This is a genomic window from Stenotrophomonas sp. GW821-FHT02D01, from assembly GCF_059421765.1.
The window spans coordinates 469596-694511 of the sequence record NZ_JBWKVP010000001.1; the positions used below are offsets into that span (position 1 = coordinate 469596).

The window sequence follows — 224916 nt, forward strand, 5'->3', positions numbered from 1 at the left end:
GGCATCGGTGATCCCGCGCAACCAGATCGGCACGATCACCACGCTGGCACGTGAATCCAACGAGGTGCTCGGCGCCTTCATCCGCGGGCAGTTCCTGGTGATGCTGGCGCTGGGCGTGATCTATGCCGGTGGCCTGTCGCTGGTCGGGCTCAAGCTGGGCCTGCTGATCGGCCTGATCGCCGGCCTGATCAGCTTCATTCCCTACCTGGGCGCGACCACCGGCATCCTGATGGCGATCGTGGCCGCGCTGGTACAGGCGCAGGGGTTCGACCTGAAGCTGCTGATCCTGGTGGGCGTGGTGTTCACCGTTGGCCAGCTGCTGGAGAGCTACGTGCTGACCCCGCGCATCGTTGGCGACAAGATCGGCCTGCATCCGGTGGCGGTGATCTTCGCGGTGATGGCCGGTGGCCAGCTGTTCGGCTTTCTGGGCATGCTGCTGGCGCTGCCGGTGGCGGCAGTCAGCAATGTGCTGTTGCGCTATGCGCACCAGCGTTACCGCCAGAGTGAGCTGTACGCCGGCGAGAAGCCCGCGATCGTGCTTGATGGTGTGATCGACCAGCCCCATATCATCGTGCCTGGCAATGACAAGGGTCCGGAACTGAAGTGATTGGTGTGCCGCAACTTCCGCTGGCCCTGCATTACCCGCGGGACCAGCGGCTGGAAAGCTTCATCGGCGCGCCGGACGGCGCGCTGGCGCAGCTGCATGCCATCGCTGTAGGGGCCAGCCACGACTGGGTGTACCTGGAAGGCGCGGCCGGCACCGGCAAGACTCACCAGGCGCTGGCGATGTGTTCCAGCGCCGAGCAGGCCGGGCGCCTGCCGACCTATGTACCGCTGGCCAGCGTGGTCGGCCGGGTGCGGGTGGCGCTGGAAGGGCTGGAGCAGCGCGAGCTGGTGGCGCTGGATGGCCTGGATGCGGTGGCAGGCAATCGTGAGGACGAAATCGCGCTGTTCGATTTCCACAACCGCGCGCGCGCTGCCGACGTGACGGTGCTGTACACGGCACAGAAGTCGCCGGGCGAACTGGGCCTGGTGCTGCCGGACCTGCGCTCGCGCCTGGGCCAATGCGTGCGCGTGCTGCTGCAGCCGCTGGACGAGGAAGGCCGCGCGGCGGTGTTGCGCGAGCGCGCGCTGCGCAGGGGGCTGGCGATCGACGAGGCCGCCATCGAGTGGCTGCTGTCGCACACCGGGCGCGAGCTGGGTGGGCTGATCACGTTGCTGGACTGGCTGGATCGCGAATCGCTGGCGGCGAAGCGGCGGATCACCGTGCCGTTCCTGCGCCAGGTGCTGGAAGAAGGCCGTCCCCGCTACTGAGGGGTGTTGTTCGGCAGGGCTGCGCCCTGCACCCGCCGAAGCCAGGGCAACGTCAACTTCAACGTCAACAGCAAAAGCTCGCTATCCGTGGGATGGCGGGGTGGCTCAGGTTGCGGGGGACGGCGCAAGTACGTCCCTGTAGCCTCGGTCGCGCCATCCATGGCGCTCACGCCCCCGCAACCTGAGCCACCCCGCCTTCGACAGGTTCCCGCGATCTGCCGTGTCGGCGTTCTGCACTGCTGTTGGTGGGTGTCGACCTTGGTCGACACGTGTCTTGCTTGTAGTGGGTGACGACCGTTGGTCGTCACAAGAGCGAAGCGACCCGCTTCTGCTTTTCTTTTTTCTTTTTCGTGGCTGGACGCGCACGGAATTTGTCAGAGGTCGTTGGCGCCATGATGGCGACAAGTAGATCCACGCCATGCGTGGATGAGACTTTCCGGGGAAGGACTGCCTTGGATCCGACGTTCTCTGCTTGTGGTAGGTGACGACGGTTGGTCGTCACCAGAGCAAGCGCAGCGAAGCGACCCGCTTCCGCTTTTTTCTTTCTTCCGTGGCTGGACGCCCACGCAGACTGTCAGAGGTCGGGCGGGTGGGCCATGCAGGGGCGTTGGCGCCATGGATGGCGCCATCGAGCTTACATGGATGTACTTGCAGCGTCCCCTGCATGGCCCACCCGTCCGGCCAAGCACGCGATCCGCTCTGCGCGACCAACCACGAGGGGCTCAGCCGTTCGCGGCCAACTCCGCATCCAGCGCATGCAGGCGATCAACGGTCCCGACATCGGTCCAGCGCCCGCGATGGTGCTGCCCCGTCATCAACCCCTGTGCCATGAAATGCTTCTGCAACGGCACCACCGAAAACTTCGGTGGCACACGCTCGCTGCCCGGTGCCTCACCGATCACCGCACGCCAATCGGCCACGATCGACGGACGATAGACGCCGATGCCCGCATAGGTCAGGCACGGGCCTTCGCGGTCATGGTGCAGTACACCGTGCGCGTCCAGCCGGTAGTCGCCATTGGGGTGCTGCGCCGGGTTGTCGACCAGTACCAGATGCGCTTGGCCGGCCGGTTCACGCGGCAGCGTGGCGAAATCGAAATCGGTCCAGATATCGCCGTTCACTACCAGGAACGGATCGTCCCCCAGCGCCGGCAATGCATTGAGGATGCCGCCACCGGTTTCCAGCGGGGTATCGCCTTCGTGCATGAAATGCAGGCGCAGGCCCCATTGGCTGCCATCGCCCAATGCGGCCGGGAACTGCTCGGCGAGCCACGCGGTGTTGATCACCACGTCGTGGATGCCGAGCGCAGCCAACCGCCGCAGATGCCAAACGATCAGCGGTTTGCCGGCCACTGCCAACAGCGGCTTGGGCGTGTGCAGGGTGAGGGGACGCATGCGCTCGCCCAGGCCGGCGGCGAAAATCAGTGCCTTCATCGATGCGGCCTTCAGCGCAGCACGCGCATTGGCGCGGCCAACTCGGCCAGTGCCGGTTTGATGCGCGTTTCCAGCAACTGCTGCAGGGGCGCCAGTTCGCGGTAGCGCGGCAGCACTTCATCGAGGTAGGCGATGAAGCGCGGCGCATCGTCCAGGTAGTGGCCCTTGTTGTCGCGGTAGCGCAGGCGGCAGAACAGGCCGAGGATCTTCACGTGGCGCTGGATGCCCATCCAGTCGGCATCGCGCAGGAAGGTGGCACGGTCGGGTACCGGCAAGCCGGCGTCGCGCGCGCGCTGGTGATACTGCGCCAGCCATTCGTCCACGCGCTGCAGCGGCCAGCTCAGGAAGGCATCCTTGAACAGACTTACCGCGTCGTAGGCGATCGGGCCACGCACCAGGTCCTGGAAATCCAGCACCGCCGGGCCGCCATCCACCGGCATCAGGTTGCGCGGCATGTAGTCGCGGTGGGTCATCAGCTGGGCCTGGCCCAGCGCGTTGTCCATCAGCCGACGGTGCACCAGCTGCAGGCCTTCGATCTCGCCGCAGTCCAGTTCAAGGCCAAGATGGCGTTGCAGGAACCACTCGTCGAACAGGCCGGCATCACGCTGCAGCAGCGCTTCGCCGAACTGACCGAAATCGGCCGGCACCGGGATGGCCTGCAGACGCAGCAGCTGATCGATGGAGCGACTGAACCACTCGTCGGCATTGCGTTCGTCGAGGATCTTCGCCAGCGTCGGGCCGCCCAGGTCTTCCAGCAGCAGGAAGCCGGCGTCGAGGTCCTGGGCAAGCAACGCGGGTACGCGCAGGCCGTGATCGTGCAGCAGGCCGCGCATGCGCAGCCACGGCGTGGGGTCCTCCAGCCCCGGCGGGGCGTCCATCACGATGTGGCTGCCGCGCTGGCTGGTGGTGCGCCAGTAGCTGCGCATGCCGGCGTCGACCGAGGCGCGTTCGACCACGGTGTTGCCGTCGTCGAGCTGGGTACGGGCCCACTGCAGGCGCTGTGCGCTGCGCTGGGGATCAGAGGCGGGTTCGGTCATGCAGGCATATCCGGGCGCGCCGGGCGCGCCAACGTCGGGGCAGAATGAAAAAGGAGGTGGCGGCTCAGCGGCGGCCGCTGAACAGGCGCAGGATCGCCAGCACGACGACCGCACCCAGCACCGCGCCGAGGAAGCCGGCCGGTTCACCGGGCGCGTACCAGCCCATGTACTGGCCGAACCAGCCGGCCAGCAGCGCGCCGATGATGCCCAGCACGATGGTCAGCAGGCAGCCCATGCGGTTGTTGCCGGGCATGAAGAAGCGTCCCAGCAGGCCCACGAAGAAGCCGACCAGGATGATGTAGAGCCAGCTGGTGCTGCCAAACAGACCGTTCATGCAATCAGTGCTCTCGAAGGATGGACGCAGCCTAGCAAGGCCGGGCTGCGTCCGTCACGGTGTGTCTGGATCAGCAGCAGCCGTGGTCGCCGTGGCGGGTGCCGCTGTCGGCAGCCACCGGCGAACCGCTGGTCTCGCCACGCAGGCTTGCCGCGTAGTGCTCGCTGATCACCTTGGACACGCACGAGGTGACCTTCTTGCCCATCGGAATGTGCAGGAACTCGTTCGGACCGTGGGCATTGGAGTGCGGGCCGAGCACGCCGGTGATCATGAACTGGGCGCCCGGGAACTTCTCGCCCAGCATGCCCATGAACGGGATCGAGCCGCCTTCGCCCATGTACATCGCCGGCTTGCCGAAGAAGGTCTGGCTGGCATCGTCGATGGCCTTGGTCAGCCACGGTGCCATCGCCGGCGCGTTCCAGCCGGTGGAGGCCTTTTCCAGGTCCAGGGTGACCTGCGCGCCGTTCGGCGGATCGCGCAGCAGCGCTTCCTTCAGCAGCTCGCCGCAGGTCTTGCCGTCGGCAGTCGGCGGCAGGCGCAGCGACAGCTTCACTGCGGTATGCGGGCGCAGCACATTGCCGGCTGATTCCAGCGGCGGCATGCCGCCGATGCCGGTCACCGACAGCGCCGGGCGCCAGGTGCGGTTGAGCACCAGCTCGGTCAGGTCGTCGTTCATCGGCTTGAGACCATCGACCAGCGGGAATTTCTCGAAGATGGCGGTGTCGACCACGTCGGCGGCACGCTTGGCCTGTTCCAGGCGCTCGGCCGGAATCTCCACGTTCATGCCCTCGATCAGGATGCGGCCGGTGTCCTGGTCCTCGATGCGCGACAGCAGCTGGCGCAGCAGGCGGAAGCTGGACGGCACCACGCCGGAGGCATCACCGGAGTGCACGCCTTCGTTGAGCACCTTCACCGAGAAGTTGCCGCCGGTCAGGCCGCGCAGCGAGGTGGTGCACCACAGCTGGTCGTAGTTGGCACAGCCCGAATCCAGGCAGACCACCAGCGACGGCTTGCCGATGCGGTCGGCCAGGTGGTCGACATAGGCCGGCAGGTCGTAGCTGCCCGACTCTTCACAGGCTTCGATCAGCACCACGCAGCGGGCGTGCGGCAAGCCCTGGGCCTGCAGCGCCAGCACGGCGGCCAGCGAGCCGAAGATGGCGTAACCGTCATCGGCACCGCCACGGCCGTACAGCTTGTCGCCGCGCAGGACCGGGGTCCACGGGCCCAGGTCGTCGTCCCAGCCGGTCATCTCCGGCTGCTTGTCCAGGTGCCCGTAGAGCAGGATGGTGTCGTCGCCGGTTTCGGCGCCGGTAGCCGGAATTTCCAGCAGAATCAGCGGGGTACGGCCTTCCAGGCGGACCACTTCGACGTTCAGGCCGGGCAGGTCCTGGGCCTTGGCCCAGCTTTCCATCAGGGTGACCGCCTGCTCCATGTAGCCGTTCTGCACCCAGTTGGCGTCGAACATCGGCGACTTGTTGGGAATGCGGATGTAGTCGACCAACTGCGGGACGATTTCGCTGTCCCACTTGTCATTGACGAATTGGCCGAGCTTGGCGCTGTCCATCTGAAACTCCGGTTGCATGGCTGATCTGCCCATTCTACGCCTCGGCCAAGGGTAGGGTTTTCCCTACATCACGTCGGGTATTTGGCTGGCTTTTAGAAATCCGTGAACCCGATACGCTGTGTGCATGTGGTGACGGACACTGTTTCGACCGACGGGATTGCCGGTCGGGACGGTCAGAACCACAAGGAGATACACGTCGTGCCTTGGTTTGTCGTGTTGAGGGCGCTGGTGCTGGGAATGTGGATCGCGGGAGCGCAAGCTGCCGAGCCGATCGACATCAACCGGGCCGATGCCCAGGCGCTGCAGCAGGGATTGACGATGGTCGGGGCCACCAAGGCTGCGGCGATCGTCGAGCACCGGCGCAGACACGGCCCGTTTCACCGCGTCGAGGACCTGACGCAGGTGAAGGGGATAGGGACATCGATCGTCGAACGGAATCGACGGCGGATCACCGTTGGCAACACGATGTTGCCCGCGGATCCGGTACCCGGATCGGTACCGGTGCGAACCGTACCCAGGCGCTGACAACAGGAATCGTCGGAATCTGCAGGATGCAGGTTCATTGGCTGCGGACAGGATGGCTGCAGCCGCCGACCGTCGCAGGGATGCGGCACCAATCACCAGGATGGTGGCATCACAGACCTGTGGAAGGGGCTGAGATACAAACAGGACAGACGCGGCCGCGTGCAGGATGCAACGCCGCCCCCGCTTCGCAGGATGCGAGGGGGTGGCAGCAGGCCGACAGGGACGTGACGATTGCCCGGTACGACACATGGCTGTGTCGCCGGGCAATTTCTTTTGGCGCGGCTGCGACGCGCCCATGGTGTACGGTGGGGCCTTCGCATGGAATGGAACCTGCTGGATGCACCTGCACCGTTTGACCTTGATGCTCGCCGTGGCCTTGGCACTGCCCTGCGCTGTACAGGCGGCCGCACCCTCCAAGCCCGTTGCGGCCACGACCTCCGAAGTACGCGGGCCGACCGACCTCAAGCCGGGCGAGTACCTGTGGCATCCGGAAGTCTCGCCGGCCGGTCCGATCGTGCTGGTGGTGAGCCTGGATGAGCAACGGGCTTACGTGTACCGCAATGGCATTGCCATCGGCCTGACCACGATCAGCTCGGGCAAGACCGGCCATGAAACGCCGACCGGTGTATTCACCATCCTGCAGAAGGACAAGGACCACCGCTCCAACCTCTACAACAGCGCACCCATGCCGTACATGCAGCGGCTGACCTGGGACGGCATCGCGCTTCACGGCGGCAGCCTGCCCGGGCACCCGGCCTCGCATGGCTGCGTGCGCCTGCCGCAGGCCTTCGCCCAGAAGCTGTTCAGCGAAACCAAGCGTGGCGATACGGTGGTCGTGGCCGATGCCAAGAGCGCGCCGATGACGCTGGCCTATCCGGCGGTACTGGCGCCGGTGAATGCACGCGGCCAAGCCCTGCCGGAAGGCGAGGGCGGAGCTCCCGACAAGGCCTGGTGGGATGATGCGGCGGCACCCAGTGGGCAGGTCGGCATCCTGGTCAGCCTGCACGACCAGCGCCTGTACGTGCTGCGCGATGGCGTGATGATCGGTGAGTCGCCGCTGAAGGCTGAAGCGCTGCCGGCATTCCAGGGCACCACGCTGTTCGTGATGGGCCAGGGCTACAGCGATACGCCCAGCCCGCTTGATGCGCAGCAGCGCCTGCACCAGTGGACGGCGTATCCGCTGCTGGGCCAGGACCGCGCCCAGGCCACGCCGGACCTGCTGGCCACGCCGTCGTTGCCGATGGCCCTGCCGGCTGATTTCGCCCGCCAGCTGTACCAGGTGCTGGTGCCGGGCACGACCCTGCTGGTGACGTCGCTGCCGGCGGTGCGCCCAAGCGCGGCTGAATCGGGAATGCAGCCGGTCTTGGAATCGGAGCCGCCAGCGTCCACCCTCAAGGGATCCTGAGACCTCCCTACGTGCCCATGTCTGCTTCCCGCCTGTGCCGGCTGGCCGCCCTTGGCCTGCTGGCAGCCACTGCCAGTGCCCCGGCCGGGGCACAGACGCCCATTGCCGCCATCAGCGCCGACGACCTCGCCGCGCAGCTGGCACGCACCGCCCCCAAGGCCGACCGTCGGGTTCTGCAGTTGGCTGCCCACGCCATGCGCTGCGCACTGCAGCGGCCGGAGCTGGGAGTCAGCAGTGAACGCCTGAGCGTGATCGATTACTCGCGGCCGTCCACCGAGCCGCGGATGTGGGTCTTCGATCTCGCCCGCCAGCGGCTGTTGTTCGAGGAGTGGGTGGCGCACGGCCGCAACAGCGGCGAGAACCGCACCGAACATTTCTCCAACCGCGATGGCAGCTTCATGTCCAGCATCGGTGCGTTCACCGCGCAGGAAACCTACATGGGCGGCAACGGCTATTCGCTGCGGCTGGCAGGGTTGGAGCCGGGGTTCAACGATCGTGCACGCGAGCGCGCCATCGTCATCCACGGTGCGCCGTATGTGAATCCGTCCACTGCGCAGTTGCAGGGGCGGTTGGGGCGCAGTCTGGGCTGCCCGGCGGTGCGGTTGTCGGTGGCCAAGCCGCTGATCGACGCGTTGCGAGGCGGCACGATGGTGTTTGCGTACTACCCCGACAAGGACTGGCTCAAGCACTCACAGCTGCTGGGCGGCGATTGCGGTACGGCTGCGGGTCTTGCAACGCGTTGATGCGTTGCGGCGCGCGGCATGATGCAATGCGCGCATGAACATCGACTCCCTGCTGCAGACCCCGAGCCAGGTGATTTCCAGCCTGGACTACCGCCGCGAACGCTGGCGCAACGGCCTCGGCTGGACCCGCGAGATCCTGCGGTTGCCAGCGCAGGGCGATGATTGGGCGTTGCGCCTGTCGGTGGCCGAGATCGAGCAGGACGCCGCGTTTTCCGCATTCCCGGGCGTCGAGCGCGAACTGGTGCTGCTGCAGGGCAATGGCGTGCGCCTGCGTTTCGAGGACGGCCGCGTAGCCGATGTGCTGCCACCGCATGGGCGCGTGCGTTTTGCCGGTGAGGCTGCGCTGCACGGCGAGCTGGTGGACGGCACCACCCACGATTTCAACCTGATGTGGAAGCGCGGACTGCTGCAGGCCGAGCTGCTGCATCGTCCACTGGTCGGGCCGATGTTCTTCTTCTGCGAGCCGGGCGTGGCCTGGGCCCTGCACCTGTTGGGCGGGCAGGCCATGTTCGGCGCGGACAGTGGATTGCCCGCGATGCAGGCCGGCGATACCGCGTGGTTGGCCGCCGGTGAGCGTCAGCGGCATGCATTGCAGGGCGGTGGCGAGTTGCTGGCGATACGGGTGAGCGCGGCGGGCGGCTGAGCCAGCGTCGGCGCCCGGAGGCAATCATCCACGCATGGCGTGGATCTACTGCAGCATGGTTGTCACCTTGGATCCGCGTAGATCCACGCCATGCGTGGATGCGGCAGCCGATGCCGCAGAAGGGTGCGAACAAGGGATCGCCGCCAGCCGTTCAGTAGATCCACGCCATGCGTGGATGTGGCAGCCGATATCGCAGCAGGGTGCCAACCGAGGTTCACACCCACAAGAGGCGGTTTGCCCCAAACGTTCGCTCAATACACGTCGCGCCGGTAACGACCGGCCAGCAGCAGCGCTTCCTTGCCGTCGGCACCGAGCACCTGCTCGATCACCGCATCCACTGCCGGGGCCATGCCCTGCAGGCTGCCGCAGACCAGGATCGTCGCGCCGTCATCGACCCACTGCCGCAGCGTGGATGCTTCGGCCAGCAGGCGATCCTGCACGTAGCGATGTGCGCCGCCATCACGGCTGAACACCGTATCCAGGCGGGTCAGCGTGCCGATGCCGAGCATCGCCTGCAGTTCATCGCAGAAGTGGAAATCATGCGCGGCCGAGCGTTCGCCGAACAACAGCCAGGTGCGGGCACCGCCAATGCGTGCGCGTTCGTGCAGGTGCGCGCGCAGGCCGGCGATACCGGTGCCGTTGCCGATCAGCAGCAATGGAACGTCGGCGGCGACGCCATGGAAATTCTCGTTGCGGCGCAGTCGCACCTGCAGCGGTTCGCCGATGACGGCGTGGTCGCACAACCAGCCACTGCCGATGCCCGGCGTGCCATCGGCACGCAGCTGCCGGCGCAGCAGCAGTTCCACCGCGCCGTCGTCCATCACCGAGGCGATGGAGTATTCGCGATGTGGCAGGGGCTGCAGTGCCGCCAACAGCCCAGGCAGATCGCCTGCTGCAACCAATGACGGCAGGTGCGAGCGCGCAACGCGGGCGAGCAGCGTAGTGCCGTCGTCCAACACGGTGTCCGCATCGAAGCCCTGCGTCTGCAGCCAGTCGCGCGTGCTCTGTTCGGCATGCTGCGGACCGACCTCGGCGATGTCACCGGCCTGCCACTGTGCGCCGCTGCCGGTCGGGGGCTGCAGGCGCAGCCAATAGACCGCACCACCGGCGCTGCCGGGATTGAGGTGGGTGCGCTGCAGCAGCGTCCACGGCTGGTACTCGGCCGGTGTCCAATCGGGAAGTTCGCTCGCGTCGCCGCCGAGCTGGCCAAGCAGTTGCTGCCAGTGGCGCAGGGCAGCTGGATCGGCGTTGTCGACTTCAATGGCATCGAACAGCGGATGTGCTCCGTGCTGGCGCAGCCAGTCGTGCAGGTGGTGGCCGAACGCGCAGAAATGCCCGTAGCTGCGATCACCGAGTGCGAGCACGCCGTACTGCACGTGGTGCAGCGGCGGCGGCGTGCCCATCACCTTGCGCAGGAAGGGCAGGGCATGGTCGGGTGCATCGCCTTCGCCGGTGGTGCTGACGATGAACAGTGCACGCGCGCTGCCCGCCAGCAGGGTGGCATCGACTTCGTGCAGACCGCGCAGGCGCACCGACATGCCGGCCGAGCGCAGAGCCTGCGCACTGCGCTCGGCCAGTTCGCGGGCGAAGCCGGTCTGGCTGGACCAGACCAGCAGCATCGGTGGGTTGCCGCCTTCGGGCGTATCGTCGCGCGGACGGCTGCGCCACCACAGCACGCCACACGCCAGCAGATACAGCGCAGTGGCGGCCAGCGCGATGCCCCACTGCCGGGCCGGCGGTGCACCCTGCCACCACGCTTCGCCCAGGTGCAGACGCAGCAGTGCCCCGCCGATCACGGCCAGCAGGGCCAGTACCATGACGTTGCCAACGGTCGCGCGCGGGAAACGCATGCTCATGCAGCCTGCTCATCCAGCAGCTGCTGGAAGGCGCTGCTGAGGGTCTCGCGTGGACCGGTTGCGGTGCGTTCCAGATAGCGCGCGGCCAACCCCTCGCGCTCTGCCAGCGCGATGCCTGCATCGCGGCCGAGTACGGTCAGTGCGGTGGCCCAGGCGTCAGCGTGCATCGCGTCGCTGGCGACCACGGTGACGGCGGCTGCGACCTGCCGTACCGGCGTGCCGCTGCGCGGGTCGAGGCTGTGGCTGTAGGCCACGTCATCGTCGTGATAGTGGTGCCAGCGATCGCCGGAGGTGGCCACCGCCTTTCCGTCCAGCGCCAGGACACGCGGTGGCGTATCGGTGTGGGCATCTTCCTCCGGCGCCGACTCCACCAGCACGCGCCACGGCTGGCCGTCGGGCTTGCGGCCGTAACCGGCCAGTTCCCCACCGACTTCAATCAGTGCGGCATCGACACCCTGGCCGCGCAGCCAAGCGGCGACGTGGTCGACGCCGAAGCCCTTGGCAATCGCCGAAAGATCCAGCTCCAGGCCACCGGGCTGCAGCAGCGCATCCTCCTGCCAGTGCAGGCGCTGCCAGCCGCAGCGCGCACGCGTTGCCTGCAACGTGGCGGCATCGGGTGCGCGCCGTGCGCCGGCATGGGCGCCGAAGCCCCACAGCGCCACCAGCGGGCCGACGGTGGGGTCGAACGCACCGCCGCTGGCTGCAGCGATGGCCTGCGCGCAGGCCAACACATGGCGTGTTTCGATGGGAAGCACGAGGTACTGACCTGCGTCGGCACGGTTGTAGCGGCTCAGGTCGGAACCCGCTTCCCAGGTGCTCATCTGCGCGACCACTTCATCCAGACGTGCCTGGATGCCAGCATGCAGTGGATGCAGGTCGCGCTGGCGCGGTGCGACCAGTGACACGCTCCAGGTGGTGCCCATGGTGGTGCCGCCCAGCCGGGCGATGTCGAGTGCGGTAGAGGTCATGGGCATGCGTGGCAGGCTGCGATACCAGGGCGCGCCGGGTATCGCAGCGCTGTCTTTACTGCGGCAGCACTTCCAGCGTGGCGACGTAGCTGAGGCGGCGCTTGGCGGCCTGCTTGACCGAGGTCTTCTTGTCCTCGGTGCCGGTTTCCAGCCAGTACATGCCGGCTTCCGGCCAGGTCACCTTGATCTCGCCCTTGGCGTCGCTGGTCAGCTTCTGCTCGTCCTGCGCGTTGCGGTAGCGGGTGCCGCCGCGCACGATCTCGAACTCCAGGCCTGCGGTCGGCTTGCCGTCGACCAGTACGCGGAAGGTGGCTTCCTCGCCGGCGAACAGGTCGTTCGGGTGACCGACGGCCACCAGTTCGATGCCGCGGTTGGTCGGCTTCAGCGCGGTGTCGTTCGGCGCTCCGTTGGTGACGAAGGTCTCCACGCGGCCGACCGACTGGCTCACTTCCAGCTTCTTCGCATCCTTGGGCAGTTCGCCGAAGGTGGCGGCGGTACCGCGCCAGCGCTTGCGCTCGCCGTTCAGTTCATAGGTGGCCGACAGGCCGTCGTTGACCGAGGCGATGCGGTAGGTGCCCTGCTGCTTCAGCTCGACGTCGAACACGCTGCGGTACTTGCCGGTGGCCGCGTTCTGCGCCTGCACGGTGCTGCCGTCCGGGGCGGTGATCACCACCGATTCCAGGCGCAGCGGCACGTGGTTGAAATAGAACAGGTCGTTGGAGACCGCACCGTCGACGGTGATCCACGGCGCGTTGCCGGCGATCACGGTCTGCGAGGGCAGCAGCCAGGCCTTGTGGGCCAGGGCAGAGAAGGGAAGGGCAGCGGCCAGAGCGGCGGCGAGGACGAGCGTGCGCTTCATGCGGAAGACTCCAGGATGATTGATGGGGTCAGAGCCCTTCCTGCGGAAGTGATCCGACCCCTGGGGTGCTGCGATGGGGTCGGATCCCTTTCCAGCGGAAAGGGCTCTGACCCCGGCTCAGGCAATTACGGTTTGACGGCGAGGGTGACCTGGCCCAGTTCGGTGGCGCCCTGCGCGCGGCCGTTCTGTGCGGCGGTGGCCGGCCAGGTGAAGGGAATCTTCAGCAGTTCACGGCCGCCGACTTCGCGCACCGCTTCCACCACCAGGGTGTAGTTGCCCGGGGCCAGCTGCTTCAGTGCGGGCTGCTTGTCGTTGAACGACAGCGCGTGCTTGCCGGCCGGGCGGGTCGGGCCGGTCACGCCGTCCACCGGCACCTGCAGGGTGCGGCCGCTCTTGCGCCACCACTGGCGCAGGTCGGGCAGCCACTTGGTGCCATGGCCTTCGCTGTTGCTGGTCTGCTGGTACCAGACCGACAGGTTGGCGGCGACCTTCTGGTCGGCGCCTTCCAGCCACACTGCCACATACGGGCGGTGGTACTCGGCCACGTTGAGCTTGGGCACTTCGACGATGATGTCGAGGGTGGTGGCGTAAGCCGGCGAGGTGGCCAGCAGGCCGCTGAGGGCGATGGTCAGGGTGACGCGCATGGGGCGGCTCCGGAAGAACGGATGGAAGTCACGGTGGAAGTCAGTGGATCAGCAGCAGGGCGATCAGCAGCGGGATCATCAGGCCCAGGCCGACCAGTGGCCAGGTCATGCGTCGCTGCCGCGCATGCAGGTGCAGCAGGAACAGGCCGGTGATGCAGAACACCAGGCAGGCCACGGCGAACACGTCCAGGAACCAGCCCCATGCGGGGCCGGCATTGCGGCCCTTGTGCAGGTCGTTGAGATAGGACACCGCGCCGCGCGAGGTGGATTCGTACTCCACCGCGCCGGTTTCGCGGTCGATGCTCAGCCAGGCGTCGCCGCCGGGGCGTGGCAGTGACAGATAGATTTCCTCGGCCGACCATTCGGCGGGTCGACCGCCGATGGAGATGCCCAGCTGATCGTCGAGCCATTGCCGGGCCGGGCGTGGCAGTGGTGCATTGCCGTCCTCGCGGGAGCCCAGACCGCCGAGCAGTTCCGCCGGCAGTTCCAGGTGCTGGTTCTGCACCTGTGGCTTGGCCTCGATCTTCGCGGCATGGTTCAGCGTCAGGCCGGTCACCGCGAACAGCAGCATGCCGATCAGGCAGACCGCAGAGCTGATCCAGTGCCACTGGTGCAGGGTACGCAGCCAGAAGCCGCGGCTCTGCTGCTGCTGCACGGTGGAAGATGCGGGACGGCTCACGGCACGGTTCGGGACGGATGAATACTGGCCATTACATCATTGATGAGAATTGCTCGCAATTAGATGTCGTTGTGTATCTCTGAAGGGGTAGTGCCGGCCGCTGGCCGGCAATCCCATGACACCTGAAAACATCGCGCGGTTGCCGGCCAGCGGCCGGCACTACCACTACCACTACCACTACCACTACCGCTGACCGGTAGATCCACGCCATGCGTGGATGGAGCGGTGCCGACCAAGGTCGGCACCCACCAGAGCGACGATCAGAACTTCGCGTTGAGCGAGATCCAGTAGCTGCGTCGCTGGTCCTTGGTGGCGTAGTCGTCCACGCAGTTGTATTCGCTGGGGCTGGTCAGCAGGCACGACTGCGAGACGAAGTTCTTGTCGAACAGGTTGTTGACCCGCGCGTTGACCGTCAGCCACTGCGTGGCCTTCCAGCTGCCACCGAGGTGGAAGAGGGTGTAGTCCTCGTAGTAACGGGTGTGACTGGCACCGGCGGCATCGAGAATCGTGTCGCGGTAGCGGTCATAGCGGCCTTCGCCGATCAACGACAGGCTGATGGCATCGTTGAGCTGCCAGTTCAGGCTGGCGTTGGCCATGTGCTTGGCCGGCATGGTGCCGGTGATCGGCAGGCCCTTGCCGGAACCGGCGGTCTGCTCGCTCTTGGTCCAGGTGTAGTTGCCGCGCAGCTGCAGGGTGTCCAGCAGGTCGACGTGGCCGGCCAGTTCTGCGCCACGTGTCTCGGCCTTGTCGATGTTCACGCTCTGGGTGAAGGTGCTGTAGCCCAGCGACGCCCAGCCCGGCCCGATGTCCACGCAGTAGCCACTGCCGACCGGCGCGACTTCACAGTTGGGGAATGTGCCGCCGCTGGCGATCTTGTCTTCGAACTTGTTGATGAAACCGGTGACGTTGAAGCCCCAGCGCTGGCCTTCGTAATAGGCGGCCAGCTCGTAGTTGGTGCTGGTTTCCGGCTTCAGGTTCGGCGAGCCCACCAGCGGCAGCACGCCCTGGCCACCAAAGCCGGTGATGCCCGGGAACAACTGGTCCGGACGCGGGGTCTTGTAACCGGTGCTGACGCCACCCTTGAAGGTCCAGGCATCGGTGGCATTCCAGACCAGGTAGCCGCGCGGGCTGAGGTGGCTGCCGAAGATGTTGTGGTCGTCGTAGCGCAGGCCGAAGGTGGCAGTCAGTGTGTCGGTCAGCGACCAGTTGTCCTCGGCGAACAGTGCCCACATGCGGTGCTTCTGTTTGGTGTTGCTGCGGTAGCCGGCGCCGTCCATGCCGAACACGCCGTCGATCATGTCGGTGTCGTTGTACTGGCCGCCCACGGTCAGCTTGTGCGCACCGAAGTCGAGGTCGAGCATCGTGTCCAGCACGTAGCCTTCCAGTTCCATGGTGCGCAGCGGCCGCGGCAGGAACGCCTGCAGGCGTGCCTGTTCGCTGGCGTTGAGTGCGGCCAGGCCGTTGTTGCGGCCGGCGGCACAGTTGTTGGCGGCACCGGTGCGGCGGCAGACGTCGTTCCACAGGGTCTGCAGGCCGGCACGCTCGTCCAGCGTCAGCGGCAGCGAGCGGCCCAGGTTGTTGCTCTTGCTGTGGGTCAGCGAGGTCTGCCAGGTGCCGAAGCTGTAGCGACCTTGATGGGTCAGCGAGAGCTGGTCGCGCTCATAGCGCTGGTAGGCGGTGTAGCCCACGCGCGGCTGCACCACGCGGCGGGTGACGGTGCCGCTGCCATTCGGGTTGGGAATCACCGCATTGCCGACGCGCCACAGGCTGGCCAGGCTGTCGAGCGTGCCGGTCTGGCCTTCGCTGTTGTCGTACTTCTGCCGCGAGACGTCGTAGTCCAGCCACAGTTCGTGGTCGTCGTTGACGTGGAAGTTCAGGCGCACGCCGGTGTTCCAGTTGGTGTTGGCCACCGACTTGCCGCCGCCACCGAAACCGATGCTGCGCTCCCACAGGGTGCCATCGGGCAGGGTCAGCGCATCCCATTCGGGATTGGACGCCTTGGCGTCGTAGTAGCTGCCGCGCACGGCCAGGCCGAGGCGATCCTTGATCAGCGGGCCGCTCAGGTAAAGGTCGGTGCTGCGCGCATCGCCGAACTGGTCGTCCTGCTGCACGGTGAAGCCCTGGGTGACCGCTCCGTGCCAGCTGTCCTGGTTGCGGCGGGTGATGATGTTGATGACGCCGCCCATTGCATCCGAGCCGTACAGCGTGGACATCGGGCCACGCACCACTTCGATGCGCTCGATCGCATCCAGCGGCGGCAGGTAGGCGAACTGGCCACCACCGAAGTTGTTCGGGTACAGCTGGCCGGCGTTGCTCTGGCGGCGACCATCGATCAGCACCAGGGTGTACTCGGACGGCAGGCCGCGCATGGAGATGGTGGCGCGGCCGTTCTTGTCGGTGGCTTCCAGGCCGACGTCGATGCCCTCGACGTCGCGCAGGGCGTCGACCAGGCTGGTATAGGGGCGCTTGCTCAGCTCTTCGCGGCTGACCACGCTGATGCTGGCCGGTGCATCGACCACCTTCTGCTCGAAACCGGAGGCGGTCACCACCACCTTGTCCAGCGTCTGCGGCGCGCCGCTGGCGGCACCATTGGCGTAGGCGGGCGCCGCGACCGCAGCCAGCACAGCGCTGGTCAACAGGTGGCGGGACAGGGACGAACGGACACGATGGCGCTGGGCCATGGCAGATACCTCGAAAGATGTAAGCAGCGCGATGCCGGGTGCGGAGCGCACACGGCAGGGCAGGGATGGCCCGATCAGGGGCGGCAGGGGCGAAGCAGGCAGCGGCGAGCCGGTGCAACCGCGCAGGCGGTCATGGCGTGCCGTGGATCAGGCGAGCGGCGGCGCCTGGCCGCGCTGCTGGCGGCGCCCGGGCGCATCGGCCCAGGGCATGTCCGGTACGGCCAGCGGCCAGTGCGGACGCGCGCCGGATGGAATCGACGCGGAGGGAACGAGATCAAGTTCGGTGCGCAGCCAGTGGCTGGCCAGCAGCAGCGGCGGGATCGGCTTGTCCGTGGACTTGGCCGGTGCCGAGGCGCAGCGCCGCAGTTTGGCCGGCGCTTCTTCCTGCAAAGGGCCTTCGCCGCCGCGCTCTTCCAGCGGCTGCTGCAGCGCCTGCGCCTGCGGCGCGGCAGCGTGGGCGACCGGCAGCAGCGGCAGGGTGCCCAGCAACAGGGTCAGCATCGCCACCCACGCCAGCAGGCTGGCCAGCGCAGGCCGACGGCCGCGCATGGCGGTGCCGAGCTGTACAAGCCGAAGCGGGCGAGGGCGGAGCGGGCGACGCAAGCGGAGATCCCTGGCTGGCCGGAACATCCGGCGTCAACGGGGCGTGATTGTAATGAGACCCGTTAGCCGTTGCAAATGAGAATGATTGCCAAACTGCCGCAGGGGTGGCCTGATCGGTTCAGACCTCGCTCCAGCGCCGCAGCAGGTTGTGGTACACCCCGGTCAGCTGCAGCACCGCGTCGGCATCGCCATCGGTCTGCCGCAGGCGCTCGATGGAGGTATCCATCTCCCACAGCAGACGACGCTGCACATCGTCGCGGATCATGCTCTGCACCCAGAAGAACGATGCCACGCGCGCACCGCGGGTGACCGGATTGACCTTGTGCAGGCTGCTGGAGGGATACACGATCAGATCGCCGGCCGGCAATTTCACTTCGTGCTCGCCGTAGGTATCACTGATGATCAGCTCGCCGCCGTCGTACTCGTCCGGGTCGGACAGGAACAGCGTGCAGGAGATGTCCGAGCGCAGCTGCTCGCCGTTGGCCAGGTTCATCACCGCGCCATCGACGTGGAAGCCGTAGGTGCCGCCGCCGCTGTAGCGGTTGAAGCGCGGTGGCAGGTACTTCAAGGGCAGCGCGGCGCTGAAGAACAGCGGATGCCGTGCCAGGGCCACCAGAATGGTTTCGCCCAGTTCGCGGCGCAGCGGCGAAGCTTCAGGCAGCTGCTGGTTGTGCTTGGCCTGCGCGCCGAGGTGGCCGACGGTCTCGCGGCCGTCGGTCCAGTCGGCTGCGTCGAGCCTGCGGCGGATGTCAGCCACCTGTCCGGCGCTGAGGATGTCGGGGATGTGCAGCAGCATGCGGAAGTCCTCAGCAAGCAGACGGTGCGATCAGCGCGCGCACCTGCGGGTGGGGTGAGGCGGCCAGCTCGGGCACGATATGTGCCATGAACGCGGGACTGCCGTGCTGCAGCGCCAACTGCAGCCAGTGCACGGCCTGTTCGATCTCACCGGCCTGCAGAAGGATGGAGGCGTAGTTGGCCTGGCCGCGGAAATCGCCGGCCTCGGCCGCGCGCCGATACCAGCCCAGTGCAGCCTGCGGATCGCGACCGGTGTCCAATCCATCTTCCAGATGCCGGGCCAGCAGGTTCATCGATTTGGCGTGGCCCAGATGGGCCGCGCGGGTGTACAGCGCCAGTGCCTGTGCACGGTCCTGTGGTACGCCGCGGCCGGTGGCCAGCAGGTTGGCCAGGTTGTACAGGCCCCAGTCCAGACCGGTGTCGGCGGCGCGCCGGTACCAGACCGCTGCAAGCGAAGGATTGGCGGTGGTGCCCTGGCCCAGCTCATGGCAGCGGCCAAGCATGTTCATCGCCATCGGTGCGCCGTTGTTGGCTGCGGTCTCGTACCAGAGCAGGGCCGCAGCAGCGTCCTGGGGCGTGCCTTTGCCTTCCATGTGCATCTGCGCCAGCAGCAGCTGTGCCTCGATTTGCCCGGCCTGCGCCGCATCGCGCACGCGCATGAAGGCAGCCTGCGGGTCGTGCAGCAGCAGGTCGGTCAGGGCGTCGGAATCAAAGGGGATGTTGGAAGCCATGCGCGGAGTATCGCCGGAAACAAAAACGGCGGCAGGAGATCCTGCCGCCGCGTGGGTGCTGCGGGTTACATCAGAACTTCACGTTCAGTGCCAGGGTGGCCGAACGACCCGGGGCGATGCTCGCGTAGTGCGACGCGTAGGCCTTGGTGAAGTAGGTTTTGTCGGTCAGGTTCTGCACGTTCAACTGCAGGCTGATGTTGTCCTGGATCGCGTAGCTGGCCATCGCATCGAAGCGGGTGTAGCTGGGGATCCACTTGGTGTTGGCCACATCACCATACTGCTTGTCGGAGTAGTTGGCGCCGGCGCCGACGGTCAGGCCGAACGGGAAGCGGTAGGTGGTCCACAGGGTGGCGCTGTGCTTGGCGGTGTTCGGGAACACGTTGCCGTTGTACGGCGAGGGCACGTAGATGTTGGACGGGCAGGTACGGCCGGACACGGCGCAGACGAAGCCATTGTCCTTCAGTTCCGAATCCAGGTAGGTGTAGCCGCCGTACAGGCTCCAGGCGTCGGTCAGCTGGCCGGTGAAGCCCAGTTCCACGCCGTTGATTTCCTTCTTGCCGGCGTTCTGGCTGGTGCCGTTGTCGACGGTCACGCGCGCGTTGTCCATCACGGTGTGGAAGATCGCCGCGGTCAGGTTCAGGCGGTTGTCGAACAGGTCCCACTTGGTACCCAGTTCGAGGTTCTTGGTGTCCTGCGGCTTGAGGTCGGCCACGGCCGCGCTGAGACCATCGGAACCATCGCCACCGTCCATGCCCGGCGGGGTGGAGGAGGTGCCGTAGGACAGGTAGATGCTGCCGTTGGCAGCCGGCTTGAAGACAATGCCGGCCTGGTAGTTCAGGAAGTCATTGTCATTGCGCACGCGGGTCGGCGCGGCGTTGGCCACCGGGGTGGTCAGGGTGGTGGAGAAGTCGTCGTAACGCAGGCCGACGTTGATCATCCACTGCGCGTTCAGTTCGATGGTGTCGAACAGGTAAGCGGACTTGGTCTTGGTGCGCTGCTCGACGTCCAGCGCCTTGTCGCTGCGGTACACCGCATGGGTGGCCGCCCACGGATCGTTCGGGTTCGGGTTGTCGAAGCTGGTGCAGTTGTAGCCGGTGGCCGCGCCGGTGGTGGGGCACTTGCTGCTGTTGGTCAGCGGATTGTTGGTGCCCGGGGTCACCAGATAGCTGCCACGGGTCATCTTCTCGTCGCTGTACTCCGCGCCGGCGCTGTAGCTGTGCTTCAGTGCACCGGTCTGGAAGCTGCCGGTCAGGCTCAGCTGGTCGGCGAAGCTCTTGACGTCGACGGCGCGGCTGTTGGTACGGCGCCACAAGGTGCCGTAGTTGTTCGGGTTGCCCTGGCTGTCGTCCGGCTGGGTCCACAGGTAATCGTTGCTGGTGTTGCCCAGGCGCGCGATGTTGCGCAGCTTGTGGCTGCCGAAGTCGTAGCTGCCGTCCAGCGTGCTGATGTCGGCGCGGGTGCGCTGGAAATCGCGGTCCACCAGGCCGTAGTAATTGTTGCGGTCGGGCACCATCGGGCGGCCGTCCACCCACTTCGACACCGGCGCGCCGTTCGGATTGCCATACGGGAAGCCGCCAGCGTCGGGCAGGTCGTCGCTCTGCATGTGGTAGTGGCTGGCGATCAGCTGCGCCGGGCCGTTCAGGCCGAACGCGATCGACGGCGCGATGCCCCAGCGGCTGACGTTGGCCGCGTCACGACCGGCAATGTCCGACTCGTGCTTCATCAGGTTCAGGCGTGCGGCGATGCCATCGCCCAGCACGTAGTTGGCATCCACGGTGCCGCGTGCGTAGCTGTCGGTACCGATGCCCATGCTGGCAGTGGTCTCGTTCTTCAGCTTCGGGGTCTTGCTGACCAGGTTGAGGCTGCCACCACCGGAGTCGCGACCGCCGTAGGCCGAGCTCGGGCCCTTGACCACTTCCACCTGCTCCAGGTCGAACACTTCGCGGGTCTGCGAACCGACGTCGCGCAGGCCATCGACGAACATGTTGCTCTGCGAGTCGAAGCCGCGGATGAAGGGGCGGTCACCGGTCGGGTTGCCGCCTTCGCCGGCGCCGAAGGTGATGCCCGGCACCATGCGCAGCGCATCCTGCAGGTTGGTCGCGCCGGTTTCGGCGATCAGCTTCTCCGAGACGATCGAGACCGACTTCGGGGTGTCCAGCAGCGCGGCGGTGAACTTCGGCGAGGACGGGTTGAACCAGCTGCCGCGCACCTGGACCTTGTCCAGCTCGGTGGCCTTGCTGGCGCCGGCGTCGTCGGCGGCCTGCGCGGCCAGCGGCGCGAAGCCGGCGGCGAGGGTGGCGGTGGCCAGTACGGAAACGCGAGGTGCGTACTTGCGGGTCTTGATGTGGGTCATGGGTAGGTCGACGGTTGCTTGGATGGGGAATGAGCGAGGGCGGGCCAGCGCGACTCAATGGCGGGATGGCGGCGAGGTTCGGGGAGTGCCAGGCCGTGCCTGGCGGCAGTTCAGATGAGGCGAGGCGCACGGCAATGGCCGCAGGGCGCCTCAGATGGCGTGCGGTGCCGGAGGTGCGTGGCCGGGATTCAGACGCAGCGAGGGATCGTGCCGCTGCCAGCGCAGGGCATCGGAGTGCCACGGCGGGATGTGGGCCACCAGCGCAGCGCGCGGCGGCGCAGCGCCGGTACAGGGCGTGCCGCTCTCACCGTCCAGCGGAGGTTCCGGGGCCGGCGCAGCGTGATGGGGACATTCGTCGCTGGAAGGAGCCGGCAGCGGAGCGGCCTGGTCCATGTTGTCCAGATGCGCCTGCCAGCCGGCGTTGGCGGCGTGGCCGCCACGCCCTTCGTGCAACGCCGACCAGCCCAGCAGCAGCGTCAGCAGCGCGGCCACAAGCAGCGGCCACCCCTGACGGGCGAGCTGGCACAGCGTGGCAGTGGGCGCGGACGAAGCCATGGCGCAGGCGGAGGCGTTACGAAGATGTTACGTAGGATAACATCAACGATAATGATTCGCATGTACGGGCATGGGAGGCCACCCGGAACGGACCCGAAAGGCCCTGGCAGGGCCCTCAGGCTGTTCCAGTAGATCCACCCCGTGGGTGGGTGCCCTGGACTTCAATCGCGGTCGTCGCGGGTCCAGATGGCGTCGTGTTCGCGCTTCACCGGAAACTTCGGCACCGCGGTATAGGCCGGCGCACACAGGGCGCGGCCATCACGCACGTCGAAGCGCGCGCCATGCAGCACGCACTCAACGCTGGCCTCGGCGGTGTTGAACTCGCCCGAGGACAGCTCGAACTCCTCATGCGTGCACTGGTCTTCCAACGCGTAGAGCTCGCCGTCGAGGTTGAACACCACGATCGGTGTGCCGGTCACTTCGTCGAAGACGCTCTTCAATTCGCCCGGCAGCAGTTCGGCGCCGGCGCAGACAAAGGTCCAGGCCTCGCTCACGCGGTGGCTCCGGCCAGCGGCTTTTCCAGGATCTCGAAGCGCAGGTCGTCGCGCTTGGGGATGCCGAAACGTTCGTCGCCATACGGGAACGGCTTCTTGATGCCGGTGCGCTGGTAACCGCGGCGCTCATAGAAGGCGATCAGTTCGTCGCGGATGTCGATCACGGTCATCTGCATCACCGGCACGTTCCATTCGCGTGCGGCGTGGGCTTCGGCCGCGTCCATCAACTGCTTGCCGACACCGCCGCCCTGCTGGGCCGGGTCGACCGAGAACATGCCGAAGTAGCCCTTGCCGTCGACGTCGGCGACATGGGCGCAGGCTACGAGCTGGCCGTCGCGTTCGGCCAGCAGGATGGTCGAGCGCGGGCGGTCCAGGTCGCCCTGGATGCCTTCGGCATCGACGCGGGCGCCGTCCAGCAGGTCGGCTTCGGTGGTCCAGCCGACGCGGCTGGCGTCGCCGCGGTAGGCCGAGGTGACCAGGGTGATCAGGGCGGGGATGTCGGCCGACGTGGCGGCGCGGAAGGTCAGAGTGCTCATGGGGGCATTCTAGGTGGGGCGGGGGCGGGCGCAAAATGGGTCGAGGCGATGGGCCAGGGTCAGATCCCTTTCGCGCCGCGAAAGGGCTCTGACCCCATCCCTGAATCCCACCCCTGCGAAAACGACGGCACTATGGGAACAAGGATCCAGGGAGGATCCAGAGGGCCGTGACCATGCGATTCGACGCTGTTGTCTCCGTTCGCTTCCTGCAGAGCGCCGAAGGTGGGAGGCGCACTGACATCGTGGGACAGGTATACGCCTGCCCGTTGTTCGTGGCGGGCCGAGTATTTGACTGCCGCGTGCTGTTGCAGGAAGGACGGGCCGTCCTTGGGGAGAGCTACGAACTTCCCGTTGCGTTCCTGTTCCCGGAGGACGCGCTCGCCGTGGCCAACGTGGGAGAGGACGTCTCGCTGTGGGAGGGAAGGACGATTGCGCGCGGCCGGATTCTGCGTGTCGCCGGGAGGCGATTGCAGGAGTGAGCCGGTGATGGGGCCACATGCCTTCTGCAATCTTCCGCGCGCGAGGCAGCGTGGGGAAACGAGCGAGGCTACGGCTGAATCGCGAACGCCGTAGAGGTTGAGGTTGCGCATGGACTATGCTCCCGCGGTGCACAGATCCGCACGGAAGCGATGAGGCGTTACCCGCATGATGCGTACCAGGGATGGCAAAGCGACCACCTACCCGATGCTGCGCCTGAGCGTGCTTGCGCTAGCCGTTCTTGCGGTGTCGGCGTGCTCAGGGTTGACCGACACTGTCGTGGTCGTCAGGAACGTGGGCTCCCAGCGCATCGACGCGGTGCAGATCGACGCTGGCGGTCGAGTGGCTGAGCTCGGGGCGATCGATGCAAATGCACAGGTTTCGATGACGCCGGTGGTCCAGCAGGACTCGTCCGTATCCGTGCGCTATCGGGAAGCAGGCCTCGACGTCGCGTGCCTGGGTGATGTGTACCTGACGCAGAATCTGCGGGCACGCATCGAGGTGCAGGTGGGCGATGGCACGTGCAAGGTCGTGGATGCCACCCGCTAGCTGGGTGGACGGGGTCAGAGCCCTTTTCGCGGTGCGAATGGGATCTGACCCCGGATTGCCGCTCTGCCGGTGTGCGGGCTCACCCCAGCAACTTCCGCACCTTCGTCAACGCAGTCATGAACCGCTCGATCTCTTCATGCGTGTTGTAGAACGCCAGCGACGCACGGCAGGTTGCCGCCACGCCGTAGTACTGCAGCAGCGGATGCGCGCAGTGCTGGCCCGAGCGCACGGCCACACCTTCCAGATCCAGCAGGGTAGCCAGATCGTGCGCATGCGCGCCGTCGATAAGGAATGACACCACCGCAGCCTTCTCCGGTGCCTCGCCGATGATGCGCAGGCCGTCAACCCGGCGCAGCTCTTCGGTGAAGTGCGCCAGCAGCTCGGCTTCGCGCGCTTCCACGTGGTCCAGGCCGACGTTCTGCAGATAGTCCGCCGCCACGCCGAGGCCGATGAAACCGGCGATGTTGGGGGTGCCGGCTTCGAACTTGTGCGGGGCGTCGTTGAACACGGTGCCGTCGAAGCTGACTTCCTTGATCATCTCGCCGCCGCCCAGGAACGGCGGCATCGCGTCCAGGTGCTCGCGACGCGCCCACAGCGCACCGGTGCCGGTCGGGCCGCACATCTTGTGGCCGGTGATGGCGTAGAAGTCGCAGCCGATCGCAGTGACGTCGACCTTGCGGTGGGGGGCGGCCTGCGAGCCGTCGACCACGGTGACGATGCCGCGCTTGCGGGCTTCACGGCAGATCTCGCGCACCGGGTTGATGGTGCCGAGCACGTTGGAGACATGGGCCACGGCCAGCAGCTTGACCTCGGGGGTCATCGCCGCGCGCAGCGCGTCCAGGTCCAGCGCGCCGTCGGGGGTGATCTCGGCCACGCGGATGGTCGCGCCGGTGCGCTGGGCGACCAGCTGCCACGGCACGATGTTGGCGTGGTGTTCCATGCGCGACACCAGGATCACGTCGCCGGCCTTCAGCCGGGGCAGGGCCCAGGAGTAGGCAACCAGATTGATCGCGAAGGTGGTGCCGCTGCACAGCACCAGGTCGTTGCTGCGCACGTTGAGGAAACGGGCCAGCTTGTTGCGTGCGCCTTCGTAGGCGTCGGTGGCCTCGGTACCCAGCGCATGCACGGCACGGCTGACGTTGGCGTTGTAGCGACGGTAGAACTCGTCCACCGCGCCGATCACCTGCACCGGCTTCTGGCCGGTGTTGGCGTTGTCGAAATAGACCAGCGGCTTGCCGTGCACTTCGCGCATCAGCAGCGGGAAGTCCAGGCGCACGCGCGCCCAGTCGGGGGCGTCGGCGGGTGCTTCGATCGGTCGCGGGGTGGACAGGTTCATGCCACGCCCGCCTCGGCCAGCGCCTTGTCCAGCCGGCGTGCCAGCTGTTCGCGCAGCGCTTCGGGCAGCACCCTCAGCGGCTCGTGGCAGAACGCGGCGCTCAGCAGCGCCTGCGCCTGGGCCTGCGGCAGGCCGCGCGAGCGCAGGTAGAACAGCGCGTTGGCGTCGAGCTGGCCGACGGTGGCACCGTGTGCGGCCTTCACTTCGTCGGCGTCGATCACCAGCGTCGGCTGGGTATCGATCTCGGCGTCGGCCGACAGCAGCAGGTTCTTGTTGGACAGGTTGGCGTCGGTGCCATCGGCACCGGCACGGATCTGGATGCCGCCATGGAACACCACGCGGCTGCGGTTGGCCGCCACGCCACGCCACTGCAGCTCGGCGCTGGTGTCGCGGGCGATGTGGTCGATGCCCAGGCGGGTATCGACGTGGCGGCGACCGTTGCCGAGCAGCACGCCATTGGCGGTCAGCTGGGCGTTGTCGCCTTCCAGGCGCACGTTCAGCTCATGGCGGCTGAGCGCGGCACCCAGCTCCAGGTCCACGCGGTGGTACTGCGCGTCCTTGGCCAGCACCGCGTCGGTACGCAGGAAGCTGGTCTGGCGCGCGCTGCCGGCCTGCACGCGGGCGTGCTTGAGCACCGCATCGCGGGCGACGTGGGCGTGCAGCACCGTGTTGTCCAGATGCGCCGAATCACCGACGCTGAAGCGGTGCTCGACCACGCCCAGGCTGGCGCCGGCACGCAGTTCGATCAGGTGGCGGTGGTGCCAGGCCAGGTCGGTGTCGCCGGCCACGCTGGCGAATACCAGCTGCAGCGGCACCTCGACCTGCACGCCGTCGTCCACGCGCAGCACCACGCCTTCATCGGCGAGGGCGGCGTTGAGGCGGGCGAACACATCGTCGCTGCGATCGTAGCGGCGGCCGAGGAAGCGCACGGCGTCCTCGCCAGCGGCCAGTGCGGAGGACAACGTCTCCAGCTGCACGCCGGCCGGCAGGCCCTGCACGTCGCTCAGCGCGTCGTTGAGGCGGCCATTGACGAACACCAGGCGCGGTGCCGGGATGTCCTCCAGCGCGGCGGCATCCAGCAGCGCCGGGGCCAGCGGAGCAGCCGCGAAGCTGCGACGCTCCAGCTGGCGCAGCGAGGTGTACTTCCAGGTTTCGCTGCGTGCGCCGGGCAGGCCGTCGCGCAGCACGCTGTCGAGCACTTCGCGGCGCGCATCGCTGCCGCAGAAGGCCTGGGCCATGGAATCGAGCAGGGCGCTCATCAGACCGCCGCCTCGGGCACGACCCGGTCCTTCAGGAAGTCATAGCCGTGCGCTTCCAGTTCCAGCGCCAGTTCCGGGCCGCCGCTCTTGACGATGCGGCCATCGGCCAGCACGTGCACGACGTCCGGCTTGATGTAGTCCAGCAGGCGCTGGTAGTGGGTGATGACCAGGAACGAGCGGTCGGCGCTGCGCAGCGCGTTGACGCCGTCGGCCACGCTCTTCAGTGCATCGATGTCCAGGCCCGAATCGGTTTCGTCCAGGATCGCCAGCTTCGGCTCGAGCACGGCCAGCTGGAAGATCTCGTTGCGCTTCTTCTCGCCACCGGAGAAGCCTTCGTTGACGCCACGGTGCAGCAGTTCGTCCTTCAGGTGCAGCACGGCCAGCTTCTGCCGCACCAGCTTGAGGAACTGCATGGAATCCAGTTCTTCCTCGCCGCGCGCCTTGCGCTGTGCATTCAGCGCGGCGCGCAGGAAGTAGGTGTTGTTCACGCCGGGGATTTCCACCGGGTACTGGAATGCCAGGAACAGGCCGGCAGCGGCGCGCGCTTCCGGGTCCTGGTCGAGCAGGTCGACGCCTTCGAACTGCACGCTGCCTTCGCTGACCTCATAGCCGTCGCGGCCAGCCAGGACATTGCCCAGGGTGGACTTGCCGGCGCCGTTGGGGCCCATGATGGCGTGCACCTGGCCGGGCTTCACTTCCAGGGACAGGCCCTTGAGGATTTCCTTGTCGCCGATGCGGGCGTGGAGGTTTTCGATCTTCAGCATGATGGGGGTTTCCGTGGTGCGGGCCGGGGCCCGCCGGTAAAGAGAATGCGTTGTGCGAGGGCAGGGCGGGCGATCAGCCCACCGAACCTTCCAGCGAGACTTCCAGCAGCTTCTTGGCTTCCACCGCGAATTCCATCGGCAGTTCGCGGAACACCTGCTTGCAGAAGCCGTCGACGATCATCGACACCGCGTCTTCCTGGCTGATGCCACGGGCGCGGCAGTAGAACAGCTGGTCGTCGGAGATCTTCGAGGTGGTGGCCTCGTGCTCGACGGTGGCGCCCGGGTTCTTCACCTCGATGTAGGGGAAGGTGTGGGCGCCACACTGCTTGCCGATCAGCAGCGAATCGCACTGGGTGTAGTTGCGCGCGCCGTCGGCATTGCGGTCGATCTTCACCAGGCCGCGGTAGGTGTTCTGGCCGCGGCCGGCGCTGATGCCCTTGCTGATGATCTTGCTCTTGGTGCGCTTGCCGACGTGGATCATCTTGGTGCCGGTGTCGGCCTGCTGGCGATGGTGGGTCAGTGCCACCGAGTGGAACTCACCGACCGAGTCGTCGCCCAGCAGCACGCAGGACGGGTACTTCCAGGTGATCGCCGAGCCGGTCTCGACCTGGGTCCAGGTGACCTTGCTGCGCGCGCCACGGCATTCGGCACGCTTGGTGACGAAGTTGTAGATGCCGCCGACGCCGTTCTCATCGCCCGGGTACCAGTTCTGCACGGTGGAGTACTTGATCTCGGCATCGTCCAGCGTCACCAGCTCGACCACCGCCGCATGCAGCTGGTTCTCATCGCGCATCGGCGCGGTGCAGCCTTCCAGGTAGGACACGTACGCCTTCTCTTCGCAGATGATCAGCGTGCGCTCGAACTGGCCGGTGTGGCCGGCGTTGATGCGGAAGTAGGTGCTCAGTTCCATCGGGCAACGCACGCCCTTGGGAATGAACACGAAGCTGCCATCGGAGAACACCGCCGAATTGAGCGCGGCGAAGTAGTTGTCGCCGACCGGCACCACGGTGCCCAGGTACTGTTTGACCAGTTCCGGGTGCTCCTTGATGGCTTCGGACATCGAGCAGAACACGATGCCCTTTTCGGCCAGCTCCTTGCGGAAGGTGGTACCGACGGACACCGAATCGAACACCGCGTCCACCGCTACGCCGGCCAGCTTGGCGCGCTCGTGCAGCGGCACGCCCAGCTTGTCGTAGGTGTCCAGCAGTTCCTTGGGCACGTCATCCAGCGAGGCGTACTTCGGGCCCTTCGGCGCGGAATAGTAACTGAGCGCCTGCAGGTCGATCGGGGCGATCTGCAGCTTGGCCCAGTTCGGCATCGGCATGGTCAGGAAGTGGCGGTAGGCGTCCAGACGCCACTGCGTCATCCATTCCGGCTCTTCCTTCTTGGCCGACAGGGCGCGGATGGTGTCCTCGTCCAGGCCGGCGGGAAGGGAGTCCGACTCGATGTCCGTGATGAAGCCGGCCGAATACTTGCGGCCGAGCTGCTCATGGATCTCGCGGTTGGGGGTGTCGTCGCTGGCGACGGTTTCGATGGTTTCGGTGGCCATGGGGGGGCTGCCTACGGATCAGGAGACGACGTCGACAGCGATGGTGCGGCGCTGTTCTTCGTCGACAAGGGGAAGAGGGGGCAGGATCTGCGCCAGGCTGACATCGCGCAGGGCCTCGGAGACCACGTCATTGATCAGCCGCCAGCTGCTGCGCGCGCCGCACTTGGGCGCCATGCCGCACTGGTGGTGGTCGTGGCTGCACTCGGTCAGGGCCAACGGCCCTTCCATGGCTTCGACCACTTCAAACAGCGAGATCTCGATCGATGGGCGGGTCAGCCGGTAGCCGCCGCGGACGCCGCGCAGGCCTTCGACCAGGCCGGCCTGGGCCAGTGGCTTGAGCACCTTGCTGACGGTGGGCGGCTCCAGACCGGTGAATTCGGCCAGCTCGGTGGCACTGAGCACCTCGCCCGGACGGGCGGCGAGTACGGTCAGTACGACGGTGGCGTAATCGGTGAGCTTGGTGACGCGCAACATGGGATGCGAGTGGTTCTTAAAGCGGACTGAAATTGTACGCTTTTATTCGCCGGCATCCAACCCGGCCATTCAGCGGGCGCTTGGGCCCGGCCGGAGGGCAGTCGCCAAGGACCGCCATCGGGGCGACATGCTGGGGCATGGGGGTGATTTTCGCAATCACCCGGAATGGGCGAGAATCAACGTTCCTTTCGCTGCAAACGTCTCTTGCCGATGCCCAAGAAGATCCAAGCCCGCAAGTCCGCCATCCACGGCAACGGTGTGTTTTCCGTGGCCCCGATCAAGCAGGGCGAGCGCGTGATCCAGTACAAGGGCCTGCTGCGCAGCCACGGCGATGTCGATGCCGATGACAGTGGCGATGTGGAAAGTGGCCATACCTTCCTGTTCACCCTCAACGATGACTGGGTGATCGATGCCAACTACAAGGGCAACGACGCGCGCTGGATCAACCACAGCTGCGACCCGAACTGCGAGGCGGTGATCGAGGAAGACGAAGACGGTGACAGCCGCGGCGACAAGGTCTTCATCGAGGCGCTGCGCGATATCAAGGCCGGTGAAGAGTTGACGTACAACTACGGCATCACCCTGGCCGAGCGCCACACGGCCAAGCTGAAGAAAATCTGGGAGTGCCGCTGTGGCTCGCCCAAGTGCACCGGCACGATGCTGCAGCCCAAGCGCTGAATGTGTTGGGTAGTGCCGGCTGCTGGCCGGCGCTACCCGGGCGTTTCTCCACCTGCCGTGCACGTGAGGGTCACCGCCGTTCAAGGGCCACTCGGCCACCCTGTGCGCTCCCCCTTATCTGGAGCACGACATGGCACAGCGTCTACGCGGCAAACAGATCGCCATCCTCGCCACGCACGGTTTCGAGCAGTCCGAACTGATCGAGCCCAAGCACCTGCTGGAAGCGGAGGGCGCGCGTGTGAGCGTGGTGTCGCCGGCCAAGGAGGCGAGCATCAAGGGCTGGAAGGACAAGGACTGGGGTGATTCGGTCGCCGTGGATCAACCACTGGATGGCGCCGACGCCGGCCGTTTCGATGCGCTGGTGCTGCCCGGTGGCGTGATCAATCCGGATACCCTGCGCACCAACGAAGCAGTACTGGATTTCATCCGCAGCATGGCCGGTGCCGGCAAGCCGGTGGCGGCGATCTGCCACGGCCCCTGGCTGCTGATCAACAGCGGGCTGGCGGAGGGACACGAGGTCACCTCGTGGCCGTCACTGCAGCAGGACCTGGCCAATGCCGGCGCGCGCTGGCGCGACGCGGAAGTGGTGGTGGACGGCAACCTGATCACCAGCCGCAAGCCCGATGACATTCCGGCCTTCAGCGAGGCGGTGGTGAAAGCGCTGGCGGCGTGATGCTGCGCTGGTAGTGCCGGCCCCTGGCCGGCACGTGCGTGAAAGGATTGCCGGCCAGCGGCCGGCACTACCTTATTTGCCGAGGATGCCGGCCGGCACCAGGTCGCCCAGGTTCTGGTTGAAGGTCACCACCAGCTTGCCGTTCTTCACCTGCGCCGACTGCACCTGCAGGGCACCAAGCAGGCCGGCCACGGCCGGGTCCAGCTTGTAGATCGGTTCCCGCTGGGCGTAGTCGCTCAGCCACGCATTGAGCAGGCCGCGGGTGCGGGAGTCGAGGCGGCCACCCTGGTTGGCCGGAGTGAAGTCATCCACGGTCGGCTGCTGCAGGTGGAAGCCTTGGGTCTGCGCGTCATAGCGCAGGCCACTGCTGAGCTTCACCGTGCCCAGCTGGGCCGGGTTGCCGCCGGCGGTGGCCAATGCCACGTCCATGCCCAGGTTCAATCGCTCGCCTGCCGGCAGGCTCAGCTGCGGGTGGCTCATGGTCAGCGCGATCAGGCCGCCCAGCGCGTCCTGGGTACGCGGGAAGCTGCCGTCCAGGTACTGCTGCACGTCGCTGGCGCCAACCGCCAGTTCGCGACCGGAGATCGAAGGGGCGGCCTGCGCACCGATCGCGGCAGCAATCAGCACGGTCGAGGCGGCAAGGCGGGTCATCAGGGAACGCAGGCGCATGGCGGTGACCGGAAGAGGGATCCAAGAGGCCTACAGAGTAGCTTTGCCCGCTGAATCGCGGGTACACACGGGTGCAACGGTTCAGTCCAGCGTTGGCTGCAGGCTGGCCGACTGGATCTGCCAGGCGCGGCCGTCAGCACTGGGCTGTACCCGGTACCAGCCGTGGTAGCGGAAGGTGCCGTCGGCGGTCACCGCGCGGATCTTCACTGGCACCTCCAGCAGGCGTGGCGGCTGCCCATCGTCGCGTGGCAACGCCACGTCACTGTCCAGGCGCAGGTTGCGCACGTGGGGCAGCAGGCGCAGCACGGCATCGTCGGCATGGCGCGGGTCGGCCGGGGCATAGGCCCAGGCAGCATCGCTGCGCACCTTGTTCTGGTTGAGCAGGTCGAGCATGTAGCGGTTGAGCATTCCCGCGGGCGATTCGCTGCCGATGGCAACAGCGCCATACAGCGGGTCGATGGTGATGGCGTCGACGGTCGCAGATTCCGGGGCCCTGTTCGTCGTAGGCGCGGAAGGGGCGGGTGCGGCGGGGGGGGAGTCCGGCATGCTGGACTCAGCTGGAGGGGGCGGGTTGGAGCACGCCACCGCAAGCAACGGGATCAACAAGGCAAGAAAACCACGCATGTCTGCCTCCTCCCCGAGGCGACCTGGAAGGCGGCAGTGTAGCGGCCGGGGGCCGCTCAGCGTGAAGTGGTCAGCGCGAAGAGGGAAGCTGCTCCAGCGCATCCAGCGCCGGCAGGACCTGTACCGCGATCGCTGCCAGTGCATGGCCGTCGGTGTCTGCATGGCGCTGCACGATGTCACGCAGCAGTTGGGTGGCCACCACCAGGGTGGCGCGTTCGTCGCCGCTCAGGCCTGCCGTGCGTGGGGCCGATTCCAGCAGGCGCATCAGGTCGCGGCTGGCTCGGTGTTCCAGTTCGATGGTGCAGCGCCCGGTGCACTGGTGCCCGTCCTTTTCGATCGGGGTCACCGAGATCCGGTAGCGGGTCGAGGGGCTGGCCATGGGGGTGCTCGCGCTGGGGGGAGGAATGTGTCCACCATAGGCAAGGCATTGGCCGGCGGCGATGGCCGGGGCTGCACGCAGTGTTCCACCCGGTTCGTTCCCGCACTGGAAAAACAGCGGCGAGGCCATGGGCGGCGGGCCTGTGCGGGAGATTGCCTGGGCGCGGGAAACGCTGTGTTGCGGAGGGCGCAGTGGACGGCATCCACGCATGGCGTGGATCTACTGCAGAGCGTGCGCGGATGCGGGGCAAAAAAAAACGGGACGGCCAAGGCCGTCCCGTCAGGTATCCGCTGCAGGGCGCGCGCTTAGAGCGCAGCGTCCTTGAGCTTCTTCAGCGGGCGAACCTTGAGCTTGGTGGTGGCCGGCTTGGCGGCGAACCACTGCTCTTCCTTGGTGAACGGGTTGATGCCCTTGCGCTTCGGCTTGGCTGCCACATTGACGGTGGTGATCTTCAGCAGGCCCGGCAGGGTGAACGAGCCTGCGCCCTTCTTGTGCACCGAAGCGGCGACAGCGCCTTCCAGCGAGGCCAGCACAGCGCGGACGTCCTTGGCGACAACGCCGGAGACTTCAGCGATGTGTGCAACCAGGCCCGACTTGGTCAGCACTTCCTTGATCGGCTTCGGAGCGGCCGGCTTGGCGGCAGCAGCCTTCGTCGCGACTTTCTTCACTGCCTTCTTCGGGGCAGCCTTCTTAGCGGTCTTTGCCATGGTTTCCTGTTCCGTGAACGGTTGGTTGTTTGGTCGGCGCCGAACCCCGTCGGCAAGCGCAATGTAGGGCAACTCTTGGGCGCCGCCAATAGCCTGGAGCGCTGAAAGTGCATGTTTTTTCATATCCAGGCCGATTCAGTACATGACCGGTAGTGGCGGAAACGGGTGTCCTGGTGCACTGCACCGCAGTATTCGTGTTTTCGGTCGGGTTGGCGAAATGACTGAAAACAAGGGAGAAATCGCCGGATTGGTGGCGAAGAAGTGTCCACTCGCTGGCTCGGGACAGGCGCGGCGCATGCGGCGGGGCGACGCAGGGCTAACGCGGTGCGTGCCAGGGTATTGGTTCATCGCAGCCACAAGGGAGCAGGACATGGGAATCTCGCGACACGCTACCGCGCATTGGGAAGGCGACCTGAAGTCGGGCAAGGGCCAGTTGAGCACGCCACAGAGTGGCCTGCTGGACAAAACCCGCTACGGCTTCAACAGCCGTTTCGGTGATGAAAAGGGCACCAATCCCGAAGAGCTGATCGCCGCCGCGCACGCCGGATGTTTCACCATGGCGCTGTCGGCCAAGCTCGGCGAAGCCGGTTTCACCCCAACCTCATTGGATACCGAAGCCAAAGTCGATCTGTCGATGGAAGGCGGCCCGCAGCTGTCGCAGATCCGACTGAAAGTGAAGGCGGTAGTACCGGGAATCGATGCGACGCAGTTCCGCGCGATCGCTGATGACGCCAAGCAGAACTGCCCGGTTTCCAAGGCACTGAGTGCAGTGCCGATCAGCCTCGAAGCCGAGCTGGGCTGAGAAGGTAGTGCCGGCCGCTGGCCGGCAACCACGTGAAACCGGGTATAAGGTGGCAGCCGGCCAGCGGCCGGCTCTACCGCCTTGCGTTCACCAGTCGATGGTGCCGGAAATTACGGTCTGCACCTGGCCACCGGACCAGACCTCGCCGTCTTCATCCACCAGCAGCGTCAGCCGCGCATCGTGGCCGACTTCGCGGCCTTGGCTGACTTCGAAGGGCTGGCGGCCGCGCGGAAGGGCATCGCGCAGGTCCAGCCAGGCCGCCAGCACGGCATTGGCCGCACCTGAAGCTGCATCCTCGAAGCGGCGTCCATTGCCGACGAACGCGCGCACGGCCAGATCGTAGCCTTCGCTGCCTTCGGCAAATGCGTAGGCGAACACGCCCATGCTGTCGGTCGATTCGGCCAGTGTGGCGATCGCATCCCAGTCCGGACGCAGGGTGCGCAATGCGGTCTCATCCGCAACCTGCACGACCCACCAGCTGCGGCCGCCCTGCATACGGGCCGGCGGCAGCGAACCCAGCGGCCAGGTGCGCAATGCGGGTTGCAGGCGCGGATCCTCGGCAGCGGCGATCTCGGCCAGCTGTGCACGCGGTGTACGGATGGCGATGCGTTGCTGTGCGCCTTCGCCCGTCACGCGCAGTGGCAGGGCGCCTGCGATGCCGTCCTGTACCAGAACCCCGTCGACAGGCAAGGCGAGGCCTGCCTGCAGCACCGCATGGGCGGTGCCGACGCTTGGATGTCCGGCGAACGGCACTTCCTTCAGCGGGCTGAACATGCGCAGCCGATAGCTGGCGCCGGCCGTCTGTGCCGGGAACACGAAGGTGGTTTCGGGCAGGCGGGTCCAGCGGGCGATGGCCTGCATCGCTGCATCGTCCAGGCCTTCGGCATCGAGCACGACGGCCAGCGGATTGCCGGCGCCCGGGCGCGGGGAAAACACATCCAGCTGCAGGAAACGGCGGGTGGTCATCGGGCAGGAACTCCAGGAAACAGGCGGCATAGGGTAGCGCGGGGCCATGCCCCGCGAGCGCGCAGCGCGGCAGGCCGCCGGGCGTGGCCCGGTACTACCAGCGGATGTTGCCGTCGATCACCGGCTGCACCTGACCACCGATCCACACCGTGCCCTGCGCGTCGACGGTGACCTGGACACGGCCGTCGCGGCCGATCTCGCGGCCCTGGCTGGCCACATAGGTCCCGTTCTCGCCGGGCAGGGCATTGCGCTGCCGCAGCCAGGCGCCGATCAGCGCGTTGGCGCTGCCGGTCACCGGGTCTTCCGGCACGTTGGGCGCATCGGCGGGGCAGAACGCGCGCACCACCAGGTCGTGCCCGGTATCGGGTTCGAGCGCGAACACGGCGATGCCGAGCGCGTCGGTGGCAATGCTCCAGTCGCGCAGGGCCGCCATGTCCGGTGCGAGCGTGCGTACGGCCTCGGCGTCGCGCAGCGGCAGCAGCCACCAGCGCGGTCCGTTGTCCCACAGCTCGGCGCGCTGGCCCTCGGCGGCAGCAGCGCGCAGGGCATCAGGAATGCCGTCTGGCACTGCCGGCAGCGGCCGCGCCGCTGGACTGGCCAGCTGGATGGTGGGCGCGTTGGCCGGCCCGGTAACCCGCACCGGCAGCAGGCCGGCCGCGCACTGTTGCACCAGGGCCCCGTCGCGTGGCTGCACCAGGCCGCAGGTGACCGCAGCCCAGGCGGCACCCACGCTGGGGTGCCCGGCGAAGGGCAGCTCGCTGGCAGGGGTGAAGATGCGCACGTGGTAGTCGGCGCCGGCAACGGTGGGGCGAAGGAAGAACACGGTCTCGGACAGGTTCAGCCAGGCGGCCAGGGCCTGCATGCGGTCGGTAGACAGTCCATCCGCGTCGAACACGACACCGAGCGGGTTGCCTGTACCGGGGTGGTGGGCGAAGACATCGAGCTGCAGGTAGCGGTAGGCGGTCATTGACGGGTGTATTGGGCTTAGAATCGAAGGTTCCGCCCCCGAGGGCGGCTTCCCCACATTACACATAGCCTATCCATGTCAGCTTCCCCCCTTGTCGATCGTTGGATCGTACTGAAGTTCGGCGGCACCTCGGTGTCGCGTCGCCACCGCTGGGACACGATCGGGAAGCTGGCGAAAAAACGGGCCGAAGAGACCGGTTCGCGCGTTCTGGTGGTGGTTTCGGCGCTGTCCGGGGTCACCAATGAACTGACCGCGATTGCCGATGGCGCGCCGGATAGCCGCGATCGCGTGGCGGCGCTGGTCGAACGCCACCAGGCCTTCCTGGACGAGCTGGGGCTGGGCGCGGAGGTGCTGGCCGAGCGGCTGGCCGCGCTGCAGGGCCTGCTGGACGACCCGCGTGCGCCCAGCCGTCCTCTGGACTGGCAGGCCGAAGTGCTCGGCCAGGGTGAACTGCTGTCTTCCAGCCTGGGCGCGGCCTATCTGCGTGCCAGCGGCCTGGATTTCGGCTGGATGGATGCGCGCCAGTGGCTGGACGCGCTGCCGCCGCAGCCGAACCAGAGCGACTGGTCGCAGCGCCTGTCGGTGAACTGCCAGTGGCGTGCCGATGCCGAGTGGGCGCAGCGCTTCCGCGCCCAGCCCACGCGCCTGCTGATCACCCAGGGTTTCATCTCGCGCCATGCCGACGGTGGCACTGCCATCCTCGGCCGCGGCGGCTCGGATACCTCGGCGGCGTACTTCGGTGCGCTGCTCGGCGCCAGCCGCGTGGAGATCTGGACCGATGTGCCAGGCATGTTCAGCGCCAATCCCAAGGACGTGCCGGACGCGCGCCTGTTGACCCGCCTGGACTATTACGAAGCGCAGGAAATCGCCACCACCGGTGCCAAGGTGCTGCACCCTCGCTCGATCAAGCCGTGCCGCGATGCGGGCGTGCCGATGGCGATCCTCGATACCGAGCGTCCGGAACTGCCGGGCACCAGCATCGACGGCAATGCCGCGCCGGTGCCGGGCGTGAAGGCGATCAGCCGCCGCAACGGCATCGTGCTGGTGTCGATGGAAGGCATCGGCATGTGGCAGCAGGTCGGCTTCCTCGCCGATGTATTCGGCCTGTTCAAGAAGCACGGCCTGTCGGTGGACCTGATCGGTTCGGCCGAGACCAACGTCACCGTATCGCTGGACCCGTCCGAGAACCTGGTCAACACCGATGTGCTGGCCGCGCTGTCGGCCGACCTGTCGCACATCTGCAAGGTCAAGGTGATCGTGCCGTGCGCGGCGATCACCCTGGTCGGCCTGGGCATGCGCTCGCTGCTGCACAAGCTGTCGGACGTGTGGGCGACCTTCGGTCGTGAGCGCGTGCACATGATCTCGCAGTCGTCCAACGACCTGAACCTGACCTTCGTCATCGACGAAGCCGATGCCGATGGCCTGCTGCCGATCCTGCACGCCGAACTGATCGACAGCGGCGCGATGCCGGTGGAAGAGACCGAAGTGTTCGGCCCGCGCTGGCGCGAAATCGCCGGCACCGTGCGTCCGCGTGGTACGCCGTGGTGGCGCGGCCAGCGTGCGCACCTGCTGCAGCTGGCCGATGCCGGCACCCCGCGCTACGTCTACCACATGCCGACGGTGCGGGCGCGTGCCCGCGCGCTGGCGGCGATCAAGCCGATCGACCAGCGTTACTACGCGATCAAGGCCAACAGCCATCCGGCCATCCTGCAGTTGCTGGAAGCCGAAGGTTTCGGCCTGGAGTGCGTGTCGCACGGTGAACTGAAGCATGTGTTCCAGGCCATTCCGGAACTGTCGCCCAAGCGCGTGCTGTTCACCCCCAGCTTCTGCCCGCGCAGCGAGTACGAAGCGGCGTTCGCGCTGGGCGTGACCGTCACTGTCGACAACGTCGAAGCCCTGCAACGCTGGCCGGACCTGTTCCGCAACCGCGAGCTGTGGCTGCGCGTGGACCTGGGCCGTGGCGAAGGCCATCACGCCAAGGTCCGCACCGGTGGCAAGGAATCCAAGTTCGGCCTGCCAATCGCGCGCGTGGACGAGTTCGTGCGCGCGGCCACCGAGCTTGGCACCCGCGTGGTTGGTCTGCATGCGCACCTTGGCAGTGGCGTGGAAACCGCCCAGCACTGGCGCCTGATGTGTGATGAGCTGGCTGGCTTCGCGCGTCGTATCGGCAGTGTGCATACCATCGACATCGGTGGTGGCCTGCCGATTCCGTACAGCGACGAAGACGAGCCGTTCGACCTGGATGCCTGGGCCGAGGGCCTGGCCGAGGTCAAGGCGCTGCATCCGGCGTTCCGCCTGGCGATCGAGCCGGGCCGCTTCCTGGTGGCCGAATCGGGCGTGCTGCTGACCCACGCCACCCAGGTGGTGGAGAAGGATGGCGTGCGCCGCGTCGGCCTGGATGCCGGCATGAACACGCTGATGCGCCCGGCCCTGTACGACGCCTGGCACGACATCGAGAACCTCAGCCGCCAGGGCGGTTACGCCGAAGCGGCGTTCGATGTGGTCGGCCCGATCTGCGAATCCAGCGATGTGTTCGGCAAGCGCCGCAAGCTGCCGGTGTCGACCGCGCCGGATGATGTGATGCTGATCGCCGACGCCGGTGCCTACGGCTATGTGATGTCCAACACCTACAACCAGCGGGCGATGCCGCGCGAAGACGTGATCGAATGATCGCCGCCTTCCGCGCCCTGCACCCGCCCACCGACACGTCCCGCGCCTGCGCGCGGGCACGTGCCTGACCGTGCTCGAACTGGATTCACCATGACTGCTTTCGATAAACACCAGGTTTCCCGCTTCCGTTTCGTCCGCTGCGAATTCGCCGCGGACACCGGCGTGGCCAAGCTGGTCTACGCCTTCGATGACGGCCCGGAAATGGTGGAAACCGTTACCGTGCCCGGCGCTCCGTTCGTGCTGGAACCGGCCCGTGCCGATGCCGTGCAGCGCGCGCTGCGGCTGCTGCACCTGATTGCCGGTGTGAGCTACTACAAGGCTGGGGTGCCCGATACGGTCAGCATCGACAGCTACAGCATCGATGCCGATACCGCAGCGCTGGTGGAGACCATCTACCTCAACGGCCTGGGCGAATTCGCCTACCGCAACGGCCTGAACCTGCGTGGGCGCTTCCGCCTGCCGGTGCAGGGCGAAACGGTGCAGGCACCGGTGCTGGGCCTGCAATCGCACGCGCTGGTCGCCATCGGCGGCGGCAAGGATTCGCTGGTCAGCATCGAAGCGCTGCGCCGCGCCGGCGTGGACGAGACGGTGACCTGGATCGGGGGTTCGCAGTTGATCCGTGCCTGTGCCGAGCGCACCGGGCTGCCGACGTTGAACCTTGGCCGCGCGCTGGCGCCGGAGCTGTTCGAACTCAACCGCCAGGGCGCATGGAACGGGCACATCCCGGTCACTGCGGTGAACTCGGCGATCATGGTGCTGGCTGCGCTGCTGCAGGGCGTTGACCAGGTGGTGTTCTCCAACGAACGGTCGGCCAGCTACGGCAGCCAGATTCCGGGCACCGGCGAGGTCAACCACCAGTGGTCGAAGGGCTGGGCGTTCGAACAGGCCTTCGGCATGTACGTGCAGAAACAGGTGGCCGCTGATCTGCAGTACTACTCGTTGCTGCGGCCGATGTCGGAGCTTGCGGTGGCCCGCCAGTTCGCCAAGAGCGATTTCTACGACGCGCATTTCTCCAGCTGCAACCGCAACTTCCACATCCTTGGCGAGCGCCCGGTGAACCGTTGGTGCGGCGTCTGCCCGAAGTGCCACTTCGTGTTCCTGGCGCTGGGCCCGTTCATGCCGAAGACCCGCCTGGTGCGCATATTCGGCCGCAACCTGCTGGACGACATCGAGCAGGCTGCTGGCTTCGACGCGCTGCTGGAATTCCAGGACCACAAGCCGTTCGAATGCGTGGGCGAAGGCCGCGAATCGCGTGCGGCGATGGCCACCCTGGCGCAGCGCCCGGAGTGGAAGGAAGACGTGCTGGTGAAGCGCTTCTGCAATGAAATCCAGCCGCAGCTGGATGCGGCCGAGCTGGAGCTGGCACCGCTGATGCAGCTGCAGGGCGAACATCGTATTCCGGCGACGCTGTGGGAACGGGTGCGTGAAGATTTCGCAGCTTGAAGGCAAGCGCGTAGCGCTGTGGGGCTGGGGACGTGAGGGGCGTGCTGCGTATGCGGTGCTGCGCGCGCGCCTGCCATCGCTTGGCCTGAGCCTGTTCTGCCCGGCCACCGAGGTCGCGGCCGCGCGTGCGGAAACGCAGGGCGTGCTGGACGTGCGTGGTGAACCGTCGGCTGATGCACTGGCTTCATTCGAGGTAGTGATCAAGTCGCCGGGCATCAGCCCGTACCTGCCGATCGCGCTGGCGGCGGCGGAGCGGGGCACCCGCTTCATCGGCGGCACGGCGTTGTGGTTTGCCGAACATGCCGATGCCGATGGCACCGTGCGCGACACGATCTGCGTGACCGGCACCAAGGGCAAAAGCACCACCACCGCGCTGGTCGCGCACCTGCTGCGCGCAGCGGGACATCGCACCGGCCTGGTCGGCAACATCGGCCTGCCACTGCTGGAAGTGCTGGACCCGCAACCGGCGCCTGCGTACTGGGCGGTGGAGCTGTCCAGCTACCAGACCGGCGAGGTCGCGCGCAGCGGTGCGCACCCGCAGGTGGCGGTGGTGCTGAACCTGTTCCCGGAACACCTGGACTGGCACGGCAGCGAACAGCGCTACATCGAAGACAAGCTGCAGCTGGTGACCGGGGCCGCGCCGCGCGTTGCCGTGCTCAATGCCGCAGACCCGCATCTGGCGGCGCTGTCGCTGCCCGGCAGCGAGGTGGTCTGGTTCAACCAGCCGCAGGGCTGGCACATGCGCGGTGACATCGTGCATCGCGGCGAGCAGCCGGTATTCGATACCCGCAACACGCCGCTGCCGGGCCGCCACAACCGCGGCAACCTGTGCGCGGTGCTGGCGGCGCTGGAGGCGCTGGGCCTGGATGCCGTGGCGCTGGCGCCGGCGGTGCAGGATTTCCGGCCGCTGCCGAACCGCCTGCAACGCATTGGCCAGGCCGATGGCCTGACCTACGTCAACGATTCGATCAGCACCACGCCGCATGCCAGCCTGGCGGCACTGGAGTGCTTTGCCGGCCAGCGCATCGCGTTGCTGGTCGGCGGGCATGATCGTGGGCTGGACTGGACCGACTTCGTGCAGCACATGGCGCATGACATGCCGCCGGTGGAGATCGTGACCATGGGCAGCAACGGCCCGCGCATCCACGCGATGCTGCAGCCGTTGGCCGACGCCGGCCGTTTCGGCCTGCATGCCGCTGCCGACCTGCCCGACGCGATGTCGCTGGCGCGTCGCGCACTGGGCGAACAGGGCGGGGTGGTGCTGCTGTCGCCGGGCGCGCCGAGCTATGGCGCCTACCGTGATTACGTCGCGCGCGGGCGGCATTTCGCCGAGCTGGCCGGGTTCGACCCGGACACCATCAGCGCGATTCCGGGCATCGGGATCGCCTGATCGGCGGGATCGGGGTCGGATCCCTTTCCGCAGGAAAGGGCTCTGCCCCTGCTGAATCCTGTGCACCCATCCACGCTTGGCGTGGATCTACTCGTCGAGGAAGCTGTAGTCGCGGTCGATCAGCTGCTGCAGGTAGGCATCGAAGCTGGGGGCGATGACCGCGTAGCTGTCCGGATCGTGCAGGTAGCGCACCACCTGTCCAACACTGCCGCCGGGTGCAGGTTCGAAATCCAGATACAACATCGAGGTGCCGCCGTTGTTCATGCAGTGCGAGAAGCACAGTCGGCGGCTCATCGGCAGGTTTGCATCGATGCCGGCGCCGAGGATGTCCGGCTCTTCATCCAGCCATTCTTCGTAGATGGAACGGATGCTGTCGTCCCACTGCTGCTGGTCTTCGAAGATCTGCGCGACCGAGCGCAGGTAATACGGATAGTCGCCGACGTCGGAGCCGAGCATCAGTACGCAGACCTCGCCGCCGGGATACTCGCGGAAGTGGGTGCCATCCACCTGCGACAGCAGCGCGACAAGACTGTCCGGCACCTGCGGCCACTGCGCGCGCAGCCGCCGCAGGTCTTCGGTGCTGGCGCCCAGGACATGCGCCCATTGCAGAGCATCCTCGGCAGGCAGGCGCGGAATCAGGCCAGAGAGGAAACGATCAACAAGTATCATCGGAAGACGCCAATGGCAGGGCAGGCACAGTCGGCTTCGTGCGTCGAAGCCGACCGTGCAGAGCAGATTCTCAGCGTACCACCTCGAAATCGATGATGTCGTAGAGCGATGAGCCGTACTTACCATGCGATTCCAGCGCAACCGCGATGCCGAGATCCTCGATGAAGGCACGTACACTGCGATCGCCATCCACCTTGCACTCCAGCCTGATTGCATCGCCAGAAAGCGAAGCAGATACCTCGCGTGCCGGGAATCGCTCTCCGATCACGCAGGACAGCTCGGTGCTGAGTGGCTTTGAAGTGCCACGTTCCGGATAGAACACCATCGTCGTTTCAGCGCGGAAGCGGTTGCCGGGTGTCCACGTGGCGGGAAGATCCTGCTTCAGCGAGCGGGTCTGCAGCGTCATCCCGGCATCGCGCATTGACGCCAGCTGGAAGAGATTGGCCTTTGACAGCCGCTGCATGGTGAACGAAGTGTAGTCCTCGGTAATCTTCAACAACCCGTTGTCGGCCACCATCGTGATGGTTGTCGGCGTGGTCGAGGCGGGCTTTCCCTTGATCCGGTAACGGTAGGTCAGTGATGTAAAACGAGGTGCCAGCAACGGGTTGTCCACGCCATCAACAACGGCCTTGGAAACGGGGACATCCTCCAGCCGGCGACCGGCCGCCTGCGGTTGCGGGCGATCAGCCGCCGGTACGTCAGGGCGCAGCAGGGCCATGACATCTGCATCCACCGCGCCCTGCAGCGAACATCCCACCCGGGTCCTGCCGTCGCTGGATTCCATCATCAGTACGCGTTCCAGAAGCATGCGCCCGGCGGCGATACCACCGCGATTGGATGTGGGCAGCCACTGATCACCCGCGCGGACTTCGCTGCGGACCCGCATTCCGCGATCACCCTGCAGGCGGTCAGCGTGTTCGATCAATGGCGACAGCTGCTTGACCACTGCGTCCAGTGGCGCGTCGAAGGTGAATCCCCAGGCCACATAGCGCCCCAGCACGCCCAGGTCGGAGGCGTTGTCGAAGTAAGCGGTAACCGGCAGGCCGGCAATACGTGGTCCGCCGCGGAGCTGGACTTCGTTTGTGGCATCGGAACGGTCCTTGCTCTCGATCCAGCTGATCGTGCCCGTGCCGCCCAGCGATGCGTGCGCGGCCCATGCATCTGCGTGCTGGTGCAGGCTGGAGAAGAAACTGGCATCGCAGCGGCTGAACGCGGTGAAAGTTTCGTCCAGGGGGCTGGCGGTCAGCTGGGCGGCGGGGAGCAGAAGGGAGAGCGAGACAAATACGGTGGAACCCAGGGTGTTCACGAAGAAGGACATCCTTGTTGGAGAAGGGGGGGGCATGGTTGGACACTACCTATCGGCCTTTTTGCCTGGAACTGAAGTGCGGGCTGCACTGCCTGCTCCAGCTTCACACCGGGCTCGTACACTCCGGATTCCCTCTTGGTGGAGCAGGCGCATGAATCGTTGGCGATACGGTGTGGCGGTGATCCTGGGGCTGGCGGCGATGCCGGCGTGGGCGGCGATGAAGACCCAGCCGGTGGAATGGAAACACCAGGGCACGACCTTCAGTGGCGTGCTGGTCTACGACGACGGCGACCAGGACAAGCGCCCGGGCCTGGTGATGGTGCCGAACTGGAAGGGCGTGAACGAGTCGGCGATTGAAAAGGCCAAGCAACTGGCTGGCGATGACTACGTGGTGCTGGTGGCCGACGTGTACGGCAAGGGCGTGCGGCCGAAGACCGATGCCGAGGCCGGACCGGTGGCGACCAAGCTGCGCAATGACCGGCCGCTGCTGCGGGCGCGGGCGCTGGAGGCGGTCAACGTACTGAAGGCGCAGGCGGGCAAGGCACCGCTGGACGCCAGCCGGATCGGCGCGGTGGGCTTCTGCTTTGGCGGCACCACGGTGCTGGAACTGGCCCGCGCCGGCGCGCCCCTGTCGGGCGTGGTCAGCCTGCATGGCGGGCTCGGTTCCCCCTTGCCGGCGCAGGCCGGCGGCAGCCACCCGTCGGTGCTGGTGCTCAATGGCGCCGACGACAAGAGCGTGACCGCCGAGGATATCGGCAGCTTCCAGAAGGAAATGGATGCGGCCAAGGTGGACTGGGAGTTCACCAACTACAGCGGTGCGGTGCACTGCTTTGCCGAGCGCGATGCCAACAGCCCGCCGGGCTGCCAGTACAACGAACGCGCCGCCAAGCGCGCGTGGAAGGCACTGGATGAGTTCTTCGAGGAGCGGTTCGAGAAACGTTGAAAAGGTGTGCCGACCAACGGTCGGCACCCACCCGTCCTTGCAGGTGCCGACCGTTGGTCGGCACTCATCTGCCCTGGTTGGTGCCGACCGTTGGTCGGCAACCTCATGATGCTGCGGATGTCATCGGGAATGCCGGCCAGCGGCCGGCACTACCGGGTGCGGTCAATGCGAACGCTGTACCGCGTAGCGGGCCAGGCCGCGCAGGGCGGCGACGGCATCGTTGTCGGCCAGGCCGTCAAGCGCCCGTTCGGCGGCCTCTGCATATTCCTCGGCACGACGGCGGCTGTATTCCAGGCCTCCGGTGGCGTGGATCGCCGCCAGCACTTCCGGCATCGCCGAGGCGTCACCGTTCTGCACGATCGCGCGCAGGCGCTGGCGGGTGGCCTCATCGGAATGGGCCATGGCATGGATCAGCGGCAGCGTCGCCTTGCCTTCGGCCAGGTCGTCACCCAGGTTCTTGCCCAGCTCGTCGGCGTTGGCTGAATAATCCAGCACGTCATCGGCGATCTGGAAGGCGTAGCCCAAGTGCATGCCGTAGTCGTACAGGGCCTGCTGGGTGGCTTCATCGACACCACTGGCCAGTGCACCCAGGCGCGTGCCGGCGGCGAACAGCACCGCGGTCTTGCGCTCGATCACGCGCAGGTAGGCGGCTTCGTCGGTGTCCGGGTTGTGCACGTGCAGCAGCTGCAGCACTTCGCCTTCGGCAATGCGGTTGGTGGTGTCGGCCAGGATCTGCATCACCGACATCCGGTCCAGCTCGACCATCAGCTGGAAGCTGCGCGAGTACAGGAAGTCGCCCACCAGCACGCTGGGCGCGTTGCCCCACAGTGCATTGGCGGTGCTGCGGCCGCGGCGCAGGCTGGATTCGTCCACCACGTCGTCGTGCAGCAGGGTGGAGGTGTGGATGAACTCGATGATCGCTGCCAGCTGGTGGTGCTCGGGGCCGGCGCCGCCGACCGCATGGCCGGCCAGCATCACCAGCATCGGCCGCAGGCGTTTGCCGCCAGCGGAGATGATGTGGTCGGCGATCTGGTTGATCAGCACCACATCCGAGGACAGCCGGCGGCGGATCAGGGCATCGACGGCAGCCATGTCGGCTGCGGCAAGCGACTGGATCTGGGACAGGCCCAGGGCGGGACGGGTGTCTTCAGTGATGGTCATGCGATCAGGCTTTCAGGCTCATCCCTGATTATAGGCGTTGCCTGTGAATTGGGGAGGAAACCGGGGGCCAGGCCACCGCCGCGCGCCACCGGGCGTGGCGTCTGGCGTGAATACGTATGCAGGCAGCGCCATCGTCGTGGGCCGCCGCTAAGCTTGCGGGAGTTGGTTTTCGGCCCGCTTCCAGCGGGTCCCGCATGCCCGGAGGGGGGCTGTCGATGTCGCACTATCCATGGTGGCGCGGAGCCGTCATCTACCAGATCTACCCGCGCAGTTTCCTCGACGCCAACGGCGACGGGGTAGGCGACCTGCTCGGCATCATCCAGCGCCTGGACCATATCGCCGCGCTGGGCGTGGATGCGATCTGGATCTCGCCGTTCTTCCGATCGCCGATGGCCGATTTCGGCTATGACATCGCCGACTACCGCGATGTCGATCCGCTGTTCGGCAGCCTGGACGACTTTGACCGGCTGCTGGCCAAGGCCCACGGCCTGGGCCTGAAGGTGATGATCGACCAGGTGCTCAGCCACACCTCGATCGAGCACGCCTGGTTCCGCGAGAGCCGCCAGGACCGCAGCAACCCGAAGGCGGACTGGTATGTGTGGGTGGATCCGCGCGAGGACGGCACGCCCCCCAACAACTGGCTGTCGCTGTTCGGCGGCGGTGCCTGGCAGTGGGAGCCGCGCCGCGAGCAGTACTACCTGCACAATTTCCTGGTGGACCAGCCGGACCTGAATTTCCACCACCCGGAGGTGCAGCAGGCGACCCTGGACAACGTGCGCTTCTGGCTGGACCGGGGTGTGGATGGCTTCCGCCTGGATGCGATCAACTTCTGCTTCCATGACGCGCAGCTGCGCGACAACCCGCCCAAGCCGGCCGACAAGCGCGTCGGCCGCGGCTTCAGCGCGGACAACCCGTACGCCTACCAGTACCACTATTACAACAACACCCAGCCGGAGAACCTGCCGTTCCTGGAGCAGCTGCGCGCCCTGCTGGACGAATACCCGGGGGCGGTGAGCCTGGGCGAGATCTCCTCGGAGGATTCGCTGGCGACCACCGCCGAATACACCCAGGATGGCCGCCTGCACATGGGCTACAGCTTCGAGCTGCTGGTCAACGATTACAGCGCGGCCTACATCCGCGACACCGTTTCGCGCCTGGAAGCGGCGATGACTCAGGGCTGGCCGTGCTGGGCAGTGTCCAACCACGACGTGGAGCGGGCGGTCAGCCGCTGGGGTGGCCATCCGGCCGACCCTCGCCTGGCGCGGATGCTGGTGGCGCTGCTGTGTTCACTGCGTGGTTCGGTCTGCCTGTACCAGGGCGAGGAGCTGGGCCTGGCAGAGGCCGAAGTGCCGTTCGAGGCGCTGCAGGACCCGTATGGGATCACCTTCTGGCCCAACTTCAAGGGGCGCGACGGCTGCCGCACGCCGCTGCCGTGGATCGACGCGCCGCTGGCCGGCTTCACCACCGGCAAGCCGTGGCTGCCGATCCCGGCCGAGCACCAGGCGGCGGCCGTGGCGGTGCAGGCGCAGGATCCGCATTCGGTGCTGTCGGCCTTCCGCAGCTTCCTAGCCTGGCGCCGTACCCAGCCGGCCCTGCTGCACGGTGACATCCGGTTCCTGGACAGTGCCGAGCCAGTGCTGCTGTTCGAGCGTATGCTTGCAGATGAAACTCTCCTGCTGGCCTTCAACCTGTCGGCCGAAGCGGTGAGCCATCCGCTGCCGGCGGGCAACTGGCAGCAGGTGGCTGTGCCGGGCCCGGATGCGGGGACGGTGCAGGGCAATGAACTGCAGCTGCCGCCGCGTGCGGTGTATTGCGCGCGACGCAGCTGACCGATTTCTCCGGTGGCGGTACTTGCGGGGACGGGGCCGAAGCGCCCCGTCCCTTTTTTGTGGGCGCGGTTCCGGTGCAGGACATCCACGCATGGCGTGGATCTACCGGGGGTATGCAGGATGGATCCCCGTCATGCATGGATGCGATGCGGCGGGGTAGATCCACGCCATGCGTGGATGGGGCCGTACCGATCACGCTTCACTGGCCAACGCGTTGCGCACAAAAGAAAACCCGCTGCCTGCGCAGCGGGTTTCCGGTCCTGCTCCCCTTGGGTGCCGGCCAGCGGCCGACACTACCGAGTCCGGGTCGCCGGGCATGGCCCGGCGCTACCTCAGAACTTGTAGTTCACGCCCAGCATGTAGGTGCGGCCCCACTCGATGTACTCCAGCGGGCGATCCTTGGTGCCGGCGTAGGTGCGGTACGGCTCGTTGGTCAGGTTGCTTCCCTGCAGCAGCAGGGTCAGCCCACGCAGGCTGCTGCTGTCGCTGAAGGTATAGCTGACCTGCGCATCGGTCACGTTCTCGCCCACGACATAACGCAGGGTGCGGTTGCCGTTGAAGTTGCCGATCTCGCCGATGAAGTCCGAACGGCGGCGCTGGCTCACGCGTGCTTCAAAGCCACTACGCTCGTAGTAGGCAGTGAAGTTGTACACGCGCTTGGACAGGCCGGGCAGGCTGATCGGGTCGGTGCCCACGCTGGACGCGCTTTCCGGATCCAGGATCTGGATGTCGCTCTTGTTGAAGGTCGCGCTGGCCTGCACGCCGAAGCCACGCAGGCTGTCGGTCAGCATTTCCAGCGGGAACGACGCGGTCAGCTCCAGGCCCTTCAGGCTGCCGCCCTTGCCGTTCACCGGGGTCGAGAAGGTGCCGGTCGGCAGCACCGGCACCACCATGCCCGGCGGCGGCACATAGTTGCCCAGCAGGCCGGTGAAGTCGTAGTTGTCCACCGACTGGGTGTAGACGTAGCTCTTCAGGTCCTTGTAGAAGATCGCGGCGGCCACGTAGGCCTTCTCGCCGAAGTACTTCTCGTAGGACAGGTCCAGTGCGGTGGCGCGCCACGGGTCCAGCAACGGGTTGCCGCCACTGCCGCCGGGGCGACCGGTACCGGTATCCACGCCGAACTCCAGGCCCGCGCGCATCTGGTCCACGCGCGGGCGCGCGACCTGCTTGGCTGCGGCAAAACGCAGGGTCTGCTCATGCGGGAACATGAAGGCCAAGTTCAAGCTGGGCAGCCAGTCGTTGTACTTGCGGCCGTCCGAGTAGGGCTGGATGTTGTTGCCGGCCGCCTGCGAGCTGTCCCAGTAGCGCGAGTCCGAGCTCTGGTCGGTGTGCTGCATCTGCACGCCGATATTGCCGCGTACGCCCACCACGCCGATGTCGCTGTTGATGTTCAGGCGCGCCCAGGCGGTGGTGATCTTTTCCCGCACCGTCCACGACTTGGGAATCAGGTAGTCCAGGTTGTCGACCGGATTGAAGGTCATGTAGCGACCGACCGCGCCAGGCACGTTCCAGGCCGGGATGGTGCCCAGGCCGGCGAAGCCGAGGTTGACCGGGCGGTACTGCAGATCCGATGCGATGTTGGCATCGCCCTGCGCGCCCAGCAGGATGTTGCCTTCGGACTGGGTCTTCACCTTGCGGCGGTCGGCATAGTTCACGCCGATATCCAGATCCGGTGCCCACGACGCCATTGCTTCGGGCAGGGCGATGGTCGCGGCCAGCTTGCCACCCTTCAGGCGGTCTTCCACCTTCGGCACCTTGCCGTAACCAGAACCGTAGATGGTGTTGGTCAGGAACAGCGCGTCCGGGTTGGAGTAGTTCAGGCCCGGGCTGATCTGCGAGAAGCCATCCTGGCGGAACTGCACACCGACCGTATCCAGCTGCGGCATCGGGGTCAGCTGCAGGTTGTTTTCCAGGTTCAGTTCGTCGCGGGTGGCCTTGGAATAGTTCAGGTCGGCAACCAGCTTGACGCTGCCGAAGGTGAACTCGTTGTTCCAGCCGAACGCATCGATCTTGTCCTTGCGCTTGTTGTACATGCCGCGCACCAGGGGGTACACGCCACTGGCGGTGCCACCGGTGAAGGTGCCATTGGCGTTGACCTGCGGGTTGCTGACCAGCAGGCCCGGGGTGTAGTTGCCGTTGTAGTTGCTGAGGTTGAGCTCGAACTGGTTGGCGGTGTCGATCTGCTCTGCTTCGGTGTGGAACGCGTCGAAGGTGCTGGTCCAGCTGTTGTTCGGCCGGAACTGGATCGTGGCCATCACACCGTCGCGCTTGTTGTTGCCGGTGCGGCGCAGCGCCTTGATGCCGTCGGTGAAGTAGGTGCCAGCGGCAACACCGGGGCGGTTGCCGTTGGTGGTGTGCTCGGTGGTCCACGGCTCGTACAGGCCCACCTGGTTTTCCTGGATCGGCATGTCGCTGTGCGCGTAGCCGATGGCGATGCCGAGGGTCTTGTCCAAGAACTGGTCGATGTAGCTGGCGCTGAAGCGGTTGCCGTACGGGTCGGTGTCCGCAGCGCGGCCCAGCGAGCTCTTCTGGTAGCGGCCGCTGACGGCGATGACGCGGTCGGGGAAGCTGAGCGGACGTGCGGTCTGCATGTCGATGGTGCCCGACAGACCCTGGCCGACCAGCGCTGCATCGGGGGTCTTGTACACGGTCACGCCGTTGACCAGCTCGGACGGATACTGGTCGAACTCGACGCCGCGGTTGTCGCCGGTGCTGACCACTTCACGGCCGTTGAGCAGGGTGGTGGCGAAATCCGGCGACAGGCCGCGCACGCTGATCACCTGCGCACGACCGGCCACACGCTGCGCGGCAAGGCCGGGCAGGCGCGAGATCGATTCGGCGATGCTGACGTCGGGCAGCTTGCCGATGTCTTCTGCGGAGATGGCTTCGACCACCGAGGTGGCGTCCTGCTTGGTGGCGATGGCGCTTTCGATGCCGCGACGGATGCCGGTGACCTGCACGGTATCCAGGTTGGTGGCGGCAGTGCCGGTCGGCGGGGTGGTGGTCTGCGTGGACTGTGCTGCTGCCAGCGACGGCGTCAGTACGACGGCCAACGCGATGCTCAGCGCACTGCGCTTGTGGTTCAACATTTTCCCCTCCCAGGCAATGTTGTAGTGCGATTCGTGGTCGTCCCGGTGGTGTCGAGGACGTGCGACGCGGTGGCCGCTGTCGTCGCCGCTATGGTAGGCAGCGCGTTCTTCGTGGGAATCACCCTGCATACGTATTCAATGGCGTTTGCAGGGTTGTAATCGCTTCCAGATCATCATTCCGGTAGTGCCGGCCACTGGCCGGCAACCATCCACGTCGCAACGATGCCGGCCAGCGGGCGGCACTACCTGCGCATTCACAGCGGGGTGAAGCGGATGGCCTGTCCGCCGCCCGGCGCCAGCACCAGCGTGAGTGAATCGGTGCTGCTGACCTCGCGTGTTTCGCGCTTGAAGGCGAAGGGACTGCTGCGGAAATCCGCGCCATCGCCATCGCGGTAGACCTCGGCGCGGTAGCGCACGCCCGGCTCCAGAAAACCCAACGACACCGGCAGCACGCGGCCGTTCTCGTCGGTGATGCTGCCCAGGAACCAGTCACGGCTGTTGCGGTCGCGGCGCACGATCGTCACGTAGTCGCCGACCTCGCCATCGAGCACGCGGCTCTGCTCCCAGTCCACCGCCACGTCCTCGATGAAGCGGAACGCTTCGCGGTGCTGCAGGTAGTGCTCGGGCAGGTCGGCAGCCATCTGGATCGGGCTGTACAGCACCACATACAGGGCCAGCTGTCGTGCCAGTGTGCTGGGAATGGCCTGGCCATGGCGGCCCTTCAGGCTGAGGATGCCGGGCGTGTAATCCATCGGCCCGGCCAGCATGCGGGTGAACACCAGGTTGACCTCATGCTCGGGCGGGTTCGGTGGCTGGCCCCAGGCGTTGTATTCCATGCCACGTGCGCCTTCGCGGGAAATCCAGTTCGGGTAGGTGCGGCGCAGGCCGGTGTCCTTGATCGGCTCGTGCGGGTTCACCGACAGGTGGCGGCGGGCGGCTTCCTGCACCACCTTCAGGTGATGGCGGGCCATGAATTGCCCGTCGTGCCACTCGCGCCACAGCGGGCCGCCGGCCGGATTGTGGCGATCAACCTGGCCGTCGTCGCAGACGTAGCCGGTCTTGAACTGGTCCACGCCCAGCCGCGCATACAGATCCAGCGCAGCACCCAGCTGGTCTTCGTAGTGTTCGATCGCGCAGCCGGTTTCATGATGGCCGATCAGGTGCACCCCCTTCTTCAGCCCGTACGCCGACAATGATTCGATGTCGAAATCCGGCGTGGCGCGGGTGAAGTCGAAGTCGTAGCCATTGCCGACCCAGTTGCCGTCCCAGCCAGGATTCCAGCCTTCCACCAGCACACCACGGAAGCCGTGCGCGGCGGCGAAATCGATCACCTTCCGTGTCTTTGCGGTGGTGGCCGCATGCTTTGGTCCGGTGGCCCAGCTCTCTTCATCCAGGTGCATCGACCACCACACGCCCAGATACTTGGCCGGTTTCACCCAGCTCACATCGCCCAGCGCATTGGGCTCGTTGAGGTTGAGGATCAGGTCGGACTCGACCAGGCCGCCGGCACGGTCGGCGATCTGCAGGGTGCGCCATGGCGTGGCGAAGGGCAGGGCGCGGCGCACCTTCCAGCCTTCGGCCGAAGGCGAAAGCTGGGCGCGCAGGCGCTGGCCCTCGGTGCGGCGCAGCAACATGCCCGCGTAGTCGACCAGTGCCGCCTCATGGATGGCCACGTGCAGGCCATCGTGGCTGCGCAGGGTCATCGGCGTGTGCACCAGCGGCACTTCGCGCAGCGGCGTGCGCTGGTACAGGTATTCGTAATGGATCGGCTCGCCCGCGGGTATCCACCATGCGGTGGATTCCGGCGCGATGGCGAACTCGGTCAGCTCGTCATCGATGATCGCTTCGCGCAGGTTCGGTTGATCGGGGAACACATAGCGGAAGCCCAGGCCGTCGTCGTAGACGCGGAACACCAGGTCCAGCCGGCGCTTGCTGCCGGTGCTTTCGGCCAGGTGCACGGTCAGTTCGTTGAAGTGGTTGCGGGTGAGCCGGCGCTCGCCCCAGGGCTGCTCCCAGCTGTCATCGACACTGCGCCGTTCCTGTGCCAGCAGGCTGAAGTCGCGGTCGAGGCGACCATCGCGCAGTTCAAAACCCAGCTTCGAATCGGCCACCACGGTCTGGCCGAGGCGCTCGACGCGGTAGCGCGCGGTACCGCCGTCCAGCACCAGGCTGACCTTCAGCACCTTGTCCGGTGATTCGACGCTGGCGATCTGCGGCGCCGCCGCCTGTGCCAGCGCGGCCCATCCCAGCAGGGCCAGGCCGAAAGCGTGCGCGAACACTGCGCGTACCGTTGTGGGTGACGTCGGCATTTCCCCTCCCAAGGCGCCGTTGACAGACCCGGACCATAAGCCAGCCCAGCAGGCCTGCCGGTACTGCACGCCATGAATACGTATGCAGCTGGACGCAGTCGACAGCCCCGCGTCTACCATGGGGCCAGGGCACCTTGAGGGAGGTGCCGCGCCCGCACGCCGGCAACGGCAGTGCGGACCCACAACGGTGCAGAGAGGGAGGGAGGTCGACGGGCGCAAGCCGGTCTGCCGCTTCGATGCTGAAGATCATTTGCCTGACCGCTGCCCTGGGGGCAGCGCTGGGGACGACCGCGCACGCGGCCGACCTGACATTCGACGGCCGCCAGGCGCGCGCTGAATCCGCTGCCAAGGGCAGCTTCGTGCTGCATGCGCCGAAGGGTGAGGTGCGCATTGCCGCCGCGCCCATGCGCAGCCAGACCGGCAGCGCGATGTTCGACGCGCTGTTCGCGCTGGCCCAGCAGGAAATGGACCAGGACCGGGTGGATGCCATCCGCGATCCGGCCTTCGACGAAGGCCGTCCGGTACCGTGCGAGTGCTTCCAGACCGGCGCGCGCTGGCCGTATGTGTGGACGCGTGACGTCAGCTTTGCAGCCGATCTGGCGCTGGCGAAGCTGGACCCGAAGCGCACCCGTCAGTCGCTGCAGTTCAAGTTGTCGGCTGCGCGCGACGGGCACACGCCCGGCCTGTTCGTGGCCCAGGACACCGGCTCCGGTGGCAGCTGGCCGATCAGCAGCGACCGCGTGGTGTGGTTCCTCGCCGCACGCCACCTGCTGGATGATCCTGCGTTTGCCGAGCAGGTATGGCAGGCCCTGCAGGGCACATTGGCGCAGGACCGGGCGATGGTCTTCGACGCGCAGATGGGCCTGTATCGCGGCGAGACCTCGTTCCTCGACTGGCGTGAGCAGACCTTTCCGGACTGGACGCGCGAGGACGTGCGCTTCATCGGCGATTCCTACGCGCTGTCCACCAACGTGCTGCATTACCAGGCGCTGCGCCTGGCGCAGCAGATGGCCGCGCAGCTGGGCGACGAGCGCAGCGAGCAGTACAGGGCCTGGGCCGACGCACTGGCGGTGCAGATCGACGCGCGCTTCTGGCGCGAAGACATGGGCCAGTACATGAGCTACATCGGCGAAGCGGCGCACCCGGTGCCCTACGCCAAGATCGATCTGCTCGGCCTGTCGCTGGGCATCCTCGCCGACGTGCTGCCTGCTGAACGTGCGCGTCGGGCGCTGGCGGGCTATCCGATGGGCGCTGCCGGCAGCCCGGTGGTGTGGCCGCAGGAAGCGCAGCAACCGATCTACCACAATCGTGCGATCTGGCCGTTCGTCAGCGCGTACTCGCTGCGCGCGGCGCGCAAGGTGGACGATGCGCCGCGCATTGCTGCCGAGATCCGCTCGCTGATGCAAGGGGCGGCGCTGGCCGGTTCCAACATGGAGAACTACGAGCTGGTCAGCCAGGCCGTGCACGTGGACGAAGGCGCGTTGAGCGGGCCGGTGGTCAACTCCGAGCGCCAGCTGTGGTCGGTGGCCGGCTATCTGTCGATGGTCACCGAAGGCGTGTTCGGCGTGCAGGACGACGGTCGCGTGCAGCCCAAGCTGCCGGCCGAGCTGGTGCCGGAGCTGTTCGGAAAGCAGAAGCGGATCAGTCTGGAGGCGGGCGGCAAGCGCTATGTGCTGGAGCGCCCGAAGCAGGTGGGCGCTGGCTTGTTGATCGCGGGAAAAACGCGTACGCGCGGCACCACGACCACCGTGCAGCTGGTCGCTGCGCCGGCAGCCGTGAGCCGTGATGTGCCGCGTGCCGATGCCAATGCACGAGCACCGGCCACGCCGCTGGCACCGCAGGCAAAGCGCAGTGGCAAGGGCTGGTCGGTCGCGGTGGCCGCCGGCCAGGTCCTCTGGCAGGACGGTGTCGCGGCCACGGCCAGCAAGGGCCAGGTGCGCGTCGGCGATGATGGCCTGCAGCACTGCCTGAGCCTGACCCGGCGCGAAGGTGCGCTGGAATCCCTGCATAGCCCGATGGTCTGCGTCGGCCCGCAGCAGGTGCTGCGGGGCAGCCGGCAATGGCAGTTCAATGCAACCAGGGCGGGCCACGTGCGCCTGCGCCTGCAGTACATCAACCCGAATGGCCCGATCAACACCGGCGTGACCGCGGCGGTGAAGCAGCTGGCCGTGCAGTGCAAGGGCCAGCCTCCGCAGCGGCACACGGTAACGCTGCCGCACAGCGTGGCGGCGCAGGACTCGACCGCGGCAACCTTCGCTGTACCCAAAGGCCGCTGCACGGTGACGCTGGAAGAGGGCTTCAACATGAGCGCGCTGCAGCACTTCGCGCACTACACCGGCGGCAAGGGCGGGCGTGATGGCGTGCTGAACCAGGCCCAGGTGCAGGCGCTGAAGATTGCGCCGGTGGCGGCAGCAGAGGACGCACGATGAGCCGTCCTGCAAAACCACAGTTGTCGTTCTGGCAGATCTGGAACATGTGCTTTGGCTTCCTTGGCATCCAGTTCGGCTTTGCCCTGCAGAACGCCAACGCCAGCCGCATCTTCGAAACGCTGGGTGCGGACATGGAAGCGGTGCCCGGACTGTGGATCGCCGCACCGCTGACCGGCCTGCTGGTACAACCGGTGATCGGCTATCTGTCCGACCGCACGTGGACACGCTGGGGGCGCCGCCGCCCGTTCTTCATGATCGGCGCGGTGCTGACCACGCTGGCCCTGCTGGTGATGCCGAACTCGCCGACGCTGTGGATCGCGGCCGGCACGCTATGGGTGCTGGACGCCTCGATCAACGTGTCGATGGAGCCGTTCCGCGCCTTCGTTGGCGACCAGCTGGCACCGCGGCAGCGCCCGGCCGGTTATGCGATGCAGAGCTTCTTCATCGGCGTCGGCGCGATCGTTGCCAGCTTCCTCCCCTTCATCCTGGCCCACTTCGGTGTTGCCAACACGGCAGCGGCGGGCGAGGTGCCCGATACCGTGCGCTATGCGTTCTACTTCGGCGCGGTGGTGCTGCTGGCGGCGATCACCTGGACGGTGGTCAGCACCCGTGAGTATTCGCCCGACGAGCTGGCCAGCTTCGATGACGCCGAACCGCCGTCGCACCATGCCGGCACTGCGGTGACCGGCCCTGCGCCGTGGTCGCAGGTTGCGCTGTGGCTTGGTCTCGGCGTGCTGCTGGCGGCACTGATCGCGTGGCGCCAGGGCGACAAGATGCTGTACGTGCTAGCCGGCCTGTGCGTGGGCTACGGCGCACTGCTGGCGGCGGCGCGGGTACTACCGGGCACGCACATGCTGGCCGCCATCGTCGGCGACCTGCGCGCGATGCCGATCACCATGCGCCGGCTGGCCTGGGTGCAGTTCTTTTCCTGGTTCGCCCTGTTCGCGATGTGGATCTTCACCACGCGCGCAGTGGCCGGCATGCATTTCGGCTCCACCGACGTCGAATCGGCGGCCTACAACGAAGGTGCCAACTGGGTGGGCGTACTGTTCGGTGCCTACAACGGTTTCGCCGCATTGGCCGCGCTGCTGATCCCGCCGATGGTGCGGGCGATCGGCCTGCGCTGGAGCCACCTGGTCAACCTGTGGCTGGGTGGGGCAGGGCTGATCTCGATGATGTTCATCGACGATCCGCAGTGGCTGCTGCTGTCGATGGTCGGCGTCGGCTTTGCCTGGGCCTCGATCCTGTCGCTGCCCTATGCGCTGCTGTCGGACAGCGTCCCGGCAGCGAAGATGGGCGTGTACATGGGCATCTTCAATTTCTTCATCGTGATCCCGCAGCTGGTCGCGGCCAGCGCGCTCGGTTTCGCCCTGCGCGCATGGCTGGGGGGCCAGCCGATGCATGTCCTGGTGCTGGGGGGCTGCAGTCTGTTGATTGCCGGTCTGTGCGTGTTGCGGGTTCCGTCCCGTCCGGAGGTGGTGTGATGCGTGGTGCCTTGTCTGCTGCTGTATCCCTTGTGCTGTTCGCTGGCCACGCTGCGGCTGCGCCCCGTCCGTCCTATGTCGGCACCACCGAACCGTTCGCCAGCGACGCGGTGTACTTCGTGGTCACCGACCGCTTCGTCAACGGCGATCCGTCCAACGACCATCGCGACCAGGGCGGCAAGCACCGTACCTTCGATATTCCGGTGCCATGCCCGGACAAGGTGGACGGCAACATCGGCTATCTCGGTGGCGATTTCCGTGGCGTGCTCGACAATGCCGACTACATCCGCAACCTCGGTTTCGGCGCGGTGTGGATCACGCCCATCGTCGACAACCCGGATGAAGCCTTCACCGGCAGCAAGCCGATCAGCTGTACCAGCACCCTGACCGACCGTGGCAAGACCGGCTACCACGGCTACTGGGGCATCAACTTCTACACGCTGGACGAGCACCTGCCGAGCAGGGACCTGGACTTCGCCGGGTTGACCAAGGGCCTGCACGGCGCCGGCCTGAAGGTGGTGCTGGACATCGTCGGCAACCATGGTTCGCCGGCCTGGACCATGCCCAAGCGGCAGCCGCAGTTCGGCCAGATCTTCGACAAGGACGGCAGGCTGATTGCCGACCACCAGAACCTGCCGCCACAGAAGCTGGACCCGAAGCACAATCCGCTGCACGCGTTCTACAACAACATCGGCCCGGTCGACAGCAAGGACGGCTCGATCTTCGATGGCAACCTGGCCGAGCTGGGCGACTTCAACCAGGACAACCCGGCAGTGATGGACTACCTGGTGGGGGCGTACCTGCAGTGGACCGCGCAGGGCGTGGATGCGCTGCGCATCGATACCATCGGCTGGCTGCCGCATCCGTGGTGGCACGAGTTCGTCAACCGCATCCGCGCGCAGCATCCGGGCATGTTCATGTTCGGCGAAGCGTTCGACTACAACGCCGCCAGCATCGCCGAACACACCTGGCCGGCCAACGCCAATGTCAGCGTGCTCGACTTCCCGCTGCGCGGCGCGCTGGAGCAGGCCTTCGGCAGCGCCGGCAAGGGCTTTGAAACGCTGGCTGAGCCACTGCACCTGACCGGTGGCCCATACGCCAACCCGTATGAGCTGATGAGTTTCTACGACAACCACGACATGCCGCGCCTGCAGGCCAGCGACAGCGGCTTCATCGACGCGCACAACTGGTTGTTCACCGCGCGCGGCATTCCGGTGGTCTATTACGGATCGGAAACCGGCTTCATGCGCGGCCGTGCGGAGCACGCCGGCAACCGTGCCTACTTCGGCCAGCCGCGGGTGGATGCAGCCCCGCAGAGCCCGATCTTCGCCCCGCTGCAGCGCATCGCCAAGCTGCGCGAGAGTACGCCGGCGTTGCAGCGCGGCCTGCAGGTGAACGAACGTCTGCAGGGCGATGAAGCGGTGTTCTTCCGCGTGCTGCAGCACGGCGACGTGGCGCAGACCGCGCTGGTGCTGCTGAACAAGGCCGATGCCGCGAAGACCTTCAGCGTGGACCGCTACCTGCAGTCCGGCCTCTGGCGCGACGCGCTGGACGGCGGCCAGGTGACGGTGAAGGGCAGCCTGAAGGCGGAGGTGCCGGCGCACGGGGTGAAGGTGTTTGTGCTGGATGCGGACGTGCAGCAGCCGGCCCTGCAGGCCGAACTGGACAAGGCCATGGCAGACCAGCTGGCGCGCGACCAGCGACTGAAGCGCTGACCGTCCACGGGGCCTCGCAAACGGTGATGCTGGCCGCTGGCCGGCAACCTCCGTGTCGTTGGAGCCAATGCAGTTGCCGGCCAGCGGCCGGCACTACCCGGTGAGGCGGCATCCGGCACAATAGGCATCCCCTGATGCCGCGCCTGTACTGCCATGACCAACCTTGCCCCGCAGACCCCGATCGAAACCCTGCTCAAGGCCGCGATGGATGGAACGGTGCCGATCCGCGCGTTCATGGAGGCCTTCGTCGCTTCCCAGGTGGTGCTGCTGACCGGCAGCCTGGTCACGCCCGATGGGAGTGGCTTCGATCCGCTGCTGTTCGACAAGCAGGGCACCCTGCACGTGGCCGTGTTCACCGATCCGGCGCGGGTGGGCATCTACAGCCAGCAGGCCGAGCATCAGGTCCGCTGGCTGATGCTGGATGTGCTGCGTCGCGTGCCGGGCGGTTACGGCGTGGTGATCAACCCGGGTACTACGCTGGGCTTCGAGATCTCGCCCAGCGGCGTCGGCGAGATCCTGAAGGACTTCGCGCAGGGCTGAGGTGCAGATCGCCGCGGAGCCGATCCCATGCACGGCTTGGTTGATTGCAACAATTTGCAGTGACTGCAGACGTGAAGCATGCTTGCCTGAAGGACGATCAGGACAGCGAGGTTACCCATGGAGTTCAGGATGCTGGCGCCGGCGGCGCCGGAGTGCGAACAGCTGGCGCAGTGGTATCACGCGCAGTGGGGAAAGGATGCAGGCTTCACTCTGGAAGATGAGCGTCTGCGGCTGCGCAAGCCCAAGGACGCGCAGGGATTCCCGCATCTGCTGGCGGCAATCGACGATGGGCAGGTGGTCGGCGCCGTGCAGCTCAAGCGCGGTGAGATGCCCGGTTTCCCCGAGTATGAGCACTGGCTGGGAAGTGTGTATGTGGCCGACAGCCAACGCGGGCGAGGGTTGGCCAGCACGCTTGTCGAACGCGCAGTGAAGCAGGCCCGGTCGATGGGCATATCGCAGCTCTACCTGCAGACCGAGTCGCTGGACGGTGGTCTGTATGCGCGGTTGGGGTGGAAGCCCGTTGTCGAGTCCGACACCCGTGGCTTCCCGGTGCTGGTGATGGCCCGCGGGTTGAGCGCATGAGCACCGCCTCGGCCCGGCATTCCCGTCTTGCCCTGGTCTTCCTGATCGGCGCCATCGTCGCAGCCCTCATCGCCGCGCCATTGCTGAGCGCGGTCGGCATCGTGCAGTGGCCGGTGTTCGTCATCGCCTGGCTGATCAATCTTGGCGCGGCCTGGCATCTGGGCGTTTGGGCAGGGCTGCAGGGCCGTTCGGAGTTTGCCTTCATGTTGCTGGCTGCACTCGGCACCGTAGCGTCGATCGTGATCTACGTGCTGCTGGCGGTGCTGGGGCCGAAGGCCGGTTCGCAGAACCCCGCAGCGTAGCCCAGGGCGTCAACCGGGCAGTACGGCATCCACGCCGTGCATGGATGCATTCCAGTAGATCCACGCCATGCGTGGATGCATCCCGTAGATCCACGCCATGCGTGGATGCCGCAGGAGGTCGGTGCCGGCCCGAAGGCCGGCACCGCCACTCACATCACATCGTCACCTTGCGCCGGTTGTCTTCGCTCACCCGGTCGATCAGCTTGTTGTACGGATCGAAACCGGCCTCGTCCGGCTCGGCATCCACCGTCACCGTGATCGTCGGTGCTGCCGTGGTGATGTGAAGGCGCTGCAGGTACAGCACCTTCTGGTCGCGCTCCTTGCCCGAGGGACCATTGGCGAACACGCCGATCTCGACCCAGTCGTCCAGCGTGGCCGGCGTTTCCTTGCCCTGGCCATCGGCATGGACCTTGGCGGCGTGCAGCTTCAGGGTGACGTCGTAGCGCCCATCCTCACGCTTGCGCGCGCTGGCGGTCTCCAGCCGGTTGTCGTACAGCGTGATCTTCTCGAACAGATCGGTCAGCAGCTGCTGGCGGTCGGCCGGGGTCTCCGCACGCAGGTAGTCCAGCAGCTCCCGCGAGGTGGTGTACGGCGGCTGCTGGTAGCCCTTGTCCTGCAGGAAGCGCTGCAGGGCGCGGTTCAGCGCCTGTTCGCCGATTTCCTCACGCAGGCGGTAGAACACCAGCGAACCCTTGCGATAGTGGACGTACTGCTGGTTCTCCACCCGTTCCAGCGGCAGTTCCTCGATGCGCTCGCCGCCCCGGCCGGCCAGGTAGCGGTCCAGTTCGGTCTTCAGGAACTGGCGCATGTGCGCGCGGCCGTACTCCTTTTCCATCACCATCAGCGCCGAGTACTGCGACAGCGATTCGGACAATACCGTGGCGCCCTGCACGTTGGCACCGATCACCTGGTGGGCCCACCACTGGTGTGCGATCTCGTGCGCGGTGACGTAGAACACGTAGTCCACCTTGTCCGGGTCACGCAGGTCGGCGATGAAGCCGATCGACTCGGAGTAGGGGATGGTGTTGGCGAAGGACTGGGCAAAGCTCTGGTAGCCCGGGAACTCGATGATGCGCACCTGGCGGTGCTGGTAGGGCGTGAAGTTCGCCTCGTAGTAGGCCAGCGACTTCTGCACCGCCTCGATCATGCGGTCCACGTTGTAGGCATGGGCCGGGTCGAAGTACACCTCGATCGGAATGTCCTTGTACATGCCCTTCTTCACCTGCCAGCGCGCCGACAGATAGGCGTAGAAGTTGAGCATGGGCCGGTCCATCGCATAGCTGAAGCAGCGGCGGCCGTTCACCGTGGTCTCGTGCTGCAGGTAGCCCGGGGCCAGCGCGACCTGGTCCGGTGCGGTGCAGATGGTGGTACGGAAGTCCAGCCAGTCGGCGTCGTCGGAGATGTAGGTGTTGGCACGTGCCGCTTCATCCTCCAGCTTCGGCATGCGGGTCGGCTCACCCAGCCCGCGCTTGCGCCGTTCGTTGCGGTCCTCCAGTTCGCCGCGCGGGTCGTAGCCGAATGACGGCAGCAGGGTGCTGTTGAAGAACGTGCCGTTGTCCACGATGTTGCTGGGTGCCTGGCCGGCGGTGATGCCCTTGGGTCGTTGTTCGACGCGGAAATGCACCTGCCGCTGCTCGCCGGGCTGCAACGGCCTGGCCAGGCGGTAGATGCGGTAACCCAGGTCGACATCATGGAAGGCCAGGGTCTGCCCGCCCAGGTCGACCTTGACCAGATTGCGGTCATCGCCCATCGCGATGTGGATGTCACTGATCGGGGCAGCGTGGGTGTTGCGCACCGTCCAGTCGGCATCGATGACCATCGACTGGGTTTCCGGATGCAGGTCCACGCGGTTGTCGACGGCGATGATGCGCGGTTGCGGCAGGTTCCTGTACTTCGACAGCTCGCGCTCGTAGCGCACCTGCAGGTCGCGCTGCTGGTCGGGAGACAGGAATTCATTGCGGATGTTGGTGCTCCAGTACAACCATCCGCCGAGCGCGACAAAGCCGAGCAGGGATACGGCAAAGCCCGCGCCGGTCGGACCGCGCAGGCGACGTGCCGCCAGCTTCAGCCGGTCGCGCGCACTGGCGCCGACGCCGCGCACCCAGAACGCGGATGCAAGGAACAGCAGCGCGGCCAGCAGCAGGCCCCAATAGGTCTGGAAGACCAGCTGCCCAGGCAGGAAGTGGCCGTAGCCGTTCATGTCCGAGTACGGGGCGTTGGGCCAGTTGCCGAAGTTGTACAGGTTCTGGGTGAAGTCCAGCAGGCCCAGCGCGACCTGCGCGATCATCACCACGATCAACAGCGCGTAGCCGAAGAACTTGTTGTTGGTCAGGACCTGCAGGACCAGCGCCATGCCGCCCATCAGCACATAGAACACCGAACCGAGGGCCAGCACCTTCAGGTACAGCAGCGGCTCCAGGTGGGTATAGCCCTGCACCAGCTGCATGGCCATCGACACCACCGCACCGATGGCCTGGAAGCAGGCGACGATCACCACCAAGGTGGTCAGCCTGGCCAGCAGCGGTACCCAGTTGGGTACGGGCATGGCGTCGTTGACTTCGTTCAAGCGGACCGCGCGCTCCTTCCAGACCAGTTCGCCGGAATAGAACAGCACGATGATCACCAGCAGCCAGCTGTAGGCGCCCTGCAGGGCCGACAGCATTTCGGTGGTGACCGGCCAGATCGGCGTGCCATAGACCGCGCTCTGGTGAAGGGCGGCGGGGATGAAGTTGGCCAGGCCCAGCACCAGCAGCACGATGAACGGCACCCCGCGCAGGACACCGACGGTGTCAAAGCGCACCTGGCGCACGAACTGGTGCCAGCCGGTTGCCGCGCTGAAGCGGGGGCGCACGCGCGGTGCGGTGATCGCCGCCGGCCGCGGCGCATCGGCGCTGGCCACGGCCTGGCGACGGCCCCAACGCCTGCGCCCACTGCCGGTACGCTCGGTGCGGAACAGAGCGAAGGTGGCGGCGAACAGTACGGCGGCCACGCCCAGCCACAGGGCACGGTTGGCCAACAGGTAGCCCGCCACCTCGGGCAGACGGGTGTTGCTCTGCTCGGCGGCCCAGTAGCGGACCGTGCGGCCCAGGGCGCGCATGCCCAGTGGCTCGGTCAACGTGGCGATCCAGACGTTGTCGATATCGCTCAGCAGCGACGCACTCACGCCATACAGCACGAAGTAGCCGACCAGGCCGATGTAGACCCACAGGATCGAGCGCGTCAGCGCCGCCAGCAGCGACAACAGGGCGGTGGTGAACAACACGTTGGGCAGCACGATCCAGGTGAAGGTCCAGGCGTAGCTGGTCAGCGAAACCGGGCCGACGCGGGCCTTGTCCACCCAGGGCATGAACGGCCCCAGGAAGATGCCCAGCGCGATGATCAGGTAGACCACCAGGCTGGCACAGATGGCTGCCAGGATGCGTCCGGCCAGGTAATCGCGGCGCTTGATCGGGCTTGCGAAGATCAGCTCCGAGGTGCCCAGCTCGAAGTCGCGCAGCAACGCATTGCTGACGAACATGGTGGACACCAGCATGCCCATCATGGTGAAGATGCCCATGAAACGCGCGATGACGATCGGCGCATTGCTGTGCACGTTGTTGACGCCGCCGCCGATCTGTACGGCTTCGGAGGAGGCGGCGGCGAAGGCCAGCGCGGCGAACAGGAACGCCAGCAGCCATAGCAGCGGCGAACGCAGCTGCTCGCGCAGCTCGAAGCGGAAGAAGGTGAGGATCATGGTGTGCTCCGCTCAGGCTGCACGGGCACGCGCCTGCAGGCGCAGGCGCTGGAAGTACACATCCTCGAGATCGGGGGCGACCGCAGTGAAGCCATCACCGGGGTCGCTGGCGCTGTGCACGTGGATCACCGGGCGGCCGCCGACCAGGCGCGAGGACAGCACCGTGTAGCGCGCCTCGTGATCGGCCAGTTCGGAAGGCTCCACCTGCTTGCGCCAGACCTGCTGCTGCAATGCCTCGATCGCATCGGTGGGGCGACCGGTCAGCAGCACCTGGCCCTTGTTCATGATCGCCATGGTCGGGCACAGGTCGGTCACGTCCTCGACGATGTGGGTGGACAGGATCACCGCCACGTTCTCGCCGATGGCCGCAAGCAGGTTGAGGAAGCGGTTGCGCTCTTCCGGATCAAGGCCGGCGGTGGGTTCGTCGACGATCACCAGGCGCGGGTCGCCCAACAGCGCCTGGGCGATGCCGAAGCGCTGGCGCATGCCGCCGGAGTAGGTGCCCAGCTTGCGCTTGCGTGCATCCCACAGGTTCACCTGCTGCAGCAGGCCATCGACCACCTCGCGGCGCTGACCGCGCTGGGTCAAGCCCTTCAGTACGGCAAAGTGTTCCAGCAGATCCAGTGCGCTGACCTTCGGGTACACCCCGAAATCCTGCGGCAGGTAGCCCAGCCGCCGGCGCACGGCATCCTTGTCGCGCAGCACGTCGATCGGCGCTTCACCCGGAATGCTCAGGGTGGCACTGCCGCTGTCGGCCTCCTGCAGGGTGGCCAGCGTGCGCATCAGCGAGGATTTCCCCGCGCCGTTGGGCCCGAGCAGGCCGAACATGCCGCGGGGAATATCCAGGGTGACCCCGTTCAACGCGTGTACGCCGTTGGCGTACGTCTTGGACAGCGAATCGATCTTCAGCATGCGACGTACACCTTTCCGTGTGTTGATCTGCTGTTTATCGCGCTGAACGGGGGCGGCGTCATGCCCCTTTGGTCATGGTGCCGTTGGCGGGCGGCCCAGCTGCCAGCACAGCAGCGCACCGTCCTCGGTATCCATGCGCTGGCCGGCCACGCAGAAACCGTTCCGGCGCAGCACAGCCTGCGAGGGCAGGTTGGCCACGGCGGTTTCCGCCTTCAGCATGCGTACGCGCGGGTCGGTCCACGCCCATTGCACGAACGCGGCCAGTGCGGCGCCGGCAAGCCCGCGTCCCTGGTAGGCCGGGGCGACGCCATAGCCGAGGGTGAGTACGCCGGCGCGCGGCGCGCAGGTCAGGGACAGCAGGCCCACCGTGTGGCCGGCCTCGACGATCCGCCATGCGGCTGGGGCAAAGCGGGGCTCGATGGAGGCGGTGAGGTCGGCCAGCATGGCGATCACATCGGGCGGGGCGACCGCTTCGTCAGCGGGATCGGTGCAGGACAGCAGAGCGCGCACGTCGTGCGCGGATGCGGGAATGAGCATGGGAACCTCGACAGGGAACTGCCCGGAAGGGCATTGCCGGTACGAGGGCAGGAGCGTGGGCCTCAGCCCAGGTGCAACACGCCGTCCGCCGCCGTCACCGGTGCGGTGTGGGAAATGCTGGCGGAGGACAAAGGCCTTCTCCCGGAAGGGTGGATTGGTGCGTCGTGGCGCCAATCTAGCGCATCGCACGCGCGTCGGCACTGGCGTGCGGGCCCAAGGCCGGAACCGGCGCCAACGCCGTGAAGGCATTCTGAATGCGGATCTGGACTTGCGCTGGATCACACAATGCGTCGACAGGGGCGCCGATAGGCTTTCCCCCTCAAACGTCGACGTCGATGCAGGCACGCATGCGGATCACAACCGGAATTGAAGGACTGGACAGCATCATTGGCGGCGGGCTGCCGCAGGCGCGGCTGTACCTGCTTGAGGGGCCGCCGGGCTCCGGCAAGACCACGCTGTCCCTGCAGTTCCTGCTGGAAGGCCTGCGGCGCGGCGAGCGCTGCCTCTACATCACCCTGTCCGAGACCGCCGAGGAGCTGCGCGAAGTCGCGTTGGCGCACGGCTGGTCGCTGGACGGTCTGCACCTGTTCGAGCTGGGTTCGGCCGAAGGGGCCATGGGCAATGGCCGCCTGCAGTCGGTGCTGCATTCGTGGGAAATGGAGCTGGACGAGACGGTCAACCTGATCATGTCCAAGGTGGACAGCATCGGACCGACCCGGGTGGTGTTCGATTCGTTGTCGGAACTGCGCCTGCTGGCGCAGGATTCGCTGCGTTATCGTCGGCAGATCCTCGCACTCAAGCAGTTCTTCGCGCCCAAGAGTGCGACGGTTTTCCTGGTGGACGACCTGACGTCAACCGGCGATGAGCGCGACGGCCAGCTGCACAGCCTGTGCCACGGCGTGGTCTCGCTGGAACGCCTGACCCTGGACTTCGGCCCTGCGCGGCGCCGGATGCAGGTGCAGAAGCTGCGGGGCGTCGATTTCGTTGCCGGCTACCACGACATGGTGATCCGTCGCGGTGGCGTGCAGATCTTCCCCCGCCTGATCGCCTCGGAACATCACGGACGGTTCGTCGGAACGCCCATCAGCAGCGGCGTGGCCGAGATCGACCGGCTGCTGGGCGGCGGTCCGCTGCGCGGTACCTCCACCCTGTTGACCGGCCCGGCCGGCAGCGGCAAGACCAACGTGGCGCTGCAGTATGTGTGGGCGGCCTGCGAGCGCGGCGAGCGCAGCTGCATCTTCGAGTTCGACGAGCGCGTGGGCACGCTGCTGGCACGCGCTTCGGCGCTGGATATCGATCTGGACAAGCATCTGCGCTCCGGCCTGCTGGAGATCCTGCAGATCGACCCGGCCGAAGTGTCGCCCGGGGAGTTCTCATGGAACCTGCGCAAGGCCGTGGAGGAGCGCAACTGCCGTGTGCTGGTGATCGACAGCCTGAACGGCTACGTGACCGCCATGCCGCAGGAAAAACAGCTGATGCTGCAGCTGCACGAGATGCTGTCCTACCTCAACCAGAAGGGTGTGGCGACCTTCATGATCAACCCGCAGCATGGGCTGGTCGGCACCATGTCCACCGGCAGCCTCAATGTGTCCTACATCGCTGATGCGGTGGTGCTGTTCCGATTCTTCGAAGCCAAGGGACGCATCCGCAAGGCGATCTCGGTGATCAAGAACCGCGGCGGTGCGCATGAAGACACCATCCGCGAACTGAAGATCGACGGGCGCGGCATCACGGTCAGTGCCGCATTGGCCGATTTCCAGGGCATCCTCACCGGCACGCCGGAGTTCGTCGGCGACAGCGCAGCGCTGCTGGGCCAGTCCGATGTCCGATAGCGATGAGGGCGGCACCGTTGTCCGTATCGTCGCTCCCTTCGGCCGTGATGCCGACAGCATCGCGGCGGTGCTGGCCGGCGCAGGGTTGAGGACGGGCATCGCGCCAAGCCTGGAAGTGCTGGCTGAGCAACTCGATGACTGCACCGGGCTGGTGGTGGTGACCCAGGAAGCGGTGGCACGCGGCAGCGAGGTACTGCTGCAGGCGCTGCAGCAGCAGCCGGCCTGGTCGGACATTCCGTTCATCCTGCTGCGCTCGGCACGTTCCTACCGGCGTTCCACCCGTGAACCGTTGTTGCCCGGCTCGATCAACGTAGTGGAGATGGACCGGCCATTGGGCAGCATGTCGTTGCTCAGCGCTGTGCAGGGCGCGCTGCGCGCGCGCGGCAAGCAGTTCGTGGTGCGCGACCAGGTCACCGCCTTGGCCGATGGCCGTGCGGCGCTGGCGCGCAGCGAGTCCGAGCTGCGCTTGATCGCCGATGCAATGCCGGTGCTGATCGCATTCGTGGACCGCTCGCTGTGCTTCCGCTTCGCCAACAAGGCCTATGAAAACTGGTTCGAACTGGCTACCGGCGAAGTGATCGGCACGCATGTGCGCGAGGTCATCGGCGAGACCGTATGGCAGCAGCGTCGCCCGGCGATGGAAGCAGCGTTGGCCGGTCGCGAGGCCATGTTCGAGATCGTCTGGCCACATCGCGTGTATGGGCGCCGGGACTGCGAAGTGCGTTACTCGCCGCGCCGCAATGGCGAGGGGCGCATCGACGGCTTCCACGTATTCGTCACCGATATCACCGCGGCCAAGCTGGCCCTTGCCAGCAGCCAACAGCACGCGCACGCGCTGGAGGCGATGGTGGCCGAGCGCACCCGTGAACTGGAAGCGCAGATGGCGGCGCGCGAGGCCAGCGACGCTGCGTTGCGACAGTCGCAGAAGATGGAGGCGATCGGCCAGTTGACCGGCGGCATCGCCCACGATTTCAACAACATGCTGACCGGCATCCTGTCCGCGTTGGACATCGTCCGGCTGCGCCTGGACATGGGCCGGGTCGACGACCTCGAACGTTTCCTGGACACCGCCACCGCCTCGGCCCAGCGTGCGGCGGCACTGACCCAGCGCCTGCTGGCGTTCTCCCGGCGGCAGTCGCTGGATGCGCGTCCGGTGGAGCTCAACACGCTGCTGGTTTCGGTGCAGCACCTGCTGCACAGCACCCTGGGCGAGGCGGTGCGCATCCGCGCCGAACCCTCGCCGCTGCCCTTGCACGCCACGCTGGATGCCAACCAATTCGAGAGCGCGCTGCTGAACCTGGCCATCAACGCGCGTGATGCGATGCCGGACGGCGGCGATCTGACTCTGCGTGCCTCGTCGGTAAGCGTAAGGGAAGGCCAGTACACGGCCGTGCCTGCCGGTGACTACGCATTGGTGGAGGTGGCCGACACCGGTGCCGGCATGGCGCCGGAAGTGGTCGAGCGCGCCTTCGAGCCCTTCTTCACCACCAAGCCCATCGGCAAGGGAACGGGGCTGGGCATGTCGATGGTGTACGGCTTCATGCAGCAGTCCGGTGGCCACATCGCCATCCAGTCCAATGTCGGCGAAGGGACGACGGTGCTGCTGTTCATTCCGTTGTCGGAGGCCGTTGTGGAGGACGCGCCTGCACCCTCGCAGCCGATCCGCCGCGGCGCCGGCCAGTCCATCCTGGTGGTGGAGGATGACGAGCAGGTACGGATGCTGGTGACGGTGGTGCTGGAAGACCTGGGCTACCACGCCCAGGTGGTGGGTGATGCCGATGCGGCGATTCCCATCCTCACTTCGGCGCAGAGCATCGATCTGCTGGTCACCGATGTCGGGCTGCCGGGGCTCAACGGGCGCCAGCTGGCGGAGATCGCGCGGCAATCGCGACCGGCGCTGCCGATCCTGTTCATGACCGGCTATGCGGAAAAGGCACAGGAGCGCGCGGCCTTCCTGGACGAAGGCATGGCGATGATCGCCAAGCCCTTCCTGCTGGATGAATTCAGCATGGCGGTACGCACGGCCATGCCGGGCGGCGCGTAGCGATGCAGGTCCTGTAGAGCCGGGCCATGCCCGGCTGTCGTCGGCCTTGCGTCCCACGCATGCATGCCGGGCATGGCCTGGCTCCACCGAAGGGCTACGTGCGCAGCGACGACTCGCGCACCACCAGCTTCACCGGAATGCTCTGGCCTTCCACCGGCTGCCGGCCGATCAGCGCCAGCAGCTTCTCCACCAGCAGCTGGCCGGCCTGCTTGGTGTCCTGCTGCACGGTGGTCAGCGGCGGCGACACCGAGGCTGCCAGCGGGATGTCATCGAAGCCGGTCACCGCCACGTCCTGCGGCACCCGCAGGCTCTGTTCGCGCAGCGCGCGCACCGCGCCGATGGCGATCAGGTCGCTGGCCGCGCAGACCGCATCGATGGAACGGTCCTGGGCCAGCAGTGACAGGCACGCCTCATGCCCGGACGCCTCGGTGGTGATCGCATCGTGCTGCAGCGCCGGGTCGGCGGTCAGGCCATGCGCACGCAGCGCTTCGACGTGGCCGCGATAGCGCTCCTGGAATTCGGGGTAATGGCTGGAGGCATGGCCGAGGAAGGCGATGCGGCGGCAGCCCTGTTCCAGCAGGTGGGCGGTGATGTCATGCCCGCCCTGGAAGTTGTCGCTGCCGATCGACACCCCCGGCTGGCCGGGCAGGGCCGCGCCCCAGCGCACGAAGTGGGTGCCTTGTTCCACCAGCCGCTGCAGGCGGTCGCGCGACTGGTGGTAGTCGCCATAGCCCAGCAGGATGATGCCATCGGCCTTGTTGCTGTCTTCGTAATCGGCCTGCCAGTCGGTGGACAGCTGCTGGAAGGACACCAGCAGGTCCTGCCCGTGCAGCGCGCAGGCGCGGGTGATCGACCCCAGCATCGAGTGGAAGAACGGGTTGATCAGCGAGTCGTCGTTGGTCGGGTCCTCGAAGAACAGCAGGGCCAGCGTGCCGGCATTGCGCAGGCGCAGGCTGGAGGCGTTCTTGTCGACCTTGTAGTTCAGCTCGCGGGCGATGCGCAGGATGCGCTCGCGGGTCTCGGCATTGACCATCGGGCTGCCGCGCAGGGCCCGCGACACCGTGGGCTGGGAGACCCCGGCCAGGTGGGCGATGTCCAGGGAGGTGGCTTTGCCTTTGATGGTCATGGGGGCCGGCAGGGAAATGATCGGGGAATGATGCCATGGGGCGCCGATGGGCTGGCGCCGCGCGCCGGGGCAGGGCGCGCGCAGTGCCCTGCCCGGGGGGCGGCAGGCCGGATTCCGGCCATGGCCGGGGGCTTTCCCGACCCAGGTGTCGGCCGAGGGGATGGTAAGATGACCCGTTCTCGTATTCCCCCAAATTTCCCGGGGGCGACCCCAGCGCTCTGCACCCCCGCCCGGGGACGTGCTATCACTGGCGGCCTGCCCTTGGACAACGGACGAAGGTACCTATGGCGCGCGGCATCAACAAAGTCATCTTTGTTCACCTCGTCTGATTCTTCGAATGAGCGCTTCCTCGCTATAGCTTTTCGAAAATTGCCGGGCGGCGCTTCAGAATCTTGTTCAGAAAAAGTGCCAAGTCAGCTGTCCTAGCTGAATAGACGAGGCGAGTGTTCGCCGAAGTCTTCTTAACGATTTTTGTGAGAAGCTAGCCTCATTCGCTCCGGCGGTGAGGTTCTGAATGGCGCACCTCCGATGTACGCATTCAGCAATAATCGAAGGAAGTCCAGCCAAAGGCTTTCCTATCATCATTACTCAGGCGCTTAAGGTTGATCGGCGTTCCTTGGAGTACTTCTTTCATTTGCTCAGAACCCGAACGGTTGGATCAGTTCGGACGTGTGCGGTGCATTTGCTGGACCTGACTTCGCAGTTGGAGGCCGATCAGCGAGACCTGAGCTCGATAGACGAGTCTTGGCTCGCTGCTTACAAGGGCGCGATCCTGAGTAGGTTCAATTCCATTGGAATCCAGAACACAGAGAACTATGCGTGCCAAGTCCTGAGATCAGTGATTTCCTACTGCCACTGGACTGAAACTCGTGGATATTCTCACCTGCTATGCGGGACCGGTGATCTGTATGCAATTCAAATTGTGACTAGGGATGACGACTCTATTTCCCATCCCCTATTCAAGGATAAATCAACAGACAAGCGCTCGGCCAAGGCGCCGAGGTCCGAATGGATCGAGAAGATAAAATTCCACGCAAGATCTAAGGATTCGGCGTCTCTCAAGTCAGATCTAATGATTGATTGGTGTAGTAACTCAGGTATACGCGCGCACGAGATCTGTAGCTTAACGATGGCGAAGCTGCCAACTAGAGCATCTGCAGAAGAGGCAGTAGTGGGTGGATACAGCTTGCGGATTGATTTAGATAAGGCGAAGGGAGGATCCAAGGCGCCACTCACTGTGTCGGCCGTTCTCCTTGTCAGGACATGGAATTACATTGAACACCAGCGCCGCGTCGTTATAGGTGAATTCAAGAAGAGGGCTCGGGTGAAAAGAGAGCCCTATGTGGAGCCGCCTGAAGTATTCATCTCGGAAACTACGGGGCGAGGAATGTCCGCCAAGGCGTTCTCAAACACGATACGGCGTGCATACTTGAGAGCGGTGTCCTCAGGCGATCTGCAGGAGGAGCAGCGAGTTTGGTTACATGGATTGCGACATAACTTCGCAACCAGGTTAATTAGACGACTCGATGAGGCAGGTGTCCGCGAATCGGAGCGCATAGCGCAGGTCGGTACGAGACACAAGCACGAAAAAAGCTTGGAGATCTACACGTATGAGCGGTTCAGCGGAAGCTTCAAGTAGCCGCAGCCGACTGAAGAGGGATGCGCTCCTTGTTCCTGTTGCGGACGGTGCGGTCAAGCATGTTCCGGTGAAGGATTGGGTCTTGCTCTGCGGCCCAGGTAGGCGAATCAACGCCGAAGTTCTAAAAGGTATTGAGTCAGGAGGCGCGATTCTCTATCAAGCCAATCTTTACTTGCGCGACCAGTCCTCGCCTTCGTCAGTCGCAAACACGCTGCTTCGTTACTTTCGATGCGCCGAATCCGCGAATGGAAAGCTTGATGCTGAGTCTCTTGCGATATACAGATCACAACTCAATGGCGATGCCCGTTCGCAGGCCAACACCAAGAGTCAAGTGTACGGAGTAGCGCGAGGTTTTGTCCTAAGGCTTATGAGCCTGGGTGTTGTTCCGGAGCAGAGCCTGCCGCTCAACTTTAAACCGACGATTAAGAAGCCCTATCCAACGCTTTCCCAGTTGGCGGGAGACGGCGTGGGCAGCGTGGTGCCAGGAAATGAAGAGCGACTTGAGAGGATCAAGTCCGATCAACGCTTGACTAATTCGACGGCCATCACTTTGCTGTTTGATATTGCGGCGATTGAGGCTGTGCATAGTTTGTCGATGGATCAGCTTGAATCTCGAATTGAGGACTGCGAGCTTGCGAATCAATTGATCGATGAATTGTGTAAGTTGGGGCCAAGAGAGGTGGGAGCGTGTATCAGCTTCAACGGCAGTTATGGCCCAGGTAGGTCGTTGGATGAAGCGCTTCTCATTCTTTATGCCAAGTTTGGATTCGACCTTCCAGCAGTTGATCAGTGGCCGCCTGGTGTCTACCTGTTTTTGAAGGCTCGAGGCTTTGCCTCTACGGACGTAAGAAAGATCTTCTCTGATGATCGCGAGATGCTCCGCTCCCTCGCCGAATCGGCAGGCCCGGCTGCGTTGAATGCAGCTAAGAACGTCAATCGCTGGACTCACGCGCAGCTTGATCAACGTACGGTTCCTCGTGCGCTAGGTCTCCTCTATACGTCGTATGGCCGCCTTCTCCCCATATCGTCCTTGTGGCCTGAAGGCGTTGTCGACTATCTCAAGTTCCGTGGATGGCCTCCTTCAAGGGTTGTTTCCGCTTTCTTCCCGAGTAGCAAACTGCATGCGCATCTGATGATGATGCTTCTCTCGCACAAAGAACTTGCCCCTAACGTCTCATCGGTCCTTCTTCACTCGTCCATTGAAACGGTGTTGGAGGGAGCTTTAGATGGGTCTTGGGACGTCCATTTGGGGAAGAAGAGAGGCGGGGCGGTGACTGAAGTGATTGACGGTAGTGATCGAGCAATGATCCTCGTGCGGCGCTATCAACAGATTCATCGCCGCGCATTGCTTGAAACGCCAGGTGGACAGGGTTGGCTAAAGAAGGAGCATTGTCCGCTCATGCTGAGGATTGGTGGGAAGAAGAGGTTGTCTGGCATTGGCAAGTATCAGATTGCCGATGCGAGCGACATGGCTGCTCGGGCAATGGGGGCATACGCCGAATCAGTGCCTTTTCTTGACTCAATCAAGAATCAGCCTTGCGCGAGGAGCTTTCGATCGACCATAACATCCATGCTGCATCTGCAGGGGGCGTCTATCGGTAAGATCAAGAGTAAGCTCCATCACCAGCAGTACTCAACGACGGCTGGTTACGTTCGTGGCGTGAACGTGGCGGAAAAACTTCGTAGCCGGCAGCTTGATTTTCAGCAGAGATTGCTGAGTGAAGTCAAGGACGTGGCTGTTGGGATGAAGCTTGCTCGGGAAGAGCCAGGAAAGACGGAGGCCACAGAAGTCGCCCATGTGGTGCTTACCGATGACGCGGCCGTGTCTCTGTGGCTGGCTTGGGTCCGCGAGATTGAAGCAAGTGAGGCTCGTCTTATGTTTGAGAGTCCCGCTCGTTGGTTCGGCTACTGGCAGGCGCGTCTTGCTGAGTACCATGTGCTCCTCTCTAAGGTGCCGAGCTCTCAGAGGAAGAGGGCGCAAGCAACCGCCGATTGCATCATTCTGCCAAGGATTGAGTAGATGGACAGTCGGAATCACGCGCAAGTGCAAGTTTTCGATCAACAGAGATCAGTTTTCTCGTTGTTGAACGAGATGCTGTCCGGTGATTTTACGGACAGCACCTGGCATTTCTTGGGCCGGGTACCAGGAGTGGCACCCTCATACTACACGGTTCGCTGGGATGTCAGTGGCGAGCTTCGTGAGGCCGTAATGTATGCGGCTTGGCCGACGTGGATGGCTTATGGGCAGCAGCTCGTCAAGGAAGTTTGCGACTCGCCGTCTTCTCGCATACGTAGCACCGGCACCGTGGTGGTGCTGGCTCGGAGCGTTAGGGCATTCTGCATGTTCTGCTGTTTCGATCAGGCGTTGATCTCAATTCGTCAATTTGGTTGTAGTCATACGACCGCATACATCGACTATGTTAGGCAACTTCAACTATCTAAATCGGCTGCGGAGGCTAGGCTCGCTGCTCTTGGCTACGCATGGAGAGAGCGTAGCTCAATCGGGCAAGGACCTGAGGTAAGACCCTTCGGCTATCGGGAGCGTGCAGCGATTGCTCGCCGTATCGGGGTTCAAGACGGCCACACTCCAACCATTCCTCCTCAGGAACTGTTCGGTATCCTTAATGAGGCATTTGCGTTGATTGACGCCGCGCCAAGCCTCCTGGCTGATCTACAGCTATATATAAGCTACACCGGAAGTGACTCATCTCGCAGTGCTTGGTTTGAGCGCAAGTGTGGTCGGCCATCCAGCGCTCTATTCCGAGAGGTTCGAGCCACATATGGTGCATGCATTGCTGTCCTTCTTTCATTCACTTCAGCAAGGAAGCATGAGGGCGCGGCGATCGAAGAGGAAGATGTCGCTAGAACTATCAACGAAAGTGTAGATCTGGCCAGTAGAGAGTACAAAGGTGCCAGATGCGCTGATGGGCGAGGAACATCGCGCCCGCTGATTGACGCGGTCAAGAAGGCGCTAGATGTAATCCGCGGTCTCACCAAGGAGACGCGGCTTCGTTCGCGTGAGAGGACATTGCTGCTTCGGGTTCCATTCCAGCATAGTTGCTCAAAGAAAGGTGGAGCCCGATGGGTACTCGATTCACGGGGTATCTACAATCTTCTTGACGCTTTTTCCGCCCACATAGGCATTGCTAATAAGTTGCGACCACACGTATTCCGTCGGGCGTATGCGCTCCTTTGGACGTGGCGTTTCGAGATGGAAGACCTCTTCTTTTTATCCAGAGTCATGCTCCACAATGATCCAGGATTCACGAAGGCATACATTGACGACGAGGATTCATGGTCTTTTATGCCCGAAGCAGTAAGAGAGCTTACGGTCCACGTTCTTGAAGAATCGTTGCTCGGTATGCGTGAACTGGGCGGTGGTGTCTCATCGACCCTGAGGCGCTACCTGAGGATCCTTCAGTCGCAAGTGGTTACCGTAGATCCCCATTCGGTGGACGTGATCGTTCGAAGAATCGTCGATGATCATGGACTTAGGGTTGTTGCGAACTCAGACGGCTACTGTTTCATGTCGGCTGGTAGGGCCAAGCGTGCCAAGTGTTCGCTTGATGGCGTGATGCCCAATTATGGAAATCGGACCCCTGAGATGTGTGCGGGCTGTCCAAATTTTGGTGTCGATCTAAAGCGGGAATCGGTTTGGATGGCCCGTCTGGAGCGTCATGAGGTGGTTCTTCGAACGACGGGCTATCCCGAGCTGCGCGCTGCGTCAAGAAGAGCCATAGTGATGTGTAAACGAGTGCTGCGTTGGATCAGAAAGGAGCTTGGGCATGCGTAAGCCTTCAGAGCAATTCCGAGCAGCAGTTCTCTCCTCGCTTGAGCGCCTTGTCGCCACAGGCAAAAAGTTCACCCGGGCTGAAGTTGTTAGCGGTGCGCTACTACCCAATGGAGAGCAGGTGGGGCGTTCCACCCTTTATCGGAAGGACAAGGTTGGAAATTTTGTGCACGCAGACCTGCTGCGAGTTCTGGACGACGCGATTGCACCGGTTCCTGCGGTAAAGGCTAAGGCTAAGGCGAAGAGCAGCGAGGAGTCTGAGCGCGATGCGCTTCGAAGCGAGAACATTGCTCTGATTGATCAGATGGTTACTCTCGAGAAGGAGCTACTCGTCCTGGCCTCCCAGATAAGAACTGGGCGAGGAAGGGAGAAGCTTCTAGAGATGGAGAAGTATGTGCTTGCCAGGTTACTAGCTGAGCAGGAGTCGTCCCCGGCTTATTGTCGAACTATCATCTTGGAGTTTGAAAGGCGATTTGCAGGAAAGCCCGAGATGACTGATGCACAGGTTCTCCTTGATCGGTGGAGAGAATCGGTTGGGTAGCTAGTCATCGCGCGACGGGCGAAAGGATGTTCTCCAGCAGATGCTGGACTGGCGCTTCACGCTAATCCATCGACGCCGGTAGGGATTCCGTCAATGGCATTGTACGAAAGGCCGTGATCAATGCGCGATTTGACGCCCAAGCGTTTAGGAGTGCAGGTCTGTTGAGGTACGATGGCGTTATCAGACGAGCTGAGAATGTACACCGGTCACACTAGTCGCCTAATGAGCGGCAGTCGCTGCATCGCCGCTACATAAAGTTGATCTCATCGCGGAAGGTCAGGATAGATTGTTGCAGCGCAGATGCGATCAGTTCCCCAGCAACATCGATGTCAACATCGGCGACACGTCCGCCTCAGCGGCCTGATTGTCTCGCGTGGGGCGGCGGCTATTTCCTTTTCAGAAATGTCGTTGACCGACTATGAGTCGCGGATGGCAGAGTTGCTGGCAATGACTATAGATGATGACCGCCGCCTTCTTGGCCACATAGAGGTGACGTACATATGCGTTGCGCCGGTGCCATCTGTGGCGGCTCACGGCCGATCCGCAGGTCACTTCACGCCCTTCCAAGCACGGCTTGACGCAGGAGCCCCTCTTGATCGAAGAGTGCCTCGGTTCCAGGTTGCAAGGGCAGCCCTAAAATCGCCCGAGCATGCTCGCCAACCAGCGAGACAGACCTCGATAGAGACAGGTAGAGAGCCGCGACCTAAGCGGCGGTCAGTCGCAGAACTTTAGCTTCGATGGCGCAACCAAGTGGACCAGTAGCAATGGCCGCGCGCGGATTCGTCGGTCATAGACTGCACCGAATCTTCAGCAGCCTCACTGGTGATAGAGCATGTCCAACTCAACTGATCGTCCGGAACGTACACGCACTCCGAACTCAGATGGCTCCGAGCGTCCTAGCCATCATCAATCATCGAATGGACGCCTCCAAACAGCGATCAAGTGGCTGGCACGAAAGATTCGCCTGGTCAGAGAGTGGTTAAACATCAATCCGATTGCCGTGCTACTCCTCTTTCCGCTGATCGCGACCCCTGCTCGATTCTCCAATTCACAGCGGAAAGGGGTACTTGCCTCTCTGATTGCCGCTGGCGTCTTTCTCTGGACGGCTGGAGGCCTATGGGCATCGGCAATGCAAGAGCTAGCCGCGATGTCCATTAGAAAGCTAGAAGCGACTCACGCCTTTCAGATGAGCGAAGGTGCAAAGCAACAGTTCGACTTGGTGCTTGGCATGATTCTGGGCAAACCAATGATCTTCGCTGTCGCAACATCTATATTCTTGGCTGGTTGCTTCCGTGCGACTTGGTATAAGTGCTTCATTGCGCTCTACTATCGGTCTCGTGGCCACCAGCCCGTAGTCGGTGTCCACTATTTTTTGGTTCAGTCCGCGTCCCGCGGACTTTACATGGGGATATTGGTTTATGCATTTAGCTTCGCCCTCAACAACTGGGCATGGATTGAAGCCCCGGCCAATTGGATAGCCAATTCGAGCTGCCTATTGATCCCAGTGATCATCACCGGGCTGATTCAGAAGAGGTACTTCCAGCACAAGGCAAAGGTCGATAGAGAGCTGTACGGGTCATGGGGGGCTGAGCTACTTTCGACCACCATGTCATTGGTCGCCACAGTTCTCCTTGGTTGCGGATTGATATGGTCACTTGGAGTCACCAACAGCGGTGGCGGTTAGACAATCCGCAATCAGCCTGACGGCCAACCGCAAAGCCGACATCCCCTGGATTCTTTTGGAAGTGCCCTGCACTGTTCAGCGGCTGATGCGTAAGTGACGCTGCTGAATCAAGGAATCCCATCGGACTCACTTTGTAGAAAATTTGCTTCCCCGGGTGCCCACGGCAGTTGAAGCCTAGCTCAGACTTCTTGGAGCGCGCGGAGCAATAGCAAAGCTATGACGCTACGTGCTGAACACGTTCGTACCGCGGATGTCCGCTTGGGGCCGTGGAAAGCCACCCGACCCAACGCGGATATCAGTTCCCAGGAACTTTCTTTCTTAACACTAGTCGATAGTTGCGATCCCTATGCGCACACACGAGGCAATGTCTCTCAGATGCTAGCTTTGGCGCCGCTATCACGGGTGGCGCTCACCTGAAACTCACGGAGGACCGGAGTTCGAAGATAGTGAGATGCTCAGTCACCCTGCCTCACAGTGCCGCTGTTTCAGAGTGCACGTCCTGGGGCTTCATGACCGAGCTCTAGCCCGAGCTCAGTCCGCTGCCCATCGCATTAGCCTCGGTCAGCGCCGGTTATTCTGGCATCGCCGAGTGTGCTCCTTATCGTCTTGCCGGACAATATTTCGAAGGCGGTGGCCCTATGAGATGATAGCGGCACACGGGTACTATCGCCCTCGACGCTTGATGACCTTTGCATGACTCGAACCAAGAAAGTCCCCGGCCGAAATGACCCGTGCTCCTGCAACTCCGGCCAGAAATACAAGTACTGCTGCATAGGCATGCGCCCGCAGGAGCGCCGTGTCCAGCTCAAGAATGCTTGCGACGACTGTGGCGAGCAGCACGAGATAGATCTCACGACAGATGTCTTCAATCATTTCGCGTCGACAAATCTGCCGCTTCATAACTTCTGCAAGGACCAAGACCTGTTCTACTTCGGGCATGCAACCGTGCTTGAGCACCTGGAACTCATGGAGGCGCTGAACGCCGGCACGCTGACCCGAGAGCGAGTCATCGAAGTCTTTCGAAAAAACTGCACGGAAGAGCAGGTGTTGTCGCTCATCAAAGAGGCCACCCGCTGGAGCCCGTATTTTGCGCGTCGTCACGGTCTCCTAAAGGAGGCCGTGGAGGTTCACTTCCTTGGGAAGTACGGTGCCTCCATCCCGGCGCTCTTTGCGCAGATCGAAGGACTCTTGCGTGACATCGGGGGGTTGGCTCCAGCGGAACAGGTGAAGCCAACCATCCCGAGGGAGATTTGGAACGCTCGCTTGATGTTTACTGTGGATGACGACGTACGGTACTTCAACGCATTCATCACCCGACTTTTCTCAGGCAATCAGACGCAGGACGAGTTTGGTCGGAACTCGGTCCTGCATGGGCTCAATACCGAATATCAGAGCGAGGACGCATCCCTCATTCTTGTTCTGTGCGTGTTGAAGATCGGGCAATTCCTCTGGCTGCAAGGGCACACACACGCTCTGATACGCGGTGCAGAGGATTGAATCCTTGCAGCGCACCACCGCCGATTCGAAATCGCCAGCTAAATTTCGGATTTCGCAGGTGAAATTCAGGCGACAGATTTCGGCACATGCACAAATGAGGATCAGATGGTGGACCCAGCTGAATGGAAATTGATTGTTAGCACAGTGACCGATCGCATGAATGACCACGTCCGCGCGTTTGGGACGCCGCTGGTCTCAGACGACGGTCAGATCGCCTATCTGCAGGGTAGCGGTAACTATCTTGAACGCGACAGAAAGATCGTTTTACTTACCTGCGAACACGTTGTTCGGGGCGAAGCGGTTTGTTTCCGGTTCAACGGGGAGGGCGCGGGACTAGAGCCGTCTTCGGATTGGGTGGCCGATCCCCATCCGATTGATGCCGCGTTTCAGATCGTACCGGCCGCGTCATGGGGGCGTCACGACAATGAGGCTCGCGCAATCGCGCCCTGTCGCATCGCACGCAGGCATGATCTGCATTGCCAAGAAGAATTGATGTTCTTCAGAGGTTACGCCGGTGAGAACGCCCGCTACGCCTTTGCCGTTCACCAGGTCAACGCGTCTGGCTACTGCACCCAAGAGGTCCAAGAGTCAGGCGACGACGAGTTTTTCGAACTGTTTTGGGAGCCGCTCCATACTCAGTTCACGTTCGGGACGTCGCCCGAGCTGAGATCTGAGACGCGATACGACAATGCTGAGGGCTTTAGCGGCTCGCTTGTCTGGAACACGCGGTACCTGGAAGTCACGGGGCGCGGTGGAGTCTGGACGCCGGAGGACGCGGTCGTGACGGGACTACTCCGTCGGTGGGACCAGAAGACGAAAACGCTGCTCGCTTGGCGCGTCGAACACCTGCAGGCGTGGCTTGCAAGCAAGGGCGTGTAGGCCGGACATCGCACGCACCTAAAGTACATCAGCGGGATCTTGGTCAGTGCCGTCGCCAGAACACACGCCCTTTGGTTCGCGCAGGTTGTGGAGAGCGCCCGAGTGGACGTGCACCGTCGATTGGGCGGCATGAGGAGAAATGGCCTGTGTCGCGGCCGACCGCGGCGCAGAGCGCTGGCGTGAGCGTGTGCAGGACTAGGTGCCGGTGCCGCGCTCGGCCCCGAACGTCGCAACTACGTGAACGTCCTGGAGCTGGAGTATCTCAATGAACTTGGACGCATCGCCGCCGACTTGTTTTCAATCGCAACGGGGGAGGGGGGGCATCTGTAGCCCAGGCGGCCCCGTGCCACGCGCGTGCCAGTGGTCGTCGTTCGCGATCTAGATGTCAATGTCAAGCGCAGATTCGAGGCCTCACAGCTCCACGTAGGCTGGTTACCCGCATTTCCGAAGTGGCTTGTTATGTCCGCTGTGGTCCGGAAGCAGACATCAGCACTGCGTAGGCGTTAGTCCGGTGCTATTCTCCGCTTTCGACCCAAAGCGGTCATCTGGAAAGTTCGCTGCTCCCATGAGTCATCAGTATTCTCGGAGAACATTTGACGAGGCCAAGGAGCTCGCGAGGTTGGCTTTCCGAACTGCGGCTGCCGATCACTTGACGCCTGCTGAGCTCGATGAGCTGGGGATGCATGGTCTACTCACGGGCGGCACGCCAGGTGCAGACTGGGAGCAGATCATCGGGAGCGTTCCCACGGAGCGTTTGTTCTATGAACTGCAAATCTACAAGCCAGCCGACGCCAGGCCACACATCGAGAAATCGTACGTTCGCATGTTGGTCCCACGAGACAGGTCGTCAGAGTCGGTCCGGTTCATGTGGCGCCCGCCCGTTGGACGCGGCTAACAAATGAATGTCCGCTATTGGCCGGAAGCGGACATTGCCCGTTTCGTGATCTACCGGTCTGTTGTGCAGCTAGAGATCACCAGATCCAACCATTCATTGGTGATGTGTGGCTGGAAGCCGCCGTCAGGAATCAACGACCGCCACGCTTGGAGTTTCGTCGCCAACCGAGTGGGCCTGCGCGACATGGGTGGTGTCCGGGTAGGTCGGTCGTACCTCGGCGTGCTCGGCAATCCATAGCAAGGGCTGTCGGGCACCGTCTCACGATCAGCGGAATGCGCGCGGTCGGCGAGTCGCGCCAGGAGAGTTCTCGATGACGCGCTTGTAGGCGCGACTGAAAGTGGCCTGCGACGCGTAGCCGAGACGCTCTGCCACTACCTCGATGGAGAGGCTTTGGTGGGTCAGCCATTGACTCGCCAATTGCATTCGCAGCTCGGTCACGTACTGCAGGGGCGCGGTTCCAATAACGGTCTGGAACCGGTCTGCAAAGACAGAACGTGAGATGTTGGATTCTGCAGCCAGCGCTTCAACGGTCCAGTCACGCCCAGGATCTTTGTGCAGGGCAAGCAACGACGGCGATAGACGCGGGTGGCGCATGGCCATGACCAGGCCGGATGCGCCGTCGCAACCGCGCTCGACCCAGTCACGAACGATCATGGCGGCCACTGCATCCGCCAGCCGGGAGAATATTCCTGCATATCCGATACGTCCGGAGCAGACCTCGCGCTTCATCGCGTCGACCATAGGCAACAGCCCAGGGAACTGCGTGCCGTTGCCATCGGCCAACATCACCGCCGGCATCACCTTGCTCAACCCTTGCATGCCGCCCAGCGAACACCATGCAGCCGTGCAAGAGCACTGCGCTCGGCACGGCATGCGTGCTCGGGCAGGCAAACATTTCCGAGGTCAGGACGCTCTGACGCCCCGTTTGGCGGCGCTCCACTATTCATCGACCTGCAATGGCTGACCAAGTGCGGCCCAGGGGCTCGCTAGGTGGTTCAGGGCTAGACCTGAACAAGATGAATGAAAAGTCCGCCAGTCGTTCTTGACACCCATCGATCATCGGCATAACCTACCAACCACTAGGTAGGCATGAGGGCCAATCAGATGGACATCAAACAGTTCAACGGTCGCAAGTTGTTGGTCGTGGGCGGCACCAGTGGGATCGGCCTGGAGGTCGCCCAAATGGTGGCCGAGCAGGGCGGCGCGGTCGTTGTGGTCGGCAATCGCCCGGAAAAGGCAGAGGTTGCGCGCCAGCAGTTGGCGGCCGTAGCGGGGGAGGGCAAGGCAGCTGCTTTCGCCGCAGATCTCTCGAACCCGGAAAGCGTGCAAACGTTGCTTGCAAAGCTGGCGGCGGAACACAGTGACATTGACCTCCTCGTCAACACGGCAGGCATCTTCTATCCGAAGGCGTTCTTGGAGCACTCGATTGAGGACTACAACAACTTCCTCGATCTGAACCGCTCGCTGTTCTTCATCACCCAGCAAGTTGCAGCCTCGCTGGTCGCGCAGAAGAAGTCGGGGTCCATCGTCAACGTCACTGCTGTGGCGGCACGCCAAGCGATCGAGACGGTTACAGCCCCGGCTTACTCGATGGCCAAGATGGGGTTGGATGCAATGACCAGGCACGTTGCTGCAGAGCTGGCGGAGCACGGCGTCCGTGTGAACGCAGTCAGCCCCGGCATGGTGGAGACGAAGATCTTTGAGCGCTTCATCCCGGGCGAGCAACTCACAGGGGCTTTGGATGCATTCAAGAGCTTCCACCCGCTGGGTCGCAATGGCACGCCGCGCGATGTTGCAGAGACCGTCATCTTCCTGCTGTCGGACAAGGCCTCCTGGGTTACCGGCGCAGTCTGGGACGTGGATGGCGGCGTCATGGCTGCTCGCAAGCTCGGCAATTAAACCAACATACAAAGGTGATCGAAATGGAAAAGAAGTGGACCGAAGAGCTGAAGTCGCTCATCAAGCGTGTCAGTGGCTTCAACAAGACCAATGCCCCTGTGGCCAGCGCCTTCCATAAGCTGGAGCTCGCTACCCGTGAGGGCAACGTGCTGGACGCCAAGACCCATGAGCTGATCTCGCTCGCGGTGGCTGTGACCACCCGTTGCGATGGGTGTATCGCTGCACATGCCGGCGCGGCCAAGAAGGCCGGGGCGACCAAGGAAGAAATCGCCGCTGCCCTGGGCACCGCCATCGCACTCAATGCCGGCGCCGCCTATGTCTACTCCTCGCGCGCTCTTGAGGCGTATGACGAGATTGGTGCGTAAACCGCAGCCCAACGACGGCAATGAGGTTGTCGTTGGGCATTGACGAACTACCATTTGGTAGGTAGAGTTGATCTCATCAAAGTGGAGGTATCGAGATGGCCGTTGGCACACGCGACGCCCTGGTTCACACCGCTGAAAACCTGATGCGAACCCGCGGCTACAGCGCCTTCAGTTACGCGGACCTCGCTGAGGTTGTCGGCATTCGCAAGGCAAGCATCCATCACCATTTCCCGACCAAAGAAGACTTGGGCGGGGTAATCGTGGAGGACTACATTGAACGTGTCCGCACCGAGTTTGATCGTGTTGAGGTTCAGCACAGCGATGTGGTTGCCCGCCTTGAAGCCTTCTTCCAGATTTTTAAATCTAGTGACGACGGTAAGTTGCTCCCTCTATGCGGGGCGCTGGCCGCAGAGATGTCCGCGTTGCCACGGAGCATGCAGCAATTGACTCAGCGGTTCTTTGAGATGCAGCTGACCTGGCTCACCCGGATGCTTGAGCAAGGCATCAAGCTCAAGCAAATCCCCAAAGGCAGTGGCGCCAGGCAGAAAGCATTCCTGCTTCTCAGTGTTCTGGAGGGCTCCAGCTTCATCAACTGGGCCACCAAAGACGCCGACTCGTTGCAGCCAAGTGTCATCAGGCTGATCGTCGAAAACGCCTGACCTTATCGCGGTGCCGCCCTCAAGCACTGAGGGCTCGCACGGCATTTTTTACAGATGCTTAGCCTACCGACTGAATGGTAGTTCGCATCTACTCGGATCAATGGAGAGCTTCATGAAAACGGTCAAGGTGGACATCTGGTCGGACTACGTCTGTCCGTGGTGCTGGATTGCGAAGAAACGCTTTGAAAATGCGGTTGTCTCGCTCGCAGGGCAGGTCCAGGTTGAGGTGACTCACAAGGCCTATCGCCTTGCGCGAGGGGTCAAGCCCATGGACTACAAGACCGCGTTGTATCAGAAGCTGGGCGGTCCGGCGGGCGCAGATCGGATGATGGCGGCCGTCAGCACGAATGGCATCTTGGAAGGCTTGGTCTACAACTTCGACACCATGCGTTTCGGTGATACGACGGTTGCGCATGCGCTGGTCAAGAGTATCCGCTCCCCGGTGGTGGCCCAGTTGCTGAGCGAGCGCATCTACAAAGCAGCGACCACCGATGGCATCGACATCTTTGACCAGGACGTCCTGGCATCGCTTGCCAAAGAGATCGGCGTGACGGACACCTTGTTCGAGTTCGACTCTGAGCGCATCGCCGCTGAGATCGGACGCGATGAAATGGATGCAAACCAGATCGCCAATGGCGTGCCGTTGTTCTTGTTCAACAACAAGATGTTTGTCTCCGGCGCTCGAGAAGTGGATGTGTTTGAACGCGCCATCCTTGAAGCAGCCCGTGAGATGCCAGCTCCAATGAGTGTCGCCGGCGAAGGCGAAAGCTGCGGAATCGATGGCTGCGCGCACTGATTCCTTGACCGCCAAAGCAACAGAACTGTTCAGCCAAATCCCAATTCGGTCACGCCCCGGCCTTTAGCGCCCGGATGACCCACCGCGCGTGAGCGCACTTAGAAAGGAACTACGAAAATGACCAACAAGCCCAATGGTATCGACGTCGCCGCTCTTCAGGAATTTGCCAAAGGCGTCGCTGAAGACGCATCCAAGCGTAACGCCCGCTTCAATGTAAAGACGAAGTGGGACGGCCAGACCCGTTCTGTCGCCACGGTCAACCATTACTCGATGGCCGGGGTGAAACACGAGCGCCACTTCGAGATTGCTGCCGATGAGCCGACCGAACTGCTCGGTCAGAACTCGGCTCCCAATCCGCAGGAGCTGCTGATGGCAGCACTCAATGCCTGCTTGACAGTGGGCTACGTGGTGAACGCAGCGGCCATGGGCATCACCGTCCACAGCCTGGAGATCGAGACGGACGGCGAACTGGACCTGCGTGGTTTCCTCGGTTTGGACGAAAGCGTCAACCCGGGCTACGACGAGGTCACCTACGTGGTTCGTCTGAACACGGACGCCTCGCGCGAGCGCTTGGAGGAACTGCACGCGGTGGTGACGAAGACCTCGGTGAACCTGGCCAACTTCTCCAAGGCGATCCGCATGGTCTCCAAACTGGAAGTCGTCGAAGGCTGAGCCTTTAGCTGGTCGGACCCTGCCTAACAATCAGCAGCCCCAGCGCGGGGCTGCGCACCCATTAGAGATGCCGCTATGAACAAGCTGTTTACCTCCTTCGATCTGTCCGGCCTGCCGCTGGCAAACCGCGTCGTCATGGCGCCGATGACCCGCACGCGCACCCCGGAGAACATCCCCAGCGAGCTGACTGCGCTCTACTACGGTCAGCGCGCCTCGGCCGGCCTGATCATCACCGAGGGCCTTCCGGTCTCCGACGAGGGTCGTGGATACCTGTATACCCCCGGTCTCTACACTGATGAGCAGACCGAAGGCTGGCGTAAAGTCACCGATGCGGTGCATGCCAATGGCGGCAAGATCTTTGCCCAGCTCTGGCACGTCGGTCGGCTGTCGCACGTCTCGCTGCAGCCGGGCAACGTCGCGCCGGTGTCGTCGGGCGACGTGCCGGCGACCACCACGATGGTCTATGCATGGGTCGAGCCTGGCAAAGAAGGGCCGGTGCTGCCGAGCAAACCGCGCGCCCTGACCACCGATGAGGTCAAGCGTGTCATTCAGGACTTCGCCTCGTCTGCGCGTCGTGCGATGGATGCGGGCTTCGATGGCGTCGAACTGATGGCCGCCAACGCGTTCCTGTTCGACCAGTTCCTGAGCAGCAAGCTCAATACCCGCACCGACCAGTATGGTGGGTCGATCGAGAACCGTCAGCGTCTGCTGCTGGAAACCATCGACGCGGTCGCGGCTGAAATTGGCGGCGACAAGGTAGGTGTTCGCGTGTCCCCGTTTGGTCGCATCTACGATATGGAGGCCTTCGAAGGTGAAGCCGAAGCTTGGGCAAGCATGGCCTCGGCGCTGAACGAGCGGACCTTGGCGTTCGTGCACCTGAACTACCAGACCACGATCTCGGCAGCGGGCACGCCGGCCGGCTTCGGTGCTGAGTTCCGGAAGGCTTATCAGGGCACGCTGATCGGTGCAGGCGGGTTCACCCAGGAACTGGCCGAGGCGGAACTGGCCAAGGGCGAGCTCGACCTGATTGCGTTCGGCACCAACTTCATCTCCAACCCCGACCTGGTGGAGCGGATGAAGAACGGCTGGCCGCTGGCAAAGCCTGATCCGTCCACCTTCTACGGCGTGATCGGAGCCAAGGGTTACACGGACTATCCGACCTACGAAGGCGCTAGCGCCGCCGCAGAAGTCGTCTGATCAACTACCCCGCTAATGCGGGCCACAGATGAGGTGTGACATGGCAACCCGTAGCACGACAACCTTCGACTTCGAGTCCGACGTCATTGAAAGCAAGACGCCGGTGCTGGTGGACTTCTGGGCCCCTTGGTGCCCGCCTTGCCGAGCCATCGCCCCTTCCTTGGAAGAGATATCCGATGAGCTTGAAGGCAAGCTCCACGTGGTCAAGGTCGATATCGATCAGAACCCGGAGTTGGCTCAGCGATTTGGGGTGCGGTCCATCCCTACCTTGAAAGTGTTCGTGGATGGCAAGGTCGCCAAGGAGATCGTCGGCGCGATGCCTAAGCAGGCTTTGCACGAGCAGATCGCTCCGTTCGTAAAGGGCGAGTAAGCCACAACCAAGCGGGCGCCCTCTATGGGGCGCCCGCCTAGCAAAGAAGGTGAAGCGATGAACACGTCCGTGCCTTCATGGGCTGGGAAGGTGGAAGAAGTGAACGCCATGGGATTCAACCGCATTGCGCGCTCCACAGCCGATCCTCTTCTGCTCTACATAGGGGCACCATGGTGTCCTCCCTGCAAGACGATGGAGCCCGCTTTCGCTACCGCCGCCGAGGCAATGGGCACAAAGGCCCGATTCCTCAAGGTGAATGCAGCGACGGATCCGCAGCTGTTGGACTCGTTGAAGGTCGCTGCTGTGCCGATGCTCCTGATGTATGACGAGCAAGGTCAAGAAGTAGGCCGGCTCCTGGGCTCGTTGTCCGCACCGCGTATCGCGCAGTGGGCTCAGAAGCGACTCGATAGCGCACGCCAATAGTCGACAACCGAATACTCCGAAATGTTCGAATCGGCCGTCCACAAGTTGAGGTCGATTCATTCTCCGCTGATCGTGCTGCAGGCAACTGCAATGCGCTGGCGAAAAGAGGTCTCAGATGACTCGTATCAAGGTTGATGTCGCCATCATTGGCGCCGGCAGTGCCGGAATGACAGCCTACCGCGCGGCCAAAGCGCATACCGACAGCCTCGTGGTGATTGAAGGTGGCGTCTATGGCACCACCTGTGCCCGGGTTGGCTGCATGCCAAGCAAGCTGCTCATCAGCGCCGCAGATGCTGCTCATACACTGACGTTGGCGCCGAGCTTTGGCGTCATGCCTGGAGCAATCAAGGTCGACGGATGGGAAGTAATGGCTCGGGTGCGCCGCGAGCGCGATCGCTTCGTCGGCTTTGTTGTGGAGTCGGTAGAAGCGTGGCCGGAGGAGCACCGGCTGCGCGGCAAGGCGACGTTCCTCTCTGCTCATGAGCTTCTGGTCGGACCGTCTACCATCGTCGAAGCTGATCGCATCGTTGTAGCGACAGGGTCCAGTCCCTTCGTTCCGGAGGGATGGCGTGAGGCGCTGGGCGACCGGCTTCTTGTGAACGATGACGTCTTTGAGTGGACTGATCTGCCCAGCTCAGTGGCCGTTGTTGGCAGCGGGGTCATCGGTCTTGAGTTGGCACAGGCCCTGCATCGCCTTGGAGTGACGGTTCGCCTTTACGGTCGCAGTCGCGTCATCGGGCCGCTGAGCGACCCAGTGGTTGCGGCGGAGGCCACACGCATCTTCTCTGAAGAAGTTCCTGTGAGCCTGGGAGCAAAGGTCACACCCTCGCTCACCGAGGATGGTCGAGTATTAGTGGTCTCCGAGAATTCTGAGGGTGTTCGCAGTACCGAGACGTTCGACTTCTTGATTGCCGCGACAGGTCGTAAGCCGAACATGCTCGGAATCGGCCTGGACAATGCCGGTGTCGGTTTGGACAGCTACGGGTTGCCCATCGTCGACCGCGCTACCGGTCAGAGCACCTGCCCGCACATCTTCGTTGCAGGGGATGCCAATGGGATGGCCGATATCCTTCATGAGGCCGCAGACGATGGCCGCATCGCAGGTGACAACGCGGGCCGCTATCCAAACGTGCGCCCACGCCCGCGCAGGGCGCCTCTGGGGATCGTGTTTTCCAACCCACAGATCGCTATGGCAGGCGCCACCTTCCGGCAGTTGACCGAGAGTGGCGCCACGTTTGAGGTTGGAGAGGCATCGTTCGCTGATCAGGGGCGCAGCCGGGTCATGCTGGAGAACCACGGAGTAATCCGTGTCTACGCCGACAGCGCCACAGGAACCTTCTTGGGTGCAGAGATGGTCGGCCCATCGGCCGAACACATTGGCCACCTGCTGTCGTGGAGCGTTCAGCGGCGAGATACCGTCCAGCAGATGATCGATAGCCCCTTCTATCACCCCGTTGTCGAAGAAGGCGTGCGGACAGCGTTGAGGCTGCTGCACCGGAACTTGGATCTACCCCTTCAAGCTCCAGAAACCTGCTTGGATTGCGTGCCTGGCGCGTGACCAAGAATCACTATCGAATGCATCAGCACATCATTGCCACGAAGCATCTTGATCAATGCAGCGACGCTGCGTGTGGACGGCTTGGGGTGCCGGGGCGCGTCCGCACAGGTCGGCGTTGCGGTACTGCCCGGCCGCTGCCAGATGGGTGCAGGGGGGCGGCCACCGTCGCTAAGTTCGCGGGTTATGGATCTTGATCACACTTGTCGTCTTTGACTGTTGCTGGGACTCGGCGATCGACAATGCCGAGCAGATGGCTGGCCAGCACGATCATCTCGACCGCCTCTGAAGCGGTGATCTCCACTGCGCGATGGCTGGACGGGTTTTTGTAGGAACCGATGGCCCCTGCCATCAGGTGCTGCAATGCCTCTTGCTCGCCGCGCGGCAGCCTCGTGTCAGTTAGGGGGCCGGCGAGCATCTTGTCCGTCTCTGGCCGAAAGGCTTTGCGCATCAAGTCCATCCCGATATCAGTCTGGGAAAATCCCCCCGCTCGCCGCACGGCAATCTCAAGCTCCTTGAAGCTCTGGAACACCGATGTGTCGTAATCCCCGCGAAGAAACGTCCCCCACACTTTCTCGGCAATAACCGGGTGCAGAGCGCCGCGCGGAAGTAGGCTGGCAGACCTATGCGCCGCAAAGCTGTCCGCGTTCGCCGCTGCATACCCCCTCTTGGTGATGTAGTACCAGTTGTTGTGATCAGGCTCCATGGCCAAGAAGCCTTCGCGCTGAAGCCACATCCAAGCCTCAATGAGAGCTCGACGTGCGTCTTGCTGCTGCCCAGGTGGATAGTTGGCGACTGCATGCGGCGACGCGAAGTTGCCAGGGGTCATTTCACTACGCTCTGCGGTAGTGAGGTAAGCAAGAACAACGCCACCTAGCTCTTCCGGCTCGATCCCTAAAATCGCTTCTACATCTGGGTAGTGATGGCTGAACATTCAGGCACTCCTAATGTTGGTAGCCATGATGCCCTTGCCATGCTTTTGGCGCGAGGCGGCAATCGGCTGCAGGGATGACTGCAAGAAGGCCGAGCACCTAAGAGTGAGGTAGTTGCCCCGATAGGGACTGGGAAGGCCAAGGGGACTCGATCCAATGATCTAGCGCAACCAAGTCAGTTCAGAGGTCCGGTGGCTCGCAAGGCTATCCGGATCCGAGGCTTGATGGCTGATGGAGCTGCCAGATGTCATAATCATCTGCTTTCAGCTGAAAACGCCCACATGGACGTTGGCCGCCCCTCAAAGCAATCTCACGCGCTCTTTCGCGCCGCAGTCAGGCCGGATGATCAGAGTCGACAGGACGTGCTGCTTGACGGCTTGGGCTTTGGCTGGCGCTCGACCGCCCTGTTCTTTCTCCTATTGGCTGGGGCTGTTATAGCCGTCGCAGCCACAGCGCGCTTTCCAAGGAAAGAGCGGGCCCAAGGTGAGATATCCACCGAAATGGGAACAAAGCAAGTAACTGCGACCCGCCAGGGCGTGGTCTCGGCGATACACGTTAAGCCAAATGAGGTTGTTCGGAAGGGGCAGAGTCTGCTGAGCCTTTCCTACGACCGGACGGTCGATGGCATAAGTATCGGAGATCGCAGCCTAGAAGCCGCTCGGAGGCAGATGGTGTCGCGCCTAGACTCGCTGGGTGACACGGCAGAAGCCGTTAGGCAGAAGATCCTTGAGGTGGAGCTTGAGGCGGCCGAGAACCGCGAGCAAGTTCACTATCTCAATGAGCTTATCGCTCTAAAAGAGATGCAGATCGAGGACAAGCAGCGGACAGTTGCAGCCATGGAGCAGCTCACCAAAGAGAAGATCGTCTCGGAGCTGCAGTTCCGCGCTGCTCGTAGTGATCTTTTGGACCAGCAACAGCAACTTGTCGGTCTCAAACGAGAGAGGGGCCAGCTGGTAGCCAAAATAGGAACGTCGGAAATCTCTAGACGCCAATTGGAGTACCAAGCCTCTTCATCCGAGTCGATGATCACGGCCGAGACGGCCGCGTTCGATGAGAAGGAGATCTCGTTGCGAGCCGGTACCGCGGAGACACTGATAGCTCCAATGGATGGCCGCGTATCAAGTCAGATTGCGTCTGTTGGCGAGTCCGTCCAGCCCGGTGCATCACTCATGATCATCGCAGCGGCGAATGAGCCAGCGCTTGGGCGCGCATGGGTGAAATCTTCAGCCATTGGATTCCTGAAGCTAGGAAGCGAAGCGCGTTTGAAGGTCTCGGCTTTCCCGTACCGCAAGTTTGGCACGATCTCAGGAACAGTACGGGAAGTGGCGACGGCGCCCACGCCAGTTGCAGACTTGCCCAGAGATCTCAATGCATCCGAAGCCATGTATGCAATCACTATCTCCCTATCTTCTGCCCATCACGGGTTGCCCCGCACTCAAGCCATTGAACCATCCATGCTCGGAGACGGAATGAAGTTCGATGTGGATCTCATGATGGAGCGGAGGACACTTCTGGAGATGCTATTCGATCCCGCAAGAACGGCGCTCTCTGGCCTGGAATGACCTGCTCAGGCGTCACACGCTTTACGCTGGTTATTGAACCTGTGGAACATGTAGCAATCACTGTCGCGAGGCTCGCAATCTGTGGTCGATGAGTAACCGCGATGATCGTGATTCCCATCGATCTTAGCGATAGGAAAATTTCCCGTTCCTTGTCTAGATCGACGTTCGCTGTCGCCTCATCAAGAAGAAGAACTCGGGGGTGGCGATACAGGGCACGGGCAATCAGTAGCCGCTGACGTTGCCCGGCTGACAAAGAGCTTCCGATCTCACCAATGCGGGTCTGCAGCTGGAGTGGCATTGCTTTGACCTCTGTTGCGAGTCCAGCCACTACCAGGCATCGCCAGATCCTTTCTGGCTCAGCATCTTCGGCAAAGAAGGCTACGTTCTCGGCGATGCTTCCTCCAAGCAGCTCATCCCCTTGCATGACGACACCAATTTGCGACCGTATTGAGCGTGAGAATGGCGTAGACAATGCCGTGCCGTCATACCGGATCTCACCCTGCTGGGGGGGATACAAGCCAGCCAGCAGCTTCATGATAGTGCTCTTGCCACAACCGGAGGGGCCACTGAGGAGCACAAAGTCTCCTGCATGGACTGCGATGTTGAGCGCCTTTACCGAAAATTCGTCTGATTGGCCGTAGCGATAGTACACATTCTGGGCGTATACGCGCCCTTCAAGCGGAGGGTGATCCATTGCCTCTGGACCCATCAATTCGCTCTCGCTAAGCACAATGTCTGCCAATCGATCTGAGTGAAGGACAGTCTGGCGGAAGGCGGTGACCTGCTGGACGAACGTATGGATTCGGGCAGACAATTGGCGCTTGAGTGCGAAGAAGGCAAAGAGCGCGCCAATTGTTAGCGCTTGGTCCAACAATAGATGTACGCCCAAGTACACGGCACCAGCCGTTGCCAGATTGTCAAGCAAGGTGCGGCTAGCGGACAAGGTCGCCAGCAATGAGTTCAATCGATTTCCTGCGTTCGTTGCATCCGCAAGTCGGGCGGACCATTCCGCCTCACGATTCAGCTCGGCACCGGCAGACTTGATGGACGCGATCGAACGAATCGTCTCGATCCTGGCAGTCTTCTCCCGCAGCGATGCTTGGAAGGCCTCCCCACCCAGCTTGTTTCGGGCTGGCGACGAAGCCCAGGAAAGAGCCAGGTAGATTGCTGCGGCAGAACTGCCGATAAGCGCAAGCAATGGAGAGACGATGAACATTGTCGCCACAAGTAGCAGTGACAGCATCCCATCCATTACCGCGGACACAAGACCCCCCGTTAACGCTTGCTTGAGGGAATCCATCGTGTCGAATCGCGACGAAACGTCGGCAAGGCGCCTTCGCTCGAACCACGACAGAGGAAGGAGAATCATGTGCCGGAATAGCCGTCGCGATGCATTCCAGGATAGAGCGCTTGCGGCCCTGGACATAGCACGTGAGCGAAGTATCTCAGCCAGAAAGTTGAAGGTCGCAAGCAGAGCAAAGCCGAGTCCCAGAAGGACCAGTAAGTCAGTGTCTGTATGTGTTGCCGCCTCGTCTACCGATATCTGGATGAAGAAAGGCGAGCTGACGAGGAAGAGTTGAAGGAATACAGAGTAGACCGACCCAAGTCCCAGGGCCTGCTTCACTTCGGATGTGATTGTCGCGAACCGTCGAAGGCTGAACTGACGATCACTCCTGCTTGCTACGAAGCCTGGAAGCCGAGTTAACTCGAGTGCGACTCCGGTAAAGGATTCCGAGACCTGCGCACTGCTTAGGTGCGTATGGCCAGTTGCGGGATCAAAGATACTGAAGCGCCCGCGTGAGCACTTACGAAGTACAACGAAGTGTGAGAGCTTCCAGTGCAGTACCGCCGGCAGCGAGATATGTTGAAGATCCTCCACCTCGCAGCGAATTGCACGAGCGTGGATGCCGAGGCTGGTGAACGCGGAGATCAGCGCCGCAGCATTCATACCTTGAGACGACGCGGGGTGCCGAATCCGAAGAGAGGATAGACTCGTCTCTCTACCCATCAAAGAGGCGCAGGTGGCCACACACGCCAATCCGCACTCGGAATGCTCACTCTGATACTGGAAGTGCTGCCGTGACATTGTTACTTACTCGTTCTGTCTTCTGGGCGCGCTCTTCGAGTTGCTGCGGCGGAGTTCATTGCCACGCACCCTACATCGGGTGGCTGACCGAGAACGAATCCGACTGCTACATGCAGAGGTGCCGTGTTGGCGCCTGATCAAGGCTTTGACGTGAGCCTTCAACGTTCCCACGCCCGGGCTGCACATGAGCGGGACGTGGTCATGTGCGAAGACTAGAAGTCGTCAAGAGGGACCCTCACGCGCGGTGATGAGGTCGCGCCTCGCCTCGCCGTTGCGGCAGTTGGCTAGTCCTTGTATTTGAACTCAATGCTTCCCAAGCAATCGCTGCCAGGAGCTCTGCCTATAGCATCGATGCTCACTTGAGAATTCTCGTGAAAGGCGTGCTTTCGCTGCCCTTCGGTCTTCCATACTGGAGTCGGTTCCGGCGGTTGCAAAAACAGACCGAGCGCATCACTGACCTCAGCCAGCTTCAAGCAGGATGTATCATCGACGATCGATTTCTGCGTCACCGTCAATTGCCTTACTCGCTCTGAGAATCGATCGCGGATAAGTACGGCAGGGCCCATGGCAGAGTCGGACCTAGGCTCAAGCTCAAAGAACCGCACGTTGCCCGTAGTGCCAATCCTGCTCGCAGTCACATCGAATGTGCGCGAAATGCTCGCGTCGTCAGGTCTTTGTCGGAACTGAATCAAATCCTCGGCAGTGAAGCTAGAGGGCTCAGGTTGAGCGGATTGATATGCCTGCGCAGTCAGCACTACGCCTAGTGAGCATGCGAGAGCGCACGCGGCGGCAAAGGTCTGCCTTCCAAAATTGGGTACGCGAGTTCCATTCGACATCCGATCTCCTTACGCTTGATCTAGAACTAAGCCGGCCTGTAAGGTCGGGCTGGAATGTTCGTCATGTGCCGAATGAAAGTCAAGGAAATCTATGGCGATCCATCTGGTCCCGCCAGTATCGTACAGTGCGTTCGTTGAAGGGGTGGCTAGCCATGCTCGAGAAATTGTTGCGGTAGAGGCGAAGCGATCGGTACTTCTACAAGAAGGATCACGCGTCAACACGGATGATCTATGTCACGGGTTGCTGCATTTCTGGGCTCCACACGAATCCAGGCTCGTTCATCCACTCTCAGAACATGTGAAGCTCCGGGGATTGATAGAACGCTGTCACGGTTCGAGTGTCGAACATGCTGTGCTCTGCGAGGTGGCTGACCAGTGCAGGGACCTTCTAGACAGTTCAGCGCCGGCTGCTCTGCAGTCGGCTATCAAGCTCATCGCGGATCGCTTGGGCGTGGATGGCGAGCTACGCGGTGGTCCCAATGTCACCTCGGCCGATGAAGCAGGAAATCGTTGGGGCTACATGCCACACGCACTGCTTGCAAAGAGGCTTGAATGGCTGACCGCATGCGCCTGTGATAGAGGCTGGTCGCCCTTCGTGCGTGCGACCTGGTTCTACGTCGGCCTGCTCAACTGTCACCCACTTCGAGATGGGAATGGTCGAACCGCCAGGGTGCTGTTCAACGCATTGCTTTGGCAGGGTCAGGCTGCCTATCTTCCAATCCATGAGGCTAGCAACTCTCTCGGCTCAAGCCTGGAAATCTGTCTGCGTCGAGCGGCCAACGGAAATGACTGGTCAGACATCATTGGCTTTCTACACACTCTCCTGAGTGCACAGTTGACTGCGCTGATGCTCCGTATGCAGTTTCCCCGGGCGCAGTAGAAGGCTGGAAGCACACGGCTTGATCAATCGCTTCGATCTGGGAATCGACAAGAAGATCAGGCGGAGTATTCCACCTGACCTTCTGGCTGGCTTTCAGGAAGAGCGCCATCGTCTCTAGCTTGATCGTCAGGCTTGCCGAAACTTAGGGACCACCTGTGTCAAAGGGGTGATGAGGTCACTCTTCTTCCCATGATTCACGGCCGCCGGTACTGCCGCCGCTACCGCCCATGCCAATGGTCCAGCCACCGCTACCCCACGTCCAACTGCCACCGGTCCACGGAACGCCCCCAGTTCCACCTGTGCCTCCCCAACCTCCGCTGCCTGAGCCGCCCTTTGCGCCGAATGTTTCGTCCCACGGCTCGGCGAGATAGTCAGCCTGGGTCTTATTCGGATCGGTGGGATGCCTCATGCTGCCGTAGATGTCACCCATAGCCTTGATTGCTTGGTCGAGCGTGTACTCAGATCCAATCTTGTTCTTGATCTCAATGAATCGAGAGTCCCAAGTGTAGTTGGCCGCTTCCGGGTACTTTGCAGCTAGAGCTGCGTTGGCATCCATTGCAGCGAGAACTCCGCGGCCCTCTTCCTTAAGGTAGGTGGCGACGTACTCTTCTCTGGTTGGCGTGTGGTCCCAAGTCACCCGATTCTCCACATGCGCCAACTCATGGGCGATAGTTCTCGCCATCTGCAGGGCATCACCCTTGATGTTCGGGTTCAAATAGATGCTGCCCAGCTCAACATACCCGTTGGCTGCGCCCATCTCGCGGAACTGGATGGACCTTCCGCTGTCCATGTAGTTCTTGAGCGACTGCTGCACATCGGGGATGTTGCCAAGAACTTCATCCAGCTCACTTGTTACGCCGGAAGAGAACCCACTTGCTGCAGCGAGTGCGAACATCCCAGTAGCGCTGATATCGAAATGGACGTTTTCCAGCCCATCCCAGCGAGTCTCGTCAAAGTGGTGCCCGACCATTCCTTGGTCGATCTCCCCGTCCCAAACCCCGCTGGAGGCCGCTTGGAAATCCGTCTGACTTCCACCTGAAACCAGCAGCAGTTCTTCGACGGTGAGTTCGCGTACGGCGCGCATTCCTGTTGCCATGTTTCTTCCTTTCAAGTCGTTCGTTTGTCCCGCGCGATGCGAAGCGCGGCGGACGATGTTGGGAGCAGCTTGAATAGAAGTCAACAACATCCCTTGATAAGCGCAGCCGCTCGAGTTGCTCGTTAGGAATGAGAACTCCAGCCTTGGAAGTACTTGCCAGACGGCTCTGGGTAGACCTCAGAAAGCACTCTGATGAGAGCGTCGGGGCGGAGTAATTCGTTTGAGCCTTCAATCGTGCAACCTCAGGTGGGGGACCGGCTGCACACCTGCCGACCTCTTGGTCAACCCGCTGGTGCGTCCTTGGCCACCGCGTGCTCAGCACCGCGGCAGGTCGGTCACCGAATCGTGCCCCTGCCAGGACACCAGCGCGTTGGCCGCCAAACCTGCAGCAGACTCGCTGGCCGGCCGAACCCCCACCATTCCGACGCGCCAAACCAGTCCCGCTGCGCATCGCCACGGCCGATCGTGCACGGTCCAGTCTCCGTAACGGGAGGGTCCAGTCGGTAGCGTGGATTCGGAGATACTGATGCGATGGATACAGGGGCGCTGAGTGCAGCTCGCTGGCTTTACGTTACGGCGTGAAAGTTGAGGTTCGACCTGAGCAGGAGAGCTACTGCCACTCGTCGCCGTGAATGATGCCTCTCAACGCTCACTCCGGTCATAAGGTGTGCTGGTATGCCGTAGGGGCAAAGGCTCTATCCGAGTAGTACTCGCCTGAGGTTGCTTGCGAACTGGAGGTCGCCGATGCGTTGGATTGAAACGGCGTCGGCCTTGGGGCGTGGGCGGGCCGTTCTGCTCGGTCACATCAGCGCGCTGGCGCAGCTGCTCTGGTGCATAGCGTCGTTAGCTGTAACGTAGCGCTACTAGGTGTAATTGACAGTTGTGGCGCAGGATGATGTAAGTGCGCATACCCGCCCAGGCTGGGTGCTCGAAGTGCACGGCGGCGTCGAATCCACTGCCGGCAAGCGCGAACGGGTCAGTGCGCTCGGAAAGGTGCACGGTGATGTTCGGATGCGCGCGGCTAAACGCGGGCAGGCGAGGGATAAGCCAGCGCAACGCGAAGGTGGGCGTTACGGCAATGTCCAGGCTTGCAGCATCCTTTGGTTGGCCCATCAGGTATTGGCTGTCCCGGTCCAAGCGGTCCAGCGACTCGCGGACTTGGGCGGCGTATCGCTCGCCATTGGGCAGCAGGCGGACGCGATTGCCGACCCGCTCAAATAGGGGGACCCCAGGAAGGACTCCAGCCTGCCGGTCTGGCGGCTGATGGGCCGCAGTGCGTTGATCTGGGGTGACATCGTGCATTTTCCTCACATCCAAATTGCCCGGCCCGACGCATCCGTCGCGTTCGATCAGGATCCGCGGCGGGCTGCAGCGGCCCGTTCAGCGCTTTTGGATATGGTCAGTGCAGATCGGTTGATCGCGGCCGGCACGCACTTGGGTGAGCTGGGGTTTGCTCGCATCCAGCGCATCGGAAGGAGTTATGCCTTCATCTACGCCGGATGAAGAAGGACTGGTTGTTGTAAGGGCAGCGTCCGCTCTTGGCCGATAGCGGACATTGGCAAGCGAACGGGCACGGAAGCTGCCGTCCAAATCTTGAGTTGGGAATACTCATCGAGGGTGGGGCGGCCAGTATTCTTCATGATCCATCCGCTCCGGACCGCTTCTCCGTTGTTCCAACAAGACGTCCCAGGAAATTTTGCGCTAAGCGTGCCAGAGTTCCTGAAGGTCAATGTCCCCACTGTCCGGACGTCGGTTGGAGCTGAGCATGTCGACCTGGACAACCATCGGCAGATCGAAGGCGGTGCCCGTCACCACACAGCAGCCCTGAGTGAGGTTGGGAATGAGCGCGCGAGAAATCGGGTCCAAGGTGGAGATGGTGTTGTCAATCAGGAATAGATCGCGCTCATTCACTAGCCTGTGGATCAAGAAGTTGTGGATCTGAGACACGATAGTCGGAGAGATGTCGGCCGGCCGCTGGCTGGCAATGGTCAGAAAGGCACCGAACTTGCGGCCTTCCTTAATGATTTCTTCAAACAGCTCCAGACGGTAGTCCTTCCACGCCTCGGCCTCGCGGGCAGACATCTCTGACAGGATGTTGTGGGCCTCGTCGATTATAAGGTGCAACGTTCGGTCTGGCGGTGAGGCCACGGCGGCGCGATGATGGTGATACGCGTGCTTGGCGATGAGGATGGGAAGAATCTTCTTTGCGTCGGTGCTGCACCTCTTAAGCGATATGACCATTAACATGGAAGCGGGATGGACGTCTTCGATCGCCACCTGAACAGTTTTGCGCAGCATGGTAATGGCTCCCTCCATGCGTTTCATCAGCGGCAGAATGTGATCCAGCTGAACTTGGCCCGTGCCGATATCGTTCATCAGCCCCAATTGGCAGCGAACATCCAACTCCTCAAACGCGTCCATGTTGGGGAGTGCTGCGGCATCAACGAGGGCGGCGAGCGCGTTGGCATAACCAACGCCGTCTGCGTTGAACCAGGTGCCTGTACGCGGATTATTGAAGGTTGACACGGCGCCGTGCCATTGGATTTCGTCGAGCGCTTGGATAAGGTCGTCTAGGTCCAATTGGCGGACCAAGAACCTGGCTCGATCAAGGAGCTCTGGACGTGGGCGGCTCGATGTGAATATTTTCTTGACCACGCTTCGAAAATAGCGGGGTAACGAATCTGGTAAGTGGCCAAAGCGCCTGCGGCCTTCCACCACGCGGCTCAGGAAAGGGCGCTGGGTGTGCTGGGTGGCCTGGAAGAGCAGCGCAAGAGTCTCCACATCCCAGAATTCGTCGAACGAGATCGTAATGCGGTCCCCTGGGGCGCGCCCGGTCGACACGTCGAGAACCCGCTTGTAGGGTGCGTCGACCAGCTGAGCTTGAGTGTATTCGCCGTTGAAGTCGATGAGAAGGAAGCGGCTGCGCTGAGCTAAGCCGGGTGGGTTACGCTCGAACAACGCCGTGTACAACTTGGCTAAGGTGTTGGACTTTCCGCTGCCCGTATTCCCAAAGATGCCGATGTGGCTATTGAAGACGCGCGTATATGGCAGCGCGACCGGAAGGCCCTCTTTTTGCAGCATTCCGATACGCAGGCCAGGGGCATGTGCCGATCGATCAAAGATCTGCGCAATCCTCTGGTCGGATAAGAGGTGCGCTTCATCCAGGATCATGGGCAAGAACTTGATCCCGTGCACGAAGCGGTTATTTTCGAAATATCCGATCGGTCGCGCATCGACGCGACGCACATACTCCGTACGAACTCCGTCAGTCTCACTCCGACGCTCGTCCAGGAATTCGCCCTCAACCATGCAGATGATGTCGCGAAAGCCTCGGGAGATTGATAAATACTCACGGATCGAAATACCCTTCAGCCGTTCGCCGCGAACGAACAAGACCTCCTTGCTTGATTCTTCATCGATGCGGAGCGTGACCTTGGTGCCCGCCACTGCGATGACCTCGCCGACCCGCATCATGGGGCCGCCCCAACCACCGGCCCCGCAGCGGGTGGGCTAACGGCGGTGAGCAGGGTGTTGAACGTATCGAAGGTGAGGGGTCCGTCCGTGGCCGCCACACAGGCAACATTCGCGTAGTCCGCAAACTGGGCGGACAAGCGCGCATGCTCGGTCTCGTTGAAGCACGTGACAAATACCATCAACTGTGGGTTGGACAGCGAGCGCTTGACGAGATTGAGGATATGCTCATCCGCGAACGAAAAGCCGAAGGTGATGAGAACGGCATTCTCTCGCTCCAGCTCAAAGCTAAGCATGCGGAGCATCTGGTAGTAGTGCTCTTCAAACACAGTTTCGTGGAACTTCCATTTAGTTGGGTTCACGATCGGAAGCCTACGGTAGGCGGACCAAAATGCATCCATCTGGGCTTGAGTTAGCGGGGCTTCAGGCAGTGCCGTATCTGGGCCGCCGGCCTCCAACTGCTCCCAATAATCCTTAACGGCCTCGCGCATCCCGTCATTGACCAACGGGGCGTCTGTCAAGTGACCTTGGTTGTAGGACACATGCACTTGATCGGCATGCCGGGACCAATAGACCGAGCCATGTAAGTTGATGATATTGATCTGAGGAACGGTCTGGCGATGCCTCTCGAAGATCCCAGTGCGCGTGAGATAGGTGTTGTAGTTGCGCGCCTCGACAACACGTTGGAAGAAGCCCCGGCTCCCGTCATTGACCACGAAATCCTGCCCGCCGTCGAGCGTGATGCGATTGGCCGCTTCCGGCAGGCATCCGTCGTAGTTTGTGGTGAACAAATTGCAGCGCCGGTCGACCCCGCGCCGGCGCTGGAGCAGCGTGAGCACCGCCCGTATGAAGCGCTCGTAATTGGCTTGGACCGTAGATCGCGCGGGGTCGTTACGAATGGCTTCGAACGACATCTGCTGGGCCGGGCGAATGCACCGGTCGTAGTAGTGCATGAATAGCGCGGTGTACCGCTTCCTATCGTCCTGCTGTTCGTAAGACGTCGCCAAAGTCTCGATTGTATGTGCCCTGCCGTCGCCGCATGTGACCTTCAGCGCAAGTGTGGGCAGCAGGCCAAACGACGCGCCGGACCCGATCAGGAAGTTGAGGGGTTTGTCGTAAATCGCGTTGACATCAAAGCTCATGGCCGGTCCTTGGAAGGTGAGATCTATCTCTTGCAGATGCCGTATGGTATGCTGTAAGTGAGGCGCCCGCCCAAGTTCTGAACGACTTAAAACAGGCATGGCTGTATCCCGTTTCACCTAACACCGCCCCCTTATCTCCGGTATGCCGGCTGTTTGGAAGGCGACAAAGCGTTCAGCGCACCAGACAGTGATGGAAGCATGCTGATGAACTTTGATCTTAGTGCCGCCGCTTATGCGGCTTCCCTGGACCTGAAGAAGCAGGGCCTGAACCTTCCACGTTCCCATGTAAGTGAAATCCTGGCCGCCCTCTTGGGCTATGGATCGCTGGCCGCGTTGCATATCGAGAACGGGAATAGCACGCTCGACTATCATCTGGATGATGCTGAGTTGCTGGTGTTGAACCTCCCCGCATGTCAAGAACGGGCCATCGGCCTGGGCTACTCCGCGGCCGTGGTGGCTCCCTGCGTCGAAGCGATCACTGCCCATGCTCTAGTACCGGTGTTCAAGAGCGTAGATGACTTTTACTTTGAACACGCCTACGAAGCTTTGGTGCGGGTCATCGCCGAAGGTGAAGACGTGGCCAGCGTGATGGCCGACAGCAACGCCAGCTACCCTGATGATCCCGACCTAGAGGAGTGGGAGACCAGTGGAGACCTGTGGACGTCGCCGACGGATTGGACGATCGGGGCCAATGGCACCTGGACAGGCGAGTACGATCCCGATGGCGACCGTATGTTCAACGGCAACACGCTCGATGTCCGGGGCAGGCTGGTCTATGCCAAGGCAGGTCGCGCCGGGCTCATTCGCATGGACGAGGAGGATGGCGCCTCGCCGGTAGATGACTGGCGCGACGAGAATTACTGAGGTACCTCGCGCCTAAGTAGAGCAACGCAACGGGTGTCAGCCAAGTGGCTGGCGCCCTCTCAAGGTTCTTGTGGGTAGCAAGTCACTTCTGGCTGGATGCGGTAACTGTCTCCAACACAAGCTTGCTGCAGGCCTCTGTATGTAGGACCTTCTCTGTGCAGTAGAGATAGACCGTTCGTCAAGGTGCTTGCCTATCCATCTTAGGGGTCAAGGGCAAGGTAGAGCGCCAAGGATGGTTTCAGGAAAAGCGCAGGTCCAGGGTTCGAAAATAGTCGTCCAGGTCCTCAATCTTTGAGTGCTCTCTCAAACTTGGCTATAAGCTTGCTTAGTGAAAGGCCCGCCAATTGTGCGATGTCCCTGAGTTCAACCACGTCGAGCCTACGCTTCCCGGTCTCGACGTCGCTAATGAACGACTGGCTCCGCCCAAGCTTCTGCGAGACCTCACTCTGCGTGAGCCCGGCCGCCATTCGCACGTCCCTGACGACTCGGATCAGGGCAGCGTACTCTTTGCGATGAATGGATTTGGGCATGGCCGCGCCTTGCATGAGCGGCCTAAAAAGCTATATCCACTTCTCAGATATCTAAAAAACCGATATTCTGTCTTCCTCTACTCCTTGTATGGGATGGGGGGGGGCGATTGGATCGCCCTCCCGCCTGGGAGTCGCTCATGCTGGATCGAAGTCCGCTAACTGCGGATCTGTGTGGGAAAAGATGGTGATCCAATCGGTGGTTGGGGGAGAGGGCTTGTCTAGTGATTGAGTACTAGAAGTGGGCTGTTCTTCTGAAGAGGCAATTCAAGCGGGCTGAAGGATGGAGTTCCGGAATTCGGCAAGTTCATCCGGTGGGTATCGAGCGTTGTGCCCGGAACTGACAGTGTTGAAGTGGCTATCTAATGGCCGGGAGTAGCAATCTATGCGTCCAATTACGCTTGCCATGGACCTTGAGGGAACGCTGATCTCCAATGCCGTCAGTCAGATACCGCGGCCGGGACTGTATCGCTTCCTAGAGGCGATCAATGACATCTTTGAGTTCACTGTTATCTACACAACGGTACCCGAGCCCGTCTTCCGCAACATCGCACAGCTTCTGGTCCGTGAAGGTAGTGCGCCAGCTTGGTTCGCCAGCATCCCGTACATTGACTGGCAGGGACCGACAAAGGATCTGAGAAACGTATGCGCTATCTCTGGCGCCGTCCTTTTGCTCGATGACCACGAACCCTACATCCATCCAGGTCAAGAGGGATGGTGGATAGAAGCTCCATTGTTCGGCTTTCCTTACGCAGAGGAAGACAGGGGGTTGGAAGCGGTTCTTGGGATGATTAGAACGCGTCTAGCAGAAGGCTCCTAACGCTTACCGGTAGTCATGTAGCGACAGAACTCACCTTTCGCGACTCTCTCGGCAGAGGGTCGCGGTTGACAATCTGAAGAGGTATCAATGACGCGAACCAGCTTGACTCATCCAATCAGAATTGCGGAGCTGCTCGTTGGTGACAAAGGAGGCGCGATCGGCGTAACTTTCGCTCCGGGAAAGCATCAGCAGTCGGCCATGACCGGAGCTTGGGCGCGGGACCTCGATGTGGACATTGCAGCAGTTAGGGCTTGGGGCGCAACGCGTCTGATTTCATTACTAGAACCGTGGGAGTTCCAAGAGCTGCAAATCAATAGTTTGCCCAGTGTCGTGGCCCAGAGTGGAATCAGTTGGCATGGTCTGCCCATTACCGATGGCCAAGCCCCAGATCAAAGACTTTTGGATCGCTGGCAAGTGCTGAGCTTGACTCTTGTTCGTGAATTGCTGGAAGGGCGTCGGGTCGTAGTGCACTGCAAGGGTGGCCTCGGAAGGGCTGGCACTGTAGCGGCTATGCTTTTGCTGCAGTCCGCGACTGCGCAAACTGCGGCCGAAGCGATGGAGATGGTTCGACGTGTCAGGCCTGGAGCTATTGAGACTCTGACGCAGGAAGAGTTCTTGCACTACTGGATGGCTGTCGTGTATCGGGAGGGTTCGTCTGTCCGTCGCAATGACGGATAAGGCGTGTTTTGGCGAGCGGCGCGGAGGTTAGAGCCGCCAATGTCCGGCGGGTTCAAGCCAGTACTCTTGGCCCAAGGGCAGGAACGTTTCCATGGCGATATCAAGAATCAATGGCTTGCGCCAACCTTGGGCCGGCACAAAGCAAAAATCACTGGTTGCAAGCATTCCAGACTGGGCCCTACGAAGGAGCCATATGGTTCGTGAATTGATCTCTCGATCAAGCATCTGGCGAATCGTTGCATCGGTCATATCCCTTTGAAGAAGCTGTGAAGCGGTGTTGCGCAGGCTTGCCCATAGCACGTACCTCTTCCGACCTAGCCCGAGCGCATGCCATTCCATAAGTTGAGTACTTCGCAAGCCGTCTCCCAGCGAAGGGGGGAGGCGATGCTTTCGTAGGAGGTTGGCTAGGTATGCCCGAGCGTCGCTTTCACTAAGTGAGGCTCCGAGCCGTCGCTTCGCTTCAATGGGGCAATCGGCGGTCCAGCGGGCGAGGATGTCCATCAGCAGCGCCTCCAAGTTCACACCGGGGCGAGACCAACGGTGGTGATAGTTCCAGGCTAATGGTTCATACAAGGACCTGGCAGCAAAAGTGGAACCTTCGATACAGGCGCGTTCCAACACTTGAAGCGAGGCCAAGGTGTCTAGTGCCTCAGAACCGAGGGTGCCTGCTGCCACCGGGGCGCTTGCCGTCCTGGAGCGTTCCAGAGCACACCACGCGCATGCCAAGAAGGGGCCGAGCGAACGGACGAAAGAGTCCAGTTCGGGCCAAGGCGAAATGAGGGTCGGTTGGTTAACGACATAGGCCACATAGCCCTCAAATCGCAAATCCAGCGAGAAGGATATCAACCCACCCAGAGACTGTCTATCTGGTTTTCAGATAGTTGGAACCATGGACCTGGTCCACTGGAGGCGGCGACAGCCTGCGGGATGGAGGCCTGAGGACCAGGGTTGAATAGCAATAGGAGCTGCGGAATTGCCGACGGCTGAGTTCCTGAAAGGGAGCCAGATTCCGGTTGCATCTAGGCAAAGCTGCCCCCGTTCTGCGGAGATGGAGCAGCTGGACCGCTGGGGAGGCAAGGCGTCATCAATAGTGCTGCCGTCCCTCCTGCGGCGACCGCAGGAGCCTCTCCGACCAGACCGGTCATTTGGTCAACGGCTTCTTCCGTGGTGGATGGAACCGCAAAAAAGAGTAATCTCTGCCCGTGCGACGTGACAGACATAAGGTGCAATCGCCGAGAGCCCGTCGTCGCACATGGACCAGGGGCACAAGGAGTCAACTAGATGGGTTTCCTCACTGACGATGAGCGTCAGCAACTGCGTATTCACAGCATGATTTTGCACGTGGTTGGTGACGGCGAGTTCGAGCCGCAGCCGGCTCGAGCTGTTGAGTACGAGGAATTTTTTCTATCCCGTATTCGTGATACAGACGTAGCTGCCGTCCATGAGTTTCGGCAGAACTCTGCCGCACGCGACAAGCTATCGCGGATGGCGACCAACGAAATAGAGTTTGAAGAGGGTGCCCAGTCGCTGTCCGATGCATTCTCTCGGCAGCATCTTGCAACTGCCCGTGATGGCGCATTCTTCATTTTTGAGCTTCGGGTGAACGATCCCGCTGTACGCATCTACAGCATGATCAAGTATGACTATCGCGAGGCGATTGAGCAGGCCATTGCGGAGGATGGACAGCAGCGTCTCCGCCAGATTGTCCATGCGCTGATTGATGACAAGAAGGCTGTTCAGAAGTCGGCGCTGATACGCATCAATGGGGGTGTTCCCGAGCCGCAAGTATCCGCCCGAGATCGCACGAAGGCCTCACCGGACATCGCGGACTATTTTTCAATCTTCTTGGATGTTGATCGTTCGCGCAGCGATGAGGACTTGAATCGTGCTCTGCTTGAGAGCCTGCGGCAGGTACTCATTGCCTCAGTTGATCTGTTGCCGGAGCAGGATGCCGCCGCAGCGCTCAAAACAGCAAAGGCCAGTCTACGAGAACGTGAGCAGATCGATGAAGGTGCGATTGTGGATGCAGTTCTTGCCGCCGCCGGCCATCCAAATGAAGAGGTGCAACTTGTTCTTCGAAATCGTATTACCCGCAAGTTGCGAAGCCAGCGCCTGACCGGTCTCGTCTTTCCGCCCGATCGACAGATTCTGCGCAAGCCCGCGATGCGCAGGCTTCGCACTACTGAAGGGGTTACGGTGACCTACCCAGATGGCGTAACGGTTGAGCGAACCGCCCGAGACAACGGCATAGGGGAGGTGATCACCATCACCACCGAGTTGATTGTGGAGGAGACAATTGTCCGTGAAGGCGCTCGGTGAAGCCCTTGACCACCTTGTAGAGCAGGGCAAGGCACTCGTCGCTGAAACAGTCGACGCTGCGGTGGTTTCGCAGTTATCGCAGATCGATGCGGATGCCCTTAAGGTTCTGTGCTTGGCAGCAGGGTGGGAGTTCTCGCTCTTTGATCGAGCGGGCGAGCCGCTGGACGCGACCCAGCCAGTGCCGGAGGGGTTTGGGCCGTATCGTCTGCATATGAACAAGCCACCTGTAGCTCCAGGTGTGCTGCGACTGCTGACGCGATCAGGCCTCCGGCGGGCGTTGCAAGAGGACAACCAAGCGCCGATTTGGGCAGTTTTCGGATTCACTGGCCAAATTCCAAGCGGCAAGCGTGTTCTGCAGGGTTGGGATGAGTCCATAGCCCCGGTCGAGATTCCTGCTACTAAATCACCTCGCAGGTTGGTGCGGGAGTATACGCAGATCCGGCGAGTGCCGATCGACGTTCGCCTGTGGCTCACGGGTGAGCTGGAAGAGGCGAGCTTCAGCCAGCCGGCGGCACAGATATGGGTCGCCGCAGCTACGGCTGCACTCATCGCTTGCCTGCCAAGCGAGATAGATCCTGATGACGCTCGACTGAAGTTTCGAGGGCCTCCACGGCTGGAGCTTTCGTGGCTCAAGCATGATGAGGAGCCGCTCGGTCGGGATGCATTCAACACACTGCAATGTGTGGTTGCATGGATCTTTGAGAATGAGCGAGAGGCTGAGCTGAGGCACACGCTCTTGGCGGGAGAACTCGCTCGGTCAGGTTCCTCGCAAGGCGGAACCTTGGAGTTCCTAAAATCCCATCTAAAGCACGCTCTGGAAAGTGCTCAGATTGCCTACCAGATGTCTTTGTCTGAGACGGCTCGCGATACGTTGAAGGTCTTGGGCGAGCTCCGAAAGACTGTTACCGATGAAACGGCAAAGCTGTCGGAAATGAGTCGCCAGCTAACTGGTGCCGTCTCAGCAGCAGTGGCAACGGGGATCGGCCTAGTTGCGGCCCGCGTCGCTGCCAATGCGCCTTCGGTTTTGATCGTTTCGATCGTGCTTGTCGTTCTTGTCTACATAGCAATGATCATTGCGTCGGGCATTCGCTTTATGCAGCTGCAGCGCTCCCTTCGTAGTGAGTGGCAGCATCGCTTGTACCGCTTCCTTCCGAACGCAGAGTACACGACGCTAGTGACGGAGCCTACCCGGAGGGCCGAGAGATCGTTTATGACCACAGCTTGGTTGGGGGGCGCAGCCGTTGTTGCCCTGAGCTTGGCTTGTGGCTGGTTTGCATTTGTGGATGGGCGCGTTGGCAATGCTCGAAGCCAGTACCCTGCCGTTAAATCAGTGCCCGGAGTGAGCTTGGCGGCTGTACCAGATCGCCCAACTTCGGTTCTTCATAGTGCCGCATCGGCAGAGGATCATTCAGATGCACGCTGTCGACAGAACAGAGAACGCTGTCAACAGCCGTCTATTCCTAGGCCAAGCACTTCTTTGAAGGCGCCGCCAGCCAAGAATCTCGGGAAGTAGACACTTTGGCAAAGATGCAGTTGCCCAAGTACACCTGCGGGTCTCGTCAGTCGCAGGATACGGGCCTGGAGAAGATCAAGAATAACAAGGGGCTGCTGAAGGCCATAAGTCTTCTGGTGGTACGCGATCGCTCTCAGCTGATCATTGACGTCGGTTCGGAGGGCTGCGCATAGCTGTGTCTGCGCGTCCTGGAGATCTTGCGCGAAGACACTGAGCGTCACATGGTGCTGGCAGCGCGATGTGTCCTCACTATGCGAGAAATTCCTCAGTACTTACTGTGTTCTAGTGGTCAGTCTCGGGTAGCCTGTTTCTGTTTAGTAGTCTGACGACTAAGGCCACGAAATCTTCCATCTCAACTGGAAGGCCCAAGACCATCAGAATGCGAGGCACCTATGGAATTGTCTCTGTCATTTCCGCAGCATTGACGATGGTTCAGGTCTTCGAGCGATCTGTTCCTGCTGAGTCCGGGAGCTGTCTGCTTGTGGAATGGTGGGGTAGGCGTAGAGCAGCTGCTTGAGACTTCCCGAGCAAAGGCTCGGGCGCACTTCAGACTGACCAGCTATGGGTCATCGCTCCTTTAGTGTTCGAGGGATTTAGGGGCCTCGTACTGCCACTGGCTTTGGCTTGGCTGGCGGTTGCGTCGTCAGGCCGCGGATCCGCAACCCCCGAGCGACTTATGGTTGCCGAGCCGCGTCGCAAGCGTTCAGAAGTAGTCTATCGCAAAGACTCATGAGACTGTCTGAGTGATAAGATTTGGGTAGCTCGCCCGCCCTTCTTCGGAGGGGCCTCAACCCGGCCATGTCACCGCGACTGCCGCCGGAATAGGCGCTGCTTCGGAGATGACGCTTCGTATAGTCTTCGAACGAAAAATTACAAAATTTCCCTTAAATATCAATAGTTTGGAGTTAGTAGAATGGCAAGGGGAGTGAATAAAGTCATCCTGGTCGGCAACCTCGGCAACGACCCGGACGTGAAGTACACCCAGAGCGGCATGGCGATCACCCGCATCAGCCTGGCTACCACCAGCGTCCGCAAGGACAAGGATGGCAACCAGCAGGAACGTACCGAATGGCACCGCGTGGTGTTCTTCGGCAAGCTCGGCGAGATCGCCGGCGAGTACCTGCGCAAGGGCAGCTCGGTGTACGTCGAAGGCAGCCTGCGTTACGACAAGTACACCGGCCAGGACGGCGTGGAGAAGTACTCCACCGACATCGTCGCCGATGAAATGCAGATGCTGGGCGGCCGCGGTGAAGGCGGCGGTGGCGGCGGTGGCAACTTCGCTGGCGGCGAGCGCCCGCAGCGCCAGCAGGCCCCGCGCCAGGAATACGGTGGCGGTGGCAACCAGCGTGGCGGCCAGGGCGGTGGTTACAACCAGGGCGGCGGCTACGGCCAGCAGCGTCCGCAGCAGCAGCCGCAGCAGTCGGCGCCGCCGATGGATGACTTCGCTGACGACGATATTCCGTTCTAGTTCCTACTTAATGGTTTTAGTGTTGATAGAGGCCCTCATCTTTATGGATGGGGGCCTTTTTCGTTAACCACATTAGTTTCTGGCAGAATCCCGCCGTGATCTGGACTTCTACCTGCGGCCAGGTATTGATAGATGACTGGCTACACACCTGAGCGAATGAGATTTTAGAACGGAGAGCAGCACTCGGTACTCCGGGGGGCAGTGGCCTTCCTGTGCATGAAGTGACGCTCTACCTCGACCTCAGTGATCCGAACGGCAACTGGGACTTCGGTCCAAAGATCAACGCCGATAGCCTTAGGAATGCGCTTAAGGCGGGTGAGATGTTGGGAGTTGGGCCGAATGGTATTCTGAATCCGCATAGCCCAGCGTCGCAGATGGCTGTTGCATTGATCAAATCTGCGTGTGCCGACGGGGATGACGACGACTTCGTTGCTGACTGCCAAAGCCATATCCAAGGCTGTAAGACTACCTGCACGCGCGCCAAGGGTGATTTCAATCAGCCGGGTGTCTGGGGTGGTAATTTGGCACGATGTATGCTCGGGTGCGTTCCCTATCGGTGTCAGAAGTTAATGAAGCAGAGCGACCTTGATGGATATTGATGAAATTACCAGTATGCTTGAGGCGGGTGACGACAATGGCGCGCGTCACCACCTTTTGGATCTTGTAAAGCGCGATCCCGCTTGTGAGGTCGCGTGGTTGTTTCTTGTTGGGATTGGTTTTCGGAGCGATGATGCGGAGTTGTCCCTCTGGGCGCTTCGTGCGCTTGAGAAGCTTCGTCCTCGCGATGTGTTGGTCGCGTCTGGACTCGTGGACTGCCTGCTTCGGCTGGAACGATATGAGGAGGCTAAGGGGGTCATTCATGCCTTCTCCAAGATTGCTTGTCCTGGTATACCCGCCCATGACACAGTCCTCGAAGAGCATCGCAGGGCCCTTCAGTTAATCAACGATAGCGTTGAGGCTGCAGGTGACGAAGACGAATAGCTGACGCGTTCGCTAATCGCGAAGCCTTGGCTTGATCGATTACTTTCGCTCGACGTCACGAGCTCTACGCCTTGATGAGGTTGCTCTCCCAGCCGTGCGTGGCTGGCAGCGTTGTCTTCGATGAATTTCTCAAGCTTTTGCGCGAGAACATTGTTTTTGATTCGCCCCAAGGCAGGCGTTGCCTTGGTTTGGATGATGAGGACGGCGAAGTTCTTGGGCCTGGATGAAGTAAAGGAATGGCTTGAAGGCGGGGATATCCCTGGCGCGCGCGCCTGCCGGGCCGTGTCGATGCTCTTGACTGACGGGTGCACCTGACGAGTGCAGATGTTTACGTTCGAACAGGCTCAATCCAACAGAACGCCTACCTTGCTTGACCAGCGAGGATTTGTTTACACGTTTGGTAGTCACAACCGTTCTGATTCCCGCCAGGCTCCGGCCTGCAGAACCCCGGCAAGGCCCAGCGCCTGCCGGGGTTTTTTGTTGTAGCGTGGGTGCACATGACGCGCTTCCGCCTAGCCACCGTCGCCCTGCTGCTGATTCTCGGCGGCTGCGGCGACGGCGGTAACCGCGATTCCCGGCGCCAATCAGCTACGACCGCGCCACCTGGCCTGCCTGCGATGGCGTCGCGTACACCGCACTTCCTCATCCACAGCGCCGCAAACCCGCAACAGACCGCTGCGGTCGGCATGGCCGTGGAAGCGCTGCATCGGTCGTATGCGATGACCGTGGGGCAGCGGGGCACCGCCGGGCCTTTCCAGTTGGTGCTGTACCGCGACCAGGCCGACTTCAAGGCACACAACCGCAGCAGCCCATGGGCCGAGGCGTACTACCGCCGACCTTACGCCTTTGCCTATCCGGGCGAGGGCGACGCGCCCCATCAGTGGATGCTGCATGAAGTGACCCATCAGCTGCTGGCCGAGGCCAGTGGCCTGTCCCCGCGACGCTGGATGAACGAAGGGATGGCCTGTTACTTCGGCGCCAGCAGGCTTTCAGGCGGAACGCTGCACGTGGGCACGCCGGATCCGGCCGGCTACCCGGTCTGGTGGCTGAGCGAACTGCGCTTCGATAGCGCCGGGCGGCCCAGCCTCGAAAATGCGCCGCTGCCCACCCTGCGGCAACTGGTGGAAGACAGCGCACCGCCCGTCGCAGCGCACGTGAACGGCTACTACGTGGCGTGGTGGAGCCTGGTCCACTTCCTGATGGAAGGCGACGGCCAAGCCCATCGTCGGCAAGCTCTGCTGCTTCTGCACCGAGGCGGAAATCCAGCGGCCTTCCAGCAGCTGATCGGCAGCTACGCGGAATTCGAACCGCGCTGGCATCAACACCTGCGCGCGTTGGCCCGATCCCAGGGTGAGCGGGGAATGCCCTGAGCTTCACCCGCGTTCGCTTTCCCGCAATGCTGCACGCCTTGGCCGCTCAGCTGCGATGGGGCCGGAATCGGGCTTGCCGTGGTGCCCCGCAGCATTGATTTTCGTGCACCGCGACTTGCAAACAGACAATTTCCTCCCCTATGGTGCAATCGATTGCATTGCCGTGAATCGTTGCGTTTGATACCGGTTGGGAGGCCGGCAGGTGGATGTCCATCCATTCGATCAGACCGGCCCCGGGCCTCACGCGGCGCGATGCGCTGCGCATGGCGGCCGCTGCGAGCTTTGGCCTTGGCTTGGGCGCTGCGGGCGTTCTGCCTGCGTTTGCCGCCACGGCGCCGCTCAAGGGCAACCTGAAGCATTCCGTGGCCCGCTGGACCTTCCCGCAGCTGTCGGTCGCCCAGCTCTGCCAGACGGTGAAGGGCATCGGTTTTGCCGCCATTGACCTGGTGGGCCCGGAGGATTGGCCCACGCTGAAGGCCCACGGCGTATACAGCTCGATGTGCAACGGCGCGGAGCTGGGCCTTACCAAGGGCTTTGCCGGCCGTGAGTTCCACGATCAGCTGGTGGAGCGCTACACGCGGCATATCGACCTGGTGGCCGATGCCGGTTACCGCAACCTCATCTGCTTTTCCGGCAACCGCAACGGGATGGACCCGCAGGAGGGCATGGCCAATGCCGAGGCCGGCCTCAAGCGCATCCTCGGGCATGCCGAGGAACGTGGCGTGGTGCTGGTGATGGAGCTGCTGAACTCCAGGGTCGATCATCGCGACTACCTGTGCGACCACTCCGCCTGGGGCGTGGAGCTGTGCCAGCGGCTCGGCTCGGACAACTTCGGCCTGCTGTACGACATCTATCACATGCAGATCATGGAGGGCGACATCATCGCCACCATCGGCAGGCACCACGCCTGTTTCAAGCATTACCACACCGCGGGCGTGCCGGGCCGGCACGAGATCGGGGACCAGCAGGAACTCAATTACCCCGCCATCTGTCGCGCGATCCGCGACACCGGTTTCGATGGGTATCTGGCGCAGGAATTCATGCCTGCGGCACCGGATCCCGTCGGTTCGCTGCGCGAGGCCATCCGCCTCTGCGACGTCTGAAACGATATCCACCAGGTGAGAGATCCATGGCAGACAATCATTACGACGCCATCGTTGTTGGCTCGGGAATCAGTGGCGGTTGGGCGGCGAAGGAATTGACCGAGAAAGGCCTCAAGGTCCTGATGCTGGAACGCGGACGCAACATCGAGCACGTCAAGGACTACGTCAACGCGATGAAGGAGCCGTGGGATTTCCCGCATCGCAACCGGCCTACACAGGCGATGAAGGCCGCCTTCCCGGTGCTGATGCGCGACTACGCGCTGGCCGAGAACCTGCAGGGCATGTGGGCCGACGAACAGGAATCGCCGTACATCGAGACCAAACGATTCGACTGGTTCCGCGGCTACCATGTCGGCGGTCGCTCACTGATGTGGGGTCGACAGAGCTATCGTTTCTCCGACCTGGATTTTGAGGCGAACCTGAAGGACGGCATCGCCACCGACTGGCCCATCCGCTACGCCGACATCGCGCCGTGGTACGACCATGTGGAGAAATTCGCCGGCATCGCCGGTACGCGCGAAGGGCTGGACGTGCTGCCGGACGGCGAGTTCCTGCCGCCGATCCCGTTGAACATCGTCGAAAAGGACGTGGCCGCGCGGATCAGGAAGGCCTTCGGCGGAACCCGGCACATGATCCACTCGCGCACGGCGAACATCACCAAGCCGATGCCCGAGCAGGGCCGCGTCAACTGCCAGTACCGCAACAAGTGCATCCTCGGCTGTCCCTTCGGCGCCTATTTCTCCACCCAGGCGGCGACACTGCCGGCGGCGATGAAGACCGGCAACCTGACCTTGCGGCCGTTCTCCATCGTCAAGGAAGTGCTCTACGACAAGGACCGCAAGCGAGCGCGGGGCGTGGAGATCATCGACGCAGAGACCGGCCAGACCTACCAGTACACGGCCAAGGTCATCTTCCTCAACGCCTCCTCATTCAATTCGACCTGGCTGCTGATGAACTCGGCCACCGATGTGTGGGAGGGCGGGCTGGGCTCATCGTCGGGCGAGCTGGGACACAACGTGATGGACCATCATTTCGGCGCGGGTGCCTCCGGTCGGGTCGAAGGCTTCGAGGACAAGTACTACTTCGGCCGTCGTCCCTGCGGCTTCTACATTCCCCGCTTCCGCAACGTGGCCGCTGACAAGCGCGGTTACCTGCGTGGTTTCGGCTACCAGGGCGGTGCCAGCCGCACGGGGTGGTCGCGCGAGATCGCCGAACTGAACATCGGCGCCGACCTGAAGGAGGCGCTGACCGTGCCCGGTGACTGGCGCATCGGCATGACCGGCTTCGGCGAAATCCTGCCGCACCACGACAACACGATCCGCCTGGACCGGGACCGCAAGGACAAGTGGGGTCTGCCGGTGCTGGCGATGGATGTATCCATGCGCGCCAACGAACTGGCCATGCGCAAGGACATGGCCGCCGATGCCGCCGAGATGCTCGAGGCCGCCGGCGTCAAGGACGTGGAGATGCACGACAACGACTACGCCCCGGGCAAGGGCATCCATGAGATGGGGACCGCGCGCATGGGCCGTGACCGCAGGACGTCCGTGCTGAACCAGCACAACCAGGTCTGGGATGCGCCCAACGTCTATGTGACCGACGGTGCCTGCATGACCTCCAGCGCGTGCGTGAATCCTTCGTTGACCTACATGGCACTGACCGCGCGGGCTGCTGACCATGCCGTGCGCGAACTGAAAGCGGGGAACCTGTGATGGACCGCCGCGAACTGCTGAAAATGATCGTCGCCGCCACCGGTGCGGCGATGATCGGCCTGCCCGCGCTCGGTCAGGCACAGGCTCCCGCCGCATGGGCGAAGACGCGCTTCTCGGACGCGGATGTCGGCACGCTGGACGAGATCGCCGAGACCATCCTGCCGCGGACGAAAACGCCGGGGGCGAAAGACACAGGCGCCGGTGCGTTCATGGCGACGTTCGTCAGCGACTGCTACACCGCCCGGCAGCAGGCGACGTTCCGTGCTGGCCTGGCCGATATCGACAAACGCGCCGGCGGCCGCTTCGTTTCACTTGCGCCGCAGGCCCGCACTGAACTGCTGCGCGCGCTGGATGCAGAGGCCAGGAAGCACGCGGTCGAGGTGACCGAAACCGGCACCGCCGAGGCAGGAGAACCGATGCCGCATTACTTCACGATGTTCAAGCAGCTCACCATCTTCGGTTTCTTTACCTCCAAGGTTGGCGCGACCGAAGTGCTGCGTTACGTCGCCGTGCCGGGCCGCTACGACGGCGACCTGGCCTATGTTCCCGGCACGCCCGCCTGGGGGACCAGCTGATGGATCACGCCATGAAGATCACGCCGCTATTGATCGCCGCCGGCATGCTGGCCGCTGCATCGGCGTTCGCGCAGGCCGCGGCCGATCCCGCGCGCGATCCAGCGAAGACCGAGGTATGGACGCCCGTGCCTGCAACCGTCGCCACACCGCCGGGCAAGGCGCCGTCCGACGCCATCGTGCTGTTCGATGGCAAGGATGCCTCGGCCTGGGAGTCGGAGCAGGGTGGGCGTGTGCCCTGGACCGTCGCCGACGGCGCCCTGACCATCGTGCCGGGCAGCAAGGGCATCCGCACCAAGCAGCGCTTCTGCGATATCCAGCTGCATGTCGAGTGGCGCACACCTGTCGAGACCAAGGGTTTCGACGGCCAGAACCGGGGCAACAGCGGCATCTTCCTGCAGGAACTCTATGAGCTGCAGGTGCTGGACAGCTACAACAACCCGACCTATGCCAACGGTCAGGCCGGCTCCATCTACAAGCAGGCCATGCCGCTGGTGAATGCTTCGCGTGCACCGGGGCAGTGGCAGGCCTACGACATCCTCTGGAAGGCACCGCGCTTCTCAGTGGGCGGTGGGCTTGTGTCGCCTGCGCGCATCACCGTCCTGCACAACGGCGTGCTGGTGCAGGACGACACCGTGCTGGCGGGCAAGACCGAGTACATCGGCGCGCCCTCGTATTCGCCCCATGCGTGCGCGCCGCTCTACCTGCAGGAACATGATTCCAAGGTCAGCTACCGCAATATCTGGGTGCGCGAGCTGTAGCGGCACTCGGCCGGCGTGATCGCCGGCCGTTTACTTGGCCAAGTAGCTGGCGATGTCATCTATTTCCTGCTGCGACAGCTGGGAGAAGGGCGGCATCAGCCCGCCACCTTTGCTGATCTTTTCCTTGATCTGCGCGGGTGCCATGCGCTTGCCGATATCGGTGAGCGCCGGGAATGCGCCGGGCATGCCCGCACGATCGGCACCGTGGCAGGCCGTGCAGTTGGCGGTGTAGAGCTTCGCACCGGCGGCCGGGTCATCCTTGCACCATGCGGCTGTCGCAACGCTCATGCTGCCCAGGGCCACGGCCATTGCCAGGATCGTCTTCATGTGGGGCCTCCTTCAGGCATCAGTGCTGCGCACGGGTGGACACGTTGGCGGGCAGGTGTCCACGCAGGTAGTCCGCGCCGGTCTGGATGACCTTGGCCGGATCGCGTGGCTGGTCGTGCTCGAGGATGTACCAGTGCACGCCGGCCGCTGCGGCGGCTGGCAGGATCGCGCGCCAGTCCAGCACACCTTGGCCGACGGCAGCGAAGCCGCCCTCGTCTTCGGCCTGGCCCTTGGCTGCATTGTCCTTGGCGTGTACCGCAAACAGGTGGCCGCGGAACTTGCCGAGCATCACCGCCGGGTCCAGGCCTGCACGCGCGACCCAGGCCAGGTCCAGCTCGGTCTGCAGGTCCGGCCCGGCCGCTGCGAACAGCAGTTCCAGGCCGGTCCGGCCATTGAAGTCGACCAGTTCGAAATCATGGTTGTGGTAGGCCAGGCGCATGCCCTTGGCTCGTACCTGCTTGGCGATCGCGCCCAGTTCCTTGCCCAGCGCGGTCCAGCCTGCGGCATCGGTCGGCCGATCCTTCGCGTCCAGGTAAGGCACCACCAGGGTGGTGTTGCCGATCAACCGGTTGAAGGCCACCACGCCGTCCAGGTCCTTGCGCAGCTCGGCCAGTTGCACGTGGGAGGAAATCGCCCTGATCGAATACCGGTCCAGCAACTGCTTGAGTTCGCTGGCGCTGACGCCCTGCGTGCCCACCGTTTCCACCGCATCCACGCCGGCGTCGTGGACGATCTTCAACTGCTGGTCGAGCGGGCCGGCGTTGCGCAGTGTGTACATCTGCACGGCAATGGGCTTGTGCGGGCTGGCGGCTTCGTGTGCCAGGACGGGCAGGGCAGCGAACAGCAGCAGGGCGAGGGTGGCAGTTCTGCGGGCAGGCGTGTTCATCATGAGATGCTCCCGGGGTTCAACCGATGGCGGTCCAGGCACGGGTCCTGGCCGAGGTGATGACGCGGTCGACGATCAGCGCCGAGCGCACGCCGTCTTCGAAGGTGGGCAGGCCATCCGGTCGCTCGCCTTCGATGGCGCGGTAGGTGTCGGCGACGAATGCCTCGAAGCAGTGGCCGTAGCCCTGCGCGTGCCCGGCCGGCAACAGCGACAGCCGGCGCTGTTCGGCACTGCCGGCGCCCGGCCCGCGCACGAATACTTCCTCGCGCTGGTCGGGCTGGCCGATCCACAGCCGCTCGGCGTCTTCCTGGTTGAACGCCACGCTGGCCCTGGCACCATCAATCTCGAACCAGAGGCGGTTGTGGCGTCCGGCCGATACCTGGCTGACCATCAACGATGCCAGCGTCCCGGCGTCGGTACGGAACATCGCCGCGGCCACGTCCTCGCTGGTGACCGCCTGCATCGCGCCACAGGCCGCTGCTGTGGTGAAGCTCTGCCCGGTGTCGGTGCTGCGTTCGGCGATCACCGTGTCGAATGCCGCGCTGACCTCGGCGAAGCGCTCGCCGCTGACCCATTCCACCAGGTCGCACCAGTGCGAGCCGATGTCGGCGAACACGCGCGACGCGCCGCCCAGCGCCGGGTCCACGCGCCAGTTGTTGCTGCCCGGGTCCAGCAGCCAGTCCTGCAGGTAGCTGCCGTGAATCAGGTGCAGCGGCCCCAGTTCGCCATGGGCGATGCGTGCGCGCGCCTCGCGGACCACCGGGTGGTAGCGGTAGACGAAGGGCACCGTGGCGACCAGCGCGTTGGCGGTAGCCAACGCCGCCAGCGCCCGGGCGTCCTCCAGCGTGGTGGCCAGCGGCTTCTCGCAGACCACGTGCTTGCCGGCTTCCAGTGCGGCCTGTGCCATGGGGCGGTGCAGGTGGTTGGGCGTGCATACGTGCACGACCTGCACCTGTGGATCGGCGACCACCTCCTCGATGTCCCGATAGGCACGCGGGACACCCCACGCCTGCGCCACGTCGCGTGCGCGCTGCGGAGACGATGCGGCCACGCCACGGATGTCGGCACCCGCCAGCAGCGCCGCGCGCCGGTGCACGGCACCGATCATTCCCGTGCCGACGATGGCGATTCCAGGTTTTGGCATCAGGTGGGTCCTCAGGGCGTGGAAGGTGCGGCCGCGACCACCGGCCGGTCGCGGAACAGCAGCAGGAAGGCGATCAGCACGATCAGCGCGACGCCTGCCGGGAACAGCCAGATCTGTTGCCAGTCCGGACCGGCTGCAGTGGTGAAGTGCTCCACCACCGCGCCGGACAGGAACGTACCGATCAGCATGCCCACGCCATATGTGGCCAGGGTGATGAATCCCTGTGCGCTGCTGCGCGCGGCCGGGCCGGCATGCGCATCGGTGTAGATCTGGCCGGTGACGAAGAAGAAGTCGTAGCAGATGCCGTGCAGCACGATGCCGATCACCAGCAGCGAGAAGCCACCGCCCGCATCACCAAAGGCGAACATGACGTAACGCACGACCCATGCGGCCATGCCCACCGCCAGCATCGTCTTCACCCCCAGCCGCACGAACAGGAACGGCATGGCCAGCATCAGCAGGACTTCGGAGACCTGTCCCAGCGACTGCAGGCCCGCCGCGCCGCGCACGCCCAGGTCGTTGAGATACGGGTTGGTGAAGTTGTAGTAGAACGCCAGCGGGATGCAGATCGCGATGGACGCCAGGAAGAACACCAGGTACGAGCGTGACTTCAGCAGTCGCAGCGAATCCAGCCCCAGGATCTGCCCCAGGCCGGCGTCGCGCTGCTGTGCCAGCGGCGGGGTGTGCGGCAGGGTGAACGCATACAGGCCCAGCGCCAGCGACGCCATCGCGGCCATTCGGAAGGTCAGCTCGAGCCGGTGTGCCTGTTCCCAGCCCAGCCAGCCGATCAGCACGCCTGCCACGATCCAGCCGACGCTGCCGGCCACCCGCACCAGCGGGAACTGTTTCTCGGGCGACTGCATGTGCCGCATCGCCACGCTGTTGGCCAGTGCCAGCGTCGGCATGAACAGCAGCATGTAGCCCATGACGCAGGCGGAGAACATGCTGAAGCTGGTTGCGGTGGACGCCAGCCACATCAGCACTGCGCCAGCCAGGTGCAGGACCGCAAGGATGCGCTGCGCCGCGAAGTAGCGGTCAGCGATCAGGCCAACCAGGAAGGGCGCGACGATGGCACCGATGGACTGGCTGAGGAAGGCCGTCGCCACCTGGCTTGCGCTGGCCTGCAGCGGGCCCTGCACCAGATAGGTTCCCAGGGTGACGAACCATGCCCCCCAGATGAAGAACTGCAGAAACATCATCGCGCCCAAGCGCGACATGGTGTGCGTCATGGCTTGCCCTCCCAGGCAGTGATGTCTCAGATCCCGAGCATGCGGCGCAGTGATCCGGGATCGGTGCCGCTGTCGGCAAAGTCGTCGAAGGCGCGTTCGGTCACGCGGATGATGTGGTCGCGGATGAAGGTGGCTCCTTCCCGTGCACCGTCTTCCGGGTGCTTCAGGCAGCACTCCCATTCCAGCACTGCCCAGCCGGGGAAGTCGTACTGGGCGAATTTCGAGAAGATCGCCTTGAAGTCGATCTGCCCATCGCCGAGTGAACGGAACCGCCCCGGACGATCGATCCAGTCCTGGTAGCCGCCATACACACCACTGCTGGCACTGGGGTGATATTCCGCGTCCTTGACGTGGAAGATGCCGATGCGATCGTGGTAACGGTCGATGAAGCCGAGGTAGTCCATCTGCTGCAGCAGCAGATGGCTGGGGTCGTACAGGATTTTCGCGCGGGGATGGTGGTCCACCACGTCGAGGAAGCGCTCGAAGGTCGCGCCGTCATGCAGGTCCTCGCCGGGATGGATCTCGAAGCACAGGTCCACGCCGCAGGCGTCAAAGGCATCCAGGATCGGGCGCCAGCGTCGGCCGAGTTCGGCGAAGGCTTCGTCCACCAGCCCGGGTGGCCGCTGCGGCCAGGGATAGAAGTAAGGCCAGGCCAGTGCGCCGGAGAACGTGGCATGCGCGGTCAGCCCCAGGCGTTGGCTGGCCTTGGCGGCCAGCAGCATCTGCTCCACCGCCCAGGCCTGGCGGGCGGCCGGATCGCCACGCTTGTCCGGCGGCGCGAATCCGTCGAACAGGCTGTCATAGGCCGGATGGACGGCAACCAGCTGCCCCTGCAGGTGAGTGGACAGCTCGGTGATCTGCAGGCCATGTCCGCCCAGCATGCCGCTGACGTCGTCGCAGTACGCCTGGCTGCGCGCCGCCTCGGCCAGATCGAACAGGTGGGGCGCGCTGGTCGGCACTTGTACGCCAGAATAGCCCAGCCCCGCGGCCCATCCGGCCAGCGTGTCCAGCCGATCAAAGGGAGGTGTGTCGCCGATGAACTGCGCCAGGAACAGCGCTGGACCCTTGAGCGTCTTCACGTTGATTCGCCCTCGATGCAATCGATTGCATTATCCTAGCAGGGGCATTCGAAAGACCCGTTGTGCACTGCACAGCGGAAGGAAGAGGTAACGCCATGGCCACCATCTACGACATCGCAAGGCACGTCGGCGTCTCCGCAGGCACGGTGTCGCGAGCGCTTTCCCGGCCGGACAAAGTGCTGCCGGCTACACGCGCGCGCATCGAGCAGGCCGCTGCTGCGCTGGGCTACGTGCCCAACACGGTGGCCAGGACACTCAAGACCCAGCGCAGCGGCAAGATCCTGGTCACCGTGCCGGACATCGCCAACCCGTTCTTCGCGCAGATCCTGCAGGGCGCGGAGGATGCGGCGCAGGCCGTTGGCTACGCCGTCCTGCTGGGCGACACCCAGAACCTGCCCGAGCGCGAGGAGCGCTACGCGCAGATGCTCCGGCGCAACGAGGCCGATGGTCTGATCGTGCTGGGGCATCGCCTGCCGCCGACGGCGCGGGAGATTGTCCAGCAACGAGGTACCGCTGCACCGGTGGTCAATGGCTGCGAGTTCGATCCCGCGCTGGGCATCCCCAGCGTCCACATCGACAACGCGGCCGCCGCGCGCGCTGTGATGGAGCACCTGTACGGACTGGGACACGAGCGGATCGCTGTGGTGGGCGGACCGCCCGACAATCCCCTGCACACGCAACGGCTGGAAGGCGTGCGCGCCGCCGGCAGGGCGCGTGGCCGCCTGCGCCACCTCAGCGTCGTGCCGGGTGACTTTTCCGTGGAGTCCGGCCATGCGGCCGCGATGGCACTGCTGCCGCCCGCAACCGCACCCACCGCGATCTTCTGCTTCAGCGACCAGATGGCGCTGGGTGCGCTGGCAGCCTGCCGTGACCTGGGCATCCGCGTGCCGGATGACGTCTCCATCGTCGGCTTCGACGACCTGGCGTCATCGCGTTACCTCACGCCTCCATTGACGACCATCCGGCAACCGATGCGCGAGATCGGTGAGCGCGCGGTCAACCTTCTGCTCGCCATCATCGAACGTGTCGATGTGCCGCTTCAGCAGACGCTGGATTTCAGCCTGATGTTGCGGGGATCGACGGCTCCGCCCAAGGGCAGGTGAGGGCGGCGCAGCGCGGTGCCTGGCCACATGTCCATCGGCGGTGCCGGTGGCACCGAAGCCTCAGCAGCCACGCACCCGATCGCTTCCATTACGCAGGTCCATCTGCAACGGGCTCCTTGCAGACGAAGTACGCGTAGTAGGCAATGCCGCATGCCATCGCTGAGATGATCACAACTGAAGCATAGCTCCAGCGGATCGAAACATGGGCGCTGGCTCCGCCGACCAGGCCATACATGGCGAGTATGAGAACGCTGGAGACCGCGTTGGCTGCGGTCTGTACACGCCCCTGCATGCCCTTCTCGGTAAGCCGCTGTGCGGCAGTGGTCACCACCGGCCAGGCGGCCAGGCAGGTGCCGATCACAAAGTAGAGGAAGAATGCCTTCCAGAACGAACTGGTCAGGGCAAAGATCGCAAAAGACACGGCCATTACAAGCGTCGCGGCCACCAATGAAGGACCATAGCCCCACCGCGTAGCGGCAGCCGGAAGGACGAACGCCCCTACCACAGCACCTACCGACAGCGACGCTTCTATTGCACCAAACTGGCCTGAACTCAGGTCCAGTACCGCCTTGGCGAACGGTGCAAGCAGGATGCTGGTTGTCATCAGAGTGACGTAGACGAGCATCTGTATGCTGTACAGCAGAACCAGCCTATGCTCGCTCAGCAGGTAGCGGACGCCCTCCCGGGTGTCCTGCCAGTAGCTGCCCTTGCTGGTTGGATCGCAGTAGAACTCCAGATGTTCCTTGCGCACGAACAGCAGGCAGAGAAACGCCGCTGCGAAAAGACCTGCGGCTATCAGCAGCACCGTCGCCGGTGAAGCGACCATCATGAATGCTCCGCTGACGGGCATGCCGACGATGAAACCAACCTCGAACGCGATGTCGACCGTGGAATTGGCATGCAGCAGCCTGCTGTCGTCGACCAGCTCACGGACCATGGCCAGCAGGGCTGGCGTGTACAGGGCAGCACAGGAGCCCATCACGAACGCCAGTGCCATCAACGCAGCAACGCCCGGGTGCCTGACGTAGAGTGCAGCGGCAGCAACAAGAGCGACCACCCGCAGGATCTTCGTCGCCATGACGATGTGACGTCTGTCCACCCGGTCGACCAGCAGGCCGATTGCAGGGGCAAGAAGCAGGGAGGGCAGCCAGAAACACACCATCAGTCCCGCCAGTGCGGGCACGGATGCGTGTTGGTTTACGACTGTCCACGACATGGTGAGCAGCACCATGCCAGCGCCGACGTTCGCCAACAGGCAGCTGACTATGACCCAGCGTACGGCGGGGATACCCAGAAGCCCCATCAGCGCGGTGAAGTGGTTCAATTGTTGCTCCTGCATGGGGTTCAAGAAGTGGTGTCGGCGACATCCAGGACAAATCCGTCGAGGATCCGTTGCATGCGCTCCTGCACCTCGGCAGACGTCCGCCCTTCGACCTGTACGTAGCCGGCACAGAATCCGGACGACCGCTTTGGCTGAATGCAATCGCCGATCGCAACGTTCATCTGGCAGCTGAGCACACCGGGATAGGCCATAAGCTGCTGCGTTGTCGACACCCGGGTCACAATGCCGGCAACCGCCGGCAGCAGCAGATCGCCAACAGCCATGTCACGTGTGTAAACAAGTTCGGGGTGCCGCCCGACATAGGTATCCATGATTGCGTGCAGAAGATCAAAGCCATACGCGTGGCCATGATTGAGTGGCACTTCGCAGCCGCTCAACCTTGCGGCGATCTCACTCATGAAGAACCGGCCATCATCAGTCACGAAGAATTCTCCGTGCAGATAGCCATGGTCGAGGCCTACAAGCGAAGCAAGCTGCTGCATGATCGCAACAGGATCGATCGGCTTTTGCTCGGAAGGAGCAAGGGTGATGTTGGCATTCATCCCTCCTGTGAATACCTCGATGATAGGCACGGGGTTGATCGCAACATAGGCATCCAGCACCTTGCCGTCAGCGACGATGGCACAGATCTGGTACTCGCGGCCGGCGATGTAGGTCTCTACCATCCATTGGACGTCGTCACACAGACAAGGAACCTCCGCCGCGCTGTCGACGCGGAAGGTGTTGATGCATGAATCGGAATCGACCGGCTTTACGATGACCGGGTAACCATGCAGGGCCGCGAAGGAGTCGACGTCGCTGCTTGACCGCACGACACTGAAGGCCGCGCAGGGGATGCCATGCTGCTGATAGAGCATCTTCATCGCAACCTTGTTCCTCACCAGCTCAACCTGCGCCTGGGTCAGGTGTGGCAGGCCAAGTGCGGCCGCGAAGCGCTGCGCTGTGTGCTGCATGGTCTCATTCGGATTGCAGAAGTAGTTTGGGTTGAACTGGTTTGCTGCTGCCCACTGCTGGAACCGTGCCACTTCTTCAGCCAGTCCACACGCCGGGTCGAGGATGAATGCTGGTGAGGACAGGCCGGCCAAGTCGACCTCATCACCGGCGATGGCAAGAAGGACGACCCGAATATCCTTGCGACTCAGGGCGCTTCGGGTGAATGTCGAGCGACGGCTCTGCACGAGAAGAATGGATGGCAGGCCATCGTTGGCCTGCGCGTTGTTCCTGGCAGAGGTGTCTGCAGTCTGTGCGTTCATGGTGTTCCTCATCCGTGTGCCGTCAGGCAGTGATTCGACCCGGGTCGCCAAGGTGGGGATGCTGATCGAGGTCAACATCACGCGGGTTCGACATCGAAGAAGGTGGCATTGGTTACGTTGTCGAAGTCCCGCTGAGCCGCCTGGTAACTGGGCGCGGTGACGAAAACGATGCCGAAAATCTGTTCGAAGTTCGAATGGCCCTCCATCACATCGCCGACCTCGAAGAAAGGTCGAACCTCGCATGTACCACCGAAGCCCGCGTCCCTCATGCGGATGAGGCGGCCTGCCTTCTTGGGGATCACCGCCCAGAAAGCCCCCCTTCCTGATGGCTCACATCGAACTGAAACGGGTAGTCCGGCCTTAAGGCGTTGGTCGAGGTCCAAGAGATTGACTCCCATGGTCTCCATGTAGGCTTCGATGACCCGTCCGCCGGGGCAGCGCGCCGCTGTCTCCAGGAACATCAGTTGATCATTCTTATCGAGGAAGAGCTCGGTGTGCGTAATCCCATCGCGAATGCCGGTCTGGGCAAGCGCGAGACGGCAGAACTCGATGGCGCGTACCGAAAGCGGGTCGTCGGGCATCAACGGAATGCTGCCTACACATTCTCCTTCAGCCAACGCAAGTACTGGCCGGTTGAACCTGCTGCAACAGGCGACAAGCGGTACCTTGTCGCGGTACACGATCTCGCAATGCAGTAGTGTCCCTGTGATGTAAGACTCCGCTTCGAAGGAACCGGCGAACTCGGCAAGGGCGGCGGCGGGATCTGCATCGAGGGCGGACCTGATGATCCGTGTTCCAAGGGCGCTGGCCGCGTTTACCGGTTTGATGATGAATGGCCAGCCCAACGCCTGCCCCAGCATCTGTAGGTAGCGCTTAGGCGAGCCAGCATACTTCGCTCGATCGAAACGCATGTTCTTCGGTACCCGTACGGCATTGCCAACCACGCTTTTCATCACCAGCTTGTCCCTGAAGGCCAGCGTTTCCTGTACCCGCATGCCATCCAGATTGAAATGCTCCCGCAGCCCAGCGGCAACAAGCGGTGTGTATTCACCGTAGCCAATGATTCTGATGTCGCTACAGCCGATGAATTCAGCCTGCGCGGCTGCCACCACGTCGCTCAGCGCCATCGGGCAAGGGTCCAGGGGGTCGAATGTCGTGGGAACGACGTAATGTCGATCAAAGAGCGCAGACAGCCTGGAACGATCCGCAATGCCTGTATCAACGATTGCGATCAGCTCAATTCCTGGTTCCCGCTCCTGGAAAAAGCTGACAAGATGCAGCGAGCTGATGCTGGATTCGGAGTCGAAAAGGTAGATGAGTCGTCGCATTTCTCTATTTCCCAGTGTCATCGACACCGTTCGGATACAGCACGTCTAGGGTGCCGTCGTGGTTTACCGATCCCGTTGCAGGAAGCGTATAAGAGGGGTTCCATGCGAGGCGATCGGCAAGGCGGTAGCTGGTGCGGATTCTCAGGCTGGATCCCTCATCTGCGACGATGCTACCGTGATAGAGGATTACCTTGCCGATATCCGTTATCAGTGCGTACTGCGGTTTTGCCCTGCCGCTCAGCAGTCCTGATGTCGAGAGATGCGAGATGATATTTAGGCCTCTCTGCACTGACGTCCGGTACCTCTCGGTACCCTTGAGCGGTACGGCGTGGAAGAGGTAGTGCGGCGCGATTTCCAAGTAACGAAGTTGGTCATAAAGCTCGGTCATCGTTTCCACGTTGTCATTGACGCGCTTCAGCAGAACGTTTTGGCTGTACAGGTTGACCCCCACGCCTCGCAGCGACCGGTAGAGGGAAGTTGTTGGCTCCTGCAACTCGAACGGATGATTGATCTGTGAGGCGATTTCCACTCTGAGTGACTTCGAAGCGCGTTCGAACAGCGCTAAAAGTGTGGGATCGAAGCGTTCGGGGGCCTGGATGGGAAGGCGTGTGCCGATGCGTACATAGCGGATGTTCGGTGCACGCTCGAGGATCCGCTCGATCAGATAGGCAAGCTTTCTTGGGGCGATAAGAGGATCCCCACCTGTGATAAGGACCTCCCTTAGGTGATGGTCGTACGCAACCGCGTCTGCGACGTCATCAAGCTTGGCAGTGGACAGCGAGAAGCGATCGTAATAGCCACGCACGCAGTACGAGCACTCTGCGGCACAGGCTGACACCAAGTCGACGACGACCACGCGACGGTACATGCGCTCCAGCCCGGTCTTGGCCTGTTCAGATGCAACTTCTGCCTGAAAGTGGCGCGCGTTGGATAGGTCGCCACCGCCATCGGGGATGGTGTAGTACTGGTGATAGATTCCGCGATACTCGGGCGAATCCTCCCCATGCGCGCGTAGTGCAAGGTCCAGCAGCTGATCCACGTAAGGGCTGGTTTTGGGCTGGTTCTTGTCGATTATGCTCTTCATCAGACTGGCCATGCCTTGAATCTCCTTTATGCGACAGTCAATGGGTCTGTGCCGCTGACCGAATCCTTCAACTTCCAGGTAGACTCGACCATCAGGCTGCGAACCAGCCATCGGTCTGAGCCATCATGGCGTGGTTGATACTCGGTCCTCGAATGGGCGACACGCCGGTTATCGAAGATGAGAAGGTCGCCTGTCTGCAGGGCGATGGATTGGTGGCAGCGCTCTATCCGCTCAGTGAGCGTGATGAGTGCAAGTTCCGCTGCTTTGCTGTTGGCAGCGGTGAAGGCCGGATCAAACAAGAACTCTGGATCCTGCGACGGTTCGATGATGTACGAGGTTCGCTTGAATGCTTGGCCTGACAGGAATGTTTCGTCAGAGTGGAATGTGTAATCGCGCCGCTGCAGCTGCATTCTTGTTTCCTCAGGTAGCTCTTCCACGATCTTCCGGGCAGCGGCGAGGAGCGTTCTAGCTGCCGGGTCGGATCGAAGACATAGCAGCGATACGTAGTCAGCCCGGGCTTTGTGAAAAGCGTCTTCTACGTGCCAATCGAGCTGGATGCTGTTGCTTCCGATCTGTTTTTCACTATCGGAGGAAATCGGAAACACATCTTCGACCATGGCGTGCCCACGCTTGTTGGAGAATCTGTACATGAATCCCATCTGTGCCGAAAACAGTGCCGACATAAACTGGTAGTAAAACGGTGCCTGGCAACTGTCGCGCTTCTGCCCAGGTGTTTCAGGGACGTGGTGGCGCGTCGGCAGGCCTCTGATAAGCAGATGCGTCTCTCCGCTGACGCGCATCCGATGCAGCCGTCGCCGCACACGTGAAGGCAAGCGTGTTCCCAATTCAATGCAGCCATAGCTGAAGGAGTCGGATGCCTTGTCCGCGAACGCGACCGCGTTGCCTGCTACAAGGGCCTCTATCTGGTCCCGCTCATGCCTCTCGATTTCGAATACAGTGTTGTTCATGGGTTTCCCATCAAGCACATGAGGATCGCCCTCATGGAAGTGTCTGTTGATACACCCTCGCGTGATTTCCCGTGAAGCGGGCAGCGAAGATGACGTGCGTCCGCAAAGGCATTCGACGTGCGTTGGGCACATCGGCACCGGCTTGGGCGTGCGGGAAGTGGACTGGGGTTCTCGCTCAGCGATTCACTCGCCCCTCGATATGATGACGAAGGGGTATTTGCGAGATGTCAGATGGCCGCGATAGCTGAGGAGATTGCAGCGAAGGCGGGATCATCAGACGTGCCATCGGTTCGATTGAACGCTGGATGGCGTTCTGCCGTTGTGCCTGGTGTGGTCTCGTTGCGAGACGGTCAACTGGATGGTGGAAAGTGCGCATGGTCGACATCATGGTGATTCCATCGGGCATCGATACAGCTCCTTGCCTGCTTTTTCGAAACGCTAGCATGGCGATCTGCGCTGCGGCCAAGGAGGTGGTCCAATTCCTGATCGATGAAGCGTGTTGACTGACAGATTCCATCGCCACGAAGAGATCGCGCACGGCATGATCCGCAGTGTTGAATGTGGGCGAAGGCCTTGGCGCGGCAACGGTGCGTGCGCCACGCCCATCCCCGGCGCCAGCTGCGATGCGGTGGAAACAGGGTGCGGGTAGCACTGAGCTCCACCCATGGCATTTCCGCAAATGCCAGCGTATTCAATGCGCCGTTGACGACAAGGATGCGGCGGAAACCGAAGTAATTCATCAACCGGGTGGTGAACAGTTTCATGGTCAGGTTGCCGGCGAACATTCAGTACCGGTCGCCCTGCAGGGAAGGCATTCATGCCGTAGCCGATCTGGAACATCAGCGGCAACATGAGGGGTACGGCCCCGACCGACATGCGCAACAGTGAGCTGCCCCAGGAGTTGACCGCGAAAGCCTGCTGTCGGAACGGGGGCCAGTGACAGCATCGGACGCGGATGGTCTGCCGGCCCCAGTGCATCAGAAAAGACCTGTGCACAGCGGGCAGGATTCATTGAATCGGGGCCGGTGAGATTGAAGACGCGGCCGATATGGGAAACCGGGTCTTGCAGCACCAGGGCCGCCGCATGAGCGACATTCGCCGCGGAGACCGGTGCGGTGCGGCCTTGGCCGAAAGGCAGGACAAGCGTTTCGTCGTCTTGCACGTTTGCCGCCGCGGTGCGCAGGAAGATGTCTCCCAAGAACACAGCCGGGCACACGGTGCCGGGCGAAAAGAGCTACCCCCAGATCAAGGCGGACGTGCGAAGGCTGGTCGTGGACATCAGTCGCTGTGCTGCCGCACAGGCCGACCACGGCAGCGGCACGATGCAGAGCATCTGGCTCGTCGACGCCCGGCAACGCGGTGAGGAGATGCGGGCGAATGCGTCAACGTGGGCCGCAAGCCGCACGACATCTCGCGTCAGACCGACACACCCGCGGTTCGCCCGGCGATAGATAGCGGTTGGAACCACGATGTACCCTTCAAGCTTTACCACGGGTGCAAGCGTGCTGCTGCTCGGGGGCCGTGAGAAGCATCAACAGGCGCTGATCACCGCTTTGGGCGACAGCGGCCCGGAGCTCGATTTTGCAAACAATGCTGCGTGGGCGGTCGCACTTGCATCGGCCACCGTGTTCGATGCGGCCACCTGTGACGTGGCGTCGCGGCCGCTCTGCCACCGCCCGACCTGACGGATTGCCAATGTCGTGGCAGTAACTCATCCGAACGAGGGCCAGATCGACTTGGCCAGCATCGAACGCGGTGCCACTGATTCGCTGCCGGCCAACATCGATCCTGCGCGGTTTGTCGCCCGGCTTGTGTGTCTACCTTGCGCGGCGTGAGGCCAAGCAGTACGCGACACTGGCCTATGGTCACCTGTATATCGACTTGCGCACGCACCAGGTCCACCTCTACGGCGCCAGTATCGATCCATATCCGCAGTGCGGTGCACGCGCGGTGAACCTGCTGCTCGCCATCATCGAACGTGTCGATGTGCCGCTTCAGCAGACGCTGGATTTCAGCCTGATGTTGCGGGGTTCGACGGCCCCGCCCAAGGGTCGCTGAGGCAAGGGCAGGGCGGCGGGATTCCGCGCTTTGCCCGGCTCAGGGCTTGCCGCGCCTGGCGTCCACGCTGAAGCGGCCAGGCCCGCTGCAGGCCAGCAGCAGGAAGCCGCCGGCGATGGCCAGATTTTTCAGGAACATGATCTGCTGCACCGGGTCGGCGAGCTGGTGGTGGAAGATGAAGGCCGTGACCAGGCTGAAGGCGGCGAGCACCGCTGCCACTGCCCGGGTCTGGAAACCGAGCAGGATGCACAGGGCCGTGCCGATCTCGAACAGGATGGTCGGCCACAGAAGGATGCCGGGGAGACCCATCGCCGCCATGTAGCCCTGTGTTGCCGCCGGGTCGGACAGCTTGCCCAGGCCCGATACCAGGAACAGCAGCATCAGCAACACGCGGGCGGCCAGCTTCGCAAGGGAGTGAAGTGATGTGTCCACGGCAACGTCCTCAGGGTGGGCAGGGCGGGGGATGATCAACAACCATGCAGGGCGGTATGCCCTTGCCCAACCGACCGGGGCGCTGCAGCAGGAGCTCCTGTCCAGCCATCGAATCCCATCACGGGTGAAGTGGATGTTGAGAGCGATGGCGCCGGCAGCCTGCCGACCCGCGCGGTGCGTCCTTGCCTCAGCGCCGCTCGTACCAGCCGCGCGATGCATTGACGATGCGCACCACCGACAGCATCACCGGTACTTCGATCAGCACGCCGACCACCGTGGCCAGCGCCGCGCCGGAATGCACGCCGAACAGGCCCACGGCGGTGGCCACGGCCAGTTCGAAGAAGTTGCTGGCGCCGATCAGCGCCGAGGGACCGGCCACGCAGTGGGCAACACCCAGGCGCCGGTTGAGCAGGTAGGCCAGCCCGGAGTTGAAGTAGACCTGGATCAGGATCGGCACCGCCAGGATGGCGATGACCAGCGGCTGCCGAACGATCTGCTCGCCCTGGAAGCCGAACAGCAGCACCAGCGTCAGCAGCAGGGCCAGCAGCGAGACCGGGCCCAGCGTGCGCAGCGCGGACTGCAGGCCAGCCTGGCCGCGACGGGCCAGCATCCAGCGCCGCAGCAGTGCGGCCACCAGCACCGGCGCGATGATGTACAGCGACACCGACAGCAGCAGCGTGTCCCATGGCACGCTGATCGCCGACAGGCCCAGCAACAGCGCCACCACCGGTGCATAGGCCACCACCATGATCGCGTCGTTCAACGCGACCTGGCTGAGGGTGAAATTGGCATCGCCGCGGCACAGGTTGCTCCACACGAAGACCATCGCGGTGCAGGGCGCTGCTGCCAGCAGGATCAGCCCGGCGATGTAGCTGTCGATCTGCGCGGCGGGCAGCGCGTCGGCGAACACGTGGCGCAGGAAGAACCAACCCAGCAACGCCATCGAGAAAGGCTTGACTGCCCAGTTGATGAACAGCGTCACGCCGATGCCTTTCCAGTGCTGCCCGAGCTGGCGCATCGCACTGAAATCGACCCGCAGCAGCATCGGGATGATCATCAGCCAGATCAGCACCGCGATGGGCAGGTTGACCTTGGCCACCTCCGCCGACGCCAGTGCAGCGAATGGCTGCGGCAGCGCGTGGCCAAGCAGGGTGCCGGCCACGATGCACAGCGCCACCCACAGGGTCAGGTAACGCTCGAACAATCCCATCGGTGTCGGTGCGCTCACGCCTGGCCGTCCCCGGGCTGCACGAAGCCAATGCGATCCAGCGCGTCCTTCAACGGCCCGCGGTCGGACCATGTAGCTGCGGGCAATGCCAGCAGGGCCAGCAACCGTGCCTTGACGATGGCATGGGCCTGCGCGAATGCAGCCGCCTTGTCCTCCGCGCTGCCATCAACGGCGGCCGGATCAGGCAGGCCCCAGTGCGCGCGGACGAAATCGCCGAACACCACCGGGCATGCCTCGGCGGCCGCGGCATCGCACACCGTGATCACCAGGTCCATCGGCGCGCCGTCGGCGAACTCGTCCCACGATTTGCTGCGCAGGCCTGCCGTTGCAATGCCCTCGGCCTGCAATTGCGCAAGTGCGAACGGATTGACCTCGCCGGTGGGCTGGCTGCCGGCGCTGAAGACCTCGAAGCGATGACCGGCCCACGCCCGCAGCGTGGCTTCGGCAAGGACGCTGCGGGCGGAATTGCCCGTGCACAGGAACAGGACGCGTTGGGTGGTCACGAAGCAGATCTCCGGTCAGCAGGCGCAATCAGGGGAGGTGGGGCTGCAGGCCGGATCGGGCGAGCCTGCGCAGCAGTTGTGGGTGAGGTAGTCGATCAGGCCGGTCATCGCGCTGAAGTTGGCGCGGTAGCAGACATTGCGGCCCTGGCTCTCGCTCTCGACCAGCCCGGCCTGCAGCAGCTCCTTCAGGTGGAAGCTGAGCGTGGCCGGCGGTACCTGCAGGGCGGCGGCTATGTCACCGGCCATGCGTCCGGCCGGGCCGGCTTCGACCAGCAGCCGGAACGCGGCCAGGCGGGTGGCATGGCCAAGGGCGGTAAGCGCGGCGATTGCATTCTTCGTTTCCATATTTCTAGAATAGTCGAATGAATGAATCCATCGCAAGCGCCACCCTTCCGAATCTGGCCGAAGCCTCGCTTCCCCAGCCCGACCCGTCCCTGCTGGGCGCCGGCCGCGCACACCCGCCGCGGATCCTGCTGTTGTATGGCTCGCTGCGCCCGCAGTCGTTCAGCCGCAAGCTGGCGCTGGAGGCCGAGCGCCTGCTGCGCCACCTCGGCTGCGAGACCCGGGTGTTCGATCCGCATGCGTTGCCCATGCTCGACAGCGTCGGCGCCGATCACCCTGAAGTGCAGCGCCTGCGCGCGTGGTCGCACTGGTCCGAAGGCCAGGTCTGGATCAGCCCGGAGCGCCATGGCACGGTCACCGGCGTGTTCAAGAACCAGATCGACTGGCTGCCGCTGGAAGACGGCAGCGTGCGCCCGACGCAGGGCAGGGCGCTGGCGGTGATGCAGGTCAGTGGCGGTTCGCAGTCGTTCAACACGGTCAACACGCTGCGCGTGCTGGGACGGTGGATGCGCATGCTGACCATCCCCAACCAGTCTTCGGTGGCCAAGGCATGGCAGGAGTTCGACGAGAACGGGCGGATGAAACCCTCGGCGTACTACGACCGGGTGGTGGATGTGATGGAGGAACTGGTCAAGTTCACCCTGCTCACGCGGGATCGTTCGGACTACCTGGTGGATCGCTACAGCGAGCGCAAGGGTGATCAGGAGGCGGCCGCATTGGCGCGTGCGGCAGGGGCGGTGGTCGCACGCTGACGGCACGCGACCGCCACAGGGATGCGCATGCGCGGGCGCATCACCTCAATCCACTACCATGGGCCACCCCACCAGGATGTGCCCCGATGTCCCTCGTCATCCCGACCCTGCCCAGGCCTCCCGCCGCACGCATCGCCGCTTGGCTGATGATGCTGCTAGGCATGTGGCTGGCACTGAAGCTTGGCCTGGTGGTGACCCTGCTGTCGGGCCTGCTGGTGTTCCAGCTGACCCATGTGCTGGCCTCCACCGTGGAAGGCAAGCTGCGTCCCGGCCGGGCGCGGGCGATCGCGGTGATCGTGTTGTCGGCGGTGATCATCAGCGTGCTGGTGCTGGCCGGTATCGGCGTGGCCTCGTTCTTCCGCAACGAGACCGGTGGCCCGGACGTGCTGCTGGCGCGGTTGATGGACATCCTCAACACCTCGCGCCACCAGGTGCCGGCCCTGCTGCAGCCCTACATTCCAGAGGATCTGACGGCGCTGCGCGCCGCCGTGAACGAATGGGCCGCCGAGCACCAGCGCCAGTTGGGCGTGGCCGGCACATCGGTGGTGCAGGTGGGCGTGCGGGTGCTGATCGGCATGGTGCTGGGCGCGATGATCGCGCTGTACGACGAACTGCCGCTGCCGAAGATGGGCCCGCTGGCGCAGGAACTGATCGGCCGCACCAGCCGCCTGGCCACCGCGTTCCGCCAGGTGGTGTTCGCACAGGTCAAGATCTCGCTGCTCAACACTGTGTTCACCGCCATCTTCCTGCTGGGCGTGCTGCCGCTGTTCGGCGTGCACCTGCCGTTGTCGAAGACGCTGGTGCTGATCACCTTCCTGGCGGGCCTGCTGCCGGTGGTGGGCAACATCATCTCCAACACCATCATCGCCATCGTCGCGCTGTCGGTGTCGTTCTATGTGGCCGTGGCTGCGCTGCTGTACCTGGTGGTGATCCACAAGCTGGAGTACTTCCTCAACGCGCGCATCGTCGGCGGCGAGATCCAGGCGCGCGCCTGGGAGCTGCTGCTGGCCATGCTGGTGATGGAGGCGGCCTTCGGCCTGCCCGGGCTGGTAGCCGCGCCAGTGTTCTACGCCTACGTGAAGCGCGAACTGGTGGACCAGCGCTGGATCTGACCCGCCTTCACCCGGGCAGAGCGCTACACTGATCCGCACGCCAGGGGACACATCGATGGGCCGCAGGGGATCGCCAAACGGACTGCAGACCTGGCTCTGGATCCTCGGTGGCCTGTTCGTGCTGTGCACGCTGCCGCTGATGGCCATCGCGCTGGTGCAGGGCACGCAGCGCTACACCGAAGCCAAGGCCAACCTGGTCAGCCTGCAGCAACTGCGGCAGACCTTCGAACTGGCCAATCTGGTGTCGGCCGAGCGTGGACCGGCCAACAGCCTGCTCGGCGCCGACAGCACCGATGTGCAGGAGCAGCGCCGACTGGCCACGCAGCTGGCGGTCGCACGGCAGCGGGTGGACGCAGCGACGCAGCACCTGCAGAGCGTGTTCCAGAACGACCCGCGGGTGGTGGACGAAACACCGCGCCTGCACGAAGCGCGGCGCCGGTTGCAGACTGCGCGCGCCGCGGTCGACCGGGTGGCCGCGCTGCCAAGAGGCGAACGCTCGGCAGAGGAGGTGGAGCACGCGATCAACAACATGTTCGCGGTGTATGACCGGCTGCAGGCGCTGACCTCGGTGCAGATCAGCGATCTGGTCGCGGCTGATCGCGAAGCCGCGATTCCTGCCATGCAGGGGCAGATCCTGATCGACCTGCGCGAGCACGGTGGCCGCTTGGCATCCAACGTGATGGCGCCGCTGGCCGTGCCCGGCGCGTGGCGGGAGCCGCAGGTACGCGCTGCGCAGCAGACCGAGGGCCGCCTGCTGGAGCTGTGGCGATTGGCGGCCAGCCACGAATCGGTGTTCCGCAGCGAGCCGGCGCTGTCCCTGCACTGGGACATGGCGCGCCGGCAGTTCTTCGGCCAGTCGCTGCCGATGGTGGAAAAGCTGATCGACGATGGCCGGCGCGGCGTACCGCCACCCTGGACGGCGGCCGAGTTCACCGCGCGCTACGTGCCCACCCTGCAATCGCTGGAAGCGCTGCGCGATGGTTACCTTGGCGTTTCGATCGCGCGCTTCGAGCACACCCGCAACAAGGAAGCGGTACGTCTTGCCGTGCTGGCCGCCACGGTGCTGGGGACTGTACTGCTGCTTGCGCTGGCACTGCGCATCGCCCACGTGCAGATCCTGCGGCCGTTGCTGCAGGCACAGGCGCAGGTGATCCAGATCGCCTCGGACACGCCGGGTGCAGAGCAGCACGCCACCCACCCGATGGCGGAAATGCAGCGCCTGTTCGATGCCATCGAGGTACTGCGGGCGAAATCGCACCAGCGCTCGGCATTGACCCGTGAGCTGCGCGAGCTGGCCGATACCGATCAGCTGACCGGCCTGTTGAACCGGCGCTCGCTGGAGGAACGGGTACGGCAGCGGCGTGCCGATGGAAGCACGCAGGCGGTGGTGATTCTGCTGGACGTGGACCATTTCAAGGCGATCAACGATGGCCAGGGGCATGCGGCCGGCGATGACGTGCTGGTGCAGGTGGCGCAGTTGCTGCGCAGCCATCTGCGCCGCAACGACAGCATCGCCCGTTACGGCGGCGAGGAATTCCTGGTGCTGCTGGCCGACGGTGATCTGGCCAGTGGCCGGCGGTTGGCCGAGTCGCTGCGGGTGGCATTGCGTGCGCAAGACATCGTGCTGGGCAGCCGTGACATCCTGCGGGTCACTGCCAGCTTCGGTGTTGCCCAGGGCGCGCTTGACCCGATCGGCTGGCACGCGCTGGTGCGTGCCGCCGACGCCGCCATGTACGAGGCCAAAGCGCTGGGCCGCGACCGGGTGCAGGTGGCGGGCAACGGACGCGCCGCGCGCTGAGCCGGTCAGCCATTGTCCGCCTGCGCCCTGCGCAGGATGTGGCCGACCATGTGCCGGGCCACGGTGCTGGGCACCGGCAGTCCGCGCCAGCGCATCGCCCCCACGCGGAACGTGGCGCTGGCCGTGGCCAGCAAGCGGCCGCTGGGCGAGGTCAGGCGCCCGCGGGTGAAAATGATGCTGCCCTTGCTGTGCTCGATCTGCCCCCAGCCGATGATGCGCCCGGGACGGGCGGGACTGACGAAACTGGTCTTCGATTCGACCGTTACCGCCAACCGGTTGGGCGGCAGCGTTGCGTAGATCGCCGGGCCCATGCAGTCATCCAGCATCGCCGACAGGAAGCCGCCCTGGATGTTGCCCATCGGGTTGGTCAGGGCTGTGCTGGCATCGAACTCGACATTGATCTGGTCCTGTGCGGGATCGTGGCTGATGAAACGCCACCCCAGCAACAGGCCGGCCTTGGACGGAGGAAGGTCGCCGTTGATCACGCTGTACAGCAGGGACTGGGGATTCATGCGGGAAACCTCGGTGTGGGGGGAGGTCAGGCAGGTTGCAGCAGCGACAGCAGGGCCAGCAGGAATCCGATGCAGCACAGCGCGACCACGGCCGCACCGGCAGAGACCGGCGTCCTGGCACCCGTGCGCTTTCGCACGCCGGATGCGACCGCGACCGGTGGCAACGTGGCCAGCAGACAGAACAGCTGGAAGGCGACCAGCTGTGGCAGCGCGAAGTGACCACCGAAAAAGATCAGCCAGGCCAGCATCACCCCTGCTCCGGCCAGCGCGATCCAGCCCGCGCCGACCACCTTGATCAATGCCATCAGCAGCACCTGCATGCGCGGTGGGACGCCGCCCCAGGCCAGCCCGACCGCTTCACCGTGGTAGGGCATGAACTCCGAGCGTTTCAGGTAGGCCGCTGCGAACAGCGCGACGATGAAAAAGGCCAGCAGGTAGCTGCCGAACGCGAGCGAGGCGAACAGGTCCATGTGCCATCCATGCAGATGCCGAGAGGGAGCCGATGGCCAGGGCAGGCGCTGCATCCCCTGGCTGGTACATGGCCGTGCGATTCTTGAACGGCGCCCTGTTAGCCGCGTGTCGCGCCGATCACGGCCCTTTCTGCATCCGAAATTAACGCGCGCAGCGTGTTGCGTGCTGCATCACAACGGTGTTGTGAGCGACGTTGCGGCTTCACGCGTGCTGATGCCTTCCAGCTCCAGCCGCATGTGATCGAAATCGAGGGTCCAGGCCGGGAAGGCGGCCAGTACATCCCAGCCGAGCACCCCCTGGTTGCGCACGCTCACCTCGGTTGGATCCTGCAGGGTGACCGCCAGCGACGGCAGCATCGCGCGCTGCCCGCCGATCTGCACCGTCACCTGTGGCCACTGTGCCACTGCGCGTTCGCTGCTGCCGCCGGCGCCGGCCAGGCGCTGGCGCGTTACCGCCAGGCCCTTCAGCACCTGCGGATGTGCGCGGGCGAAATGGGCCGACAGGGACGAGCTGCTGGCGCCGCTGTCCAGGTGCATGGGCACCTCGATGCCGCCGATGCGTGCGTCGACGAACAGATCGCTGCCCGCCAGCGCCAGGTTGCGGGGCAGGTCGGCCGCGCCGGCACCCGGTTGCGGTTGCAGCTGGCCATCGCCGCCGAAGCGGATCCGGCCCATCGCGCGCAGCACCGGGAAGCCGATGATCGCGTCGATGTGGTAGCCGCCGGGCACCGGCATGTCCAGCTGTGCATCGTCCAGCACCAGGAACACCACATTGCGCAGGTCCAGCCCGGCCAACTGCAGGCGGTCGGCGATGGCCACGCGGGTGGCCACGGTGCGCCGGCTCGAACTGCCCACCGCGGCCTCGTCGCCGATCTGCAGGCCGAGCCGTTGCGCAGTGCTGGCCGAGATCACCGACAGATTGGCGCCGGTATCGAGCACCGATTCCTGCGCACGGCCGTTGATGAGCACCGATGCGCGCGGCAGGCCGACCTTGTCGCGCGCGAATGCCGTGCGCGCAGGCGTGAACTGCTGCACGCGCTGCGGCGGCGCGCTTGCCAGTGCAGCGGCCAGTGTCGCCAGGGTCTGGCTGCCCTCCACTGCATCGCGGTCGGCAGGGCAGCGTGCGAGCACGTGCAGGGATGCCTGCGCCGCGGCTGCGGCGCGCGCGTAGTCGGCCGCAGCGAAAGCCGCATCGGCGATGACCCGCTGCGCCAGCGCGGTATCGCAGGTGCCACCGCCGCGCTGGGCAATGAAGGCCTCGGCCAGGCTGATCGCCTGCCGCTCATGCAGTTGCGCCGCTGCCTGCCGTGCCTGTGCCAGCAACGGCCACGGCGCGGGCAGCACGGCCGTGGCATCGGCCAACGCAGACAGGTTGCCGTCGGCCGCCTCCCGCAGGCGCTCCCGCGCATCATCGGCGGAGAGCGGGCCCGCGCAGCAGGGCAGGGACATCAGCATGCAGAGCGCTGCCACCGACATGGCGCGGGCGCGCGGCAGCTTGGAATGTGCAGTCATCCGAAGTATCCTGTAGATGGATAAAAATTTTCTGTAAAACAGAAATTACTATGCGCGAATCAGAAAAATCAAGGCGTCTCGTCCAGGCCGCGCGCCGGCTGCGCTGGGTGGCGTGGGCCGGCGTGCTGATAGCGCCGCTGTTGACCGCGGCAGCGCTGGCCAACACGTGGCTGGGCAGCACCGCGCCGGTGCAGGCGGAAATGGATGCGGGTGGGTTGCCGCTGGCCTGGGCCGGTACGCTGGCGCTGGCGCAGGCGGCACTGGTGGCCGCAGCGTTGTGGCAGCTGGCGCAGCTGCTGGGCCAGGTCCGCATCGAGCGCCTTTTCCCCCTGCAGGGCAGCCGCCGCTTCGGCCGTTTTGCCGGTCTGCTGCTGCTGGCGGTGCTGGTCAACGGCGTGCTGGCGCCGCTGCTGGGCGCACTGCTGTCGGCCAGCGCGCACGGCCAGCTGCGCCTGTCCATCGACGGTGCCGACCTGCTGGCCGTGCTGGTGACCCTGGTACTGTGGCTGGTAGCCCGCTTCCTCGATGCCGCAGCGCGGTACGAGGACGACCATCATTCGATCATCTGAGGCGCTGATGGGAAGCATCGTCATCCGCCTCGATGTCATGCTGGCGCTGCGCAAGGTGCGCTCGCGCGAGCTGGCGCAGCATGTGGGCATCACCGAATCGAACCTGTCGCTGCTCAAGTCCGGGCGCGTGCGCGGCGTGCGCTTCGACACGCTGGCGCGGATCTGCGAGTACCTGCAGTGTCAGCCCGGCGACCTGCTGGTCTACGACCCGGACGCCGAGGGCGATGCCCCCGGCGATGAAGGATGAGCGCGCGGCGCATGTTCATCGGTGGCGCACGCGCTGCTGCCTAGACTGGCCACTCGCCCGTCCCAGGAGTACGCCATGACCCTGCGTTTCGTTGTGACTGCCACGCTGCTGGCGGGCCTGTTCGCTGGCTGCGCCAGCAGCACACCGCGGCCCGATCCGGGCGCCGATGCGCCACGTCATCCGTCGATCGCCGCTGATGCCAGCCCGGTGCCTGCCTTCACCGGCGGGGGCGCCGGCTGGTCCATCGAGATCGCCTCCACCGGCAAGGGCAACCACGATGCCACGCTCACCGTTGCTGGCCGCAGCAGCGCTGGAACGCTGCGCTACCTCGGCCAGCCGGCCGGTGCGCCCAGTTCGTTGACGGTACTCAACGGTGAGCTGGGCAAGCAGCCCACCATCGTCGAGATCAAGCGCGAGCCCTGCCGCAACGCCGAAGGCGTGGATACGTCGGCCAGCGTGCAGGTGACTGTCGAGGGCCAACCACAACGCCGCGGCTGCGGCTTCCTGGCCGTGTACTGACTGGCACACGCATGATCCACATCCCTGTGCTGGAGACACCGCGCCTGCGCCTGCGCGCGCAATGCCTGGATGACTTCCCGGTGTATGCCGCGTTCCAGGCCTCGCCCCGTGCGCGCGGCATGGGCGGGCCGTTCGCTGAGGTCGCCGCGTGGGGGCAGTTCTGCCACGACCTGGCCAGCTGGCATCTGTTCGGCCACGGCGCGTTGATGATCGAGCGCCGCGACACGGGCGAGTGCATCGGCCAGGTCGGCATCAACCATGGCCCGCTGTTTCCGGAACAGGAACTGGGCTGGTTGCTGTATGCCGGGCAGGAAGGGCAGGGTTTCGCCAGCGAGGCGGCGGCGGCGCTGCGTGATTGGGCGTTCGTGGTGCGCGGATTGCCGACGCTGGTGAGCTACATGGCAGCGGACAACCACGCCTCGCAGGCAGTGGCGGTCCGCCTCGGCGGCGTGTTGGACGCGCAGGCGGTGCGCAGCGATCCGGATGACCTGGTGTTCCGCTATCCGCGCTGATGAGTGACGGTCACCGCGGCGCGGGGGCGCTGCACGCGGGAATGCCAACTGCGGCCACTGCGTGAAGAAGGTGCCAGCAGCCATCCACGCATCGGTCACCGCGTCGAGCAGACGCTGGACACCCATCTGTTGAAGGAACTGCCCATGACCACGCTCACCCTTCCCGAACTGGCCAAGAAAATGGCCGGCATCGATTTCACCATGCTGCAGACCCATGCCGGCGGCCAGATTGCTGGCCGCCCGATGAGCAACAACGGCGATGTGGACTACGACGGCGACAGCTGGTTCTTCACCATGGAAAACACCGATATGGTGCGCGAGATCAGCGCCGACCCGAACGTGGCGCTGGGGCTGACTGGCAGCAAGTCGCTGCTGGGCAAGCCACCGCTGTTCGTGCACGTGCAGGGCAGGGCGGCGCTGGTCCGCGATCGCGCCACGATGGCCCAGCATTGGGTGAAGGACCTGGAGCGGTGGTTCGAGCAGGGCGTGGATACGCCGGGTCTGGTGCTGATCCACGTACACGCCAGCCGCATCCATTACTGGGATGGCGAGGACGAAGGCGAGATCGTGGTCTGATCGCGGGGGCCGCACAGGGCCCCTGCACATTGCTGCCGCAGCTCAGGAATGTGCAGGCGTGCCGGACCACGCGGCCAGTTCCGGTGCCAGCGCATGTGCAACGGCGCGGCGCAGCAGTGCCGGGGCCACGTAATGGCGATGGGCGCTGTCGATCATGGCCATGTAGAAGCGGCCAAACGCATTGAGCGTCTGCACGCGCGAGCCCAGGCTGATCTGGACCTGGCCGTCCTCGCAGAACTGCACGCGCACGCTGCTGCGGAAGCGGAGATGGCGGTCGTCTGCGCCGAGCAGCACTTCGGCACACCGGTCTTCCGCATCTACTTGGGCATCCAGCACCGGGAAACGTCCGCCGAACACGCGGCTGCGATCGGTGGACAGCAGCGACGACACCGGGCAGCCCAGCGGCGAGGTGCGCAGACGCAGTGGTGCAACCAGACGATTGCGCAGTGCCATCAAGCGGCCGACGCCCGCCGGCGGGTTGCGCAGGAACCCGTCCAGTATGTCGGCCAGCAGGGCGGAGGCCGATCGATGGCGGGTCTGCCCGCCGTGCAGGGTCAGCGTGGTCGTGTCGTTGTAGTGACTGTGCGGCAGGGCGCTGGCGAGCATTCCCGATGGAGGCGACGACGCGCTGCTGCAGACCGGGTACGCCGGCGTCGCCCGCTCCACGAATCCGCGCAGTGGCTCCAGGCTGAAGCGGCGCAGCGGCCCCAGCAATGTGCGCGTCCGCGCACAGAGGTGTGCGCGCAGGCTGGGCGCCGCCGCCTGCAGTGACAGTTGCAGCAACGGCGTGGCGGCGAGTGTGGTTGCGCTGGGCCAGTGCGCTGCTGGCAGCACGTCGGTCAGGCTGGGAATGTCCGCGGCGTTTGCCTGTGCCAGTGCGCGCGCCTGCGCGCTCATTGCCCCGGCCAGTTCATTGCTGTGGCACGAGAGCGCGAACAGGGCAGGGTGGGCAGGACTGTTCGAGGCGAACTGGTGCCAGGTGCCACCACCAAAGCGCACGGTGAACAGGCAATCGGGCGGGATGCGGACACGACGCAGCGACCGGAGGAAGTGCGAGGGATCGTCCGCCAGCTGCTGATCGGATGCGCTGGCAAACCGCAGCTCGGCACCGGCACTGCCGGCGATGGCGGTGAACATGCGCGGCCCGGCATGGCGGTGGAAGGGATGGCCGCCGGCACCCACCACGAAGCTGTACAGCGATGACGGATCGCCGTGCTGCAGGTGCATGCCACCCAGCCGTGCCGAGGGCTCGTCCAGCGCATCGATGAAGGCCGGGTGGTGGCGTTGGCGCTGGCTGGCATCGCTTACCAGCGCATCGCCGGCACCAATGCCAAGCTGCGCGATCAGGGTGACTTCCACCGGGCCACCACCGTCGTGTGCCGGAAGCTGGATACTCGGGAACGAACGGCTGGTGCGGGTCGAACCGGGCATCGCAGTGCTCCTCAGCGGGCGGGGGTCTTGCGGCGTGCGCGCGCTTCGCGCTTCAGCGGGCCGCCGACCGGACAGACTTCGGCAGCCCAGGAAAACAGCGTGTTGGCCAGGCGGTCGGGCACCTGCCGGAAGTACACGAACTGGCCGCGCTTCTCGCGTTCGATCAGGCCGGCGTCTTCCAGGATGCGCAGGTGGCTGGAGAGTGCCGGCTTGCTGAAATCGAAGCGCTCGGCCAGCTCGCCCGCGCTGAGTTCCCCGGCGCTGAGGTAGGCCAGGATCTGCCGGCGTGCGGTGGAGGCCAAGGCTTCGAAGATACGGTCCATGGTTGCAATTAACTAATTCGTTAACTGATGTTCCCCCTGGTGGCAGGTGATGTCAAGCGCGGGCGTGCCCGTTGCGTACTGCCTCCCGGCTTTGTCATCCTCCCCGCTGTTTTCCGTTCCGTGGAGTTCCGATGCGCCCTGCGCCCTGGCTGATCGCTGGCCTGCTGCTGCCGATCGTGGTGATGGCCCAGCCTGCGCGTGCGCCGAAGGCACCGGCGCAGGATCCCTTCAGCGAACTGTTCGACACTGCCTGCATGCAGCACATCGGCGCGCCGGCCCGGCTGCAGTCGCTGATGGATGCCAATGGCCTGACGCCGCTGCAGCCGGCCGAGGCCGCCACGCTGCTGCAGGGCCAGCCGGGCATGGCATGGATGGTGCCGTTGGCCAGTGGCCGCTATGCGGTCAGCTGGGCCGATGATGGCACCTGCACCGTGTATGCCGAGAAGGCCGACCCGGCGGTGGTGCAGAAGGGCTTCGCGCGGTTGATGCAGGCCGCACCGAAGCCGCTGCAGATCCGCTCGCTGCCCTCGCGCGGTCCACTGTCCGGCGACCAGGTGGCGATCCAGTACGGTTGGGCAACGCCGGGCGAAAGCAAGCTGCGCGTGCGCTTCCGGCTGGTCACCCGGCAGGCCGCCGAGGCGGGGGTGCAGGCGATGGCCTCGGCCTCGCCGGGCGAGGCGATGCTCGAACAGGCCACTTCGCCGGCACCGGCACCTGCCCGGTAGCGCTGCCGGAGTACACGCGATTCAGCCAACAGCCCGGGGATGTGATATATCGTTTATCGATAAATCCACCCCGGGGCGGCAGGGCCGCTCCACATCGGAGGCTGCTTGACCGCTCGTCCCGCCCGCGCCCTTCCTGCGCGCGGCTTGTTCACCCTGGCCCAGACCGCCGTGCAGGCGGTGCGCGCGATGTGCTGGCTGGGCATCCTGGCCGCGCTGCTGGCAGTGCCGCTGGTGGCCTACGACCGCAGCTGGCTGCTGGACAGCGTGCACGACGCGCAGGCCGCGGCCATGCACGGTTCGCATCTGTTCCTGCATTTCTGCGTGGGCCTGGCCGCCATCGTTGCGCTGCTGGTGTTGTGCCTGGTGTTCCTGCGCCATTTGGCGCGGCTGCTGCGTTCTGCGGCGAACGAACGCCCCTTCACCCATGCCAATGCCGTACGCCTGCAACGCATGGCCTGGCTGATGCTGGCGATGGAGGTGCTGTCCATCGTGATCGGTCTGTATGCCAGCTGGATGGGGCCGGACTTCGCGTGGATGGAGGTGGGTGGCGGCATGTCGATCACCGGCTTGGTGGCCGTACTGATGCTGTTCGTGCTGGCGCGGGTGTTCACCGTTGGCGCAGCGATGCGCGACGATCTGGACGGTGTGATTTGATGGGCATGATCTGATGGCGATCGTCATCACCCTCGACCGCATGCTGCAGCAGCGCGGCATGACCTTGTCCGAGCTGGCCGGGCGCATCGACATCACCCTGGCTAACTTGTCGATCCTGAAGACCGGCAAGGCACGCGCGATCCGCTTTTCCACCCTCGATGCGATCTGCCGCGAACTGCAATGCAGCCCTGGCGACCTGCTCGGGCATGACCCTGCGCGGGCGCAGGATGCGGATTGAGCCTGGCTGCGCCGCACGCCTGCACCGCACCACTTTTCCCTTACTGACGAAACGGACCTGAAATGGAATGGTTGGCTGACCCCTCGATATGGATGGGCCTTGCAACCCTGGTCGTGCTGGAGATCGTTCTCGGCATCGACAACCTGGTGTTCATCGCGATCCTGGCCGACAAGCTGCCGCCGCACCAGCGCGACCGCGCGCGGGTGATCGGCCTGGCATTGGCGCTGCTGATGCGGCTGGTGCTGCTGGCTGCGTTGGCCTGGATCATGAAACTGACCGAACCACTGGTCACGCTGCTGGAGCACAGCTTCTCCGGCCGCGATCTGATCCTGCTCGGCGGCGGCCTGTTCCTGCTGTTCAAGGGCACCATGGAGCTGCACGAGCGGCTTGAAGGCCGCGAGCATCACGAGGACGGCAAGAAGGTCTATGCCAGCTTTGCGATGGTGGTGGCGCAGATCGTGGTGCTTGATGCGGTGTTCTCGCTGGATTCGGTGATCACCGCGGTCGGCATGGTCGACAACCTCGGCGTGATGTATGCGGCGGTGACCATCGCGATGGCGCTGATGCTGCTGGCCAGCAAGCCGCTGACCCGCTTCGTCAACAAGCACCCGACCGTGGTGGTGCTGTGCCTGGGCTTCCTGCTGATGATCGGTTTCAGCCTGGTGGCCGAGGGCCTGGGCTACAGGATCCCGAAGGGGTACCTGTACGCGGCCATCGCGTTCTCGATCCTGGTGGAAGCGTTCAACCAGTGGATACGTTTCAACCGCGAGCGCAACGAGCAGCGCCAGCCGTTCCGCCAGCGTACTGCCGATGCCGTGCTGCGGCTGCTGGGTGCGCGCCAGGCCAATGGCCACGATGAAGACGAAGCCGATGAGCGCGGCAGCACCGAAGAACGCCTGCAGCCCGCCGAGCACGAGATGATCCGCAGTGTGCTGGGCCTGGCTGACCGTCCGGTATCGAGCGTGATGACGGTGCGTGCCGACGTGCAGTGGATCGACATGGCGCGTGGCCACAACGATGTGGTCGCACGCCTGGTGGCGTCGCCGCATACGCGGATGCTGGTGGGCGAGGGCGACCTGGACAGCCTGCGAGGCGTGGTGCAGAGCCGCGACCTGCTGGCCGGCCTGTTGCAGGGCAAGCCACTGCAACTGGAGGGCAACCTGCGCGAGCCGCAGTACGTGCTGTCCAGCGCCAGTGCGTTGCAGGCGCTGGAACTGATCCGCCAGCACCCGGTGCCGCTGGCAGTGGCGGTGGACGAGTACGGCAGCGTGGAAGGCCTGGTAACGGCCAACGACCTGCTGGCGGCGATCGCTGGTGACCTGGCCGATACCCAGGACGAGCGCTATGGCGTGGTTGCACAGGGCGAGGACTGCTGGGACGCCGACGGCGCGCTGACCCTGGATGACTTGCAGCGGCTGGCCGGCGTATCACTGCCGCGCAGCGCGGATTACATGACCATTTCCGGGCTGGTGCTGGAGCAACTGGGGCGCCTACCCGACGTCGGCGACACGCTGGAGGTGGCCGGTATCCGCATCACCGTGCTGGCGATGGAGAAGCGGCGCATCACGCGGTTGCGGGTGGAACGCCTGCCGGAAGCGTGACGATGTCGGGGCTGGGCCCATGCCCGGCTCTATCCATTGCCATCTTCTGCCGTCACCATGGCGGGCCTGTTCGCCGTTCTGGATTGTCGTAGTGCTGAGTACGATTGGTTTTCTGATGGGCCTGTATGTGGCCTGGCGCCTGTTCTGGCCGCTGCGCCTGCCTGTCTGGTCGAAGGTGGTGCTGTCGGTGCTGCTGGTAGGCATTGCCGTGCAGCTGCGCATCGTCGCCAGCTTCTGGGGCACGATGGCCTCGCCGGAAATTCCGAAGATGGCCATTGCCGCGCTGGCCACCGGTTCCACCGCTGTGCTGCTGCTGGCCCTGGTGTTGCTGGTGCTGGACGCCGGCCTGTTGGCTGCGCGCCTGCTACGCGCACCGCGCGCCATTTGCGTACTGCGCAGCAAGGCGCTGCGCCCGTCTGCCGCGGTGCTGGCGCTGCTGCTCAGCGCCTTCGGTGTCAGCCAGGGCATGGCCGTACCCAAGCCACGGCAGATCGAGGTGGCCATCAGCGGCCTGCCGCAGGCCTTCGATGGCTACCGTGTGCTGCAGCTCACCGACATCCACGCCAGCCGCCTGCTGACCGGCGACTGGGTGCGCCAGGTCGTGGCTGCAAGCAATGCACTGCAGCCGGATCTGGTGGTGATCACCGGCGACCTGATCGACGGCAGCGTGCAGGCGCGCCGCAACGATTACACCCCACTGGCGGACCTGCGTGCGCCGGACGGGGTGATCGCCATTACCGGCAATCACGAGTACTACGCGCAGTACAGCGAATGGATGCAGGCCTTCCGCGCGCTGCACATGCAGGTGCTGGAAAACAGCCACACCCAGGTGCGCCGTGGCGGGGCAGCACTGACCATCGCCGGCGTCACCGACCCGGTCGCCGCACGCTATGGCCTGCCGCTGCCCGACCTGGAGGCCGCCCTGACCGGTGCCGACCCCAGCGCACCGGTGATCCTGCTCGACCATCGGCCACGCAATGCACGCGAGGCCGCTGCACGCGGGGTGAAGCTGCAGCTGTCCGGGCACACCCATGGCGGACAGATCATCGGCATGGACCAGCTGGTGAAGCGCGCCAACGGCGGCTTCGTCTCGGGTCGCTACGCGGTGGATGGCATGACGCTGTACGTGAGCAACGGTGCCGGCCTGTGGGCCGGGTTCCCGGCCCGCATCGGCGTACCTTCGGAGATTACGATGATCACCCTGCGCCGGGCGCCGTGACAGTGGGGTCGGATCCCTTTCCAGACAGCAAAGGGCTCTGACCCCGTTTGCCAAAGTCTGGCGGGGCAGGCCATCCACGCATGGCGTGGATCTACTGCATCGTCACCGCCTTCATGACACGCTGCGGCCATGAAGGAAAGCACGCAATGACCGCAGGACGGCAGCGCTCGATGTGGGTGGCCGGCCTTTCCACGGTGGTGGAGTGGTACGACTTCACCCTGTACCTGTACTTCGCCACGGTGCTGTCGCGGGTGTTCTTCGGCGGTGGCGAAGAGGCGATGCTGGTCACCCTGGCCGGCTTCGCGGTGTCCTACCTGATGCGTCCGCTCGGTGCGCTGTGCTTCGGCCATCTAGGCGACCGGCTCGGCCGGCGCTGGATGCTGCTGGCCTCGATGGCACTGATGGCCGCGGCCATGCTGGCCACCGCGTTGCTGCCGACGGCCGCTACGGCCGGTGCGACTGCTGGCGTGTTGCTGTTGATCCTGCGCTGCGTGATGGCGTTTTCCGTGGGCGGCGAATACACCGGCGTGGTCGCCTATCTTCTGGAAAGCGCGCCGGCGCGGCGACGTGGCCTGGTCACTTCATTGGCCTCGGCGGCCAGCGAAGTGGGCGCGCTGCTGGCAGTGGCCATCTCCGCGCTCACCGTGGCCCTGCTGCCTGCGCCGCAGCTGGACAGCTGGGGCTGGCGGATCCCGTTCTTGTTCGGCGCGGCGCTGGCACTGGTGATCCTGATCGCGCGTTCGGGCATGCACGAATCGCCGGAGTTCGAACGGCAGCGGCGCGAAGGCAGCATTCCGGCTACGCCGCTGCGGCATGTCCTGCGCAACCATCCTGGTGCGGTGGCGCGCACGTTCGCGATTTCCGCACTGGGTTCGATCACCTACTACGTGGGCATCACCTATGTGCCAGCGTTCCTGCACGCGCAGGGGCACGATGAAGGCGATGCGCTGTGGCTGTCGACGATTGCGGCGGTGGCGGTGATCGCGATCACCCCGCTGTGCGGGGCGCTGTCCGATCGCTTCGGGCGGCGACCGCTGCTGCTGGGGCTGACGGTGCTGGCGGCGCTGCTGCCGCTGTCGATGTTCGGCTGGATGGCCTCTGCTGCGCCGTTTGGCATCGTGCTGGCAGCGGTGAGCCTTGCCTGTGTGGCCGGCGGTATCAGTGCGGTGGCGGCACCGGCCACGGCCGAGCAGTTCCCCGGCGAGGGCCGGGTCAGTGGACTGGCGCTGGGGGTGACCATGGCCACCGCAGTGTTTGGCGGGGCGACGCCGTGGTTGGCGCAATGGTGGGTGGAACGCAGCGGTTGGGCGGCGGCGCCGGGGGCGATGATCGCGCTGGTGGCGGTGCTGGTGCTGCCGGTGCTGTGGACGCTGCCGGAGACCGTGCCGAAGACCCGCCCCGTGTACCGGGGCGGGCAGTGAGCGCTTAGACCTTCAGGGTCTGCTCGATGTCGGCCAGCACTGCGGCCGCATCCACGCCGATGGCGATGGACTGCAGGACATGGCCGTCCCACACGCTGGGGCCGAAGCCCATGCCTTCCGGCTTGGGAATGGTCATGCCACGGGCGACGCCGTCGGTGGCCACGCGCACGCTGGCACGCTCGAACTGGAACAGCTCCGGGCGGGTCAGGGCGATGCAGGCGCAGCAGTCGTGCACGACCATGCCCTTGTGGCCGGCCTGCAGATAGAAGTCGACGTAGTCCTGCGACAGGGCGCGCACCAGCTCGGCGTCGGCGCCGCCGATCGCGGCCAGCTTGTCCAGGCCGTCACGGTTCATCTCCACGCGGGTAGTCACGTCCAGGCCGATCGCGGTGACCGGCCAGTGGGCGGTGAACACGATGTCGGCCGCTTCCGCGTCGCCCCAGATGTTGGCCTCGGCCGCCGGGGTGATGTTGCCGTTGACGTGGAACGCACCGCCCATCAGCACCACGCCACGCACCAGGCCGGCGATGTCCGGGGCCTGCTGCAGGGCCAGCGCCAGGTTGGTCATGCGGCCGACCGCGACCAGGGTCACTTCGCCCGGATGGGCGCGGACCAGATCGATGATCAGCTGGTGGGCCGGACGCGCATCAGCGGCCACGTCCAAGGCCTCCGGCACCGGGTGGTTGCCCAGGCCGTTGTGGCCATGGATGTGCACCGGCCAGGCTTCCGGGGTGGCTTCGGGCTGCAGCGGACCTTCGGCGCCGCGCGCGATCGGGGCGGTGAACCCCCAGGCCTGCTTCAGGTACAGCGCGTTGTGGGTGGTCGACTCCACCGAGGCATTGCCGAAGGTGGTGGTGACGCCGATCAGGTCGATCTGCGGGTGCTTGTGCAGGTACAGCAGAGCCAGCGCGTCGTCGACGCCCGGGTCGGTATCGAAAATGACTTTCAGCATGTTGTTGTTCTTCTTCTTCCGTGTGGTGCAGGGGGGCCGGCGGCCCCGAGGGCAGGCCGGCGCGCCCCACATTGTCCCATCTTCATGACAGGCAGGGCGAACCGGCGGCGGTGGTATCGTCTGCGGGCCCGAACCCGTCGCAAGGAGCTGCGCCATGCTGGCTGTGACCCTCGTCCTGATTGCCCTGGTGCTGGGGCTGAACCTGGTGGCCAGCTTCGTGGTGCTGGGCCGCGACGACCTTCCCGTCAGCAGTCGCGCCGGGCAGCTGCTGGTGGTGTGGCTGCTGCCACTGGTCGGCGCGATCGTGTGCATGGCGATGGCCACCGCCGATGACTCACCCGCGCGGGGCGATGGCACTGGCGGTGGCGCCTATGATTCTTCTGGTGGTTCCTCCGGCGACAGCCACAGCAGCCACAGCTACAGCAGTTCCGACTGCAGCAGTGGCGACAGCGGTGGGGGCGGAGACGGCGGCAGCTGTGGCGGCGGCGATTGAGGCGAGGTCATGCCCCGGTAGTGCCGGCCGCTGGCCGGCAACCCCATGAACTCAGCTTCCGCCTTCGGTCGGCAATGGCGCAGGCACGTTCAACAATCCGCCGCTGGCCACATACGCGGCCAAGGCCTGGCCCTGGCTGAGCAGGTGGCGTTCCATCGTGCGTTCGGCGGCTGCAGCATCGCGCTGGCGGAAGCAGTCCATCAGTTCGCGGTGTTCGGCCAGCGACTGCGCGGTGCGGCCAGGCGCCAGCAGCTGGCGGCCGCGATGCATCTTCAGGATGCGGTGCAGGTCGTGGGTGATGCGGATCAGCCACGGGTTGCCGGCGTAATGCTGCACCGTCTCGTGGATGAGGTAGTTGTTGCGGTAGTACTCGGCGATGTTGCCCTCGGCGGCGGCCGCTTCCATCGCCGCGTGCAGTTCTTCCAGCTGCTGCACGCCGGTGTCGTCGATGTGCTTGACCGCTTCATGCGCACAGCGGCCTTCCAGCATCGCCATCACCGGGAACAGCTGGTTGAGGTCTTCCAGGGTCAGCCGGGTTACCCGTGCGCCGCGGCCGGCATCGATCTGCACCAGGCCTTCGGCGGCGAGCAGTTTCAGCGCTTCGCGCAGGGGCGTACGACTGATGGCCAGTTCCTCGCACAGTGCCGGTTCGTCGATCCACTCGCCCGGCGGCAGGCGGTAGTCGTAGATCCGCTCGCGCACGTGTTCGGCCACCTCCTCATACAGAGGGGCGCGCTTCTTCGGAGGACGCGGAGCGGGAGCGATGGTCATGCGGAAAGTGTAACGCCAGGTTGTGCCGGCCGCTGGCCGGCAACCCGTGATCGTTCGGCGGATCCGCGAGGTTGCCGGCCAGCGACTGGCACTACCGCAGGCATTTACATCCAGCCCGGCACCACGAACACCAGCCACGCCAGCAGCGGGCCGAATGCCACCACCAGACCGCTGTAGACCAGGAAGCGGCGGAACAGCGTTTCGCGTTCTTCCTTCGCGGCCGAGGCCACCACCAGTGCGCCGTTGGTCGAGAACGGACTGACATCGACGATGGTGGAGGAAACGGCCAGCGCGCAGATCACGCCAGCGGCACTGAGATGGCCCTGCATCAGGAACGGCACCGCCAGCGGAATGGTGGCGCCCAGCACCGCTGCCGACGAGGCGAACGCGGAGACGATGCCGCCCACGTAGCAGACCAGCAGCGCGCCCAGCAGCGGGATGCCGATGCTGGAGACGCCGTGGCCGATGAAGTCCACGGCACCGGCATGCTCCAGCACGCCGATGTAGGTAACCACGCCGCAGATCAGCAGCACGGTGGACCAGCTGATGCCGTCCACCGCACCCTTCTGGCTCTGCGGCGACAGCAGGGCCAGCACCACTGCAACGGTGATCGAGACCAGGCCGACGTTGAGGTTGTAGATCAGCGCGGCCACACCCAGGCCGAGCAGGCCGATCAGGGTGAACAGCCGCTCGCGGGTCAGGCCCACCGCATCCAGGGCCACCGGGTCGTTGGACAGGGTGCCACCACCGGCTGCGACCAGCGCACCGTGACCTTCGATGGCGAACTGCCGCGATGAGGCCTGCGGGCCGCCGGCCATTGCCAGCTCCGCGGTGCCCGCCGTGCCCGCCGCAGTGATTGAACCGCGACGCAGCAGCGCGATGCCGCCGAAGGCGAAGAAGCAGATCGTGGCCATCATGAAGTTGAAACCGAGGCTGGTCAGGAACACCGCCATTTCGGTGACTTCCAGGCCTGCCTTCTGCACCACGCCATTGGTGATGCTGCCGTACACGCTGATCGGCGAGAAGCCACCGGCCTGCGCGCCATGGATCACCAGCAGGCCCATCATCAACGGATTGATGTTGTACTGCTTGGCAAAGCGCAGCGCGACCGGGCCGATGATCGCAACCGCGGCCGGGCCCAGCGCGCCGAAGGCGGTCAGCACGGCGGTGATCACGAACATCACCCACGGGATGGCCACGATATGGCCGCGTACCGCTTTCACCGCCCAGTGCACCAGCAGGTCGATGGTGCCGTTCTTCTGCGCGATCGCGAACAGGTAGGTGATGCCGACCAGGGTCAGGAACAGGTCGCCCGGGAAGCCGGCGAGAACTTCCTTGCCCCCCATGTCGACCCAGAGCCCGCCGACGATGAAGGCCAGTGCGAAGGCAACGGCGCCCATGTTGATCGGCATCGCGGTGGCGACGATGAACATGATCACCAGACCGATGATCGTTGCAATTTGTGGAGTCATGCGCCCTCCCAGACACCTGATTCGCGTGTTGCACGGATGGAAGCCCGCCATCCCGGGGTATGGCCTGTTACGTACTGCGCGTTACGTACTGCTCAAACCCGTTACTGCAGCCGCTGCAGCGCGCTGCGGACCCACGCCGCCGCGCCGTCCAGGCTCTGGAATTCCTCGATCGCGCGTACCTCGCAGCACGGATAGGCCGGCGCGATCATGCGTGCCAGTGCGTTGCCCGGGCCCAGCTGCAGGAACACGCGCGCGCCGCGCTCGAAGGCCTGGCGCATCACCTGTGCCCATTCGATGGTCTGTGCCAGCTGCGCGGACAGCGTGTGCACCACCGCTGCGGTGTCGCGCACCGGCCGTGCGTCGATGCCGGCCAGCAGCGGCAGGAGCGGCGCGTGCGACGTGGTGGCCTGCAGTGCGGCGGCGAACGGTGCGACCGCCGCCGACAGCAGTGGCGTATGCGCCGGCACATGTACCGGCAGCACGCGCACCTCGGCACCCTGTGCGTGCGCGGCAGCGGCCAGCGCACGCAGTGCCGGCAGCGTGCCGCCAACGATGAAATGATCTGTGCCGTTGGCGATCGCCACGTGTGTGCCGTGGATTTCGCACAATGTCTGCACCGTCTGTCGATCCAGCCCCAGCATCGCCTGCATTCCGGCATCGACCGGACTGACGGCGTCCATGAATCGTGCACGCTGGGCCGACAGGGACAGGCAGGTGGTCACGTCGAAACTGTCGGCGATGGCATGTGCCGCCAGTTCGCCGATGCTGTACCCGGCCACCACGATCGGGTCCGGCACGGCGCCGCGCAGGGCGTGCCAGTGCGCGATGCTGGCGGCGCACAGCAGCGGTTGAGCCTGTGCGTTGTCGAAGCGGTTGTCGGCGGCCGCGGCAGCGAGCACATCGCGCCCCAGCGCGTCGCTCGCCGCATCCAGTACCGCGCGTGCAGCGGCCATGCCGCGCACATGGTCGAACATCGCCGGATGCTGCACACCCTGTCCGGGGCAGAGCAGGGCCAGGCTCATGCGCCCTCCTGCTGCAGCAGGAACCAGGCGCAGGCCAGCAGATCGGCACTGCCACCCGGGCTGAGCCGACGCCTCACGAACGCATCGCCGATGGACTGCAGGCGCATGCGCCAGTCCGGCGCGAAGGCGCCACCCGCGGAAAGGAATGTGGCCGCTTGTTGTTGCGCCCAGCGCAGGCCCTCGGCACCGCCGCGATGCAGCAGGTTCAGATCGTCCACCTGTGCCACCAGCTGCATCAGCGTCTGGCACAACGCGGCGTCGCGCGGCAGGCCGCTGTCCAGCGCATGGCGCAGGGCAGGCAGGGCCAGCTCGCGCAGCACCGGGTAGCCGGCGGCAGCCTGTTCGCGTACGCCGCAGACCCCATGACGCGCACGTGCGCGCTGTCCCGGGCTGTGCGGGTCCAGCGGCGCAGCGATGAGCGCGTCTTTCCACTGCTGAACCGCCAGGCACACCTGCGCGCCCGACACGGCATGGCCATGCACGCGCCTGCGCTCAGCAGCGGCGGCCACCAGCAGGCCAAGGCTGAAGATCGCACCGCGATGGGTGTTGATGCCGGCGGTGGCGACCAGCATGGCCGCTTCAGCGGCAATACCGTGATCGCGCAGCACCGTGAAGGGGGCGCCGGCGGCACCGGCCCTGGCCACCGCCGTGAAGTAGTGGCGCAGGGCAAAAAGACTGCGCAGGAAAGTGCCGGCATCCATGTCGTCATGGCTGCCGCTGTCGAACGGGGTGACCAGGCCCGGCTTCGGAGCGCACGCCAACTCGGCGTGCAGGCTGGCAATGGCCAGCCGTCCCAGGCGTGCGCTGTCGACCACCGCGTCGCGTGCCGGCAACGGCTTCGGGGCGGCAATCATGCGATCGCCTCGCGCGCGACGAACAGTGCATCACGCGCTTCCAATGCGGCTCCATCAAGACGTTTCACCAGCACCTGGCGACTGCGGCCGGCAAGTTCGCGCCAGTTCACCGCGCCACCATCGGGCAGGCACAGCTCGCCATCAAGGCGATGCGGATGGCGGGTCTCCCATGCCAGCAACTGCGCGATCATCGCCTCGGCCTGCGCGGCATCGGTCACCTGCCACAGCAGGTCGATGTCCGAACGCTCATGTACATAGGGCAGGGCGGTCAGCCATTGCCAGGCGAAGGCGCCGAACACACGGGCCGGGGCCAGTGCCTGCAGGTCGTGGAGTGATTCCTGCCACGGCTGTGGAACACCTGCGTCGCCTGCTGCCAGCAGCTCGCTCAACGCCGGCGGAGCGCGCATGCCAGCGACGTCGCACAGCGGTACGCGCAACGACAGGCGCTGCTTGCCTTCGGCCGGTGGCAACGGAACGCCCAATCGCAGGCGCGGATCGGCATCATCCGCGGCACGACGCGCCACCACTGCAGGGAAGCCCTGCGCGAACCAGGCGGCAACACGCGGCTCGTGCACGGGCAGGTCGGCCCGCCAATCGGCATCGGCCGACAGCCAGACCAGCGTGTGCCGGGCCGGCCGCTCAGGCATTGCCGTGGCTCACAGCGATGGCCACCTGCGCAGCCAGCGTACGGCCACCCCGTTCGGCGCCCAGTGCAGCGCGATGGTCACCGTCGACGGCTGCACGCAGTGCTTCCAGCAGGTGATGCGCCAGATCGCCATCCCACAGCGATTGCACTGCGCCCATCGCCACGTAGTTCTCCACGCCCGGTGCGAACACCGGCGAGGTCAGGCTGAGCGCCTGCAGTTTTTCCAACGGCTGCTTGGTCACCCGTGCCATCGCGCGCAGATCCATCACCCGCACCTGCGCATCGGGCAGGGCATGGATGAGGTCGGCCATCAGCCCGAACGACAGGAAGCCGCCGCTGACCGATTCGCCGTAGACCAGCGTGACCAGGCGCGCGCCACGGCGGCGGGCCAGGTCCAGGGTCTGTGCGAGGTGGGCGAAGTAGCCGTTGATGCCCAGCAGTTCATCGCGGCGCGCCAGCCGCTGGCCGGCGGTATCGACCAGCATCACGATGGGACGCTGCGGATGTGCAGCGGTGCTGGCCAGCACGGTGTCGGCCAGCACCAGCGCGTGGTCCACACCGACTTCGATCCTGTCGGTGGTGCCGATCACCGTCACTTCACCGTCGTCGGTGGTCGCTGTGCCGGTCAGTACCGAATCGTTCACCGCGATCGCATGGCCACGCGGGAACAGTGCGTCCAGCAGCGAATTCAATGGCAGGCTCATGGCAGGCTCCGGTGCGCAGTGGCGGCAAGGAAGGCATCGGTTTCCAGCAGCGCCAGACGTTTCGGGTCGGCAATGCCCTGGCGTGCCCAGATCTGCAGGCCATCGTTGCAGTCGCCCCACGCCTGTACGCGCGCCTTCAGCGCGGCGTGGCGTGCCTGCAGCGCGGCCAGTGCCGCGTCGGGGTCGGCGCTGGCGGTGTCTGGCTGCAGCGCATCAGAGGCGGCCTCGGCGAACGCGCTGATCGCATCGGGCACCAGCACCTGCGCCTGGTCGATCAGGTAGCGGTGCTTGCCACCGGTCACCCGCCACACCAATGCGCGGTCGCGCGAATCGAATTCCTCCACGCCGCGCACGGTCTCGATCACTTCGGGGCCGGACAGCGACAGCCGTCCTTCTTCGGACATGATCACCGTGCTGCAGCAGCGGGCGACGATGCCCATGCCACCGAAGGCGCCGTTGCCGCTGCCGATCAGCGCCACCACCGGTACCCCGGCGGCCCGCGCGCCGAGCGTGGCGCGCATGATTTCGGAAATGGCGATCAATCCCGCATTGGCTTCATGCAGGCGCACACCGCCGGTATCGAGCAGCAACAGCACGCCATCGGGATGGGTGTCCGCCGCGCGGCGCAGCAGGCCGGTCAACTTGGCGCCATGCACCTCACCCACGCCGCCGCCCATGAATTCACCCTGCTGTGCGGCCACCAGCACGTGCTTGCCGTGCAGGTGTCCCTCACCGACGACGATGCCATCGTCGAAGGCGGCCGGCTGGTCCAGCTGCGCCAGATGCGGGCTGATGGCGCGCTGGGCTGGGCCGAGAAATTCGCGGAACGATCCTGCATCAAGCAGCCCGACGATGCGCGCGCGGGCATCGGCTTCGTAATAGCTGGTGCGCTGTGCGAGCGTCATGGCTGGCCTCCGTCAAGCAGGGTCTCGACGGCCTGGTCCAGGCGCAGGCTGACCACCGCCGGTGTAGCGCCGGCATCGTTGATCGACACACGCACATCGCGCAGGGGATGACGCTGTGCGAAGTCGGCGATCACCGCCTGCCATACCGTGCCGAAGCCACGTGCAGCGGTGATGATGCGCACGGTCATCGCACCGTCCAGGTCGGCCGGTTCCAGCAGGATTTCCAGGTTGCCCGAGGCCAGTACGCCGACCAGCACCGCATCGGTGGGGAAGCGCACGGGCGTCGTGCCGGCGAATCGATAGTCGAGGGTTTCCATGGCGTGGCCCTTACCAGTTGCGGAAGCGCTTGGGCGGGTCGTACAGACCGCCGGACCAGCGCACCAGGTCTTTCACCGAACGCGCGGCAAGAAGATCGCGGCTGGCATCGCGCACGTTGATGCCGAGATCGTCCGGGCGGCGGATCACTCCGCGGTCGCGCAGGTTTTCCACCATGGCGCGGTCGCGTCCCCTGCCCACGGCGGTATAGCCGGCCACGCCGCGGATCGCCTGCTCGCGTTCTTCCGGGCTGCGGCACAGCAGCAGGTTGGCGATGCCTTCCTCGGTCAGCACATGGCTGACGTCGTCGCCGTAGATCATCACCGGCGGCAGCGGCATGCTCGCGCGCTCGGCCAGGTCCCAGGCATCGAGGCGGTCGACGAAGGCCGGCGCCATGTGCTCGCGGAAGGTTTCCACCATCTGCACCACCAGTTTGCGCCCGCGTGGCATCTCGCCGGGCCGCGCGGCCTGCTGGCCCGCCTTGATCCAGGCGTCGCTGGCGTGGCGGCGGCCGCGTGCATCCGAACCCATGTTGGGTGCACCGCCAAAGCCGGCAATGCGGTCGCGCGTTGCGGTGGAGCTGTTGCCCTGCAGGTCGATCTGCAGGGTGGAGCCGATGAACATGTCGCAGGCATACAGCCCTGCGGTCTGCGAGAACGCACGGTTGGAGCGCATCGAACCATCGGCGCCGGTGAAGAACACATCCCCGCGCGCGGCGATGTACTTCTCCATGCCCAGTTCCGAACCAAACGAGTGCACGGATTTGACGAAACCCGATTCGATGGCTGGAATCAGTGCCGGGTGCGGGTTGAGCGCCCAGTGCTGGCAGATCTTTCCCTTCAGCCCCAGCGACTCGGCGTAGGTCGGCAGCAGCAGTTCGATTGCTGCGGTATCGAAACCGATGCCATGGTTGAGCCGGTTCACCCCGTACTCGGCGTAGATGCCCTTGATCGCCATCATCGCCATCAGCACCTGGATCTCGGAGATCTGCGCCGGATCGCGGGTGAACAGCGGTTCGATATGGTTCGGGCGCGGCGCCTGCACCACGAAGTTGACCCAGTCGGCAGGAATATCGACGCGGGGGAGGGTGTCGACGATCTCGTTGACCTGGGCGATGACGATGCCGCCACCGAATGCGGTGGCCTCCACGATCACCGGCGTGTCTTCGGTGTTGGGGCCGGTGTAGAGATTGCCGTGGCGGTCGGCAGCCTGCGCCGCGACCAGTGCCACACGCGGAGTGAGGTCGATGAAGTAGCGGCCGAACAGTTCCAGGTAGGTGTGGATGGCACCGATCTGGATGCGTCCTTCGGCCACAAGGTTGGCCAGCCGCACCGACTGCGGCCCGGAGAAGGAGAAGTCCAGCTTCGAGGCAATGCCGCGCTCGAACACATCCAGGTGCGAGGGCAGCGACAGTACCGACTGCACCATGTGCAGGTCATGCACCCGTGCCGGGTCGAGGTCGGCCAGCGTCTGGGCGAGGAAGTCGGCCTGCTTCTGGTTGTTGCCTTCCAGGCAGACCTTGTCGCCCGGCTCCAGCAGCGCGTGCAGCAGCTCGGCGACATCGCCAGCGGCCACCTCGTGGCCCCTGGCCCATGGCGCGGCGCGTTCCAGCCGCGCCTGGCGGCCCCGCTCCAGCGTGTCCCAGCTCGGGTTCATCGACGGACTTCCGAATGGCGTTGGAATAATTACGCCATAATTACGGAGTGGTGTGCAACCCGCAGTGCAGCAAAGAAAAGGCCCGCGCGAAGGCGGGCCATTCAGGTGGGCCACGTCGGTGGGTCGTGGCGGAGCGTCAGAAGCGTGCCGACCAACGGTCGGCACCCACCCCCAACAGTGGGCACCCACCCCCAACAGTGGGCACCCACCCCCAACAGTGGGCACCCCCCCAATGGTCGGCACCCACCATTTCCGGGTTGCTCAGAACTTCCAGCGCAGGCTGGCCGCCACGAAGCGCGGTTCGCCGTAGTTGTTGTAGTCCAGGTTGGCCCAGTAGGTCTTGTCCAGCGCGTTGCGCACGCTCAGCGTCGCCGTCCAGTTGTCGCTGATGCGGTAGTTGGCGTTGAACTGCACCAGCGCATACGCCGGCTGGTTCACCGTCACCGTGGTGCCCACACCCACCGGGTAGGGGATGTTGTAGCCCTGCACCTTGCTCTGCCACTGCACGCCACCGCCGATGCTCAGGCGTTCCAGCGCGCCGCGCAGCTGCAGCTGGGTGTTGAGCTGCAGCAGGTCTTCGGCCGGGTTGGCGTACAGCAGATCGGTGGCCGCACGGGTCACCTTGACGTGGGTATAGCCGGCATTGACCGTCCAGCCCGGCAGGATCTCGCCGTTGACGTCCACCTCCCAGCCGCGCGCCTTGGTGCCGTTGACCCCGATGTAGGCCGAGCTGCCGTCGCTGAGTGAGCCTTCCGGCACGCTCATGTCACGCACCGCGTAGTTGTCCTGCTTGGCTTCGAACACCGCCGCGTTGGCGGTCAGGCGACCGTCGAACCACTGCGTCTTCAGGCCCGCTTCCAGGTTGGAGCCCTGCACCGGCGCCAGCAGGTTCTCATTGCGGTCCTTGTAGTTCTGCGGGTTGAAGATCTCGGTGTAGCTGGCATAGGCCGCCACGTTCGGGGTGATGTCGTACACCAGGCCCACGTACGGGGTGATTTCATCGCTCACCTTGTACGCGCCGCTGGTGGCGGTGTAGGCGCCGGCCGCGTTGTAGGCGCGGGTCTGGGTCTGCCAGCGGCTCAGGCGTGCGCCGGCGATCAGCGCCAGCGGATCGGCCAGGCGCAGGCGGGTGGCCAGGTAGAAGCCGCTCTGCGTGGTCTTGGCCACGCGGCGTGCGCCGGTGAGGGTGTAGGTCACTTCGGAGATGTCGCCATCCCAGGTGTGCACGTTGGGAATGTAGTAGCAGCGCTCGCTGCCGCAACGAGCCCAGTCACGCGGGTAGTTCAGCGCAAGGGTGTTGGTGGTGCCTTCCAGGTCGGCCCACTGCGCGCCCACGGTCACGTCGTGCTGCTGGCCCCACAGGTTGAAGGTGCCGGTCAGGTAGGCGTCGACGTTGCGGCGGGTGTCTTCCGAATCGCCGGCGGCGGTGCGCAGGTAGATGCCCGCGCCGGTCACCGGGTCGGGATTGCCGGTGCCGTACAGGCGCATGTTCTGCACGTTGCCACGGGTATGGGCGGTGTTGATCTTCAGCAGCCAGTTGTCACCGAAGCGCTGTTCCAGGTTGGCGAACACCGTGCTGGTCTCGCGTTGCCAGTAGCTCCACTTCGGTGCCAGGTTGGTCGAGCGCGGCAGATGCGCGAAGTTGCCCTGGCTGTCGAAGAACGGCACGGTGCCCCAGGTCGAGCCCACCGGGTTGTTGTCCTGGGTCTGGTAGCCGACGGTCACCGTGGTGCTGTCGGTCACATCGCCTTCCAGCACGGCCATGCCGGCCATCTTGTTCTCTTTGTAGCGGTCGTAATAGAAATCGCGATCGGTGTAGGCGGCGACCACGCGGCTGCGGAAGCGGCCGTCGGCGGTCAGTGGTGCGGTCACGTCCGCTTCCATGCGGCGGTAGTCCCAGCTGCCGGCGCTGACCGAGAACGAAGCGTCGAACTCCTTGCCCGGGCGCTTGCGCAGCAAGTTCACCGTGGCCGACGGCACACCCGCGCCGCTGAGCAGGCCGTTGGCGCCGCGGATCACTTCCACCCGGTCATAGAAGGCGGTGTCGTATTCCTGGTTGGTCGAGCCGCTGTAGGTCGGAATGCCATCCACCTGGAAATCGGTGATGGCAAAACCACGCGCGTAGTACAGCGGACGCTGGGTGTCATAGAAGGACACGCTGACGCCGGTGACATTGCGCATCACGTCGTTGAGGCTGAACAACGATTCGTCCTGCAGGCGCTGCAGGCCGATCACCGTGGACGACTGCGGCGTTTCCTGCAGGGTGATCGGCAGGCGGGTGGTGCTCGATGGTGGCGCGGACTGCTCGGCGCGCACGCTCACCCGGTCCAGGGTCTTGGCGTCGGAGGCGTCGGCAGCGACCTCGGCCAATGCCGACGGCGCAGCCAGGGTGAGGCAGGACAGCAGGGCAGCGGGCAGCAGCGCACGGCGGGGCAGGCGGCTGGGGAAAATCTGGGTCATGGCGGGCTCGAAGCGTGGAGGCGGGGAAGGGGCGGCAACAGTCGTCCAGCACCCGGGCGGCGGCTTCGGGCACATCAGGTCCAACTGGAGGGCGCGGTCACTGCGCAGGACGCAAATGTAAATAATTCTTAACAACATTACAATTCGCGTCATTGCACAGGGGCTTTCAGGCGCGCAGCAAGCGTCAGGGCGGGGTCGGATCCCATTGCCGCAGGCACTGGGCTCTGACCCTGCGAGGGGTCTCCCGGAACGGGTCAAGCCCTTCCGTGCGGGAGGGATCCGCCCCGTCGCCGCGCGCAAACGCAGACGGCCACCCGAAGGTGGCCGTCCGCAGGCATCCGCCAAGCGCAGGCTTACAGCGCCTGCAGCTCTTCGTTGGCGTTGCGCTTTTCCTTGGCCGGGGCCGGCGCGGCCGTCGGTGCCAGTGCAGGCGTCGTACCTGCTTCCACCGGAACCTCCAGGTAGGGCAGGTGCAGGGTCTGGCTGGTCAACGTGCGGATCTCGTTGGTCAGCGCGGCACTTTCGTTGAGCTTGCGGCCGTACGAAGGAACGATCTCGCGCAGGCGGGCTTCCCAACCGGCCTTCATCTGTTCCGGGAAGGCCTTGGCCATCAGGTCCAGCATGATCGGCGGCGAGGTCGAAGCGCCCGGCGAGGCACCCAGCAGCGCAGCGAGGGTGTGGTCCTTGTCGGTCACGATCTCGGTACCGAACTGCAGCACCGCGCCCTTCAGCGGATCACGCTTGATGATCTGCACGCGCTGGCCGGCGGTGACCAGCTTCCAGTCGCCCGGCTCGGCATTGGGGAAGTACTTGACCAGTTCGGCCTGGCGATCGGCATCGTTCAGGCGCGCCTGGCCCATCAGGTACTGCACCAGGTCCAGGTTGTCCTTGCCCACTTCCAGCATCGGGCCGACGTTGTTGTGGTTGACCGACGAATACAGGTCCCACCATGAGCCGTGCTTGAGGAACTTGGTGCTGTACAGCGCGAACGGCCCGAACAGGACCACCGGTTTGCCATCCAGCTTGCGCGCATCCAGGTGCGGCACCGACATCGGCGGCGAACCGGTCTCGGCCATGCCATAGGCCTTCACGCCATGGCGCGAGGTCACGTCCTGGCCCTGGAAGGCGAGGAACTGGCCGCCCACCGGGAAGCCGGCGTAGTCCTTCGATTCCGGGATGCCCGACATCTGCAGCAGCTTCAGCGCCGCGCCACCGGCACCGATGAACACGAAGCGGGCGTGGGTGGTGGATTCGGTGCCGGCCTTGAGGTCCTTCACCGTCACGTTCCAGCTCTTGTCCGCGTTCTGCCGCAGGGCGCTGACCTCATGGTTGAGGTGCAGGCCAAAGTTCGGGCTGTGCTGCAGGCCGGCGGTCAGCTGGCGGGTGATGACACCGAAGTTGACGTCGGTGCCCAACGGCATCCAGGTCGCGGCGACCTTCTGCTTCGGGTCGCGGCCTTCCATCAGCAGCGGTGCCCACTGCTTGATCTGCGCCGGGTCCTCGGAGTACTGCATGCCGTAGAACAGCGGGTTCTTCACCAGCGCCTGCTGGCGCTTGTGCAGGTAGGCGATGTTGTCATCGCCCCAGACGAAGCTCATGTGCGGGGTCGGGTTGATGAAGTCGCTGGGCTGGCTCAGCCGCCCTTCCTTCACCTGGTGCGACCAGAACTGGCGCGAGACTTCGAACGATTCGGCGATGCCGACCGCGCGCTTGGTCTCGATGCTGCCATCGGGCAGTTCCGGGGTGTAGTTCAGTTCGGCGAATGCCGAGTGGCCGGTGCCGGCGTTGTTCCAGCCGTCCGAGCTTTCACCGGCGACGCCGTCGAGGCGCTCGTAGACCTGGATGTTCCAGTCCGGCTGCAGTTCCTGCAGGTAGGTGGCCAGGGTGATGCTCATGATGCCGGCGCCGACCAGCACGACATCGACGGGCTTGTCGTTGTTCGCGGCGGGCACCGAGCGCTGGGTCAGCGGCCAGTACAGGAACAGCGCGGCCACCAGCAACAGCAGCACGAGCAGGGCGAGCAGGGCCTTGCCAAATTTCTTCATGGGGGCGGGATCGTTGGCGGGGAAGGGGGTCAGAATGCGCAAGAAACAGGGAAAGAGCGTGAAGAAACAACGCCTTGCAGCATTCCTGTGGCAATTTTAACCGCTTCCGGTCCGATTTTGATGCAACGCAGCATCCGACGGCTCGCGGCACCCTCACCCGGTAGCGCCGGGCCACGCCCGGCGATGCCCTCGATCACGCCAGCTCAAGGATCTCGTCACCGGCCTCATCGATCTCGCCGGTCGCCTTCCAGCCCAGGTGCCGGTAGAAGCCATGGGAACGCGAGCGCGGGTCGGCCGAGCAGGCCAGGAACAGGCGGCTGTGGCCGGCATCGCGGCTCAGGCTGACCACGTCCTGCAGCAGTTGCCGGCCGATGCCACGGTTCTCGAATTCCGGCAGCAGGGCCAGCACCAGCACCTCGCCGCTTTCGCGGTCGGCAAAGCAGTAACCGGCCATCCGTTGGCCCTCCCAGGCGATGCGGCCAATCGAATCGCCATCGGCGATACCTGCGGCCCAGCTTTCTTCGGTGATGCCCAGTTCGGCCAGTTGCGCTGCACTGAAGGCGTTCTCGCGGGTACGCCCGCGCAGGTTGATGCAAGCGGCGGCATCATCGGGGAGGGCATTGCGGTAGTGGATCGTCATCTGGGAAACCTGCGGTCGAACGGAGCCGGGCGATTGTGGCCGACGCCCATGGAGATTGGATGGAGACGGGCGGCGGTCTTCATTCACTGCCGATGGTGAAGTACTCCGCCGCGAAGTAGCCCAGTTGATAGACCAGCGTCGCTGCGGCCAGCACAAGCTGGATTCGCGCGCTGCGCAGGTGCCATCCCAGCGCGGCAACGATGAGCATCAGGGCCGTGTGCAGTGGGTAGGCATCACCCAGCAGCCGCCATCGGCTTCCCCCTTTGATCGCGGTATCCACAAGGTCCAGAAGCGTCAATATCGCGATCACCCCGAAGATCCAGCGTCGCCGCTGCATCAGGTAGTGGCCGTAACTGCCGTAGTCGCGCAGGTCGTCGGGAAACAGCAGCGCGCACAGCAGGAACCAGGTCGCGCAGTAGGTGATCACGAACAGATAGGTTTCAAACGTCCAGCGGTGTACTTCAACCAGGCGGAATTCCCACCACCAGAAGGTCACCAGCGATACCAGCGTCCACACCACCCAGCACAGGTGCAGCGCCGAACAGCCACGCCGCTGCGGGTGTTCGATGATCTGCGCCAGCCCCTTCAGCAGGGTGGTGATGGACAGGCCGAGGATGATCCCCATCACCACGCGGATATGCAGGAATACCGGTTCGGTTTCCATCGGTCAGCCCCCTCGTCGGTTGCACCGATGCTTGCATGAAAAGGGGGCGGAGGGGATCAAGGCGTTTGTAGCACAAGCGACTTGATCCTCTCCGTCCCCTCTTCAGCGCCTGCGCTGCACCAGTGCCGAGGCGGCGTCCAGCACCGCCCGGGTCAGCAGGGCCATCGTCTGCACGTCGCCTTTCCAGTGCTGCCAGTACAGCGGCACGTCTTCCCACGCGCGCTGCCGCACGTAGACCAGGCGCCCGGCGTCCAGATGGCGCTTGACCAGCGGCAGCGGGTTCATCGTCCAGCCCAGCCCGCCCAGATTGGCCTGCACGAAGGCGCGGGTGGAGGGAATCCACCACGTCGGCGCGGTGCTGGGCAGGTCGGCGCCGGCCATGCGCCGGGCAAAGCGCGACTGCATGTCGTCCTTGCGGTTGAACACCAGCACCGGTGCCTGCGCCAGCGCCTGTGCGGTCACGCCCTTGGCAAAGTGCTGCTCGCGGAACTCCGGCGTACAGGTGGCGGCGTAGCGGATGCTGCCCAGCGCGTGGATCTGGCAGCCCTGCACCGGCTCATCCAGGGTGGTCACGGCCCCCAGCACGGTGCCCTGGCGCAGCAGTTCGACGGTGTGGTCCTGGTCCTCCACCCGCAGGTCCAGGGTGGTGCCGGTGCCCTGCGCGAACTGCTGGGCGGCCTGTGGGAACCAGGTCTCCAGGCTGTCGTGGTTCACCGCTACGGGGATGCTGGCCTGCGGCAGGTCCTCGTCGGCCAGGCCCATCCGGTGCAGCGCGTCGTGCTCCAGCAGGGCGGTCTGCTCGGCCAGCTGCACCAGCAACTGGCCCTCGGCAGTCGCGGTCGCAGGCGTGCCGCGCTTGACCAGCAGGCGGCCGATGCGGTCTTCCAGTGCCTTGACCCGCTGCGAGATGGCCGAGGGGGTGACGTTGAGCGACTGCGCGGCACGGTCGAAGCTGCCTTCGCGGATGACCGCAGCCAAGGCCCGCAGCTGGGCATGGTCGATGCGCATGGCGATTAAGCTCCGCTAATGTTGGTTTAGTAAGTTTAGCTCGTCTTTTCTATGTTGCGGCGCGACAATGGCGTCCGTTCCGGTGCTGTCCGCCTTCGCGAGGCACCGCTCCCCCCAAGCAAGACAAGGTAGTGAATCCCATGTTCTCGGTCATCTCCGCCAGCACCGGCCTTGGTGCCTGGTTCAGTGGTGCGGCTACCGGCATCGGCCTGTTTGCCGTGGTCGGCGCCCAGAGCGCCTTCATCCTGCGCCAGGGCATCCTGCGCAAGCACATCGTGCCGGTGGTCGCCACCTGTGCGGCCATCGATGCGATCTTCATCTTCGCCAGCGTGGCCGGCCTGCGCACGCTTACCACCGCGCTGCCGTGGCTGACCACCGCCGTCCTCTGGACCGGTGTGGCCTTCCTGGCGTGGTATGCGATGAAGTCGGCACGCCGTGCGATCGCCGGTGGCGGTGGCATGGGCGAAGCGGACAGCGATGACGGCAGCCGTCGTGCAGTGCTGATGGCGGCAGTCGGCTTCTCGCTGATCAACCCGCACTTCTGGCTGGACATGATGGTGATCGGCTCCATCGCCGAGAACTTCGGCAATGCGCGCATGGCCTTCGCGGCCGGCGTGGTCACCGCCAGCTGCCTGTGGCTGACCGCGCAGGGCCTGGGCGCGCGCCTGCTGGCGCCGCTGTTCACCAAGCCCAGCACTTGGCGCGTGCTGGACGGCACCATCGCGGTGATCCTCAGCATCCTGGCCCTCACTCTGGCGGTGCGCGGGGTCCATTGACCCGGCGCACGCCCCCCGAACCCACGTCCTTACTCTCTCTCCAAGGTAGTGGCAACGACGGCACCGGCAACGGTGCCGTCGTTTTTTCTGCCCACTGGCGGCGCGGCCGCTGGCCTGCCTAGAATCGGCCAGCCGGGACAAGGCGTCCAGGCGCAAGGGGGGAAGGATGCGCAGGTATGGGTTGGCCGCCATCATCGTGGCAGGGATGTCGTGGGGAACCGTCGCTGCTGTTGATCTGGACGCTTACGTGCGGCCGGACAAGTTCGAGGACGTCGTGCTTTCCCCGGGTGGCAACTATCTGGCCGCAACCGTTCCCGGCGACGGCTTCACCGCTGTGGTCATCCTGCGCACCGACGACGACACGCCCGTGGGCAGTCTGCGGCCGCCGCGCAATTCCCACGTCATCGACATGCACTGGGTCAACGACGAACAGGTGATGTTCGGCCTTGCCCAGAAGTTCGGCACCCGCGACGCACCCTGGGCCACTGGCGAATTGATGACACTCGACGCCCGCAGCGGGCGTCCTGAGTTGCTGGTCGGCTATCGCCAGCTCGGCCTTCGTCTGCGGCCCAGATACCTGGACGCCGTTGCGGCATTCCTCAGCGATGACCTGCCTGACGACGATGACCACGTGGTGATCGCGGTCGGCGGTTCGCGCCTGGATGCCAACGGCTACGCCGCGCGGCTCGAGTTGGCCACCGGCAAGCAGCACCTGTTGGTGCGTCCGCCACTGCCGGGTGCCACCTACACCGTCGATGGCCAGGGGCAGGTCCGGTTCGCGCGGGGCGTCGGTGCAGACAGTGGCAGCCGGCTCTACCACCGCTTCGGTGGCGGCGACTGGATGCTGGTCAATGATGAGAAGCGCAGTGGCCGCGTCGACGTGCCACTGGGTTTTTCCGCCGACGGCCAGGTGGCCTACCTGCAGAGCGAGCAGGCCACGGGGCCCGATGCCATCGTCAGCTGGAACCCGGTCACGCAGGAGCGCAGGGTTGTCCTGCGCGACGATGTGGTCGATCCGGCACGGGTGATCCGCCGCCCCGGCAGCAGGGTGCCGGTCGGCGCACTGTTCCTGGGCGACACCCCACGCACCCGCTTCTTCGATGAAGCATCGGCCGAAGCGCGGCAGTACCGCAGCCTGGAGGCGGCGTTCCCCGGGCGGGCGGTGTTCATCACCTCCAGTACCCGTGATGGACGAAAGCTGCTTCTGGAAACCTGGTCCGGTGCCAACCCGGGCGAGTTCTACCTTTATGACGTTGACCGCAGACAGGCGCACTTCGTGCTTGCCCGCAGCGAATGGATCGACCCGACTGCGACCGCATCGGTGCGGTCCATCAGAGTGAAGGCACGCGACGGACTGGACCTGCATGGGTTTCTGACCGTGCCGCACGGCAGTACCGGCCGCGACCTGCCGATGGTGGTGCTGCCGCATGGCGGTCCCATCGGCGAGTACGATGACGGCCGTTTCGCGCACGAGACGCAGTTGCTGGCAGCGGCCGGCTATGCCGTGTTGCAGGTGAATTTCCGCGGATCCGGCAACTTCGGCCGTGCCCACATGCGTGCGGCTATGCGGCAATGGGGCCGCGCCATGCAGGATGACGTGACCGATGCAACGCGCTGGGCCATCGCCGAGGGCATCGCCGACAGCAAACGCATCTGCATCTACGGTGCCAGCTACGGCGCCTACGCGGCGATGATGGGACCGGTGCGCGAGCCGGGGCTGTACCAGTGCGCGGCAGGCTACGTGGGCGTCTACGACCTGCCGTTGATGTACACCCGGGGCGATGTGGGCAACAGCCGTTCCGGCGTGGCCTATCTGCAGCAGTGGCTGGGCGATCCGGCCTCGCTGGGTGAGGTGTCGCCGGTTGCGTTGGCAGATCGCATCAAGGTGCCGGTATTCCTGGCCGCTGGTGGTGAGGATGCGCGTGCGCCCATCCAGCACAGCAAGCGGCTGCAGGCCGCGCTGGAACGGGCCGGTACACCGGTGGAAACCCTGTATTTCCGCACCGAAGGCCATGGCTTCTACACCCAGGCGCATCGCAGCGAGTACTACGGACGCCTGCTCGCGTTCCTGTCGCGCAGCCTGGGAGGAGCCACCGCACAGACGCAGGCCAGCGGTGATGCGGAGAAGGCACCCTGAGCATGGCCGTGGGCCCTCGCCACTGGCGGAGCCATCGTGGGCCTGCATAGAATCGGCCAACCTGGACAGGGTGTCCGGGACAGGGAGGGGAAGGGATGCGCAGGACTGTACTTGCCGCGCTGCTGTGCGTGGTGGTTGGCGGGGCATCGGCGGGCACCGAAGGGGTAGACCTGGAGCGGTACCTGAAACCGGAGTCATTCTCGGACATCAAGCTGTCGCCGGGAGGCGACTATGTGGCCGGCACCGTGCCGCTGGACGATTCCACCGCGCTGGTCATCCTGCGCACGTCCGACCGCAAGCCTGCGGGTGTGTTCCGGCCGCAGGCGAAGAACCATGCCAGCAGTTTCGAATGGGTAAGCAATGATCGCCTGCTGGTCGGCCTTGCCGAGAAGCTGGGCGCGCTGGATACCCCGCAACCGACTGGCGAACTCTACGGCGTCAATGTCGATGGCAAGGGCGGCGAACTGCTGGTCGGCTACCGCGTGCAGGGGCGCGGGCTGGGCACGCGCATCCAGCCGAAGAAGGTGGAGGACGTCGCGGCGTTCCTCACGGACGAGCTGCCCGGCGATGACCGCAATGTACTGATCGCGGTGTGGCCGTTTGCCGATGATCCCTATACCCGCGTGGAGCGGCTGGATGTGGTCAGCGGACGCCGCGTGCGCGTTTCCGGCTCGCCGGTGCAGCGCGCCGGTTTCACCACCGATGACAAGGGTGAAGTGCGTTTTGCGCTGGGTGCGGCGTCGGACAACGTCAACAAGCTGTACTACCGCGCGGGCACCAATGCGCAGTGGTCACTGGTCAATGACGAGTCACTCAGCCACAGGATCGAGGGCGCGCTGGGCTTCTCCGAGGATGGCACGCTGGCTTATCTGCAGGTCGAGCAGCCCAGCGGCCCCGACGCCATCGTCAGCTGGAATCCGCAGACGGGCGAAAGGCGTGAGGTGCTGCGCGATGCGGTGGTTGATCCTTCCGCGATCATCCGTCGCCCGGGCACTCGCGTGCCCGTAGGCGCGCTGTACCTGGGGGATGTACCGCGCACCCGGTTCTTCGATGAAAAGGGCGCCGATGCCCGACAATACCGCAGCCTGGAAGCGGCATTCGGTGGCCCGGTGTACATCACCTCCAGCACCCGCGATGGCGGCAAGGTGGTGGTGCAGACCTGGTCGGGCAGCAATCCCGGCGATTTCTACCTGTTCGATACCCGCGCCAAGGCCGCCGAACATCTGGTCAGCCGCAGCGAGTGGATCGATCCCAAGCTGGCTGCCAGCGTGCGTCCGTTCTCGTTGAAGGCGCGCGACGGGACGACACTGCATGGCTTCCTGACGTTGCCCAACGGCAGCAGCGGCCGCAATCTGCCGCTGGTCGTGGTGCCCCACGGTGGCCCCATCGGCGTCTTCGACAGCGGCGGCTATGATCGGGAGTCGCAGATGCTGGCGGCGGCCGGCTATGCCGTGTTGCAGGTCAATTTCCGTGGATCGTCCAACTATGGCCGTGCCTTCACACAGGCCGGCGCCAAGCAGTGGGGCGCGGCCATGCAGGACGATGTGACCGACGCCACGCGCTGGGCCATCGCCGAGGGCATCGCCGACAGCAAGCGCATCTGCATCTATGGGGCCAGCTACGGTGCCTATGCAGCAATGATGGGGCCGGTACGGGAGCCGGGGTTGTACCAGTGCGCGGCCGGCTACGTCGGCGTGTACGACCTGCCGCTGATGTTCACCAATGACGCCCAGTCCAGTGATTCAGCGATGACGTGGCAGCGCGAATGGGTGGGTGATCCGAAGACACTGGGTGCCAGTTCGCCGGTGAACCTGGCCGCACAGGTGAAAGTGCCGGTGTTTCTTGCTGCAGGCGGCGAGGACACACGCGCGCCGATCAAGCACACCGAGCGCATGGAGGCGGCATTGAAGAAGGCGGGCTCGCCGGTGGAAAGTCTGTATTACCGTACCGAAGGCCACGGCTTCTACCGGCCCGAGCATCAGCGCGAGTACTACAGCAAGCTGCTTGCCTTCCTGTCGCGCAGCCTGGGCGGCAACACCGCCAGCGCCAGCGCGACCGCCGGTGCTGACAAGGCGCCGTGAGGCAGACCAGCCGCATCCTGCGGACGCGATGCCGGGCAGGGGATGCCCGGCTTCAAGGAGGAAGTCATGAAGCATGCAAAGGTGCTGGCCGCATTGATGGCCATATGCGGCTCGGCCGGGGTGGAGGCTGCGGAGGTTTCGCTGGACGGCTATGTGCGTCGTGCGGAGTTCAATGACATCCAGCTCTCGCCTACCGGCGAATACATTGCCATGACCTTGCCGCTGGAGGGCGCGACCGCCGTGGCGGTGCTGCGTACCGACACGATGGAGCTGGTCGGCAATTTCCGACCGCCGCGCAACAATCACGCCGCCGAGGTCGACTGGGTGAGTGACACCCGCCTGCTCATCGGCCTGGCCGAGAAATGGGGGCCACTGGACCAACCACGGCCGACCGGCGAACTGTATGCCATCGATGCCAATGGCAAACGTGGTGATCTTCTGGTCGGCTATCGCGCCCGCCCGGATGAGCCCGGCTTCGTGACCGGACGGGTGGCCGAGCAGGTGGCTGCGTTCCTGGCCGATCCGCTGGCTGCCGACGAGCGCAACGTGTTGATCTCGCTGTGGCCATTCGCCAACGACACCAATACGCGGCTGGAACGGATGGATGTCATCACCGGGCGCCGCATACCGGTCTCGCGTTCACCTGTGCAGCGCGCGACGTTCACCACCGACAATCAAGGCGAACTGCGCTTCGCCCATGGCGCCGCCGCCGACAACGTCAACAAGCTCTACTATCGCCAGGACCGCGATCGCTGGACCTTGGTCAACGACGAAGGCAACAGCCATCGCATCGAGCGCCCGATCGGCTTTTCTGCCGACAACCGCCTGGCCTACCTGGTGGTTGAACAGGCCCGCGGCCCCGATGCGGTGGTCAGCTGGGACCCGGTCAGCGGCGAACGGCGTACGCTGCTGCAGGACGACACCGTCGACCCCACCCGCGTGGTCTACCAGCCCGGCACGCGCGTGCCGGTGGGTATCCAGTTCGTCGGCGCCGTCACGCGCACCGCCTTCTTCGATGAGCAGTCGCCGACCGCCAGCACCCAGCGCAGGCTTGAAAAGGCGTTTCCCGGGCAGGTCGTGAGCCTGCTCACCGGCACCCGCGACAACGCGCGCCTGCTGGTGAAGGTGAGCTCTGCGACCAATCCCGGCGACTATTTCCTGTACACCACCGCCACCCGCAACGCCGCGTTCCTCACCAGCCGCCATCGCTGGTTTGATCGCGATGGCGGTGCCAGCGTTCGCCCGATCACCCTGGCTGCGCGGGACGGCCTGCCGCTGCATGGCTTCCTGACCCTGCCCAGGGGCAGTGATGGCCACAACCTGCCGATGGTGGTGGTCCCGCATGGTGGCCCGATCGGCGTGTTCGATGATGGTGGTTTCGAGCGCGAGAACCAGTTGCTGGCCGACGCCGGCTACGCGGTGCTGCAGGTCAACTTCCGCGGCTCGGGCAACTACGGCCGTGCACATACCCAGGCCGCTGCCCGGCAATGGGGCCGCGCGATGCAGGACGATGTGACCGACGCCACCCGCTGGGCGATCACCCAGGGCATCGCCGACAGCTCGCGCATCTGCATCTACGGTGCCAGCTACGGCGCGTACTCGGCCATGATGGGCGCTGTGCGCGAGCCGGGGCTGTACCGCTGCGCGGCCGGCTACGTCGGGGTGTACGACCTGCCGTTGATGTTCAAACGGGGCGACATCCAGGATCGCGCCTCCGGCGTGACCTATCTACAGGAGTGGCTGGGTGATCCGGCCACCCTGGCGGCAGTGTCGCCGGTGAATCTGGCGGCGAGCATCAAGGTGCCGGTGCTGCTGGCCGCTGGTCGCGAAGACCTGCGTGCGCCGGTACAGCACACCGAACGCATGGAAGCGGCGTTGAAACAGGCCGGCGTGCCGGTGGAAGCGCTGTATTACCCGCGGGAGGGGCATGGTTTGTATGCCGAGGCCAACCAGCGCGACTACTACAGCCGATTGCTTGCCTTCCTGTCACGCAGCCTGGGGGGCGGTACCGCAGCGGCTGCGACGTCTTCCGACAAGGGCAAGGCGCCCTGAAACACGCGCGGCGGCGACGGCCCGGGGCGCCAACGCGGACGTGGGCCGGCTGCGCAGAAGGGTTTCCTGTCGTTGGTGAAGCAGATGGGCAGGTGCTCGTCTTTGCAACAAATTGCATAGCTCGGGGGCCTGTCGGATGGAGATCATGATTCCTTTGCCGACAGACCGTTGCCATGACCCTGCATGATCGATCTTCTCCCCTGGGTGTCCGCTGTGGACGCCTGATACTTGGCTGTTGCGGCTTTCTGGTATTGAATGCGCTGGCTCAAGCGCCGGAACGCTACGAGGCCGAGGAGGTCGCAAGATCGCTGCTCAGCACCGGTGCGGTCCACGAGGAGGGGCTGCAGTTGCATCGTTGGCTGACAGGTGCTCAGTCAGACGTGCCAACAGGCGCGGAGGGCGAGATCAGGATGATGACGGGCGCGGTGGCGATGGCAACGGGCCTGACCGATAGCTGGATCGACGTGCTGTACGGCGACGAGGGGTCGGCGTCCGAAGCGCAGGCAGCGCGGAAACTGATGGCGGATGCCACCAGCGCAGGGGCCTCGCGATGCATGGCGCACAACGTCAAGGAACAGCCGACCAATGCACCACTGCATGGCGCCGCGTTGGAACGCTTCGGCGATAAAGGGCTGCCGGCCCATGCGAGAGTTGTCGACATACAGTACCGATGCATTACTTCCTACGTATCGGCACATAAGGTCATCGTGCAGGCGACGATCGACTTGCTGAAAGAGGGGCGACGGCCTGCTGCGGGTGCGCTGATAGCCGATCTTGAAGCCGCCATGGAGCGTGATCGGCGATGGCCGGTGGCGGGCGGCGGTGAATTGCAGTTGCTTTCGTTCTGGCAAGGCCGGACGTGGTCCGGCGATCGGCGCCTGGTCGAGACACTTGCCAGACAAATGATCTCGATGGGCGAAGTGGGGCCAGTGGATGCCGGTGCAGAAAAGGCCATTTTTGCTGGCTTCAACGCGCAGACGCTTGAGCAACCCGCGAGGCAGGAGCTGACGACCCAGATCCTGCTGTGGATCCCGCCGTTGCTGCGCCAATCCCTGCGCAGCGATGTGGATGACTATGTTGCCGCCGCAGCAGCCCATCCGCTGCATTGCCGGCCGCTGCAGGCAATATTCATCGATGAAGAAGGCCAGCGCGCGCGCGTCGAAGTCCAATGTAGCGCTCCCATGCTGGATTCCATTGCTGTGCCGGCGATGGCGGCATTCCTGTCGCAGGATGCGCTGGAACAACATTACCGGGACGTGCTGGGCACACTGCGCACTGCCATCGGCAATGCCCGCAACAACACACTTACAGGTTTCACCACCCTGCACTGGAGTGCGGACGACCAGCACTGGGTACTTCCCTCAGGGGCGCACGCTGCACTGCAGGCACGCACGTTGCTGCCCACGCCGGTCGTGGACGAATGGGGGAAGCCATCCAATATCAGCCGCTTCCTGCCTGCAGCCTTGCGTGCGGACAACATCGAACCCTCCGCACTGGATGAGGAAACCCGCAACAGGATCCGGGAGATGCGGTTGCAGATGACCGAGGCCGTGCGCGATGGCTTGTATTGATGCGCGTGGTCTCACTTCACCCCATGCATCATCCGCTTCAACAGCGGCGCAGCGATGAAGGCCAGCAACGCGCAGCCCAGGCCGATCCACATCAGCAGCCAGAACAGGTGTGCATAGGCACCGGCCGCAGCGGCCATGTCCAGCGTTTCGCCTTCAGGTACGTCGATCGCCGCCAGCTTGCCGAACAGCGCGGCCAGCGTTTCGGAGAAGGCCGTCGCCAGGAACCAGGTGCCCATCATCAGGCTCATCACCCGGGGCACCGCCAGCTGGGTGACCGCCGACAGGCCGACCGGCGAAAGGCACATCTCGCCGCTGGCCAGCAGGAAGTAGGCCAGCACCAGCCACCACACGCTGGCCATCTCGCCGGTGGCACCAACGTGCTGCGCGGCCAGCGCCAGCGGTACGAACGACAACGCACCGATCACCAAGCCCCAGGCCGACTTCACCGGCTTGCCCGGCTCCCAGCCGCGACGGTCCATCCAGGTCCACAACGCGGCGAAGGCCGGCGCCAGCAGCACCAGGAACAGACCGCCGAGGTAGGTCAGCGAACCGGCGGTCTGCGGAATCACCAGGCAGTCGCGTACCAGCAGCACCAGCATCAGCGCGACGATGGCGATGAAGAACGTACGCGGCGCGGACGAGCCGGGGCGACGCTCGGACAGGCGCGCGCTGACCACGAAGCCCAGCGGTGCCAGCAGCAGCGAGAGGATCGACCACGGCAGCGGTGAGCCTTCGCGGATCACCAGCGCCGGCACGATGTCCTTGGTCAGCAGGCGGTCGGTGAAGGTTACCCACGAGCCATACGACTGCTCGTACATCGTGAAGAACACCAGCGCCATGAAGATCAGCACCATCAGCGCGACCATCTGCTGGCGCTGCACCGGCGTGCACTGGGTGCCGGTGAACCAGGCGAACCAGACCAGCACGCCGCCCAGCACCACCAGCATCAGCATCAGCGCCAGGCTGATTTCACCGCCAAGCGCGAAGGCACCGTTGCCGGCCGCCCACATCAGCCAGGCCACCGGCAGCACGCCGATCACCGCGCACAGGTAGATCAGCCATTCGCGCGGCAGGCCCAGCACCTTCTGCTTCAAGGTCGCTGGTTGCGGCGGCTCGGCGTGGCCCTGCAGGTATTTCTGGCCCCACAGAAACATCGCCAGGCCGGCCAGCATGCCGATGCCGGCCGCACCGAAGCCGTACTTCCAACCGTAGACCTCGCCCAGGAAACCGCACACCAGCGAAGAGAACAGGGCGCCCAGGTTGATGCCGGCATAGAACAGCGAGAAGCCCGAATCGCGGCGCGGATCGTCCTGCGGATAGAGCTTGCCGACGATGGTGGAGATGTTCGGCTTGAGGAAGCCGACGCCCATGATGATCAGCGCCAGCGACAGGTAGGTCACGGCCAATGCCGAGGTGTCGCGCACTACTTCGCCATTGACCCGGTATGCGGCGTGGCCCTCGAAGGCCATGCCGAGGTGGCCGAGCACCAGCAGGATGCCGCCGAACAGCACCGCCCGGCGCATGCCCAGCCAGCGGTCGGCCAACATGCCGCCGAACACCGGGATGCAGTACACCAGCCCGCCGTACGCGCCGAGCAGGTCCAGCCCGGCCTTGTCGCCGAACAGGTGGTACTTGGTGAGGTACAGCAGCAGCAGCGCCTTCATGCCGTAGAAGGAGAAGCGCTCCCACATTTCGGTGAAGAAGCAGACGTAGACGCCCTTGGGATGGCCGAGGAAGTCGTCGGAAGCGATAGCAGTGGAATTCATCGCGGAATTATAGGCGTGCGCTGCAGGCGCGCGCCGGGTAGCGCCGGGCCATGCCCGGCGGTCCTGTGCGACGCCGGGCATGACCCGGCGCTACCGTTCACAGATACCGCAGCCAGGCCAGGTCGCGTCGTCGTGCCTTGAACCGCGCGAACGCCCGCGTCGGCGGGTACAGCACCACCGCCAATGCACAGGCCACCAGCAGCAGGCCGGCCACCGAGTCCAGGGCATACAGGCAACCGTGGGTCGGGCCCCAGGTCTTCAGGGCCGCCAGGTACAGCAGCTTCAGCACGTACAGGTGCAGCAGATAGAAGAACATCGGCGCTGCGCCGATATCGGCCAGCGGCCGCAGCGCACGCGCCAGCGGCGGCCACTCGTACAGCCGCAACAGCAGCAGGCCCACGCCCAGGGTCAGCAGCAGGAACTGCAGCGAGGGCGGGTACTTGGTGATGTTGAACACGCTCATCCACGTGCGCAGCGTTGTCTGCTGGTACTGCCACGGCGTGTCGCCATAGCCGTTGGCGAAGCGCAGCAGGGCGAAGGTGGCCAGTGCGCCCAGCCCGGTCCACAGCAGCCGCTGCCGGCGCTGCTGCGGGTCGCTGCCGGCAGCGAACCACGGCGCCATCAGGTAGCCCAGCGCGATCACCCCGATCCACGGCAGCACGGGATAGGAGGTACGCAGGCTCACCGGCCCAGCCTCGATCCAGTCGCGCTGGTGCAGCACCTTCCACAGCACCGCCAGGGCGCCGTCGCCCTGCACCCGTAAGCCGTCCAGCAGGTTGTGGCCGACCACCAGCGTCACCGCCAGAACGGCCAGCAGCGGCCGCGGCAGCCACAGCAGGCCGGCCAGCGCGATCATGCTCAGGCCGATCGCCCAGATCACCTGCAGGTACACCGTCTCCGGCGGCCACTGGAAGGTCCAGGCGACGTTGACCAGGGTCAGTTCCAGCACCACCAGGAACAGGCCGCGCTTGAGCAGGAACGCCGCAATGGCACGGCGCGGATCGGCATGGCGCTGGCCGTACAGCCAGGCCGACAGGCCGGTCAGCAGCACGAACACCGGCGCGCACAGGTGGGCCAGCAGGCGGCACGCGAACAGGGCAGGGGACACCGTCGCCGCGTCCATCGGATCGCTGACCTGATGCTGCAGGAAGAACGTCTCGCGCACGTGGTCGAGCAGCATCAGCAGCATCACGGTGCCGCGCAACTGGTCGATGGAGGCCAGCCGGGAGGAGGGGAAGGAGGACATGCGGTGGGTGGGTACAGGTCAACGGAAAGTTATAACATAGCGTTTGCGGAGTGCCCACTCGGGCTTTGCCGCATCGGCTGGCTCGCGGTGCCGCTGCGGGCCCGTGCCTGTTGCAGCTGCAACCCCCATCCTTTGGCACGCTGGACTTGCTGCCCCCTGAACGCTAGCGTGACAGGGATTTTTTGCCAGCAGGGGCTTTCATGAACCATGACGCTGCGCCCAAGCAGCTCACTTTCCGCGCGGTGGTCCTTGCCATCGTGCTGGCGGTGGTGCTGTCGGCCGCAAACGCCTACCTCGGTCTGTTCGCAGGCCTGACCATCGCCACCGCGATTCCCGCCGCGGTCATTTCCATGGGCGTGCTGCGCCTGTTGGGTGGCGGTTCGATCCTTGAGAACAACATCGTGCAGACCGGCGCTTCGGCCGGTTCGTCGATCGCCGCCGGTGTGATCTTCACCATCCCCGCGCTGGTGATCATGGGCTACTGGCCGGACTTCAAGTACTGGTGGGTGCTGGGCATCGCCGGTCTCGGTGGCCTGCTGGGCGTGCTGTTCTCGGTGCCGCTGCGCCGTTCGATGATCGTCGAAGATCCGCTTCCGTTCCCGGAAGGCAAGGCTGCGGCCGAAGTGCTCAAGGCCGGTGAGAACCCGGGCCCGGGCCTGAAGATCCTCGGCCTGTCGGCGGTGATCGGTGCGTTCGTGAAGCTGGCCGCGGAAAGCGGCATGCGCCTGATCCCGGACGCCTGGGCCACCTCGGCCTATGTCGGCAGCTCCAAGGTCACCGCCTTCATCGGCACCAACCTGTCGCCCGCACTGCTGGGCGTGGGGTACATCGTCGGCCTCAACGTCGGCATCGTGGTGGTGTCCGGCTCGATCCTGACCTGGCACATCGCCATCCCGATCTACCAGGCGTTCTTCATGAACACCGATCCGGCGCTGGCCGCCTCGATCGCCACCGCCTCGTCCACCGAAGCGGCGTTCGCCATCTGGGGCGCGAAGATGCGCTACCTCGGTGTCGGCGCGATGCTGATCGGCGGCATCTGGACCCTGATCTCGCTGCGCAAGTCGCTGCTCAACGGCGTCAAGAGTGGCTTTGCGGCCGCGCGCAAGAGCGGTGGCCCGGTGCTGGCGCACACCGAGCGCGACCTGCCGATGAAGTGGATGCTGGTGGCGCTGGTGGTGTTCACCCTGCCGCTGCTGGCGCTGTACCAGGCCATCGTCGGCCAGTGGCACGTGTCGATCCCGATGACCCTCATCATGATCGTCGCCGGTTTCCTGTTCGTTTCGGTGTCGGCCTACCTGGCCGGCCTGATCGGTTCGTCCAACAACCCGGTCTCGGGCATCACCATCTCCACCATCCTGTTCGCCTCGGCGGTGCTGGTGCTGCTGCTGGGCAAGGATGGCCTGCAGCCAGTCGGTGCCTTCGGTGCGCCGCTGGGTGCGGTGGCCGCGATCATGATCGGCGCGGTGGTGTGCTGTGCCGCCGCCGTCGGTGGCGACAACCTGCAGGACCTCAAGGCCGGCTACATCGTCGGTGCCACCCCGTGGAAGCAGCAGTTGATGCTGGGCATCGGCGCGTTCTCGTGCGCGCTGATCATGGCCCCGGTGCTGAACCTGCTGGCCACCGCCTACGGCATCGGCGTCAAGTCCGAGCTGCACCCGAATGCGCTGGCCGCACCGCAGGCCAACCTGATGGCGTCGGTGGCCAAGGGCCTGTTCGGTGGCGAGCTGCCGTGGACCTTCATCGGCATCGGTGCCGTGGTCGGTGCCGCCATCATCGCGTTCGACAGCTGGCTGAAGTCGCGCAACTCGCGTTTCCGCGTGCCGGTGCTGGCCGCGGCGATCGGCATCTACCTGCCGCTGGAATTGATGGTGCCGATCTTCCTCGGTGGCCTGATCTCCTACCTGGTCGAGCGCTTCCACAAGGTGCGCGCCGATGACGAAGAGGGCCGCGACCGCGTGCACAAGCCGGGCGTGCTGTTCGCTGCCGGCCTGATCACCGGCGAGGCGCTGATGGGTATCGCCATCGCCGTGCCGATCGTGGTCAGCAGCCGTGCCGACGTGCTGGCCGTGCCGTTCCACCTGCCGGCCGCGCAGTGGATCGGCCTGGCCGTGCTGTTCCTGGTCGGCTGGCTGATCTACCGCACCGGCAAGCGCGCCGTGGCGTAAGGGATGGGGGAGTGCCGGCCGCTGGCCGGCAACCCTGGAACCCGTGACGCCCGATGGTTGCCGGCCAGCGGCCGGCACTACCGGTGTCCCCAGCAAACCGCGCTACGGCGCGGTTTGCTTTTTCTGGCGGCAGCTCAGCCGCGGCCATGACCGATGGCCTTGGCAGGCCCGGCCGCGCAGGCCTACCATCGGTTTTTTGCCGTCCTGCGGAGACCCCGATGAAACTGCGTCATGCCCTGTTGCCACTGAGCCTGCTGGCTGCCCTGCCCAGCGTCGCCGCTGCCCGTGGCCTGGAAGTCCGCGACATGGTGGCCATGGACCGCGTCTCCGCGCCGGTATTGACCGCCGACGGCGGCACCGTGGTGTTCGCCAAGCGCAGCACCGATGCCAGCCTCAAGGCCAGCACCGCACTGTTCGCGCGCAACCTGCGCACCCGCGACGCGGCGCCGCCGAAGCAGATCACGCCGGCTGGCTGGAACGTCAACTCCGCATCGCTGTCGGCCGACGGCCAGACCGTGTACTTCCTCAGCGCCAAGAACGGCAGCCAACAGCTGTACGCACAGCCGATCAGTGGCGGCGCCCCGCGCCAGCTGACCGACTTCCCGGTGGACGTGGACAGCTACCACGTGTCGCCGCAGGACGACCGCGTGCTGTTCAGCGCCGGCGTGTTCCAGGCCTGTGCGTCGGATCTGGCCTGCACCGAAAAGAAGCTGAAGGACGTGGAAGGCGCCAAGGCCAGCGGCAAGGTCTTCGATTCGCTGTTCGTGCGCCACTGGGATACCTGGAACGACGGCCGCCGCAACACCCTGTTCGTCGCCCCGTTGCCGGCAGCCAAGGCCGGTGCGGTCAAGGGCGCTTCGGCGCTGAGCGCGACCATCGACGGCGATGCTCCGTCCAAGCCGTTCGGTGGCAATGACGATTTCGCCTGGTCGCCGGATGGCAGCAGCGTGGTCGCCAGCATCCGCGTGGCCGGCAAGCAGGAGCCGTGGTCGACCAACTTCGACCTGTACCGCTTCGATGCCGCCGGCAAGCAGGCGCCGGTCAACCTGACCGCGTCCAACCCGGCCTGGGATGCCGGTCCGGTGTTCAGCGCCGACGGCAAGACCCTGTTCTACCGCGCTATGAAGCGCCCCGGCTTCGAGGCGGACCGCTTCGGCCTGATGGCGATGGACCTGGCCAGCGGCAAGACGCGCGAGATCGCGCCGCAGTGGGACCGTTCGGCCGGCGGCATCGCCCTGTCCGCCGACGGCGCCAGCATCTACACCACCGCCGATGACCTTGGCGAGCACCCGCTGTTCCAGATCGACGTGGCCAGCGGCAAGGCCACCAAGCTGATCGGCGATGGCAGCGTCACCGCCGTCGACGTGGCCGGCAACAGCGTGGCCATCACCCGCAACAGCCTGAAGAGCAACGACCAGGTGCTGGTCGGCCTGCTGCCGACCGCAGGCGAAGCCATCGGCGAACTGCGCGCGCTGACCCCGGCCGCTGGCGAGGTGCTGAAGGATGTGTCCTTCGGCGACTACGAGCAGTTCGAGTTCAAGGGCTGGAACAACGACACCGTGCACGGTTACGTGGTCAAGCCGCACAACTACCAGGAAGGCAAGTCCTACCCGGTCGCGTTCCTGATCCATGGCGGCCCGCAGGGCAGCTTCGGCAATGGCTGGAGCTACCGCTGGAACCCGCAGACGTACGCCGGCCAGGGCTACGCTGTGGTGATGATCGACTTCCACGGCTCCACCGGTTACGGCCAGGCCTTCACCGATGCGATCAGCCAGCACTGGGGTGACCGTCCGCTGGAAGACCTGCAGAAGGGCTGGAGCGCGGCGCTGAAGAAGTACGACTTCCTCAACGGTGACAAGGCCTGCGCACTGGGTGCCAGCTACGGCGGCTTCATGGTCAACTGGATCGCCGGCAACTGGAACAGCCCGTTCAAGTGCCTGGTCAACCATGACGGTGTGTTCGACCAGCGCATGATGGGCTATGCCACCGAAGAACTGTGGTTCACCGAATGGGAGCAGGGCGGTACCCCGTACCAGAAGGCGGCGAACTACGAGAAGTTCAACCCGGTCAACCACGTGGCTGACTGGAAGAAGCCGATCCTGGTGATCCACGGCCAGCAGGATTTCCGCATTCCGGTCGAGCAGGGCTTGGCTGCATTCACTGCGGCCCAGCGCCAGGGCATCGAGTCGAAGTTCCTGTACTTCCCGGACGAGAACCACTGGGTGCTGAAGCCGAACAACAGCATCCTGTGGCATGACACCGTCAACGCCTGGCTGAAGCAGCACATCGGCGAGTAAGCGATACCGGCGCCGCCCTTGTGGCGGCGCCCGGCTTTCCGGTAGTGCCGGCCGCTGGCCGGCAACTGCACGTTGCGACCTACCTACATGTGGTTGCCGGCCAGCGGCCGGCACTACCAGGATGCCTGCATGCCCTCGACTGCCCTGATCCAGAACGACATCGTCGTCTTCGGCCTGATCGCCGCCACCCTCGGCGCCGTGTTCTGGACCGCTTCGCGCGAGCAGGGCCTGTGGAAGCGCTTCTATACCTTCGTGCCGGCGCTGCTGCTGTGTTACCTGCTGCCGGGCATCTACAACACGTTCGGCCTGATCGACGGGCAGAACACCAAGCTGTACAACCCGGTCGCGCGTGACATCCTGCTGCCGGCGGCGCTGATCCTGCTGACTCTGGCGGTCGACATCAAGGGCATCCTGCGGCTGGGGCCCAAGCTGGTGCTGATGTACCTGGGCGCCTCGGCCAGCATCATGCTGGGTGCGGTGGTCGCGTTCCTGGTCATGCGTGCCATCCATCCGGACACCGTCGCCGGCGATACCTGGGCCGGCATGGCGGCGCTGGCCGGCAGCTGGATCGGCGGCGGTGCCAACATGCTGGCCATGCGCGAAGTGTTCGATGTCAACGCGACCACGTTCGGCCAGTTCGCGGTGGTCGATGTGGGTGTTGGCTACGTGTGGATGGCGGCGTTGATCTTCATGGCTGGGCGCGCGGCGAAGATCGATGCACGCAGCGGTGCCGATACCTCCGCCATCGACGAGCTGAAGGAGCGCATCGCACGCTTCCAGGCCGAGCATGAGCGCATTCCCAGCCTGACCGATCTGATGCTGATCGTGGCCGTGGCCTTCGGTGGCGTCGGCCTGGCCCACGCCATCGGCGCGCCGCTGGCGGCCTGGTTCAAGGTCCACGTCAGCTGGGCATCGCAGTTCAGCCTGGATGCGCCGTTCGTGTGGGTGGTGGTGCTGTCGACCACGCTCGGCCTGGGCCTCAGCTTCACCCGTGCACGTACGCTGGAAGGCGCGGGCGCCTCGCGCCTGGGCTCGCTGCTGCTGTACTTCCTGATCGCCTGCATCGGCATGCAGATGGATCTGCTGGCGTTGCTGGATCGCCCGTGGCTGTTCCTGCTCGGCATCATCTGGATCAGCGTGCACATCGCGCTGCTGTGGTGCCTGGGCAAGCTGTTGAAGGTGCCGTTCTTCTACTTCGCCATCGGTTCGCAGTCGAACATCGGCGGTCCGGCCTCGGCACCGGTGGTGGCCGCTGCGTTCCATCCAGCGCTGGCGCCGGTAGGCGTTCTGCTGGGCACGATGGGCTATGCCACCGGCACCTATCTGGCGTATGTGGTCGGCATCACCCTGCGCGCGCTGGCCACGTGACCCACGGTAGCGCCGGGTCATGCCCGGCGAACCGCATCGCGGCGGATGTGCATGCTGCCGGGCATGGCCCGGCGCTACCGATGCGTTACGCCACCGGCAAGCCGCGTTCGATCAGCCACGCTTTTGCGTCTTCGGCGTCCTGTTCAAACCACGCCTTCGTCGACCCCAATCGATACGTATACCCCCACGCATCCATGTCGGCCATCAGCCGCTCGCTGCCGACGCCAGGCAGGTGCCCTGCCAGCACGATCTGCAGGTAGCAGGTGGCATCTTCTTCGGGCACCGAATCGGTGGCGTCGGTATGCACCTGCGCGCGCCGCTCCGGTGGCAGCACGATCAGGTGGCAGGCTTCGTGAAGCATCGAATGCACCGGCGTGTCATCGCGCACGTAGACGTCGCTGGCGATGATGCCCGCCTCGGGCTCGCCCCAGTAACTGCCCGGGATCGGCTCGCCGGCCGCAACGTGATGCAGGCGCAGCTCATGTGCAGCGAGCAGGCGCTGGGCATCGGCGAAGGCGATGTCGCCGACGCGGGTAACGTTCGGTTCGGGCGTGGTATCAGTCATGCGGGTCAGGCAGCCCCGCCCATGCAGGCACGGGCGGGGCAGGGGGGGTCAGGGTTTGTCCGGGCCTTCAGGCAGCGCCACGGAGATGTCCAGCACGTCGTGCTGGCCATCCTTGACCAGGTCCACCTTCACTGCATCGACGTCGATGTTGACGTACTTCTTGATCACTTCCAGCAACTCGCGCTGCAGCAGCGGCAGGTAGTCGGGACCGCCACGGTGGCTGCGCTCCTGCGCGATGATGATCTGCAGGCGGTTCTTGGCGGTTTCGGCGGTGGTCTTCTTCGCTTTGAGGAAATCAAACAGGCCCATGCTTACCCTCCGAACAGCTTGCTGAAGAAGCCCTTCTTCTCGACGTTGGTGAAGCGCATCGGGCGTTCTTCGCCGAGGATGCGTGCGACGGCGTCGTCATAGGCCTGGCCGGCAGCGGATTCGCCATCCAGGATGACCGGCTCGCCCTTGTTGGAGGCATTGAGCACGTCGCCCGATTCGGGGATCACGCCGATCGCCTTCAGGCCAAGGACCTCCTCGACGTCGGCGATGCTGAGCATCTCTCCGCTTTCCACGCGCACCGGGGTGTAGCGGGTCAGCAGCAGGAAGGCCGGCACGTCCTGGCCGGATTCGGCCTTGTGGGTCTTCGAATCGAGCAGGCCGATGATGCGGTCCGAGTCGCGTACCGAGGACACTTCCGGGTTCACCACCACCACGGCGCGGTCGGCGAAGTACATCGCCAGGAAGGCGCCCTTCTCGATGCCGGCCGGGGAGTCGCAGATGATGTAATCGAAGCCGTCGGCGGCCAGGTCCTTCAGGACCTTGCCCACGCCTTCCTGGGTCAGTGCATCCTTGTCGCGGGTCTGCGAGGCAGCCAGCACGAACAGGTTGTCGAAGCGCTTGTCCTTGATCAGGGCCTGCTTGAGGGTGGCTTCGCCGTGCACGACATTCACGAAGTCGTACACCACGCGGCGTTCGCAGCCCATGATCAGGTCGAGGTTGCGCAGGCCGACGTCGAAGTCGATCACCGCCACCTTCTTGCCACGCCTTGCCAGGCCGCAGGCCAGGCTTGCGCTGGAAGTGGTCTTGCCGACGCCGCCCTTGCCGGAGGTGACTACGATGATTTCAGCCAAAGGACTTCTCCTGATGATTCTGTTTGAGGTGCTGCATCAGTCCAGCGCAGCGATCTTGATCTGGTCCTGTTCCAGCCACACCTGCACGGCCTTGCCGCGCAGGGTTTCCGGTACATCGTCCAGTACCTTGTAGTGGCCTGCAATGGCGACCAGTTCCGCATGGAAATCACGGCAGAAAATGCGTGCCGCGGTGTTGCCCTGGGCCCCTGCCAGCGCACGGCCGCGCAGGGTTCCGTAGATATGGATGCTGCCATCGGCGATGACCTCGGCGCCGGCGCCGACGGTGGCCATCACGGTCAGGTCGCAGTTTTCCGCATACAGCTGCTGCCCCGAACGCACGTTGCCCAGCTGCATGCGGCCCGGCTGTGGCGCGGCGGCATCGGCAGCCTTGCCCATCGGCGTGGCCGGAGCCGGAGCCGGCGCGGCCTTCGCTTCGGCGCGTGCGGCACGGCGCGGTTCCGGTGCGGCTGCCGGCGGCGGGGCAGGTTCTGCCTCGGCGCGCTCGTACTGGGCGCGGAACTTGGCCAGCAGCGGCAGGCCGAGCTGCTGCGAGAGCAGGTCGACCGCACTGGTGCCATAGGCCAATGCCACCGGCAGTACGCCGGCACCGCGCAGGCCATCGACCAGCGCCTGCGCCGTTGCCACGTCGGGCACCTGGCTGAGGCCGCCGAAGTCCAGAATCACCGCTGCACGGCCGAACAGCTTCGGTGCACGGCTTACCCGTTCCTGCATTTCCTGCACGAGGCGTTCAACATCAAGGGTGCGGATGCGCAGGTTGGCGATGCCCACCTGGCCGATCTTCAGTTCACCGGCCTGTTCGTAATCGAAATTCACTGCCACGCTCAGGTCCCCGTCGACCGCTGTGCCTGCGCCGGCAGCTGCCGGTCGCGCGCCCATGCAACATCAGGCAGCTTGCCGCCATAGGTTTCATTCACCCACGGGAAGCTGCACAGTTCCTTGGCCAGCATGCTGGCGCGCACGTCCACCTGCGGCATGGTGTTCTGGCCCAGCTCGCGGAAGCCGAAGCTGCCGTGGAACAGCAGGGCGGCATCGGCGCCGTGGTCCAGGAACACCTCGCAGGTCATCTGCGGGTAGCGCAGCTCGGCGAAGCTCTGGGCGTCGGCATAGAACGCACGGCCGACGCCACCCCCGCGACGGCGGCTGGCGACCACGATGCGGTCGATATAGAAGAAGGGGGTGTCCAGGTGTTGCTTGAACCAGGCGAAATTGCTGCTGTCGTGCTGGCTGTCGCTGCCGAAGCCGATCAGGAAGCCGGCCAGGTTGCCGTCGCGCTCGGCGACGCGGAAATATTCAGCGGTTGCATAGAACAGGCGCAGGCGCTCGGCATCCAGGGGAAGGATGGCCAGGCCAGCATTGTTGTTCAAAGCCAGGACGGAATCGAGCTCGTGCTCGCGCACGTCGCGGATGACAATCGACATTGTGACTCCGTGGGGTAACGCGGTTGGTCCCATGTACGGACCCTGCGCATGATTATTGCATGCCCGGGGTGGGCTGCGGCATGAACAGGGGGACCGCACCGAACATGACTTTATGCCCTTGGGCCCTGACGCGCACAGGCTACGATGGGCCATGCTGGCCCGACTCAACCACAATGCGATGCTGCGCTACTCCGGGTTGTTCACCTGGGGCACCGTCGGCCTTTGGCTTGCGATCTACCTGATCGATCCGGTGTCGCTGACACTGGAAAGCCTGGACGGCGAGGCCGGCTTCCGGATCATTCCCTGGGCCTCGGCCTACCTGGCCTTCGGCTTCGTGTACTGGGTGCTGACCCGCTCGCTGGGCGAAAGCCGGCCCGGCTTCTTCGACCATGCCGCGCTGATCCTGCTGACGGCCTGCGCGATCGGCGTGAGCTATTTCTCCGGCACCGCACTGGGCAGCATCCTGCTGATGGTGGTGGCCGGCCTGCTGCCCTGGCTGCTGGGCCCGCGCATCGGAGTGGTGTGGCTGGTGGCCAGCAACCTGGCCGTGTTGCCGGTCTACATCCAGCCGCTGGGCTTCCCGCCGGTCATCGCCGTGCTGCAGGCCATCGGCTACATGGGTTTCTCCAGTTTCGTGTTCGTGATCGCGCTGGTGGCCCGCCGCCAGGCCGAGGCGCGCGAGGAGCAGCGCCGGCTGAACGCCGAGCTGCGCGCCACCCGTGCGCTGCTGGCCGAAAGCGCGCGGGTGAACGAGCGCACCCGCATTTCGCGCGAACTGCATGATCTGCTGGGCCACCAGCTGACCGCGTTGACCCTGAATCTGGAAGTGGCCGGCCACCTCGCCGAAGGGCAGGCGCTGGAGCACGTGAAGCGCTCACATGCCCTGGCCAAGCTGCTGCTGGGCAACGTGCGCGAGGTGGTCAGCCAGCTGCGCGAGACCGGCGCCATCGACCTGGCCGCTGCGCTGCGTCCGCTGACCGAGCACGTGCCGTCGCTGGACATCCAGCTGGAGATCGAGGAGCCGCTGAACGTGGAAGACCCGCAGCGGGCCCACGTGCTGCTGCGCTGCACCCAGGAGATCATCACCAACACGGTGCGCCATGCCGGCGCCCGCCACCTGTGGCTGCGGGTGTACCGTGAGGTCCCGGACCAGGTCGTGGTGGAAGCCCGCGACGACGGCGTCGGGGCGGAAACGGTCAATGTGGGCAATGGTTTGCGCGGCATGCGCGAACGCCTGCAACAATGTGGAGGCCAGCTGCAGGTGGAGACCCGCCCCGGCGAAGGCTTCCGGCTGCGGGCGACGGTACCGGCAACGGTGCTGGCGGCCCTTACCCAGGTTCCTGAAGGAGTGCGTTGATGATTCGCGTCTGCCTGGTCGACGACCAAACCCTGGTGCGGCAGGGGATCCGCTCGCTGCTGGCGCTCGACGACGGCATCGAAGTGGTGGCCGAGGCCGCCGATGGCCGCCAGGCGGTCGAGCTGATCCCGCAGATCCGCCCGGACGTGGTCCTGATGGACATGCGCATGCCGGTGATGTCCGGGCTGGAGGCGCTGCAGGTGCTGTCACGGCAGGAACAGCTGCCGCCGACCATCATCCTGACCACCTTCGACGATGACCAGCTGGTGCTGGCCGGGCTCAAGGCCGGGGCCAAGGGCTACCTGCTCAAGGACGTGACCCTGGCGCAGCTGGTCGGGGCGATCCGCACGGTGGCCGATGGCGGTTCACTGGTGCAGCCGGCGGTGACCCAGCGGCTGCTGTCCGGGCTGGAGCACATGCGCAACGACTTCGTCAGCCTGGACCGGCCCGACCCGCTGACCGACCGTGAGACCGAGATCCTGCGGCTGATGGCCAGCGGTTTCTCCAACAAGGAGATCGCCAATTCGCTGGGGGTCGCCGAGGGCACGATCAAGAACCATGTGTCCAACATCCTTTCCAAACTGGGCGTACGTGACCGTACGCGTGCAGTCCTGAAAGCGTTTGAACTCCAGTTGGTGTGAGGAAAATCCTTTAGCGACAAAGACTTGGCACGCAGTCTGGGCCCGGATTCAGGGTTGCCCCCCACTTGCCCCCTACATGCCGGGTACGCGGATGCGTTACCCTTCGAATTCTTTGTGCATACAAATGCGCAGCCGGCACGGAAACCGGTGCGCCAATCCCGATAACCAATGCCCGCGAAGCCTGCTAGGATTGGCGCTTCGCTTCAATCAACCCGGCCGTGGGATCGGCCCCGGAGACTCTCTGAATGACCCGTATTATCGAGTTCCTGATCGCCTTGGGGATCGTGGCTGGCCTGTTCGTCATCATTGGCGTCTGTCTGCCGGGCGAGCGTCACATCACCGAAAGCATCGAGACCAACCGCAAGATGACGATCGTGTACGACACGGTCAGCAGTCTGCGCCGCTTCAAGGACTGGAACCCGCTGGTACTGCGCGATCCCGCCGTTGAACTGAAGCTGTCCGGCCCGGCCTCCGGCGTCGGTGCCACTCTCGACTACACCTCCAAGGACCTGGGCACCGGTTCCTGGAAGGTGACCGAAGCCGAAGAGAACAAGCGTGTTGTTATCGCCATCGACGACGCCTCCAAGGGTCACGACAAGGTCAGCACCTTCACCCTGGAGCCGACCGGCAAGGGCGGTCGCAACGTCAAGATCACCCAGGACTACTCGGTGAAGTATGGCTTCGACCTGTTCGGCCGCTACGCAGGCCTGTATGTCAGCCGCCAGATCGGCGATGACATCAAGATGGGTCTGTCGCGCCTGGCGAACATGCTGGCCACCGTGCCGAATGTCGACTACCGCACCTCCGAAGCCCCGCTGACCGATCTGGGCATCGTCGATGTCCCGGCCGAAGACCTGCTGGTCGTCACCGCCGGTAATGTCGACCGTGGCCAGGATTCCATCACCAAGTCCATCAAGGACAACCAGGAGTGGATCAAGCGCGTGATCGAGGCCAATGGCCTGGAAGCCGCCGGTCCGCTGCGTATCATCACCACCGATTTCGGTGCTGAGAAGTACGCCTTCGACATCGCCCAGCCGGTGAAGAAGAAGGGTGCCGAAGGCGTGCCGGCCGAACAGCTGACCGTCAAGATCGACGGTGGCGCTCCGGTCAAGTACGTCCGCGTTGCTCCGCACCGTTCGGCGCATGCGGCCTACACCGGTCACATGGCAGGCCTGGACGTTGCCCGCAGCGCCCTGCGCGCCTGGGCCGTGACTTCGGGCAACGAAGTCATCGACCGTCCGTACGAAACCTGGAAGGACGGCGTGGACAAGTCGTTCACCCCGGAAGCGACGTACGACATCTACTGGGCCGTCAAGTAAGCCTCGGCTGACCCATGTAGTGCTGGACACGAAAACGCGCCGCTTCCTGCGGCGCGTTTTTTTTCATCCCGAGCCCGGTGTCGGGCATTGCGCAAGGAGCAGTCATGTTCAATTCCGAACGACGCGCGCGTAAACCGTCGTTGCTGGCCTGCCTGGGGGCGCTGCTGGCAGCGGCCTCGATCGGTCTCTCGGCCTATGCCGCGCATGGCGTGTCCGATCCGCTGGCGCAGCAGCACCTGAACATGGCGGCGTTGTACGCCTTTGCCCACGGAGCGGTACTGGCCGCCCTCGGCCCGCGCGCGCAGGGCGCGATCGCGCATCTGGCGTTGTACGTGTTGCTGCTGGGCGTGCTGCTGTTCTCCGGCAGCCTGGTGGGCGGTGCGCTGTGGCAGTGGCCGACCCGGCTGGCGCCGGTAGGTGGCACCACGCTGATGGCCGGGTGGGTACTGCTGGCGATCAACGCGCTGCGGCGCTAGCCGCAACGCCCAAGCACTGGTAGCGCCGGGCCACGCCCGAGGTCGAGCGCAGCGACCCACGTCTGCCTTTGCTTTTTTGTTTGTTCAATTCCGTGGCGGACGCACGCGGAAACTGTCCGTGGCCGGGAGGATGGGCGGCGCAGGGGCGTAAGCGCCATGGATGGCGCGCCCGAGCTTACATGGACGTACTTGCAGCGGCCCCTGCGCCGCCCACCCTCCCGGCCAGCCTGAGGACCGCAGTCGAGCAGCCGCCACGAAGGGCTCAGCCGTTGGCCGGTTTCCAGCACCAGTGCCACGGTTCGTAGACGATCCCATGCGGGTTGTCGCGCGGATAGCTCAGATGGAACCCGTGCGCCGCGGCATTGGCCTGCAGCCACGCAAACGCAGCCGTCGCCTCGAAGGTCTCCTCTGCCGGCGCATCCCCCGGTGTGCCGATGTCCAGCGCGTGACCACTGTGGTGTTCGCTGAAGCCAGGGGCGGCATTGACCTTCAGGATCTGCGGCACGCTCTGCCCGCGCGCCAGCTTGCGTTCGAAAATGCCGAGCTGATACGCATGGCTGCGGAAGCCGGAGATCGCGTCCAGTGCAATTCCATCCCGGGCGGCATGCAGGCGCATCCGTCGCCAGCCCTGCGCGGCACCGCGGCGCAGCCACAACGGGCGGGCAAAGCGATCACGTCCGGCCCAGTGCAGCACGCACGGCTCGGCTTCCAGTGCCAGCCCGCTGTCGTGCGCATAGCGCTGTGCATCCAGGCCCAGCTGCTGCAGGCGCTGCTGCAGGCCAACCAGCGGCAGCCACTGGTCTTCCAGTGCAGCGCCGAACGGTCGTGACCGTGCGCCATCCAGCAGGGCCAGCGCTTCCTCCACGCCGGGCTCGCGTGGCAGGCGCGGCACCAGCGAGTGCACACCGTGCGCCAGTACTGCCGCCAGGTAGCGGCCATCGCGCTTGCGCCGCAGTACCCATTGCGCGCGGGCCAGCAGGCGGGCGTCGAGATTGCTGCGCGCGCGCAGCAGCGGCGCAGGCCACAGTTCGACGGTCTCGGTATTGATCAACAGCGGAGTGCTACGGTGCATCGATCCAGCTTACTGCCGTGGCGCCGTGGCGGCCACCTTGCGCAGCGCTTCCAGCAAGGCCTGCGGGCGCTCCATGCTGAGCAGCAGGGTGCTGCCGCCGCGCACCGGAATCACCAGCGTGCGTGCGCGGTCGGTGACCAGGGCAAAGCCCTTGCCGCCGCCCTGCAGGCGGAAGTGCCCGGAGTAGAAGCCGGGCATGCTGTAGCCGTTGGTCTTGAAGCGGATGCCGTAGCGACGATCACGGCCCAGGTCGACCACCTCGGCCTGGTCCAGCAGCAGGTCGGCCACCGGCGTGCGGCGACGGTACAACGTCGAACGCACGTCCAGCACGTTGCCTGCCAGCTCCACCCGGCGACGGAAGAACGCCCAGCCCAGGCCGATGCCCATCAGCACGATCACCGCCAGGCTCCATGCCGCGCTGCCGCCCATCAGGAAGAACGGCGGCGACAGGGTGACCTCCATCCAGGGAGCCTCGCTGCGATTGTCGTGCAGCTGTGCCCACATGCTCACGCCCAGTACCGCCAGCAGTGGCAGCAGCACCCACAGCACCCGCAGCGAAGAACTTTCGGCAACCTCGAACGGGCGTGCATCACTGCCGCTCATCGCTGCGCCTCCACCCAACGCGCCACGTCATCGATCAGCTGCCCATCGACGTGGCCCGGCTGTGCGTATTCCTTCAATGAACTGGGGCCGCTGCCGGCGATGCCGATGTGGTTGAGGGCAGGGTAGGCCTTCCATTGCACGTCCCGGCGATCGGCCAGGGCTTTTTTCCACAGTGCCCAATCCGTTTCCGGTACCTGGAAGTCGCGGCCCCCGTGCAGCATCAGCAGTGGTTTTTTCAGCGCAACCGCGTCGCCGCGTGCGTTCACCGCTTCGATGCTTTTCCAGAACGTCTGCGGCACGCCCAGTGGCAGTTCGCTGGCTGGAACAAGAGTTTCGCTGCGGGCCGCGGCGATCTGCGCGTCGAGCTTGTCCAGGAACGCTTGCTCCCGGGCGCTGATCGAGCCGTCCAGCGACAGCAGGTAGCGGTTCTGCTCCGGCAGCAGTTCAAGCAATGTGCGCGCCGGCGCGGCCCACAGGATCGCGCCGCGCGCCTGTGGCCAGCGGCTGGCGATGCGCGGGGCGAGCATGCCGCCCTGGCTGTGGCCGAGCACGAAGATCCGCTTGCCGTCGATGCGTGGGTCCGCCGCCAACGCGCTCAACGCGGCGATGGCATCGTCGGTGGTCTCGTCATCAACGTTGAAGCTGCCGCTCTGGAAGTCCTGGGGACTGGCATGGGTGCGCTTGTCGTAGCGCAGCACGGCGATGCCCTGGGCGGCCAAGCCGCGGGCGATGTCCAGGAACGGACGGTTGCCACCGATGGTTTCGTCGCGATCCTGTGGGCCGGAGCCGTGCACCAGCACTACGGCCGGGAACGGTCCTTTGCCCTTAGGCAGGGACAAGGTGCCGGGCAGCGCACCGCGTGCCTGTGGCACGCTGAAATCGGCTTCGCTGTAGTTCGCGTCGGCCGGCGGTGGCGCTGCCTTGGCGGCCGGGGCCGGGCGCAGCAGCAGGCCAGCCACTTGGTCCTGCCCGTTCACCGCCACCTGCGCGATCACCGCGCCACTGGCGAACTGCAACGGTACTTCCACCAGGTGCAGGCCCTGCTGCTCACTGCTGTGCGCCGGGCCGCGCTGCTTCAGCTCACCCAGCGACTGCCACAGGCCCTGCAGCTTGTCGGCAGGCACGGCCGCGGCCATCTGCGGTGTCAGCATGGCCTCGGCATCGGCGGTGCGCCCTGCCTGCAGGTGATCGAGCAGGCGTGCTGCGACCTGCTGCGGTTCGCCAGCGGATGCACTGGCGGATAACAGGGCAAGGGAAACAGCAAGCAACGAGCGGCGTGCGCTCATGGTCACAGCTCCTTCTTGAAGACCAGCAGGGCCGGGCGCATTGGCGCGGGGACGATGATGTTGACCAGTTCCCAGCCGAGCTGGCCCTGGCGGCTCAGTTCGGCCTGGATGTCATCGGCCTTCTGCAGGCCCATCATGGATGTCTTGACCTCGACGGTCAGGTAGCTCCAGCGCTTGCTCATTCCTTGTCCTCCGGCGATGACTTGGGTTTCGGCAGGCGGCCTGCCTTGCGCAGTGCGTCGCGCAGCACGTATTCGATCTGTGCGTTGAGGCTGCGCAGTTCATCGTCCGCCCAGCGCTGTGCGGCCGCCAGGACCTCGGCGTTGATGCGCAGCGGATAGGCTTTTTTCTCGCTCATGCAGACTCCTGGCGGGGCGGTGGGGCGCCCCGTTGCGAGGGTGGCTCAGTACAGCGAGCCGGTGTTGACGACCGGCTGCGTGCCGCGGTCCGAGCACAGGACGGTCAACAGGTTGCTGACCATGTGCGCCTTGCGCTCCTCGTCCAGCTGCACCACGCCGTTCTTCTGCAGCTCGGCCAGCGCCATCTCGACCATGCCGACCGCACCGGCGACGATGCGCGTGCGTGCGGCGATGACCGCGTTGGCCTGCTGCCGCTGCAGCATCGCTTGGGCGATTTCAGCGGCGTAGGCGAGGTGGCTGATGCGCGCATCGATCACCTGCACGCCGGCATCGGCCAGGCGCTCGGCCAGTTCGTTCTTCAGGTGCTGGGAGATCTCGCTGGCATGGCTGCGCAGCGCCAGCTGACCGTCCTCGTGCTGGTCATAGGGGTAGCTGGTGGCCATCGCGCGCAGCGCCGATTCGGACTGGATGTGCACGAAGCTCTCGTAGTCGTCCACGTTGTAGACCGCTTCGGAGGCATCGACCACCTGCCAGACGATCACCGCAGCGATCTCGATCGGGCTGCCGTCCAGCTCGTTGACCTTCAGCTTGCCGCTCTCGAAATTGCGCACGCGCTGGCTCACGCGGCGCTTGCTGAAGAAGGGGTTGTTCCAGCGCAGGCCGTTGTCCTTGACGGTGCCGACGTACTTGCCGAACAGGCTGACCACCGCCGCCTGGTTGGGCTGCACGGTGTACAGGCCAGCCAGCGCGACCAGCGCCAGCGCAGCGATCAGCAGGCCGGCCAGGATCAGCAGCACGTTGGGCGAGCCGGTGCTGGCCTTCGCCGCGACCCCGGCCACGAACAGGGCGCCGCCGGCGAGGGCTACGACCAGGGACCCGGCGAGCGCGCCCAGGCCGTTGAGGGAGGACAGCGACTTCTCTTTCATGGCGGTACGTCCTTGAGGGTTCGAATTGAAGATATCAAAGTGATATCACATTCGGGCTACCGTTCGTCGGCTGGGCGTGCCCAGGCGCTGCGGCTGGACCGGCTAGAATGCCCACCCGCCTTCACATCGCTGCTGGAACCCCGCCATGGCCAAGCTTGGAACCCCGTTGTCCCCCTCCGCCACCCGTGTGCTGCTGCTGGGCTCGGGCGAACTTGGCAAGGAAGTGGCCATCGAACTGCAGCGTCTGGGCGTGGAAGTGATCGCTGCCGACCGTTACGCCGATGCCCCGGCCATGCAGGTGGCACACCGCTCGCACGTGATCGACATGCTGGACGCGATGGCCCTGCGCCAGTTGATCGCCCAGGAGCAGCCGCACCTGGTGGTGCCCGAGATCGAGGCGATCCATACCGAGACCCTGGTGCAGCTGGAGCAGGAGCAGGGCCTGCGGGTGATCCCGACCGCGCGTGCTGCGCGCCTGACCATGGACCGCGAGGGCATCCGCCGCCTGGCCGCCGAGACGCTGGGCCTGCCGACCTCGCCGTACCGCTTTGTCGACACCGAGGCCGAGTACCGCGCCGCCGTGGCGGCAATCGGCCTGCCGTGCGTGGTCAAGCCGGTGATGTCGTCCTCGGGCAAGGGCCAGAGCACGCTGCGCAGCGAGGCGGACATCGCCCCCGCATGGGAATACGCACAGACCGGTGGCCGCGCCGGTGCCGGCCGCTGCATCGTCGAAGGTTTCATCGACTTCGATTACGAGATCACCCTGCTGACCGTGCGCCACGCCGCCGGCACTTCGTTCTGCGCGCCGATCGGCCACCTGCAGAAGGAGGGCGACTATCGCGAAAGCTGGCAGCCGCAGCCGATGTCGGACAAGGCGTTGGCGCGTGCCGAGGAGATCTCGCGCGCGATCACCGATGACCTCGGGGGCTGGGGCCTGTTCGGTGTCGAGCTGTTCGTGAAGGGCGACGAGGTCTGGTTCAGCGAAGTATCGCCGCGTCCGCATGACACCGGTCTGGTGACGCTGGTGTCGCAGGAACTCAGCGAGTTCGCGCTGCATGCCCGGGCCATCCTCGGCCTGCCGATCCCGGTGATCCGCCAGAGCGGACCGTCGGCCTCATGCGCGCTGCTGGCGCATGGTGAGGGCGTGCCGTACTTCAACAACGTGGCCGCCGCGCTGCAGGTGCCGGACACCGCGGTGCGCCTGTTCGGCAAGCCGAGCGTGCATGGCCATCGCCGCGTGGGCGTGACCCTGGCGCGTGCGGAATCCATCGACGAAGCGCGTGCGATTGCGCGTGATGCCGCCGAAGCGATCGGCGTCGAGCTGCGCTCGTAAAAAAGGAGCGACGACCAACGGTCGTCGCCTACCGAATTTTTGTGGGTGCAGATTTCCGGTGGGTACCGACCGTTGGTCGGTACCCCATCAACACCGGTTACGGCTTCACATCCACCCACACCAGGTGGTGGTCGCTACCGTCGGCAATCTTCGCTTCGGCACTCTCATTGGCCGGCCAGAACACGCCGCTGCCGAGGTACTCGAAACCGACCGAGGGCAGCACGTAGTCCAGGCGCATGGTGCCCGACTTCGGGCCGAAATCGCCGGTGGCATGGAACGGCGCACCCTTGCGGGCAATGCCCTTGGCCGCATAGGCCAGGCTGGTCTGCTCGGCGCCGATGCTGCGTGGGGTGGGGTAGCGCAGCACGCGGGCGTTCTCGATCAGTTCGACGATCGCCTCGTGGCGGCCATCGCCATCGACCGGATCGTTGTTGAGGTCGCCAAGGATGACAAAACGCGCATCCTGGGCCAGGCCACCGCACTGGCCCTTGTCGTCGCACAGCCACGGCTTGTCACCCTGGGACAGGTATTCCTGCCACAGGCGCAGTTCGTCATGGTTGCGCGCGGCGTTGCGCTTTTCCGGGCCATCGAACACCGGCGGCGTCGGGTGCGAGACCAGCGCGTGGACCACGCCGGCCGGGGTCTTCACCGGTACATCCCAGTGCGACTTCGACGACAGCCGCAGCTGCGACCAGACGGTGTCGTTGTAGAAGCTCTTGCCGGTGCGCGGATCGACCGGGCGGATCGCGCCGGGCATCGCACTCCACTTCAGCAGCTGGAAGCTGCGCACCTTGGCTTCGTCGATCGGGTAACGCGACAGCACCAGCATGCCGTACTGGCCCGGGTGCAGCCCGTAGCCCCAGGCGTCGTTGCCGCGGCCACGGCCTTCACCGCCGACCACGCCGTTGTTGTCCAGGTCCAGGCCACTGGGCACGCCGGTGTTCACCGGCGCCAGGTAGCGGTAGGCGAAGTGCAGTGGCTTGCCGCCACCGGGCTGGGCCACTTCCAGGTAGCGCTTCTGGAACAGGTCGGCGGCACGATGGGCGTCATCGAAGTCGAACTCGTTCAGCAGCACCAGGTCGGGGCGCGCCTGCTGCAGTACCGCGGCGATCTTGCGCGCGTGTTCGCTGTCGCCTTCCAGCTCGGCGATCAGGCCGCCGGCTTCGTCCGAATACAGCGAGGTGTTGTAGGTGGCCAGGCGCAGCGCTGCAGACGGTTTTTCGGTCATCGCGGGGGACGTGGCGAAGGCGGGAGCGGCGGCGCCACAGAGCAGGGCCAGGCCGAGGATCAGGGGTTTGGCGTTCATGGGCCATATTGTGCACCTGGCCCGGTGTCAGTGGTTTGTCAGCGTCCGTCCAGTTCGTCATCGAAATCATGCCAGCGGCGGCCATCGTAGGCCTCCAGCGGGCGATAGCGCCGCTTGTAGTCCATCTTCTGGTGCTCGCGTATCCAGTAGCCCAGGTACAGGTGCGGCAGGCCTTCGCGGCGGGCCCACTCCAGCTGCTGCAGGATCGCGAACGTGCCCAGCCCGCGCGCGGCATGGGCGGGGTCGAAGAAGGTATAGACCGCCGACAGCCCGTGCTCGGTCACATCGGTTACCGCCACGCCCAGCAGCTGGCTGGGCTGGCCATCGTGGCCGGGCAGACGCATTTCCATGAAGCGCGTGTGCGACCAGCTGCCGATCAGGAACTGTTCGAATTCGTGCGGGCCGTGGTCGTCCATGCCGCCCTTGGCATGACGATGCACCAGGTAGCGGTGGTACAGCTCGAACAGATCCTCGCGTGGCATGGCCGCGGTGATGCGCACTTCCAGATCGGCATTGCGGGCGGCGCAGCGGCGCTGGCTGCGATCCGGGGCGAAGCGGGCCACCGGAATGCGCACGGCGACGCAGGCGTGGCAGTTCGCACAATGCGGGCGATAGACCAGGTCGCCGCTGCGGCGGAATCCCCAGCTCAGGGCCAACGGATACAGCCCGCCGAGGCGACGGTCCTGCGGGTCCAGCACCAGGTCGCGCGCGACCCGGTCCGGCCAGTACCCGCAGGGGTGCTCGCCGGTCTGGAACAGTCGCAGTTCGTCGTCTCTGTCGCCGTGTCTCGCCATGGGCACAGCATAGCTCCAGCCTGTCGCAATGGCGGCGACTGTCCGCCGGATGAATGGAATGGGCGGCTGCGTCAACCGAGGTCGTGGTCAGGCGTTGTTGTCCTCCGAGGGTGAGGTGTTCACCCCGATGCCAATCCCATTCCCAGGAGTGACCCCATGATCCGTACCCCCCTGCTGCTGGCCCTGCTGCTCGGCACCTCCGCGACCGGCATTGCCTTGGCTGCCGACACCCCGGCTGCACCGGCGCAGCGTCCGGCCAAGCTGGATGCCAATGGCGACGGCGTCATCGACCGCAGCGAAGCGGCGGCCAACCCGCGCCTGGCCGCAAAGTTCGACGAGCTGGACAAGAACAAGGACGGCAAGCTCTCGCGTGATGAGCTGCCGCGCTGGAAGCATGGCCGCCACGGTGGTCGCGGCGGCGAGCGCTGGGCCAAGCTGGACACGAACAAGGATGGCCGCATCAGCCGTGACGAAGCCAAGGCCGATCCGCGCCTGGCCGAGCGTTTCGACCAGCTCGACCTCAACAAGGATGGCTACCTGGACAAGGCCGACCGCGAGCTGCGCATGAAGCAGCATCGTGACGCCTGGTTCGCCGCGGCCGATACCAACAAGGATGGCCAGCTGAGCAAGGCCGAGTTCGACGCCGCCAAGGGCCCGATGCATGGTGGCCCGCGCCACGGCGGCCCGCGTGACGGCGCAGCGACGAAGCCGCAGCGCTGATTTTCAATGCAGTGATCGACGACAACGCCGGCGCACTGCCGGCGTTGTCCGTTACAGGCGCCCGCTGAGCGTCATCGTGTAGGCCAAGGCACCGATGACCACCAGGTTCACCGCCATCATGCCGGTCAGGCCGTACATGGATTCGTACTTCCAGTTGATCCCGTTACGCCCACGCCGGGCTGCATCACGCGCGAGCAGCGGCGCCATGATTCGCCGCAGCGTCACCAGGCACTGGTAGTTGACCACCACCAGGCCTACTGCCAGCACCAGCAGCTGCGCCCACATCGGCGCCTGCAGCAGCACGGCAAACAGGATGGCCAGGCACCAGCCCAGGCTCGTGCCTGTGCTGAGATTGACGAAGCGGCGGACTTGTACCTGCTCGGCGCCGGTCTCGGCGTACGACAGCAGGAAACGGCCGCCGAGATAGCTGCCGAGCGCGCCACCGACGACACCACCGATGATCGCAGCCCAGCTTGAGGCAGGCAGCATCTGCAGTTGGCCCAGGGTTGCGGTCAGCGAGCCGAGCGCGGTACCGCCGGCAGCGCTGGCGCCACCAAGGCCGAGCTTGCTGCCACCCACGCCGACGCCGGTTCCCAGCAGGATCGCCGCGCTGGCGGTGCCGGGCGCGGCGATCATCACCATCGATACCACCGCCGTTGCGAACGCTGCACTGGGTGCGCTGCTGCGTGCGAATTCGCCGAAGCGCTGCAGCAGGCCCTCGCGTACCTGCGCACGGGCACGTGACAGGCGCTTGCGTACTGCTGCGTCACTGAGCCCGAGCAGGTCAGCGACCTGCTGCGAATGCTGGCCCTCGCGGTAATACAGCAGGAGCACTTCGCGGCTGTCGGCGGGCAGGCCAGAGATGATGTCTTCGGCAGCGATTTCCTCTTCCAGCCGCTGCAGGCGATCAGCCACACCCGGGGTCGGGTCTGCGGCCATGGTCAAGGCCACTTCGGCAGCCTCGCCGCTCAGCGGTCGGCCACGTTGTGCGCGCAGCCAGTCACGGGCGAGGTTGCGGGTGATCTGCCTCAGCCAGGGCAGGAAGCTGCTCGCGCTGCGCAGCTGGTGCAGCTGCTGCCAGCCCTTCACGAACGCTTCCTGGGCGATGTCCTCGCTGGCCTGGCGGTCGCCGGTGATTGCCAGGGCGATGGCGGTGACCGTGTTCTGGCAGGCCAGCACGATGCGGCCATAGGCATGCTGGCAACCGCCGGCCGCCGAGGGCAGGTCGCGTTCAAGGGTCTCGTCGATGCTTGCGGCGAAGGTCGTCATGGCGGCGGGCTCCTGCAGGGATTGTGTCCCATGACGGAGGCGCGCGCCGAATGTGACCGGTTCGCGTCCCGGTAGCGCCGGGCCATGCCCGGCGGCGTTTCTGTCAGGCCGCTGCGCTCGCCGGGCATGGCCCGGCGCTACCTGCGCGTTACGTGGACGGCTGGATGCGGACCCGCACTTCCTCTTCTTCCGGCGGTGCCGGCGCGGTCGGCTGTGCTTGCTGCGGCTGTGCCTGCGGGGCGGGCACCGGCGCGCTTGGGGCAGGGGCACCGCGATGGCGCAGGCCGATCACCAGCGCCACCCCGGCGATCACCACCAGCAGGGCGATGCGGATGCGCCAGGCCCAGCCACGGCCACCGGTGCTTTCCTGCACATCATCGCGGAAAGCGAACTCAGCGGTCGGGTGATCACGACGGGTGGTATCGAGCAGGCGGGCGTCGCGCAGGATTTCGCGCGCACGCGGCTGGTCGTCGGCACGCACGACCCAGACCGCCGGGTAGGCGCCGGCATTGCCCAGGTCGGTATAGCTGAACTGACCCCGGCGACGGGTCTTGTACGAGCGCCCGTTGGTCACCTTCACCTGGATGTCGTGGCTGCGCAGGAGCTCGGCCACGCCTTCCACGGTTTCCACGCGCTGGCTGCTGAAAATCTGACGCATCAGTCAATCCTTGGCCGGCACGGCTGCCGCTGCTGCCTGGTCCGGAACCACGCGGATCAAGCCTTCCTGGACGGTGCTGGCAACCAGCACGCCATCACGGGTGAAGAACTGGCCGCGGGCCAGGCCGCGCGAATCCTGCGCACTGGGGCTGTCCAGCGAGTACAGCAGCCAATCGTCGGCGCGGAACGGGCGGTGGAACCAGATCGCGTGGTCCAGCGAGGCCATCTGCACGTGCGGATGGTAGTAGCTGATGCCATGCGGGAACGTGGCCGTGCCCAGCAGGTGGAAGTCCGACGCGTAGGCCAGCAGTGCCTGATGCAGCTCGGGAGCATCGCCCACGCGCTCGCTCAGGCGCAGCCAGACCTGGTGGTAGGGCGGGCGCTTGGGCGGGTTCAGTTCATCGCGGGGATACACATGGCGGAACTCGAACGGACCGCCGCGCGACAGCCAGCGCTGCACCTTGATCGGCAGGCGCTCAAGCACCTCCGCCGGCAACGGCCGGTTCGGTTCGATGTCTTCCGGTTGCGGCACTTCGGGCATCTTGTGCTGGTGCTCGGCACCGGATTCGGCCTGCTGGAACGAGGCCGCGCAGAAGAAGATCACCTTGCCGTGCTGGATGGCGGTCACCCGGCGCACCGAGAAGCTGCCGCCGTCGCGGGTGCGATCGACGTCGTAGACGATCGGATGGTCGATGTTGCCGGCACGCAGGAAATAGGCATGCAGCGAGTGCACATGGCGACCATTGTCGACCGTGGCCTGCGCGGCAGCCAGGGCCTGGCCCAGCACCTGTCCGCCGAACACGTACTTGGTGCCGATGTCGCGGCTCTGGCCGCGGAACAGGTTGTCCTCCAGCCGCTCCAGGGTGAGCAGATCGATCAGCTCGGAGACGACGGGTTCGGGCGTGTCGTTCAAGGGGGCGGCCACAGCGATGAAAGAGGGGTCGATTATACCGGTGTAGGCCGGATGCCCCATCTTCGGTAGTGCCGGCTGCTGGCCGGCATCCGCAGGCGTCCCGGAAGGATCGCCAGGGTGCCGGCCAGCGGCCGGCACTACCGTTTACTTGCCGAGACGCGCCGCCAGCGCCTGCAGCGCGTTCTGCGCATCCGGGGCGAACCAGGCCTCGACGAAGCGGTCGAGCTGGATCAGGTCCGGGTGCAGGGCGTCGTGCAGCTCGGCACGGGCGATGGCACGGGTCAGCAGCATCGGCTGCCGCGGCTGCTTCAGCAGGTCCTGCAGCCAGGCCACCGCACGGGCCGCCACCAGTTCGCCATCCACCAGTTCATCGACCAGGCCGATCTGCAGCGCCTGTTCGGCCGGTACCAGCGCGCCGGTGGCCAGCAGCACGCTGGAACGGTGCGCCCCCACCGCACGGCGCAGCAGGCGCTGGATGCCTTCCGGTGCGATCAGGCCGACCTGCACTTCGTTCAGGCCGATGGCATACGGGCGCGCCGGATCGGCACTGCGTGCCATCACCCGGTAGTCGCAGCACAGGGCCAGCACGCAGCCGCCCGCCGGTGCATGGCCGGTGATCGCCGCAACCACAGGAATGCGGCTCTCGGCCAGCGTGCGTACCGCGCCGAAGAACGCGTTCCAGGTGTCCAGCAGCTTGTGCTTGTCATCGCCATGCGAGAGCAGGTGCGGCACGTCCATGCCGCCGGTGAAGATGCGCTCGCTGCCGGACAGCACGATGCCGTGCGCGTCCTCGGCCATCGCCAGTTCGATGGCATGGATCAACTGCCGGCACAGCTCGGTGTCCAGTGCATTGACCGGCGGCCGCGCCAGTCGCAGTTCGCGGATGGGGCCATGGTTGATCACCTCGATGAGCGTCGTCATGCTGCGGGTCTCGTTGCGAAGAAGGAACCTGGGCGATGATAACCAAACCATTCGTTGGCGTACTGTTGGTTCTGTGTGCGGCTGCAGCATCGGCTTCCGCCGCCGAGACGAAGTGCGTCACCGTCGAGCAGGGCTGGGTACGGTTGTTGCCCAACCCGAAGATGGCAATGACTGCCGGTTATGCGGTGATCCGCAACGGCTGCGCCAACGAGGTGGCGATCACCGGTGCACGCAGTGCGACCTTCGGCGATGTGTCGCTGCACGAGACCACGATCGTCGATGGGGTCAGCCGCATGCGTGAGGTCCGGCGCCTGCCATTGGCGCCCGGCGCACGCGCCGTACTCAAGCCCGGTGGCCTGCACCTGATGCTGATGGACGGCTACCGCACCCTGGAGGAGGGGCAGCCTGTGTGGCTGCAGCTGCAGCTGGAAGATGGCACCGAAGTCAGCACGGCGTTGATAGCGCGCAAGGCTGCGCCGTAACGCGGCGCTCGTTCCGCCGGGCATGGCCCGGCGCTACCCAGGCATCACTGCCGAATCGACATCGGTAGCGCCGGGCCATGCCCGGCGAGCGCGCAGCGCGGTGGGGCTTACGACCAGTCGTACGAGAACAGCACCGTGCGGCTTTCCGGCTCGTACAGCATCACGATTGCATCGGCACCGGTTGCACACCAGTTGTAGCCGGCCACTTCGGCCACGGCGAAGAACTTGTGGCCATCGCGGGTGATGATCGCGCGCTCGGCATCGTCCGGCGCATGCCGGTCGTCGGCAGCCTCGGTGAACGCCAGTGCGAAGGCGGCCGGAATCTCTGCGGTTTCAATCCAGTTGCCGGTCGAGATCTGCCCGCCCAGCACATCGAGATACGCCTGCTCGCCGGGCTCGCCGTCGCCATAGCGCGAATAGCTGGCCAGGCGTCCATGCTGCTGGAAGTACGCACGTGCCTTGCTGTAGCTCTCACGCATCTCAGCGATGTGCTTCAGCGCGTGCTTGTCCTGCACCTGGTCGCCGATGAAGTAGCCCTCGTCGCCGAGAAAGCGCATGCGGTTGTCGGCGGTCAATTCAAAAGCGATCCAGTTGGTGCCGGTGAACGAGTTGTGGTGTTCTTCGGTGGCTTCGCCGATGCAGCCTTCATAGGGCTCGATCGGACACAGCAGGGTCGCGGCCTGGCCGGCCAGTTCCGGGCGCAGCACGCCGAGGTCGATCTTCATCAGCGGCAGCAGATGCTGGCCAAGCCAGGCCTGGTCATCCGGGAACACGTCGGCGGGGAAGGGGACCATGCCGGGCAGCAGGTCGCGCAGTTCAGTCTGGTGGATCATGTCAGTCCTTTGATTGGAACGGTCGCGCCGGGCCATGCCCGGTGCGGAGAGTGCCGGCCAGCGGCCGGCACTGCCTTCAGGTGGATGCGCTGCGGATCGCGTCCGGCAGCGGCGCGCTCTTGCCGGTCTGCGTGTCCATCCAGACCACCACCACGTTGCCGTCCGAATACAGCTTCGACTCGTCCTGCTGGTCGACGATGCGATGGCCGATGGTCACGCTGCTGTTGCCCAGGCGTTCGACGAACAGCTCGACCAGGATGTCGTTGGGCCACACGATCGGCAACCGGTAGTTGACGTTGGTGGCGGCCACCACGGGTGCGATGCGGTCGGTCATCGACACGCCTTCCACGCCCAGCATCCAACGCACGCGCGCCTCTTCCAGGTAGGAGATGTACTTGGCGTTGTTGACGTGGCCCATGCTGTCCATGTCACGCCAGCGCACGCTGATCGGAATGCGGGCCAGGATCTTGTGTTCGCTGCTCATCAGGCGTCCTTCTTCTTCTTGGTGCCGGCCGTGGCGGTCTTGCTGGCCTTGCCGGTGCTCTTGGCGGCGGCTGCCTTCTTCGCCGGCTTCTCGGGCTTCACCTTGCGCGGCGGGCGCGCATCGGGCTTGTTGGCCACGGCGGCGGGCTGGTCAGGTCGCGCAGTAGTGGACGGCAGCATCCGTGCGAGGAACTGGCCGGTGTACGAATCCGGGCACGCGGCCACGTCTTCCGGCGTGCCGGTCACCAGGATGGTGCCACCGCGATGACCGCCTTCCGGACCCAGGTCGACGATCCAGTCCGCGGTCTTGATGACATCCAGGTTGTGCTCGATCACCACCACCGTGTTGCCCTCGTCGCGCAGCTTGTGCAGCACGCCGAGCAGCGCCTCGATGTCGTGGAAGTGCAGGCCGGTGGTCGGCTCGTCGAGGATGTACAGGGTGCGGCCGGTATCGCGGCGCGACAGTTCCTTGGACAGCTTCACGCGCTGCGCTTCACCACCGGACAGCGTGGTCGCGCTCTGCCCCAGCTTGATGTAGCTCAGGCCGACATCAACCAGGGTCTCCAGTTTGCGGGCGATGGACGGGACCGGTTCGAACAGCTTCAGCGCATCTTCGACGGTCATTTCCAGCACGTCGTTGATGTTGAAGCCCTTGTACAGGATCTCCAGCGTTTCACGGTTGTAGCGCTTGCCATGGCAGACGTCGCAGGGCACGTACACGTCGGGCAGGAAGTGCATCTCGACCTTGATCAGGCCATCGCCCTGGCAGGCCTCGCAGCGGCCGCCACGCACGTTGAAACTGAAGCGCCCCGGCGAATAGCCGCGCGCACGCGATTCGGGCACCTGTGCAAACAGCTCGCGCAGCGGAGTGAACAAGCCGGTGTAGGTGGCCGGGTTCGAGCGCGGGGTACGGCCGATCGGCGACTGGTCGATGTCCACCACCTTGTCGAACAGGTCCAGGCCATCGATCTCCTTGTACGGCGCGATCGGGTGCGAGGCGCCGTTGATCTCGTTGGCAGCCAGCGAGAACAGGGTGTCGTTGATCAGGGTTGACTTGCCCGAGCCGGACACGCCGGTCACGCAGGTCAGCAGCCCTGCCGGAATGGCCAGGTCCACGCCCTTCAGGTTGTTGCCGGTGGCGCCACGCAGATGCAGCGTCATCTTCGGGTTCGGCTTGTGCCGGCGCGCCGGGATCTTGATCGCGCGCTTGCCCGACAGGTACTGGCCGGTCAGCGAACGCGGTGCATCCAGGAGGTCCTGCAGGCTGCCCTGGCCGACGATCTCGCCGCCATGCACGCCTGCGCCGGGACCGATGTCCAGCACGTAGTCGGCCAGTCGGATCGCGTCTTCGTCATGCTCGACCACGATCACCGTGTTGCCAAGGTCGCGCAGGCGGGTGAGGGTGCCAAGCAGGCGCTCGTTGTCGCGCTGGTGCAGGCCGATGGACGGCTCATCGAGCACGTACATCACGCCCACCAGACCAGCACCGATCTGGCTGGCCAGACGGATGCGCTGCGCCTCGCCACCGGACAGGGTGTCGGCCTTGCGCTCCAGGGTCAGGTAATCCAGGCCGACGTCGACCAGGAAGCCGAGGCGTTCGCCGATCTCCTTGACGATCTTCGCAGCGATCTCGCCACGCCAGCCCGGCAGGCTGAGTTCGCTGAAGAACTTCAGGGCTTCATCGATCGGCAGCACCACCAGTTCCGGCAGCGGGCGGTCGGCCACGAACACGTTGCGTGCGGCCTTGTTCAGGCGCGCGCCGTTGCACTCGGGGCAGGCATGTTCGCTGATGTACTTGCCCAGCTCTTCCTGCACCGCCGCCGATTCGGTTTCCTTGTAGCGGCGTTCGAGGTTGGGAATGATGCCTTCGAAGCGGTGCTTGCGCTGGGTGCGGCCACCGGCCTCAGTGAAATAGGTGAAGGTGATCGCTTCCTCGCCACTGCCATACAGCACGGCCTGCTGCACCTTGGCCGGCAGCGAGTTCCACGCCGCGTCGGTGTCGAACTTGTAGTGCTTGGCCAGCGAGGCGATCAGCTGGAAGTAATAGGCATTGCGGCGATCCCAGCCACGCACGGCACCGGCCGCCAGCGACAGCTCCGGATGCACCACCACGCGCGAGGGGTCGAAGAACTCGGCCATGCCCAGCCCGTCGCAGCCGGGGCAGGCGCCCATCGGTGCGTTGAACGAGAACAGGCGCGGCTCCAGTTCCGGCAGCGAGTAGTCGCAGACCGGGCAGGAATACTTGGACGAGAACAGGGTAGGGGTCGCAGCGGCATCGTCCAGCGACTGCACCGACGCCATGCCATCACCCAGCTTCAGGGCGGTTTCGAAGCTCTCGGCCAGGCGCTGCTTGATGTCTTCGCGCGGGCGGAAGCGATCGATCACCGCTTCGATGGTGTGCTTCTGGCGCAGTGCCAGCGGCGGCACCGCATCGATCTCGTACAGTTCGCCATCGACGCGCACACGCACGAAACCCTGCGCGCGCAGCTGGTCGAACACCTGTGCGTGCTCGCCCTTGCGGTCGCGGATCACCGGTGCCAGCAGCATGTAGCGCTGTTCCGGGTCCAGGGTCAGCATATGGTCGACCATCTGGCTGACCGTCTGCGCCTCCAGCGGATAGCCGTGGTCGGGGCAACGCGGCGTGCCGACGCGTGCGTACAGCAGGCGCAGGTAGTCGTAGATCTCGGTGATCGTGCCGACTGTCGAGCGCGGGTTGTGCGAGGTCGACTTCTGCTCGATCGAGATCGCCGGGGACAGGCCTTCGATATGGTCCAGGTCCGGCTTCTCCATCACGCTCAGGAACTGCCGCGCATACGCCGACAGGGACTCGACGTAACGCCGCTGGCCCTCGGCATAGATGGTGTCGAACGCCAGCGACGACTTGCCCGAACCGGACAGGCCGGTGATCACGATCAGTTTGTCGCGGGGCAGGTCGAGGTCGATGTTCTTGAGGTTGTGCGTCCGCGCGCCGCGGATGCGGATGAAATCCATCGCCATGGGGAATCCGGTTGTGGGGGCGTGGCTGGGCCGCCGGGCCAGCGAAAGGGCGGCAATCGGTCAGCCTACCGAGGTGACCAGATGGGGGCAATGGGCGACAATGCCAGCCCGGTGTCTCACCCGGTGAGACCGCCTGTCAGGCAGGGGTCAGATCCCTTTTCACGTGGTGAAAAGGGATCTGACCCCGTTCCGGCCCGGCCTCCAGAGCCGTTCAGGGGTTGACTTGACCCGTCCCCGGTGGTCCACGTACAATTCCGCTCCTGTCCGCCCTCGACGGCGGCAGTCCATAGACCACAATAACTACAGAGGAAGTCTGGTCATGTACGCAGTACTGGTCACCGGCGGTAAGCAATACCGCGTGGCGCAGGGCGAAAAGCTCCGCATTGAAAAGCTCGAAGTCGAAGTCGGCAGCGAGATCAAGTTCGACAACATCCTGCTGCTCGGCGACAGCGATGGCATCAAGATCGGCGACGCCCTGAGCGGCGCTGCGGTCACCGCCACCGTCCTGTCCCAGGGTCGTGCTGACAAGGTCCGGATCATCAAGTTCCGTCGCCGTAAGCACCACATGAAGCGCCAGGGTCACCGTCAGTACTACACCGAAATCGAGATCACCGGCATTGCCGGTGGCAGCAAGTAAGGAGATAGGTCATGGCACATAAAAAAGGCGTAGGCTCTTCGCGCAACGGTCGCGACTCCAACCCGAAGTACCTCGGCGTCAAGATCTTCGGTGGCCAGGCCATCGAAGCAGGCAACATCATCGTGCGTCAGCGCGGCACCCAGTTCCACCCGGGTACCGGCGTCGGCCTCGGCCGTGACCACACCCTGTTCGCCCTGACGGACGGCAAGGTGGAGTTCACCGTGAAGGGCCCGAAGAAGCGTCGCACCGTCAGCGTCGTCTCGGTCGAAGCCTGATAAGGCTGCGTCCGGCGCCCATGCCTCGGCATGGCCGTGCTGGATGAAGAGCTCGCTGCATGAAGAGCCCCGCTTCGGCGGGGCTTTTCGTTGGAATCAATGGTAAAACGGGCATCGCCCGGTTGTCGGCCAGCGGCCGGCACTACATCAAGGTGGCGGCGTGCATGCCGCGCCCATCGCAGGCATCGAAACAATGAAACTGGTAGACGAAGCAGAAATCGAAGTGTTCGCCGGCAACGGCGGCAACGGCTGCATTGGCTTCCGTCGCGAGAAGTTCATTCCGCTCGGCGGCCCGGACGGCGGCGACGGCGGTGCGGGCGGCAGCGTGTGGATCCGCGCCGACGAAAACCTGAACACCCTGGTCGACTTTCGCCATGACCGCATCTTCAAGGCGCAGCGCGGCGAGAACGGCATGGGTCGCCAGGCCTATGGCAAGGGCGGCGAAGACATGGTCATCACCGTGCCGGTCGGCACCGTGATCATCAACGTGGCCACCGATGAAATCATCGGCGACCTGACCCAGCATGGCGACCGCCTGCTGGTGGCCAAGGGCGGCCGCGGCGGCCTCGGCAACATGCATTTCAAGAGCTCCACCAACCGCTCGCCGCGCCAGGCGCTGCCGGGTGAGCCGGGTGAAGAGCGCACGCTGAAGCTGGAGCTGAAGCTGCTGGCCGACGTCGGCCTGCTGGGCTTCCCCAATGCCGGCAAGAGCACCCTGATCCGCGCCGTCTCGGCGGCGACGCCGAAGGTGGCCGATTACCCGTTCACCACGCTGTACCCGAACCTGGGTGTGGTGAAGGTGGAAAACTACCGCAGCTTCGTGATCGCCGATATTCCGGGCCTGATCGAAGGTGCTGCCGACGGTGCCGGCCTGGGCGCGCAGTTCCTGCGCCACCTGCAGCGCACCCGCCTGCTGCTGCATCTCGTCGACATTTCGCCGATGGAAGGTGGTGTGGAGGGTGTGTCGCCGGTCGAGCAGGTGCGTGCCATCGAGCGCGAACTGGAAAAGCACGATCCGGAGCTGCTGGCCAAGCCGCGCTGGCTGGTGCTGAACAAGGCCGACCTGATGTTCGAGGACGAGGCCAAGGCCGCTGCCGAGAAGATCGTCGCCGAGCTGGGCTGGAAGGAGCCGTGGTTCCTGGTGTCCGCACTGGGTCGCGAAGGCACCTTCCCGATCATGAGCCGGATCATGGCGTTCTTCGATCGCCAGAAGGAAGACGAGCTCGAGGCGGCACGCAACGCGCAGTAATGCCGTTGTGGTTCCCGCGAAAAACCCGGCTTCGGCCGGGTTTTTTGTTGGCGGCCGAATGGGGTCAGATCCCTTTTCCTGTGGAAAAGGGATCTGACCCCGGGCATCGATAGTGCCGGGCGCCGGATTGCAGGCAACAAAAAACCCGGCCGAAGCCGGGCTTTTGCGTGCTGCCGGAGCCGGGGCTCCAGCAACCAACCAGATCAGGCGGCCTGGAGGGCCTTGATGCGGTCGTTCAGGCGGCTCTTGTGGCGAGCAGCCTTGTTCTTGTGGATCAGGCCACGCGCGCTGAAGCGATCCAGGATCGGCTGGGCAACGGCGAAGGCGGCTTGGGCGCCGGCGGCATCGTTGGCGTCCAGCGCCTTGATCACTTTCTTGACAGCGGTGCGCAGCATCGAGCGCTGAGCCACGTTGCGCGCGTTGCGCACGACGGTCTGCTTGGCGCGCTTCTTGGCGGACTTGATATTGGCCACGGTGGTGGTTTCCTGAAAAATCGGTGTTATGGGAACAGCAAGCTAGCTAGTATGATGGCGTAAGAAATGTACGTCAAGTCGATTGTCAAGAGGGACGTTGAGTGAGTTCACCCAAGATGTTGCGGGGCCTGCTGTCGTTCAGCAGCATGACCATGGTCTCGCGGGTTCTCGGCCTGGTCCGGGACCAGGTGGTGACCTCGACCTTCGGCACCAACGCCATCACCGATGCTTTCTGGGTCGCCTTCAGGATACCCAATTTCCTGCGCCGGCTGTTCGCCGAGGGCTCCTTTGCCACCGCATTCGTGCCGGTGTTCACCGAAGTGAAGGAAACCCGCAGCCACGCCGAGCTGCGTGAACTGATGGCCCGCACCGCCGGCACCCTGGGCGGCGTGCTGATGCTGGTCACCGCGCTGGCGCTGATCTTCGCGCCGCAGCTGGCGTCGGTCTTCTCCAGTGGGGTGGACACCGACCCGGCCAAGCAGGGCCTGCTGATCGACCTGTTCCGCCTGACCTTCCCGTTCCTGCTGTTCGTCTCGCTGACCGCCCTGGCCGGCGGTGCGTTGAACAGTTTCCAGCGCTTCGCGATGCCGGCGCTGACGCCGGTCATCCTCAACCTGTGCATGATCGCCGGCGCGCTGTGGCTGGCGCCGCGGCTGGGTGGCACACCGGAAAAGCAGATCCTCGCCCTCGGCTGGGCGGTGCTGGCCGCCGGCCTGCTGCAGCTGCTGTTCCAGCTGCCTTCGTTGAAGGGCATCGACCTGCTGACCCTGCCGCGCTGGGGCTGGAACCATCCGGGCGTGCGCAAGGTGATGACGCTGATGGTGCCGACCCTGTTCGGCTCGTCGGTGGCGCAGATCAACCTGCTGCTGGACACCGTCATCGCCGCCAAGCTGACCGACGGTTCGCAGTCCTGGCTGTCGCTGGCCGATCGCTTCCTGGAACTGCCGCTGGGCGTGTTCGGCGTGGCCCTGGGCACGGTGATCCTGCCGGCGCTGGCCCGGCACCATGTCAGCACCGATCGCGAAGGCTTCTCGCGCTCGCTGGACTGGGGCCTGCGCATGACCCTGCTGATTTCGGTGCCAGCCATGCTGGGCCTGCTGCTGCTGGCCGAGCCGCTGATCTCCACGATCTTCCAGCATGGGCAGTTCACCGCCTTCGACACCCGCATGACGGCGCTGTCGGTGTACGGCCTGAGCTTCGGCCTGCCGGCGTTCGCGCTGCTGAAGGTGGTGCTGCCGGCGTTCTATGCGCGCCAGGACACCAGGACGCCGGTGCGCGCCGGTGTCGCCGCGCTGGTGGCCAACATGGTGTTCAACTTCGCCCTGCTGGCGGTGCTGTACCAGGTGATGGTGCCCGATGAGCTGAAGGCGCAGGGGGTGATGGCGGCCCTTGGCAAGCAACCGGGCCTGCACCTGGCGCTGGGCATCGCCAGCGCGCTGTCCAGTTACCTGAACCTGGGGCTGCTCTGGTACTGGCTGGGCAAGACCGATGTCTACCAGCGGCGCCCGGGCTGGGGCGGCTACCTGCTGCGCCTGCTGCTGGCGTGCACGGCGATGGTCGGCGTGCTGCTGGCCCTGCTGTACTGGCTGCCGGGCTTCTCGTCGATGGGCGTGTGGGAACGGATCGGCGCGCTCGGCCTGCTGGTCGGCGGTGGCGGGCTGACCTACCTGCTGGCGATGGTGGCGATGGGCTTCCGTCCGCGCGACCTGCGTGGGCATTGATCGTGGCTCCCGGCGGCTATACTTCAGGGTTACACCATTGAAACGGCGGGCCTCGGCCGGCCGGAACGAGAGTTGATGAGCAGGCTGTTCAGAAGCGTCGAGGGCGGGGAGCTGTTCCCCAACGGAAGCGTGGTCTGCATCGGTGCATTCGACGGCCTCCACCTGGGCCATCGTGCGCTGGTGCGGCACGCGGTCGCGCGTGCGCGCGCCTTGGGGGTGGCTGCGGTGGCGGTGGCCTTCGAGCCCCTGCCGCGTGAGTTCTTCGCCCAGGGCACGCCGCCGCCGCGGTTGACCCTGGCACGCAGCAAGGTCGAAATCCTGCACGAACTGGGCGTTGATGCGATCGGCCTGCTGCGCTTCGACGCGGCGATGGCGGCGATGCCCGCCGAAACCTTCGTGCGCCAGCTGCTGGCGCAGCGCCTGAACGCCCGCGAGGTGTGGATCGGGCCGGAGTTCTGTTTCGGCAACCGTCGCCGTGGCGATCTGGCCCTGCTGCAGGCGCTGGGCGCCGAGCTCGGTTTCAGCGCCGGCGAGATCGAAGCGGTCGACCTGCATGGCGATCGCATCTCCAGTACCCGTATCCGCCAGCTGCTGCAGGAAGGCGACTTCGCCCGCGTCGGCGACCTGCTGGGTCGTCCCTACTCGATCAGCGGTCGGGTGGTGCGCGGGCGCCAGCTCGGCCGTACGCTGGGCTTCCCCACCGCCAACCTGCGCTTCCCGAAGACCCCGGCACTGTCGGGCATCTACGCGACCTGGGTGCACGGGGTGTTCGACCAGCCGTGGCCGTCGGTGTCCAGTTTCGGTACCCGGCCGACCGTGGACGGCGTGGAGCCGCTGCTGGAAGCGCACCTGTTCGATTTCCAGGGCGACCTGTACGGGCGCCACATCGAAGTCGAATTCGTTGCCAAGCTGCGTGACGAAGAGAAATTCAACGATCTGGCGGCGCTGACCGACCAGATGCACCGCGACGCCGAACAGGCGCGTGCCATCCTTTCCGAACACAGATTGCGAGCCACTGCGTGAGCCAGGACTACAAGACCACCCTCAACCTGCCGGCCACCGAATTCCCGATGCGCGGCGACCTGCCCAAGCGCGAGCCGGGCATTCTGGCGCGCTGGGAAGAGCAGGGGCTCTACCAGCAGCTGCGCGACAACGCCGCCGGCCGCCCGCTGTTCGTGCTGCATGACGGCCCGCCGTACGCCAATGCGCGCATCCACCTGGGCCATGCGGTCAACAAGATCCTCAAGGACATCATCGTCAAGTCGCGCTACCTGGCCGGCTTCGATGCGCCCTATGTGCCGGGCTGGGACTGCCATGGCCTGCCGATCGAAATCGCGGTGGAAAAAAAGTGGGGCAAAGTCGGGGTGAAGCTCGATGCGGTCGCGTTCCGGCAGAAGTGCCGCGAGTTCGCCGAGGAGCAGATCGACATCCAGCGCGCCGACTTCAAGCGCCTGGGCGTCACCGGCGACTGGGACAACCCGTACAAGACCCTGAGCTTCGATTTCGAGGCCAACGAGATCCGCGCGCTGTCCAAGATCGTCGCCAACGGCCACCTGCTGCGCGGCGCCAAGCCGGTGTACTGGTGCTTCGACTGCGGCTCGGCGCTGGCCGAAGCCGAGATCGAATACCAGGAAAAGACCTCGCCGGCGATCGACGTGGCCTACGCCGCGCGCGATGCGCAGGCCGTGGCGCAGGCGTTCGGCGTCAGCCTGCCGGCCGACGTCGAAGTGGCCGTGCCGATCTGGACCACCACCCCGTGGACGCTGCCGGCCTCGCTGGCGGTGTCGCTGGGTGCGGACATCCGCTACGTGCTGGCCGAAGGCCCCGCGCACAACGGCAAGCGCCGTTGGCTGGTGCTGGCCGCTGCACTGGCCGAGCGCTCGCTGCAGCGCTATGGCGTGGACGCGGTGGTGCTGCACGGTGAGGCCGAAGGTTCAGCGCTGGAAAACCAGCTGCTGATCCATCCGTTCTACCCGGAGCGCGAGATCCTCGTGCTCAACGGCGAACACGTATCCGACGAGGACGGTACCGGTGCGGTGCACACCGCCCCCGGCCACGGCCAGGAAGACTACGTGGTCAGCCAGAAGTACGGCCTGCTGGACAAGTACAACGCCGGTCAGATCACTCCGATCGACGGCCGTGGCGTCTACCTGGAATCGACCCCGCCGGCTGGCGAGGTGGTGCTGGCGGGCCAGCACCTGTGGAAGGCGCAGGAGGCGATCGTGCAGGTGCTGCGCGACAGCGGCGCACTGCTGGCCTTCGTCGAGATCCGCCACAGCTACCCGCACTGCTGGCGGCACAAGACGCCGGTGGTGTTCCGCGCCACCCCGCAGTGGTTCATTTCGATGGACAAGGCCAACCTGCGCAACGATGCGCTGGCCGCCATCGACACCGTCGGCTGGTTCCCGACGTGGGGCAAGGCGCGCATCCAGAGCATGGTCGACGGCCGCCCGGACTGGACCATCTCGCGCCAGCGCACCTGGGGCGTGCCGATCGCACTGTTCACCCACCGCCAGACCGGCGAGATCCACCCGCGTTCGGTGGAGCTGATGCAGCAGGTGGCCGACCGCGTTGAAGCCGAAGGCATCGACGTGTGGTATTCGCTGGATGCCGCCGAACTGCTGGGCGCTGAAGCGGCCGACTACGAGAAGGTCACCGACATCCTCGATGTCTGGTTCGACTCGGGCGTGACCCATGAGGCCGTGCTGGCTGCACGTGGCTTCGGCAAGCCGGCCGACCTGTACCTGGAAGGCTCGGACCAGCATCGCGGCTGGTTCCAGTCCTCGCTGCTGACCGGCGTGGCCATCGACAAGCGCGCGCCGTACAAGCAGTGCCTCACCCACGGTTTCACCGTGGACGAGCACGGCCGCAAGATGTCCAAGTCGCTGGGCAACGGCATCGAGCCGCAGGAAATCATGAACAAGCTGGGCGCGGACATCCTGCGCCTGTGGATCGCCTCGGCCGACTACAGCAACGAGATGTCGCTGTCGCAGGAAATCCTCAAGCGCACCGCCGACGCCTACCGTCGCCTGCGCAACACCGCCCGCTTCCTGCTGGGCAACCTCGACGGTTTCGATCCGGCCCAGCACCTGCGCCCGCTCAACGAGTTGGTCGCGCTGGACCGCTGGATCGTGTATCGCGCCTGGGAACTGCAGGAGAAGATCAAGGCGGCGTATGACAACTACGACATGGCCGAGATCGTGCAGCTGCTGCTGAACTTCTGCAGCGTGGACCTGGGCTCGCTGTATCTGGACGTGACCAAGGACCGCCTGTACACGATGCCGACCGATTCGGATGGTCGTCGTTCGGCGCAGAGTGCGATGTACCACATCGCCGAAGCGTTCACCCGCTGGGTGGCGCCGATCCTGACCTTCACCGCCGATGAGCTGTGGGGCTACCTGCCGGGCGACCGTGCTGGCCATGTACTGTTCACCACCTGGTACGAGGGCCTGGCACCGCTGCCGGCCGATGCACAGCTCAACGCCGCCGACTTCGACCAGCTGCTGGCCGTGCGCGAACAGGTGGCCAAGGTGCTGGAGCCGATGCGCGCCAATGGTGCGATCGGCGCCGCGCTGGAAGCGGAGATCACCATCGCCGCCAGTGAAGAGCAGGCAGCACGCTGGCAGCCGCTGGCCGATGAACTGCGTTTCCTGTTCATCAGCGGCGACGTGCAGGTGCGCCCGGCGACCACCGACGAGGTGTTCGTCAGCGCCCAGCCGACGCAGAAGTCCAAGTGCGTGCGCTGCTGGCACCACCGTGCCGACGTCGGCAGCAGTGCCGACCACCCGGAACTGTGCGGCCGCTGCGTGACCAACATCGCCGGTGCCGGCGAAGTGCGGAGCTGGTTCTGATGGCCGCCGCGCGTCCTCATCCCAACGCCCTGATCTGGCTGCTGCTGTCGGCAGTCATCATCGGCCTGGACCAGTGGTCGAAGGCCTGGGTGCTGTCGAGCCTGCCGGAGTTCCGGCCCGTGGTGGTCATCGACGGCTTCTGGAACTGGTACCGCACCTACAACACCGGTGCAGCGTTCAGCTTCCTGAGCGATGCCGGTGGCTGGCAGAAGCATTTCTTCACCGTGCTGGCGATCGCCATCAGCGGGCTGATGGCCTGGTGGCTGCGCGCCACCGCCCGTGGCAACTGGAAGGCCGCCGTGCCTTACGCGCTGATCATCGGCGGTGCGATCGGCAACGTGATCGACCGCCAGGTGCATGGCCACGTGGTGGATTTCATCCAGTGGTACGTCGGCGAGCATGTCTGGCCGTCGTTCAACATCGCCGATTCGGCCATCGTGGTGGGTGCCGTAGGCATCGCCCTGTTCGGCCTGTTCGACGGCAAGTCCGCCAAAAAGGCGGATAATGCCAACCCGAAACCGTAAGCCGGCCGCTGCCGGGAGACTGAACTGATGGATGTGCTGCTCGCCAACCCGCGTGGTTTCTGTGCCGGTGTCGATCGTGCGATCGAGATCGTCAAGCGCGCGATCGAAACGCTGGGCGCGCCCATCTATGTCCGCCATGAAGTGGTGCACAACCGCTTCGTGGTCGATGACCTGAAGCAGCGCGGCGCGATCTTCGTCGAAGAACTCGACGAAGTACCGGACAACAACACCGTCATCTTCAGCGCCCATGGTGTTTCCCAGGCCGTGCGCCAGGAAGCCGAGCGCCGTGGCCTGAAGGTGTTCGATGCGACATGTCCGCTGGTGACCAAGGTCCACTTCGAAGTCGCCCGCCACTGCCGTGCCGGCCGTGACGTGGTGCTGATCGGCCATGCCGGTCACCCGGAAGTGGAAGGCACCATGGGCCAGTGGAACCGCGAAGCGGGCACCGGCCAGATCTACCTGGTCGAGGACGTGGAGCAGGTGGCCACGTTGCACATCAACCAGCCGGAAAACTTCGCCTACACCACCCAGACCACGCTGTCGGTGGATGACACGCGCGGCATCATCGATGCGCTGCGCGAGCGCTTTCCGGCGATGCAGGGGCCGAAGAACGACGACATCTGCTACGCCACGCAGAACCGCCAGGACGCCGTGCGCGACCTGGCCAAGCGCTGTGACCTGGTGCTGGTGGTCGGTTCGCCGAACAGCTCCAATTCCAACCGCCTGAGCGAGCTGGCCCGCCGTGAAGGCGTGGAGAGCTACCTGATCGACGGTGCGCACGAGATCGACCCGGCCTGGGTGCTCGGCAAGGAGCATATCGGCGTGACCGCTGGTGCCTCGGCACCGCAGGTGCTGGTCGATGGCGTGCTGGCGCGTCTGGCCGAGCTGGGCGCGTCGGGTGTGGGCGAGCTGGATGGCGAGCCGGAATCGATGGTGTTCGCGCTGCCGAAGGAACTGCGCCTGCGCCTGGTGGACTGACCGACAGCGCTGCTGGTGGGTGCGAACCTTGGTTCGCACTGTCGGCGGTACGTCATCCACGCATGGCGTGGATCTATCCGGTACTGCTCTGCTTTCCAGCAGATCCACGCCATGCGTGGATGCTGTCAGTCTTCGCCAACGCTCCAATGAGGCTTTGCCGCATCTGGTCGATGCGCCACTGACCATGACCTTCGGCCATGGGGCTCGGCACCTCACAGGCCTAGCATCGGGGAATTCTCCGCTGCTGGAAGTTGCCGATGAAAACCCGTGCCCTGGTGATGTCCGTGCTGTTCGCGCTGGCGGCCACGCCCGCGCTGGCGCAGACCCCGCCACCGGGTGATGCCGCCGCCCCGGGCCTGCTGCGCATCGATGTCGACGCACGCGACCTGGCCCGGCGCATCTTCAAGGTGACCGCCACCGTGCCGGCCAAGCCCGGCCCGCTGACCCTGCTGTACCCGCAGTGGATTCCCGGCAACCATTCGCCCACCGGCCCGATCGACAAGCTGGCCGGCCTGCGGGTGACCGCCAACGGCAAGCCGCTGGCCTGGCAGCGCGACCAGTTCAACGTGTACGCGTTCAAGGTGGACGTGCCGCCGGGCGTGAGCGAGATCGTCGCCCACTTCGATTTCCTGTCTTCGCAGGGCGGCAGCCAGGGCAGGGTGGTGATGACCCCGGAAATGCTCAACCTGCAGTGGAACGCCAATTCGCTGTACCCGGCCGACGTGGACGCGCGCAACCTGCAGGCGCAGGCCAGCGTGACCCTGCCCAAGGGCTGGGCCTACGCGACTGCACTGGAAACCGCCCGCCGTGATGGTGACACCGTGGTGTTCAAGCCGATTTCCTATGACCACCTGGTCGATTCGCCGCTGTTTGCCGGTGAGCATCACCAGCGCATCGACCTCGACCCGGGCGCGAAGACGCCGGTGCATCTGAACGTGTTCGCCGACGATGCCAAATCGCTGAAGCCGACCGACGCGCAGCTGAAGGCGCACCGTGCGCTGGTGCAGCAGGCCGACAAGCTGTACGGCGCGCGCCACTACGATCACTACGAATTCCTGCTTGCCCTGACCGATCGCCTCGGCGGCATCGGCTTGGAACATCACCGCTCCAGCGAGAACAGCGCCGACCCGGGCTACTTCACCGAGTGGGACAGCAATGCGTGGATGCGCGACCTGCTGCCGCACGAGTACACCCACTCGTGGAACGGCAAGTACCGTCGCGGTGCCGACCTGGCCACGGCCAATTTCAATACACCGATGGGCGACAGCCTGTTGTGGGTGTACGAGGGCCAGACCCAGTTCTGGGGCCAGGTGCTGGCCGCGCGTTCGGGGCTGTGGTCCAGCGAGCAGGCGCGCGACATGCTGGCCAACGTGGCGGCCACCTATGATCGGGGCCGCCCGGGCCTGGCCTGGCGACCGCTGCAGGACACCACCAACGACCCGACCATTGCCCAGCGTCGCACCCTGCCGTACCGCAACTACCAGATGAGCGAGGACTACTACTCCGGCGGCCAGATGCTGTGGCTGGAGGTGGAGGGCAAGCTGCGGGGGCTGACCGGCAACCGCCGCAGCCTGGATGATTTCGCGCGCGCGTTCTTCGGCGTCGGCAACGGCGATTGGGACGTCAATCCGTACACCTTCGATGACGTGGTGGCGACCCTCAACGACATCGCGCCGTACGACTGGGCGAGCTTCCTGCGCCAGCGCTTGGACGGACACGGTTCGTTGACCGGCGGCCTGGAACTGGCGGGTTGGAAGCTGGTCTACCGCGATGCGCCGAACGAGGCCTACAAGGCACAGGAAAAGCGCGCGAAGGCGGCGCTGCTGGCCTATTCGCTCGGCGCGACGGTGCTCGACAGTGGCGTGGTCGGTGACGTGGTCTGGGACAGCCCGGCGTTCAATGCCGGCCTGGCACCGGGCATGAAGGTGATCGCCGTTGGTGGCCGCGAGTACAGCAGCCAGCGCCTGAAGGATGCGGTGGCAGCAGCGGCCACTGACAAGGCGCCGATCACGCTGCTGGTCAAACAGTTCGACCGCATCGATACGATGAAGATCGACTACCACGGCGGCTTGCAGTATCCGGTGCTGGAGCGCATCACCGGCCGCCCGGATCGCCTTGCAGAGCTGTGGAAGGCGCGATGAGCCTGCGCACACGCGATGGTCTGATCCTGGTGGTGGCCGTGCTGGCCATCATCGGCGCCTACCTGGACGGCGACGGGCGTTGGCTGCACTGGTTGGCCAAGCCGGCGACCACGCTGCTGATCGCCGCCATCGCCTGGCAGGTCCGGCCGGCGGCCGATGCGTTCTACAGGCGTGCGGTGCTGGCCGGCATGCTGTTGTCCTGTGCAGGTGATATCGCGCTGATGCTGCCGATCGACGCGTTCGTGCCAGGCCTGGTGGCCTTCCTGCTGGCGCACCTGTGCTACATCGCCGCGTTCCGTGCCGGCCTGCGCGCGGGCCGCGGATTGCTCGCAGCCTTCGTGCTGCTGGCCGCATTCGCTTCGGTCAACGTGGCCGGACTGTGGCCGCATCTGCCGCAGCCGATGCGCCTTCCGGTGCTGGCCTATGTCGTGGTGCTGGCGGCGATGGCGATGCTGGCAGTGGCCCGTTACTGGAAGCGGCCGCACGCCGATACGCTGGAAGCGGGCAGCGCGCGCTGGGCGGCCGGTGGCGCACTGCTGTTCGTGGCCAGTGATTCATTGCTGGCGTGGGATCGCTTCGGCGGCGGCCTGCCGATGGCCAGCCTGCTGGTGCTGTCCACCTACTACGCTGCGCAGTACGCCATCGCCCGCTCGGTGAGATAGCCTTTTTCTACTGCAGGTTGCCCTTGGCGTCGTAGCGCAGGCGCACGGTCTGGCGGTCGCCGGCTACTTCATCCGGCAACCACACCAGCTTGCCGCCCTTGCGGATGACCACATACACATGGCCGACGTCGGCGGGCGTACGCATCAGGGCATTGCGCTGTTGCTGCAGGGCCTGCGTCACCCGCGGCACGGCATCGAAATCGATGTTGGCCAATGCGGTGCTGCTGCGGCGCAGGGTGATGGTCGGCGCGAACTGTTGCGGGTTCACCGCATCGCCCTTGCGCCACTGCCCGCGTTGGTAGTGGTAAGCATCCACATGGCCCGGCTGCTGTGGATCGACCAGTTCGATGTCGATGCGGCCGTCGTCATGGAAGTGGATGCTGTGGAAGACGACCAGGCGTTCGCCAGCCAGTCCGGGCATCGCCTCCAGCGCCTGCCGTGCCACCTGCAGGCGCTCGGCGTCGAGCAGCAGGTTCGGCCGCGTGCGCCCGGGCAGCTGCATCGGTTCGGGCGCCGCCCGTGGCGTTGCGATGGCCGTCGTGCGCAATGGTTGTTCCCATGGGGGTTGCTGCATTGCATCCGCAGGCATGGTCGATGCGGCGCCACGCAGGGTCGCGTTGACGGTCTGCAATGCGCCGCCCGCCGTGGCGGCACCGGCCAGGGCCAGCACCACCCCGGCGAACACCAGCGGCGTGGACACGGGCCGCTTCACGCGTGCTCCATGCGCACGCTGCGGCGATCATCCGGGTCGTAGAGGATGTCGACCTGCCCGCGTGGAATGTTGGCCAGTTCGAGCAGCGCAACGAAGCGGCGCACGCTGGCCTGCTGCACGTTGCCCTCGCGGTCGAGATATTCCAGCTTGAACTCGACCTGCGGTTGTTCGTTGACGTAGGTGCCGGTCTGGCGCACGTCGAGCACCTGCGCTTCGGCGCCGATACCACGGTACTTGAGCGCTTCGCCGCGCGCGTCGATCTGCAGTGTGCCGGCCAGCAGGCGCGCCAGCAGACGCAGGCCGATCAGGTAGCCGCACAGCACCAGCGGGCAGACCAGCAGCGGATGGCCGAAGCCCAGGAACGTCCAGCCCAGTCCATCGCTCTGCAGGCGATAGGCCATGACGTACGCGGCAGCGACCACGACAATGCCGATCAGGCCGCCGATGCCGCGGCGCCACAGGCTGCCGCGGTCCAGTTCCGGTTGCGATCCTGCCAGCATCAGGTTGGGCGCGGGGCCGGGTGTGGGGCTGAGCAGCACCTCCAGCTGGCTGCCCACGGTGAAGCGCTGCAGCTGTGGCTTGCTGTCGACCACGACCAGCGTTTCGGTGATCGAGGTGCCGGACAGATTGTCGAACGCCAGTTGCAGCCGCCACTGCGCGAAGCCGCGCACCTGCACGCCGGTCTGTTCGGCCTGCTCGATGCGTGCGCTGCGTGGCGTGCCGTCGGCCAGGATGGCGCGCACGCGCTGCAGCGCACGGGGTGGCGCCAGCAGCAGGTAATGCAGGAAGGCGTACAGCAGCACCAGCCACAGCGTCAGCGACGTCGCCAGCAGGCCCAGTGCCAGCCAGGGTGCGCTGCGGTCGCCCACGTCCAGCGGCCAACTGGTGCCGAAGTAGATCAGGCAGGGAAAGGGCAGCGCGAAGAACAACATGAGCGCGCCCAGGAACCAGAGGTAGGCTTTCATGACTCGCCTTCGACGCCGTGGAACAGGCGGCGTAGGGTACTACGCTCAGCGGAATTGCAGGGTCAGCAGGAAGTAGCGCCCCAGTGGATCGTCCAGCCCGGGCATCTGCCCGCCGCTGCCGACAAGGTAGTTCACCGGCCGCGTATCGAGCAGGTTGTGCACGTCCAGAGCGGCAATCACGCGCGGGCTCAGCCGCCGCGCCAGATGCAGGTTCCAGCGCAGCTGCGCCGGGTTCATGCAACGGCCCTGGTCATGCTGCTCCTGCGCGCACGCTTCACCGGCCAGCCATGCGCGGGTGCGGCCGACGCGGTTGCCTCGCAGGGCGATGTCCCAAGACGGGTTCTGCCACTGCACGTTGAGGATGCCCGCGTTCGCCGGCGTGGCATGCCCGCGCAGGTCCACCGATTCGCCATGGCCGCGATCACGACGCAGCTCCTGCTGCTTCAACGCATCCAGCGAGAATAGCCACTGCCCGTTGCGGCCGGTATCCACCCGGTACTCGCCGCGCAATACCCAGTTGCGCGAGGTGGTGCGGCCGATGTTGTCGAATGACAGGCGAAGATCACGCAGGCGACCCTGCTCATCCAGCTCCCAAGTGCCGGGATTCCAAAGTGCATCACTGGGTTGCAGGGCGAGGATCTCGTTGCGCAGTTCGACGATGTTGTGGGTCAGTGACAGCGAGAACGCATCGTTGGGTGTCCAGCTGGCGGCCAGCGAGTGGCTGCGCGAGGTCTCGGCTTTCAGCCCATCGTTCTCCACCACCTCCACTTCCACCGCGCAGCCACCATCGCGCAGCGGGCGCGCGCATGGCGGCAGGGAACCCGAGGCGGGCAGGCCATACAGACCGAAGTAGCCCGGTGGCCGCCGGCGCTCGAAGATGCTGGGAGCGCGGTAGCCGCGGCCACTGGCCAGCAGGAACGACCAGTGCGGGCTGGGGCTCCAGCGCAGGCCAGCACGCGGCGAAAACGCAGTGTCACCGCCATCGCGGTCCAGTCGCGCGGCCACGTCCAGGCGCAGTGTCGGCGCCAACGGCAGGCCCACTTCGGCGTAAGCGGCGTTGCTCTGCCGCGACAGCCGGCGTTGCTCCATCGGCAGTCCCAGCGCCAGCTCGCCCTTGCCCAGCAGCGGATCGGGCAGCGAGGTCCAGCGCTCGCGGCGCAGATCGATACCGGTGGCCAGTTGTGCTGCACCGCCGGGAAGTGTCATCAGGGTGCGCTGCATGCCCCACCAGCCCTGCCACTGCTCGGTACGTCCGCGGTTGTGGATGGCCGGGAACAGCTCCTCTGCCAGCCCAGCCGGCAGGGTGGAAAATCCGGGCAGGAAGTCCAGCGTGCGTGCTGCTTCCAGCAGGCGTTCGCTGCGCACGGTGCCTTCGGTGCGCAGGTCCACCTGGCTGCGCTGCGCGCTGAGGCCAGCATCCCAACTGCGGCCGGCGCGCTCACGGCCCATGCCGAAACTGATGTCGCCTTCGGTGGCATGCACACGCGGGCGCACTTCGCCGCCTTCCTGCAGGACCACGTTGAGGATCGCGCCACGGCTGAAATTGAGGGCGACGGCGGTCGGGCCCAGCTCGAAACGCTGGCGGTTGTGGCTGGCGCGTGCTTCCACGTAGGCGTAGCGTCCGTCACCGCGCTCGTGGCGATAACGCAGGTAGCCGGACAGCGTTTCCGACGCCGGTTGCAGCGAGCGCGGGCGTGCGTTGTCGAACCAGCAGCCGTCGTCTTCGCTCTGCAATGGCGGATGGCACTGCGTGGCCGGGTAGTAGTCGCCGTTGGGCATGATCAGCCCGATCGGGTACAGCGAGGTTTCCGCATGCCAGTCGCGCTGGTCACCGGCCACATGCTGCAGGCGATGCAGATCAATGCCGGCGAACCAGCGGTCGCCGCCTTCGCGCACGCCGCCCGTGGCCGCCTGCAGCCGGTACTGATCGCCATCGCCACGGCTGCTGGCACCCGATTGCAGCGTGGCTTCCGGTCCCTCGGCCTGGTCACGCAGAATGATGTTGACCACGCCGGACATCGCATCGGCGCCGTAGATGGCCGAAGCACCGCCACGCACCAGCTCGATGCGCTCGACGAAGCTGAGCGGAATGCCTCCCAGATCGGTCAGCCCGCCTTCTTCCAGCGACACCATCGGATAACGCGGCAGGCGCCGGCCGTTGACCAGGAACAGGGTTGCGCGCGGGCCCATGCCGTCCAGGCTGGTGGTGGCGGCCGCGCCGACCGGCAGGTACAGCGAGTCGCCGCTGCGCGAGGTGCTCAATGGCGGATGGCCGTTCATGCCGGGCAGGTGGCGCAACAGGTCGAACAACGTGCCGTAGCCGCTGCGCAGGATGTCCTCGCGATCGATCACCGTTACCGGCAGCGTGGTCTGCACGGAGGTGCGCGGCAAGCGGCTGCCGGTGACATGGATCGGCGCCAGTTCCACCTGCACCGGCTTGGCTGGCGCGGGCGGCGTTGGCCGCCGTACCGGCTGCGCGACCACTGCGGGTGGGGCGGCGTGCCGGCGGACCACAAATCCGCCGCTGGGGGTCTGCAGGATGTTCACCGGCATGCCGGCGACCAGTTGCTTCAGCGCGGCGGCCGGCGCCAGCGAGCCGGCGACGCCGCCGGTGCGCAGGCCGGTCAGTTCACGTGCGTCGAACACCAGGGCAATACCACTCTGGCGTGCCCATTGCTGCAGGGCCGGCGGCAGGGCGCCGGGAGCGATACGGTAGTCGACCTGTCTGACGGCTTCTGCTGACGCCGCCGTTGCCGCCACACCGGGCACCAGCACAACGCACAACAGGGCCTGCAGCAGACCCCAGCGCAGCACGTCCCACCGAAGCACGTCCCAACGAAGCACAGCAGGCGCCGGCATCGGCCGCCGCCTCAGTAGGTGCGGCGCAGTTCCAGCGCGCCATCCGAGCGCGGCTGGCCAGCAATGGACCACCCCAGCTCCAGGGCGGAAAGCAGTTCATGCGCGTCGCCTGCACGGAAGGTGCCGCTGACTGCGAGGTCGGCGATATCCGGGTCGGCGACTACCAGTGGCGTGCTGCCATAGCGGTTCATGCGCTCGACCACAGTGGCCAGGGGCGTGCCGTCGAACACCAGCTTGCCCTGCGGCCAAGCCTCGGCGGCGGCAGTCGAGGACAGCTGCGGGCCGGGTTGGATCTTGCCGGAGGCCAGGACCTGCAGCTGCTGCCCCGGCGAGAGCGTGTGCTGCGCACTGCCACTGGTGACTTCCACCACGCCTTCCAGCAGCGCGACCTCGACCCGGCCGTCAGCCAGGCGTTCAACCTGGAAGGTGGTGCCGATATCGCGGATCGAGCTGCCGCCGGCCTGCACCCGCAGCGAGCGCGATGACGGTTCGACCTGCAGCTGGATGCGACCGTGTTCCAGCGCCAGTTCACGCTTGCGCCAGCCGAAGCGTGCGGTCAGCGTGGTGCCGGCGTCGAGCGTGGCGATGCTGCCATCGGCCAGGGTGCGCTGCTGCGGCAGCAGGCTGGTGTTGGCGTAGGTCAGCGGTGTGGGGTTGCCATCGGTGTACAGCATCCAGCCCAGGCCAACGGCCAGACACACGCCTGCAGCGGCGGCGACACCGGGCAGCCAACGCCGCTGCGGTCGGCGTGCCGCACGCGCGGCGGCGGTGCGCAGCCACAGGTCGCTGGCCAGGCCGGCGCTGCGCTGGTGCAGCTTCTCGGCCTGCACCCACGCGCTGACATGTGCCGGATCCTCGGCCAACCAGTCCTCGAAGGACTGCCGTTCTTCGGCGCTGCAGTCGGGGGCGTCCAGCCGGGCTACCCAGGCGCTTGCGTGTTCAAAAAGCAACGTGTCATCCCTGTTGTCGTTGCGGATCATTCGGCATCTCCATCATTGTGGAGAGGATCGGGGCCCAGCTCCTTGCGCAGGCCCTGCAATGCACGGGCAATATGTTTTTCCACGGTCTTGGCGGTGATGCCGCAATGCCGGGCGATCTGTGTATAGCTCATCCCGGTGATGCGGTTGAGCAGATACACCTCGCGGGCACGTTCGGGCAGCTTGAACAGTGCCTGGCGCAGCAGGGCGAGCATCTGCCCGGATTCTGCCTGACGCAGCGGATCAGGAGAAGCACTGGCGGCTTCTTCGTTGCCGTCGCGTTCGGTCAGCGACAGGTGGTTGCGCGATTGTGGCGAGCGCCCGCGGTCTGCCAGGCGGTTGCGGGCGATGCGGTACAGCAGCAGCCGCAGCTCCTCGGTGCCGTGCGCGCGGTAGCGGATCAAGCGCTCCATGCAGTCCTGGGCGATGTCCTCGGCATCCTCGGGGCCGACACCGCGGGCGCGCAGGAAGGCGCACAGCGGCGCGCGTTCCTCGCGCACGAATGCGATGAAGGCATCCGGAACCCCGGGCAGATCCGGCGCAGGACGGAGCAAAGGGGAGGGCGCGGACAGGGGAGGGCCTCGGACGACGATGACGGACGCGTCACCGAGTTTTACGCGACGGTGACCGGATGGGGAAGCCCACGTTTCTCCCGCATTTCCATTGTGAATGCATTCATGTTTTTTCTGGCCGTCGACTGGGGGCGTCGAGCCCGCTGCTGCGTTCTGCTTTCGACCCGCGTGGTGCGGGCGGAGAGAGAGAACGCAATGAAGCATTCGAAGTTGAGCATCGCCCTGGCAGGCCTGGTGGGTATCGCGACCCTGGGTCAGATGGATGACGTCATGGCAATGAATTATCACGTGCAGGGCGATCGCGTCGTGCTGAGTGGCGGTGTCACCGTCGCCGACGTCGTCGCGCTGCCGGCGCTGCTGGCCAAAGCGCAGGCCGAGGGCCGCCCGATCCGCGAAGTCGTGCTGCGCACCTCCAATGGTGGCGCGCTGATCGCGGGTGAGTGGCTGCAGGGCGTGATCCGCACCAACGGCCTGAACACCATCGTGTCCGGCCACTGCATCTCGTCCTGCTCGATCATGCAGTCCGGTGGCGTCGAACGTTACCTGGCCGGCGACCTGCCGCTGGTCGACTCGGTGCAGATCCACGCTGCCAGCAGCGGTGGCAAGGTGATCTACACGCCTTCGCCACGGATGACCGAGATCTACACCGGCAACTACGGCG

General features: G+C 64.8%; 208 protein-coding genes and 1 pseudogene (2 of these 209 running past the window's edge). 100 read left to right on the forward strand and 109 right to left on the reverse strand.

The genetic code is table 11. From position 1 onward, the window contains the following. Positions 1 to 607, forward strand: the 3' portion of a protein-coding gene (locus AC07UW_RS02215) for an AI-2E family transporter (RefSeq protein ID WP_140224786.1). Its footprint begins 566 nt before the window's first position; only the last 607 of its 1173 coding nucleotides appear in the window; its start codon lies off the left edge, out of view; its stop codon occupies positions 605 to 607. Continuing rightward, positions 607 to 1314: a DnaA regulatory inactivator Hda gene (gene hda / locus AC07UW_RS02220; RefSeq protein WP_032977533.1), complete on the forward strand. Its 708-nt coding sequence runs from the start codon at positions 607 to 609 to the stop codon at positions 1312 to 1314. The genes AC07UW_RS02215 and hda overlap by 1 nt, the downstream gene beginning before the upstream one ends. Before the next feature lie 722 nt (positions 1315 to 2036). Here hda and murU read toward each other — a convergent pair. The 4 genes from murU to AC07UW_RS02240 all read right to left on the reverse strand — a co-directional run bounded on the left by murU (position 2037) and on the right by AC07UW_RS02240 (position 5682). Next, entirely contained in the window at positions 2037 to 2747 is a 711-nt protein-coding gene (gene murU / locus AC07UW_RS02225) for an N-acetylmuramate alpha-1-phosphate uridylyltransferase MurU (protein WP_495211312.1), read from the reverse strand. A gap of 11 nt (positions 2748 to 2758) precedes the next feature. Beyond that, positions 2759 to 3784, reverse strand: a complete 1026-nt coding sequence (locus AC07UW_RS02230) for an aminoglycoside phosphotransferase family protein (protein ID WP_495211313.1) — start codon at positions 3782 to 3784, stop codon at positions 2759 to 2761. Positions 3785 to 3848: 64 nt separating this feature from the next. After that, positions 3849 to 4118, reverse strand: coding sequence for a GlsB/YeaQ/YmgE family stress response membrane protein (locus AC07UW_RS02235; RefSeq protein WP_025874000.1), 270 nt, complete (start codon positions 4116 to 4118; stop codon positions 3849 to 3851). A gap of 70 nt (positions 4119 to 4188) precedes the next feature. Beyond that, positions 4189 to 5682 (reverse strand): M20 family metallopeptidase, encoded by a 1494-nt coding sequence (locus AC07UW_RS02240; RefSeq protein WP_495211314.1) that lies wholly within the window; start codon positions 5680 to 5682, stop codon positions 4189 to 4191. A gap of 102 nt (positions 5683 to 5784) precedes the next feature. On the opposite strand from AC07UW_RS02240, the gene AC07UW_RS02245 reads away from it, so the two are divergent. The 4 genes from AC07UW_RS02245 (at position 5785) to AC07UW_RS02260 (ending at position 8998) form a co-directional block, all read left to right on the forward strand. Continuing rightward, complete coding sequence (locus AC07UW_RS02245; protein WP_223494427.1) at positions 5785 to 6207, forward strand: ComEA family DNA-binding protein; 423 nt, start codon at positions 5785 to 5787, stop codon at positions 6205 to 6207. 337 nt (positions 6208 to 6544) lie between these two features. Then, a complete protein-coding gene (locus AC07UW_RS02250; protein WP_495211315.1) occupies positions 6545 to 7612 on the forward strand; it encodes a L,D-transpeptidase in 1068 nt (355 codons plus the stop codon). A 17-nt stretch (positions 7613 to 7629) separates the two neighbouring features. Further along, on the forward strand, positions 7630 to 8355 hold the full coding sequence (locus AC07UW_RS02255; RefSeq protein ID WP_223494428.1) for a murein L,D-transpeptidase catalytic domain family protein: 726 nt from the start codon (positions 7630 to 7632) through the stop codon (positions 8353 to 8355). A gap of 34 nt (positions 8356 to 8389) precedes the next feature. After that, on the forward strand, positions 8390 to 8998 hold the full coding sequence (locus tag AC07UW_RS02260; RefSeq protein ID WP_313250220.1) for a HutD/Ves family protein: 609 nt from the start codon (positions 8390 to 8392) through the stop codon (positions 8996 to 8998). 251 nt (positions 8999 to 9249) lie between these two features. Here the strand turns inward: AC07UW_RS02260 and AC07UW_RS02265 are convergent, their stop codons facing one another. From AC07UW_RS02265 to AC07UW_RS02325, 13 genes are all read right to left on the reverse strand, one after another. Further along, positions 9250 to 10854, reverse strand: coding sequence for a sulfite reductase subunit alpha (locus tag AC07UW_RS02265; protein WP_495211316.1), 1605 nt, complete (start codon positions 10852 to 10854; stop codon positions 9250 to 9252). Then, positions 10851 to 11822, reverse strand: a complete 972-nt coding sequence (locus AC07UW_RS02270; RefSeq protein WP_495211317.1) for an FAD:protein FMN transferase — start codon at positions 11820 to 11822, stop codon at positions 10851 to 10853. The genes AC07UW_RS02265 and AC07UW_RS02270 overlap by 4 nt, the downstream gene beginning before the upstream one ends. Positions 11823 to 11877: 55 nt before the next feature. Further along, positions 11878 to 12681, reverse strand: coding sequence for a DUF4198 domain-containing protein (locus AC07UW_RS02275; protein ID WP_025873992.1), 804 nt, complete (start codon positions 12679 to 12681; stop codon positions 11878 to 11880). A 125-nt stretch (positions 12682 to 12806) separates the two neighbouring features. Then, on the reverse strand, positions 12807 to 13325 hold the full coding sequence (locus tag AC07UW_RS02280) for a DUF2271 domain-containing protein (RefSeq protein ID WP_495211318.1): 519 nt from the start codon (positions 13323 to 13325) through the stop codon (positions 12807 to 12809). Between the two features lie 40 nt (positions 13326 to 13365). Further along, positions 13366 to 14004, reverse strand: coding sequence for a PepSY-associated TM helix domain-containing protein (locus tag AC07UW_RS02285; RefSeq protein WP_032975837.1), 639 nt, complete (start codon positions 14002 to 14004; stop codon positions 13366 to 13368). Between the two features lie 260 nt (positions 14005 to 14264). Then, positions 14265 to 16685, reverse strand: coding sequence for a TonB-dependent receptor domain-containing protein (locus AC07UW_RS02290; protein WP_495211319.1), 2421 nt, complete (start codon positions 16683 to 16685; stop codon positions 14265 to 14267). A gap of 147 nt (positions 16686 to 16832) precedes the next feature. Continuing rightward, positions 16833 to 17234 carry a hypothetical protein gene (locus AC07UW_RS02295; RefSeq protein WP_495211320.1) on the reverse strand — a complete coding sequence of 134 codons (402 nt, stop codon included), beginning with the start codon at positions 17232 to 17234 and terminating at the stop codon, positions 16833 to 16835. A gap of 172 nt (positions 17235 to 17406) precedes the next feature. After that, positions 17407 to 18084 carry a Fe2+-dependent dioxygenase gene (locus AC07UW_RS02300; RefSeq protein WP_100551754.1) on the reverse strand — a complete coding sequence of 226 codons (678 nt, stop codon included), beginning with the start codon at positions 18082 to 18084 and terminating at the stop codon, positions 17407 to 17409. Between the two features lie 10 nt (positions 18085 to 18094). Further along, entirely contained in the window at positions 18095 to 18814 is a 720-nt protein-coding gene (locus AC07UW_RS02305; RefSeq protein ID WP_495211321.1) for a tetratricopeptide repeat protein, read from the reverse strand. Positions 18815 to 18884: 70 nt separating this feature from the next. Beyond that, positions 18885 to 21167 (reverse strand): TonB-dependent receptor, encoded by a 2283-nt coding sequence (locus tag AC07UW_RS02310; RefSeq protein ID WP_336025650.1) that lies wholly within the window; start codon positions 21165 to 21167, stop codon positions 18885 to 18887. Positions 21168 to 21317: 150 nt separating this feature from the next. Further along, on the reverse strand, positions 21318 to 21722 hold the full coding sequence (locus AC07UW_RS02315) for a hypothetical protein (RefSeq protein ID WP_495211322.1): 405 nt from the start codon (positions 21720 to 21722) through the stop codon (positions 21318 to 21320). Positions 21723 to 21883: 161 nt separating this feature from the next. Next, positions 21884 to 22216: a non-heme iron oxygenase ferredoxin subunit gene (locus AC07UW_RS02320; protein ID WP_495211323.1), complete on the reverse strand. Its 333-nt coding sequence runs from the start codon at positions 22214 to 22216 to the stop codon at positions 21884 to 21886. Beyond that, on the reverse strand, positions 22213 to 22752 hold the full coding sequence (locus AC07UW_RS02325; protein WP_032975848.1) for a GNAT family N-acetyltransferase: 540 nt from the start codon (positions 22750 to 22752) through the stop codon (positions 22213 to 22215). Before AC07UW_RS02325 ends, AC07UW_RS02320 begins: the two co-directional genes overlap by 4 nt. A gap of 173 nt (positions 22753 to 22925) precedes the next feature. Between AC07UW_RS02325 and AC07UW_RS02330 the strand changes: the two genes are divergently transcribed. Together AC07UW_RS02330 and AC07UW_RS02335 are read left to right on the forward strand one after the other, a co-directional pair. Beyond that, the gene (locus AC07UW_RS02330; protein WP_032975849.1) at positions 22926 to 23231 is read left to right on the forward strand and encodes a hypothetical protein; all 306 of its coding nucleotides are present in this window, start codon (positions 22926 to 22928) and stop codon (positions 23229 to 23231) included. A 166-nt stretch (positions 23232 to 23397) separates the two neighbouring features. Next, on the forward strand, positions 23398 to 23778 hold the full coding sequence (locus tag AC07UW_RS02335; protein ID WP_336025656.1) for a hypothetical protein: 381 nt from the start codon (positions 23398 to 23400) through the stop codon (positions 23776 to 23778). A 79-nt stretch (positions 23779 to 23857) separates the two neighbouring features. Here AC07UW_RS02335 and AC07UW_RS02340 read toward each other — a convergent pair whose 3' ends face one another. From AC07UW_RS02340 to AC07UW_RS02360, 5 genes are all read right to left on the reverse strand, one after another. Then, positions 23858 to 25114, reverse strand: a complete 1257-nt coding sequence (locus tag AC07UW_RS02340; protein WP_100435925.1) for a cysteine desulfurase — start codon at positions 25112 to 25114, stop codon at positions 23858 to 23860. Continuing rightward, the gene (sufD, locus tag AC07UW_RS02345; RefSeq protein ID WP_025873981.1) at positions 25111 to 26373 is read right to left on the reverse strand and encodes a Fe-S cluster assembly protein SufD; all 1263 of its coding nucleotides are present in this window, start codon (positions 26371 to 26373) and stop codon (positions 25111 to 25113) included. The genes AC07UW_RS02340 and sufD overlap by 4 nt, the downstream gene beginning before the upstream one ends. Next, the gene (gene sufC, locus AC07UW_RS02350; RefSeq protein WP_025873980.1) at positions 26373 to 27137 is read right to left on the reverse strand and encodes a Fe-S cluster assembly ATPase SufC; all 765 of its coding nucleotides are present in this window, start codon (positions 27135 to 27137) and stop codon (positions 26373 to 26375) included. The genes sufD and sufC overlap by 1 nt, the downstream gene beginning before the upstream one ends. Positions 27138 to 27210: 73 nt before the next feature. Beyond that, positions 27211 to 28686, reverse strand: coding sequence for a Fe-S cluster assembly protein SufB (sufB, locus tag AC07UW_RS02355; protein WP_033830551.1), 1476 nt, complete (start codon positions 28684 to 28686; stop codon positions 27211 to 27213). Positions 28687 to 28704: 18 nt separating this feature from the next. Further along, positions 28705 to 29160, reverse strand: a complete 456-nt coding sequence (locus AC07UW_RS02360; RefSeq protein ID WP_025873978.1) for an SUF system Fe-S cluster assembly regulator — start codon at positions 29158 to 29160, stop codon at positions 28705 to 28707. A 210-nt stretch (positions 29161 to 29370) separates the two neighbouring features. On the opposite strand from AC07UW_RS02360, the gene AC07UW_RS02365 reads away from it, so the two are divergent. Both AC07UW_RS02365 and AC07UW_RS02370 read left to right on the forward strand, forming a co-directional pair. Continuing rightward, a complete protein-coding gene (locus AC07UW_RS02365) occupies positions 29371 to 29838 on the forward strand; it encodes an SET domain-containing protein (protein WP_010483549.1) in 468 nt (155 codons plus the stop codon). 130 nt (positions 29839 to 29968) lie between these two features. Beyond that, positions 29969 to 30511, forward strand: coding sequence for a type 1 glutamine amidotransferase domain-containing protein (locus tag AC07UW_RS02370; protein WP_025873977.1), 543 nt, complete (start codon positions 29969 to 29971; stop codon positions 30509 to 30511). Positions 30512 to 30583: 72 nt separating this feature from the next. Here AC07UW_RS02370 and AC07UW_RS02375 read toward each other — a convergent pair whose 3' ends face one another. The 4 genes from AC07UW_RS02375 to AC07UW_RS02390 form a co-directional block, all read right to left on the reverse strand. After that, a complete protein-coding gene (locus tag AC07UW_RS02375; protein ID WP_312786430.1) occupies positions 30584 to 31180 on the reverse strand; it encodes a YceB family lipoprotein in 597 nt (198 codons plus the stop codon). Positions 31181 to 31261: 81 nt separating this feature from the next. Then, the gene (locus tag AC07UW_RS02380; RefSeq protein ID WP_495211324.1) at positions 31262 to 31726 is read right to left on the reverse strand and encodes a hypothetical protein; all 465 of its coding nucleotides are present in this window, start codon (positions 31724 to 31726) and stop codon (positions 31262 to 31264) included. 148 nt (positions 31727 to 31874) lie between these two features. After that, positions 31875 to 32183 (reverse strand): DUF3861 family protein, encoded by a 309-nt coding sequence (locus AC07UW_RS02385; RefSeq protein ID WP_180163815.1) that lies wholly within the window; start codon positions 32181 to 32183, stop codon positions 31875 to 31877. A gap of 305 nt (positions 32184 to 32488) precedes the next feature. Beyond that, positions 32489 to 32890, reverse strand: a complete 402-nt coding sequence (locus AC07UW_RS02390; protein ID WP_495211325.1) for an HU family DNA-binding protein — start codon at positions 32888 to 32890, stop codon at positions 32489 to 32491. 370 nt (positions 32891 to 33260) lie between these two features. Here AC07UW_RS02390 and AC07UW_RS02395 point away from each other — a divergent pair, with 370 nt between their 5' ends. Further along, on the forward strand, positions 33261 to 33692 hold the full coding sequence (locus tag AC07UW_RS02395) for an OsmC family protein (RefSeq protein WP_019659396.1): 432 nt from the start codon (positions 33261 to 33263) through the stop codon (positions 33690 to 33692). An 87-nt stretch (positions 33693 to 33779) separates the two neighbouring features. Here the strand turns inward: AC07UW_RS02395 and AC07UW_RS02400 are convergent, their stop codons facing one another. After that, a complete protein-coding gene (locus AC07UW_RS02400; protein ID WP_394196229.1) occupies positions 33780 to 34658 on the reverse strand; it encodes a PhzF family phenazine biosynthesis protein in 879 nt (292 codons plus the stop codon). Between the two features lie 94 nt (positions 34659 to 34752). Continuing rightward, the gene (locus tag AC07UW_RS02405) at positions 34753 to 35625 is read right to left on the reverse strand and encodes a PhzF family phenazine biosynthesis protein (RefSeq protein ID WP_495211326.1); all 873 of its coding nucleotides are present in this window, start codon (positions 35623 to 35625) and stop codon (positions 34753 to 34755) included. Between the two features lie 75 nt (positions 35626 to 35700). Between AC07UW_RS02405 and AC07UW_RS02410 the strand changes: the two genes are divergently transcribed. The 3 genes from AC07UW_RS02410 to murD all read left to right on the forward strand — a co-directional run bounded on the left by AC07UW_RS02410 (position 35701) and on the right by murD (position 41128). Continuing rightward, the gene (locus AC07UW_RS02410) at positions 35701 to 38295 is read left to right on the forward strand and encodes a bifunctional aspartate kinase/diaminopimelate decarboxylase (protein WP_495211327.1); all 2595 of its coding nucleotides are present in this window, start codon (positions 35701 to 35703) and stop codon (positions 38293 to 38295) included. Between the two features lie 90 nt (positions 38296 to 38385). After that, on the forward strand, positions 38386 to 39738 hold the full coding sequence (gene murL, locus AC07UW_RS02415; RefSeq protein ID WP_495211328.1) for a UDP-N-acetyl-alpha-D-muramoyl-L-alanyl-L-glutamate epimerase: 1353 nt from the start codon (positions 38386 to 38388) through the stop codon (positions 39736 to 39738). After that, positions 39719 to 41128 carry a UDP-N-acetylmuramoyl-L-alanine--D-glutamate ligase gene (murD, locus tag AC07UW_RS02420; RefSeq protein WP_495211329.1) on the forward strand — a complete coding sequence of 470 codons (1410 nt, stop codon included), beginning with the start codon at positions 39719 to 39721 and terminating at the stop codon, positions 41126 to 41128. Before murL ends, murD begins: the two co-directional genes overlap by 20 nt. Before the next feature lie 87 nt (positions 41129 to 41215). Here murD and AC07UW_RS02425 read toward each other — a convergent pair whose 3' ends face one another. Next, positions 41216 to 41797, reverse strand: coding sequence for an SMI1/KNR4 family protein (locus AC07UW_RS02425; protein WP_312787884.1), 582 nt, complete (start codon positions 41795 to 41797; stop codon positions 41216 to 41218). A gap of 70 nt (positions 41798 to 41867) precedes the next feature. Further along, entirely contained in the window at positions 41868 to 43103 is a 1236-nt protein-coding gene (locus AC07UW_RS02430; RefSeq protein ID WP_495211330.1) for a hypothetical protein, read from the reverse strand. 151 nt (positions 43104 to 43254) lie between these two features. Between AC07UW_RS02430 and AC07UW_RS02435 the strand changes: the two genes are divergently transcribed. Beyond that, positions 43255 to 44046 (forward strand): dienelactone hydrolase family protein, encoded by a 792-nt coding sequence (locus AC07UW_RS02435; protein ID WP_495211331.1) that lies wholly within the window; start codon positions 43255 to 43257, stop codon positions 44044 to 44046. A gap of 162 nt (positions 44047 to 44208) precedes the next feature. Here AC07UW_RS02435 and AC07UW_RS02440 read toward each other — a convergent pair whose 3' ends face one another. Continuing rightward, positions 44209 to 45207, reverse strand: a complete 999-nt coding sequence (locus AC07UW_RS02440; protein ID WP_176021475.1) for a polyprenyl synthetase family protein — start codon at positions 45205 to 45207, stop codon at positions 44209 to 44211. A 215-nt stretch (positions 45208 to 45422) separates the two neighbouring features. On the opposite strand from AC07UW_RS02440, the gene AC07UW_RS02445 reads away from it, so the two are divergent. After that, positions 45423 to 47036: an alpha-glucosidase family protein gene (locus AC07UW_RS02445; protein ID WP_495211332.1), complete on the forward strand. Its 1614-nt coding sequence runs from the start codon at positions 45423 to 45425 to the stop codon at positions 47034 to 47036. A 332-nt stretch (positions 47037 to 47368) separates the two neighbouring features. Here AC07UW_RS02445 and AC07UW_RS02450 read toward each other — a convergent pair whose 3' ends face one another. After that, positions 47369 to 50125, reverse strand: coding sequence for a TonB-dependent receptor (locus AC07UW_RS02450; protein ID WP_495211333.1), 2757 nt, complete (start codon positions 50123 to 50125; stop codon positions 47369 to 47371). Positions 50126 to 50379: 254 nt separating this feature from the next. After that, the gene (locus AC07UW_RS02455) at positions 50380 to 52434 is read right to left on the reverse strand and encodes a glycoside hydrolase family 97 protein (protein ID WP_495211334.1); all 2055 of its coding nucleotides are present in this window, start codon (positions 52432 to 52434) and stop codon (positions 50380 to 50382) included. Between the two features lie 236 nt (positions 52435 to 52670). On the opposite strand from AC07UW_RS02455, the gene AC07UW_RS02460 reads away from it, so the two are divergent. The 6 genes from AC07UW_RS02460 (at position 52671) to AC07UW_RS02485 (ending at position 59486) form a co-directional block, all read left to right on the forward strand. Beyond that, on the forward strand, positions 52671 to 54863 hold the full coding sequence (locus AC07UW_RS02460; RefSeq protein WP_495211335.1) for an alpha-L-rhamnosidase-related protein: 2193 nt from the start codon (positions 52671 to 52673) through the stop codon (positions 54861 to 54863). Then, entirely contained in the window at positions 54860 to 56347 is a 1488-nt protein-coding gene (locus tag AC07UW_RS02465; RefSeq protein WP_363730366.1) for an MFS transporter, read from the forward strand. Before AC07UW_RS02460 ends, AC07UW_RS02465 begins: the two co-directional genes overlap by 4 nt. After that, on the forward strand, positions 56347 to 58062 hold the full coding sequence (locus AC07UW_RS02470) for an alpha-amylase family glycosyl hydrolase (RefSeq protein ID WP_495211336.1): 1716 nt from the start codon (positions 56347 to 56349) through the stop codon (positions 58060 to 58062). The genes AC07UW_RS02465 and AC07UW_RS02470 overlap by 1 nt, the downstream gene beginning before the upstream one ends. Before the next feature lie 153 nt (positions 58063 to 58215). Next, a complete protein-coding gene (locus AC07UW_RS02475) occupies positions 58216 to 58602 on the forward strand; it encodes an SseB family protein (RefSeq protein ID WP_495211337.1) in 387 nt (128 codons plus the stop codon). Positions 58603 to 58719: 117 nt separating this feature from the next. Continuing rightward, positions 58720 to 59184: a GNAT family N-acetyltransferase gene (locus AC07UW_RS02480; protein ID WP_495211338.1), complete on the forward strand. Its 465-nt coding sequence runs from the start codon at positions 58720 to 58722 to the stop codon at positions 59182 to 59184. Continuing rightward, on the forward strand, positions 59181 to 59486 hold the full coding sequence (locus AC07UW_RS02485; RefSeq protein WP_495211339.1) for a hypothetical protein: 306 nt from the start codon (positions 59181 to 59183) through the stop codon (positions 59484 to 59486). Before AC07UW_RS02480 ends, AC07UW_RS02485 begins: the two co-directional genes overlap by 4 nt. Before the next feature lie 154 nt (positions 59487 to 59640). On the opposite strand, the gene AC07UW_RS02490 is transcribed toward AC07UW_RS02485, so the two are convergent. From AC07UW_RS02490 to AC07UW_RS02500, 3 genes are all read right to left on the reverse strand, one after another. Continuing rightward, complete coding sequence (locus tag AC07UW_RS02490) at positions 59641 to 63219, reverse strand: M1 family aminopeptidase (protein WP_495211340.1); 3579 nt, start codon at positions 63217 to 63219, stop codon at positions 59641 to 59643. A gap of 12 nt (positions 63220 to 63231) precedes the next feature. Further along, positions 63232 to 64131, reverse strand: a complete 900-nt coding sequence (locus tag AC07UW_RS02495) for an ABC transporter ATP-binding protein (RefSeq protein WP_032975880.1) — start codon at positions 64129 to 64131, stop codon at positions 63232 to 63234. Positions 64132 to 64203: 72 nt separating this feature from the next. Continuing rightward, entirely contained in the window at positions 64204 to 64668 is a 465-nt protein-coding gene (locus AC07UW_RS02500; protein WP_495211341.1) for a GNAT family N-acetyltransferase, read from the reverse strand. Between the two features lie 335 nt (positions 64669 to 65003). On the opposite strand from AC07UW_RS02500, the gene AC07UW_RS02505 reads away from it, so the two are divergent. Next, positions 65004 to 66500, forward strand: coding sequence for an ATPase domain-containing protein (locus tag AC07UW_RS02505; RefSeq protein WP_495211342.1), 1497 nt, complete (start codon positions 65004 to 65006; stop codon positions 66498 to 66500). Then, entirely contained in the window at positions 66490 to 68544 is a 2055-nt protein-coding gene (locus AC07UW_RS02510) for an ATP-binding protein (protein ID WP_495211343.1), read from the forward strand. Before AC07UW_RS02505 ends, AC07UW_RS02510 begins: the two co-directional genes overlap by 11 nt. Positions 68545 to 68638: 94 nt before the next feature. On the opposite strand, the gene AC07UW_RS02515 is transcribed toward AC07UW_RS02510, so the two are convergent. After that, a complete protein-coding gene (locus AC07UW_RS02515) occupies positions 68639 to 69670 on the reverse strand; it encodes a LacI family DNA-binding transcriptional regulator (RefSeq protein ID WP_495211344.1) in 1032 nt (343 codons plus the stop codon). A gap of 514 nt (positions 69671 to 70184) precedes the next feature. Between AC07UW_RS02515 and AC07UW_RS02520 the strand changes: the two genes are divergently transcribed. The 8 genes from AC07UW_RS02520 to AC07UW_RS02555 all read left to right on the forward strand — a co-directional run bounded on the left by AC07UW_RS02520 (position 70185) and on the right by AC07UW_RS02555 (position 80832). Next, entirely contained in the window at positions 70185 to 71309 is a 1125-nt protein-coding gene (locus AC07UW_RS02520; protein ID WP_495211345.1) for a tyrosine-type recombinase/integrase, read from the forward strand. Next, positions 71281 to 73329, forward strand: a complete 2049-nt coding sequence (locus AC07UW_RS02525; protein ID WP_495211346.1) for a hypothetical protein — start codon at positions 71281 to 71283, stop codon at positions 73327 to 73329. The genes AC07UW_RS02520 and AC07UW_RS02525 overlap by 29 nt, the downstream gene beginning before the upstream one ends. Further along, positions 73330 to 75102, forward strand: a complete 1773-nt coding sequence (locus AC07UW_RS02530) for a site-specific integrase (RefSeq protein ID WP_495211347.1) — start codon at positions 73330 to 73332, stop codon at positions 75100 to 75102. It begins immediately after the preceding gene. After that, positions 75095 to 75640 (forward strand): hypothetical protein, encoded by a 546-nt coding sequence (locus AC07UW_RS02535; RefSeq protein ID WP_495211348.1) that lies wholly within the window; start codon positions 75095 to 75097, stop codon positions 75638 to 75640. The genes AC07UW_RS02530 and AC07UW_RS02535 overlap by 8 nt, the downstream gene beginning before the upstream one ends. An 832-nt stretch (positions 75641 to 76472) precedes the next feature. Then, on the forward strand, positions 76473 to 77324 hold the full coding sequence (locus AC07UW_RS02540) for a hypothetical protein (RefSeq protein WP_495211349.1): 852 nt from the start codon (positions 76473 to 76475) through the stop codon (positions 77322 to 77324). A 693-nt stretch (positions 77325 to 78017) separates the two neighbouring features. Further along, a complete protein-coding gene (locus AC07UW_RS02545; protein WP_495211350.1) occupies positions 78018 to 78821 on the forward strand; it encodes an SEC-C metal-binding domain-containing protein in 804 nt (267 codons plus the stop codon). A 156-nt stretch (positions 78822 to 78977) separates the two neighbouring features. Further along, a complete protein-coding gene (locus tag AC07UW_RS02550) occupies positions 78978 to 79700 on the forward strand; it encodes a hypothetical protein (RefSeq protein ID WP_495211351.1) in 723 nt (240 codons plus the stop codon). An 898-nt stretch (positions 79701 to 80598) separates the two neighbouring features. Beyond that, the gene (locus AC07UW_RS02555; protein ID WP_495211352.1) at positions 80599 to 80832 is read left to right on the forward strand and encodes a hypothetical protein; all 234 of its coding nucleotides are present in this window, start codon (positions 80599 to 80601) and stop codon (positions 80830 to 80832) included. 27 nt (positions 80833 to 80859) lie between these two features. On the opposite strand, the gene AC07UW_RS02560 is transcribed toward AC07UW_RS02555, so the two are convergent. Beyond that, positions 80860 to 81405: a helix-turn-helix domain-containing protein gene (locus AC07UW_RS02560; protein WP_495211353.1), complete on the reverse strand. Its 546-nt coding sequence runs from the start codon at positions 81403 to 81405 to the stop codon at positions 80860 to 80862. Between the two features lie 294 nt (positions 81406 to 81699). Here AC07UW_RS02560 and AC07UW_RS02565 point away from each other — a divergent pair, with 294 nt between their 5' ends. From AC07UW_RS02565 to AC07UW_RS02605, 9 genes are all read left to right on the forward strand, one after another. Further along, positions 81700 to 82494 (forward strand): SDR family NAD(P)-dependent oxidoreductase, encoded by a 795-nt coding sequence (locus tag AC07UW_RS02565; protein ID WP_495211354.1) that lies wholly within the window; start codon positions 81700 to 81702, stop codon positions 82492 to 82494. A gap of 23 nt (positions 82495 to 82517) precedes the next feature. Next, entirely contained in the window at positions 82518 to 82859 is a 342-nt protein-coding gene (locus AC07UW_RS02570) for a carboxymuconolactone decarboxylase family protein (protein ID WP_495211355.1), read from the forward strand. A 95-nt stretch (positions 82860 to 82954) separates the two neighbouring features. Beyond that, positions 82955 to 83518: a TetR/AcrR family transcriptional regulator gene (locus tag AC07UW_RS02575; RefSeq protein WP_495211356.1), complete on the forward strand. Its 564-nt coding sequence runs from the start codon at positions 82955 to 82957 to the stop codon at positions 83516 to 83518. A 112-nt stretch (positions 83519 to 83630) separates the two neighbouring features. Beyond that, positions 83631 to 84314 carry a DsbA family oxidoreductase gene (locus tag AC07UW_RS02580; RefSeq protein WP_495211357.1) on the forward strand — a complete coding sequence of 228 codons (684 nt, stop codon included), beginning with the start codon at positions 83631 to 83633 and terminating at the stop codon, positions 84312 to 84314. Positions 84315 to 84431: 117 nt separating this feature from the next. Continuing rightward, complete coding sequence (locus AC07UW_RS02585) at positions 84432 to 84986, forward strand: OsmC family protein (protein ID WP_059033628.1); 555 nt, start codon at positions 84432 to 84434, stop codon at positions 84984 to 84986. Between the two features lie 75 nt (positions 84987 to 85061). Continuing rightward, the gene (locus tag AC07UW_RS02590) at positions 85062 to 86183 is read left to right on the forward strand and encodes an alkene reductase (RefSeq protein ID WP_495211358.1); all 1122 of its coding nucleotides are present in this window, start codon (positions 85062 to 85064) and stop codon (positions 86181 to 86183) included. Positions 86184 to 86223: 40 nt separating this feature from the next. After that, positions 86224 to 86553 carry a thioredoxin gene (gene trxA, locus AC07UW_RS02595; protein WP_019338236.1) on the forward strand — a complete coding sequence of 110 codons (330 nt, stop codon included), beginning with the start codon at positions 86224 to 86226 and terminating at the stop codon, positions 86551 to 86553. Positions 86554 to 86610: 57 nt separating this feature from the next. Beyond that, positions 86611 to 86976, forward strand: coding sequence for a thioredoxin family protein (locus AC07UW_RS02600; RefSeq protein ID WP_083279772.1), 366 nt, complete (start codon positions 86611 to 86613; stop codon positions 86974 to 86976). A 115-nt stretch (positions 86977 to 87091) separates the two neighbouring features. Further along, on the forward strand, positions 87092 to 88534 hold the full coding sequence (locus AC07UW_RS02605; protein WP_495211359.1) for a dihydrolipoyl dehydrogenase: 1443 nt from the start codon (positions 87092 to 87094) through the stop codon (positions 88532 to 88534). A 181-nt stretch (positions 88535 to 88715) separates the two neighbouring features. On the opposite strand, the gene AC07UW_RS02610 is transcribed toward AC07UW_RS02605, so the two are convergent. Next, a complete protein-coding gene (locus tag AC07UW_RS02610; RefSeq protein ID WP_495211360.1) occupies positions 88716 to 89465 on the reverse strand; it encodes a TIGR02391 family protein in 750 nt (249 codons plus the stop codon). A gap of 279 nt (positions 89466 to 89744) precedes the next feature. Between AC07UW_RS02610 and AC07UW_RS02615 the strand changes: the two genes are divergently transcribed. Further along, positions 89745 to 91025, forward strand: a complete 1281-nt coding sequence (locus tag AC07UW_RS02615) for an HlyD family secretion protein (protein ID WP_495211361.1) — start codon at positions 89745 to 89747, stop codon at positions 91023 to 91025. Here the strand turns inward: AC07UW_RS02615 and AC07UW_RS02620 are convergent. Beyond that, on the reverse strand, positions 90952 to 93111 hold the full coding sequence (locus tag AC07UW_RS02620) for a peptidase domain-containing ABC transporter (protein ID WP_495211362.1): 2160 nt from the start codon (positions 93109 to 93111) through the stop codon (positions 90952 to 90954). The genes AC07UW_RS02615 and AC07UW_RS02620 overlap by 74 nt on opposite strands. Before the next feature lie 927 nt (positions 93112 to 94038). Between AC07UW_RS02620 and AC07UW_RS02625 the strand changes: the two genes are divergently transcribed. After that, positions 94039 to 94827, forward strand: coding sequence for a Fic family protein (locus AC07UW_RS02625; protein WP_495211363.1), 789 nt, complete (start codon positions 94039 to 94041; stop codon positions 94825 to 94827). A gap of 175 nt (positions 94828 to 95002) precedes the next feature. On the opposite strand, the gene AC07UW_RS02630 is transcribed toward AC07UW_RS02625, so the two are convergent. The 4 genes from AC07UW_RS02630 to AC07UW_RS02645 all read right to left on the reverse strand — a co-directional run bounded on the left by AC07UW_RS02630 (position 95003) and on the right by AC07UW_RS02645 (position 100536). Then, positions 95003 to 96013: a hypothetical protein gene (locus AC07UW_RS02630; protein ID WP_495211364.1), complete on the reverse strand. Its 1011-nt coding sequence runs from the start codon at positions 96011 to 96013 to the stop codon at positions 95003 to 95005. A gap of 753 nt (positions 96014 to 96766) precedes the next feature. Continuing rightward, positions 96767 to 97225, reverse strand: coding sequence for a LysR family transcriptional regulator (locus tag AC07UW_RS02635; RefSeq protein ID WP_495211365.1), 459 nt, complete (start codon positions 97223 to 97225; stop codon positions 96767 to 96769). A gap of 399 nt (positions 97226 to 97624) precedes the next feature. Continuing rightward, positions 97625 to 99397, reverse strand: coding sequence for an ATP-binding protein (locus AC07UW_RS02640; protein WP_495211366.1), 1773 nt, complete (start codon positions 99395 to 99397; stop codon positions 97625 to 97627). Continuing rightward, entirely contained in the window at positions 99394 to 100536 is a 1143-nt protein-coding gene (locus tag AC07UW_RS02645) for a hypothetical protein (protein WP_495211367.1), read from the reverse strand. The genes AC07UW_RS02640 and AC07UW_RS02645 overlap by 4 nt, the downstream gene beginning before the upstream one ends. 204 nt (positions 100537 to 100740) lie before the next feature. Between AC07UW_RS02645 and AC07UW_RS02650 the strand changes: the two genes are divergently transcribed. Next, positions 100741 to 101400 carry a hypothetical protein gene (locus AC07UW_RS02650; protein WP_495211368.1) on the forward strand — a complete coding sequence of 220 codons (660 nt, stop codon included), beginning with the start codon at positions 100741 to 100743 and terminating at the stop codon, positions 101398 to 101400. A gap of 284 nt (positions 101401 to 101684) precedes the next feature. On the opposite strand, the gene AC07UW_RS02655 is transcribed toward AC07UW_RS02650, so the two are convergent. Next, complete coding sequence (locus tag AC07UW_RS02655; RefSeq protein ID WP_495211369.1) at positions 101685 to 101930, reverse strand: helix-turn-helix domain-containing protein; 246 nt, start codon at positions 101928 to 101930, stop codon at positions 101685 to 101687. A 382-nt stretch (positions 101931 to 102312) separates the two neighbouring features. On the opposite strand from AC07UW_RS02655, the gene AC07UW_RS02660 reads away from it, so the two are divergent. Together AC07UW_RS02660 and AC07UW_RS02665 are read left to right on the forward strand one after the other, a co-directional pair. Next, positions 102313 to 102747, forward strand: a complete 435-nt coding sequence (locus tag AC07UW_RS02660) for an NIF family HAD-type phosphatase (RefSeq protein WP_495211370.1) — start codon at positions 102313 to 102315, stop codon at positions 102745 to 102747. A gap of 198 nt (positions 102748 to 102945) precedes the next feature. Beyond that, positions 102946 to 103425 (forward strand): cyclin-dependent kinase inhibitor 3 family protein, encoded by a 480-nt coding sequence (locus AC07UW_RS02665; RefSeq protein WP_495211524.1) that lies wholly within the window; start codon positions 102946 to 102948, stop codon positions 103423 to 103425. Between the two features lie 27 nt (positions 103426 to 103452). Here the strand turns inward: AC07UW_RS02665 and AC07UW_RS02670 are convergent, their stop codons facing one another. Beyond that, complete coding sequence (locus AC07UW_RS02670) at positions 103453 to 103926, reverse strand: hypothetical protein (RefSeq protein ID WP_495211371.1); 474 nt, start codon at positions 103924 to 103926, stop codon at positions 103453 to 103455. A gap of 780 nt (positions 103927 to 104706) precedes the next feature. Here AC07UW_RS02670 and AC07UW_RS02675 point away from each other — a divergent pair. The 9 genes from AC07UW_RS02675 (at position 104707) to AC07UW_RS02715 (ending at position 115224) form a co-directional block, all read left to right on the forward strand. After that, positions 104707 to 105744: a hypothetical protein gene (locus AC07UW_RS02675; protein WP_495211372.1), complete on the forward strand. Its 1038-nt coding sequence runs from the start codon at positions 104707 to 104709 to the stop codon at positions 105742 to 105744. Beyond that, positions 105728 to 107257, forward strand: a complete 1530-nt coding sequence (locus tag AC07UW_RS02680) for a hypothetical protein (protein WP_495211373.1) — start codon at positions 105728 to 105730, stop codon at positions 107255 to 107257. The genes AC07UW_RS02675 and AC07UW_RS02680 overlap by 17 nt, the downstream gene beginning before the upstream one ends. 913 nt (positions 107258 to 108170) lie before the next feature. Beyond that, entirely contained in the window at positions 108171 to 108725 is a 555-nt protein-coding gene (locus AC07UW_RS02685; RefSeq protein WP_495211374.1) for a single-stranded DNA-binding protein, read from the forward strand. Between the two features lie 588 nt (positions 108726 to 109313). Then, positions 109314 to 109706 carry a tetratricopeptide repeat protein gene (locus tag AC07UW_RS02690; RefSeq protein WP_315829596.1) on the forward strand — a complete coding sequence of 131 codons (393 nt, stop codon included), beginning with the start codon at positions 109314 to 109316 and terminating at the stop codon, positions 109704 to 109706. A gap of 497 nt (positions 109707 to 110203) precedes the next feature. Then, positions 110204 to 111076, forward strand: a complete 873-nt coding sequence (locus AC07UW_RS02695; protein WP_495211375.1) for a hypothetical protein — start codon at positions 110204 to 110206, stop codon at positions 111074 to 111076. 206 nt (positions 111077 to 111282) lie between these two features. Next, positions 111283 to 112179 carry a hydroxypyruvate isomerase family protein gene (locus tag AC07UW_RS02700; protein WP_495211376.1) on the forward strand — a complete coding sequence of 299 codons (897 nt, stop codon included), beginning with the start codon at positions 111283 to 111285 and terminating at the stop codon, positions 112177 to 112179. A 26-nt stretch (positions 112180 to 112205) separates the two neighbouring features. Then, on the forward strand, positions 112206 to 113891 hold the full coding sequence (locus AC07UW_RS02705) for a GMC oxidoreductase (RefSeq protein ID WP_495211377.1): 1686 nt from the start codon (positions 112206 to 112208) through the stop codon (positions 113889 to 113891). Next, a complete protein-coding gene (locus AC07UW_RS02710; RefSeq protein ID WP_336025729.1) occupies positions 113891 to 114466 on the forward strand; it encodes a gluconate 2-dehydrogenase subunit 3 family protein in 576 nt (191 codons plus the stop codon). The genes AC07UW_RS02705 and AC07UW_RS02710 overlap by 1 nt, the downstream gene beginning before the upstream one ends. Positions 114467 to 114477: 11 nt before the next feature. Further along, a complete protein-coding gene (locus tag AC07UW_RS02715) occupies positions 114478 to 115224 on the forward strand; it encodes a 3-keto-disaccharide hydrolase (RefSeq protein WP_425541518.1) in 747 nt (248 codons plus the stop codon). 30 nt (positions 115225 to 115254) lie between these two features. Here AC07UW_RS02715 and AC07UW_RS02720 read toward each other — a convergent pair whose 3' ends face one another. From AC07UW_RS02720 to AC07UW_RS02740, 5 genes are read right to left on the reverse strand one after another with little or no spacing between them, the layout of a single operon-like run. Next, complete coding sequence (locus tag AC07UW_RS02720; RefSeq protein WP_223494464.1) at positions 115255 to 115551, reverse strand: c-type cytochrome; 297 nt, start codon at positions 115549 to 115551, stop codon at positions 115255 to 115257. A gap of 19 nt (positions 115552 to 115570) precedes the next feature. Beyond that, a complete protein-coding gene (locus AC07UW_RS02725) occupies positions 115571 to 116437 on the reverse strand; it encodes a sugar phosphate isomerase/epimerase family protein (protein WP_495211378.1) in 867 nt (288 codons plus the stop codon). Between the two features lie 19 nt (positions 116438 to 116456). Beyond that, the gene (locus AC07UW_RS02730; protein ID WP_495211379.1) at positions 116457 to 117581 is read right to left on the reverse strand and encodes a Gfo/Idh/MocA family protein; all 1125 of its coding nucleotides are present in this window, start codon (positions 117579 to 117581) and stop codon (positions 116457 to 116459) included. 11 nt (positions 117582 to 117592) lie between these two features. Then, positions 117593 to 118810 carry a nucleoside permease gene (locus tag AC07UW_RS02735; RefSeq protein WP_495211380.1) on the reverse strand — a complete coding sequence of 406 codons (1218 nt, stop codon included), beginning with the start codon at positions 118808 to 118810 and terminating at the stop codon, positions 117593 to 117595. A 26-nt stretch (positions 118811 to 118836) separates the two neighbouring features. Further along, positions 118837 to 119889 carry a sugar phosphate isomerase/epimerase family protein gene (locus tag AC07UW_RS02740; RefSeq protein ID WP_313250274.1) on the reverse strand — a complete coding sequence of 351 codons (1053 nt, stop codon included), beginning with the start codon at positions 119887 to 119889 and terminating at the stop codon, positions 118837 to 118839. A gap of 95 nt (positions 119890 to 119984) precedes the next feature. Between AC07UW_RS02740 and AC07UW_RS02745 the strand changes: the two genes are divergently transcribed. Next, positions 119985 to 120992 carry a LacI family DNA-binding transcriptional regulator gene (locus tag AC07UW_RS02745; RefSeq protein ID WP_495211381.1) on the forward strand — a complete coding sequence of 336 codons (1008 nt, stop codon included), beginning with the start codon at positions 119985 to 119987 and terminating at the stop codon, positions 120990 to 120992. Between the two features lie 88 nt (positions 120993 to 121080). Here AC07UW_RS02745 and AC07UW_RS02750 read toward each other — a convergent pair whose 3' ends face one another. The 6 genes from AC07UW_RS02750 to AC07UW_RS02775 form a co-directional block, all read right to left on the reverse strand. Then, positions 121081 to 122316 (reverse strand): MFS transporter, encoded by a 1236-nt coding sequence (locus AC07UW_RS02750; protein ID WP_495211382.1) that lies wholly within the window; start codon positions 122314 to 122316, stop codon positions 121081 to 121083. 20 nt (positions 122317 to 122336) lie between these two features. After that, entirely contained in the window at positions 122337 to 123587 is a 1251-nt protein-coding gene (locus tag AC07UW_RS02755) for an ATP-grasp domain-containing protein (protein WP_495211383.1), read from the reverse strand. A gap of 77 nt (positions 123588 to 123664) precedes the next feature. Continuing rightward, on the reverse strand, positions 123665 to 124915 hold the full coding sequence (locus tag AC07UW_RS02760; protein WP_495211384.1) for an ATP-grasp domain-containing protein: 1251 nt from the start codon (positions 124913 to 124915) through the stop codon (positions 123665 to 123667). 4 nt (positions 124916 to 124919) lie between these two features. After that, a complete protein-coding gene (locus AC07UW_RS02765) occupies positions 124920 to 126011 on the reverse strand; it encodes a 4Fe-4S cluster-binding domain-containing protein (protein ID WP_336025747.1) in 1092 nt (363 codons plus the stop codon). A gap of 14 nt (positions 126012 to 126025) precedes the next feature. Beyond that, positions 126026 to 126967 carry a TauD/TfdA family dioxygenase gene (locus AC07UW_RS02770; RefSeq protein WP_495211385.1) on the reverse strand — a complete coding sequence of 314 codons (942 nt, stop codon included), beginning with the start codon at positions 126965 to 126967 and terminating at the stop codon, positions 126026 to 126028. Positions 126968 to 127317: 350 nt separating this feature from the next. Then, positions 127318 to 127731, reverse strand: a complete 414-nt coding sequence (locus AC07UW_RS02775; protein WP_336025752.1) for a hypothetical protein — start codon at positions 127729 to 127731, stop codon at positions 127318 to 127320. Between the two features lie 705 nt (positions 127732 to 128436). Here AC07UW_RS02775 and AC07UW_RS02780 point away from each other — a divergent pair. Next, the gene (locus AC07UW_RS02780) at positions 128437 to 128652 is read left to right on the forward strand and encodes a hypothetical protein (protein ID WP_495211386.1); all 216 of its coding nucleotides are present in this window, start codon (positions 128437 to 128439) and stop codon (positions 128650 to 128652) included. Positions 128653 to 128905: 253 nt separating this feature from the next. Continuing rightward, positions 128906 to 129025: pseudogene (locus AC07UW_RS02785) on the forward strand (LacI family DNA-binding transcriptional regulator); the annotation flags it as partial. 39 nt (positions 129026 to 129064) lie between these two features. Here the strand turns inward: AC07UW_RS02785 and AC07UW_RS02790 are convergent. From AC07UW_RS02790 to AC07UW_RS02805, 4 genes are all read right to left on the reverse strand, one after another. After that, positions 129065 to 129457: a DoxX family protein gene (locus AC07UW_RS02790; RefSeq protein ID WP_025873933.1), complete on the reverse strand. Its 393-nt coding sequence runs from the start codon at positions 129455 to 129457 to the stop codon at positions 129065 to 129067. Between the two features lie 187 nt (positions 129458 to 129644). Then, the gene (arsB, locus tag AC07UW_RS02795; RefSeq protein WP_032951566.1) at positions 129645 to 130667 is read right to left on the reverse strand and encodes an ACR3 family arsenite efflux transporter; all 1023 of its coding nucleotides are present in this window, start codon (positions 130665 to 130667) and stop codon (positions 129645 to 129647) included. Between the two features lie 14 nt (positions 130668 to 130681). Then, positions 130682 to 131188, reverse strand: a complete 507-nt coding sequence (locus AC07UW_RS02800; RefSeq protein WP_025873932.1) for an arsenate reductase ArsC — start codon at positions 131186 to 131188, stop codon at positions 130682 to 130684. Positions 131189 to 131203: 15 nt separating this feature from the next. Beyond that, positions 131204 to 131533, reverse strand: coding sequence for an ArsR/SmtB family transcription factor (locus tag AC07UW_RS02805; protein WP_080149449.1), 330 nt, complete (start codon positions 131531 to 131533; stop codon positions 131204 to 131206). Between the two features lie 17 nt (positions 131534 to 131550). Between AC07UW_RS02805 and arsH the strand changes: the two genes are divergently transcribed. The 3 genes from arsH to AC07UW_RS02820 all read left to right on the forward strand — a co-directional run bounded on the left by arsH (position 131551) and on the right by AC07UW_RS02820 (position 135192). Further along, a complete protein-coding gene (gene arsH / locus AC07UW_RS02810; RefSeq protein ID WP_495211387.1) occupies positions 131551 to 132282 on the forward strand; it encodes an arsenical resistance protein ArsH in 732 nt (243 codons plus the stop codon). Between the two features lie 146 nt (positions 132283 to 132428). Continuing rightward, positions 132429 to 133394 (forward strand): AI-2E family transporter, encoded by a 966-nt coding sequence (locus AC07UW_RS02815; protein WP_229655702.1) that lies wholly within the window; start codon positions 132429 to 132431, stop codon positions 133392 to 133394. Between the two features lie 55 nt (positions 133395 to 133449). Beyond that, positions 133450 to 135192, forward strand: coding sequence for a GGDEF domain-containing protein (locus AC07UW_RS02820; protein WP_495211388.1), 1743 nt, complete (start codon positions 133450 to 133452; stop codon positions 135190 to 135192). A 5-nt stretch (positions 135193 to 135197) separates the two neighbouring features. On the opposite strand, the gene AC07UW_RS02825 is transcribed toward AC07UW_RS02820, so the two are convergent. The 3 genes from AC07UW_RS02825 to AC07UW_RS02835 form a co-directional block, all read right to left on the reverse strand. Further along, complete coding sequence (locus AC07UW_RS02825; RefSeq protein WP_033830583.1) at positions 135198 to 135704, reverse strand: PaaI family thioesterase; 507 nt, start codon at positions 135702 to 135704, stop codon at positions 135198 to 135200. A gap of 26 nt (positions 135705 to 135730) precedes the next feature. Beyond that, complete coding sequence (locus AC07UW_RS02830; RefSeq protein WP_033830584.1) at positions 135731 to 136174, reverse strand: hypothetical protein; 444 nt, start codon at positions 136172 to 136174, stop codon at positions 135731 to 135733. Positions 136175 to 136345: 171 nt separating this feature from the next. Continuing rightward, the gene (locus tag AC07UW_RS02835; protein WP_495211389.1) at positions 136346 to 137686 is read right to left on the reverse strand and encodes a retropepsin-like aspartic protease family protein; all 1341 of its coding nucleotides are present in this window, start codon (positions 137684 to 137686) and stop codon (positions 136346 to 136348) included. A 50-nt stretch (positions 137687 to 137736) separates the two neighbouring features. Between AC07UW_RS02835 and AC07UW_RS02840 the strand changes: the two genes are divergently transcribed. The 5 genes from AC07UW_RS02840 to AC07UW_RS02860 all read left to right on the forward strand — a co-directional run bounded on the left by AC07UW_RS02840 (position 137737) and on the right by AC07UW_RS02860 (position 140109). Continuing rightward, complete coding sequence (locus tag AC07UW_RS02840; protein ID WP_152543169.1) at positions 137737 to 138255, forward strand: hypothetical protein; 519 nt, start codon at positions 137737 to 137739, stop codon at positions 138253 to 138255. A gap of 7 nt (positions 138256 to 138262) precedes the next feature. Then, positions 138263 to 138502, forward strand: coding sequence for a helix-turn-helix domain-containing protein (locus tag AC07UW_RS02845; protein WP_033830587.1), 240 nt, complete (start codon positions 138263 to 138265; stop codon positions 138500 to 138502). A 75-nt stretch (positions 138503 to 138577) separates the two neighbouring features. Next, entirely contained in the window at positions 138578 to 139021 is a 444-nt protein-coding gene (locus AC07UW_RS02850; protein ID WP_495211390.1) for a hypothetical protein, read from the forward strand. Positions 139022 to 139032: 11 nt separating this feature from the next. After that, entirely contained in the window at positions 139033 to 139533 is a 501-nt protein-coding gene (locus tag AC07UW_RS02855) for a GNAT family N-acetyltransferase (RefSeq protein WP_495211391.1), read from the forward strand. A gap of 144 nt (positions 139534 to 139677) precedes the next feature. Continuing rightward, positions 139678 to 140109 carry a pyridoxamine 5'-phosphate oxidase family protein gene (locus tag AC07UW_RS02860; protein ID WP_033832071.1) on the forward strand — a complete coding sequence of 144 codons (432 nt, stop codon included), beginning with the start codon at positions 139678 to 139680 and terminating at the stop codon, positions 140107 to 140109. A 42-nt stretch (positions 140110 to 140151) separates the two neighbouring features. Here AC07UW_RS02860 and AC07UW_RS02865 read toward each other — a convergent pair whose 3' ends face one another. Together AC07UW_RS02865 and AC07UW_RS02870 are read right to left on the reverse strand one after the other, a co-directional pair. Then, complete coding sequence (locus AC07UW_RS02865) at positions 140152 to 141540, reverse strand: DUF2867 domain-containing protein (RefSeq protein ID WP_495211392.1); 1389 nt, start codon at positions 141538 to 141540, stop codon at positions 140152 to 140154. Between the two features lie 11 nt (positions 141541 to 141551). After that, positions 141552 to 141863 carry a metalloregulator ArsR/SmtB family transcription factor gene (locus tag AC07UW_RS02870; RefSeq protein ID WP_025873922.1) on the reverse strand — a complete coding sequence of 104 codons (312 nt, stop codon included), beginning with the start codon at positions 141861 to 141863 and terminating at the stop codon, positions 141552 to 141554. A gap of 131 nt (positions 141864 to 141994) precedes the next feature. On the opposite strand from AC07UW_RS02870, the gene AC07UW_RS02875 reads away from it, so the two are divergent. The 6 genes from AC07UW_RS02875 (at position 141995) to AC07UW_RS02900 (ending at position 147721) form a co-directional block, all read left to right on the forward strand. Next, positions 141995 to 142588, forward strand: coding sequence for an NMCC_0638 family (lipo)protein (locus tag AC07UW_RS02875; protein ID WP_495211393.1), 594 nt, complete (start codon positions 141995 to 141997; stop codon positions 142586 to 142588). A gap of 186 nt (positions 142589 to 142774) precedes the next feature. Beyond that, entirely contained in the window at positions 142775 to 143242 is a 468-nt protein-coding gene (locus tag AC07UW_RS02880) for a DUF2975 domain-containing protein (protein WP_059063423.1), read from the forward strand. Between the two features lie 13 nt (positions 143243 to 143255). Further along, positions 143256 to 143480, forward strand: coding sequence for a helix-turn-helix domain-containing protein (locus AC07UW_RS02885; protein ID WP_223494482.1), 225 nt, complete (start codon positions 143256 to 143258; stop codon positions 143478 to 143480). 62 nt (positions 143481 to 143542) lie between these two features. Then, positions 143543 to 145081: a TerC family protein gene (locus AC07UW_RS02890; RefSeq protein ID WP_495211394.1), complete on the forward strand. Its 1539-nt coding sequence runs from the start codon at positions 143543 to 143545 to the stop codon at positions 145079 to 145081. 82 nt (positions 145082 to 145163) lie between these two features. Beyond that, positions 145164 to 146300 carry a metallophosphoesterase gene (locus AC07UW_RS02895; protein WP_495211525.1) on the forward strand — a complete coding sequence of 379 codons (1137 nt, stop codon included), beginning with the start codon at positions 145164 to 145166 and terminating at the stop codon, positions 146298 to 146300. Positions 146301 to 146446: 146 nt separating this feature from the next. After that, positions 146447 to 147721, forward strand: a complete 1275-nt coding sequence (locus AC07UW_RS02900) for an MFS transporter (RefSeq protein WP_495211395.1) — start codon at positions 146447 to 146449, stop codon at positions 147719 to 147721. Between the two features lie 4 nt (positions 147722 to 147725). Here AC07UW_RS02900 and AC07UW_RS02905 read toward each other — a convergent pair whose 3' ends face one another. Continuing rightward, positions 147726 to 148673, reverse strand: a complete 948-nt coding sequence (locus AC07UW_RS02905) for a nucleoside hydrolase (RefSeq protein WP_495211396.1) — start codon at positions 148671 to 148673, stop codon at positions 147726 to 147728. Between the two features lie 154 nt (positions 148674 to 148827). On the opposite strand from AC07UW_RS02905, the gene AC07UW_RS02910 reads away from it, so the two are divergent. Continuing rightward, positions 148828 to 149166, forward strand: a complete 339-nt coding sequence (locus AC07UW_RS02910) for a hypothetical protein (protein WP_495211397.1) — start codon at positions 148828 to 148830, stop codon at positions 149164 to 149166. Between the two features lie 51 nt (positions 149167 to 149217). On the opposite strand, the gene AC07UW_RS02915 is transcribed toward AC07UW_RS02910, so the two are convergent. From AC07UW_RS02915 to AC07UW_RS02980, 14 genes are all read right to left on the reverse strand, one after another. Continuing rightward, a complete protein-coding gene (locus AC07UW_RS02915) occupies positions 149218 to 149937 on the reverse strand; it encodes a GntR family transcriptional regulator (protein WP_495211398.1) in 720 nt (239 codons plus the stop codon). A 104-nt stretch (positions 149938 to 150041) separates the two neighbouring features. Further along, complete coding sequence (locus AC07UW_RS02920) at positions 150042 to 151409, reverse strand: SLC13 family permease (RefSeq protein WP_495211399.1); 1368 nt, start codon at positions 151407 to 151409, stop codon at positions 150042 to 150044. Positions 151410 to 151510: 101 nt separating this feature from the next. Continuing rightward, entirely contained in the window at positions 151511 to 152431 is a 921-nt protein-coding gene (mdcH, locus tag AC07UW_RS02925) for a malonate decarboxylase subunit epsilon (protein ID WP_495211400.1), read from the reverse strand. Continuing rightward, the gene (gene mdcB, locus AC07UW_RS02930) at positions 152428 to 153285 is read right to left on the reverse strand and encodes a triphosphoribosyl-dephospho-CoA synthase MdcB (protein ID WP_495211401.1); all 858 of its coding nucleotides are present in this window, start codon (positions 153283 to 153285) and stop codon (positions 152428 to 152430) included. The genes mdcH and mdcB overlap by 4 nt, the downstream gene beginning before the upstream one ends. After that, positions 153282 to 153932, reverse strand: coding sequence for a malonate decarboxylase holo-[acyl-carrier-protein] synthase (gene mdcG / locus AC07UW_RS02935; protein WP_495211402.1), 651 nt, complete (start codon positions 153930 to 153932; stop codon positions 153282 to 153284). Before mdcG ends, mdcB begins: the two co-directional genes overlap by 4 nt. Then, positions 153925 to 154629, reverse strand: a complete 705-nt coding sequence (gene mdcE, locus AC07UW_RS02940) for a biotin-independent malonate decarboxylase subunit gamma (RefSeq protein WP_495211526.1) — start codon at positions 154627 to 154629, stop codon at positions 153925 to 153927. The genes mdcG and mdcE overlap by 8 nt, the downstream gene beginning before the upstream one ends. A gap of 2 nt (positions 154630 to 154631) precedes the next feature. Continuing rightward, on the reverse strand, positions 154632 to 155540 hold the full coding sequence (locus AC07UW_RS02945; protein WP_495211403.1) for a biotin-independent malonate decarboxylase subunit beta: 909 nt from the start codon (positions 155538 to 155540) through the stop codon (positions 154632 to 154634). Next, positions 155537 to 155857, reverse strand: coding sequence for a malonate decarboxylase acyl carrier protein (mdcC, locus tag AC07UW_RS02950; protein WP_025873896.1), 321 nt, complete (start codon positions 155855 to 155857; stop codon positions 155537 to 155539). Before mdcC ends, AC07UW_RS02945 begins: the two co-directional genes overlap by 4 nt. A gap of 10 nt (positions 155858 to 155867) precedes the next feature. Further along, on the reverse strand, positions 155868 to 157511 hold the full coding sequence (gene mdcA / locus AC07UW_RS02955) for a malonate decarboxylase subunit alpha (protein WP_495211404.1): 1644 nt from the start codon (positions 157509 to 157511) through the stop codon (positions 155868 to 155870). A gap of 261 nt (positions 157512 to 157772) precedes the next feature. After that, complete coding sequence (locus tag AC07UW_RS02960; RefSeq protein WP_495211405.1) at positions 157773 to 159971, reverse strand: TonB-dependent siderophore receptor; 2199 nt, start codon at positions 159969 to 159971, stop codon at positions 157773 to 157775. Positions 159972 to 160324: 353 nt separating this feature from the next. Next, complete coding sequence (gene mqo / locus AC07UW_RS02965) at positions 160325 to 162016, reverse strand: malate dehydrogenase (quinone) (protein WP_495211406.1); 1692 nt, start codon at positions 162014 to 162016, stop codon at positions 160325 to 160327. Positions 162017 to 162209: 193 nt separating this feature from the next. Beyond that, positions 162210 to 162656, reverse strand: coding sequence for a GNAT family N-acetyltransferase (locus AC07UW_RS02970; RefSeq protein ID WP_495211407.1), 447 nt, complete (start codon positions 162654 to 162656; stop codon positions 162210 to 162212). A 79-nt stretch (positions 162657 to 162735) separates the two neighbouring features. Next, the gene (locus tag AC07UW_RS02975) at positions 162736 to 163320 is read right to left on the reverse strand and encodes a hypothetical protein (protein WP_312107867.1); all 585 of its coding nucleotides are present in this window, start codon (positions 163318 to 163320) and stop codon (positions 162736 to 162738) included. 102 nt (positions 163321 to 163422) lie between these two features. Further along, on the reverse strand, positions 163423 to 164328 hold the full coding sequence (locus AC07UW_RS02980; protein WP_025873890.1) for a LysR family transcriptional regulator ArgP: 906 nt from the start codon (positions 164326 to 164328) through the stop codon (positions 163423 to 163425). Positions 164329 to 164468: 140 nt separating this feature from the next. Here AC07UW_RS02980 and AC07UW_RS02985 point away from each other — a divergent pair, with 140 nt between their 5' ends. From AC07UW_RS02985 to AC07UW_RS03005, 5 genes are all read left to right on the forward strand, one after another. After that, positions 164469 to 165104: a LysE/ArgO family amino acid transporter gene (locus tag AC07UW_RS02985; RefSeq protein WP_025873889.1), complete on the forward strand. Its 636-nt coding sequence runs from the start codon at positions 164469 to 164471 to the stop codon at positions 165102 to 165104. A gap of 166 nt (positions 165105 to 165270) precedes the next feature. Beyond that, positions 165271 to 167241, forward strand: a complete 1971-nt coding sequence (locus tag AC07UW_RS02990) for an alpha/beta hydrolase family protein (protein ID WP_495211408.1) — start codon at positions 165271 to 165273, stop codon at positions 167239 to 167241. A gap of 95 nt (positions 167242 to 167336) precedes the next feature. Beyond that, positions 167337 to 169322, forward strand: coding sequence for an alpha/beta hydrolase family protein (locus tag AC07UW_RS02995; RefSeq protein WP_495211409.1), 1986 nt, complete (start codon positions 167337 to 167339; stop codon positions 169320 to 169322). A gap of 66 nt (positions 169323 to 169388) precedes the next feature. After that, complete coding sequence (locus AC07UW_RS03000; protein WP_495211410.1) at positions 169389 to 171374, forward strand: alpha/beta hydrolase family protein; 1986 nt, start codon at positions 169389 to 169391, stop codon at positions 171372 to 171374. Between the two features lie 173 nt (positions 171375 to 171547). Further along, a complete protein-coding gene (locus AC07UW_RS03005) occupies positions 171548 to 172945 on the forward strand; it encodes a hypothetical protein (protein WP_495211411.1) in 1398 nt (465 codons plus the stop codon). Positions 172946 to 172956: 11 nt separating this feature from the next. On the opposite strand, the gene AC07UW_RS03010 is transcribed toward AC07UW_RS03005, so the two are convergent. Both AC07UW_RS03010 and AC07UW_RS03015 read right to left on the reverse strand, forming a co-directional pair. Next, the gene (locus tag AC07UW_RS03010) at positions 172957 to 174711 is read right to left on the reverse strand and encodes a peptide MFS transporter (RefSeq protein WP_033830614.1); all 1755 of its coding nucleotides are present in this window, start codon (positions 174709 to 174711) and stop codon (positions 172957 to 172959) included. A 97-nt stretch (positions 174712 to 174808) separates the two neighbouring features. Further along, positions 174809 to 175957: an acetyltransferase domain-containing protein gene (locus AC07UW_RS03015; protein WP_495211412.1), complete on the reverse strand. Its 1149-nt coding sequence runs from the start codon at positions 175955 to 175957 to the stop codon at positions 174809 to 174811. A gap of 200 nt (positions 175958 to 176157) precedes the next feature. On the opposite strand from AC07UW_RS03015, the gene AC07UW_RS03020 reads away from it, so the two are divergent. The 3 genes from AC07UW_RS03020 (at position 176158) to AC07UW_RS03030 (ending at position 181787) form a co-directional block, all read left to right on the forward strand. Next, on the forward strand, positions 176158 to 178122 hold the full coding sequence (locus tag AC07UW_RS03020; protein ID WP_025873881.1) for an OPT family oligopeptide transporter: 1965 nt from the start codon (positions 176158 to 176160) through the stop codon (positions 178120 to 178122). A gap of 218 nt (positions 178123 to 178340) precedes the next feature. After that, the gene (locus AC07UW_RS03025; protein WP_495211413.1) at positions 178341 to 180419 is read left to right on the forward strand and encodes a S9 family peptidase; all 2079 of its coding nucleotides are present in this window, start codon (positions 178341 to 178343) and stop codon (positions 180417 to 180419) included. A 129-nt stretch (positions 180420 to 180548) separates the two neighbouring features. Continuing rightward, positions 180549 to 181787, forward strand: a complete 1239-nt coding sequence (locus AC07UW_RS03030) for a DUF819 family protein (RefSeq protein WP_032975949.1) — start codon at positions 180549 to 180551, stop codon at positions 181785 to 181787. Positions 181788 to 181872: 85 nt separating this feature from the next. On the opposite strand, the gene AC07UW_RS03035 is transcribed toward AC07UW_RS03030, so the two are convergent. The 5 genes from AC07UW_RS03035 to AC07UW_RS03055 are packed head-to-tail and all read right to left on the reverse strand — an operon-like array spanning position 181873 to position 184912. Next, positions 181873 to 182352: a hypothetical protein gene (locus AC07UW_RS03035; protein WP_032975950.1), complete on the reverse strand. Its 480-nt coding sequence runs from the start codon at positions 182350 to 182352 to the stop codon at positions 181873 to 181875. 48 nt (positions 182353 to 182400) lie between these two features. Continuing rightward, a complete protein-coding gene (gene minE, locus AC07UW_RS03040) occupies positions 182401 to 182661 on the reverse strand; it encodes a cell division topological specificity factor MinE (RefSeq protein ID WP_005408532.1) in 261 nt (86 codons plus the stop codon). A 2-nt stretch (positions 182662 to 182663) separates the two neighbouring features. Then, positions 182664 to 183473: a septum site-determining protein MinD gene (minD, locus tag AC07UW_RS03045; protein ID WP_025873877.1), complete on the reverse strand. Its 810-nt coding sequence runs from the start codon at positions 183471 to 183473 to the stop codon at positions 182664 to 182666. A 36-nt stretch (positions 183474 to 183509) separates the two neighbouring features. Next, positions 183510 to 184370: a septum site-determining protein MinC gene (minC, locus tag AC07UW_RS03050; protein WP_051562325.1), complete on the reverse strand. Its 861-nt coding sequence runs from the start codon at positions 184368 to 184370 to the stop codon at positions 183510 to 183512. Further along, the gene (locus AC07UW_RS03055; RefSeq protein ID WP_025873875.1) at positions 184316 to 184912 is read right to left on the reverse strand and encodes a GNAT family N-acetyltransferase; all 597 of its coding nucleotides are present in this window, start codon (positions 184910 to 184912) and stop codon (positions 184316 to 184318) included. Before AC07UW_RS03055 ends, minC begins: the two co-directional genes overlap by 55 nt. Positions 184913 to 185063: 151 nt before the next feature. Here AC07UW_RS03055 and AC07UW_RS03060 point away from each other — a divergent pair, with 151 nt between their 5' ends. The 4 genes from AC07UW_RS03060 (at position 185064) to AC07UW_RS03075 (ending at position 188705) form a co-directional block, all read left to right on the forward strand. Beyond that, positions 185064 to 186269 carry a sensor histidine kinase gene (locus tag AC07UW_RS03060; protein WP_336025844.1) on the forward strand — a complete coding sequence of 402 codons (1206 nt, stop codon included), beginning with the start codon at positions 185064 to 185066 and terminating at the stop codon, positions 186267 to 186269. Beyond that, positions 186269 to 186910 (forward strand): response regulator, encoded by a 642-nt coding sequence (locus tag AC07UW_RS03065; RefSeq protein WP_025873873.1) that lies wholly within the window; start codon positions 186269 to 186271, stop codon positions 186908 to 186910. Before AC07UW_RS03060 ends, AC07UW_RS03065 begins: the two co-directional genes overlap by 1 nt. A 245-nt stretch (positions 186911 to 187155) precedes the next feature. Next, entirely contained in the window at positions 187156 to 188229 is a 1074-nt protein-coding gene (locus tag AC07UW_RS03070) for a polyketide cyclase (protein WP_032975952.1), read from the forward strand. A gap of 104 nt (positions 188230 to 188333) precedes the next feature. Further along, a complete protein-coding gene (locus AC07UW_RS03075; protein WP_025873872.1) occupies positions 188334 to 188705 on the forward strand; it encodes a DUF423 domain-containing protein in 372 nt (123 codons plus the stop codon). Positions 188706 to 188967: 262 nt separating this feature from the next. Here AC07UW_RS03075 and AC07UW_RS03080 read toward each other — a convergent pair whose 3' ends face one another. Genes AC07UW_RS03080 through AC07UW_RS03105 form a run of 6 tightly spaced genes read right to left on the reverse strand, consistent with a single transcriptional unit; the run spans position 188968 to position 192951 of the window. Beyond that, a complete protein-coding gene (locus AC07UW_RS03080; protein ID WP_218788927.1) occupies positions 188968 to 189777 on the reverse strand; it encodes a M15 family metallopeptidase in 810 nt (269 codons plus the stop codon). Positions 189778 to 189786: 9 nt separating this feature from the next. Beyond that, complete coding sequence (locus tag AC07UW_RS03085; protein ID WP_394196125.1) at positions 189787 to 190380, reverse strand: PH domain-containing protein; 594 nt, start codon at positions 190378 to 190380, stop codon at positions 189787 to 189789. Next, a complete protein-coding gene (locus AC07UW_RS03090) occupies positions 190377 to 191666 on the reverse strand; it encodes an alpha/beta hydrolase (protein ID WP_495211414.1) in 1290 nt (429 codons plus the stop codon). The genes AC07UW_RS03085 and AC07UW_RS03090 overlap by 4 nt, the downstream gene beginning before the upstream one ends. 2 nt (positions 191667 to 191668) lie before the next feature. Further along, complete coding sequence (locus AC07UW_RS03095; protein ID WP_025873867.1) at positions 191669 to 191848, reverse strand: DUF4177 domain-containing protein; 180 nt, start codon at positions 191846 to 191848, stop codon at positions 191669 to 191671. Beyond that, a complete protein-coding gene (locus AC07UW_RS03100) occupies positions 191845 to 192024 on the reverse strand; it encodes a type II toxin-antitoxin system antitoxin (RefSeq protein WP_197583883.1) in 180 nt (59 codons plus the stop codon). The genes AC07UW_RS03095 and AC07UW_RS03100 overlap by 4 nt, the downstream gene beginning before the upstream one ends. 45 nt (positions 192025 to 192069) lie before the next feature. Then, entirely contained in the window at positions 192070 to 192951 is an 882-nt protein-coding gene (locus tag AC07UW_RS03105; RefSeq protein WP_025873866.1) for an SPFH domain-containing protein, read from the reverse strand. Between the two features lie 145 nt (positions 192952 to 193096). Between AC07UW_RS03105 and purT the strand changes: the two genes are divergently transcribed. After that, positions 193097 to 194284 carry a formate-dependent phosphoribosylglycinamide formyltransferase gene (gene purT, locus AC07UW_RS03110; protein WP_033830620.1) on the forward strand — a complete coding sequence of 396 codons (1188 nt, stop codon included), beginning with the start codon at positions 193097 to 193099 and terminating at the stop codon, positions 194282 to 194284. A gap of 97 nt (positions 194285 to 194381) precedes the next feature. Here the strand turns inward: purT and AC07UW_RS03115 are convergent, their stop codons facing one another. Both AC07UW_RS03115 and AC07UW_RS03120 read right to left on the reverse strand, forming a co-directional pair. Then, entirely contained in the window at positions 194382 to 195590 is a 1209-nt protein-coding gene (locus tag AC07UW_RS03115) for an endonuclease/exonuclease/phosphatase family protein (RefSeq protein ID WP_336025863.1), read from the reverse strand. Positions 195591 to 195628: 38 nt separating this feature from the next. After that, entirely contained in the window at positions 195629 to 196384 is a 756-nt protein-coding gene (locus AC07UW_RS03120) for an arginyltransferase (protein WP_032975961.1), read from the reverse strand. Between the two features lie 156 nt (positions 196385 to 196540). Here AC07UW_RS03120 and AC07UW_RS03125 point away from each other — a divergent pair, with 156 nt between their 5' ends. Beyond that, a complete protein-coding gene (locus tag AC07UW_RS03125; protein ID WP_336025868.1) occupies positions 196541 to 197104 on the forward strand; it encodes an EF-hand domain-containing protein in 564 nt (187 codons plus the stop codon). Between the two features lie 51 nt (positions 197105 to 197155). Here AC07UW_RS03125 and AC07UW_RS03130 read toward each other — a convergent pair whose 3' ends face one another. The 4 genes from AC07UW_RS03130 to AC07UW_RS03145 form a co-directional block, all read right to left on the reverse strand. Then, complete coding sequence (locus tag AC07UW_RS03130; RefSeq protein ID WP_495211415.1) at positions 197156 to 198373, reverse strand: RNA polymerase sigma factor; 1218 nt, start codon at positions 198371 to 198373, stop codon at positions 197156 to 197158. Positions 198374 to 198521: 148 nt separating this feature from the next. Further along, positions 198522 to 199031 (reverse strand): pathogenicity-like protein, encoded by a 510-nt coding sequence (locus AC07UW_RS03135; RefSeq protein ID WP_495211416.1) that lies wholly within the window; start codon positions 199029 to 199031, stop codon positions 198522 to 198524. Positions 199032 to 199034: 3 nt separating this feature from the next. Continuing rightward, on the reverse strand, positions 199035 to 199955 hold the full coding sequence (tesB, locus tag AC07UW_RS03140) for an acyl-CoA thioesterase II (RefSeq protein ID WP_495211417.1): 921 nt from the start codon (positions 199953 to 199955) through the stop codon (positions 199035 to 199037). 132 nt (positions 199956 to 200087) lie between these two features. Further along, positions 200088 to 200864, reverse strand: a complete 777-nt coding sequence (locus AC07UW_RS03145; RefSeq protein ID WP_025873858.1) for an enoyl-CoA hydratase/isomerase family protein — start codon at positions 200862 to 200864, stop codon at positions 200088 to 200090. Between the two features lie 35 nt (positions 200865 to 200899). Between AC07UW_RS03145 and AC07UW_RS03150 the strand changes: the two genes are divergently transcribed. Beyond that, positions 200900 to 201346 (forward strand): copper chaperone PCu(A)C, encoded by a 447-nt coding sequence (locus AC07UW_RS03150; RefSeq protein ID WP_223494510.1) that lies wholly within the window; start codon positions 200900 to 200902, stop codon positions 201344 to 201346. A 107-nt stretch (positions 201347 to 201453) separates the two neighbouring features. On the opposite strand, the gene AC07UW_RS03155 is transcribed toward AC07UW_RS03150, so the two are convergent. The 3 genes from AC07UW_RS03155 to uvrA all read right to left on the reverse strand — a co-directional run bounded on the left by AC07UW_RS03155 (position 201454) and on the right by uvrA (position 205659). Next, positions 201454 to 202179, reverse strand: coding sequence for an enolase (locus AC07UW_RS03155; protein ID WP_495211418.1), 726 nt, complete (start codon positions 202177 to 202179; stop codon positions 201454 to 201456). Positions 202180 to 202255: 76 nt separating this feature from the next. After that, positions 202256 to 202663 (reverse strand): acyl-CoA thioesterase, encoded by a 408-nt coding sequence (locus AC07UW_RS03160; RefSeq protein ID WP_025873855.1) that lies wholly within the window; start codon positions 202661 to 202663, stop codon positions 202256 to 202258. After that, a complete protein-coding gene (gene uvrA / locus AC07UW_RS03165) occupies positions 202663 to 205659 on the reverse strand; it encodes an excinuclease ABC subunit UvrA (RefSeq protein WP_313249426.1) in 2997 nt (998 codons plus the stop codon). The genes AC07UW_RS03160 and uvrA overlap by 1 nt, the downstream gene beginning before the upstream one ends. 319 nt (positions 205660 to 205978) lie before the next feature. On the opposite strand from uvrA, the gene rplU reads away from it, so the two are divergent. The 4 genes from rplU to obgE are packed head-to-tail and all read left to right on the forward strand — an operon-like array spanning position 205979 to position 207820. Further along, positions 205979 to 206296: a 50S ribosomal protein L21 gene (rplU, locus tag AC07UW_RS03170; RefSeq protein ID WP_004148331.1), complete on the forward strand. Its 318-nt coding sequence runs from the start codon at positions 205979 to 205981 to the stop codon at positions 206294 to 206296. 11 nt (positions 206297 to 206307) lie between these two features. Beyond that, positions 206308 to 206571 carry a 50S ribosomal protein L27 gene (gene rpmA, locus AC07UW_RS03175; RefSeq protein ID WP_025873853.1) on the forward strand — a complete coding sequence of 88 codons (264 nt, stop codon included), beginning with the start codon at positions 206308 to 206310 and terminating at the stop codon, positions 206569 to 206571. A gap of 59 nt (positions 206572 to 206630) precedes the next feature. After that, positions 206631 to 206768, forward strand: coding sequence for a hypothetical protein (locus AC07UW_RS03180; protein WP_157804331.1), 138 nt, complete (start codon positions 206631 to 206633; stop codon positions 206766 to 206768). Further along, positions 206765 to 207820: a GTPase ObgE gene (gene obgE / locus AC07UW_RS03185; protein ID WP_025873852.1), complete on the forward strand. Its 1056-nt coding sequence runs from the start codon at positions 206765 to 206767 to the stop codon at positions 207818 to 207820. Before AC07UW_RS03180 ends, obgE begins: the two co-directional genes overlap by 4 nt. 203 nt (positions 207821 to 208023) lie before the next feature. Here obgE and rpsT read toward each other — a convergent pair whose 3' ends face one another. Then, positions 208024 to 208293 carry a 30S ribosomal protein S20 gene (gene rpsT / locus AC07UW_RS03190; RefSeq protein ID WP_025873851.1) on the reverse strand — a complete coding sequence of 90 codons (270 nt, stop codon included), beginning with the start codon at positions 208291 to 208293 and terminating at the stop codon, positions 208024 to 208026. 116 nt (positions 208294 to 208409) lie between these two features. Between rpsT and murJ the strand changes: the two genes are divergently transcribed. From murJ to AC07UW_RS03225, 7 genes are all read left to right on the forward strand, one after another. Further along, a complete protein-coding gene (murJ, locus tag AC07UW_RS03195; RefSeq protein ID WP_032951562.1) occupies positions 208410 to 210014 on the forward strand; it encodes a murein biosynthesis integral membrane protein MurJ in 1605 nt (534 codons plus the stop codon). Between the two features lie 75 nt (positions 210015 to 210089). Further along, on the forward strand, positions 210090 to 211037 hold the full coding sequence (locus tag AC07UW_RS03200) for a bifunctional riboflavin kinase/FAD synthetase (protein ID WP_025873849.1): 948 nt from the start codon (positions 210090 to 210092) through the stop codon (positions 211035 to 211037). Continuing rightward, positions 211034 to 213865, forward strand: a complete 2832-nt coding sequence (ileS, locus tag AC07UW_RS03205) for an isoleucine--tRNA ligase (RefSeq protein WP_495211419.1) — start codon at positions 211034 to 211036, stop codon at positions 213863 to 213865. The genes AC07UW_RS03200 and ileS overlap by 4 nt, the downstream gene beginning before the upstream one ends. Further along, positions 213865 to 214389: a signal peptidase II gene (lspA, locus tag AC07UW_RS03210; RefSeq protein WP_495211420.1), complete on the forward strand. Its 525-nt coding sequence runs from the start codon at positions 213865 to 213867 to the stop codon at positions 214387 to 214389. The genes ileS and lspA overlap by 1 nt, the downstream gene beginning before the upstream one ends. Positions 214390 to 214416: 27 nt before the next feature. Beyond that, positions 214417 to 215367, forward strand: coding sequence for a 4-hydroxy-3-methylbut-2-enyl diphosphate reductase (gene ispH, locus AC07UW_RS03215; RefSeq protein ID WP_312107668.1), 951 nt, complete (start codon positions 214417 to 214419; stop codon positions 215365 to 215367). 257 nt (positions 215368 to 215624) lie between these two features. Beyond that, positions 215625 to 217508, forward strand: a complete 1884-nt coding sequence (locus AC07UW_RS03220) for a M61 family metallopeptidase (protein WP_495211421.1) — start codon at positions 215625 to 215627, stop codon at positions 217506 to 217508. Beyond that, positions 217505 to 218170, forward strand: a complete 666-nt coding sequence (locus AC07UW_RS03225; RefSeq protein WP_223494517.1) for a lysoplasmalogenase — start codon at positions 217505 to 217507, stop codon at positions 218168 to 218170. Before AC07UW_RS03220 ends, AC07UW_RS03225 begins: the two co-directional genes overlap by 4 nt. A gap of 7 nt (positions 218171 to 218177) precedes the next feature. Here AC07UW_RS03225 and AC07UW_RS03230 read toward each other — a convergent pair whose 3' ends face one another. Genes AC07UW_RS03230 through AC07UW_RS03250 form a run of 5 tightly spaced genes read right to left on the reverse strand, consistent with a single transcriptional unit; the run spans position 218178 to position 224183 of the window. Beyond that, the gene (locus AC07UW_RS03230) at positions 218178 to 218882 is read right to left on the reverse strand and encodes a hypothetical protein (protein WP_495211422.1); all 705 of its coding nucleotides are present in this window, start codon (positions 218880 to 218882) and stop codon (positions 218178 to 218180) included. Beyond that, on the reverse strand, positions 218879 to 219847 hold the full coding sequence (locus AC07UW_RS03235) for a hypothetical protein (RefSeq protein WP_495211423.1): 969 nt from the start codon (positions 219845 to 219847) through the stop codon (positions 218879 to 218881). Before AC07UW_RS03235 ends, AC07UW_RS03230 begins: the two co-directional genes overlap by 4 nt. A gap of 45 nt (positions 219848 to 219892) precedes the next feature. After that, entirely contained in the window at positions 219893 to 222706 is a 2814-nt protein-coding gene (locus tag AC07UW_RS03240) for a TonB-dependent receptor domain-containing protein (protein WP_495211424.1), read from the reverse strand. A gap of 11 nt (positions 222707 to 222717) precedes the next feature. Continuing rightward, positions 222718 to 223686 (reverse strand): FecR family protein, encoded by a 969-nt coding sequence (locus AC07UW_RS03245; RefSeq protein WP_495211425.1) that lies wholly within the window; start codon positions 223684 to 223686, stop codon positions 222718 to 222720. Further along, positions 223683 to 224183 carry an RNA polymerase sigma factor gene (locus AC07UW_RS03250; protein WP_080149532.1) on the reverse strand — a complete coding sequence of 167 codons (501 nt, stop codon included), beginning with the start codon at positions 224181 to 224183 and terminating at the stop codon, positions 223683 to 223685. Before AC07UW_RS03250 ends, AC07UW_RS03245 begins: the two co-directional genes overlap by 4 nt. 267 nt (positions 224184 to 224450) lie before the next feature. Between AC07UW_RS03250 and AC07UW_RS03255 the strand changes: the two genes are divergently transcribed. Then, a protein-coding gene (locus AC07UW_RS03255; RefSeq protein WP_495211426.1) for an autotransporter domain-containing protein crosses the window boundary here: on the forward strand, positions 224451 to 224916 show its 5' portion. It continues 2423 nt past the right edge of the window; the window shows 466 of its 2889 coding nt (coding positions 1-466); the start codon lies at positions 224451 to 224453; the stop codon falls past the right edge of the window.

Excerpts from the sequence above, each read along its gene's own strand:
- murU (WP_495211312.1), bottom strand. The coding sequence starts at position 2,747 with ATGAAGGCACTGATTTTCGCCGCCGGCCTGGGCGAGCGCATGCGTCCC.
- AC07UW_RS02230 (WP_495211313.1), bottom strand. The coding sequence starts at position 3,784 with ATGACCGAACCCGCCTCTGATCCCCAGCGCAGCGCACAGCGCCTGCAG.
- AC07UW_RS02235 (WP_025874000.1), bottom strand. The coding sequence starts at position 4,118 with ATGAACGGTCTGTTTGGCAGCACCAGCTGGCTCTACATCATCCTGGTC.
- AC07UW_RS02240 (WP_495211314.1), bottom strand. The coding sequence starts at position 5,682 with ATGGACAGCGCCAAGCTCGGCCAATTCGTCAATGACAAGTGGGACAGC.
- AC07UW_RS02250 (WP_495211315.1), top strand. The coding sequence starts at position 6,545 with ATGCACCTGCACCGTTTGACCTTGATGCTCGCCGTGGCCTTGGCACTG.
- AC07UW_RS02255 (WP_223494428.1), top strand. The coding sequence starts at position 7,630 with ATGTCTGCTTCCCGCCTGTGCCGGCTGGCCGCCCTTGGCCTGCTGGCA.
- AC07UW_RS02260 (WP_313250220.1), top strand. The coding sequence starts at position 8,390 with ATGAACATCGACTCCCTGCTGCAGACCCCGAGCCAGGTGATTTCCAGC.
- AC07UW_RS02265 (WP_495211316.1), bottom strand. The coding sequence starts at position 10,854 with ATGAGCATGCGTTTCCCGCGCGCGACCGTTGGCAACGTCATGGTACTG.
- AC07UW_RS02270 (WP_495211317.1), bottom strand. The coding sequence starts at position 11,822 with ATGACCTCTACCGCACTCGACATCGCCCGGCTGGGCGGCACCACCATG.
- AC07UW_RS02275 (WP_025873992.1), bottom strand. The coding sequence starts at position 12,681 with ATGAAGCGCACGCTCGTCCTCGCCGCCGCTCTGGCCGCTGCCCTTCCC.
- AC07UW_RS02280 (WP_495211318.1), bottom strand. The coding sequence starts at position 13,325 with ATGCGCGTCACCCTGACCATCGCCCTCAGCGGCCTGCTGGCCACCTCG.
- AC07UW_RS02290 (WP_495211319.1), bottom strand. The coding sequence starts at position 16,685 with ATGGCCCAGCGCCATCGTGTCCGTTCGTCCCTGTCCCGCCACCTGTTG.
- AC07UW_RS02295 (WP_495211320.1), bottom strand. The coding sequence starts at position 17,234 with ATGCGCGGCCGTCGGCCTGCGCTGGCCAGCCTGCTGGCGTGGGTGGCG.
- AC07UW_RS02300 (WP_100551754.1), bottom strand. The coding sequence starts at position 18,084 with ATGCTGCTGCACATCCCCGACATCCTCAGCGCCGGACAGGTGGCTGAC.
- AC07UW_RS02305 (WP_495211321.1), bottom strand. The coding sequence starts at position 18,814 with ATGGCTTCCAACATCCCCTTTGATTCCGACGCCCTGACCGACCTGCTG.
- AC07UW_RS02310 (WP_336025650.1), bottom strand. The coding sequence starts at position 21,167 with ATGACCCACATCAAGACCCGCAAGTACGCACCTCGCGTTTCCGTACTG.
- AC07UW_RS02315 (WP_495211322.1), bottom strand. The coding sequence starts at position 21,722 with ATGGCTTCGTCCGCGCCCACTGCCACGCTGTGCCAGCTCGCCCGTCAG.
- AC07UW_RS02325 (WP_032975848.1), bottom strand. The coding sequence starts at position 22,752 with ATGAGCACTCTGACCTTCCGCGCCGCCACGTCGGCCGACATCCCCGCC.
- AC07UW_RS02330 (WP_032975849.1), top strand. The coding sequence starts at position 22,926 with ATGCGATTCGACGCTGTTGTCTCCGTTCGCTTCCTGCAGAGCGCCGAA.
- AC07UW_RS02335 (WP_336025656.1), top strand. The coding sequence starts at position 23,398 with ATGATGCGTACCAGGGATGGCAAAGCGACCACCTACCCGATGCTGCGC.
- AC07UW_RS02340 (WP_100435925.1), bottom strand. The coding sequence starts at position 25,114 with ATGAACCTGTCCACCCCGCGACCGATCGAAGCACCCGCCGACGCCCCC.
- sufD (WP_025873981.1), bottom strand. The coding sequence starts at position 26,373 with ATGAGCGCCCTGCTCGATTCCATGGCCCAGGCCTTCTGCGGCAGCGAT.
- sufC (WP_025873980.1), bottom strand. The coding sequence starts at position 27,137 with ATGCTGAAGATCGAAAACCTCCACGCCCGCATCGGCGACAAGGAAATC.
- sufB (WP_033830551.1), bottom strand. The coding sequence starts at position 28,686 with ATGGCCACCGAAACCATCGAAACCGTCGCCAGCGACGACACCCCCAAC.
- AC07UW_RS02360 (WP_025873978.1), bottom strand. The coding sequence starts at position 29,160 with ATGTTGCGCGTCACCAAGCTCACCGATTACGCCACCGTCGTACTGACC.
- AC07UW_RS02365 (WP_010483549.1), top strand. The coding sequence starts at position 29,371 with ATGCCCAAGAAGATCCAAGCCCGCAAGTCCGCCATCCACGGCAACGGT.
- AC07UW_RS02370 (WP_025873977.1), top strand. The coding sequence starts at position 29,969 with ATGGCACAGCGTCTACGCGGCAAACAGATCGCCATCCTCGCCACGCAC.
- AC07UW_RS02375 (WP_312786430.1), bottom strand. The coding sequence starts at position 31,180 with ATGCGCCTGCGTTCCCTGATGACCCGCCTTGCCGCCTCGACCGTGCTG.
- AC07UW_RS02380 (WP_495211324.1), bottom strand. The coding sequence starts at position 31,726 with ATGCCGGACTCCCCCCCCGCCGCACCCGCCCCTTCCGCGCCTACGACG.
- AC07UW_RS02385 (WP_180163815.1), bottom strand. The coding sequence starts at position 32,183 with ATGGCCAGCCCCTCGACCCGCTACCGGATCTCGGTGACCCCGATCGAA.
- AC07UW_RS02390 (WP_495211325.1), bottom strand. The coding sequence starts at position 32,890 with ATGGCAAAGACCGCTAAGAAGGCTGCCCCGAAGAAGGCAGTGAAGAAA.
- AC07UW_RS02395 (WP_019659396.1), top strand. The coding sequence starts at position 33,261 with ATGGGAATCTCGCGACACGCTACCGCGCATTGGGAAGGCGACCTGAAG.
- AC07UW_RS02400 (WP_394196229.1), bottom strand. The coding sequence starts at position 34,658 with ATGACCACCCGCCGTTTCCTGCAGCTGGATGTGTTTTCCCCGCGCCCG.
- AC07UW_RS02405 (WP_495211326.1), bottom strand. The coding sequence starts at position 35,625 with ATGACCGCCTACCGCTACCTGCAGCTCGATGTCTTCGCCCACCACCCC.
- AC07UW_RS02410 (WP_495211327.1), top strand. The coding sequence starts at position 35,701 with ATGTCAGCTTCCCCCCTTGTCGATCGTTGGATCGTACTGAAGTTCGGC.
- murL (WP_495211328.1), top strand. The coding sequence starts at position 38,386 with ATGACTGCTTTCGATAAACACCAGGTTTCCCGCTTCCGTTTCGTCCGC.
- AC07UW_RS02425 (WP_312787884.1), bottom strand. The coding sequence starts at position 41,797 with ATGATACTTGTTGATCGTTTCCTCTCTGGCCTGATTCCGCGCCTGCCT.
- AC07UW_RS02435 (WP_495211331.1), top strand. The coding sequence starts at position 43,255 with ATGAATCGTTGGCGATACGGTGTGGCGGTGATCCTGGGGCTGGCGGCG.
- AC07UW_RS02440 (WP_176021475.1), bottom strand. The coding sequence starts at position 45,207 with ATGACCATCACTGAAGACACCCGTCCCGCCCTGGGCCTGTCCCAGATC.
- AC07UW_RS02445 (WP_495211332.1), top strand. The coding sequence starts at position 45,423 with ATGTCGCACTATCCATGGTGGCGCGGAGCCGTCATCTACCAGATCTAC.
- AC07UW_RS02450 (WP_495211333.1), bottom strand. The coding sequence starts at position 50,125 with ATGTTGAACCACAAGCGCAGTGCGCTGAGCATCGCGTTGGCCGTCGTA.
- AC07UW_RS02455 (WP_495211334.1), bottom strand. The coding sequence starts at position 52,434 with ATGCCGACGTCACCCACAACGGTACGCGCAGTGTTCGCGCACGCTTTC.
- AC07UW_RS02460 (WP_495211335.1), top strand. The coding sequence starts at position 52,671 with ATGCTGAAGATCATTTGCCTGACCGCTGCCCTGGGGGCAGCGCTGGGG.
- AC07UW_RS02465 (WP_363730366.1), top strand. The coding sequence starts at position 54,860 with ATGAGCCGTCCTGCAAAACCACAGTTGTCGTTCTGGCAGATCTGGAAC.
- AC07UW_RS02470 (WP_495211336.1), top strand. The coding sequence starts at position 56,347 with ATGCGTGGTGCCTTGTCTGCTGCTGTATCCCTTGTGCTGTTCGCTGGC.
- AC07UW_RS02475 (WP_495211337.1), top strand. The coding sequence starts at position 58,216 with ATGACCAACCTTGCCCCGCAGACCCCGATCGAAACCCTGCTCAAGGCC.
- AC07UW_RS02480 (WP_495211338.1), top strand. The coding sequence starts at position 58,720 with ATGGAGTTCAGGATGCTGGCGCCGGCGGCGCCGGAGTGCGAACAGCTG.
- AC07UW_RS02485 (WP_495211339.1), top strand. The coding sequence starts at position 59,181 with ATGAGCACCGCCTCGGCCCGGCATTCCCGTCTTGCCCTGGTCTTCCTG.
- AC07UW_RS02490 (WP_495211340.1), bottom strand. The coding sequence starts at position 63,219 with ATGATCCTCACCTTCTTCCGCTTCGAGCTGCGCGAGCAGCTGCGTTCG.
- AC07UW_RS02495 (WP_032975880.1), bottom strand. The coding sequence starts at position 64,131 with ATGCTGAAGATCGATTCGCTGTCCAAGACGTACGCCAACGGCGTACAC.
- AC07UW_RS02500 (WP_495211341.1), bottom strand. The coding sequence starts at position 64,668 with ATGCTCATTCCCGCATCCGCGCACGACGTGCGCGCTCTGCTGTCCTGC.
- AC07UW_RS02505 (WP_495211342.1), top strand. The coding sequence starts at position 65,004 with ATGCAGGCACGCATGCGGATCACAACCGGAATTGAAGGACTGGACAGC.
- AC07UW_RS02510 (WP_495211343.1), top strand. The coding sequence starts at position 66,490 with ATGTCCGATAGCGATGAGGGCGGCACCGTTGTCCGTATCGTCGCTCCC.
- AC07UW_RS02515 (WP_495211344.1), bottom strand. The coding sequence starts at position 69,670 with ATGACCATCAAAGGCAAAGCCACCTCCCTGGACATCGCCCACCTGGCC.
- AC07UW_RS02520 (WP_495211345.1), top strand. The coding sequence starts at position 70,185 with ATGGCGCACCTCCGATGTACGCATTCAGCAATAATCGAAGGAAGTCCA.
- AC07UW_RS02525 (WP_495211346.1), top strand. The coding sequence starts at position 71,281 with ATGAGCGGTTCAGCGGAAGCTTCAAGTAGCCGCAGCCGACTGAAGAGG.
- AC07UW_RS02530 (WP_495211347.1), top strand. The coding sequence starts at position 73,330 with ATGGACAGTCGGAATCACGCGCAAGTGCAAGTTTTCGATCAACAGAGA.
- AC07UW_RS02535 (WP_495211348.1), top strand. The coding sequence starts at position 75,095 with ATGCGTAAGCCTTCAGAGCAATTCCGAGCAGCAGTTCTCTCCTCGCTT.
- AC07UW_RS02540 (WP_495211349.1), top strand. The coding sequence starts at position 76,473 with ATGTCCAACTCAACTGATCGTCCGGAACGTACACGCACTCCGAACTCA.
- AC07UW_RS02545 (WP_495211350.1), top strand. The coding sequence starts at position 78,018 with ATGACTCGAACCAAGAAAGTCCCCGGCCGAAATGACCCGTGCTCCTGC.
- AC07UW_RS02550 (WP_495211351.1), top strand. The coding sequence starts at position 78,978 with ATGAATGACCACGTCCGCGCGTTTGGGACGCCGCTGGTCTCAGACGAC.
- AC07UW_RS02555 (WP_495211352.1), top strand. The coding sequence starts at position 80,599 with ATGAATGTCCGCTATTGGCCGGAAGCGGACATTGCCCGTTTCGTGATC.
- AC07UW_RS02565 (WP_495211354.1), top strand. The coding sequence starts at position 81,700 with ATGGACATCAAACAGTTCAACGGTCGCAAGTTGTTGGTCGTGGGCGGC.
- AC07UW_RS02570 (WP_495211355.1), top strand. The coding sequence starts at position 82,518 with ATGGAAAAGAAGTGGACCGAAGAGCTGAAGTCGCTCATCAAGCGTGTC.
- AC07UW_RS02575 (WP_495211356.1), top strand. The coding sequence starts at position 82,955 with ATGGCCGTTGGCACACGCGACGCCCTGGTTCACACCGCTGAAAACCTG.
- AC07UW_RS02580 (WP_495211357.1), top strand. The coding sequence starts at position 83,631 with ATGAAAACGGTCAAGGTGGACATCTGGTCGGACTACGTCTGTCCGTGG.
- AC07UW_RS02585 (WP_059033628.1), top strand. The coding sequence starts at position 84,432 with ATGACCAACAAGCCCAATGGTATCGACGTCGCCGCTCTTCAGGAATTT.
- AC07UW_RS02590 (WP_495211358.1), top strand. The coding sequence starts at position 85,062 with ATGAACAAGCTGTTTACCTCCTTCGATCTGTCCGGCCTGCCGCTGGCA.
- trxA (WP_019338236.1), top strand. The coding sequence starts at position 86,224 with ATGGCAACCCGTAGCACGACAACCTTCGACTTCGAGTCCGACGTCATT.
- AC07UW_RS02600 (WP_083279772.1), top strand. The coding sequence starts at position 86,611 with ATGAACACGTCCGTGCCTTCATGGGCTGGGAAGGTGGAAGAAGTGAAC.
- AC07UW_RS02605 (WP_495211359.1), top strand. The coding sequence starts at position 87,092 with ATGACTCGTATCAAGGTTGATGTCGCCATCATTGGCGCCGGCAGTGCC.
- AC07UW_RS02610 (WP_495211360.1), bottom strand. The coding sequence starts at position 89,465 with ATGTTCAGCCATCACTACCCAGATGTAGAAGCGATTTTAGGGATCGAG.
- AC07UW_RS02615 (WP_495211361.1), top strand. The coding sequence starts at position 89,745 with ATGGACGTTGGCCGCCCCTCAAAGCAATCTCACGCGCTCTTTCGCGCC.
- AC07UW_RS02620 (WP_495211362.1), bottom strand. The coding sequence starts at position 93,111 with ATGTCACGGCAGCACTTCCAGTATCAGAGTGAGCATTCCGAGTGCGGA.
- AC07UW_RS02625 (WP_495211363.1), top strand. The coding sequence starts at position 94,039 with ATGGCGATCCATCTGGTCCCGCCAGTATCGTACAGTGCGTTCGTTGAA.
- AC07UW_RS02630 (WP_495211364.1), bottom strand. The coding sequence starts at position 96,013 with ATGTTGTTGACTTCTATTCAAGCTGCTCCCAACATCGTCCGCCGCGCT.
- AC07UW_RS02635 (WP_495211365.1), bottom strand. The coding sequence starts at position 97,225 with ATGCACGATGTCACCCCAGATCAACGCACTGCGGCCCATCAGCCGCCA.
- AC07UW_RS02640 (WP_495211366.1), bottom strand. The coding sequence starts at position 99,397 with ATGATGCGGGTCGGCGAGGTCATCGCAGTGGCGGGCACCAAGGTCACG.
- AC07UW_RS02645 (WP_495211367.1), bottom strand. The coding sequence starts at position 100,536 with ATGAGCTTTGATGTCAACGCGATTTACGACAAACCCCTCAACTTCCTG.
- AC07UW_RS02650 (WP_495211368.1), top strand. The coding sequence starts at position 100,741 with ATGAACTTTGATCTTAGTGCCGCCGCTTATGCGGCTTCCCTGGACCTG.
- AC07UW_RS02655 (WP_495211369.1), bottom strand. The coding sequence starts at position 101,930 with ATGCCCAAATCCATTCATCGCAAAGAGTACGCTGCCCTGATCCGAGTC.
- AC07UW_RS02660 (WP_495211370.1), top strand. The coding sequence starts at position 102,313 with ATGCGTCCAATTACGCTTGCCATGGACCTTGAGGGAACGCTGATCTCC.
- AC07UW_RS02665 (WP_495211524.1), top strand. The coding sequence starts at position 102,946 with ATGACCGGAGCTTGGGCGCGGGACCTCGATGTGGACATTGCAGCAGTT.
- AC07UW_RS02670 (WP_495211371.1), bottom strand. The coding sequence starts at position 103,926 with ATGGACATCCTCGCCCGCTGGACCGCCGATTGCCCCATTGAAGCGAAG.
- AC07UW_RS02675 (WP_495211372.1), top strand. The coding sequence starts at position 104,707 with ATGGGTTTCCTCACTGACGATGAGCGTCAGCAACTGCGTATTCACAGC.
- AC07UW_RS02685 (WP_495211374.1), top strand. The coding sequence starts at position 108,171 with ATGGCAAGGGGAGTGAATAAAGTCATCCTGGTCGGCAACCTCGGCAAC.
- AC07UW_RS02690 (WP_315829596.1), top strand. The coding sequence starts at position 109,314 with ATGGATATTGATGAAATTACCAGTATGCTTGAGGCGGGTGACGACAAT.
- AC07UW_RS02695 (WP_495211375.1), top strand. The coding sequence starts at position 110,204 with ATGACGCGCTTCCGCCTAGCCACCGTCGCCCTGCTGCTGATTCTCGGC.
- AC07UW_RS02700 (WP_495211376.1), top strand. The coding sequence starts at position 111,283 with ATGTCCATCCATTCGATCAGACCGGCCCCGGGCCTCACGCGGCGCGAT.
- AC07UW_RS02705 (WP_495211377.1), top strand. The coding sequence starts at position 112,206 with ATGGCAGACAATCATTACGACGCCATCGTTGTTGGCTCGGGAATCAGT.
- AC07UW_RS02710 (WP_336025729.1), top strand. The coding sequence starts at position 113,891 with ATGGACCGCCGCGAACTGCTGAAAATGATCGTCGCCGCCACCGGTGCG.
- AC07UW_RS02715 (WP_425541518.1), top strand. The coding sequence starts at position 114,478 with ATGAAGATCACGCCGCTATTGATCGCCGCCGGCATGCTGGCCGCTGCA.
- AC07UW_RS02720 (WP_223494464.1), bottom strand. The coding sequence starts at position 115,551 with ATGAAGACGATCCTGGCAATGGCCGTGGCCCTGGGCAGCATGAGCGTT.
- AC07UW_RS02725 (WP_495211378.1), bottom strand. The coding sequence starts at position 116,437 with ATGAACACGCCTGCCCGCAGAACTGCCACCCTCGCCCTGCTGCTGTTC.
- AC07UW_RS02730 (WP_495211379.1), bottom strand. The coding sequence starts at position 117,581 with ATGCCAAAACCTGGAATCGCCATCGTCGGCACGGGAATGATCGGTGCC.
- AC07UW_RS02735 (WP_495211380.1), bottom strand. The coding sequence starts at position 118,810 with ATGACGCACACCATGTCGCGCTTGGGCGCGATGATGTTTCTGCAGTTC.
- AC07UW_RS02745 (WP_495211381.1), top strand. The coding sequence starts at position 119,985 with ATGGCCACCATCTACGACATCGCAAGGCACGTCGGCGTCTCCGCAGGC.
- AC07UW_RS02755 (WP_495211383.1), bottom strand. The coding sequence starts at position 123,587 with ATGAACGCACAGACTGCAGACACCTCTGCCAGGAACAACGCGCAGGCC.
- AC07UW_RS02760 (WP_495211384.1), bottom strand. The coding sequence starts at position 124,915 with ATGCGACGACTCATCTACCTTTTCGACTCCGAATCCAGCATCAGCTCG.
- AC07UW_RS02765 (WP_336025747.1), bottom strand. The coding sequence starts at position 126,011 with ATGGCCAGTCTGATGAAGAGCATAATCGACAAGAACCAGCCCAAAACC.
- AC07UW_RS02770 (WP_495211385.1), bottom strand. The coding sequence starts at position 126,967 with ATGAACAACACTGTATTCGAAATCGAGAGGCATGAGCGGGACCAGATA.
- AC07UW_RS02775 (WP_336025752.1), bottom strand. The coding sequence starts at position 127,731 with ATGAAACTGTTCACCACCCGGTTGATGAATTACTTCGGTTTCCGCCGC.
- AC07UW_RS02780 (WP_495211386.1), top strand. The coding sequence starts at position 128,437 with ATGTACCCTTCAAGCTTTACCACGGGTGCAAGCGTGCTGCTGCTCGGG.
- arsB (WP_032951566.1), bottom strand. The coding sequence starts at position 130,667 with ATGGGATTGTTCGAGCGTTACCTGACCCTGTGGGTGGCGCTGTGCATC.
- AC07UW_RS02805 (WP_080149449.1), bottom strand. The coding sequence starts at position 131,533 with ATGGAAACGAAGAATGCAATCGCCGCGCTTACCGCCCTTGGCCATGCC.
- arsH (WP_495211387.1), top strand. The coding sequence starts at position 131,551 with ATGAATGAATCCATCGCAAGCGCCACCCTTCCGAATCTGGCCGAAGCC.
- AC07UW_RS02815 (WP_229655702.1), top strand. The coding sequence starts at position 132,429 with ATGATGCTGCTAGGCATGTGGCTGGCACTGAAGCTTGGCCTGGTGGTG.
- AC07UW_RS02820 (WP_495211388.1), top strand. The coding sequence starts at position 133,450 with ATGGGCCGCAGGGGATCGCCAAACGGACTGCAGACCTGGCTCTGGATC.
- AC07UW_RS02825 (WP_033830583.1), bottom strand. The coding sequence starts at position 135,704 with ATGAATCCCCAGTCCCTGCTGTACAGCGTGATCAACGGCGACCTTCCT.
- AC07UW_RS02830 (WP_033830584.1), bottom strand. The coding sequence starts at position 136,174 with ATGGACCTGTTCGCCTCGCTCGCGTTCGGCAGCTACCTGCTGGCCTTT.
- AC07UW_RS02835 (WP_495211389.1), bottom strand. The coding sequence starts at position 137,686 with ATGACTGCACATTCCAAGCTGCCGCGCGCCCGCGCCATGTCGGTGGCA.
- AC07UW_RS02840 (WP_152543169.1), top strand. The coding sequence starts at position 137,737 with ATGCGCGAATCAGAAAAATCAAGGCGTCTCGTCCAGGCCGCGCGCCGG.
- AC07UW_RS02845 (WP_033830587.1), top strand. The coding sequence starts at position 138,263 with ATGGGAAGCATCGTCATCCGCCTCGATGTCATGCTGGCGCTGCGCAAG.
- AC07UW_RS02850 (WP_495211390.1), top strand. The coding sequence starts at position 138,578 with ATGACCCTGCGTTTCGTTGTGACTGCCACGCTGCTGGCGGGCCTGTTC.
- AC07UW_RS02855 (WP_495211391.1), top strand. The coding sequence starts at position 139,033 with ATGATCCACATCCCTGTGCTGGAGACACCGCGCCTGCGCCTGCGCGCG.
- AC07UW_RS02860 (WP_033832071.1), top strand. The coding sequence starts at position 139,678 with ATGACCACGCTCACCCTTCCCGAACTGGCCAAGAAAATGGCCGGCATC.
- AC07UW_RS02865 (WP_495211392.1), bottom strand. The coding sequence starts at position 141,540 with ATGCCCGGTTCGACCCGCACCAGCCGTTCGTTCCCGAGTATCCAGCTT.
- AC07UW_RS02870 (WP_025873922.1), bottom strand. The coding sequence starts at position 141,863 with ATGGACCGTATCTTCGAAGCCTTGGCCTCCACCGCACGCCGGCAGATC.
- AC07UW_RS02875 (WP_495211393.1), top strand. The coding sequence starts at position 141,995 with ATGCGCCCTGCGCCCTGGCTGATCGCTGGCCTGCTGCTGCCGATCGTG.
- AC07UW_RS02880 (WP_059063423.1), top strand. The coding sequence starts at position 142,775 with ATGTGCTGGCTGGGCATCCTGGCCGCGCTGCTGGCAGTGCCGCTGGTG.
- AC07UW_RS02885 (WP_223494482.1), top strand. The coding sequence starts at position 143,256 with ATGGCGATCGTCATCACCCTCGACCGCATGCTGCAGCAGCGCGGCATG.
- AC07UW_RS02890 (WP_495211394.1), top strand. The coding sequence starts at position 143,543 with ATGGAATGGTTGGCTGACCCCTCGATATGGATGGGCCTTGCAACCCTG.
- AC07UW_RS02900 (WP_495211395.1), top strand. The coding sequence starts at position 146,447 with ATGACCGCAGGACGGCAGCGCTCGATGTGGGTGGCCGGCCTTTCCACG.
- AC07UW_RS02905 (WP_495211396.1), bottom strand. The coding sequence starts at position 148,673 with ATGCTGAAAGTCATTTTCGATACCGACCCGGGCGTCGACGACGCGCTG.
- AC07UW_RS02910 (WP_495211397.1), top strand. The coding sequence starts at position 148,828 with ATGCTGGCTGTGACCCTCGTCCTGATTGCCCTGGTGCTGGGGCTGAAC.
- AC07UW_RS02915 (WP_495211398.1), bottom strand. The coding sequence starts at position 149,937 with ATGACCATCGCTCCCGCTCCGCGTCCTCCGAAGAAGCGCGCCCCTCTG.
- AC07UW_RS02920 (WP_495211399.1), bottom strand. The coding sequence starts at position 151,409 with ATGACTCCACAAATTGCAACGATCATCGGTCTGGTGATCATGTTCATC.
- mdcH (WP_495211400.1), bottom strand. The coding sequence starts at position 152,431 with ATGAGCCTGGCCCTGCTCTGCCCCGGACAGGGTGTGCAGCATCCGGCG.
- mdcB (WP_495211401.1), bottom strand. The coding sequence starts at position 153,285 with ATGATTGCCGCCCCGAAGCCGTTGCCGGCACGCGACGCGGTGGTCGAC.
- mdcG (WP_495211402.1), bottom strand. The coding sequence starts at position 153,932 with ATGCCTGAGCGGCCGGCCCGGCACACGCTGGTCTGGCTGTCGGCCGAT.
- AC07UW_RS02945 (WP_495211403.1), bottom strand. The coding sequence starts at position 155,540 with ATGACGCTCGCACAGCGCACCAGCTATTACGAAGCCGATGCCCGCGCG.
- mdcC (WP_025873896.1), bottom strand. The coding sequence starts at position 155,857 with ATGGAAACCCTCGACTATCGATTCGCCGGCACGACGCCCGTGCGCTTC.
- mdcA (WP_495211404.1), bottom strand. The coding sequence starts at position 157,511 with ATGAACCCGAGCTGGGACACGCTGGAGCGGGGCCGCCAGGCGCGGCTG.
- AC07UW_RS02960 (WP_495211405.1), bottom strand. The coding sequence starts at position 159,971 with ATGACCCAGATTTTCCCCAGCCGCCTGCCCCGCCGTGCGCTGCTGCCC.
- mqo (WP_495211406.1), bottom strand. The coding sequence starts at position 162,016 with ATGAAGAAATTTGGCAAGGCCCTGCTCGCCCTGCTCGTGCTGCTGTTG.
- AC07UW_RS02970 (WP_495211407.1), bottom strand. The coding sequence starts at position 162,656 with ATGACGATCCACTACCGCAATGCCCTCCCCGATGATGCCGCCGCTTGC.
- AC07UW_RS02975 (WP_312107867.1), bottom strand. The coding sequence starts at position 163,320 with ATGGAAACCGAACCGGTATTCCTGCATATCCGCGTGGTGATGGGGATC.
- AC07UW_RS02980 (WP_025873890.1), bottom strand. The coding sequence starts at position 164,328 with ATGCGCATCGACCATGCCCAGCTGCGGGCCTTGGCTGCGGTCATCCGC.
- AC07UW_RS02985 (WP_025873889.1), top strand. The coding sequence starts at position 164,469 with ATGTTCTCGGTCATCTCCGCCAGCACCGGCCTTGGTGCCTGGTTCAGT.
- AC07UW_RS02990 (WP_495211408.1), top strand. The coding sequence starts at position 165,271 with ATGCGCAGGTATGGGTTGGCCGCCATCATCGTGGCAGGGATGTCGTGG.
- AC07UW_RS02995 (WP_495211409.1), top strand. The coding sequence starts at position 167,337 with ATGCGCAGGACTGTACTTGCCGCGCTGCTGTGCGTGGTGGTTGGCGGG.
- AC07UW_RS03000 (WP_495211410.1), top strand. The coding sequence starts at position 169,389 with ATGAAGCATGCAAAGGTGCTGGCCGCATTGATGGCCATATGCGGCTCG.
- AC07UW_RS03005 (WP_495211411.1), top strand. The coding sequence starts at position 171,548 with ATGACCCTGCATGATCGATCTTCTCCCCTGGGTGTCCGCTGTGGACGC.
- AC07UW_RS03010 (WP_033830614.1), bottom strand. The coding sequence starts at position 174,711 with ATGAATTCCACTGCTATCGCTTCCGACGACTTCCTCGGCCATCCCAAG.
- AC07UW_RS03015 (WP_495211412.1), bottom strand. The coding sequence starts at position 175,957 with ATGTCCTCCTTCCCCTCCTCCCGGCTGGCCTCCATCGACCAGTTGCGC.
- AC07UW_RS03020 (WP_025873881.1), top strand. The coding sequence starts at position 176,158 with ATGAACCATGACGCTGCGCCCAAGCAGCTCACTTTCCGCGCGGTGGTC.
- AC07UW_RS03025 (WP_495211413.1), top strand. The coding sequence starts at position 178,341 with ATGAAACTGCGTCATGCCCTGTTGCCACTGAGCCTGCTGGCTGCCCTG.
- AC07UW_RS03030 (WP_032975949.1), top strand. The coding sequence starts at position 180,549 with ATGCCCTCGACTGCCCTGATCCAGAACGACATCGTCGTCTTCGGCCTG.
- AC07UW_RS03035 (WP_032975950.1), bottom strand. The coding sequence starts at position 182,352 with ATGACTGATACCACGCCCGAACCGAACGTTACCCGCGTCGGCGACATC.
- minE (WP_005408532.1), bottom strand. The coding sequence starts at position 182,661 with ATGGGCCTGTTTGATTTCCTCAAAGCGAAGAAGACCACCGCCGAAACC.
- minC (WP_051562325.1), bottom strand. The coding sequence starts at position 184,370 with ATGGGCGCGCGACCGGCAGCTGCCGGCGCAGGCACAGCGGTCGACGGG.
- AC07UW_RS03055 (WP_025873875.1), bottom strand. The coding sequence starts at position 184,912 with ATGTCGATTGTCATCCGCGACGTGCGCGAGCACGAGCTCGATTCCGTC.
- AC07UW_RS03060 (WP_336025844.1), top strand. The coding sequence starts at position 185,064 with ATGCTGGCCCGACTCAACCACAATGCGATGCTGCGCTACTCCGGGTTG.
- AC07UW_RS03065 (WP_025873873.1), top strand. The coding sequence starts at position 186,269 with ATGATTCGCGTCTGCCTGGTCGACGACCAAACCCTGGTGCGGCAGGGG.
- AC07UW_RS03070 (WP_032975952.1), top strand. The coding sequence starts at position 187,156 with ATGACCCGTATTATCGAGTTCCTGATCGCCTTGGGGATCGTGGCTGGC.
- AC07UW_RS03075 (WP_025873872.1), top strand. The coding sequence starts at position 188,334 with ATGTTCAATTCCGAACGACGCGCGCGTAAACCGTCGTTGCTGGCCTGC.
- AC07UW_RS03080 (WP_218788927.1), bottom strand. The coding sequence starts at position 189,777 with ATGCACCGTAGCACTCCGCTGTTGATCAATACCGAGACCGTCGAACTG.
- AC07UW_RS03085 (WP_394196125.1), bottom strand. The coding sequence starts at position 190,380 with ATGAGCGGCAGTGATGCACGCCCGTTCGAGGTTGCCGAAAGTTCTTCG.
- AC07UW_RS03090 (WP_495211414.1), bottom strand. The coding sequence starts at position 191,666 with ATGAGCGCACGCCGCTCGTTGCTTGCTGTTTCCCTTGCCCTGTTATCC.
- AC07UW_RS03095 (WP_025873867.1), bottom strand. The coding sequence starts at position 191,848 with ATGAGCAAGCGCTGGAGCTACCTGACCGTCGAGGTCAAGACATCCATG.
- AC07UW_RS03100 (WP_197583883.1), bottom strand. The coding sequence starts at position 192,024 with ATGAGCGAGAAAAAAGCCTATCCGCTGCGCATCAACGCCGAGGTCCTG.
- AC07UW_RS03105 (WP_025873866.1), bottom strand. The coding sequence starts at position 192,951 with ATGAAAGAGAAGTCGCTGTCCTCCCTCAACGGCCTGGGCGCGCTCGCC.
- purT (WP_033830620.1), top strand. The coding sequence starts at position 193,097 with ATGGCCAAGCTTGGAACCCCGTTGTCCCCCTCCGCCACCCGTGTGCTG.
- AC07UW_RS03115 (WP_336025863.1), bottom strand. The coding sequence starts at position 195,590 with ATGAACGCCAAACCCCTGATCCTCGGCCTGGCCCTGCTCTGTGGCGCC.
- AC07UW_RS03120 (WP_032975961.1), bottom strand. The coding sequence starts at position 196,384 with ATGGCGAGACACGGCGACAGAGACGACGAACTGCGACTGTTCCAGACC.
- AC07UW_RS03125 (WP_336025868.1), top strand. The coding sequence starts at position 196,541 with ATGATCCGTACCCCCCTGCTGCTGGCCCTGCTGCTCGGCACCTCCGCG.
- AC07UW_RS03130 (WP_495211415.1), bottom strand. The coding sequence starts at position 198,373 with ATGACGACCTTCGCCGCAAGCATCGACGAGACCCTTGAACGCGACCTG.
- AC07UW_RS03135 (WP_495211416.1), bottom strand. The coding sequence starts at position 199,031 with ATGCGTCAGATTTTCAGCAGCCAGCGCGTGGAAACCGTGGAAGGCGTG.
- AC07UW_RS03145 (WP_025873858.1), bottom strand. The coding sequence starts at position 200,864 with ATGACGACGCTCATCGAGGTGATCAACCATGGCCCCATCCGCGAACTG.
- AC07UW_RS03150 (WP_223494510.1), top strand. The coding sequence starts at position 200,900 with ATGATAACCAAACCATTCGTTGGCGTACTGTTGGTTCTGTGTGCGGCT.
- AC07UW_RS03155 (WP_495211418.1), bottom strand. The coding sequence starts at position 202,179 with ATGATCCACCAGACTGAACTGCGCGACCTGCTGCCCGGCATGGTCCCC.
- AC07UW_RS03160 (WP_025873855.1), bottom strand. The coding sequence starts at position 202,663 with ATGAGCAGCGAACACAAGATCCTGGCCCGCATTCCGATCAGCGTGCGC.
- uvrA (WP_313249426.1), bottom strand. The coding sequence starts at position 205,659 with ATGGCGATGGATTTCATCCGCATCCGCGGCGCGCGGACGCACAACCTC.
- rplU (WP_004148331.1), top strand. The coding sequence starts at position 205,979 with ATGTACGCAGTACTGGTCACCGGCGGTAAGCAATACCGCGTGGCGCAG.
- rpmA (WP_025873853.1), top strand. The coding sequence starts at position 206,308 with ATGGCACATAAAAAAGGCGTAGGCTCTTCGCGCAACGGTCGCGACTCC.
- AC07UW_RS03180 (WP_157804331.1), top strand. The coding sequence starts at position 206,631 with ATGAAGAGCCCCGCTTCGGCGGGGCTTTTCGTTGGAATCAATGGTAAA.
- obgE (WP_025873852.1), top strand. The coding sequence starts at position 206,765 with ATGAAACTGGTAGACGAAGCAGAAATCGAAGTGTTCGCCGGCAACGGC.
- murJ (WP_032951562.1), top strand. The coding sequence starts at position 208,410 with ATGTTGCGGGGCCTGCTGTCGTTCAGCAGCATGACCATGGTCTCGCGG.
- AC07UW_RS03200 (WP_025873849.1), top strand. The coding sequence starts at position 210,090 with ATGAGCAGGCTGTTCAGAAGCGTCGAGGGCGGGGAGCTGTTCCCCAAC.
- lspA (WP_495211420.1), top strand. The coding sequence starts at position 213,865 with ATGGCCGCCGCGCGTCCTCATCCCAACGCCCTGATCTGGCTGCTGCTG.
- ispH (WP_312107668.1), top strand. The coding sequence starts at position 214,417 with ATGGATGTGCTGCTCGCCAACCCGCGTGGTTTCTGTGCCGGTGTCGAT.
- AC07UW_RS03220 (WP_495211421.1), top strand. The coding sequence starts at position 215,625 with ATGAAAACCCGTGCCCTGGTGATGTCCGTGCTGTTCGCGCTGGCGGCC.
- AC07UW_RS03225 (WP_223494517.1), top strand. The coding sequence starts at position 217,505 with ATGAGCCTGCGCACACGCGATGGTCTGATCCTGGTGGTGGCCGTGCTG.
- AC07UW_RS03235 (WP_495211423.1), bottom strand. The coding sequence starts at position 219,847 with ATGAAAGCCTACCTCTGGTTCCTGGGCGCGCTCATGTTGTTCTTCGCG.
- AC07UW_RS03240 (WP_495211424.1), bottom strand. The coding sequence starts at position 222,706 with ATGCCGGCGCCTGCTGTGCTTCGTTGGGACGTGCTTCGGTGGGACGTG.
- AC07UW_RS03245 (WP_495211425.1), bottom strand. The coding sequence starts at position 223,686 with ATGATCCGCAACGACAACAGGGATGACACGTTGCTTTTTGAACACGCA.